This window comes from Pseudoalteromonas sp. SG44-5 (assembly GCF_014164175.1).
Lineage (GTDB): Bacteria > Pseudomonadota > Gammaproteobacteria > Enterobacterales > Alteromonadaceae > Pseudoalteromonas > Pseudoalteromonas nigrifaciens.
Map to the genome: position 1 here is coordinate 128,279 of NZ_JACJES010000001.1, position 230,686 is coordinate 358,964.

Genomic DNA, 230,686 nt, shown 5'->3' on the forward strand with positions numbered 1-230,686 from the left:
AGGCGTTTAATTGGATCTGGGCTTATGCCTACTACGCGGGTGTTAAATTTTGCCAGCTCTGCTTGCTGGTCGCGTAGGTTTTCGGCTTGTACGGTACAGCCAGGTGTTGACGCCTTAGGGTAAAAATAAACCAGTACTTGTTGCTGTTTTAACAACTCGCTTAAGGTGATTGTTTCGTCGTTTTGGTTTTGTAAGCTAAAAGCGGGGGCGTTGTCGCCGGCTTGTAATGGGCTGATTTTGTTCATGCTTGCTCCTTAATTTAACGAATACGTCTAAATATATAGTCTACGTTGAGAAGGTGAGAAAGTTTTTCAAAACTAATTTTAAATTGGTCTACATCTACTTCAACAGGAATATTAAACTCTAGTTCACAGCGCATTCTCATTACTGCTTCTTCGTCATCATAAGTGTCTGACTTTAGTGAGCAAATAATAATATTGTTGTCTGCAAAAAAGCGCGTAACTTTACTCAAAGTGCCGGGTGTGTCGGTGCCTGTGTACTCTAGTGTGTAACCGGCGCGAAACGCTCCTTGGTTATGACTTGCTGTGCGCTTCATCATAGTGAGCAAACCCAGTTCCATCGCTTTGGTAGGCAGGGTGTGTTCTATGCGGCTAATGGCCGACATGTCACCGCTAAGTAGCATGATAAATGTAAATTCGTTACCTAAAATAGCAATGCGGCTATCTATTATATTACAGTGGCAATCGCTTACTAGCTGAGTTAACTCACTAACTATGCCAGACCTGTCTTCGCCAATAGCTGTTAAAACAATTTGATGATTTGAGTGTGCAGTCATGGGTTTAAATACCTAAGTTACTTGAATTACAACAGCGCAGTTGGCAACACAAAAAATAAACACATAAAGTTGCGTGGCGGCGAAGTTTAACACAAAAACGTGTTTAAACTACACAGGCTGCTAATTTAGCAGTTTAAAAGTACAGTGTTTCTTGTTTTTACAAGCATGGGAAAGTACCATAGCCCAAATGTGTCTATTTGTTGCTTACTTTTGTTAACAGAGGTGAGTATTAAGCAACCAGGCAACCAAATTATAACTGTAAAGTTAATATTGATTTTACACTGAACCAAATCGGCATTACCCACTCATATACTTGTTAAAACAATTAAAGGGTATGCTAAGGAGAAATATCTGTGCAGTATTGGATCCCAAAAGCACTAACAGTAAGTGTATTGGTAAGTTTATCAGGATGTAGTGTATTTACTAATGATGCACATGACGAGCGTAATTATCGCGCTCATGAAGCAGTAAAAGTGCCTGCATCGTTATCACAACCCGCTCAAGATCCAACATATAAAATGGATGTAGGCCAATATAGTAATAATCCAGATGCTACAAATTACCGTCCGCCTGCTCAAGTACTTACAGTAGCAAAGGGTAGTTGGGTTGAAGAAACAGATAAAAACGCCCGTGTTTATTTTGATAAAAACGATGGTATTGATGACCTAGATGAGTTTATTTGGGAGTCTATTAATGCGGTTTTAGCCGACAATAACACGCAAGCGACTAAAGCAGACAAGCTACTAGGCATTATAGAAACAGATTGGTACGCTATTATTAAGCCAGAAGAAAGCTGGTTATGGAATAGCGACGAAAGTGTTGATTTAGAACGCTTTAAATTTACAATTGAAGAAAAGTCGCATCAGCGTACGGCTTCATTAAGTGCTGAACTTATTGACTTTAAAGGTGATGAGCCTTTAAGTGATTTATTTAAGCAACAGTTAGAAGTGCGTGCACTTAACCAAGTTATTAGCGAGTTTGATTATCGTTATCGTCAACTTGAAGTTGATATGCGCAAACGCCAAGGTATTATTTCTTTAGAAATGGGCTTTGATAACAAAGGTAATGCAGCACTTGTAACTGAGCAGTCGTATGAAGCTGTATTTGACCGTTTTTCAGGGTTTTTAGAGCGCTTGTCGTTCACTATTGTTGAAATTAACCCAGATACAGGCTTAATTACGGCAGATTATAAAAAACCAGAGTCAAGTGTATGGGATTCTATTTGGGGTGACGAAGTAACCCAATTACCTATTGATGAAGGTCAATATCAAATATTAGTAAGTAAAACCAAACAAGGCGGCACTAGTCTGACCTGGATGGATGAACAAGGCGATACGCTTGAGCCAGGTACTATGAATGGTTTACAGCAAGCATTAGTGGCTGCACTCATTCAGCGCGGTATTAATATTTAATAATAATAAGTTTTTACCACAAAAAGAGCACTTTGCTCTTTTTGTGGTTTTTATAGGTTAAAAATATGTCTCAGTTACCCACTTCGTCGCAATATAATATGCGCACTTGGCTTACCTTTTTAGTTCCTTCGCTAATTGGTTTGTTTTTATTTATGACACCAATCCCTATTGCTGATGGTATGACCATTCCCATTGCATTAATGGCTAAAGCAATTAAAGAGGGAATTAGCTCTGTTATGATTGAGCTGCTTACATTCATTATTTGTGTAACGGGTGTGCTTTCGCTATTAGCTAAAGTTGTTAAGCCTAGCTTTATTAAAAAGTCTTTTATACTAAAACACTTATTTGATGTTAACTGGCTTTGGCTAGGTATTCGCTTACTGGGTATGCTGTTTATTGTTTTGACCTTTATTAGTCAAACCGGCGCAGACGTGAGCTCGGCGCTTCCTGCGTTTTTATTACCGGTATTTAATGCTATTACCTCGGCAGATACGGGCGGCTTGGTTTTAAACGATTTATTGCCTATTTTGTTTTCGGTATTTGTTTTAGCGGGTTTATTACTGCCGCTGTTATTAAATTTTGGTTTGTTAGAGCTAGTGGGCACCTTGTTTACTAAACTTATGCGTCCGTTATTTGGTGTGCCGGGGCGCAGTGCTGTTGACTGTGCGGCGTCGTGGTTAGGTGATGGCAGCGTAGGTATTTTAATGACTGCGCGTCAGTACGAAGAAAAACATTACACTGAGCGTGAAGCGGCCATAATTGGTACTACGTTTTCGGCAGTTTCGATTACCTTTAGCTTAGTGGTTATTGAACAAGTGGGCTTAGAGAGTCACTTTGCACCGTTTTATTTAACTGTGTGCTTAGCCGGTGTGGTTGCTGCGATTATTGTGCCGCGCTTACCGCCGTTACGCTTCAAAAAAGATAGCTTTATAGATGGCAGTAAACGCGATGAGCATGCTGAGTCTGTACCAAGTGGTAAAACCTTGTTTGGGCATTCTTTAGATGTTGCGTTAGCTAAAGCGCATAGATCGCCAGGGTTTAAAGGCACGTTAAAAGAGGGTTTACACAATGCATTTGATATGGTGTTTGCTGTATTACCTGTCGTAATGGCGGTAGGTACATTTGCGTTAATTATTGCCACATATACCCCTGTTTTTCAGTATTTAGGTATGCCGTTTATTCCATTTTTAGAGCTGCTACGAATACCAGAAGCTGAGCTTGCTTCACAAACGATTATGGTTGGTTTTGCTGATATGTTTATTCCTTCAATATTAGCAGCGGGCACAATTGAAAGCGACGTAACCCGTTTTATTATAGCGGCAATGAGTGTAACGCAACTTATTTATATGTCGGAAGTGGGTGCACTTTTACTAGGCAGTAAAATACCGGTTAATATTTTTGAATTGTTTATTATTTTTATTCTTAGAACCTTAATCACTTTACCAGTTATTGCCTTAATGGCGCACTGGTTAGTTGGTTAGTTGGTTAGTTGGTTATAAAGATTAAGCAGTAAAAAGCCCTGATATTCAGGGCTTTTTTGTATCTGTAGAGTTAGTTTTATCGGGCTTTGTTTTTTTAAAGGGTAAATTTGCCGAGTGCTTTAGCAGTGCAAGATTACCAATAATAATAGCAAATACAATGATAACAATAACAACCATGTGCCAAGTTTGCATAGCAACGTCCGTTAATTATAAGCAAAGTATAAGTGTGAGCGTTTTAGTTTAAAACAGCAATAAAGTGACTTAAAAAATGGTGCTAATGCTGTATTTAAAAGCGTTTTGCTACCGATAGAGTTAAAAAATTTAGCCCGGGGTTGGGATCTTTAAAGCCCGCATTAGAGTAATGAATAATTCTTAGCGCCACGTTGGTTTCGCCAAAATCAGCAACTAAGCCAATTCTGTCTTCAAACTGATAGTGAGTGCTAATGTTTTTACCCGCAAAATAGGTTTCATCAACCAATGAAATACCAATACCCGCTTCTACATATATGGGGGTATTGTTAATGCTAAATGCTGGGAACAACAGCACAGGCGACATGGCAAGCACTACATTAGACTGTGTTTTATCGCCATGGTTATATTGCCAAAGGTTTACACTGGTTTCGAAATAAAAGCGCGTATCGCCAAGTAAAGACTGCAACCCTGTAGGATAATATTGATGGGCTAGTTTAAAGCCATTTACGCCACCTTCTCCCTTGAGCAGATCAATTGCGTAGCCGTGCTGCGATTGTGCGAATGCGTGTTGACTCGTGAATAATAAAACAAATATAAATAATGATAAAAATGACGTTTTCATAGGTGTCAGTGCTGTGCCTGAGTTAAATAGTGACTAAATAGTAAGGGCGCAACATGGGTGTTTTCAATGGGACAAAAATACGCTTGTATATAGGGTGTTAACCGAGGTTGATTAACTAATTGAATTTATTTACTTTGTTTTATTGGTGCTAAATGGGCATTAATAAGTTGCTTATTTAAGTCTATTTAAAGGTGTAATTATCGCGTAAATTAGCGTCATCTTAATCACACAGACAATAATTTATTATGAAGTTTTTAAAACTGTTTCTCGTTGTAGCTGTATTCTTTAGCGGCTCACTTTTTGCTCAAACGCAACAATCTCCACAACAACTCCTTAAAAGCGTAGCCGATACTTTATTTGCCGATATAGCCCAAGTTAATGCCAAAGGCGATGCAAGTAAAGAAGACATGTTTAACATTGTTGAGCAGCGCTTAATGCCGCATATTGATATAAAATTTGTAGCATTTAAATTATTAGGCAAACATATAAAGGGCATTGAGCGCGAGCAAGCAGTTAATTTTATTGATGCAGTAGAGCATTATTTAACAGGCACTTATGCCGGTGCTTTAATGAAGTACACTGGTCAAAAAGTAGTTTTTGAGCAAGATAACGCTTTGAGCGACTCACAGTACGCTACGGTTAAAACCCAGATAATACAAGCAAATGCGCCTACTATAGATTTACATTTTAAATTGCGCTTAGGGAAAGATGAACAATGGAAAGTATACGACATAGTTGCAGAAGGCATTTCATTGCTCAGCGCCAAGCAAAAAGAAATTATACAACGTATTTCTGATGTAGGTATAGAGAGCGTTATTAGCGAATTAAAAAGCAACTAATAGTAGATTATGTGACCCTGATTAAGTCCAGCTCCAACCAAATAAGCAGCCAACTAGTTATGTAGTTGGCTGCTTTTTTATTTTATAAGTATTGCGTTACTTTGCGCTAGCGTGGCGATCAAGGTGTGCTAGAATATCGGCTCGTCGATTAAGCGTGGTGTCAGCTAAAAGCTGCTATAACTGACCACTGTCCCAAGCTACACTGGAGTTGTGTTGTTTTAATGGAAAATGTACTGATTTGGCCAAAGGAATACCCATTACTTATCAAAGGACTTGTAGAACAAAATGGTGCCTTTATTTTAGATGCTTTAGAAGCTTGGCCTGCCTGTCGTTCTACCCATGAAGATGATGGAGTATGTACTACTGTTTTACCGCCCATATTTTATTTAGCGTGGTTTACTCCGCTGGAGCCTTTTGAAGAGTGTTATTTTCAACATATTTGCGAGTATGACGAAAGTGCACAAACGTATATAAGCGCGGTAAAAGAACATTATTTTGATAACGAATATACCCCCGAAAGCTTAGTACTTATGCTTTGCCAACGGCTCGAAAAATACGCGAATGTATCGGCGCAAAATGAGATTGATACACCGCAGTCGTTATTTAGTTTATTTTTTGCTAAACGCTACTTTACTTTAATTGAGCATGCGTTAAATAATCGCAGTAAATTATCGGCGGTTGACACGCTAGCTCTGTGGCAAGAAGTTGATTTTAGAGAGCGTTTGAGTGCTTATATTCCAGGTTCAATTGCCGATCTTGAGCATTTAACTGAACTGGCAAGTGAAAAAGTGGCTAAAGGCAAAGACTACTTTACTTTACTCACTCAAGTATCGCCGGATGTAGATTCTGTGGTACTACTTGAAAAAGCTTTGCTTGCTCATTTAAATAAAAAAACCGCTAAGCAAATGATGGCCATGCGCTTTATTGAGCAAGGCGCAACAGGTACGCTTGCCGATGAGCACAATAAAACGGCCTTTATGTGGGCTGCTGAAAAAGGCTACGTAAATGTAGTTGAAACCCTGCTGAGCCAACAAGATAAAAAAGCAGTTGATGATAAGGGGAATACTGCCTTGCATTATGCTGTGCTCTCTAAAAACGAATCGCTTATGGTATTGCTGCTAAAGGCGGGGTATGACTTTAGAGTGCGTAATAACGAAGGGCTTAGCTGTTATCGCTTAGCGGTGAGCATAAAAGCGAGTAACTTAGTAAAGTGCCTTGAGCGCGACTTTGGTATTAAAGAGTTGTCGCCTGAAGGGCAGTTTGATCGCATTAAAAAAGTGCATGCGCTGCATGCTCTGGTTACTTTATTATTGCCGGTGCAATTGTTTTTCTTTTTTGATGAAACAATAACCATAAAAAGCGAATTAACATTAACTCTAACTATGATTGCGGCGGTGTGTTTCTTTTTTGCGGCTACTTTAAAGCGCTGCGCGCTGTACCCGCACATTAAACACCCGTGGGGATTATTTGTATTAAGAGGCTTTTCTTTAGTTAGCCTAGTAGGGCAGTTAGGTTTAGCCGCTATTGTAACCCTTGCCGCATTAAGTTCTTTAGTTTAAATATTTACAAGTTTATCTTTCGAGGTTAAATTTGCAGCAATGTGTTTGGCCGTTAGGCAAGGCAGAGCCTATGTAGTGTGGCTGCTCCCCATAAATAGGCGATAACGATGCATAAATAAAAAACGCGCTAATTAGCGCGTTTTTTGTGTTTAAATTATAATTTAATCTGTTTTTTCGTGCTCGTGCGCTGCTTTTTCTTCGGCGAGATCGTCTTTCAATTTACGAATTTTTAAGCCAAGTTCTTGCCCACGATGCCTAGCATAGTAGGTACAGCCAATAAACATAGCAGAGGCAAATAGTAGCTCTAACAATACCCATACCAGCTCATCTTGCGCTACCCAAAGCAATGTAAGGCCATGAATAAAGTAAAGCATAACAATAAAGTTTGCCCATGCATACGTATACGCTTTGTCTTGAATTATGCCTTTAAGAGGAAATAATAATGGCAGTATGTACACGGCAAAAATAAAGCCATTACTGTGGCCTTCTCTCGGTGCAAATACAAACATCCATAAAGGCATTAAAATTAATAAACCGACATAACCAAAAATCGCGGTACGTTGAAATTTAACAGTAATTGGCTTTTTAGCTGGAATTTCAGCTGTTTTCATTGAAGTTTTCTCGCAATTTGAGTGAGGCGTTTGCCAACACTTTGGCATATTTTAATTTCGTCTTTACTTAATTCAGTACTATTACTACTACCAGCAACATGTGTTGCACCATAGGGCGTGCCACCGGTTTGTGTTGCCAGCAATTCGGGTACATCGTAAGGTACACCGAGTAACATCATGCCATGGTGCAGTAACGGTAGCGATAAGTTCAGTAATGTGGCTTCGTTGCCGCCATGCATACTGCTTGACGACGAAAAAACACAGGCTGGCTTGTCAATTAATTGCCCTTTTAACCATAATTCGCTGGTGGTTTCCCAAAACATTTTTGCTTGAGAGGCCATCATACCAAAGCGAGTAGGTGTGCCAAAGGCAAGGCCATCACAGTTTATTAAATCGTCTTTAGTGATAATAATGTCGTGTGGGTTTTTAGCAACAAAAGTGCGCAGCAAAGCGCTGGCCCCTTGTTGCTCTATAGACTCGGCAATTTCATGGGCCATAGCTTCAACTGAGCCATGGCTTGAATGGTAAAGTACCACTATGGTCGTGCTCATTATAAAACGCTTAATACGTTTTCTGGTGGGCGACCAACAGCAGCTTTATCATTGTTAACCACAATAGGGCGCTCAATTAGTTTTGGATTTTGTACCATAGCATTAATAAGTGCAGCTTCACTGGTTTCATCTTTTAAGTTTAGCGTTTTGTAAATGTCTTCTTTGGTGCGCATTAACTCGCGTGCAGATGTAAAACCCAGCTGCTTAACTAATGTAGTTAGCTGCTCGCTACTTAAAGGCGTATTTAAGTATTCAACTATACTTGGCTCAATAGCTTTGCTTTGTAATAAAGCTAGGGTCTCGCGCGATTTAGAGCAGCGCGGATTATGATAAATAGTTACAGACATAAAATGCTTCCAATAAATGAGTTGCGGCCATTTTAGGCCAAGCGCTTGTAGACTTAAAGTCTAGCAAGCTCTTTTTGTAAAAGTCGGTATTGTGTAAGTAGCGCTTTTAACCTTTGTTGTTTAACTAGCTCGTTTGGCTCAATAAAGTTGAGTGCTTTTTGTATTTCGTCGGCAGCTTTTAAATAAGCGCCGTATTGCGATAATACATCGGCATTGGCTTCGTGATAGGCGGCGAGTTTTTCTTGCTTTTTATAGGCGTCGGTTAATAGTTGCTTACCTAAACTGTGATCTGGTTTTTCTAGTAAAAAGCTTTTTAAGATGTTTTCGGCAAGCTCGTATTGCTTTGCTTCTAGGGCTGCATTGGCATAGTTTAGCGTAATTACCTGATTGTTAGGGCGGTAATTGTTTAATTCTGCTAAATAGGTAACGGCTTCAGCGGCCTTTTTTTGCGCTATTAATAAATCGGTATAGGTATCTATATAAAATAAGTTTTTAGGATCGCTTTTTAGTAGTTCATCTAAAATAGGCTGCGCTTCATCAAGCTTTTTTTGATCCAGCAAACTAATGCCTAAGCCATATTTTAGGGCGGCATTATTGTAGCTATTTTCGCGAATTAATTTTCTAAACAGCGATTCTGCTGCTTCTGGTTTATTGTCGTATCTTGCCAGCACGCGACTCTTTGCTAAGTTAAACTCAAGGCTCGGGTTTACTTGGCGTTTAGGGTATTGCTGCGCACGCAATCTTACATCAGACACACGGCTCTCAGGAAGCGGGTGAGTAAGTAAAAACGCAGGTGGCTTATATTTATAACGAATTTGCGCAGCGAGTTTAGTTAAAAATTCACTTGATGCACGCGGATCAAAGCCTGCATTATTAAGCGTTTGCATACCAATGCGGTCGGCTTCTTGCTCTGCTGAGCGGCTATGCGTTAGTTGGCTAAATGCCGATTGTGTTTGGCTTGCTGAAATAATAGCAATACCAGCATCGGGCACGACGACAGCGGCTAAAATACCGGCAATCATTCCGGCTATAGTCATTGCGCTGTTGTCTTGTTGCTGCTGTAGGCGCCGTGCTAAATGGCGCTGGGTAACGTGGGCAATTTCATGGCCAAGTACCGATGCAAATTGACTTTCATCATCAGCTTGCGCAATTAATCCTGTGTGTACGCCAACATGGCCGCCATAAAATGCAAAGGCGTTTATTTCAGAGTTATTTAACCAAAAAAATGAAAACGGAAACCGCACATCATTGGCGCTAGCCACAAGTTTACGGCCCACTGTGGTTAAGTACTCATCAAGCACAGGGTCGTTAATTATTGGCGACGAGCCTCTAATTTGCATCATCATTACTTCGCCAATCGCTTGTTCTTTTTCGAGCGGCAGCACTTGTAAGGCTGAGGTACCTAAATCTGGCAATTTAAAGTTTGTTTGCGCCTTTAAAGGCTCACTTACTAATAGGCTAAATGTAAGCGCGGCACTACATAAAGTGATAAAGGCTGATTTTAGCTGCATTTTATTCCCTGTTAATTGGTTCACCAAGAGCAATTTTGGCAATGTTTATTTCGTCACTGCATGCACGGCTGTCTTTTTCACATAATTGATAAAGCGCTTTTATTGTGACCCCATCTAGCTTTACTACGTTCAATTGTATTTGTAAAAAAGTAATAATTTTATGCACTACCTTGTGTGCGTGTAAAATAATAGCTTTATCGGCTTTGTCTCCACGTTCAAAATAAAAGCCAATAAATGTATGTAATTGATTTATTCTAATTAAGCACTTCATGGAAAGTGGATCCCATACTTTAAATTCCATAAAACGATTATTTTTAACGTATTGATCAATAATAACATCTTTAGCGTACGGTTGAGCCCAAAGCTCAAAACCACGCTCGGTAAATACTTGATGCAGTGCAATGCGTGGCTTTTTATTACATTGAATTTCGCCTAGCTCGGTTTCGTAGCCGTCAAGTAGATCAAGGTTCCAATTACGTTTGTCTAAAAGGCTTTTTACTGCATTATCAAACCCATGTTCTAAAATACCTTCAGCTTCGCTGACCGATGAGGCAACAAGGTGATAAAAAGGTGGTAATTCGCCCCAATTTATTTGTTTTTTATACCAATTAATCTCTTTGAGTGTTGGATTACTGGGTAATTGCGCTTTATTATGCGTGCCAGGCATTAACCTATCCTTACTGCTAATTATGCCCTAAGGATAAACTATTGCCGAGGTTGTTTTAAGGAAAAGTTATGCATGTTCACACTTAATACATTTTTAGGTGGTGACTATGGGACTTATTATTGATGTGAACTCAAGGTGAAACGAGTATGCTAGAGCAAAATTTATCAGCTTATAAATGCCCACAGCAGTTTATTCAATTTAAACTTGGGCTGCGTAAAGCCGTGTCGTTACAACAAAGTATTACTTTTAGTTTTAATAATGCAGAAAATATAAACGACATTGAACGATTTTTACAAAAGCATGCATATTGTTATACCTTAAATAAGCGCCAAGGAATGTTATTAGTGGAGCCATTACGTGTTTGAATATATAAAAGCGTGGTACGAAAAAAAGTTTTCTGATCCTCATTCAGTTACTTTATTATTTTTATTATTGGCGTTAGTAGCCTTATTATATTTTATTGGATCTTTGATAGTGCCGGTATTGGTGGCACTTATTATTGCCTATTTACTCGATTGGCCGGTACTGCACTTAGAGCGTTTTGGGTTAAGGCGTTTTACCGCTACAGTAATTGTTATGCTTATATTTACAGGTATTATGCTGACACTTATTTTAGTTATTGGCCCTGTGCTGTGGCAGCAAACCAGTAATTTATTTCAAGAAACACCGCATATGGTAGAGCAAGGAAAATCGTTTTTATTGGCCTTGCCTGCGCAGTACCCTAGTTTAATTACTGCAGAACAAGTACAAACAATTGTATTAACAGTAGAGACTAAAGTAATTGAATTTGGTCAAGTAGTGCTGTCGGTGTCGCTCACGTCTTTAAAAGATGCGGTTGCGTGGTTAATTTACTTAATTTTAGTGCCCTTGTTAGTGTTTTTTATGCTTAAAGACAAACTAGAGCTTAGCCACAGTATTGCTAAACTTATTCCGCAACAACGACGCTTAATAATGCAGGTGTGGAATGAAATGAATCAGCAAATAATGAACTACATTCGCGGTAAAGTGTTTGAAATACTGATTGTTGGCTCGGTGTCGTTTATTGCCTTTACGGTACTTGATTTACGCTATGCTGCGTTATTGGGAGTATTAGTGGGCTTTTCGGTGTTGATCCCTTTTGTGGGTGCGGCATTGGTAACCATTCCGGTGGCGGCAGTGGCGTTGTTTCAGTTTGGAATTGAAACCCAATTTTGGACCATTTTAATTATTTACGGTATTATTCAAGCGCTTGATGGCAATGTACTAGTGCCTTTATTGTTCTCTGAAGCGGTTGATTTAAATCCGGTATTTATTATTGTAGCGGTATTGTTTTTTGGTGGCTTGTGGGGTTTTTGGGGCGTATTTTTTGCCATTCCACTGGCGTCATTAGTCAAAGCGCTGATCAATGCGTGGTCATCTACTCAAGAAGAAATCATTAAAGAGCTGAGCTAAAAGTTAACACCGCTTTAAGTATAAAAAAGCATAGAAAACGCATCTTTAAAACTAATTGATTATTATCTATTGCAGCCAAAACTATGTAATATTGGTATAAGATATATTTATTAGTAATAAGGTGCGTTTTTTAATGTCTGAGTATTTATTACCCGATGAGCCAGTAAAACAAGTTTACCTTGATGCAAATGCAACGACCCCTGTGTTGCCATGCATAGTTGATGTGGTGTGCCATGCAATGCAAACCTGTTTTGGTAATCCTTCTAGCCCACACATAACGGGTATTCAAGCTAAGCACTTATTGGAGCAAACTCGACAAAAAGCACGCGCGGTAATTGGCGCTAATAATGGTGATATTTTATTTACCTCTGGGGCAACCGAAGGTATTCAAACGGCTGTAGTGTCTACGCTGATAAATGCTAAAACCCATAATAAAAAAAATCCGGTGTTACTTTATGGCGCTACAGAGCACAAAGCAGTACCAAATACCCTAAAACATTGGAATCAAGTGCTAGAGATTAACGCTCAAGTACTTGCTATTCCGGTTGATAGTAACGGTATTTTAGACTTAGATTTTATTGCTCAGCATATTGATGATGCGCTGATGATTTGCACTATGGCGGTTAATAATGAAACCGGTGTATACCAAGATCTAGCGGCAATAGAGCAGGTTATTCGTAATCGCAATAGCAGCGTGTCTTGGATGGTCGATTGCGTTCAAGCATTAGGTAAGCAGCAGCTTATGTTGAGCGAAACAACAATAGATTACGCACCGTTTTCGGGCCATAAACTCTACGCTCCCAAAGGCATTGGCTTATTATATATTCGTCAAGGCAGTGCTTATACGGCATTTATAGCCGGTGGCGGGCAAGAAAGTGGTATGCGCTCAGGTACTGAAAATCTCCCTGGTATTGCAGGACTTAATAAGTTATTTAGTTTGTTATTAGATAAAACCGATGGCACGTTTAAATCAAGTGCTGTGCTTGCGCAATATCGCAGCCAATTACACAATGCAATAAGCGATACATTTGGTGCCATTACCTTTAACCATGATTTTGCATACTCAGTGCCCACCACGCTTAATTTTGCGGTTAACGACTTAACCAGTAAAGAAGTTATTGATTTATTTGATGCTGCCGGCATACGCGTGAGCGGCGGCTCTGCGTGTAGTACTGGTGCTTCACAAAGTTTTGTACTAGATGCAATGGGTGCAAGCCAGTGGCAAAGTGAAAACGCCATACGTTTATCGTTTGGACCTGCCGCCACGCAACAAGATATTGACCATGCCTGTGAGCGAATTCGCGCCCTTAAACAAGTATTACAAGCAAATTGCCTGGTAGTATCTGACAGCGCTACACCTACGCAGGAATTATGTGCACTAGGCTTAACCCAATTTAGGCACCAAGGCGCGTGCAGCTGGTTATATGTTAATAGCAACAACCAAGCGGTGATCATCGACCCTATTATAGAGTTAATACCGCGCTTTGAAAAAATAGCCAATACGCAAAATTTAACCATAACCGCTATTTTAGACACCCATGCTCACCAAGAGCGTAATAGTGCAATTACCCTATTACGCAGTGTGTTAGCAGCACGTTTAGTAGCAGGAGAGGTTGATCAATTGGGTTGGCCAGTTAACCAAACGGTGATTAATTTAAATGGGCAACGCCTAGAAAAACTTGCCACACCTGGGCATAGCCAAGATAGCGTGAGTTACTTATTAAAAGAAGCCTCGGGTGAGGTTCGTTATTGTTTTTGTGGTGATCTCATTTTACCAGCGGGGCTGGGTAATACTCACTTGCTTGGTGGTAGTGCAGAGCAAATGGCTGACTCGTTAATATTACTAGCGCAGCAGTTAACCCCGGAGGCGATTATTTGCTCAGGACACGATTACCAACAGTGTTTTGCCATGAGCTGGGCGGTACAGCAACAGCAAACTCCTTTATTGAGCGCGTTGTTATCTAAGCAAATAACGAAAAACGAATTTGCCGTTAAAAAACAGCAGCACGATGAGCAAAAACAAACAGCTAATAACAACCAGCTTTGTGGTTATGTAAATGCGCAACCAGATACAAATACACAGCAATTGAGCTACTCACAGGCAAAAGAGATGCTCAGCCACGGCAATGTATATTTAATTGATACGCGCGAACCCTATGAGCATGGCGCTAATAATATTTCATCGTTGTTAAATGTTGCTACAGCTAAAACTTTAAATATTCCGCTTAGCCGTATGGCAAACGCAATAGTAGATCAGCAGCTAGATAAAAATAACCAATATATTTTAGTGTGCCGCAGTGGTAACCGCTCAAAGCTGGCAGCAGCTAATTTAATTGAGCTAGGTTATACCTCGGTTTATAATTTAAATGGCGGTTTGGCACTGGGAAGTTAAAATTAGTCAGCAAATAAATATAAGTAAGGCCGACATTTGTCGGCCTTTTTATTTATTTGCCAAATTAAGCTAAGTGAGTCGCCTCTGAATGGGTTGTTAAATTAATATATTAATTTTATGATACCGGTGTCAAAAGCAAAAAATTACGTTATCATTCACAGCATAAAATATAAAAACAGCTCATTTTTAACTTTGCTATATATGTTAATTAACTAAGTTTTATATAATAAATACATTTAAATCAATAGATTAATATTTTAGGGGATGTTTACATGACTAACCGTTCGCAATTAGCAAGTTGGCAAGCGCTTGAAAAAAGTGCAACCAAGATGAAACAAAGCCATCTTAGGGATTTATTTGCTAAAGATGACGCGCGTTTTTCTCAGTTTTCTACGCAAATCCCTGGATTATTATTTGATTACTCAAAACAACGTATTGATAAAGATGTTTTTACACAATTAATTGCATTAGCTAAAGAGTGTGACATTAGCGCTTGGCGTGAAAAAATGTTTAACGGTGAAAAGATTAATATCACCGAAAACCGAGCTGTTTTACACACAGCATTACGTAACCGCGCTCATACGCCACTTATTGTTGATGGCGAAAATGTAACTGAGTTGGTTGATAACGAACTTGCTAAAATTAAACTGTTTGTTGAAAAAGTACGCAGTGGCAAGTGGTTAGGTTACAGTGGTAAGCCAGTAAAAGATGTAGTAAGTATAGGTGTAGGTGGTTCAAACCTTGGCCCGCAAATGGCAACCGAAGCATTAAAAGCGTTAAGTGACGATACCTTAAATGTACATTATGTGTCGAATGCTGACGGGGTACAAATTGCCTCGGTATTAAAAAACATTGATGCTGAAACAACCTTGTTTGTTATTGCATCAAAAACGTTTACCACGTCAGAGACAATGACCAACGCTAAAACAGCGGTTGATTGGTTTTTACAAACAGCTAAAGATAATGCCGCTATTGCTAAGCATTTCGTTGCGGTGAGCACTAATTTAGAAAAAACAGCCGAGTTTGGCATTAGTAACGACAACGTATTTACTATGTGGGATTGGGTTGGTGGTCGCTTTTCATTATGGAGCGCTATTGGTTTACCGATTGCATTATATGCAGGATATGACGCTTTTGAAGCAATTTTAGAGGGTGCATACGAAGTTGATGAGCACTTTAAAAACGCGCCATTAGAGCAAAATATTCCGCTTATTATGGCATTGTTAAGCGTGTGGAATACCAGCTTTTTAGGTTACACCTCGCAAGCTATTTTACCTTATGACCAAGCGCTGCATATGTTACCAGCGTACTTACAACAAGGCGAAATGGAAAGTAACGGCAAGCATGTTAACTTTGCCGGTGAAACTGTGCCTTATACAACAGTGCCAATTATTTGGGGTATGACCGGGATTAACGGGCAACACGCATTTTACCAATGTTTGCATCAAGGTAATGTGATAGTACCGGCTGATTTTATTGCCTCAATTAAGCCGCAAGTAAGCGTTGATAAACATCACGATATTTTATTATCGAACTTTTTTGCGCAAACAGAAGCACTAATGAATGGCGTAGATGCGCAAGAGATCACCGCAGATTTAACCGCTAAGGGTAAATCTCAGGCGCAAATAGATGAGTTACTAAAGCACAAAATTCATCAAGGCAACCGCCCAACTACCTCTATGTTACTAGATAGCGTAGACGCTAAAACGGTAGGGCGCTTAATTGCGTTGTATGAGCATAAGATTTTTTGCCAAGGCATTATTTTAGAAATTTGCTCATTTGATCAATGGGGTGTTGAGCTAGGTAAAGGATTAGCATCAAAAATAGAAGCCGAGTTAGTTGATGAGCGCGTTAAATATGCTCATGATAGTTCAACTAATGGCTTAATGGCGTATTATAAGCAATATCGTACGCAGTAAAAAATTAGCTTAGTAACATAAGCAACCAAATACCTTTGAACGGGTAGCGCTGGTGTACTTAGGGACTGTATTTTTGTGAGAGGAATTACAGTTCCCTAAGGCCCATTTTTAAGCGCAGATGATAAAATTAAAATAAATAGCCAGCAGTGCGGTTAAATAAAAAACATCATCATCACAGCATAACAAAGCAGGTTTTTGTGCAAACATATTTATAAAAACCGACATCATTCAAGCAATAAACCGCTATATCTGATTACCTAACGGGTAGTGCCAGGTAGCACAAACGTAGAGAGTAACTATGCTTAATCCTTTTGATATTATAATTTTTGGGGGCGGTGGTGACCTTGCGTTACGCAAATTACTACCTGCAATGTATCGAGCATATCAAGAAGGTAATTTACCTGAAGGCTCACGTATTTTGCCAACGGTACGCGAAGAAACCCAACGTGCTGAGTACATAGAAACAGCACACAAAGCCTTAAAAGAGTTTTTAGCAAAGGATGAGTTTAATGCTAAAGATTGGAAAGCCTTTGCTACTTTTTTAGTACCTGTTGTTAGCAATGTAACAGCCCCTGACGATAACTGGGATGTGCTAAAAGGTATTTTAGATGAGCACGACAGCACTAAATCTCGCGTATTTTATTTATCACTACCACCTGCTGTGTACGGCACTTGCTGTGAAATATTATCTGTTAAAAACTTAATAACGCCTACTTCACGTGTAGTGGTTGAAAAGCCTATTGGTTATTGTGGTGAATCTGCTGAGGCTATCAATGGAAAAATCGCAGAGTATTTTAGCGAAGAGCAAATTTTCCGAATTGATCATTACTTAGGTAAAGAAACTGTTCAAAACTTAATGGCACTACGTTTTTCAAACTCGTTGTTTGAAAACATGTGGGATGCTAAATCAATCGATAATATTCAAATTAGCATTTCAGAAACTGTGGGCCTTGAAACCCGTGCAGGCTTTTACGACAAAGCCGGTGCGCTGCGTGATATGGTTCAAAACCACTTGTTACAACTGTTATGTTTAGTAGCAATGGAATCACCCCATAAACTTAATGCCAATAGTATTCGCAACGAAAAGCTCAAAGTATTAGAAGCGCTGCGTCCACTTATTGGCAGCGACGTAGATAAAAATATTATTCGTGGCCAATATGTACCAGGTGATCTAAACGGTAAAATTGTACCAGGTTACTTAGAAGAGCTTAATGAAGGTTCAAGTAAAACCGAAACCTTTGTAGGTATTCGAGCGCATATTGATAACTGGCGTTGGGCAGGTGTGCCATTTTATTTGCGCACTGGTAAACGCATGGCTAAACGCTGTGCTGAAATTGTAGTGCAATATAAAAAAGTATCACACAATGTATACGAAGACAGCGTAGGCGAAATAGAGCCAAACCGCTTGGTGATTCGCCTACAACCAGAGGAAACTATTCAGCTAACATTGATGTCTAAACGCTTAGATAACCTTGAAATGCAGCTTGAGCCAGTAACGATGAATATTGAGCTTTCACAAGCCTATAGCAATGGTTTTCACTCAGATGCCTACAAGCGCTTAATGCTAGATGCAGCCGCTAATAATCCTTCGTTATTTATCCATCGTGATGAAGTACGCCAAGCATGGAAGTGGATTGATCCAATCATCGACCGCTGGCAAGAAAAAGGCAAACCGGCGCTTTATCGTGCAGGTAGCTGGGGCCCAGAAGATGCAGACGAATTATTAGCAGAGAACAACCATGTATGGTTTAACACCGGTGATAAGGGAGCATAATGGCAACAATAATTGAAAAATTTTTTGATAGTAAAGAGGCGCTTACAGCGGAGCTGTCAGCAACACTTGAACAATCATTACGTGATGGTATAAGCAATGATGGCCGTGCAGTATTAATGGTATCGGGCGGTTCATCCCCTGCTGCGGCGTATAAGCATTTATCAACCCTTGATTTAAATTGGCAACATGTTGATGTTGCTATGGTTGACGAGCGTTGGGTAGATGCGAGCCACGAAAAAAGTAACGAAGCATTTATTAACAGCACGTTATTACAAAACTATGGTGCTGCGGCTAACTTTGTCACGATGAAAAATAGCGCCGAGACAGCGCAGCAAGGCACTGCAGTGTGTGAAGCTGCTTATGCTGCGTTAAAACGCCCGTATGATGTGACTATTTTAGGTATGGGGCCAGATGGTCATACTGCGTCATTATTCCCACATGCAGAGGGTTTAGAAATAGGCCTAAACTCGGATCAACTGGTGTGTGCAATTAATGCCATTGAAAGTGATGTAACTGGCAGTATAACTGAGCGTATGACACTTACGTTAAACGCGATAGCGCAATCTAAAGTGGTTAAGCTACTTATTAGCGGTGATGAAAAACTCGCTGTGTATAAGCAAGCCAAAGCGGGTGGGGATGTAAACGACATGCCACTGCGCGCAGTGCTAAATCACCCAAGTATTAATATTGAGGTTTATTGGGCGCCGTAATTTAAAATGAGTGCGAATGAACAAATAAAAAGGCAGCTATAACTAGCTGCCTTTTTATTTGTGCAATTATCATCCAAAATAACGTGGTTAGTAACGTGATTTTGTTAAAACAGGTTAACATTAAAAACAAGCCTGTATGTTAAATAGCCTTACTGTGTGTGCTTTTTAAGCAGATTTAACCCTTGTTATGTGTACGTTTTTTGGCAAGGTGCAGATTTATTTAAATTTTATTTTATCAAAACGGTTGTCATAAAAGTTTCCCTTCCTTTTTTTGCTCAAAAGCATTAGCCTAAAGGTATTAACAAAGAAACATACAAATTAAAAATAAACGGAGCAGTAACATGGCGGAGCAACAAGTACAGCCTTTACACAACGAAAAACATGCCAATACTAAAATTAAAAACGGCATCAATGTAGAATTTATGAAAACGCAACATTTAGTGCCAGTAGTTGCACATGAATTTGCGCGTATAGCGAATGAATTTCCAATGTCTTTCGTTAAAAATAACGAAACAGGCACTTTTCAAGCAGTTGCTATGTTTGGCCTTGAGCCAGGCGAAAACTTGTTTGTTGAAGGCGATAAGTGGACGGCAGCATTTGCACCAATGGCTACGACGCGCTACCCACTAGGTTTAGTAAAACACCCAGATCAAGATCAATACGGTATTGTTATTGACGAAGCGAGCCCATTAGTTGGCGAAGAAGAAGGTAATGCGTTGTTTGAAAACGGCGAAGAAACTGACTACTTAAAGCGTCGTAAAGAAGCATTAGTATCGTTTATTGAGTTTTCACAGATCACAGATGCTTTTACGAAGTTTTTAGCCGATAAAGAGCTTTTAGTAGCGCAAACGCTAACAGTTGATATTAAAGGCGAGAAAAAAGACATCAACGGTATTTACCTTATCGATGAGAAAAAACTTAATGAATTAAGTGATGCTGACTTTTTAGAGCTACGTAAACGTGGTTACTTAGCACCAATTTATTCTTTTTTAACGTCTACGCATCAAGTAGCACGTTTAGCTCGTTTAAAAGCGCAACAAGCGTAATAATTTAAACCAGCAAAAAAAAGCGCCTTTGGGCGCTTTTTTTATGTGTTTAAACTTACTTTACTTGATAAATAGTTAGCGACCATCCACATTGGTTTCACTGAAGTTTATAAGAGCTCATTATGAAAAAATCACTTTTAATGGCGCTTATCGCCACTAGTTTTATTAGCGTAAGCAATAACGCCTTAAGCGCAGAAGTACCTTTTGCTATTGCCATTCATGGCGGTGCGGGCACGATTGAAAAAAGTAAATTTACGCCAAAAGAAGAGCAAGCTTATCGTGCTAAATTAACCCAAGCGGTAGAGGCCGGTTATAAAGTACTTGAGCAAGGCGGCGAAAGCTTAGATGCCATAACGGCAGCGATTCAAGTGATGGAGCAGTCTACTTATTTTAATGCAGGGCGTGGCGCGGTTTATACTTACGATGGCAGCCATGAGCTCGATGCATCAATTATGGATGGTCGTAATCGTCAGGCGGGCGCAGTTGCAGGTGTTAAGCATGTAGAGAGCCCAATTAATTTAGCACGTTTGGTTATGGATAATTCAGTACACGTCATGCTCAGTGGGCAAGGCGCTGAAGAATTTGCTAAAGAGCAAGGTATTCCCTTAATCGAAAATAACTTATTTGATACCGAGCACCGCTATAAAGCATTATTAAAAGCAAAGCAAAAATTAGATAAAGCCAAAGCAACCAGTAAAGACTATCAAGCGGCGCATAAAGCCTTGCCAAATAACTATAAAATGGGCACGGTTGGTGCGGTAGCACTGGATAAAAATGGCAATTTAGCAGCTGGTACATCAACCGGCGGTATGACCGCCAAACGCTATGGCCGTATTGGTGATGCGCCGGTAATTGGTGCAGGAACGTTTGCGGAAAATGAATCGTGTGCGGTATCGGCTACCGGCCATGGTGAGTATTTTATTCGTTACAATGTAGCCAGCGATATTTGTGCGCGCGTTAAATACCAAGGTAAAACCATAACGCAAGCAGGGGACGAAGTGATTAATGGGGTACTTGCACCAATAGGCGGTACGGGCGGTGTTATTATAGTGGATACTAAAGGTAATATTAGTTTGCCGTTTAATACCTCAGGTATGTACAGAGCCAGTAAATCAAATACCCAAGCCACTTATGTAGGCATTTTTAAAGGCGAATAAGCGCTTTATTTGTTTGGCTGGTGGCTTATATAACAAACTACTAAGCGTTATGCACTTTGTAGGATTAACCCCAGCCATTTAATTTGCTACAATTGCGGCTCTTTTACTAATTTTATAAGGTATGCGGGTGGTAAACCTAGGTCAGTTGTTTGGCGAGCTAAAGACGTGCTTGAAAAAAGATCAATTCATTTTTAAAAAACGCTTACATGGCGTAAAAAAAATAACCGATGAGAATAAGCATGCCAACGCGCTTGAAAAAATAGCGGCCGACATTACCCGTAGCCAAGCACTGCGCGCGCAGCGTTTAGCGGCTCTGCCTAAAGTGACTTACCCAGAGCAATTACCGGTGAGTCAAAAAAAGGATGTGATTAAAAACGCCATTGCTAATAACCAAGTGGTTATTATTGCAGGTGAAACCGGTTCAGGTAAAACCACGCAAATTCCTAAAATGTGTTTAGAGCTAGGGCGTGGGGTTGATGGCTTAATTGGCCACACCCAACCAAGGCGACTAGCAGCACGAACGGTGGCTAATCGTATTGCAGAAGAAATGCAGTGTGAACTTGGCCAACAAGTTGGTTTTAAAATACGCTTTAGTGATCAGGTCTCGAATAATACCTATATTAAACTAATGACCGACGGGATTTTACTTGCCGAAATTCAACAAGATCGATTTTTAAATCAATACGACACCATTATTATTGATGAAGCGCACGAACGTAGCTTAAACATTGATTTTATTTTAGGTTATTTAAAAAATTTACTCCCTAAGCGCCCCGATTTAAAAATAATAATTACCTCAGCAACGATCGATCCAGAGCGTTTTTCAAAGCACTTTGATGATGCGCCAATTATAGAAGTATCAGGGCGAACCTTCCCGGTTGATGTACGTTACAACCCAGTTACTGAGATAAATAAAGAGGATATGGAAGCCGAAGGCGACCAACTGCAAGGTATTTTTGATGCTGTAGATGAACTGTGTGCAGAAGGCCCTGGCGACATTTTAATATTTTTAAATGGTGAGCGTGAAATACGCGATACCGCCGATGCTCTCAGTAAACGTAATTTAAAACACACTGACATATTACCGCTTTATTCGCGACTATCAAACGCCGAGCAAAACCGCATATTTGCACCGCACTCGCGCCGCCATATTATTTTATCGACCAACGTGGCCGAAACATCGTTAACCGTACCGGGGATTCGTTATGTAATTGATCCGGGTACGGCGCGTATTAGCCGTTATAGTTACCGCACCAAGGTACAGCGCCTTCCTATAGAGCCAATATCGCAAGCCAGTGCAAATCAGCGAATGGGACGTTGTGGCCGCGTAGAGGCGGGTATTTGTATTCGTTTATACGCTGAGGATGACTTTTTATCGCGCCCAGAGTTTACCGATCCTGAAATACTACGTACTAACTTAGCTTCGGTTATTTTACAAATGCTAGCGCTGGGTTTAGGCGACATGGCGCAGTTTCCGTTTGTGCAAGCCCCAGATAGTCGTAATATTAGCGATGGTTTAACCTTGCTTGAGGAACTCCAAGCAGTACATCCCACTAAACGTAACGACAAAACAGCGCTTACCCAGTCAGGCCGAGAATTAAGCCGTTTACCGGTCGATCCGCGTTTAGCTAAAATGGTGTTAACCGCACATAAGCTCGGTGCGCTACGTGAAGTAATTATTATAGTGGCGGCACTGTCTATTCAAGACCCCCGTGAGCGCCCGCAAGAAAAACGTGCTGCGGCAAACGAAAAACACGGCCGTTTTGATGATCCTGATTCAGACTTTATTGCATTTTTAAACTTGTGGAATTATTTAGAAGAGCAACAAAGCGAACTGACTAATAGCCAGTTTAGAAAACTCTGCCAAAAAGACTTCCTCGCTTATATGCGCCTTCGTGAGTGGCAAGATATTGTTTATCAAATAAGTACCGTATGCAACGAAATGGGTATGAAAGCCACATCGAATGCTGCCGACGGTGAGCAAGTTCACAAAGCATTACTGAGCGGTATGCTTAGCCATATTGGCTTTAAAGATGAAAAACAAATTTATAAAGGCGCGCGTAATAGCCAGTTTCATATTTTTCCGGGGTCGGGGTTATTTAAAAAGAGCCCAAAATGGCTAATGTCGGCAGAGCTGGTAGAAACCAGTAAATTATATGCCCGCACTAACGCCAAAATAGACATTAACTGGGTTGAGCCACTGGCGCAGCATTTGGTTAAGCGCAGTTATACAGAGCCACATTGGGAGAAAAAACCCGGTGCGGTAATCGCCTTTGAGCAACAAACCTTATATGGCCTGCTAATCGTCAATAAGCGCCGCTGCGTGTATAGCAATATTGATCCTAAAGTGAGCCGTGAGCTGTTTATTCGCACCGCATTAGTTGAGCAAGAACTGGGGTTAAACGAAAGCTTTTTAGAGTTTAACCGCGAGCTGATTGAAGATATTCAAATGCTTGAAAACAAGTCACGCAGGCGCGATATTTTAGTTGATGAGCAAACTTTATTTGAGTTTTACGATAAAAAAATTCCAAAAGAAATTAATAATCGTGCAGCATTTTTAAAATGGTATAAAACGCAAAAACAACAAAATAAACACTATTTGCAAATGAGCCGCGATGACTTAATGCAGCATGGTGCAAGCAGTATTACCGAGTTTGACTACCCAGATACTTGGCAGCAAGATAATTTAATTTTACCTTTAGCGTATCATTTCGATCCCGGTCAAGCGGTTGATGGTGTGGCGGTACAAATACCGGTTGCGCTATTAAACCAAGTGCAAGAAAGCGGCTTTGACTGGCATATACCTGCGTTTCGACATGAGTTAATAAGTGGTTTAATTAAATCATTGCCTAAGTCACTGCGCCGTAATTTTGTACCTGCGCCTAACTACGCCGATGCTGTTTTGGCGGCTATTGAGCCATTGCAGGGGAGTTTAATTGACGCACTTAGTAATCGACTATTAAAAATGACAGGGGTGCGAGTTGACCCTGATGCCTGGGATTTAAGTGCCTTGGCAGCGCATTTACGTTTGCAGTTTGAAGTACGTGGCGATAACGATAAGTTACTCGCGCGAGGCCTAGATTTAGCCAAACTTAAAGCGCAGCTACAAGGCGAAGTAACGCAAACATTATCCAAAGTAGCCGATAAAGGCATAGAAAAAGCAGACTTAACGCAGTGGGATTTTGGCGAGCTACCTAATTCATATGTAAAAAAACAAGGGCAATACGAAATTAAAGCGTATCCGGCGCTGGTGGATAAAAAATCAACTGCTGCTATTGAGCTTTTCGATAACGAAGTAAAAGCACAGGTTGCCCATCAACAAGGGCTGCGCCGATTAGTATTATTAAATGTGCCTTCACCAATAAAGTATTTGCAGCAAAACTTACCAAATAAGGCTAAGCTTGGATTGTATTTTAATCCTTTTGGTAAAATAGCCGATTTAATTGATGACTGCATTGCCGCCGGTGTTGATAGCTTATTATTAAAGTACGGTGACATTCGCACCAGCGACGCGTTTGAAAATGTAAAAGAGCATATACGTGGTGAGCTTGGTGACGCTGTAGTTGAAATTGCCACGCAAGTAGAGCAAGTGTTAAGTATAGCCCATGCCTTACATAAAAAAATGAAAGGACGGGTAGATTTAACCATGATCACTGCGCATGGAGATATTAAATCGCAATTAGAGTCTCTTGTTTTTAAAGGCTTTGTAAGCCAACATGGGGCAACTAAGCTAAGTGACTTAATCCGTTATTTAAAAGCGATTCAAAAACGTTTAGAAAAGTTACCCATAGATCCAAATCGCGATAGATTATGTGTACTTGAGCTTGATAAAGTGGCTCAAGAGTATAAAAAGCAAGCAAACAAAACCCCTAAAGGGATGCCAATTCCAAAAGAGGTAGAAGCTATCTTTTGGATGCAGCAAGAGCTGAGAGTGTCTTTATTTGCACAGACCTTGGGTACTCCGTATCCAATTTCGGCGAAACGTGTGTTAAATGCAATAAAAGAAATAGAGTAAAAGGTGTATCTACTATTAAGCTTAAGTACTTAATAGTAGAACTTATTTTTTGTTTTGAGAAGGAAACGACATAGCCATGTCCTCATCAATAGAACATAAAGTACAACAACAACTACTAGTGGTAGATGACGAGTATTTTAATTATGAAATACTCAAAGCAGCACTTAGCGCAAAGTTTGATGTTAATTATGCCGATTCTGGAACAAGCTGTTTAGCCTCTGCTATTGCTAATCCGCCCGATATTATTTTACTTGATGTATGTATGCCAGGGCTGGATGGTTACGATACGTGTAGAATGCTTAAACATACACCTGAGACAAAAAACATCCCTATTGTTATGGTGTCAGGGCTGGAGTCACCGCTTGAAAAGCAAGCTGGGTTTGACGCGGGCTGTGATGCTTATGTGGTTAAGCCGTTTTCTGTACCACTGTTGTTAGAGCAAATTAATAAAATAGTATAGGAAAAATTATGTTTACAGATGATAAGCGAAATTTTCGACGTATGCAGATCAATACACCAGCAAAGCTAACCACAATAGAGCCGATTGCTGGCTTAAATTATAATGCAGAATGTGTAGATTTGAGTGCAACTGGGTTGTCGTTGCATTTAGATGAGTTACTTGAGCCAAACACTATTTTATTGGTACATATAGACTCAACTCATCCGAGTATTGCGCCTTTAGACGCAACGGCTAAGGTGATACGCGCCAGCAAAGAAGATGACGGTACAATAACTGCCGGACTTGAGATAATACAGTTTAATTAGCTTAGGTAGCGTGGTTATTGCCCATATAAATAGGTAATAACCACGTATAAATACTAGGGTCTGTTGACCTTTGCGGATTGAAATTTGTTCAAACTAGGGGCGATTTAATCACGGCGCGAGGTTTGTAACCTAGTGGGCTAAGTAAAAACCGAGCAAAGCTTCCGCGTCCTGCTCACGCCCCTTACCTACATCCATGTAGGCAACAAAGAGTCAATCGCCCCTAGGCAGAACCCTTCGGGCAGTGCCTGTTTGGCATTGATGCTACGTTATCGCCTATTTATGGGGAATAACCACACCACATAGGCTCTGCTTTGCCTAAATACCAAACACACTGCTGCAAATTCAACCTTGAAAGATCAACAGACCCTAATCAAGCCTAGGCGTTAGTAAACCTTACAAATTAAGCCTTTTAAGTAAAAACCTTCAGGGTAACTACCCGCAATAGGGTGATCGGCGGCTTGGTTTAAACGCTCCATAATAAGTAAGTCTTTACCAGCATCAAGGGCTGCATCAGCCACCACTTTTTGAAACAAGTTTTGCTCCATTAAGCCCGAACACGAGAAGGTTAATAAGGTGCCACCTGGTTTTAATATTTGCATAGCAATCATGTTTATATCTTTATAGCCACGACACGCACCAGTAAGTTGTGCTTTGTTGTCGGCAAACTTTGGCGGATCCATTACTATAGTGTCAAACAATACACCGTCTTCGCGGTATTGACGCAGTAACTTAAATACATCTTGTTTGACAAAATCAACCTTATCTAAATCAAGATTGTTATGCTCAACATTGCGCTTAGCTGTATCGAGGGCTGGCTGCGATACATCCACGTTAGTTACGTGTTTACAGCCGCCACGTAGGGCATACAACGAAAATGTACCCGTGTAGCTAAAGCAGTTTAATACGGTTTTGTCTTTAGAAAAGCGTTCAAGTGCAGCGCGGCTATCGCGTTGATCTAAATAAAAGCCGGTTTTATGGCCATCAATAATATCAACTTCAATTTTAAAGCCATTTTCTGCAATGAGTACTGGGGCAGTTGGTTCATTGCCCCATAATGCCCCTTTAATTGGCTCAAGGCCTTCTTTGGTACGCACTTCTACATCTGAGCGCTCGTAAATGCTCATACCAGGGAATATAGCCATTAACGCGCCAACAATTTCACCTTTATGACGCTCAGCACCCGCGCTAAGTAATTGACACACTAATACGTTGTCAAACTTATCTATGGTAACGCCGGGTAAAAAATCTGATTCTGCGGCGCAGAGTCTAAAGCCAGTTAAACCACCTTCTTCGATTACTTGGCTACGGGCTTCTAGTGCACGACGTAGGCGGCGTTCAAAAAAGTGTTGATCAATAACTTCTTTTTCGTCAAAGCTCCAAACACGGGCACGAATTTGTGAATGTGGGCTATAAGCTGCTGTTGCTAAAAATTTACCTTCACTGTCGTGAATAGTAACTGTGTCACCTAGGCCTGGTTTACCTTTAATTTTTTTGATGGCTTTGGAAAATAACCAAGGGTGTTTTCTTTTTAATGATTTATCGCGGCCAGCTTGCAGGTAAACGGCAGATGTCATAAAGCTTCTCAGTAGTAATAAATAAGCGCTGTATTTTAGTCAAGGCAAGGGCAACATACAATGAATGTTTTGCATGGAGCCCATAAATCGCGGTAAAGTATGGCTAATTCAATATGTTAATTAGGTATTTGGAACACGTTGTGACAGACATAATGTTAAGCCCTGAGCTGCAGCAGCTCAATTTACAGTGCAGAGCCTTTATTACCACACTAATTCATGCCGATGTGGCGCATGATATAACCCATATTGAACGCGTAGTTCGGGTTGCTATTAAATTGTGCGATGCAGAGCAAGCTAATATGAAGGTAGTGCTCCCGGCTGCATGGTTACACGACTGTGTAGCCGTGGCTAAAAACCACCCAGATAGGGCTAAAGCCTCTACTATGGCCGCCGATAAAGCGATTGCTTTTTTAGCTTCTATTAATTACGACGCGCAATTATTTACTCAAATTCATCATGCAATAGCGGCGCATAGCTTTAGCGCCAATATTAAAGTGAACTCAGTAGAAGCACAAATAGTGCAAGACGCAGACAGAATGGACGCACTAGGCGCGATTGGTATAAGCCGCTGCATGAAAGTAGGTGGATCAATAAGTCGATTACTATATAACCCGGATGACCCATTTTGCCTACAACGCGAAGCAGATGATAAAAAATACACGCTTGATCATTTTTTTATTAAGTTATTACACATAGCTCAAAGCATGAATACTCCCTCGGCTAAGGCCGAAGCACTAAGACGTACTGAGTATATGCATGACTTTTTAGAGCAACTAAAGTCTGAAATAGGAGAGCAGCGTGAGTATACCTAAGCTAGCTGGGATTGATCATTGTCATTTAAATGTGGATGATTTAGCGCAAGCGGTTAAATGGTATGAGCGTGTTTTAGGTTTTAGTGTGGTTGAAGCGCTCGCCTTTTGGAATGAAGATGGCAAAGGGCCATTAACCCTTGAAGATACAAATGCTACCACGCGTTTAGCGTTATTTACTGCACAGGGACGTAGTAAAGGCATTGCTTTTTTAGCCACTGGGGAGCAATTTATTGCATGGCTTGAGCATTTTGAACACCTAAATATTAAAACAGTATTAGCTGATCACGGCGTTACGTTTTCAATTTATTTTAAAGATAACAGCGGAAATAGCCATGAAATTACCTCTCATGACTATACGCAGATTAAAACTGTGTATCCGCAGGTATTATTAGGCTCGCATACAGCCAAAAAGAGCTAAATTAAAATCGCTCCTGATGAGCATTTTTTATGGCAATAATATCGTCAATTTTGCCAATAAATAGCTCAACCAATTGCGGGTCGAAGTGTTTACCGGCTTGTTGTTGCATATGTTCTAGAGTTTTCTCTATGCTCCAAGGCTCTTTATAGGGGCGTTTTGAGGTAAGTGCATCAAATACATCGGCAATGGCAACAATACGGCCTTCCAGCGATATGGCTTCTCCTTTTAGGCCATTGGGGTAGCCAGTACCATCCCACTTTTCATGATGTTCAATTGCCAGCACATGTGCCAGTTGTAATAGTGGCGATGATGAATTTGCTAAAATTTGTGCACCAATTAAAGCGTGCTCTTTCATGTGGGTAAACTCATCGGCAGTTAACTTTCCGGGTTTTAGCAAAATGGCATCCGGAATACCTATTTTACCTACATCGTGCATAGGGGCTGCTTGGCGTAATAATTCGGCGTGTTGCTCATCCATACCCAGCGCCAATGCAAGTACTTTGCTGTATTGACTCATACGTATAATATGCTCACCGGTATCGGTGTCTTTATATTCTGCAGCACGACCTAAACGCTGTACTAAATCGACATGAGCTTGTTTTAGCTGCTCAGCTTGCACTAACGACAGGTGAGTTTTAACACGTGCCCGTACAATAGCAGGGCTAATGGGTTTGGTTATATAGTCTACAGCGCCTAGTTCAAAACCTTTAAATTCATCACTTTCATCACTTAGCGCAGTAACAAAAATAATAGGGATATGCGATGTTGCAGGGTTAGCTTTAACAATTTGGCATACTTCAAAGCCATTCATATCAGGCATCATAATATCGAGTAAAATTAGCTTTGGTAGTTCTTTTTCAAGTAATGCTATAGCGGCAGCGCCCGATTTAGCAAACGACATTCTATATTGATTACCAAGCACCTCGCGCATTACTTTTAAGTTTGCAGGCTCGTCGTCAACAATTAATATGCGGGGCTTATCTAGAATAAAATCCATTAATTAATTCTCCTTTAGGGTTAACTTTTTAAGTAAATTTGCTAATTTAACTTGCGCGTTATCAAAGTCGAATTCATCAAAGGCACTGGCTATTTCATCTATATCTACTTGTACTGATGCTATACATTTACGTTGTAACTGATCGAGAAGATCATCATTAAGTTCGGCATTTTGTGCATCAGCATAGAGTTCTTGGCAAATTTCTATTAGCTCAGCTGTTGATAACGGCTCAGCATTGTCGATAAGTTTGGCGGGCTCTTTACATATAGTGCTTGCTAATAATTGGCCGATAAGCGCCAATTCAGTTTTTATATCTGCCAAAACGCTGGTTAGCGCAGCTTCATCGTCTGCGTTCTCTAAACGCGTTAACAGTGTCATTAAGGTTAATAACCCTAAATTACCAGCCACGCCTTTTAAAGTGTGAATAAGCGTATAAACACTTTTAATATCGCTTAGTTGCAGCTTAAATAAGCTTATAAATTGCTTTTCGTTGGTATTAACAAATTTAGTAATTTCGGTAAGCTGTTTGCATTTAGAGCCCCACAAAGCTAACCCTTTTTCAAAATCTATGTGCTTGGCATCGGGGTCGGTTTGCGCAATTAATGTTTCTTTTGCTAAGCCAAGTCCAAGCACCAGTGCTATTTCTTGATTCAGTTGGTTGATATCAACCGGCTTATTAGCAAACCCATTCATGCCTGCATTTTTAGCGGTTAGTTTATCTTGCTGTAACACGCTGGCTGTTAATGCAATAATAGGCGTAAATTTTATTTGTTTTAGTTGCTCCAATGCACGAATTTTAATGGTGGCCTCAATACCGTCACATTCAGGCATGTGAATGTCCATTAAAATGACATCAAAGTCTTGCTGATTAAACGCCTCAATGGCTTCTAAACCATTACTTGCAGTGGTTACTGTGTGTTGATCTCGCGAAAGTAATATAGAAAGTAGCTCTGTATTTTGTTCTATATCATCAACCACTAATATTCTAAGCGGAGGTAGTTCGGTATGTAGGCCTTCAAAATAATCTATTTTATTTTCATCACCAACAGTAAAAGGTAATGAGAAGTAAAAGCAGCTGCCTTTATCAACTTCACTCACTAAATCAATTGAGCCATGCATAAGCTCTACTAATTGTTTACTTATTGTTGTGCCTAAACCTGTGCCACCAAATCGACGTGTGGTCGTGCCATCGGCTTGCACAAAAGGCTGAAAAACCGCTTTAATACGATCTTTAGCAATACCAATGCCTGTATCTTGTACTTCAAAAAATAGGTGATTATTTTGTGTGGTACTTACGGTAACAGTAACAGCGCCTTGCTCAGTAAATTTAATAGCGTTACCAATAAGGTTTGTAAGTATTTGCCTAAGGCGGTCGGGATCACCGTAGTATGCGGTGCTAACTGATTTATTAATATTAAGCGTTAAATTAAGGTTTTTCTTTTTAGCTTCTAACCAAAAAGTTGAAATAATACTGTCGATAACGGGCTTTAAATTAAAATGCACAGGCTCAATGGTTAGCTTTCCTCGTTCTAACTTTGCAGAGTCGAGAATTTCATTAAGTAGGCGTAGCAAAGAGCGTGCTGCATTGTTAACCGTAACAAGGTGCTTTTGCTGCTCTTTACTTAGCGGTGTATCCATAAGCAGATCGCTAAAGCCAATAATTGCATTCATAGGGGTGCGTATTTCATGGCTCATATTTGCCATAAAAGATTGCTTAGCATTTGCAGCTTCTTCTGCTTGCAGTTTAGCGTGCTCTAATTTTGCTTCATACTCTTTGCGCTCAGTAATATCAACAAGTACACCATCAATCCACTGCGCAACATCGGTATTATTAAAGTCAAAACTACCTTTCTCTAATACCCATACAGTTGCGCCGTTGCGATGGCGAATTCTATATTCAACAGAGTATTGACGCTTTTCGGTAACGGCATTAGTGAGCGTGGTAATAATCATTTGTTGATCAGACTTTAAAATCAGGTCTGTAAACTCAATGTGTTGCTCAATAAATTCATCTGGTGTATAGCCAGTTAAATCCAATATACTTGGGCTAACAAATAGCATGGTGTAGTTAGTATCGAATTTACATCTAAAGGCAACGCCTGGCATATTTTGCATTAATGAGCGATATTTTTGCTCATTTTCAACGACCGTTTTTTGTAGCGCTCGTTGCTGCGTTAAGTCAGTAATAAAGCCAACATACAAAGGAGGTTGCCCAGTTTGCGTCACTTGTCCAATACCAAGGCGCACAGGGATCAAATGGTTATCTTTATGTTTAGCAAAAGTATCGCGGTTTATGCCTATAATAGCGCTTAGATCAAGAGTCATATCACCAGATGATGACGCATTATTTAGAGCGTTATTATCATTTAAAAGAATCTGTACACTTTTACCTTGTAACTCATGTTCGTGCCAACCTAAAATCTTACTTGCTGCTTCATTAAAGCTTAAAATAATACCTTGATGATCAATAGTCACAATGCCATCTATTGCTGTTTCTAATATGGCGTTTAACCGCGACTCGTCGGCTGACTTTTCTTCAAGCAGCAGTTTATAGCGTACCATGCCATTAATTACAGCAACCACGCTGGTTATTGCAACAGTTGCAGTGGCAACCGCAATTGCAACAAATGTAAGCCCAGCAGACGCATTTTCGTCTGCGTAAATTAGTGGGGAAGTTGCTACAAAACGGGTTGCTGCCATACCCATATAATGCATACCAGTAACAGCAAAGCCTAATATAACGGCGCTGGTTGAACGAATTTGTAACTGTGATAACCGAGGGAAAATTCTTTCAAGGTTAAAGTGGCTATATAAAGCAATAAACGATAGGGCAACGGCCACTAAAATAGACAACCCAAACATAACTGGGTCATACCGTAGCATAGGCGCAAGCTCCATCGCTGCCATACCACTGTAATGCATAGTGCCAATACCCGAGCCTAATAATACTGAGCAAACAGCTAATACTTTAAAGTTACCATTACTTTTTACCAGTATAGATACAGCATATTGGCATGCCAAAAATGCCGGTATAAAAGAGAGTAAGGTAATAGTTGGGTTATATTTAATGTTAGTACACAAGGAAAAAGCTAACATACCAATAAAATGCATGCTCCAAATGCCCGCAGAAAAAACAGCTGCAGCGGTTACAGTAGCTAAACGTTGATAGCTTGGGAAAGTAGTTTTTTTAGCTAAATCAATGAGTTTTGTAGTAAAAAAAGCGGCAAATATGACTATTAAAACTGAAAGAGAAACCAAAAGGGGATCGTAAACCCCGTTTATAATTAAACTAGGATCTTGGTCAGTAATAAAGAAAGCTGATAACATGGCGGCTCTAAATAGGCATTTTAATCGTGTAGTTTAATAGAATTAATTAATTAATAAACCGTTAATTTTATGATTGCTTATTAAGCTATAAATAAACAACACGGCATTAACTAACCATTAGACGAAAAGTAGCCCCTAGCTAGTATAGTGTGAGAGATTAATTTGTTTGCCTACCAACTAAAAAAAAGTACCCGACGAAAGACCGTTGCTATTAAAGTACATAATCAAAATGTGACGGTATATGCCCCCCATCACGTACAAAAAAAAGTGCTCGATAACTGGTTATTAGAAAAAAAATCATGGGTTGAGGCGCAGCTGCAAAAACAGCTTACTTTGGTTGATACAAAACAGTATCCACTTAAGGACAAAAAGATCTGGGTTTTTTCAGAAGCAATTAATTTAACGTTTCAGCAAGGCAATACCTCTACAGTGGAGCGCCAACAAGATGGCCTGCTTATTACCGTTTCTGCTCGTGTTAAGCATCAGCAGCAAAAGTACCAATTACTTTTAGAGGCGTATTTAAAAGAGCAGTTAACCGCATACATTGAAATGCGACTTAATGACTTTTGCACGCTGATGCAAGAAGCGCTGCCTAACGATTTAAATATTGCAGTTTATAAACGCAAATGGGGAAGTTGTAATAGTAAAAGGGCGTTAACATTTAACTTATTATTGATTGGTGCACCGCATAGCATTATTGATTATGTAATAGTGCATGAGCTGGCGCATTTACGACATTTAAATCATAGCAAAGCATTTTGGCAGCGCGTAGCACAATTTTGTCCCGACTATAAAGCAAGTACGTTATGGCTAAAACAATATGGTATGAGTTTACAATGGGTATTTTAATGTTTAACTAAGAAAAAACACGGAGATTACTAACAAGGAATGTAGTAACTATATAAGTAGAAAATAAGTAGAAAAGTGGTGGAGGGAGCTGGATTCGAACCAGCGAAGGCTGAGCCGTCAGATTTACAGTCTGATCCCTTTGGCCGCTCGGGAACCCCTCCACACTAATTTTGTTACATTTGGCCCCACTTAACTTAGCGGTAAGAAAAGTGGTGGAGGGAGCTGGATTCGAACCAGCGAAGGCTGAGCCGTCAGATTTACAGTCTGATCCCTTTGGCCGCTCGGGAACCCCTCCAATGCAACGGCGCTGATAATAGCAAACATCGTATTTAAGTAAAGAAAAAAGCTAAAGAAAAATGAAATAAAGCCGATAAATAGGTATTACTTACTTCAATCGGCTAAAGTCTATGCAAATCGGTGATTTGTTAATCACAGAGAGTCAGCTCAACACTCGACTTAATAAAAGTGTGCATGAAAAGCGCCGAGGAGAGTTTGCGCTTTTACTCGCTATGCTATCTCATGATGCACTCGATTTTAGCCAATTCCATTTACCAAAAACAGAAATTGAAGATTCAACTGTTGGCGAAGATACCCTTCGCAAACAAATAGGAGCAGGTCCAAAGCAACTTTTAGCGCCAGATAAGTTTGATATCTTGATAGGGCAGTTTAACGCCTCACTATTAATGCAAGCAGGGGAACGCGCTGGAATGAGCGATATTAAATTAAATCACTGTTTAAACCCTGAACCATTGTTTATAAGAGATGATGTAAGCCATATTCCGCTTCAGGTGCGTGATAATTGTGAATTAGCAGTGCGCAGGCGTATAAATAACACACAAACGCAACTATCTAACCCGCAACTCGATGCTGCTGCCTTTTACGAAAGCCTAAATAATGATGCGCTTCACCACCCATTGCATTTAGTAAGCGCTTAATTATAAAGCGTACGCTGTAACTGCTTTGATATTGCAATAACCAATCATATTAATAGAACTTGGCAAACGATTGCGCCATCACTCTAACTATTAAGTTACTTGTCTGTAATATAAAGCCGCTAACTCTCTACACTTAAGCGCATTTTAGCGATACTTTATTTTATTAATGGATTAATAATTGATTTAATATAAAAAAAGCATCCAAAAATTAAATGCAATTGCTATAATAGGCTCAAATGGTATGACATTAAATGCCGTTATCATTAAACCAAGGTAATTAGGAACGTAATGAAGAAAATATTCACGCTAAATCACGAGAAAATCAAATATCCTCGTATGGTTGACGCCGCAAAGCATGAAGTGAAAAAATATTTGAAAAGAGAGCGTAACAAAACTCTACCACTCGATGCTGATTACTGGGCGTTTGATTGTAAGTTTGGTAATACCGCTGAAGATGCACAAGTAGTGCACGTTGCAGAGCTTAGTAATCATATAAGCGAAATAGAAAAGCAAAGCTTAACTTCTTTTTATGTAGAAATATTAGCGCGCCCAGCTCAACGTCAACAACCAGATTTGGATGACGACGAATAAGACGCTTATAAAGTAATTTGCGTAATTTTTAAAATGGGCCTAGTGGCCCATTTTTTGTTTGTACGTTTATACAAACGCGATTTAAACCTTGAGCATTCAAGTACAAGCAGCTTATAAGCAGTGCTTACTTTCAGTATTACCCTGAAAATTATGGCCGTGATTTTCTAAAACAATTAACAACAACTCTGTATCGCCATTTTTATATTTGGTTGTAAGTTTGATTAAAAACCCAACTTTAATACATTTGCATAACATAAGACTGTATTATACTGTGTTAGTTGATAATTATAGAAAACAGTAGTATTTATGCCATTAAATTATGCCGATATCGATTTAAAACTTAGCCTTAAAACCTCAAAAGTTCTCATTGTTGATGATCAGTTACTTAGCATAATTGTACTGAAAAAAATATTATCAAAGCACTTTATTGTTAACACCGCCAACAGCGGTGAAGAAGCAGTTGAAATATGTAAATCTAATACTCCCGATATCGTACTGCTGGATATTTCAATGGATGGCATATGCGGTATAGAAACCTGTTTAAAACTTAAAACGACGACACAAACCCAAGACATTCCCGTTATATTTGTTACCTCCTTTGAAAACCAAGAAGAGGACTGCTGGGAAGCGGGTGCGGTAGACTTTATTCAAAAACCGATTAACCCAGAAACCTTATACAGAAGAGTAAGAGCGCACTTAACTATTAAGCTGCAACATGACTTATTAAGTCAAAAAGTGTTTCTTGATGACTTAACTAAAGTATTTAACCGTCGTTATTTTGATACTCATATTAATAAAATACAATTGAGTGCATTAAGAGAGAATACAGAATATGCTTTATTACTTATGGATATTGATTACTTTAAGCAATACAACGATATTTATGGACACGTAGAAGGCGACGTTGTTTTACACTTAGTTGCTCAAACAATTGCCAACAGCCTGCAAAGGCCAAGCGATTTTGTTGCCCGCTATGGCGGCGAAGAATTTGTGGTTGTGCTACCCCATACCAACGAGGAAGGCGCTCGCTGTGTTGCTGAAAAAATTAAAAATAACATATATGGCTTAGGTGTTTTACATAAGTACTCAGAGTTTGAATTTGTCACTATAAGTATAGGTGGAGCTACGTTATTGCAATCAGACGAAGGCAACATGGATATTTTGCAACGCGCAGATAAAAAAATGTACGCCGCTAAAGCACAAGGGCGAAATACAGTGTGCTTTTAAAGCGCAGCGAACCCAATACCAAAATATACGGTAGAGCAGTTATTAACACAGGCCTATAGGTATGTAAATTGCCAATAGTTGCTCGAAAGTAAAATTTTATTTTAGCCATACACATCGCCTGTAACAGCCAACCCTAGGCATGGCTATTGGATGTATTTAAGGTTCAGTTGCCTGTAATTACCTACTTTACTCACTGCACAGCTGCAGTTTGTTATACGCTATGACACTTTTTATATTTTTTGCCACTTTGGCAAGGGCAGTTGTCATTTCTGCTTATTTTAATATCGGCTACCGGAAATAGTGTGCCTTCAAGGTAGCGCCACTGCCCATCTTGTTTAATAAACAACGACTTTTCGTGCAACTCGCAATATAGGTTTTGGTAAAAGTAATTTACTTTAAATGTTACAAAGCCTTCGCTTGCATCGTGCTCAGTGTCGATGACGGTTAGCTTTATAAAGCGGCAGCTATCAGCAAAGTCTTTAATCTCTTTTACAGGGTTTTCTGCCTGTTTTTCACTTGCATAAGTTTGATAAACATAAGTTGCATTTTTAAGTACATATGCACTGTAGCGAGCACGCATAAGTTGCTCAGGTGTTTCAGCTATTTTTGATGCTAAATGAAGTGGTTCACAGCAGTCAGCATAATTTTGCTGGCTGCCACAAAAGCAAGGAGAAGTCGTTAATGAGGTCATAATATTAATATAAAGTGTTTAAAACACGAGTTTAACAAGCTTATTGAGTTAGTGGTATCTCAAGGTTGTGAGTATTTTTAGTAAAACAGTAAAGCTTAGTATTTGTAGTGCTTAAATTTAATGATAGCTGTGTCAGCTGTTGATCATTAATAATATCAGTCCAGGTAATAACCGCAGCAAAGTTTCCGTTGTGCAGCGCCGAGCTAAGTACATACTCTAAGTTTACTAAATGTTTTTGCCTGATCACCAGTAATTTGCTGGTGTCAATGGAGCATGAATCAAGCAAGGCTTTACTCGGTACATGGTCAGGGGCAATCAGCAGTGTCCATGCATTTAAGCTGTTGTATTGGTGTAATACTTTAAGCAATTCAAAGGTTGCTGAAATTTCATCTTCAATTTGAATTAAATTTACACAATCACTTTTATCGTCTTGCTGATAACTTTTAACGGTTCTTACGGTAATAGGCTGTAACATAAATTTCTCACTCACTGGGTTTTTATACAGTACCTATGTACAGTAGTTTATACAGTGTTATGGTGCAAGTGTTTTTTTGCTAATTATTTGTACAGCCATTCAGTTTTAAATTTTTACACGGATAAAAAAACAAAAATAACTATTAAAAACAGAGCGTTAATATTTTAGGTATATATTTATATTTTTTATTAAAGTTATGCGGCGAATAGCACCTATACAGTACTTTATGCTCTATTATTTACGTTAAAGTAAAGCTGATTGCTCAGCATATAAGCACGGTAATTATTATTTTTAAAACCTGAAGTACATACGTATTACCGTGTCATATTTATTATTTCAGCTACTTCAATAACTTAATGCATAACAAGGTAAAATGTCCGGTATTTCGCTATTTTTATGCTAAAATCTCGCCACTTTTTACTACCTTAAGTTTGTTATGCTCGAAGCCTTATTTAAAATCCGCGCAAATGATTCCTCAGTACAACGTGAATGTGTTGCCGGTATGACTACTTTTATTACTATGGTTTATATTGTTTTTGTTAATCCAGCAATGCTTGCCCAAGCAGGAATGGATCAAGGCGCTGCGTTTGTAGCTACATGTATTGCAGCTGCAATAGGCTGTTTTATTATGGGCCTATGGGCCAATTATCCGTTAGCGTTAGCGCCGGGTATGGGATTAAATGCTTTTTTTACCTATGGCGTTGTTTTAGGAATGGGCTATACCTGGGAAGCGGCATTAGGTGCTGTGTTTATGTCGGGTTGTATATTTTTATTTTTAAGTTTATTTAAAGTACGAGAGTGGATTATTAATGCCATTCCACTGGTGCTAAAACAAGCAATAGCGACCGGTATTGGTGCTTTTTTGGCGCTAATTGCGCTTAAAAGTGCAGGGATCATAGTATCTAGCCCTGCAACCTTAGTGCAGCTAGGTGATATTACTGCACCTGGGCCATTACTTGCTATTTTAAGTTTTTTTGTGATTGCGGCATTGTTATATCGCGATTTTAAAAGTGGTGTGTTAATTAGTATTTTACTGGTAACAGGTATTGCTTTGGCTTTTGGTTTGGTTGAATATCAGGGGGTTATGTCTATGCCGCCGTCAATTTTACCAACCTTTATGCAACTTGATTTTAGTGCGGCATTTGAGCTTTCAATGTTGAGTGTTATTTTTGCATTTTTATTTGTAGATTTATTTGATACCTCAGGCACCCTGGTTGCAGTCACGCAAAAAGCAGGGCTTGCAGATGAAAAAGGCAATATGCCACGTTTAGGGCGCGCTCTTAGCGCTGATAGCACTGCCACTATTGCTGGTGCAATGCTTGGTACATCTACTACTACATCTTACATAGAGTCGGTGGCTGGCGTTTCTGTAGGCGGACGCACAGGCTTAACAGCCGTTGTTGTGGGTATTTGTTTTTTATTGATGATGTTTTTTGCGCCACTAGCGCAAATGGTGCCAGCGTATGCCACTGCCGGTGCTATTTTATATGTTTCGGTACTTATGCTACAAAACTTAAAGTTTGTAAACTGGGACGACATGACAGATGCCATTCCTGTTAGTGTGGTGTTATTAATGACCCCGCTGACATTTTCTATTGCTCATGGTATAGCGCTTGGGTTTATTTCATACACTGCGGTTAAGGTATTATGCGGTAAAAAGGATCAAGTAAGTATTAGTGTGTGGATTTTAACGGCATTGTTTATTGTTAAGTTTGCATTTTTATCTTAAAAAACTTATTTATCTATCAATAAAAAAAGCCCATACAATTTTGTATGGGCTTTTTTTATAAATTATAGTACTAATTTACCATTTCTTTTTCGGAGCAAACAATATGTCTAGGTCATCTTGCTCTTGTTCAGTTTTCTTTTTAAGCGCATCGGCATTCGATGCTCTTAACTCAACACTAATAGCTTCTAAGTAGCCTTCTACTTCTTGATATTTAGCAGTTACATATGGATCGCTATACGATACCGCACTGAGTGAAGCATGGGCTTTTTCAAAATACTGCCTAGCTGAACCTACCATGCCTGCAGAGCGCGCCGATAAACCACGTTTAATTTGGCTTTCAATATTTATTTGTAACTGCAGTTTTTCCATTCGTTTGTCTTCAATTACAAATAGTTGGCTATCGAGGTTACCTTTATTGTGCTCAGAGCGTAGAATAATACGTAATTTTTTTATGCCCTGTATTAGCGATACCAATTGCTTATCGTTACTTGGCAGTGAAAGCGATTCGCTATTGCTTCCTTGAACTGGGTTATTCAAACGCTCTTTCGCTTCATTTAAACGGTTTTTTAATATTTTAGAACCAGGTGAAAGCGATACCATGGTACTAAGCGCATCATGATTACGACGCTGTAAAACACGAAGTGTGTTATCTGAAAACGGGATATTAGCGTTATTCATTAACGCTTCCTCGGTTTCCTCAATGATAGCTTTTTGTTTGGTTAGTTCTTTACGGCGATCAGCTTCTTGTTTTTCTTTATGCTGTTGCACCGCACTTACCCAAAGCGCAATCACAATAAGAGCAACAATGAGTATAATTATAATAGAGACGATCATGTTACAGTTCTCGGGTTCTAAACCTAATTGCTCAATCTTACATTAAATATATAAGAACAGGAAAACTTTGCGCTAATTAACTATAAAAGCAGGCTAAGAAAGCGTTTAAATCTTAATGCTTTATATGATAATCATTGCTATCTGAAGTATATTTATTGTGCTAGCCTAAGCCTATATTTATTAAATACGATATTATCAATTAAAACCTACCATTTGTCGGGTGGTCAGTTTTTAAAGATAAAGTATTTACCCCCTCAAAAACGAATAATAACGAAAATACATAGCTATGAAATTACAACAACTTAGATATATTGTAGAAGTTCAAAATCATAAATTAAATGTCTCAGCAACAGCTGAAAGTTTATTTACCTCACAACCAGGTATTTCTAAGCAAGTGCGCATGCTTGAAGATGAGTTAGGTATTCAAATTTTTGGTCGCAGTGGTAAACATTTAACGCATGTAACGAGTGCCGGTGAAGAAGTCATTAATATATCGCGCGAAATCCTCTCAAAAGTGGAAGGTATTAAAGCGGTTGCTCATGAGCATACTTTACCTGATCAAGGTAAGCTTAATATTGCCACTACTCATACCCAAGCACGTTACGCATTGCCGAATGTTATTAAAGGGTTTATGAAAAAATACCCCGCAGTGTCACTTCATATGCACCAAGGTACACCGCAGCAAATATCAGATGCAGCTGCACGTGGCGATGCTGACTTTGCTATTGCAACAGAAGCGCTACACTTATATTCAGACCTTGTTATGCTGCCTTGTTATCATTGGAACCGTAGTATTGTGGTGGCAAAAGACCACCCATTAGCTAAAAAAGCCAATAGTATAACCGTGGCTGATATTGCAAAATATCCGCTTATTACTTATGTATTTGGCTTTACTGGCCGCTCAGAACTAGATAAAGCATTTAGTGCTCATGGGCTTGAGCCGCACATAGTATTTACCGCCACCGATGCCGACGTTATTAAAACGTATGTACGCTTAGGATTAGGTGTTGGAGTGGTTGCGTCAATGGCGATTGACCAGGTCAGTGATACTGATTTAGTGTGTATTGATGCCAGCCATTTATTTGAAGCGAGTACCACTAAAATTGGTTTTAGAAAAGGCAGTTTTTTACGCACTTATATGTATGACTTTATTGAACGCTTTGCACCACACTTAACAAAAGAGCGAGTAGAGCGTGCTAACTTATTACGCAACCAAGAAGATGTTGATAAGTTATTTGCTGATATAGAATTGCCAGTTAAATAATTGTTTCGGTATCGAATACTTAACTGTTAACTGTTAAAAGTAGCTAATAAAAAAGGCGCCTGTTTTTAAACAGGCGCCTTTTTTAATTATAATTAAGTGTGTTAACACTCAATTATATTAACGGCTAAACCACCACGAGCGGTTTCTTTATATTTAGTTTTCATATCGTTACCGGTTTCGAGCATAGTTTTAATCACTTTATCGAGTGATACTTTTTGCTCGCCGCTACCACGAATTGCAAGGCGTGACGCATTAATTGCTTTAATCGCGCCCATGGCGTTGCGTTCAATACACGGTACTTGCACTAAGCCACCAACTGGGTCACACGTAAGCCCTAAGTTATGCTCCATGCCAATTTCGGCGGCATTTTCTACTTGCACTACATTACCACCTACAATTTCGGTAAGTGCGCCTGCAGCCATTGAGCAAGCCACGCCCACTTCACCTTGGCAACCTACTTCGGCACCCGAAATAGAGGCGTTCTTTTTATATAAAATACCGATAGCGGCGGCGGTTAATAAATAACGCGTAACTATGTCGCGATCAACTTCTTTTATAAAAGTATGATAATACATAAGTACTGCTGGTAAAATACCCGCTGCGCCATTGGTAGGAGCGGTTACAACACGCCCGCCTGCGGCGTTTTCTTCATTTACAGCTAAAGCAAATAAGTCGACCCAATCCATAGCACGTAGGGGGTCGTTACTTACTTCAACATTAAGTTTTAAATGTAAATTAGGAGCACGACGTTTTACTTTTAAACCGCCTGGTAAAATCCCTTCGGTACGCATACCACGCTCAATACAGGCTTTCATTACCTGCCAAATATTAAATAACTCGTCTTTAATGTCGTTTTCGCTGCGTAGTGTTTTTTCGTTATGCATCATTAAAGTAGATACACTGAAACCCGACTCTTTACACATTTCCAGTAATTCTTGTGCGCTACCAAACGGAAAAGGTGCAGGGTTTTCTTCACGAATATCAAGCGCTGCTTGTTTTTCGTTTTCAAAATCTTGGTCAGTAACAATAAAGCCACCGCCAATTGAGTAATAAATTTGGCTATAAACCTTCTCGCCATTATTAGAGGCAATAATTTCCATTGCATTAGAGTGCTTAGGTAGCGTTTTACGACGGTGAAAAACAATAGCCCCTTGCTTTGGGAATTTAGCCTTATGCGTTTGATTTAAATAAATAACTTGTTCTTTTTCAATTGTGGCTAAAATAGTATCAACCAAATCGGCGTCGATGGTTTCAGGATCATACCCAGCAAGGCCAAGTATTACAGCTTTACCCGAGCCGTGGCCAATACCAGTTTGACCTAACGAGCCATATAGCTCTACTTTAATGTCGGTAACGTTTGCTAATAATTGTTTTTCTTGTAGGTCATTAACAAATAAACGAGATGCGCGCATTGGGCCAACGGTATGTGACGAAGAAGGGCCAATACCAATACTAAACATATCAAATGCACTTATCATAATGTGTCTCTTCTGTGTTTACTCAGCACTAGGCTGCTTTTTTGAACGGTCGTGTATAGTAACGCTAAATTGTGACTATGTAACCATTAATCAAGAACATTTAAACTGGTAAGGCGAGTTGTTTTGTAAAGTTTTTAATGATGCTTGCAGTTGCACCCCAAAGTAAACCATGTGGGGTATTGTAACCATATAAAATAATGGTTTTACCAAAACGCTGAAAAGGCAGGGGCTGCCAATTAGCCTCGTTAGTTAAATCACGCAGTGGTAATAAAAAACTAGCTTGTACCTCATTATGATCGTTCTCCCAAATAGTGTGTTTATTAAGCATGCCAACAAAAGGGCTAATGTTAAAGCCGGTGAGTGTTGAGTACAAAGGTAATTGGCCAAATACTTTAACATTACTGGGCGTAATATTTAGCTCTTCATGTAGTTCACGCAGGGCAGTAGTGCGAAGCGTAATATCACTTGCTTCAAACTTACCACCGGGCAAGCAAATTTCACCGGGATGATGGTGCAAATAAATAGGGCGCTTACACAGTAAAATATGCGCATGATCATCTACATCAATAAGCGGCAACATGACTGCGCTGGCACGCTTTTTAGGGGTATCTATTCCTTGATCTGGCGCTGCCGTAGGGCTTAACTGAAACCGCGCTATAATGTGTTCACTATTCAAAGCGACCTACTGTTATAATAATGGAAGTATTTTATTTACTTTATCGTATGTTTCTTGATATTCCAATGCAACTTTAGAATCAGCTACTATGCCACCACCGGCCCAGCAGTGTATTTGTTGAGCGTGGCATACTAAAGTACGAATAGTAATGCTGGTATCCATGTTACCACAAGCACTTAAATAGCCTATTGAACCACAATAAATACTGCGACGATGCGGTTCAAGTTCTTCAATAATCTCCATTGCTCTCACTTTAGGCGCGCCAGTAATCGAGCCCCCAGGAAATGCTGCAGCGAGTTGATCAACCGCCGTTTTACCCTCTGCCAATGTGGCAGTAACTGTACTAACTAAATGATGCACCGCCGGAAAGCTCTCAATAGCAAATAACGAGGGCACCTGAACCGATCCTGGTTTGGCTACTTTACCTAAATCGTTTCGTAATAAATCAACAATCATTACATTTTCGGCGCGATCTTTGGCAGAGTTTGCCAATAATTGTGCTTGTTGGGCGTCTTGCTGCGGATCCGCTTTTCGCGGTAACGTGCCTTTAATCGGCTTAGTTTGCACTTGATTATCGCTTACTAATATAAAACGCTCCGGAGAAATAGACAAAATTGCGCCTTGCGGATGGTTTATAAAGCTAGAAAACGGCGCTTTATTCGCAGCTGTTAATTTAACGTAGGCAGCCCAAGGCGAGCCTTCATATTGGGCACTAAAACGTTGTGCTAAATTTATTTGATAGCAATCGCCTGTTTTTAAATAATCTTCAATTACGGCAAATTTTTGCGCATAATCAGCGCGGCTCATATTAGATTGCCACGCAGTTTTAAGTGCAAAGCTAGGCATAATGGCAGGTTGTGCTAAATACTGCTGATAAAGTGCTAAGCGATTAACCTTAGGCTGGGCAATATAAAACCAACTGTTTTGTTGTTTATCGTATATGAGTGCATCTAAGTACAAGCCAACGGCCATTTGTGGCAAGTCTATATCGTTTATAGCGCTACTTGGGAGGTTTTCAAGTGTGCGGCCTAAGTCATAACCCAAATAACCCAGCCAGCCACCACTAAAGGGTAGGTTGTTGGCCGCTTTGTTGTTATTAAGTTTTAGCAGTTCGCTGTTCATTATTTCAAAGCAGCTTCTTGCATCGGGTTGGTTATTTAAAATACTGAGGTTGTTTTGTACTTCCAGTGTGCTTTTGGGCTCGATGGCAATAATATCAAAACGACTGTCTACATGCTCACTATTGGCCGAATCGAGTAAAATGGCATAAGGCAAGTGGGCAAAATGCGCAAATACATCAATACAGCTTTGTGTTATGGCTAATTTTATACAATTATTTTTATTGTTTAGCATTTACTACCCCTTTAAGAACTGGCTCGAAACGGGCGAGGAGGGTATCATAAGTCAAATTTTTTTGGCAGCGTTTAGTTGCTTCCCAAATTAAAAACAGTGCAAACCACCGTCACCGGTTTGATATAGCTTACGCGACCCCGCGTAACGGTAACTTAAGGAACCACTATGAGTACAATCCGTCAGCAAGACTTTATAGATAGCATTGAAGATGCTTTGCAGTATATTTCCTTCTATCATCCCCTTGATTTTGTTCAAGCGCTTGAAAAAGCCTATAACAAAGAACAAAGTAAAGCAGCAAAAGATGCCATCGCACAAATTCTAATTAACTCGCGTATGTCGGCTGAGGGCAAGCGTCCGCTTTGCCAAGACACAGGTATTATTACCTGTTTTGTTAAAGTAGGTATGGATGTTAACTGGGATAAAACCGATTTAACCGTTCAACAAATGGTTGATGAAGGCACACGCCGTGCATACTTAAATCCAGACAACCCGCTGCGCGCCTCTATTGTTGCAGACCCTGCAGGTACTCGTAAAAACACCAAAGACAATACCCCTTCAGTTGTACATATAGATTTAGTAGCGGGCGGTAAGGTTGAAGTAATGGTAGCGGCTAAAGGCGGCGGCTCTGAAAACAAAAGTAAAATGGTTATGTTAAATCCATCTGACGATGTGGCAGAATGGGTAGAAAAAACGCTACCTACAATGGGCGCAGGCTGGTGTCCGCCTGGCATGCTAGGTATAGGTATTGGTGGTACGGCTGAAAAAGCGGCAGTAATGGCTAAAGAGTCGTTAATGGATCCGGTAGATATTCATGAATTAATGGAACGCGGTGCAGAAACCACAGAAGAAAAGCTACGTTTAGAAATATTTGAACGTGCTAATAAATTAGGTATTGGCGCACAAGGCTTAGGCGGTTTAACAACGGTTGTTGATGTTAAAATTAAAACAGCACCAACGCATGCAGCGTCAAAACCGGTCGTGATGATCCCTAACTGTGCGGCTACTCGCCACGTACACTTTACCCTTGATGGTTCAGGCCCAGCAAACCTAAAAGCACCTAAGTTAGAAGATTGGCCACAAGTAACCTTTGAAGTGGGCGAAGGCACACGTCGTGTTGATTTAAATACCTTGACCAAAAAAGATGTGCAAGAGTGGAAAATGGGTGAAACTGTTTTACTTTCGGGTACTATTTTAACGGGTCGAGATGCCGCGCATAAGCGTTTGCAAGACATGATCAACTCAGGCGAAGGTTTACCTAAAGGCGTAGATTTTGATAATAAATTTATTTATTACGTAGGCCCAGTAGATGCTGTACGTGACGAAGCAGTTGGCCCAGCGGGTCCGACAACGGCTACGCGTATGGATAAATTTACCGATATGATGCTAGAAAAAACCGGTATTGTAGGCATGATAGGTAAAGCAGAGCGTGGCCCTGCTACGGTTGAGTCTATTAAGCAGCATAAGTCAGTGTACTTAATGGCAGTTGGCGGCGCGGCGTATTTAGTATCTAAAGCAATTAAAAAAGCACGTGTTGTTGCTTTCGAAGATTTAGGTATGGAAGCCATCTACGAGTTTGAAGTAGAAGATATGCCGGTAACAGTCGCTGTTGATAGCGAAGGTGCTAATGCGCATACGCAAGGCCCTGCAATTTGGAAAGCTAAAATTGAAGAGCTAGATAGCAAGCTAAAGTAATCTAACTTACTAATATACAAAGCGAGCCCTGTGCTCGCTTTTTGTTTAACTTAAACTAAGTAACCTGATCTCTGGATAATAAACCTATCTCAAGCAGCTATTTTCAGCGCTAACTGCGTTGAATTCACTTGCAATAGGCCAGCTATTGACGCGTGAATTCGTCTTGTTTTCACTGATAATCTCTGGCTAGAGAAAATAAAGATAAATATAACTATGATTCAATATGTTAGTAAATCTCTTAACCAGAGTTCAGGTTAAATAACCTGTTCTACTCCCCGTAATTTAATTTGCTTAGCAAAAGAGTGAACAGCTCTGACCAGTTCTCTTAAACCACCCCCTTTTTAAGGCAAACCTATGTAGCATAAGCGTTTGCATATTATGCTTGCGTGTAATTTAAACTTTACAGTTATTAGTTGCGTTACGTTCACGTAAGCGTAAACCTTGCGGTGTTTGTTATTTTTAGCTTTTAATACTTGATTGCTTTACCTTTGTGGAATTTTTATGTGCACTTACCATTAAAGCTGGCTATTTAATTCAATGCTGTTTTGCGCTTGGGTTTATCCTCTCGTGGTATAGCGAAGCGTTATCCGAAGTGATAAAGTCTCGGCAATTTCATGCATGCATACCCTTTAGGGTTAACTATTTCGGAGTATTTAAAGTGGTTGTGTTTAATCAAGTTGAATTTGATAACCATGAACAAGTGGTTTTTTGTACTGATAAAGAGTCGGGTTTAAAAGCAATAATTGCGGTACATAATACTAACCTAGGTCCGGCAGTGGGCGGATGTAGAATGTGGGATTATGCAAATGATGAAGATGCCGTTTACGACGTGCTGCGTTTATCCAAAGGCATGACCTATAAAAATGCAGTTGCGCGCTTGCCATTTGGTGGCGGTAAATCTGTGATTATTGGTAATGCTAAAGAAATTAAATCTGAGCAATTATTCCGTGCTTTTGGTCGTCAATTAGAGCGATTAAACGGCAGCTACTATTCTGCTGAAGATGTAAATATCAACTGCGACGATGTTGCAATGATGAACAAAGAAACCAGTTATGTACTTGGCCTTGAAGGCAAAAGTGGTAACCCATCACCATTTACAGCATACGGTACGTTTTTAGGTATAAAAGCGGCATTAAACCATCAGCGTGGTCATCAAAACTTTGCTGGTATTAAAGTAGCAGTACAAGGGTTAGGGACTGTTGCTTATACTTTATGTAAGCATTTGTCAGAGGCAGGCGCTGAGCTATATGTTACTGATATTAACCAAGCAGCAATTGACCGTGTTGTTAATGAATTTGGTGCTACAGCCGTTGGCATTGACGAAATTTACGATTTAGACGTAGACGTGTACGCACCTTGTGCACTAGGTGCAACTATAAACGATGCAACTATACCGCGCCTTAAAGCTACTATAATTGCAGGCTGTGCCAATAACCAGTTGGCACAATCGCGCCATGGTGAAATTATTCGTGAGAAAGGTATTTTATATGCACCAGATTACGTAATTAACGCCGGTGGTATTATTAATGTTTATTATGAAACGCTACCAGAAGGGTACAGTGCTGCTGCGTCAAATAAACATGTTGAAGGTATTTTTGATACCCTAACTGAAATTTTTGCGCGTAGTGAAAAAGAGCAAAAATCTACGCATTTAATTGCTGATGAGCTTGCACAAGAGATCCTTAAAAACGGTCTTTAATCGGCTAAATAAGTTAACCGTAAATATTAGGGCGTGCAATTGCACGCCTTTTTTTTGTTTATACGTTAAACTTAATTTTTTATTTTATGTGTTTATTTATCTATGTCTTCTTCGCCTGTTTCTATGCAGCCTATTGATTTTGATAGCTGGCCCCGTAAACAACATTTTGAGTTGTTTAAACACTTTTCTCAACCTTACTTTAATGTGTGTGTACAGCTAAACGCGAAGGCCTTATATAATTACTGTAAAGCGCATCAGCTGTCTTTTTTTCAGGCCTATACTTATGCCACACTTAAAGCGTGCCATGCGTACCCGCCAATTATGCTGCGTATTATTAATGATAAGCCATGGCTACTAAGTAACACCCGCGCTAGTGTGGTTGAGCTGGCAGCAGATGACTCGTTCAGGTTTAGTTACTTTAGTGATAAGGCCAACTTTACTGAGTTTGCCGTGCATGCCAGCGCAGTTAGTTTTAATGCTAAATCGCAGCCTTTATTTTCTGACGCCTTTGCACAAACCGAAGGGCAGGCCGACTTAATTCATATTTCGGTATTACCTTGGCTAAATTTTAGTGCTTTTTCGCATGCGTTTAGTGAAGGGAAATGTTTAGGGATCCCTAAATTTGTATTTGGTCAGCTTAATAAACAGCAGCAAACTATGCCCTTAGCTATTGATGTACATCACTCTTTAATGGATGGTTTACACGTAGCAAAGTTTATAAACATTTTACAAGATACATTTGATAACTTTTGTAAAGATTAGTTAATGAAATGCTACTGCAGGCTGTGGTAGTATTTTCTTAGTTTAGCTGGTTTTGGTTGGTTTTTAATCACTTAGGATTGCGTTAAATTTAGTGGGTAATACTAATTAATCAATAATAATTATAAAGGTCGCAGTGATGAAGCATTTAGGGATTTTATGTGTATTTTTCGTCATGTTCACGTGTCAGGTGCAGTCACAAACTCGTTTACCTTTAAGTGATTATTTTTTTGAAACATGGAATACCCGCTCAGGCCTGCCTCACAATAGTATTAATAGCTTAGCGCAAACTCAAGACGGTTATTTATGGATAGCAACATGGGAGGGTTTAGCGCGCTTTAATGGCCAAGAATTTAAACTATTTACTCGCGCTGAAATAAATAATCTTCCCGACTCAGGGCTTCGTGCACTTACTCCTACCGATGACGGCGGCTTATTAATAGCCGGTGCAAGAGGTGGTATCAGCTTATATCAATATAGACAGTGGAATACTCAGCCGAGTGCCTCAGCTATGGTTAATCACATAATTAAAAGTAACGATGACGGGTTTTGGCTGGCATTAGAAAACGATGGCGTATTTTACCGCGGGGCTAATAGTAAACACGATCAGGCCATTGTTCATAATGTTAGCGCCTATCGTGTGCTTGAGGATGCCAATGGCGTTATTTGGGCTGCTACTAGCGATGGTTTATATAAAATTGTTGATCAGCAAGCAAGCTTAATAACAGCCGATGATGGGCTACCCAATGCAGCAGTTTATACTCTACTACTTACTCGCCAAGGGAAATTAATTATTGGCAGTGAGCGCGGCGCTTATATTCTCAAAGACGCAGTATTTACTGCCATCCATCCACAGCTTAGTGCTGAGTCTATTTCTAGTTTATTAGAAGATAACCATGGTGATTTGTGGTTTGGCACTATTAATAAAGGTGTTTTTCGACTCAGTGTGGCTGGGCTTGAGCAATTAGATGCGAAAGGCGGACTCCCTGCTAATAGAATATTGTCTTTATTACAAGATAGAGAAAACAGTATTTGGGTGGGCACTAATGCCGGGCTGTTTAGATTAAGGGAGGCGCCATTTACCGCCTGGACTACTAAGCGGGGTTTAGCTGGGGATTACGTGCGAACGGTATTATCGCACTCCGATGGTAGCTTATGGGTAGGGAGTAGTGCCGGCCTTAACAAAATTAAAAATAATAATGTAACTCAAATAGAAGGTGCTAAAGAAGGTTCTCCCTATTCGGTATTGAGTTTACTGGAGGGCGAGGATGGCGATGTATGGATAGGCACTTATACATCGGGTGTATTAAAGGTCAGTAATAATAAAATAACGCCTTATTTAAATCGTAGTAATGGCCTTGGGAGTAACGAAGTAAGAGGGCTATTACTCGATTCCAAACAGCGATTATGGATCGGCTCTGCTATGGGGTTAACGCGAGTTGAAAAAGATGGCTCATTAGTGCAATTTACCAATGAAAAAGAGCTGCCTAGCGGTTTTATTTTAGCACTCAGTGAAGATAACAAAGGCAATGTTTGGATTGGCACCGGCAATGGGGTTGTGGTGTTTAATATACTAACTGAGCAATTTAGTGCTATAAGCTTTCCAGCGCAATTTGCTGCCGAGTATGGATTTGGTTTTTATTTCGATGACGACTACACATGGATGACGACAGATCGTGGATTAATGCGCTATGAGCACAGTGCGGGCAAAATGGCTATTTTAGGGCGGGAGCAAGGGCTGCCAGTCGATAAGTTATTTCAAATTGTGGCTCATAAAGATTCATTTTGGTTATCGAGTAACCGCGGGGTTATTCAGGTTGATCGCCAGCACGTTAATCATGTTCTTGATGAAAAACAAAAAAATATAAATATTCCACTCGTATTTCAACTTTATGACGAGGGCGATGGCATGCTCAGTGCACAAGTTAATGGCGGCTCGACCCCATCAGCAACAGTGCATAAAGATGGCACTATTTGGTTTGCTACTGCAAAAGGAGTAAGCGCGCTAAAACCTGAGTTATTGCAAGCATCAAGCAAAGTAGATTTGCCTACTATGATTGAGAGCTTTAGCGTTAACGGCAGAGCAACAGCGCTCCCATTAGATGGTGAAACAGTATTATTGCCGCCTAATGTTTCAAGATTATCTTTTCAGTATGCGGGTTTGAGTTTTATTATGCCGCAGCGTTTAAGTTTTCAAACACAGTTAGAAGGTTTTAATAAAGAGTGGGTAAACCGCCAGCACATCACAGGTGCAGAATACACCAACTTACCTGCAGGTAAGTATACGTTTAAGGTGCGCGCCGGTTATCCAAATACGCAATGGCAGCAAAATGAGCAAGAAATTCGCTTTGTAATTCAAGCACATTACTGGCAAAAGTTGAGCTTTAAATTAATGCTGTTTTTTACTTTTTTAGTCACTATATATGCTGTTTATAAGTACCGCTTATATCATTATAAAAAAGTAGAGGCAGAGCTAACTAAACGAGTAGAAAAGCAAACACAGGACCTTCAAGAACAGGCAAACGCCTTTGCTTATCAAGCCACTCACGACCAACTTACTGATATGCCAAACCGGCGCGCTTTCGATAGTTGGTTAGCAACAAACTTTGCCACATATAAGCAGCAAAATAAAATATTAGCTATTGCTATCATGGATATAGATCACTTTAAGCGGGTGAACGATGGCTGGTCACATATTGTTGGCGATAAAGTTATTTGTGAAATAGCCAAAATACTCAAATCGCATTGCGAAGGTGAGCAGCAAGTAGCTCGCTGGGGCGGGGAGGAATTTACCTTAGTGTTTCCTAACAAAACTGCAGCAGAAGCAAAACTCATGTGTGAACTATTACGGGAAGAAATTGCAAATAACGATTTTTCAGTAATTGCTGCTGGGCTGCATCAAGTAACCGCGAGTTTTGGTGTTTCTGATTCTAATAATATAGACGATTACGACCGACTTTTATCAGGAGCCGATCAGGCATTATACAAAGCCAAAAACGGTGGCCGTAATCGCACCGAAATCATGTAATTGAAAAGTGCCTCAGTCGCACACATATAGAGAGTATACATTGAGCGAAGGCATCAGCATGATAAATGGATTGTTAATTGTTATCTTAATTATTTTTGTGGTTATTTTTTGGCGTTGGCCAGCTATTCAAAATAGATTATGGCAACGTAAATATAAAACTCTTGAGCTTAATTCGCAGCAAAAAGATATTTTACTGCGTTGTATGCCTATTTATAAAAAAATGACCGATGCTGATAGAGCAAAGTTAGAGCGTCATATTATGTGGTTTTTAAGTGAAAAACGCTTTGTAGGGTGCGATGGCTTAAAACTAACAGGTGCAATGAAGCTAATTGTAGCAGCCGATGCCTGCTTGCTTGTGCTCAATAAACCTTGGCCACTTTACAAAAATGTAAAAGAAATACTCCTCTATCCAAGTGCTTATTATGCGCCGCAGTTAACGCGTGATAGCGCTGGCTTAGTTAGCTATCATAATGCAATTAGGCTAGGTGAGTCGTGGCCAGGTGGTACATTAGTACTCAGTTGGCACGACGTTCTTGAGGGAAATAGATTACCCAGTGATGGCCATAATTTAGTGTTTCATGAATTTGCGCATCAGCTAGATCAAGAAACCGGCAAAACAACCGGTACGCCGTTACTTAAAACAGCAGCCGAGTATAAAGAATGGGGGCGTGTATTTAGTCGTGCCTTTAACCAGTTAAAAAGTCATGTTGCTTATAGTATGGAGCATGTTATTCATAGTTATGGCGCGACTAATGAGGCTGAGTTTTTTGCGGTGATCACCGAAACCTTTTTAGAGAAGCCGGCAGAACTGCGCCGATATGACCCTGAAATTTATCGCTTGCTGGTGGACTATTATCAATTTGACCCTATAGTCTGGCATTAATTTACGGCATTTCATCTTATAACGCTGGCAACTTGTCGGCGTTTTTGTTGCAATCATGTAAGAGAGTTACATAGAGCAACAATAATAAGTGAGAATTGCATGAAAAAAATGCTGCAAACGGTGCTAGCTTTATCTGTGTCATTGGCACTAGGCAACGCACAAGCCCAACAAGACGATGAGCCAAAATGGCAAGTAGATTCACCTAAAGGGCAATTTGTAGATGCCACCATTAGTGTTGATCAAGGCACATGGATGAACCTAGATATTAGCCCTGATGGTAAAACACTGGTGTTTGATTTACTTGGCGATATTTATACTATGCCAATAAGTGGCGGCAATGCCACACAACTTACCTCAGATATTGCATGGCAAATGCAACCGCGCTTTAGCCCAAATGGTAAACACATTGCTTTTACCTCAGATCAAGGTGGCGGCGATAATATTTGGATTATGGATTTAAACGGCGAAAACCAAAGTGCAGTAACCGACGAAACCTTTCGCTTATTAAACAGCCCTGCATGGAGTCCTGATGGCGACTACCTAGTTGCACGTAAACACTTTACCGCAAGTCGCTCATTAGGGGCAGGCGAAGTATGGCTTTATCATAAAGCGGGTGGTAAAGGAGTACAGCTTACCAAGCGAGCTGACGATCAAAAAGATTTGGGTGAGCCGATGTTTTCGCCCGATGGTCGTTATGTATACTTTTCGCATGATGCAACACCAGGTAAAACCTTTCACTATTCAAAAGACTCTGTGGCGGGAATTTATAAAATAAAACGTTACGACCGTGAAACCGGCGAAATTGAAACGGTGATTAGTGGCATGGGTGGCGCAATAAGACCAACCCCCTCACCCGATGGTAAAAAGCTTGCTTATATAAAGCGTGACGACTTTCAAACTAGCCTGTACTTATACGACTTAACTAGCGGTGAGCACACTAAACTGTACGATAAGTTAGAACGCGATATGCAAGAAACTTGGGCTATTCATGGTGTTTACCCCACGATTGCTTGGACGCCAGATAATCAACAACTGGTATTTTGGGCTGGTGGCACAATACATAAACTCGATGTTAGCGATAAATCGGTAGAAACCATTGCTTTTAAAGTACAAACCACTAAAAAAATTCAAAAAGCAGTGCGTTTTACTCAAAACCTCGATACTGATGAGTTTGATGTAAAAATGCTGCGTAACGTACAAATTAGCCCCGATGGTGAAACGGCTATTTTTGAAGCGTTAGGACACATTTATAAACGTGATTTAGAATCAGGTAAAATTAAGCGTTTAACCAAACAAACCGATCATTACGAGTTATTTGCGCAGTACTCGCGCGATGGCAAAAAAATAGTGTACACCACGTGGGACGATAACGAGCAAGGTCAAGTACGTGTGGTTTCTGCGAGCAGTGGCCGTGGTGACACCATAACTGAGCAACCGGGTAAGTACGTTGAGCCTACCTTTAGCCCAGATGGTAAAACAGTGGTTTATCGCAAAGCCACCGGTGGCAGTATTTTAAACCCTAAGTGGTCACTAAACCCAGGAGTTTACAGCGTAAGTACTAAAGGCGGCAAAAGTGAGTTAATTTCAAAAAATGGCTATCAGCCACAGTTTGGCGCAGCTAACGATCGAGTGTACATCATGAGCCCGTGGCCAAAACCAACGCTGAGTGTAGTAGAGCTTGATACTAAAAAAGTGCGTAAGCTTTACGAATCTGAGCATGCCACCGAATTTAGAGTATCGCCAGATGGCCAATATCTTGCGTTTGCTGAGCGCTTTAAAGTATTTGTAACACCGTTTGTAGAAAGCGGTAAAACGCTTAATATTAGCCCTACAGACAACCAATTTCCTATTGAGCAGTTATCTGTTCGTGCGGGAGAAAATATTAGCTGGAGCGCTAATAGCAATAAACTGTATTGGACTTTAGGTCCTGAGCTTTATCATGCCAGCCTTGAGGGTATGTTTGCTATTAATAAAGCTGACGATAAAGACTTTAAAGTAAAAAGTGGCGATAACATTAGTTTTAGTAAAAAAATGGCTGAGCCAAAGGGCATGATAGCTCTAACGGGCGCTAAAATTATTACTATGGATGGCGAAAAAGTTATTGAAAATGGTGTGATTATCACCGATGGTAAGCATATAAAAGCCATTGGTACAGCCGCTGAAGTAAGCATTCCCAAAGGTGCTAAAGTAGTTGATGTAACGGGCAAAACGATTATGCCAGGGATAGTCGACGCCCACGCACATGGCTCGCAAGCAAGTGATGAAATTATTCCACAACAAAACTGGAAAAACTTTGCAGGGCTTGCATTAGGTGTAACTACAATTCACGACCCATCAAACGACACCTCAGAAATATTCACCGCCAGTGAAATGCAAAAAGCAGGCATGATAGTTGGCCCGCGTATATTCTCTACCGGTACTATTTTGTATGGCGCCAATATGCCAGGGTATACCTCGCATATTGACTCGTTAGATGATGCTAAATTTCATTTAGAGCGTTTAAAAAAGGTTGGCGCGTTTAGTGTTAAATCGTACAACCAACCACGTCGCGAGCAACGCCAGCAAGTAATAGAAGCGGGGCGTGAACTGCAAATGATGGTAGTACCCGAAGGTGGCTCATTACTACAACATAACCTAAGTATGATAGTAGATGGGCATACAGGCATTGAGCATTCAATTCCGGTAGAGCATATTTACGACGATATAAAACAGCTGTGGTCACAAAGTGATGTAGGTTATACACCAACGCTTGTTGTAGCCTATGGCGGTATTTGGGGCGAAAATTACTGGTACGATAAAACGGATGTGTGGAATCACCCACGGTTAAGTAAATTTGTGCCTAAAAACCAATTATTACCGCGCTCAATGCGCCGCGTTAAAGCACCCGAGCATCACTATAACCATTTTAACAATGCCCGCGTAGCTGCTGAGCTGCAAGACCTAGGTGTACTAGTTAACTTAGGAGCGCATGGCCAACGTGAAGGTTTAGGTGCGCATTGGGAAATGTGGATGTTTGCCCAAGGTGGCATGACCCCACTTGAAGCAATTAGAGCCTCTACACTCGATCCAGCTAAGTACTTAGGGCTAGATAAAAACGTCGGATCGCTAGAAGTAGGTAAACTTGCTGATTTAATGGTAATTGATGGCGATCCGCTAAGTAATATCCGCGACTCAGACAAAATTGACTACACCATGATCAACGGCCGCTTATTTAATGCCGCAACTATGGTTGAGGTGGGTAAAAAACAGCGTAAACCACTTTATTTTGAAAACAACAAATAACATTTAAAGTTAGAGTTTAAATAACGTTAACGCATTTAAAAGCGGCTAACTTAGTGTTAAGTTAGCCGCTTTTTTTAGGCATAAAAAAACCGCTTAACGCGGTTTATTTTAAAATCACATTAGGATGTTAAACAACACCGCGCGGTAAACGGCAATCGTGCTCTTTACGCGCTAATTCTACAATCCAAAACTCTTCAGCTGTATAACCGTCTTCATTTTCGGTAACAACAGTAAATGGTGCTTTTTTCTGTGCTTTAGCAGGCGCAGCCACTTTAGTTTTTTTCGTTTTAGCAGTTTTGCCAGAAGTTAACTTTTTAGTTAACTCTGCTACATCAGCTAGGCGTAAATTTTTGCCGCCATCGATGCTGTACCAGCCTGGTTTTGTAGTGATTTCAGGTTTTTTACCGTTGGCAGCTTCATACGCTGATTCAAAGGCAGATAACACTGCTGTTTTGTCTAGTTTGCTCATTAGAGACCCTATACGTTGTTAACACAGATAAAGAAGTCCTATTTATACCTATTTTAAAAGTGTTTTTCAATTTTTTGCGATTTTCCTTCCATTTTAGCTCATAAACAGCCAAAATTTGCACAAAATTCAGTGTTAAGTAAGGTAGCTTGTATGCAACGTCGAGAATTTAACCAGCTGTTAAATGACATTTTAAAACCCCACACAATTAATGATTTTTGCCCAAATGGCTTACAAATTGAAGGCAAAAATGAAATTAAAACCATAATTACTGGTGTTACTGCAAGCCAAGCACTGATTGATGCTGCAATAGAAAAAAATGCTGATGCAATATTAGTGCACCATGGTTATTTTTGGAAAGGCGAATCGCAACCAATTACAGGTATGAAAAAACGCCGCATTGGTGCGTTATTAGCAAATGACATTAACTTATTTGCTTATCATTTACCGCTCGATATACATCCGGTACTTGGTAATAACGCACAATTAGCACTGTTGCTAGATATTGAAATTGAAGCGGGTTTAGAGCCTGTTGCAAACAGCGTAGCAATGAAAGGGCGTTTAAAAACACCGTTAACGGGTGAAGAGTTTGCCAATAAAATAGCTCAAGTGTTAAACAGATCACCACTGAGCAGTTTAGTACGAACAGATAAAATAGAGACAATTGGGTTATGCACCGGTGGCGGGCAAGGTTACATTGACCTAGCTGCAGAGCAAGGCCTTGACGCCTACTTAACTGGCGAAGCCTCGGAGCAAACTATTCATAGCTCGCGCGAGCAAAATATTGATTTTTTTGCCGCAGGGCACCACGCCACAGAGCGCTACGGCATTAAAGCATTAGGTGAGCTACTCGCTCAAGAGCATGGTTTTGACGTCACATTTATTGACATAGATAACCCAGTATAAATAGTTAAAAATGCAATAAATATAAAATCATCATTAGCTCTCATGGCTTTGGTAAACAATACAAAAAACCATATTAATACATGTGTTAGTGAAGGTTGCGGCTGGGTGGTTTTTACTAAATACAAAGTGACAGGTAAAGCTTAAGCTATAAATCTTAAGCTACTAACCTATGAGGCTATTTTATATTTATGAGCTGCTTTAGATTTAAGTCGTGATCGCGTTTTTGGGGAATGCTTGAAGCCGTTTTTCTATAACTAGAAACTTCAGAGCCTCGAATATAAGTAATGAGAGGAGTCACTTTTGAGCGAAATGAAAATATTTGGTCTTTTTTTAATTACGGCTTTGGCAGAAATTATTGGCTGTTATTTACCATACCTTTGGTTGCGTGAGGGGAAATCGGTTTGGTTACTGGTTCCTGCAGCCCTCAGCCTGGCTATATTTGCTTGGTTATTGTCGTTGCATCCAGCCGCTGCAGGTAGGGTTTATGCTGCTTATGGTGGCGTGTATATTTTCATGGCTATTTTGTGGTTGTGGGCTGTTGATGGTATTCGTCCAACTACATGGGATCTTGTGGGGTCTGGTGTAGCACTTGTAGGTATGGCTATAATAATGTTTGCTCCACGTAGCGTATAACAATAGTATCAGAGGTGGTAGTTTCCATCACGGAAAATAAAAAACACCTATTTTAAGGTTTGTAATTGCAGCGTAGTTAGTAAAGCTGCACATATCCGGAAATTACCATGTCTAAATCAGTTCAACCGCACATTAAAATGTAGCTCTAATCGTTAAAAACTACGATGATGCTATCGCGTTGTATACTAAAAAACTTCAATTTACACTCCTCGAAGATACTGATTTAGGTGGCGGGAAGCGCTGAGTTTAGGTTTATCTTCCCTATTCTAATGGTACGAATTTACTAGGAGCACAAACGAGCAGACACAAGCTGTTGGTAACCAAACCGGTGGAATTTTTACAGACCAACGATTTCTGGCGAGACTATGAGCTAATGAAAGCAAATGATGTTGTATTTAATGAAGAGCCATGAGTTGAAGAGTATGGCACAGTAGTGTTTTTTCAAGACCTATATAGTAATAAATGGGATTTACTGCAACTCAACAGCACAACCAAATAGTATGCACTTAACACTAGACTATAGGAACAACAGCTGTTTTCACCACACACTTAATCTGGCAGCATCTAAGCCAATAAATTTAAAAAGTTAAGAACCGATAAAAATTATGAGCACTGAAAATATTTCTCAAAAAACCGCTAGCTTATTCCCATGGCTGATTATGATCTTGATGTCGTCAGTGACCTTTGTAGGGATATTATCGGAGCTGATGCCCTCAGGTGTTATGCCTTTAATGATGGCCGATCTCAATATTAGTGAGATGCAAACAGGTAATTTGGTGGGCTACTACGCCATTGCTTCAGCGATATTTGCAATTCCGCTCATTTCAATGACGATGCAATTTAATCGCAAGCACTTACTGCTGCTTTTGTTGAGTGGCTTTGCCGTTTCAAACATTGTGGTTGGGCTGATTGATAATTATAACGTTATTATTTTTCTTAGAATTATCGGAGGCATTTGTGCAGGTGTGATGTGGCCAATGATTGCAGCTTACGGTATGCGACTGGTAGATGAGGAACATCATGGCAAGGCTATTGCGGTTATTATGGCAGGCACCACGCTGGGAATTAGTATTGGTATGCCCATAATGACGACTATTGGCAATGAATATGGTTGGCGAAGTGAGTTTATTGGCTTTGGGCTGGTTATTATTGCTATTGCAGTTATTAGCTTTTTTGCTTTGCCTTCTGCGCCCGGTGAAAAGCTGAGCAAAAGCTCCTCACCTTTTGCGGTATTAACAAATCCAGCTGTACTAGTTATTCTCGTGCTTACCTTGCTTGGTGTAACCGCACATTATGGTGCCTATGTTTACATTACAAGCCTGGTTGAGGAAATTGGTTTAGCTGGTGGGATTGAAAGTGCTTTATTGTTTTTTGGTATAGGTTCGATGATTTCTGTTTTTTTAGCTATAAAACTTATCGATAAATACCTGCGGCTATTAACAATAACCATGTTTGCATTACTTATTGTTTCTATGCTCACATTACTAATGTTTGGCAAAGTAAAAGGTGTAGGGCATTTTGCTTTTTTTATCTGGGGTCTTTCATTTGGTCCCTTAGTCACTTTAATGCAGGCCGCCGTTAGCAGGCAGGTAAAAAATGCTAAAGATGTTGCTACTTCAGTTCAGTCTTCGGTATTTAATTTATCCGTTATGATCGCATCTTCTGTTGCTGGGCTGCTGCTGGGGATTTATTCACCTATGAGCTTGGTGTACTTTGCCGTTGCTTTATCTATTCCGGGTATTATTATCTCATTTTTTGCGAAGAAAACTTTAAGTAAAGTGTTTTAGAAAAACTTATTGATGCTAAGAAAATAAAATCTATACAGTTAAAGTGAAGTGGCCAATTGAAAGGTTGTGTAGCTAATATTACTCCCTCTAGTGCCGGATGATGATGGTTATAGTTATAGCTTGTTCATGCAGTAAAATGGCCTAAAGTGAGCTCCCTATGTATCTGCTTTAGCATTTGGAATTTGACTCTAAGCGCGATGGAAAGTCACTGCTTGTTGCTTAACAAAGTAATCAAAGCTGTCTTTGGTAAGTGCACTAACACGTGTAACTTTGTGGGATGTTATGTGGCGCATTGGCAAAATGTACGACACACGTTATTGGCAAAAGAGTTATAAATTAATAAAACCGGACACTTATTTAAGTAATCCGGTTTAATACACTATTTGTAATTTACTGTGTTGAACTTACGTTAAAGTGCTTCTGGGTCTATCCAACGGCGCATGCTGATCCACGCTTTACCCACTACCTCATGGCTGTATTGTGTTACTACATGCAAAGCTTGGGCATTTGGTACGAGTTGTTTGTGCCAAGGTAATACAGCAAAGTTATGATAGTCAGTTGCCGCTGTTATTACCTCAACACCTTGGGCGTTAAATAAATCTTTTGCGCGCGGCATATGTAAAACTGAAGTAACCAATGCCACTTTGTAGTCAACTAATGTGGGGGCTAATAATCTTGCTTCGGCTGGGGTATCCATAGCCGCTGGATTTTGCACTAAGCGATTTTTATTAATGCCTAAATTTATTGCTGTGTTATACATTAAGCTACTATTAGTGACTTTTTGGTATCCGCCGCCCGATATAATAAGTTGTGCTTTTGGGTAGAGTTTGGCTAGCTTTATGCCTTCGACTAAACGAGTAAGTGCGCAGTTGCCAAGTTGGTTATTAGCACTTAAAGCCGTGTTGGGGTTAATGTCGCAACCGAGTACGACTATTTTGTCAATTTTTGGCTGTTTTAATGAATTAAATGCCAGTGCGGGTGACTCGTTATTTTTTATAATTAGGTTAGCAACCAGCGGTGTGCTGACTAAAAGCAGCGCCGCTAAGCTTATAAAAGATAAAAATAAAGCAGATTTTTTACCTCTAAATGCCAAAAGTAGCATAATAAGGGCAAATAGACCCAATAAAGGCAGTGGCATTAATAAACCACCCAATAATTTTTTAATGGCAAACATAATGAGTAATATAAAAAGCTAAGTTAGCTTTATATTACTCATGTGTAAGATGTTTATCGACCGTTATTTAACTTACAGGTATTTAAAAAGTGACGATAAACAGGGTTGTCTTTCATTTCTTTCTTCATCGCTAAATACATAGGGCGAGTTAAGCCTAATGCTCCTAGCGGAATTGACTTAATTAATCCTTGGCTTTCGTAAGGTGTAACCAGCCAGTCGGGTAATGCAGCCACGCCCATGCCCGCACTAACGAGTTGAAAAATAAGTAATCCCTGGTCAACTGTTTTAAGTGTGCCATCAAAACGGGCATTTTGAATAAAGTGTTTAAAAATATCTTGGCGTTCGCGCGGAATAGGGTAGGAAATAATAGTTTCGTTTTTTAAATCAAGCGCAGTTACATAGGCTTTTTTAGCAAGATCATGGTCGGGGGCAACAATGAGCTTTAATTTAAAGTCGAATAAATGGGCGTATTCTAGCTGGTCGGGTTCGCGTATATCTGAGGTGAGCACTAGGTCAAGTTCATCACTTAATAAATCAGGGATGGCGTCGTAGCTAAAACCGCGTTCGTAATCAATTTTTATATCGGGCCAAAAATTATTAAATTCTTTAATTGTTGGCAATAACCAATGAAAGCACGCATGGCACTCAACACTTAAGCGCATTTGTGAAATAGGCTGGTTTAAACTTTCTTTTAAGCGGCACTTGGTTGCTTCTACTTTTGGTAATATTTCGTGGGCTAATTCAAGTAATAGCATACCTTGGGGGGTAAATCGTACTGGTTGGGTTTTTCTCTCGAACAATTGGCAGTCTAATTTGTTCTCTAAATCTTTGATTTGATGTGATAAAGCCGATTGTGTTAAAAATAACTCACGTGCGGTATTAACCAAAGATCCCGTTTCTTTTAAGGTAGCAATGGTTTTTAAGTGTTTAAGACCAATCATCTTTAAAAATTCTCATGAAAAAGGTGAGTTTAACTCAGAGTAAGCACATATTACGCTTTTACAAAAAACGTTTCAACGTCTAGAAGGCTGTTAATTGTGTTTTATTAGTAACCTCTATGCTTAACATTAAGTTTTTTAATCATGAAAGTCATTTTAAAATAGATTTGATGGATTTTGCATGAGTTTAGCTCATGTTGGGTTTTGGTGTGATTACTAAAAATATTGTGGGCGAGCATGGATTTATTACAAAGGTTTGAAATGTTGATTACCCGAATGACACTGACCAAGTGTATTAGGATATTAATACAGCTAAGATGCCCAGTATTGCATGGATAAAAAGCAATTATTCACAAAGCAGCTAAAGCACCGGTTGCGCGTTTGTGGATAAATCCAGATTGTGGTTTAAAACCAGATCATGGGACAAGCACTTACCAACATGGTTAAAACAACCAAAGAGCTGCGTGAAGAGTTAAAGGTTAGATCTACACCTTAAAAATGTAGCTTACGTATATTACTTATATAAAAATAATCGTAAAAATAAGCCAGCAATAATTAGCTGGCTTTTTTATTATAGTGGGGCGTTGATTAGTAAAATAGCTTCTTGGGCTGTTACCGGTTTTGATTTTAAATAGCCTTGCCCGTAATTGCACTGCGTAGTTTGTAAAATAGCGAGTTGCTCAGCAGTTTCAATCCCCTCAGCAACCACTGCAAGATTAAGTGATATTGCTAGCGACAAAATAGCATCAACGAGTGGGTTGGCTGAGTCATGTAAGTGATCAATAAAGCTCTTATCTATTTTTAAAATATGAATAGGTAGCTGATGTAAGTAACCAAGCGCTGAGTAACCTGTACCAAAGTCATCAAGGCAAAGCTTTACTTTTAATGGCGATAAGCCTTCAATTATTTGCGTAGCTAAGTCTAAATTTTCGATTAACCCCGATTCAGTAATTTCTAAACACAAAGATCCCAGCGGGAGCTGATATTTATTATAAATAGCGTGAATTTGTGCCACAAAATCTAAACTGGCAAAGTGACGAGACGATACATTAACGGTGACTTTTAAAAACCGGTGTCCTTGTTGATGCCAAGTGCTAATTTGTTGTGCGGCTAAATCTAATAAATGTAAGTCTAAATTAATTATTTGCCCGGTTTTTTCAGCAATTGGGATAAAGTCATTTGGCGGTACAAACCCTTTACTGGGATGATGCCAACGAACAAGTGCTTCAAAACCGATTACTTCACATGTTGCAATGGTAAATATAGGCTGAAAATACAGCTCAAACTCATTGTGCTCTATACCGTGTTGTAAGTCGTTTTCAATATCGGCATGTGTTTTAAGCTTTTTGCGCATAATATTATTAAATAGCTTAACTTGTCCGCGTCCTGTCGATTTAGCTTCGTACATAGCTGCATCAGCTTGTTGCAATAAAATATAGGCTTTGTCGTTTTCGTTATCACTTAATGCTACGCCAATACTTGTAGATGCTTGTAATAGGTGGCCGTCAATATTAATTGGCTTTGAAAGGGCAAGTTGTATGCGTTTGAGCGCATCCGTTACCTGATTGCGGTGAGTGATGTTTTCCATAAAAATAGCAAACTCATCGCCACCTAAACGTGAAAATGTGTCGGTATTGCGCACCGTGCCTTTAATTAATTGGCATATTTTTATTAAAAAGTGATCACCAACTTCATGACCAAGTGAATCATTAATACTTTTAAAGCGATCAAAATCTAAATAGAGTAAGGCGTGGCTAGTGCCTTTTTTTGCTCTTGCAAGGCGTAAAATAGCATGCTTAATTCGCTCAATAAGTAATGAGCGATTAGCTAGACCAGTGAGGTCATCGTGCAGGGCGCGGTGCTCTAGTTCTTGGCGAGCTAATTGGCGATCAATCGCCATACTTATTTGTCGGCTAACATAGGTCAGCAGCGCATTATCGTGTTGACTGTAATGTAGTGCTTTATCGTAACTTTGCACTACTATAACACCGCTATGGCGATCGTTTACCCTAAATGGGACACCTAACCAAGATTCTGCGCGCCTACCCACCATTTTAAAATGCTGTTGTTCTACATGGTGTAAAAACTCACTATTAGTGAGCAGTAAAGATTGCTCCGTAACTAATAAATAATACGAGGCAGTGTCTTTTAATTGCTCTTTTGAAATTTTTTGATGGCTGTTGGTTTTAATGCCTTCTTCAACAATATAAACAATATCTAACACGTCAATTTGTTTATCGTATAGCGCTATAAAAAAGTTATCGGCAGGGAGTAAACTATTAATAATTAAATGCAGCGATTCAAAAAAAACGTCTAAATTTTTAGCTTTATAAGTTAAGTTTGCAATTTGCAGCAGGCTATTTTCTAACTTTTGGGCATTATTTAATTGTAAAACCGTTGTTTGTAAGCTGTTTACCGTATTAACTTGGTTTATTTTGGCACTTAATAAGTGAGCAACCGTAGTGAGTATTTCGAGGTGCGAGTTAGTAAAGTAATTTTTAATTGGGTGCTCACAATCTATTACCCCTAAAACATGATCTTTGTATATAAGTGGAACACATATTTCAGATTGAGCAGGGCGCTCATCAGCAATATAGCGGCTATCTTTGGTTACATCGCCAATCATGATTGCTTTAGCTGTGGTTGCTACATAGCCGGTGATACCTTCATCAAAGCGGATCACTTTTCTCTGTGCTTGATATTCTTTGCGCTCACTGGCAACGCCCATAGAAGCGGCTTGAATAAGCGTTAAATTGGCAGTATCAGCAAGATAAATAACACAATCAACAAAGCCAAGCCTATTAATCACTTGGGTAGTTACATATTCAAATAGCTCATCAAGCGTATCTAATTGCAGCAAGCTTGAAGAGAACTGATTAATTATACTCAGCTGATCGGTTTTAACTTCGAGCGCTGTAGTGATATCTACTTTGTTAGGCATAGCAAATAATGTAGTTCTTAGTTAAGTATAAATACGGGTACTAATTTAACATGGTATTAACTTTCCTACAAAACAAAATGATAATTGCTTTATGTAAACTGTAAAGTTTAATTGCAGCGCTACAAAGGTTGATTATTTATAATAAGATCTTTACTCGAAAACGTCCTATGCCTATGATCGGATAAATTTAGCTTAGGGACCAACTCATGACCGTTAAAAATACAGACTCTGCAGCAACACTCACTATTACCAGGCCAGATGATTGGCATGTACACTTACGTGATGGTGATCAATTAAAAGACACGGTTCGTGATATTAGCCGTTATATGGGTCGAGCAATTATTATGCCTAATTTAATGCCGCCAGCAACTTGTACAGATACGGCATTAGCATACAGAGAACGTATAATGGCTGCAGGCCCACAAGGCAATTTTGAGCCTTTAATGGTGCTATACCTTACAGATAAAACAACCCCAGATGAAATAATAAAAGCCAAAGCAACTGGCAAAATAGTTGCAGCAAAACTATATCCGGCAGGTGCAACAACAAATTCAGACTCAGGTGTTACCTCAATTAAAAATATTTACCCTGTTTTAGCTGCAATGCAAGACGTAGGCATGCTGCTTTTAATACACGGTGAGGTGACAGATTCGTCTATTGATATTTTTGACCGTGAAAAAATATTTATCGAAACGATTTTAGGTGATGTAGTAACTGACTTTCCTGAGCTAAAAATAGTACTTGAGCATATTACAACCAAAGATGCGGTAGAGTTTGTAACTAATGCGCCGGATAATGTTGCAGCAACAATTACTGCTCATCACTTACTGTACAATCGCAACCATATGCTGGCAGGGGGCATTCGCCCACATTATTACTGTTTACCTATTTTAAAACGTAATATTCACCAACATGCTTTAATGGCTGCTGCAGTAAGTGGTAATAAAAAATTCTTTTTAGGTACTGACTCAGCGCCTCATTATAAAGATAAAAAAGAAGCTGCGTGTGGTTGTGCAGGAGCTTATACCGCACATGCTGCTATTGAGTTATACGCAGAGGCATTTGAAGGCGCTGGTAAACTAGACAAACTGGAAGGCTTTGCAAGCTTTTTTGGACCAGACTTTTATGGCCTTGCACGTAATAAAGATACCATTACTTTAGAAAGAAGCCCGTGGCAAGTGCCTGCAAGTTATACGCTTGGCGACTCACAAGTAGTACCTATAAAGGCAGAGGATACAATTGACTGGCAAGTTAAGTAGCCTGGTTGCTCACAATACCTAAAATTTTTAAAGCCGTTTAGCTTAGCTAAGCGGCTTTTTCATTTTTTAAACGGAGTTTAAAGTTTAGGTAGAATCAGCTGGTAATTTTAGAAAAGCGCTTTAGATTTATTGTTAGATGATTATAGAAAATACTAAAGCGTTTAATAGTATCGCCAGCAAGGTGACAATTACAGGATAAAATCTATATTTATTTGCTTTTAAATTAACCGTTTAAGAAAAAAAATCAGAAACAACGCATTATTGATAAATATTTTCTAATTAATAGAGCGAAATAAAATTTAATGTGCTAATCTTAACTTGCTTTGAGTTTTTGCCTAATGAATTTACGGATGTTGTGCTGCGTTTAAGGTTACCGGTTTGGTTATTACTTCTTCCTGTACTGTACCTCCATATTTTTGAGCATTGATTCAAGGAGGATATTGCCATAATAATATGGCTGAATTTTAATTATTGACTTACAGGAAAATTTAGTATGTCGGTTACTGGTAAAGTAAAGTTTTTCAACGAAGCTAAAGGCTTTGGTTTCATTGAACAAGAAAATGGTCCTGACGTGTTTGTACATTTCAGCGCAATCACTGGTTCTGGTTTTCGCACTCTTAGCGAAGGTCAAGCAGTGACATTCAGCATCAAGCAAGGTCAAAAAGGCCCTGAAGCTGAGAACGTAGAAGCAGCATAATTTATTATGTGAACCTTCGTTCAACGTGGTGAAACAGGCTACTGTTTCACCATAATTTTCTTTTTAAATAATTCACATTCCCGCAAATAAAATCCAAATATTTATCTCCAAATATTAACTTCCAAATATTTTAATTATCACTTATCAGCTTAAACACTCTGTTGTTATGCGTCATTTTAATAATTACAATTTTTAAAAATTCCATTACTCAATAAATAAAATCATTCTTTATGTATTTGCTATTTATAGTTTAAATAACCACAAACACAGCAAATCATGGATTATAAAGTTTAATGGTAATATTATTAAAAAAGATTAAATAGCTTCTTCACTGTGTTGAAAGTAACTTAAAAAGAGTAACTAATTTTTGTTTGTGCGTAGTTAATTTAAATCCCCCTTCGTTATTTACTCCCACTGAATTTAAAGCAGTTTTAATAAAAGGTCGTCAAAGTTATTAAAAGTAACTTGTGTACGCATGTAAGTTGCGTATGTAAGTGCTGCGAGCGAACAAAGGCGCTACAACAGGATATTACAAACTACCAGCCTCATAGTTTAAGGGGGAAGCACTCCTTAGCTTTAATGCTGTGTTAATCAATCCACATCACTTTAAATTAATAAAAAATGATCAGACTATAGAATTAAATCATCACTAGCTGCGTTAAAAGTAATTTTTAGTCACCACACGAGCGTACTAAGTGAAAGTGATGGCAAAGTAATGATTCAGAACAACGAAATATAAAGCCTTGATTAAGAACAAGAGGCTTGCTCGTCATTAAAATAACCCTTTAAATTAAGCATATTAATATTATTGCCTTAGGGGATGTAGTAATTATCAACTACTCTAAAATAAGCCTGCAGATACCGCTTTAGTAGCAAACATTAAAAATAAACATTGTGCTAATAGGGTGGTAATGATTGATATTATTTTTGCATTTTAAAAAATGGATAAGCCATATTTATTGTTTGAATTCTACCTTTATGATTAGTTTTTTATAATGTAATACACAATAGTTATTATGAAGAGGGTTGTAGATTATCTATGGTACAAATGAGTTTTCGTCTATAAAACGCTCAAAATTTGTTAAAGATAAAATAATAGAAGGTTATTTATATTTTTTTTTTAGTCTCTAAATAGTTAATATCAAATGTTATAATAATGTTTATTTTTAAGTTGTTAATTATGAATGTTGTTATTACAAAAGGGTTTCATGAAAGTATTTGCGGTAAAGTGGTTGCAATAATGTTAATGTTATCGGGTTGGTATATTAAATAACTAGTTCATATGCATATTTATTTATAGGTAATGCTAAACATCAAGTTGACATGACTTACTGCATTTAGCATTATTGAAAGGTTGATATCTATTAAAAGATATCAGGGTTGTCTTCCTCTTGTAGGTTGATAATTAAATTATAAAAGTAACATTACTTAATTGGTTGGGAACTATGTCTGTTAAAATCAGAAAGAGTCTTGTAGCAACTGCGTTGGTTGGCGCATTTGCATTTGCAAGCAGCAATGTGATTGCAGATCCTTTGAATGACGTGCAACAAGCAGGTCAGCAAATTCAAAAGGCTGCAGTTAAGTCTCAAACTAAAATTGACAATGTATATGGTCAAACTCAAGAGCTAATAGCTGAGTACCGTAGCATCGTTGATGAGACTGAACTTATGAAAGTGTACAACGATCACGTAGCACGTTTGGTTGATGACCAAAACGCGTCTATTGAATCGTTTGACCGTCAAATAGCAACTATTGATAACACTAAACAAAACGTTGTGCCTCTGATGTATCGCATGATCGATACGCTTGAGCAATTCATCAAAGCGGACGTTCCATTTAATCTTGAAACGCGCTTAGGTCGTGTTGAAAGATTACGTGAAATCATGTCTTCTTCTTCTGTAACAACGTCTGAGAAATTCCGTCAAGTACTTGAAGCTTACACAGTAGAAACATCATACAGCTCAGCTGTAAATGCTTCACAAGGTACGCTTGATGTTGATGGCCGTAGCATTAACGTTGATATCGGTCGTTTAGGTCGTATTACTTATGTTGCACAGTCATTTGACTTAAAACATGCTTGGGTTTGGGATAACAACACTAAACAGTGGAAAGAATTAGGTGAAGAATACCTAAAACCTGTTAAAGAAGTGATCCGTATGGCACGTAAGCAAGCGACACTAGAACTTGTTAAACTACCAATTTTTGGCGCGGAGTAATCAATAATGAAGAAACTATTTAAAGGTTTTGCTGTTGCAGCAGTACTAACTGTTTCTGCAGGTACCGCGCTTAATGCACACGCAAATACGAATGCATTAGATAAAATTCTTGAGCAAGTAAAGCAAGAGCGTATCTCTGAAGGTAAAATCAATAAGCAACGTGAGCAAGAGTTCTTATCAGAACGTGCTGACAAGCAATCATTACTTAATAAAGCGAAAAGCCAATTAGTTGCTGAAAAGTCACGTGGCGATCGTTTAACTAAAGAGTATGCACAAAACGAAAACACGCTAGCTGAGAAAGAGCAAGCACTACAAAATGCTCAAGGTACACTTGGTGAAATGTTTGGTGTTGTACGTCGTGCAGCTCAAGATGCTATCGGTTCTATCGAAGCGTCATTAGTAAGTGCTGAAAAGCCAGGTCGTGCTGAAGTATTACGTTCATTAGCTGCGGCTAAAGAGCTTCCTACAGTTCGTGAGTTAGAAGAGCTTTGGATTTCACTTCAAACTGAAATGACAGAGTCTGCTAAAGTTTCTACTTTTGAAACTGAAGTTGCTGGTCTTGACGGTAACCCGTCAATGAAAAAAGTAACACGTATTGGTAACTTTAACTTAGTTACAGACGACGGTTACTTAATTTATTCACCAGAAACAAAGTCGATTCAACCACTTGGTAAGCAGCCTGATAGCTACATTTTAGACGGTATTGCAGACCTTGAAAAAACATCACCTGACAACTATGCTGGTGTATATGTGGATCCAACACGTGGCGCGATTTTGCGTATTAACACTCAAAAAGCAACACTTATGGAATACTTCCATCAAGGTGGCGTAGTAGGTTACATAATTACTGCGTTGTTAGCTTTAGGTATGTTAATTACTCTAATTCGTTTTGTTGACCTTACGCTTACTACAAGCAAAATTAAGAGCCAACTTAAAAATGTTGCTACACCGAATACAAATAACCCATTGGGTCGTATTCTTAAAGTGTACCATGACAACAAGAATCAAGATGTTGAAAACCTTGAGCTTAAACTTGATGAAGCGATTCTTCGTGAAACGCCACGCATCGAAGCTGGTATCAACATTATCAAGATCCTTGCTGCAATCGCACCATTACTTGGTCTACTAGGTACAGTAATCGGTATGATATTAACGTTCCAAACAATCACATTGTTCGGTACGGGCGATCCGAAGATCATGGCTGGTAATATCTCTCTAGCACTTGTAACTACAGCGCTAGGTCTAATTGCTGCACTACCACTAATTCTACTTCACGCACTTGTAGCTGGTCGTAGTAAGTCGGTATTACACATCCTAGATGAGCAAAGCGCAGGTATCGTTGCGACTCACGCGGAGAAGGAGAAAGCCTAATGCTAGTCCTGATGGAGATATGGGAATCTATCAGGGATTTTGTTGGCACAGGCGGCCAGGTTTTATACGTGGTCGCGATAGCACTCTTTCTGATGTGGGTTTTAATGATTGAGCGCTATTGGTTCTTACTTGCAGAGTTTCCGCGTTTATCGCAAGAAATTATTGCAAAGTGGGATGCCCGCCAAGACACTACGTCTTGGTACGCACACAGAATCCGTGAAGCATGGATTTCTGAAGCGTCTGAAAAATTAGATCAGCGTATGTTGTTGATTAAAACATTAGTAGCTGTTTGTCCTTTAATAGGTTTGTTAGGTACTGTTACGGGTATGATTTCGGTTTTCGAAACCATGGCTAGTCAAGGTACTGGTAATGCACGATTAATGGCATCAGGTATTTCAATGGCAACAATCCCAACAATGGCTGGAATGGTTGCGGCACTATCTGGAGTGTTTTTTAGCTCACGTCTTGAGACAAAAGCTAAAATGGTGAAAGCCAAACTTGTAGATAACATGCCTCATCACTAGAGAGAGAATTAAATATGGCACGTAAACAACGTTTTCGTGAAGAAGAAGAAGCAGCGGTCGATATGACGCCGATGCTTGACATCGTATTTATCATGCTTATTTTCTTTATCGTAACTACATCGTTCGTTAAAGAGGCTGGTATCGAGGTCAATAAACCAAAAGCTGCCCAAGCTACTAAGCAAAAAAATGCTAACATTTTTATTGCTATACGTAGTAACGGCGAAATCTGGGTTGATAAACAACAAATTGATGTTGAACGTATTTCAGCAAAAATTGAAAGTTTATTAGCAGAGCAACCTACCGAAGTTGTGATTATACAAGCTGATAAAGAAGCTAAGCACGGCACGGTAGTTAAAGTGATGGACCAGATTAAAGCGACGGGTGATAACCTAAGAATTTCAATCGCTGGAGATCAGTAATGATTCGTTTTCTGTTTTCACTGATTGCAGGTGGGGCAGTTACTTTCGGCTTGTTCTACTTCATGGCATTCCTCATCTCTGGTGGGGCTGACCGTAATACTGAACAAAAAGAGCAGATCATAGTCGAAATAATGACGAATCCGCCTGAATCTAAGGTGCAGGAAAGAAGGCGTGTTCCGCCTCCTCCTCCTCCACCGCCTAAGCAGCCGCCTAAACCGCAGCCGCCACAGCCGGAAAATAACAACCCTAATCCTGGTGGATTGTCATTTAATATGCCAAGCATCGATGTGGGAAGCACGGCAGGTGGACTAAGTGGTCCGGGTGCATTTGGACGAGATGGTGATGCGACACCTATCGTTCGAATTGAACCAAAATATCCAACGCAAGCAGCACGTGATGGTAGAGAAGGTTGGGTTCAACTTTCGTTCACTATCGATGAGTTAGGTGGCGTGGTTGACGTTGATGTAATTGACGCTGACCCGAAACGTGTCTTTGACCGTGAAGCTAAACGTGCATTGCGCAAGTGGAAGTACCGTCCTAAAATTATTGACGGTAAACCACAAAGACAAGTTGGTTTACAAGTTCAATTAGACTTTAAACTTAACCAAGGCAACTAAGGAGGCGAGTAATGAGAAATTTATCTAAAGTAACTGCTCTTGCAATTCTTATGTCTGTGTCGGGTGCAGCTTTGACTGCACCTGTTTTAGCGGCGCCAAATTACGCAAAAATTGAAGAGCGTAAAAAAGCAAAAACTAAAATCATGGGCGAGCGTACTGGTAAAAAGGTAATTAAAGCGTTTGACTTGTATAATGAAGATGATGTTGATGGTGCACTTGCTTTACTTAAAGAGTTAGATCCGTCTAACGATTTTGACAAAGCAACTGTAAATCGTTACTTAGGTAGTATGTATGCTCAAAAAGAGCAATACAAAACAGCCATTAAGTATATGAAAGCAGCGATTGCACCAGATGTATTAAACTTTGCCGATCAAGCACAGGGTTTAAAAACCTTAGGTGATATGTATGCAGGTACTGAGCAATATAGTGCTGCAAAAAAAGCCTACGCTGATTGGATGGACTTTACAGGTGAAGAAGATCCGAAAGTTTATACTCGTATTGCGCAAGCAAGTTACGAACTTAAACAGTTTAAGGATGTTATAGAACCTGCAGATAAAGCGATTAAGCTTGAAAAAGAGCCAACAAAAGCTCCTTATCAACTTAAGCTAGCTTCATATTTTGAACAAAAGCAGTATCAAAATATGGTTCAAGTTGCAGAAGAAATCGTTCGTGTATGGCCAGATGATAAAAAATCTTGGGTAGGCTTAGGTAAGTATTACTTACAAACTGAAGACTACAAAAAAGGCCTAGCAACTATGGAAGTTGCATACAAAAACGGTTACTTTGAGAACGAAGTTGAATACAAAGTACTAGCTAACTTTTATTCTTTAAACGAAATACCTTATAAAGCAGCATTAACGCTTGAAAAAGGTGTTAAAGAAGAAAAAGTACAACGCACTAAGCAAAATATCAGTGCAATTGCTAGTAACTACCATCGTTCAAAAGATATTGAAAAAGCCGCTAAGTATTACGAAGAAGCTGCAAAATTTGATAACGATGCTGAGCTTTATCGCAAAGCCGGTTCGTTACTTTTACAATCTGAAAACTTTAGCGCTGCAGTTGTTCGTTTGAACAAAGCACTAGAGTTAGGCTCTGATAAAAAGGGCACTATTTATTCAGATTTAGCTGAAGCGTACTACTACCAAGCTAAGTATAAGCAAGCACATGCTGCAATTACTAAAGCTATGGATGACCCTCGCACGCGTAAGTTTGCAAAAGGTTGGGCTACATATATTAAAGATAAAGCCGCTCGCAACGGTGTTAAAATTTAATTTTTAATGTATATTAGCAATTTTTAAAAAGCCCCATTGGGGCTTTTTTTATTGGGATGAACATGAACAAAACGCTTATTTTTTCATTTTTACTTTGTCTATTTTTGGCCTCTTGCTCTAAGCAACCACAGCAGTACACATCGTTTGATGAAGCGCAGCACGCATTAAAATCGCTTAACTTAGCTTTATATCAGCCAAAAAATAGTAAACACGCAGGGCTGCGTGGTGAGCAATTGCCTTTTACAGATGCGTATTTAAAAAAACGCCACGCTATTTATCAAAGCTTAATGCAAATGCAACTAACCAAGCAGCAAACTGAGCAGGTTAACTATCTTGTTATTGCAGAGCGTTTTCCTGAGCGTTACTTTGCCTGGCCAGCACATACAAATGTTTTAGTTAATTTACTTAACTTAGCAAGTTCAGAGAGTGACTATCAAAATATAAGTAATTGGCTTGAATTTGTGCAGCGACAACTAGAAAGTGCGCAATTAAGCAATTTAAAGTTGAATAAAATTGAACACAATTTAATAAAAAATTATGTGCTTAGTGCACTAAGCGATAAAAACATACCCAATAGCTTATTAGCTCAACTTAATATTTTAAAAGATTATTTAGTGCAATATAGCCCCAGAGGAAGTGTCGGGCTATATGGTTTAGCTAATGGCAGTGAGTGGTATCAAAGTAAGCTAAACTATTTTAGTGGTACAGTGCACTCTCCGCTAGAGTGGCTTACTATTATAAATGAGCAGTTAAAAGAGGAAAGTACACAACCAGCCAATCAGGAGGTTAGCCAAATTTATCCACAGTCATTTTTGGTGCAATTTACTAATGGGGATAAAGAGGTACCAGGTTTAGATTGGTTGTCGGGGTTTAGAAACTTACCCGCTATAGCTGAAAACAAATCACTTTTAGCGCAGCAAAAAACGCTAATGTTAGCAATGATGGAAACTGATGTTGGATTGCATATTCATGCGTGGACCTTGCCACAGGCAAAGGTTAACTTAATAAAGCGTTTAAACATTAGCGAAATAGATGCAACAAGATTAGTTAAAAATATAGTGCTTTACCCTGGGCAGGCATTTAGCTTTGCTCAGCAATTACTTTAACTGCTCCAGCGACTTAACGTTGCTCAATGTGCGCTTTATTTAGCGCACTGTTCACAACGTTGTGTAGCTGGATCTAATTCGAGTAATGCTGTGGTTATAGGCTCTTCACAATCACAGCAATAACCGTACTGACCTATCTCAATTTGACTCACAGCAGCCTCTAAAGTGGTCATTCGTTGAATATATTCACCGTATTCGGGACCTAGTTTTTGCGCCGCCAAATCGAGCCACTCTGCATTGACTGTTTGCGTTAATAAAGATAATAAATGCTGATGAGATAGATGCGCTGATTGAGAAAGTAAGTTTAATATAGTTAATTTTACTTCCTCTATTTCATTAATTAACCTTTGCTGATGTTGCATCGTGTATAACCCCTTTATAATTAGCATTGAGCAATAGGGGTATTATCTAGGTAGATTTACTTACGCGTTATGATTTGCATCAAACTGTGGCGCTTTGGCATACTTACTTAGTACCTCTGCGACATCTTCTTTGGCCTTTAACCGGCGGATCTCGTCAAATAATGTTATTGCCTGTGGGTACTGACGCTTTAAGTAGCCTAACCACTGCTTAGTACGCGATGCAAAGTACTTTTCATCTTTAGCCGGGTCGTGATGAATAGCAGAATTTATTAAATGATAAAGAATATGCTCCCACTCGAGCCCTACATAATGTTCATTATTTATATTCGCTTTAATCTTTTTTGCTAAATCGGGATGAGATAACGCACCACGACCAAGCATTAAGTCGGTACAACCACTGCGTTTTTGGCACAACATAGCATCAGCTACTTGCCATATTTCGCCATTGGCCACAACCGCAATATCTTTATCTTTAATTAAAGGTGGGATCTTTTCCCAATAAGCAGGTGGGTTATAGCCATCACGTTTAGTGCGAGCATGAATTGCAATACTACTTGCACCAGCGCTGACAACAGCATCTACTATTTCTTGGCTGTTACTGTCATCATCAAAACCAAGACGAATTTTTGCACTCACTTGATGCTTGCTATCAACGGCGTCTCTTACCGCTTTAATTATTTCATACATGTGCTCGGGATCTTTAAGCAGTACAGCTCCGCCTTTACTTTTATTAACAGTTTTTGCAGGGCAGCCAAAATTTAGGTCTATGCCATGGGAGCCCAAACTAATTGCTTTAACTGCATTTTCTGCAAGCGCACCTGCAACTTGACCTAATAACTGAATGCGTACCGGTGTACCAGCACTAGTGAGGCCATTATTGCTAAGTTCAGGACAGTAACGATAAAAAACTTTATCAGGTAAGCAAGCATCAACAACACGCACAAACTCAGTCACACATAAGTCAAAACCACCTATATTGGTAAGAAGTTGGCGCATTTTGAAGTCAACAACACCTTCCATCGGTGCTAAAACAAGTTTCATAGAAAGATTAATTATGGCTAAATAAAGGGATGTGTAGTGTAACCGTTAATCATAAATTGATAAATCCGTAATTACCGCGCATAGTTACTTTAGCCAAAAAGTTTACAATTAATTAAACTAAAATGAAATTTTTTATTTTTATACAGGTCTACTTAAATACATACTCGTATTTTCCAATTCTTTGGTTATACAATCTTATTAAAAAGAGAGTCATATAATGAATACAATCAAAAAAAGTTCAATCGCGTTAACACTAGGTGCAGTTGTTGTTGGCTCTGCAAGCTTTGTATCTGTGGATGTGCAAGCCAATCCTTTTGAGTTTCAACAAATGGTTACCGGCTATCAAATAGATGCTACCGAAGGTAAGTGTGGCGGCGAAGCAAAAGCTAAAAAAGAAGGCAAATGTGGCGAAGCTAAATGCGGCGCAGATGCAAAAGCTAAAAAAGAAGGCAAATGTGGCGAAGCTAAATGTGGCGCAGATGCAAAAGCTAAAAAAGAAGGCAAATGTGGCGAAGCTAAAAGTGGCGTAGATGCAAAAGCCAAAAAAGAAGGCAAGTGCGGTGAAGGTAAGTGTGGCGGTCATTAAAATTTATTAAAGTAGAATAACTTTACTTCAGGTTAAATACTTTAATACCATATAGAATAAAGGGCCGGTTGGCCCTTTTTGTTGGGAGTGGTTATGACACAAATTATAAATACTGACTTAGGTATGGTTGGTTTAGGCTTACGCAGAGAAATGCTCGACGAGTTACTAATGCATGTACCTAAACAAGTCGATTTTATGGAAGTTGCTCCAGAAAATTGGCTGAAATTAGGTGGGCGTTTTAAAAAACAATTTAAAGCATTAACCAGTGCTAATAGTTTTGCTTGTCATGGCTTATCGCTCTCAATTGGCTCAACTGCGCCAATTGATATTGAATTTGTAAAATCACTAAAAAAGTTTTTTGATGAACATGATGTAAAAATTTACAGCGAGCACTTAAGTTACTGCTCTGGCACTGGGCATATGTACGATTTAATGCCTATTCCGTTTACTTTAGAAGCGATTGCTCATGTAGTGCCGCGTATCGAACAAGTACAAGATATATTAGGGCGCCAAATTGCTATAGAAAATGTGTCTTATTACGCAGCCCCAGGACAGAAAATGTCAGAGCTGGCGTTTACTAATGCTATTTTAGAGCAAGCTGATTGTAAGCTGTTACTCGATGTGAATAATATTTATGTGAACTCAGTAAACCATGGTTATGACGCCGAAGCCTTTTTAACCGGATTACCTACACAGCGCATTGCTTACGGCCATGTAGCTGGGCATTACAATGAAGCAGATGATCTAATTGTAGATACTCATGGTGCAGATGTAATTGACCCAGTTTGGCAGTTACTCGATAAAGCGTACCAAACTCACGGTGTATTTTCGACGCTGCTCGAGCGAGATTTTAATATACCGACCATTAATGTATTAACCAAAGAGCTAGATATTATTCATAACCTGCAAGCAAAATACCTTGATAAATCATTAATCAAACAGCGAGCTTAATAAGCATGTCTGAACCTAGAGTGCCTGCAAAAGGAGTATTTAGTTATGAGCTTTATTGAAATACAAAACGAATTTATGGCGCATATTCGCAAACCCAGCCAAAATAAAAAGCCGCAAGGGATTGAAGATAGACGCATGGCGATTTACCGCGATTTATTTTTTAATAATATTGTTGGGTTTATTTCGTCGGGTTTTCCGGTGTTAAAAACCTTATACAGCGATAAACAATGGCAAATGCTTATTCGCCGATTTTTTAGTGAATATGATTGTCACTCACCGTATTTTTTAGATATAGCAGGGGAGTTCATTAATTATTTATCAAGTAATTATGAGATGCAAAAATATGATCCGCCATTTATGCTCGAGCTTGCCCATTATGAATGGATTGAATTAGATGTAGCTATTACACAGCAGGCTGAAAATGAGCAACTCATAGCGTCTGATCAGGTTGCTTCTGCGCGTTTGTACTTATCAAGTACTGCACGTAATTTAAGTTACCAATTTGCGGTGCAAACAATAAGTACGCAGTTTCAGCCGCAACAACCATCAGCACAGCCAAATTATTTTGTTGTATATCGCGATGGCGATGATGAAGTTCAATTTTTAACAACTAATGCTATGACAGCCTTGTTATTATCGATTATAAGTGAGCATGATGGTTTGATACTCGATACTATTTGCGAGCAAGTAACCCGCCATGCTGTGCAGTTTAGCGCTGCACAAATTGCCCAAGGCGCACTTGTTACTTTACGTGCCATGGCTGAGCTTGGGATTATAGTGACAAAAAATCAAGCTTAAGCTCTTTATAGATTATTTTACATCGTTTATTATGACGCCCTTATGTGTCGTGCTTAATAAAAGGTTGTAAAAATGTCAGATGATAAAGAATTTAAAGATCCGTTCAATGCAGCGTACTTTTTTGGCTTCGTAGCTATATTTGTAGGTATTGGTTGCTTAAATGCAATTGTTGGCTGGTTTGCTGTGTTATCTTAATTATTTATCTCAAGGCTGTTGTTACCAACAGCCTTATTCATAAAACTTCCCCTCGCCTGAAACGGTTAAAACACCTTTTATAATAACGTCAAACTCGCAATCAAAGGTCACTTAAGGTTATAATCAGCTGCTTTGTAATATAAACCATTGAGCAGTTAAAATTATGACTCAAGTAACACCAGCAATTATCAAAAACAGCATAACTACTATTGCTGATTACCCTAAAGCGGGCATTATGTTTCGCGATGTAACGACACTAATGGCAAACCCAGATGCATTTAAAGCGACTATCGATGCTTTTATTGCTGCATATAAAGATCAGGGCTTTACCAAAATTATTGGTACTGAATCACGAGGTTTTATTTTTGGTGCACCCTTGTCTTATGCTTTGGGTATTCCATTTATTCCAGTGCGTAAGCCTGGCAAACTGCCGCGTGAAGTTGTTCGTCAAGACTACCTACTTGAATATGGCGAAGACACATTAGAACTGCATGTAGATGCTATCGTTCCAGGTGACAAAGTATTGCTTGTGGATGACTTACTAGCAACCGGTGGTACTATTGAAGCAACCATTAAATTAGTGCAAAAATTAGGTGGCGAAGCCACTGATGCAGCATTTGTTGTTTCATTACCAGAGCTTGGTGGTGAAAAGCGTATCGCAAAAATGGGTATTAAAATCCTAAAATTGGTTGAATTCGAAGGCGAGTAATCGATGAGTTATCAGGTTCTAGCGAGAAAATGGCGTCCACAAACCTTTCATGAATTGGTTGGACAGTCTCATGTTAAACAAGCGCTGGTTAATGCGCTAACGCAAAATAGACTGCACCACGCTTATTTATTCACTGGAACCCGAGGTGTGGGTAAAACCACAATAGCGCGTATTTTTGCTAAAAGCTTAAATTGTGATGAAGGCATTTCGGCAAATCCGTGTGGTCAATGTAGTAGCTGTAAAGATATAGAAGCAGGACGTTACATTGACCTACTCGAAATAGATGCAGCTTCGCGCACTAAAGTAGAAGATACTCGCGAAATACTCGATAACGTACAATACGCGCCTACACGGGGCCGTTATAAAGTATACCTAATCGATGAAGTTCACATGCTTTCTAAGCACAGCTTTAATGCGTTACTAAAAACGTTGGAAGAGCCGCCTGAGCACGTGAAATTTTTACTTGCGACTACCGATCCACAAAAGCTACCTGTCACTATATTATCTCGCTGCTTACAATTTAACTTAAATGCGTTATCGCAAAGTGAAATAAAAACTCAGCTTGAACACGTACTGACGCATGAAAAACTGAACTTTGACGACGATGCTTTGCGTATTATTGCCAAAGCCGCAGACGGTAGTATGCGAGATGCACTTAGCTTAACCGATCAAGCTATAGCGCAAACTAATGGTGATATTAACAACCAAGCTGTACAAACTATGCTTGGTTTAATGGACACCCATTATAGCCAAAGTTTACTAGCCGCGTTACTTGCCCAAGATGGCGCAGCGCTAATGAAAGAAGTAGCTAATGTTGCTAGCAGAAATCCTAATTATGTGGCCTTACTAGATGATTTAATTGCATTAACGCATTTGACACAGTTAAGCCAATTAGTGCCTGAAGCTGCCGCCCTTGATGAAACAAATGCCGATTACATCACGCATGTTGCTCAAAATACAAATCCACAGCAAATTCAAATTTACTATCAGCTACTGTTAAACGGTAAAAAAGATCTACAATGGGCGCCAGAGCCTCGTTTAGGCTTTGAAATGATTATGCTGAGGCTGTTAGCGTTTCAACCAATTGATACACAAAGTCAGCAACCAGTAGCTGTAAATACACAGCCGGTGCAAAGTAATACGACAAAGGCTAGTGCCTTACGTGATATTTTAAATAAAAGTAAACCGCTACCAAGCACAGCTCAAAATAATGATACAACGCAACCACAAATTATTGAGCCAAAACCAGCTGAGGTCGCTAAGCTATCAGAGCCGCAAAACGTAGCGCCCGATCCACTTAATAATAACTCTAGTACAACGCAGCAGGTTTCAACTACGGTACCAGCAGTTGAGCAAGCAGTAGAGCCAACAATTGTGTCGGCTGTGCCAAATGAAGCGGCGAGTGAGCAATTAGTAACTCAGCAACATCAGCATACAAATGACGTTACTGACGAGCAAGCCCAGCGTCAAAGCGAAGATGAAGCCTACTTACAGCAAAGTAATTTAGAGCACTCATTAGCTGCACAGTTTGATGATGTTATTAGTAGTGCGGTTGATCAAGGGTTTAACCCTGCAACAAATACGGCAGCGCAAGCTCAGCAAAGCCAAGCCACCTCAATTAGCGAACAAGAAGCGCGAGCGCAATCTGCTATTGCACGTATTTTAAGAGATAGAAATATATCGGGTGCGGGTAAGCTCTCAAATGCAAAAGAGACGGAGCAGCAAAATACAGCAAATTTAAGCTCTGCTAACACTCGCCCGAGTCGTTTTACAGCTAATAGCAGTAACAGCAATGAGCAAAATGTTACAACAAATAGCGATGCAATTAATCACAGTAGAGCTAACAATAATGCGCAGCAAACACACGCAGATAATCCGCCGCCGTGGCCTAATGATTTCGCAGGTGAGAGCGAAAAAAAGCCACAGCTCCCACTAGCGGGGAGCCAAAACAAGGCAGCAAGCCAAGCTCAGTTTGAGTCAAAGCCTGAGCGAAAAATAGACTTTAAAGCAAAGCACCAAACAATTACCGAAAATTTAGCCCCTGAGTTACTTGAGCAAATTAACCCGCAAAAAGTACCCGAAGTTGTTGTAGCGCAGCCTAGCATTCCAGCGCCTGATGATTTTCAGAGCCCAATAAGCGAAATTCGCTTTGCGCATCAGCAAGACGAGTGGGCATATTTAATTAAACGCATGGGATTAGGCGGGCGTATGCGCCAGTTTGCGTTGCACTCTATTTTTACTAAGCAAGGCAATAATTTGCATATAGATGTTGATGAATCACAAAAACATTTAGATACGCCCATGCTACGCCAAAGACTTGATGCGGCGTTATCCAGTATTTATGAGCACAATGTAACACTGAGTATTAATTTTGCTAAAGGGGTGATTGATTCGCCTTACTTAATTCAGCAAAAAATTGATGCAGGTCGTCATCAGCAAGCAATAGATGTGATCACCTCAGACGATAATATAGTACAATTTCAGCAGCTATTTAGCGCCGAAATTGACGAAAACAGCATTCAGGCATTGTAATTTATTACAACAGCCCTTATTTAGTAACCTAGTTAATGTATTAAAAAAGAAAGAGAGAAAGTTATGTTTAAAGGTGGAATGGGTAACATGATGAAGCAGGCGCAGCAAATGCAAGATCGCATGCAAAAAGCCCAAGACGAAATTGCAACATTAGAAGTTGTAGGCGAAGCCGGTGCCGGTTTAGTTAAAGTAACTATGCTAGGTAATCACAACGTTCGTCGCGTAGAGCTTGATGAGAGCTTAATGCAAGACGACAAAGACATGATTGAAGACTTACTTGCAGCTGCATGTAACGATGCTGTACGCCGTGTAGCAGACGAAACACAAGAGCGTATGGGTAAAGTAACTGGCGGTATGCAATTACCACCAGGTATGAAAATGCCGTTTTAAGCCTATATGCAACTTTCAGCTAGTTTAACTCAGCTTATAGAAGCATTGCGTTGTCAGCCGGGCATTGGCCCTAAGTCAGCGCAACGAATTGCTTTTCACTTGCTAGAGCGCGACCGTAAAGGGGGCACTCAACTTGGCAATGCACTGACAAAAGCTATGACGGCGGTTGGTCATTGTGAGTCATGTCGCACTTTTTGCGAGCAGTCGCAGTGCGACATTTGTTTAAGTACTAAACGCCAAGACAGCGGCATATTATGTGTTGTTGAATCGCCAAGCGACGTACTTGCTATAGAGCAAACTGGTCAATATTTAGGGTTGTACTTTGTATTAATGGGGCATTTATCGCCTATTGATGGTATTGGCCCTAAAGAAATTGGCCTAGATGTTTTAGAGACAAAGCTGGCTCAAAGCGGTATAAATGAGGTGATTTTAGCAACCAACCCTACGGTTGAAGGCGAAACCACCGCACATTATATTGCCCAGCTTTGTCATAAATACAAAGTAGGTGCCTCGCGTATTGCCCATGGCATACCGGTAGGTGGTGAGCTTGACTTAGTCGACGGGACAACGTTAATGCATGCCTTTAGTGGCAGACGAGCGGTAACACAAGACTGAACTAGCACGGCTATTTGAATAACTAAATCAGCCCACATAACTTATGTTGTGTGGGCTGATTAATTTTCGCTTTAATTAATAGCATTATAACCGCGTAAGACGCTTAGGATAAATTCTGGTTAAGAGATTTACTCACGTATTGAATCATAGTTATATTTAAGTTTATTATCCGGAGCTCAAGTTACATAGGCTGACTAAGCAACCGCTGAGATTGGATTATAACTAGAGTGACGAACTATACGTTTAATAACTCTCTCTGTTAATAGCAGTGTATCGGTTAACGCGTAATGGTGACGACTTTTCACTTTGGCAATCTGCAAACCTTTAGCAGCAATCATTGCCTCATTAATCTTAGTAAACCCATCAGATTTACCCTGTATATCGCTTGTACGATATACATCGTAACCAAGTAAACTTGTTCCTGCTGCAATACGATCTGCATTTTTATCGATTACTTAACGAGAAAACCCTGTGATCTTTAGTCGCTGGGTAGTTCACTCCATATCCATATCCATATGCGCTGCTCGCATTAGCCGTGGCTGAAACTAACGCCACAACGATTGCTGCACTTAATAAGCTATCGTTTTTATCATTTTATACCTTAAGGCTCTATTAGGAGTGCTCAGTGTTTAATGCTTTATTGGTAGGTGCATCTGGGATGTCATTCGCTTTTACTAGCTGAAAACCTCGAGTAATTTACTGTTTGAGTAAGAACTATACGCACAATGGCATTACGTTCTCGTGAGTAGAGTGTAACAGGCTATTTTTTATAATATTGATCTTTTTAATAATCACTTATAATTTCAGCTGTGTTTGCAAAAAAATTAGTGTAAACAACACCGATACCGTAAATAGCTTGGCTGGAATAAATTAATATCCGTTTAGCTACACAATAAAGATAACCAATTATTGTGGTTCTTTAGGTTTAACTGATGAGCTAGCTTAGCTAGTCGTCGCGTGCGGAGAAAGTTAAATGACTCGATATGGTTTGTCTTTACTATTACTTTTACTTAGTAGTTGTGTTTTGGCTGAGGTTGCCGTTGAAGGACGTATTAAGTTTCAACACATTGAAAATAATGAGCTCTCCGATACTGATTTATCAACCAACTTCGCTCGACTGCTACTTAAGGCAGATCTGCCACTTAGTAATAATAGCTTATTTTATCTCGAAACGATTGCTGCGTATGATTCCTCTTTTGCACAAGGAAAATATTCATTTGAGCATAATGAATTTGATCTGCATCAAGGCTATCTGAGTGTTACAAGCCCTAATCATGCTATTAAATTAGGTCGACAAGTTTGGTCAGTTGCAGACCAAAGGTTGTTAGGTAAGCGCGAAGGTACCAACGTAAGAAGACGCTTCGATGGCGTGATGTATCAAAATAACGTCCTTAACCAGCTGCAAATTAATGCATACCATGGCTATGCTGTGGCTAGCAAAACAGGCGTGTTTGATGATAAACATTTATCTTCTGAAAGAATAACAGGTGTGTACTTTAGCACAGCTGAATTACTGCTGCACAGCATGTGGTACCGCGATACCACGGCAGAAAATAACGAAAGCAGACACACTATTGAAGCCCAATATCGTAAAAAATTAGGCCGTTTTAGTAGCACTTTTCACGTGGCTCATCAAACCGGCATAGTAAAGAGTGAGCATACTAAAGCATGGTTTGCACAGTTTTCTGGGCTGTATTCTTTCGCAAACTTAAAGTTTGGCCCTACTTTAAGTTATGCAACGGGCGGTGAGGCAGGGCATGAAGATGGATATTTTCGATCTTTATATGCAAAAGCGCCGTATTATTCTGAGGCAGGTATATTTTCTACCACAAATATCAAACATATAGGCGCAAAATTGCAAGCTCAACTTACTGATAAATTTGATATTAGTTTGGATATGCGTCGATTATTTAGAGTGAACGAACAGGGCGATATTTTTGGTCCTGGCAGGAGTCTATTTATTGCTAATGAGCAATTAAAAGGCGCTAAAATTGCCGATACTTATAGCTTAACAACACAGTATTTGTATACAAAAAAAATCTCTTTTGAACTGGTTACCAGCTATATAAATATGAGTAACAGAGCGAATTTAGAAAAAGATCAAAGCTTTTTTGTTGAAGCGATGCTGCATTTTGCCTATTAAGTCACACTGATTAACCAATTCATGGGTTATTTTACAGCGACAAATGTTACTATCTGCTTTTAATAAATGGCCCTGTATCAATTGTTATCCCTAGCAGAGCAGCTAATCAGCGCTCAGCTTTACCGGTGTAATTTACTCACTTTACTTTGAACCAGACACATGCCGCCTAGGTGGCGCTATGTGTTATTAGGAAGACTATGTCTGAATTTCATCACTTAACCCCCTGCGCTATTGATAACTTTGTCGCGCCGCAGTGTGATCAGAGCGTGCAGATTGTTTATCACGATGAAGACATTTTACTGATCAACAAACCCAGTGGTTTGTTGAGTTTGTCGGGTAAAAATCCGCTCAATTGGGATTCTGTGCATTATCGTTTGGTAAATGGGCAAACAGGTATTACGGCTGCGTACCCTGAGGCTAAGTTACCGCATAGGTTAGACTTAGGTACATCAGGCATTATGATTGTGGGATTAAACGCGGCGGCTTCTAAGCACCTAAATAAACAGTTTCAGGCGCGTACAATTAAAAAGCGCTATGTAGCCATGTTACACGGGTGGTTAATTGACGACGAAGGGCAAATTAGTGCGTCGATAGCAAAAGATAAACTGCTTTTTCCGCGGGTTAAAATCTGCGAAACCACAGGTAAAACAGCCGTAAGTGAATATAAAGTGCTGCAGCGCCTAACGCAACCACAGCGAACCTTAGTGCAATTTACACCCATTACAGGGCGTACGCACCAATTGCGTATTCACAGCCAGTTTATAGGGCATCCTATTTTAGGGTGCGATTTATATAACAATGCACAAAGCGAGCATATGGCAGCGCGCTTACAGCTTCATGCAAGTGATTTGTATTTTCAGCACCCGGTAAGCAATGAACAAATTCATATGCAATGCGCTGGTACGTTTTAGTTTTAAGACAATATTGGTTAGGACTTTTTTTATTTTTTCCCTTGAAGTTCTAGCAGCTCCCCCCATATTAAGTGCATAACGCAGACACTTTGCAAATTGGAGATATATAAATGACTGCAGCACAAAAAGAAACATTAGGCTTTCAAACAGAAGTAAAACAATTATTAAACTTAATGATTCATTCTCTTTATTCTAATAAAGAAATATTTTTACGTGAACTTGTGTCAAATGCCTCAGATGCAGCAGACAAGTTACGCTTTTTAGCATTATCACAAGGTGATCTGTACCAAGGCGACGCTGACTTACGTGTGCGTATTAGCGCTGACAAAGAAGCTAACACCATTACTATTTCTGATAATGGTATTGGTATGACCCGCGATGAAGTAATAAGCTCTTTAGGGACGATTGCAAAATCGGGTACTGCTGAGTTTTTCAAAAACTTAACTGGCGATCAAAGTAAAGACTCGCAGTTAATTGGTCAGTTTGGTGTTGGTTTTTACTCAGCATTTATCGTGGCAGACTTGGTAACGGTTCGCACCCGTAAAGCTGGCGAAACAACTGCTTACGAGTGGGAGTCTCAAGGCGAAGGCGAGTACACGCTGCAAGAAATTGAAAAAGAAGGCCGTGGTACCGACATTATTCTACATCTTCGCGAAGAAGAAAAAGAGTTTGCTGATGAGTGGCGCCTGCGCAGCATAGTGACTAAATACTCGGATCATATTTCGACCCCAGTACAAATGTACAAAGCAGAAGTGCCAGAGTCTGAAGGGGAAGATGGCGAAAAAATCCCAGCAGTACCAGGTGAGTGGGAAAGTATTAACCGCGCTACTGCACTGTGGACTCGTGATAAGTCAGAGCTTTCAGATGACGAATACAAAGAGTTTTACAAGCACGTAAGCCACGATTGGGAAGATCCACTAAGTTGGGCGCATAACAAGGTAGAAGGTAAAACTGAATACACTAGTTTGTTATACATCCCTAAAAAAGCGCCATTCGACTTATGGAATCGTGATCGCCAAAGTGGTTTAAAACTGTACGTACAACGCGTGTTTATTATGGATGACGCTGAACAATTCATGCCAAGTTATTTACGTTTTGTAAAAGGCTTATTAGATTCAAACGATTTACCACTTAACGTATCTCGCGAAATTCTACAAGACAACAAAGTAACGCAAGCTATTCGTAAAGGGTGTACATCGCGTATTATTAAAATGCTTGAGCGTATGGCTAAAAACAAAGCGGACGATTACCAAGTATTTTGGAATGAATTTGGTCAAGTGATCAAAGAAGGCCCTGCAGAGGATGCAGCTAATAAAGAAGCAATTTGTAAACTATTACGTTTCTCTTCTACGCATACCGATTCAGCAACGCAAGATGTATCGCTTGAGCAATACGTTGAGCGCATGAATGAAGGCCAAGAAAAAATATACTACGTAGTGGCTGATACGTTTACTGCTGCGAAAAACTCTCCGCATTTAGAGATTTTCCGTAAAAAAGGCATTGAAGTATTACTGCTAAGTGACCGTGTAGATGAGTGGATGATGAGCCACTTAACAGAATTTGCTGATAAGCAACTACAATCAATCACCCGTGGTGATTTAGACTTAGGTAAGCTTGACGACGAAGAGACTAAAAAAGCGCAAGAAGAGTCTGAAAAAGAAGTTGCCGGTTTAGTAGAGCGTATTAAAACTGCGTTAGGTGATGAAGTTAAAGAAGTGCGTTTTACGCATCGTTTAACCGACTCTCCAGCATGTGTTGTTAGCGATGACAACGACATGAGCTCACAAATGCAAAAGCTAATGGAATCGGTTGGTCAAGCCGCTCCTGAAGCAAAACCTGTGTTTGAGCTAAACCCAGAACATCAACTTGTTAAGCATTTAAATGATGAGCAAGACGAAGATAAGTTTGCACAGTGGTCGCATGTATTACTTGACCAAGCGTTACTTGCAGAGCGTGGCACACTTAAAGACCCTACAGGGTTTGTAACTCGCTTAAATAAACTTATGCTTGAATTAAGCAAATAAGTTTAAAAAATTAAAGATTAAGTTAAAAGGGAACCTAAGTTCCCTTTTTTATACGCTATAAGCCCGCTAATGACTTATCAATTAGTATAAGTTGCTTGAGTATCGGCGGCGCTTATGGAAGAATTCAGGCTTCAAAAAACAAACTATTACTAAGGGACAATGATATGCGCATTATTCTTTTGGGCGCGCCGGGTGCAGGTAAAGGCACTCAAGCTCAGTACTTGATGGATAAATACGGTATTCCACAAATTTCGACTGGTGATATGTTACGTGCAGCAATTAAAGAAGGCACTCCACTGGGTCTTGAAGCAAAAAAAGTAATGGATGCAGGCCAGTTAATTTCTGACGATATTATCATTGGTTTAGTAAAAGAGCGTATTACTAAAGCTGATTGCGAAAATGGTTTTTTATTAGACGGTTTCCCGCGCACCATTCCACAAGCAGATGCGATGAAAGAAAATGGCGTAGTGGTTGATCACGTTATTGAATTTGATGTTGCTGATGAAGTGATTGTTGAGCGTATGGGTGGACGTCGTGTTCATCCAGGTTCTGGTCGTGTTTATCACGTTGTTTATAATCCACCAAAAGTGGCAGATAAAGACAACGAAACAGGTGAAGAGCTTATTATTCGTGCAGACGATACTGAAGAAACAGTACGTAAACGCTTAGGTATTTACCATGAGCAAACTATGCCATTGGTTGATTACTACCAAGCAGAAGCTGCTGCGGGTAACACCCAGTATCATAAGCTAGATGGTACACAAGCTGTTGATGCTATTAGCAAACAGTTAGGTGAGCTATTAGGCTAATTTACAGTCCTCTATTAAATAAAAACCGCTAATGTAAAATTTAGCGGTTTTTTTGTGCAGAGTTTAGGTTAATTTAAAGTGCCTTTAGTTTTTCAATCACGCTGGCATATTCTGGTTCAGTTGCAAGGTTACTCACTAATTGCTTATAAACCACGTTATGGTTTTTATCTAAAATAAGTACAGCGCGTGTTAGTAGCCCCATATCTTTAATTATAAATCCATACTTCTGACCAAAGTCGTGCCATACCGAATCAGAAAGCACAATTACCTTATCTATGTTCTCAGCTTTGCAAAAACGTTTTTGCGCAAAAGGTAAATCGCTACTAATGGTCAACATGGTTATGTTTGGAAATTGTTGTGCTACTTTTTCGTTAAAGTGTTTAGTTTGTAGGCTGCAAATACCGGTATCTAAACTAGGTACTACGCTAATCAAAACGGCTTGGCCTTTATACGCACTCAATGTAACAGGGGTAAAGTTAGCGTCGACCACTTTAAACTCTGGTGCGCTATCGCCTACAGCAACTCCCTTACCTAATAAAGTAACAGGTTTACCTTGTGCGGATACTTTGCCAGCATCAAGCGTGTTTTCGGTATAATCGGCAGCAAAAGCCACAGAACTAAATGCACTTAATGCAAAAATTAACGAGCGAAACATAGGGTATTTCCTTTTAGATTCAGGCTGTAATAGCGTTAAGTGTATTATACTGCGAAGTGCTCACCAAGCAGAAGAAGTAGATGCTTTTATTTATTAATCAAAAATTGTAAACAAGGTATACTTTGATATAACATACATATGTAAAAAATATGTATATAAAAAACAATAATTAAACCTTTATTAATGCAGTTTGATACCTATAACAGGGTCAAAATAGAGAGAGAATATGTCAACATCGGTACTAATATGTGATGATTCAAAATTAGCTAGACGCCAACTAGCTCGATCTTTACCAGTGGATTGGGATATTAAAATTGAATTTGCGCATGACGGTGTAGATTGTATAAACCAAATAAAAAAAATACAGCCAGAAATTCTTTTTCTTGATTTAAATATGCCGGAAATGGATGGTTATGAAGTACTCATAGCGATACGAGAGCTTGGTCTTAATGTGCTCACTGTGGTGGTTTCTGGCGATATTCAGCCGGCGGCACATGAGCGCGTATTAGAGCTAGGTGCAATTGATTTTATTCAAAAACCTTGCTCCGCAGAAAAGCTAGCCACTATTATTGAACATCATGGCATTAAAGACAAAGCAATGCGAGAGCGCCTTGCGCACTCGTTAGGTGAGCAGGTAGACCCTGATGTACGAGATATATACCAAGAGCTTACTAACGTGGCCATGGGGCAAGCAGGCGACCTACTCGCTAGGTTACTTAATGTATTTGTTAAGCTGCCCATACCTAATGTTAATATTCTAGAAGTAAATGAGCTTGATATGGCGCTGCGCTCAATTGATAACAGCACCTCAACCTCGGGTATCTGCCAAGGCTTTATAGGCGGCGGTGTTTCAGGGGAAGCATTACTACTTTTAAATGACTCGAGCTTTAAAGAAATAGCATCGCTAATGAACTACGACGGTGAGCTCAATGAAAAAGTAGAGCTAGAGCTGTTAATGGATATCAGTAATATACTTATTGGCGCTATTTTAACTGGACTCTCTAAACAACTTGATATGACATTTAGCCAAGGGCATCCCATAGTACTGGGTCAGCATAGAGATGTATCAGAGCTGGTTAAATCTAACAAACCACGTTGGCAACGTACCTTAGCAATCGAGATAAGTTACGGTATTGAAAACCACAATATAAATTGCGATTTGATGTTGTTATTTACCGAAGACTCACTAAAAACTTTGAAGTACAAAGTTGCCTACCTATTAGAAGATTAACGATTATGTCAGCTGATTTAAATATGAATGAAATCCATTGGTTAATGGATATGTTTAATACTGTTGATGTGGGCCTAGTGGTGCTCGACAGAGAATATAAAGTGTGTGTATGGAATGGTTTTATGGAAAATCATTCTGGATTACTGCCAAGCGCAGTTAAACACAAAGACTTATTTGATTTATTTCCCGCAATAGATGAAAAGTGGTTTAGAAGTAAATCTGAATCCGTGTTTGTACTAAAAAACCGCTCGTTTACAATTTGGGAACAGCAACCTTATATCTTTCGTTTTAAAAACTATCGGCCAATTACCGGCAAAGCTGATTATATGTACCAAAATGCCACCTTTATTCCACTAACAAATACCCGTGGTGATGTTGAGCATATATGTATTATTATTTACGATGTAACAGATGTAGCCGTTAATAAAAAAGAACTCGAACAGTTAAATAAAAAGCTTGAGCAAGTTAGTCAAACCGATAGCTTAACGCAGCTAGCTAACCGAGGGCACTGGGAACATACGTTACGCCAAGAGTTTTTGCGTACTAAACGCAGTGGTGGTTGCAGTACTTTATTAATGTTTGATATTGACCACTTTAAAAAAGTGAACGATGAGTACGGCCACAGTTGTGGTGACGAGGCATTGCGTCATATTGCAAAATTACTAAAAGGCACATTGCGCGAAACAGATATAGCAGGGCGCTACGGTGGTGAAGAATTTGCTATCACCTTACTCGATACTGATAAACAAGGTGCGATGATAATAGCCGAGCGTTTACGTGAACTAATAGCGGCAACCCCGGTGGCTTACAAAGATCAGCTAGTGAGTATGACGGTTAGTATTGGCATTGCCTCTTATAGTAATGAATTTAAAAACCATGAACGCTGGATTGAGGCTGCCGATAAAGCACTTTATAATTCAAAACACAATGGTAGGAATAGTATTACTATGTTTGACGATATAAAAAATGACGCCTAAGCGTCATTTTTTATATCGGTTAGTTAACGCAAGTATGCAGCGTTGCTTAATAAATCTATTATCCATAATCTAGATTATTTACTCCGTGGTATGGCGATAATCATCTATTGGACATTGACTAAGAATAGAAACTTCACCGCTACTCGACTCTTGCTCTAGCTTTACTTTAAATCCCCATAAACGGTAAAGATGTTTAAGTACTTCATCGTGTGAGTTAGCGAGCGGAATATTATTGTGCGGCACATAACGTAATGTAAGAGATCTGTCGCCTCTAATATCAACATTATAGATTTGAATATTAGGCTCGTGATTACTTAAATTATATTGCGCCGATAACGCCTCTCTCACTGCTTTATAGCCATTATCATCATGAATAGCACCTATTTCTAAATGAGGGTTATTTGTATGATCAACAATAGTAAATAATTTAAAGTCACGGATCAGTTTAGGTGATAAAAACTGGCTTATAAAACTTTCATCTTTAAAGTTTTGCATAGCAAAGTGCAGCGTGTCGAGCCAATTACTGCCAGCATACTGCGGGAACCAGCGTTTATCTTCCTCTGTTGGTTGCTCACAAATACGGCGAATGTCTACCATCATATTAAAGCCCAGAGCATAAGGGTTTATACCCGAGTAATATTGGCTATTATAAGGTGGTTGATAAATCACATTAGTGTGGCTTTGTAAAAACTCCATCATAAATGAATCAGTCAATTTTCCTTCGTCATATAAGTGATTCAAAATAGTATAATGCCAAAATGTAGCCCAACCTTCATTCATCACCTGGGTTTGTTTTTGCGGATAAAAATATTGCGATATTTTACGTACAATCCGAATGATTTCACGCTGCCATGACTCTAGCAATGGCGCATTTTTTTCAATAAAGTATAAAATATTTTCTTGTGGCTCTTGTGGAAAATGACGCTCATGCTTTTTAGCTTCTTGTTGTTGAGCTGGAATAGTGCGCCACAACTCGTTTACTTGTGATTGTAGATAGTCTTTTCGTTCTTGCTGGCGCTTTTGTTCTTCAAATAATGAAATACGTTGCGGGCGCTTGTATCTGTCTACGCCGTAATTCATTAGCGCATGACAAGAGTCGAGCAGGGTTTCTACCTCAGTAATACCGTATTTTTCTTCGCAGCGGCTAATGTACTTTTTAGCAAACAGTAGGTAATCGATAATTGAGCCGGCGTCGGTCCAGGTTTTAAATAAGTAATTCCCTTTAAAAAAAGAATTATGCCCATAACAAGCATGCGCCATAACCAGTGCTTGCATGGGCAGGGTGTTTTCTTCCATTAAATAGGCAATACATGGATCGGAGTTAATGACGATTTCGTAGGCTAATCCCATTTGACCGCGTTTATAATTTTGCTCAGTTTGAATAAACTTTTTACCGTATGACCAATGGCTATAGCCTATAGGCATACCAACGCTAGAATAGGCATCCATCATCTGCTCAGCGGTGATCACTTCAATTTGATTAGGGTACGTGTCTAAGCGATAGTGCTGTGCAACACGGGCTATTTCATCACGGTACTGGGCCAATAACTCAAAAGTCCAATCTGGGCCATCACTTATATGTTTATCCTTCATATTTACTACCTCGCTTAGGCTATGCAGCCCCTTGCTGCTGACGACCTTTTTTAAATAGCTCTCTAAAAATAGGGTAAATATCCTCAACGCTTTGAATATGTTGTATGGCAAAATTAGCATGGCTTTGGGTTATGTCTTGATACTCGCGCCATAAACTTTGATGCGCCCGTGTGGTTATTTCTATATAGGCAAAATAGCGCACTGCGTTTAATAATTTATTACGCAAAATTTGTCCACATTGCGGTGTGTCGTCTGCCCAGTTATCACCATCAGACGCTTGCGCGGCATACACATTCCATTGTTCAGAGTTGTAGCGCTCTTTAATTATTTCGTCCATGAGTTTAAGGGCACTCGAAACAATCGTGCCGCCGGTCTCTTGGGAGTAAAAAAACTCTTGTTCGTCAACTTCTTTAGCTTGCGTGTGATGGCGAATATATACCACTTCAATGTCTTTATAGCTGCGTGTTAAAAACTGATATAGCAAAATATAAAAGCGCTTAGCCATGTCTTTTGTGGCCTGATCCATAGAGCCAGACACATCCATAATACAAAACATCACGGCTTTGCTGGTAGGGTGAGGGCGTTTTTCGTAATTACGAAAACGTAAGTCGTAATTATCAATAAAAGGCACTGCCTTAATTTGCTTTTTAATCAGTTCAATTTCACTACTTAACAGCACAATAGCAGCTTTATCAGGATGTGCTTGTGCAAGTAAAATAACTAACTGAGCTTCAAGCTCTGCTAATAAACGCTTTTTACCTGCGCTCATGGCCACGCGCCGTGCTAACGAGCCTTTGAGTGAGCGTACAATATCAATATTACTTGGCATACCATCGCTGCAAAAACCAGCGCGATGAGTTTTCATTTGTACTAGTTTGTCGAGCTGATTTTCTTGCAAGTTTGGCAGCTCTAAATCCTCAAACAATAAATCTAAATATTCATCCTTTGAAATCGAAAATACAAATTCGTCTTGGCCTTCTCCCGAGTCGCTCGCTTCACCGCCTCCTGCGCCACCACCTTGCCCACCTTTAGGGCGCTCTACTTTATCGCCAGTAGAGAACTGATCGTTCCCTGGATGTATTTGTTCTCTATTGCCGCCTTTTCCTTGATGAAATGTAGGTTCGCTAATATCGCGTTGCGGAATAGAAATACTCTCTCCCGAACTTGCGTCGGTGACACTGCGTTTATTAATCGCATCAGAAACCGCTTCTTTAATTTGTTTTTTATAGCGCCTAATAAAGCGCTGGCGATTAAGCGTGCTTTTATTCTTTGCGTTTAATCGCCTATCTATAAAATGCGCCATTAATTACCTCCTAAACTACCAATATGAAGGTTATTGCGATTTTCTAACCCGTAAATACCATTCAGATAACAACCGCACTTGTTTTTGTGTGTAGCCTTTTTCGACCATACGATTAACAAAGTCTTCGTGTTTTTGCTGATCCTCGGCAGAGGTTTTGGTATTAAACGAAATAACGGGTAGCAAATCTTCGGTATTAGAGAACATTTTTTTCTCGATCACGGTGCGCAATTTTTCGTAGCTGGTCCACAGTGGGTTTTTACCATTATGGTGCGCTCGAGCCCTAAGCACAAAGTTTACTATTTCGTTACGAAAATCTTTTGGATTAGAAATACCCGCTGGCTTTTCTATTTTTTCAAGTTCTGCATTAAGGGCATCACGGTCAAATAGTTGGCCAGTATCGGGGTCGCGGTATTCTTGATCTTGAATCCAAAAGTCGGCGTAAATAACATAACGGTCAAAAATATTTTGTCCGTATTCAGAGTACGACTCTAAGTATGCGGTTTGCAGCTCCTTACCAATAAACTCCACATATTGCGGAATTAAATAGCCTTTTAAAAAGCTCAAATAACGCTCTTCGGTATCAGATGCAAACTGCTCACGCTCAATTTGTTGTTCTAACACATAAAATAAATGTACTGGATTCGCAGCAACCTCTAGGGTGTCAAAATTAAATACTCGCGATAAAATTTTAAAAGCAAAACGGGTAGAAAGTCCTGTCATACCTTCATCAACCCCAGCATAGTCTCGATACTCTTGATACGATTTAGCTTTAGGATCAGTGTCTTTTAGGGTTTCGCCGTCATACACTCGCATTTTTGAAAAAAGGCTCGAGTTTTCAGGCTCTTTTAATCGTGATAGCGTTGAAAACTGCGCTAAAATTTTAAGTGTTCCCGGGGCGCATGGCGCGTTGTACAACTCACTGTGTTGAAGTAGCTTATCGTAAATTTTAATTTCTTCGGTAACACGTAAGCAATAAGGAACCTTAACAATATATACCCGGTCTAGGAATGCCTCATTGTTTTTATTGTTTTTAAATGTTTGCCACTCAGATTCGTTAGAGTGGGCTAGTATCATGCCGTTAAAGGGCAGAGCACTAATACCTTCAGTACCGTTGTAGTTACCCTCTTGGGTGGCTGTTAGCAGAGGATGCAGTACCTTAATAGGCGCTTTAAACATCTCAACAAACTCCATTAAGCCCTGGTTTGCTAAACATAAAGATCCAGAGTAGGCGTAAGCATCGGGATCATTTTGTGCAAAATGTTCTAGTTGGCGAATATCTACTTTACCCACTAGTGCCGAAATATCTTGGTTGTTTTCATCCCCAGGCTCTGTTTTGGCAATCCCTATTTGATTTAAAATAGAAGGGTAGCGTTTAACCACTTTAAATTGGCTAATGTCGCCATTAAATTCTTTTAAGCGTTTTCCGGCCCAAGGCGACATAATAGTTTTCAAATAGCGTGGTTTAATGCCGTATTCTTGTTCAAGTAATTTAGCATCTTCAATCGGATCGAATAATGACAGCGGGTGGTCGTTTACAGGGGAGCCTTTAATAGAATAAATGGGTACTTGTTGCATCAAGTATTTCAGTTTTTCGGCAATAGATGATTTACCACCACCAACCGGACCCAATAAATAAAGAATTTGTTTACATTCTTCTAGGCCTTGAGAGGCGTGTTTTAAATAAGAAACAATTTGTTCGATGGCATCTTCCATACCATAAAAATCAGCAAAGGCAGGGTAGCGTGCTACTACACGATTAGAAAATAATCGACTTAAGCGTGCGTCTGTTGCTGTGTCTATCATTTGTGGCTCGCCAATTGCCATTAGTAGGCGCTCAGGGGCACTTGCGTAGGCAGATTTGTCGGTTTTACAAATATCTAAAAACTCAGCAATACTGTACTCTTCTTCTTGTCCAGCTTCGTATCGTGCTTGGTAATGATCAAAAATCGTCATAAAGACCTCCAAAACCCACTTTAAAAATAGCTTAACTTCTTAAAGTCTAGTCACGATTTTGAATTTTTGTGCAATAAAATTAAAAATTTATATTAAAAATTATGATCTTGACTTTTTAATATAAGAGGTACTTGTACAAGGAGATGGTAATTTACCAAGCATAAAAAAAGACGCCGCAGCGTCTTTTTAAATTTAGCTTTTAAGGGCTAATTAAGCGAAGTTAGCGTTCGCGAATTCCCAGTTAACTAGCGACCAAAAACCTTTAAGGTAATCTGGACGAACGTTACGGTAATCGATGTAGTAAGCGTGTTCCCATAAATCCACAGTTAGGATTGGAGTAACGCCATCATCAGTTAATGGTGTAGCAGCGTTAGAAGTGTTAACTATGTCTAGTGAACCATCAGCTAGTTTAACTAACCAAGTCCAGCTAGAACCAAAGTTATTAACTGCTTTGTCGTTTAATGCTTCTTTAAATGCATCAAAAGAGCCCCATTTAGCATTGATTGCATCAGCAACCGCGCCAGTAGGTGCACCACCGCCATTTGGCGATAAACTGTTCCAGTAGAACGTATGGTTCCAGATTTGTGCAGCGTTGTTAAACACGCCACCGTCTGATGAACATACGATTTCTTCAAGAGATTTGTTTTCAAACTTAGTGCCTGGGATCAAACCATTAAGTTTAACAACATAAGTGTTGTGGTGTTTACCATGATGAAACTCAAGAGTTTCTTTTGAAATATGCGGCTCAAGTGCATCAATTGCATATGGTAGTGACGGTAGTTCAAATGCCATTTTTTATCTCCATCTTCTTTTAGTTAATAGTCCATTTAGTAATACGTAATGCCTGTTGGAACAGGCCAGTTATCTATACCAAACGGGAATATAGTGTTACTATAATTGTTGAGTATTCTACTCAAGTTTTAGCAAACAGCAATGCTATTGCTAAAGACTATTTCAATTGCGGCTTTATTTGCCCATTTTAAGTTATAGATCTATGGTCTCACTGAGTTATTTTCAAGGCCTTAGGTATATTAAATTATCGTCATTTTGAGGTTGTAGATGGAAACCATTGATAAAATTAAACAGCAAATTTCAGAAAACCCAATAATCCTTTTCATGAAAGGATCGCCTAAGTTGCCTAACTGTGGTTTTTCTTCACAAGCATCGCAAGCGTTAATGTCATGTGGTGAACCATTTGCATATGTTGATATTTTACTTAATCCAGACATTCGTGCTGAGCTTCCTGCTTATGCAAATTGGCCTACATTCCCACAGTTATGGGTAGATGGCGAATTAGTTGGTGGTTGTGATATTATCATCGAAATGTTTCAGCGTGGTGAATTACAACCATTAATTACTGAAACAGCAGCTAAATATAAAGAAGCTGACGCAGAATAATATCTCGATAAGCACGCTTTTTAAGGTGTATTGATACAAAATTTTGCTAAAACAATAAAACCACTTTTATAGTGGTTTTATTGTTTTTTATTAATCGTTTCTTATCGATAAATTAATCATTAAAAACTTACCAGCCAAACCAAATTAGACGTGCGTAAATGCTGCAACATTAGCTTTTAGACTTAAAAAGTTGAGTAGCTCAGCAATAAAATACCTACTAAAAGCCAACATCAAAGCACCACATTAAAACGCTTTACCCCACTGTAAGTACTTTATTTATTGCTTGAATAAAATACAGTAATACTTAGTCCATAGAAAAATGATCTAATGAGGGTCTGCCTTTTGCTTTTGCGCGTTTTAAACCTAAATAACAGGCTAAATTACATAGCAATTGCAATGTAATTATTACCCCACAAATAATAATAAAATTGTTCAAAGTGGCTGTTGTATTATTCATTATAAAAAACAGCGTGATCAATAACTGCCATACCAATGCTGTATTTAAATAGCGCAATAAAATCTGCTTAAAGTGAGTATGTTTAAAGGTACTCAAAATTAGAAAAACAAGGCTAACGATTAACACTAACCAGCCCGCAGTTAAACAAAAGTAGGCAACTGTATTTTGCATTTTAATCCTTAACTCTTAACCCTACTAACCACATATTAAAATAAACGTATAAAAGTAATATTAAGCGTGTGCCATTATTAGCTCTTTAGCATTTGCTTTTGCTGTTTTACTTATATTATCACCCCCTAATAGGCGTGCTATTTCGTTAACTCTGCCATCTTTGTTTAAAGGCTGCATATGGGTAAAAGTTTCTCCATTTGCTATTTCTTTAGCAACAAAAAACTGTTGATGCGCACTGCTGGCTACTTGCGGTAAATGGGTAACACAAATCACTTGGGTAGACTTACCTAATTGACGCAATAACTTACCAACAGCAGAGGCCGTTGGGCCGGAGATCCCCACATCAACTTCATCAAAAATAAGGGTAGGTGTTGTGACTTTTTGCGCAATAATTACCTGAATAGCTAAACTTATACGCGACAGCTCACCACCCGATGCAACCTTTGCTAATGGTTGTAATGGTTGTCCTGGGTTAGTTGATACTAAAAACGATACATTGTCGTAGCCTAAGCTATTTGGTGCGCGTTCGGTTTCTTGAGTTAGGGCAATTTCAAATATGCCGTTTTCCATTGACAGGTTTGCCATGCTGTTACTAATTAAGCGGTTTAGTGTATTAGCATACTCACGGCGGCTTTGGCTTAGCTGTTCACTAGCATGTTGATAATGGCTAAGTGTGTTTTCAATTTCAGATTCTAACTGCTCTAAGCGAGAGCTGTTATTGCTAATAGACTCGAGTTCTTGACTAATAGCTTGATGAAACTCAACCAATGCCTGTGGTTTAATATGGTGTTTACGCGCTAAATCCATAGCGCCGCTTAATCTGTTTTCTACCTCCACCAAGCGAGCAGGATCTAAATCGGCCTGCTCAGTGTAACTGCGCACTTCTCGGCTAGCTTCTTCTACTTGTACTGCGGCCTCTGCAAGCAATGTAGCTACACTTGCTAATGTTTCATCATATTGTGCCAGCTCAGAAAACTGTTGCGCGCTGTGTTGCAATAACGAACAAGCATTTTGCTCATCACTTTCGTATAAATGCTGTAACTCACGCTGACACGTTTCTAAAATCGTTTGGCTATTACTTAACTTGTAATGCTCAGCTTCTATTTGTTCAAACTCACCTTCTTGTAGGGCAAACTCGTTAAGTTCTGCTACTTGGTATTCTAATAGTTGTTTTTGCGCAGCTTGCTGCTGCTGTTGTTGTTGTAAGTGTTTAAATTCTTTTTGTAAATTAGCAAATTGCTTATAGCTTTGGCTAACGCCACTGACCAAATTATGATGTCCGGCATAGGCATCTAGTAGCTGCAGTTGATGCTCGGCTTTTAACAAGTGTTGGTGGGCATGTTGGCCATGAATCGAAATTAAATACTGGCCAAGCTCTTTTAGTTGCGCTGCTGTTACAGCGCTGCCATTAATGTAGCTTTTGCTGCGGCCATTTTTACACACCACGCGGCGCAATAAACATTCGTTATCGGTGTTACTCAACATATTTTGTTCTAAAAAAGCATGAGCGAGGGGTAAATTACTTAAATCAAATTGCGCGCATACTTCCGCTTTATCTGTGTTTGGGCGCACAGCTGAGGCTTCGGCGCGCTCGCCTAAACATAGCGAAAGGGCATCAATAGCAATCGACTTACCCGCACCCGTTTCACCGGTAATTGCGGTCATGCCGTTTTGCCACTCTGTACTTAAATTACTTACAATTGCGAAATTTTTAATTTCTAAACCAATTAACATACTGTTTATCCATCCAGTCAATTGACTGTTAATTTATACAGTGTTTTGGTTTTTTGCAAATTAAATTTTTATGACTTACGCAATTTCTTCATCTTGAATAATTTTAGAATGGCTATTAGTTTCGCTTGTTTCGTCAGCATTATTAATATTATCAGCGAGTTGTTCTATGTCTTCTGTTTTAATATTAACAATAAGGGCGGGTAAAATAGTTTGATAAAAAGTCTTGTTATATAAAATACCTTGCAAGGGAAGTTCCGCTACAAAGTACTGGATATTATCGACTAAATTTTGAGAAACATTGCTTTGATAAGTTTTAATTAACTCGTTCGACAGTATATTAATAAGTAAATCGGCAGTACTTTCTAACTGGTTTAGGTTTTCATCCGTGTGAGCTTGCACCACAAAAAAATTGCTTACAATGGCTTGTATACGTGGCAGGTATTTGGGTCGGATAAGCTTAGCGTCAAGTAACTCATTGAGCTTTAGCTTTAAGCGAGTATTAACTTGTGATACTCGAGCATTAAAAAGCTTTTTTTTCGCTTCGATTGCTTTTTTACGGTTATTTTCAACAATTAAATAACTAGCTAATAATGTAATTAATAATAATAAAGCAAAAAAAACAATATAAGTCATTGCCGCACAATCCTGATTTGGTTAGCTATTTTATAAAAAATATATTTTGCTCTAAAGCACGATACTTAGCAATAAAATTAGTATAAACGACTGCCCCAATTGAGCTTTTGGCGTAATACGTTGTAATAAGAGTAATTTTTAGGATGAATAAGGCGCAGCTTTTTATCGGCTTTTTTAATGACTACCTCATCACCAGGTAAAACGGCGAGTACCACATGGCTGTCGCAGCTAACTTGCAAACTATCGGTGTTCTCAAGGCTTAGTTTTAAGCGTACTTCGTTATCGGCATCAACTACCAGAGGTCGGCTCGATAAAGTATGTGGAAACATAGGCACTAGCGCTATTGCGTTAAGCTCAGGAGTAAGAATAGGGCCGCCCCCCGATAGTGAATAAGCAGTTGAGCCGGTAGGGGTAGATACAATAAGTCCATCAGAGCGCTGAGAAAACACAAAGTCGTTATTTATAAAGGCTTCAAACTCAATCATATGCGCTACTTTGTCGGCATGTAAAACAGCTTCGTTTACAGCCGAGTTTGCACTTTTAAGTTCGTTATGACGATACACTTCTACTTCGAGTAAGAAGCGCTTTTCTTCAATATACTCACCGCTGAGTACCTGCTCTAAACTGGCTTCGAAACCCTCGGGGTTTAAATCGGTTAAAAACCCAAGGTTGCCTCGGTTTACACCTATAACGGCTATATCAAAGCGTGCTAATACACGCGCTGCGCCAAGCATATTGCCATCGCCACCTACTACAATGGCTAAATCAGCTTGTTCACCTAAGTCGACCAGTTTAACTAACTTATTTTTTGGTATATCAATAAGTTGGCTTCCTGTGCGTTTTTCTACAATAACTGTAAAACCAAGCGCAAGTAAAAATGTATGCAGGCGCTGCAACGTTGCCGCCGCATCTGGATGATTTGGTTTACCAATAAGGCCGATAGTGCGAAAAGGAGAATCCATAATAAATACACAGCAAGTTTTAATATTTGTAGAGTAACCTAAAACAGAAGTGTTTGAAAATACAGATCGTTAGCAATACTGCAATGAATTAATCTTGCAGCTCATTAATTTACGTGCCGTGTAGCTAATGACTTGAAATTAAGAAGCTCTGCCCCGATATAAAGCACATGAGACAAGATGCAGTAACCATGAAACTAAACCCACGAGATCAACAAATTTTTGCGGCTGTAATGAGCACGTATTGTAATGGTGAAGGTTTACCTGTGCCATCAACAAAAATTGCCAAGCTAAAAGGTATGGCAGTTTGCTCAGCTACAGTACGTAATGCCATGGCACGTTTAGAGAAAGTGGGCTTGCTCTACTCACCCCACACATCAGCGGGGCGCGTGCCAACAGACTACGGATTTGATTATTGGTTTGAGGAATTTTTTGCACTCGCCGACATAGCTAATTACTGGCAACCTGCGCAAACACAATTAGTTGAATTAGCGCATGGTTTAAGTCAGCGTTATCAGGTGTGTTGTTGTGTTGGTTTGCCACAGGTACGCTCGCAACAAGTATTTAGAGTGGAAGTGCTCGATTTTGATTCCACGGATTGGTTAATCTTATTAATAGACAGAGCAGGGCAAAGTCATAACATTTGTATTAATAAGCCCGATGATGCAAGTGATACTGTGCGTTATCAGTTTGCCACGTGGTTAAATACGGTATTTAGCCAACAAACCTTAATAGAAGGCTTGTACCGTATGCAGGCAATGGCTAATACTGCACCGCGTAACTGTCATGATTCACTCAACCAATGGACGCGTGAACTAAGCCAAAAGCTTGGCTCTGATAATAGTATTGTGGTTGGTGAAAACTATTTGTATAAACAAATAGATTGCGAGCAAAGCCTAAACATTGGGGTGTCTTTTTTAAATTTTGTCGAAGACAAGCTAGTATTTAAAAATGGGGTGTCGGTACTTAATACTGAAAACCTACCTTTTTCAGAGTGTAACGAATTGATTGTGATTAGCTTGCCGTACTTTCAAAATCAAGAATATCAGAGTCGTTTTTGTGTAATTTGTCCAAAATCAGCGCCAATCGAAAAAATAATCCAAGAATTTAAATTAATTGAGACATCTAACTCTTGAATCTTTTAATTCAATCCCCATAATTACCGCAGTTGTAAAGAATTGGAGCACATATTTATGTCTGAGCAGAGACAAAACCCAGAACAAGAAGTAGAACTAAACGAAGACCTAGCAAAAATGGAAGCTGATGTTGAAGCCGCTGTACAAGCAGCAGAAGAACACGCAGAGCAAGAGCAAAGCCCTGAAGCCGAAATTGCAATGTTATATGCAGAGCTTGAAGTAGCAAAGCAAACAATAGCAGATCAAAAAGACGGTGTAGTTCGCGCCGCTGCTGATGTTGAAAACATGCGTCGTCGTGCAGCACAAGATGTAGAAAAAGCACATAAATTTGCACTAGAGAAGTTTGCTAACGAATTACTCCCGGTTATTGATAACTTAGAGCGCGCAATTGAGTTTTCTGATAAAGAAAACGAAACGCTAAAACCTGTGCTAGAAGGTATTAGCATGACGGTAAAAAGCTTTAACGATGCTGTTGCAAAATTTGGCGTTGAAATTGTTAACCCACAGGGTGAGCAGTTTAATCCAGAGTTTCATCAAGCTATGTCAATTCAGCCAAGCAACGATGTATCGCCAAATACAGTATTAGCGGTAATGCAAAAAGGCTACACCTTAAACGGACGTTTATTGCGCCCAGCTATGGTTATGGTATCTAAAGCAGCTGACGCTTAAGTTGTTATTAATGATTTAAAAAATGCCTCAATTTGAGGCATTTTTTTTGCTATTTAAATAGTGAACCAATTGCACTAAAACAGTTAGTATTACAGCACCAAACATCAAGCTTGAAAAAGGCACGGCACTTTTAGCATGTAGTATAGCTAATAGGGGGCCGACCAAAGCACCGCTACCAAAGCGTAACGTACCAATAACTGCGGTTGCTGTGCCTGTATTTGCTTCAAACTTCATTAAAATAAGTGAGTCAGCATTACTGGCTATTATGCCTAAGCTCATCATAAGTGGTGCAATAGCACCAACAATAAAGTAAAGCGACAGCTGCATAATACTAAAAGTAAGTAACGCAGCGCCCGAAAGTAAGCCAAATATTAATCCGTAGTAGAGCATTTTACGAGAGCCAATTCGCGGCACAATACGAGTATTTAAAAAATTCCCAAACATAAGTGCTATAACGTTAAATGCAAACAAAATGCCAAATAACTGCTCTGATACTTTAAATAAGTCTAAATATACAAACGGTACTGAGGTTAAAAAACAAAAAAATCCAAACGATACAAACATAGAGCTTAAAATGTCGGCACGTGCATCTTTGTTACTCAGTATTATTTTATAACTATTAAAAAATAATGGCAGCCCTTTAAGGTCATTTTTAAAAATAGGAATGTCGATTAAATACACATGCACAAAAGCTAAAATAATAAAGCTGTAGGCCGCTAAAATTAAAAAGATGGTAGACCAAACAGAAAACCCTAAAATAAGCGAACCAATTGAAGGTGCAAGTAATGGCGCTACCATCATAATCATCGATACATAAGACATACCTTTGGCGGTGTTTTTTTGGTAAATATGCCTAATTATCCCAGGAACTACCACGGTTGCCGCTGCACCGGTAAATGCCTGTACGGTACGCAAGACCCAAAATGCATATATATCGGTAGTAAAGGCAAGTGCTAATGACGTTATACCAAATAAAGTTAAGCCAATTTTAGCCAATTTACGGCGACCAATTTGATCGGCAATAGGGCCAAAAAATAACATCCCTAATGCATAGCCCGCTAAATAAATACTTAACGATATTTGTACGTTAGGCATACTGGTTTGTAAGTCGCCCGCAATAACTAACATTGCCGGTAAATACATATCAATAGCTAAAGGCGTAATTGCCACAATACTAGCTAGTAAAGGCAATAAAATACGGGTGTTAAAAGACGAAGCCGATGCAGGCATGTATAAACTCAATCATTACTAAACAGGATGTATAGTGTAACAGGGCATGCTGATTGGATAAACTTAGTTTGCCTGCTAAGTTAATTGTAATGGGTAAATAACCTGAGATCCGGATAATAAACCTATCTCGAGCAGCTATTTTCAGCGCTAACTGCGTTGAATTTACTTGCAATAGGCCAGCTATTGACGCGTAAATTTGCCTTATTTTCACTGAAAATCTCTGGCTAGAGAAAATAAAATTAAATATAACTATGATTCAATACGTTAGTAAATCTCTTAACCAGAGTTCAGGTTAAATAAACAACAAAATTTTATTGTTACTTGCTAAAAAGCAATTATTTTAAACTGCGGTGGTATTTGCTATTCTAGCGCTAACAAAAAATATGATTTGAGGGAATATAATGAAAAAACTCGTGATAGCTATATTAGCTACTGCAGTGCTGGCTGGCTGTAAAACATCACCAACAGGGCGCACCCAAATTGCGCTTTATTCTGATCAACAAATGAGTGAAATGGGCACAGCCAGTTTTGCTGAGATGAAAAAAAATCAGCCAATCAATAAAAATCCACAAACTAACGCGTATGTAAATTGTATTGCCGAGCAAGTAGTGGCTGTTTTACCTAAGCAGTACGCTTCGCAAAAATGGGAAGTAGTGGTATTTGAAGACGACTCAGCGAATGCGTTTGCATTGCCAGGCGGTTACATTGGTGTGCATACGGGGCTGCTAAAAGTGGCTACTAACCAAGACCAAGTGGCTACAGTGCTTGGCCATGAAGTAGGGCATGTAATTGCAGAGCATTCGAACGAGCGTGTATCGCAAAGCTCAATGCTACAAACCGGCATGCAAATTGGCGGTGCAGCTCTTGAAATGGGTAATGTTGGGTATCGTAACGAAATTATGCAGGGTTTGGGCTTGGGTGCACAATACGGTGTTGTATTGCCGTTTAGTCGTTCGCACGAATCAGAAGCTGACGAAATCGGCTTGGATTTAATGGCGCAAGCTGGTTTTGATCCAAAAGAGTCAGTTACTTTATGGCAAAATATGAGTAAAGCGGGTGGTGGCGCAACACCTGAGTTTTTATCAACTCACCCAGCACCAGCAAGCCGAATTAAAGACTTGCAAGCACAAATGAGCCAAGCTTTAGGTGAGCAAAAAACAGCAAGAGCACAGGGTAAAAACCCACAATGTAAGCTGTAATTTAGTTTAACTACAAATAAAAACCCTGTAAGTAATTTACTTACAGGGTTTTTATATTCAGTGCTAATCTTTATTTATTGAGTAAAGAGCTATTAGGGAGTCCATATAAGACCCTAGTTAAAGCTTAAAAAGTCCACTCAACATGAAGTTGTGGTACCGATTCTGTAACATCAGTGCCAAATTTGTTATGCCAATATTGCCACTCCATCCCTAGCAACAGAGTGTTTTCTTTCATTTCAAGGGCATGGCCTAAATCCCAGGTAATAATAGGCTGCGCTAAAAACCACGCACGCACATCTTGACCAAATTCATTTTCACGCTCAGCAATGTACTCAACATGGCCCTTTACATTAAACTTTTGCGTGCCGATCATAAAAGGGTAATCAAACGCAACATCAAACATCCAGCTATTAGTTTCTATAGGTGCACCACCTTTTGCTACGCCTTCACTGTCATCAATGTAGGCAGTTACCAATGTCTGAAAAAAGTTAAAACCAGGTACATCCCAGCTTAATTTAACACCCGGTAAATATTTCATTACCTTGGCGTCTCCTGCTACGTTAATACCGGCAGTTAAACCAACATCAATTAACGCGCCTGAACCAATCTGTTGGCCGGTAATAGCTGATAGGCTAACGGTTGAATACCATTCGCCATAAAAATCACGGTCTTGAAAACCGTCTTCAAGGTCGTCTTTACTGTAATCAATAAAGAAAAAATTATCGCCGTAATCATAACCAGATGCGTGCTGAATTGAATACACAGCGGTATCTGACTCTTGCTCTGTGAATGGATTTGTTTGCTCGCCATAATTAATGTGTAGAGCAGTACTGCTCCAGTTAGCAGCAATAGCAGAGGTAGATAAAGCGCAAGTGCTTAAACATAAAGCGGGAAGTAATTTTTTTAGTTTCATAATACTAATTAGTGTGACACGCGGGAGCGCTATTATAAGCAAAGGGGAGTGGTTTGTTAATTATTATATTACTGTGTTGTAGCTTAATCACTAAGCTACAACACAGTAACGTTAATTTATGCTTTATTTCTGCGCAGACAAATAACCGCAATAGCACTAAAAGCTAATATAAAACAGTAATAAGAAGAAGTTGATACTTCCCATGGGCTAATTTTAAATGTAGCTCCAAGTAGCAATGCTTGCGCGCCATAAGGCAGGGTCCCTTGCGTTACGCAGGCAAATATATCGAGCAAACTAGCCGAGCGTTTACCAGTAATATTACCATCATCAGCAAGTTTTTTAGCAATTGGGCCGGTAACAATAATAGACACGGTATTATTAGCAATACACATATTGCTGGCCATTACTAACGCCGCTATACCGAGTTGGTCAGCCACTTTTCGATGCCACTTAGCAATCACTTTAGTAATTGCTTGGATTTTTTTCGCTATGTAATCCAGGCCACCATTAAGGCGAATAAACTCAGAAAGACCACCTATAAACATCGACAGCAAAAATATTTCTTGCATGTCGGTAAAGCCTTTATAAATATCTTTTACAAAGCTGGCGCCTTCATAGCTACCAGTAAAGCCCATAAGTGCAGCAAAAACAATACCGCTAAGCAAAACTACAAATACGTTAAAGCCCATTACCGCAAGCACTAAAATAAAGGCATAAGGCAACACTAATAAAATGTCGTAATCTTTGGTTTCAACAACTTGTGCAGCGGGTGTTAAATATAACAACAACGCAATTGTAACAATGGCGGCCGGAATAGCTATTTTAAGGTTTTCTTTAAACTTATCTTTCATTTCACAACCCTGAGTACGGGTGGCCGCAATAGTGGTATCTGAAATAATCGATAAGTTATCACCAAACATCGCGCCCGACACTATAGTACCGGCCATGAGTGCTGGATCTATGCCGGTTTTAACCGACACTGCATACGCTATAGGGCCAATGGCACCAATAGTTCCCATTGAAGTACCCATGGCGGTGGAAATTACGGCGGCAATTAAAAATAATCCAGGGAGCAATAAAGAAGGTGGAATAATTGACAAACCAGCGTTAACAACCGCATCAACGCCACCTGTGGCACCGGCAACAGCAGAAAACGCACCCGCTAATAAGTAAATTAAACACATGGTAATTATGTTGTTATTACCTACGCCTTTAATAAAGGTTTCGACGCTTTGGTTTATTGAGGTTTTATTTAAAATGAAAGCCAGAATAATGGCGGGTAAAATAGCAACAGGTGCAGGTAATTGATAAAAAGCGTAATCAACCCCTTGTGATTGTAAATATAAGCCTGAGCCTAAAAATATCGCTACAAAGGTAAGTAGGGGAAGCAAAGAAAGTATTGCTTTATTTTTGTTAAATGATGGCTGCATCATATTCCTCGTATTATTGAAAAAAGATCACAGCCAAAAACTCCTCTTTTAGCTGTGTTTAGCGAATCCTCCACTGTACTTAAACTAGGAGACCACTGCGCCCGCAAGCCAAAGACCAAATCGACGCTGAAAAGAAGTTTAAATGTATAGACGGCTAAAGTAAACTGGTATTATTACTTAAATTAAAAGTGTGACCTGACTATTACATGCTATTTAGGTAATATCTAGCCTAGTAAATAGTGTTAATTGACCAATAGTATCTTCGCGCGAGCCACAAGGTGCTGCAAATTAAAATATTAGGTAAGGTAATGACAAAAAATAAAATCGGTGTTTTTGGTGCCAACGGCAGAATGGGCTCAGCCTTATTAGAAGCAGCAAGTACAAAAGAGCATAGTGAACTTGCAGCCGCTTATGTGCGCAGTAGTTCACCGTTATTAGGCATTAATGTTAATCAACTCAACAGTGCTGCAGATAAAACAGTAACCTTTAGCGATGAAGCTAATATTACGAATGTTGATGTATTAATTGATTTTACTTTGCCAGCCGGCATGCGCACACATTTACAAACAGCGGTTAAGCAAGGTGTCCCTATTGTAATTGGTACCACCGGGCTAAACGAAGCCGATATGACATTGCTACACGAGGCTGCAAACCATATTCCTATCGTATTTGCGCGCAATTATAGTGTGGGGGTAAATGTATTACTTAATTTAGTGCAAACAGCCGCTACAAAGTTTGGCGATGATATGGATATTGAAATTTTTGAAGCGCATCATCGCCATAAAATAGATGCGCCGTCGGGTACTGCGCTGGCCATTGGCGAAGCCATTGCAGATGCAAAAGGCTGGGATCACGACAAAGTTGCCGTATACGACCGCAGCAAAGTTGAGCAGGCTAAGTCGCAAAATGAAATTGGTTACTCGGTGCTCAGAGGTGGCGACATAGTAGGTGAACACACCGCATACTTCGCAACAATGGGCGAAAGACTCGAATTAACCCATAAAGCAAGCTCAAGAATGACCTTTGCATTAGGTGCTATAAGAGCTGCAGGCTGGTTAATAAATAAACCCGCAGGACTTTATGATATGCAAGATGTGCTAGATTTGAAGTAGTTAACTTGTTCTTTCGGCTGTTTGGGTCTGAATAAAGGTACAAGCAGTTATTTATTATAATTTACTAAATAGCGTTAGATCTAAAAGAAAACTTAATGTAAAATGCAGCCAATTTGCCAAAAATTAATAATCGCGTGTTTCCAATTATACCCAAGTGGCTTGAAAAAAGCAGGGTTCAGTGGGAATAAAGTCGTTTTAAGGCAAGAAAAAATGATTAAGGTTTAAAGCTCGTTATCGGCGTCATTTAACACTGTTTATAAAATAACTTTATCCACAAAAACTCGCTTTAACAATCGCCTGGGTATTGGCGGGGCGTTAAGCATTTTGCTTAGCCTCGTTTTTTACTGTTAGGAGGTTAATTTGACTAAATCCGCTCTGTTAGTCCTAGAAGACGGCACAGTGTTTCGCGGTACTGCAATCGGCGCTGACGGCATGTCAGTAGGTGAAGTAGTATTCAATACGTCTATGACTGGTTATCAAGAAATTTTGACTGACCCATCATACGCGGAACAAATCGTAACTTTGACGTACCCACATATAGGTAATACGGGTACTAATAGCGAAGACGAAGAAGCGAATCAAATATGGGCCAAAGGCCTAGTGATCCGTGATTTGCCACTGCTAGCAAGTAATTTTCGTAGCGAGCAATCGTTAGATGATTACTTAAAACAACGTAATATTTTAGGTATTGCGGACATCGACACCAGAAAACTAACGCGTATTTTGCGTGATAAAGGCGCTCAAAACGGGTGTATTATAGCCGGTGACGAATTAGACGAAAACAAAGCGCTTCAAGCCGCGCAAGCCTTCCCAGGCTTAAAAGGTATGGATTTAGCAAAAGTAGTCTCAACCAAGGAAATGTTTGAGTGGCGCGAATCAAGCTGGACATTAGGCGAAGGTTTTAAAACCTTAAACGCGGCTGATGAAAAGTTTCATGTTGTTGCCTACGACTTCGGTGTTAAGCGTAATATTTTACGTATGCTTGTAGATCGTGGTTGTAAATTGACTGTAGTACCAGCGCAAACCTCTGCCGCTGACGTACTAGCATTAAACCCTGATGGTATCTTTTTATCTAATGGCCCGGGCGATCCAGCACCGTGTACTTATGCCATTGATGCAATTAAAACCCTTTTAGAAACCGAAATCCCTATTTTTGGTATTTGTTTAGGCCATCAATTATTAGCGCTTGCCTCAGGTGCTAAAACAGTCAAAATGAAGTTTGGCCATCATGGTGCCAACCACCCAGTTAAAGATTTAGAACGTGATGTAGTGATGATCACCGCACAAAACCATGGTTTTGCTGCCGATGAAACTACGCTACCTGATAACCTGCGTGCTACGCACACATCGTTATTTGACGGTACTTTGCAAGGTATTCATCGTACAGATAAGCCAGCGTTTAGCTTCCAAGGTCACCCTGAAGCAAGCCCAGGCCCGCACGATGCCGCCCCATTATTTGATCACTTCATCGATTTGATGCAAGCGCGTAAACACTAATTTAACCGGAGTAATAATGCCAAAACGTACCGACATAAAAAGCATTCTTATCTTAGGCGCAGGCCCAATTGTTATTGGTCAGGCTTGTGAATTTGACTACTCTGGTGCACAAGCGTGTAAAGCACTGAGAGAAGAAGGCTATCGAGTTATATTAGTTAACTCAAACCCAGCAACAATTATGACTGACCCTGATATGGCAGATGCGACGTACATCGAACCAATTCACTGGGAAGTTGTAGAAAAAATTATCGAAAAAGAAAAGCCAGATGCAATCCTACCGACTATGGGTGGGCAAACAGCATTAAACTGTGCGCTTGAATTAGACAAGCACGGCGTATTGGCTAAGCACGGCGTTGAGTTAATTGGCGCAACAGCAGATGCAATCGACAAAGCAGAAAACCGCGAACGTTTCGATACAGCAATGAAAAACATTGGTTTAGAATGCCCACGTGCTGAAATTGCTCATTCAATGGATGAAGCAAGAGACATCATTACTCGCATTGGCTTACCGTGTATTATCAGGCCTTCTTTTACTATGGGCGGCACCGGTGGTGGTGTAGCGTATAACTTAGAAGAGTTTGAAGAAATTTGTGAGCGTGGCTTAGACTTATCGCCAACGAACGAATTGCTAATTGATGAATCACTGATTGGTTGGAAAGAATACGAAACAGAAGTTGTACGTGATAAAAACGACAACTGTATTATTGTTTGTACCATTGAAAACTTTGACCCTATGGGTGTGCACACGGGTGATTCGATCACAGTTGCACCAGCGCAAACATTAACCGACAAAGAATACCAAATTATGCGTAACGCCTCTATGGCGGTATTACGTGAAATTGGTGTTGAAACAGGCGGTTCTAACGTACAGTTCGGTATTAATCCTGAAGATGGCCGTATGGTTATCATCGAGATGAACCCACGCGTATCACGCTCATCAGCATTAGCGTCAAAAGCAACGGGTTTCCCAATTGCTAAAATTGCTGCAAAATTAGCCGTAGGCTACACACTTGACGAACTACAAAATGATATTACTGGCGGTAAAACACCCGCGTCGTTTGAGCCGGCAATTGACTATGTAGTTACAAAAATACCTCGCTTTAACTTTGAAAAATTTGCCGGTGCGAACGACCGTTTAACCACGCAAATGAAATCAGTAGGCGAAGTAATGGCGATTGGTCGTAACCAACAAGAGTCATTACAAAAAGCATTACGTGGCCTTGAAGTGGGTGCAACTGGTTTTAACCCAATTGTGGCGCTTGACGACCCTAAAGCAAAAGAAATTATCATTCGTGAACTACGCGAGCCAGGTGCAGAGCGTATTTGGTATATTGCCGATGCAATGCGCCATGGTATGAGCGTTGAGGATGTTTACGAGCTGACAAAAATTAACCGCTGGTTCTTAGTACAAATAGAAGACATTTTAAAAGACGAAGCAAAAATTAGCGACGTAGGCATGGCAGGCTTAAATGCCGACTTCCTACGCAAGTTAAAGCGTAAAGGTTTTGCTGACCCACGTATTGCAGAAATTGCAGGCGTATCAGAAGCTGAAATTCGTAAAAAGCGTCATTTACTAAACATTCTACCAGTATACAAGCGTGTTGATACCTGTGCTGCAGAGTTTAGTTCAGACACAGCTTACATGTACTCAACTTACGATGAAGAGTGTGAAGCTAACCCAACAACCCGTGACAAAATCATGGTGATTGGTGGCGGTCCTAACCGCATTGGTCAAGGCATTGAGTTTGATTACTGTTGTGTACACGCTTCGCTTGCACTGCGTGAAGACGGTTATGAAACCATTATGGTTAACTGTAACCCTGAAACGGTATCTACCGATTACGACACCTCAGATCGTTTATACTTTGAACCAATTACCCTTGAAGATGTACTAGAAATTGTACGTGTTGAAAAGCCAGTGGGTGTAATTGTGCAGTACGGTGGTCAAACACCGCTTAAATTAGCGCGTGAACTTGAAGCGAATGGCGTGCCAGTTATTGGTACATCGCCAGATGCAATAGACCGTGCAGAAGACCGCGAACGTTTTCAACAATTAGTTGAGCGTTTAAATCTACTGCAACCAGAAAACGCTACGGTAACATCAACTGAAGAAGCAATTTTAAAATCAGTTGAAATTGGCTTTCCATTAGTAGTACGTCCATCGTATGTACTAGGTGGTCGCGCCATGGAAATTGTATACGACGAGCAAGACTTACGTCGCTACATGACCGAAGCAGTACAAGCCTCAAACGAAGCACCAGTATTACTAGACCGCTTTTTAGATAACGCGATTGAAGTTGACGTTGACGCAATTTGCGACGGCGAGCAAGTAATTATTGGCGGTATTATGGAGCACATAGAGCAAGCGGGTGTTCACTCAGGTGACTCAGCATGTTCATTACCGGCTCACACGCTATCGCAAGAAGTACAAGATGTAATGCGCAAGCAAGTTACTGATATGGCACTTGAACTTGGTGTTGTTGGTTTAATGAATACTCAGTTTGCTGTAAAAGATGGCTTAGTGTATTTAATTGAAGTTAACCCACGTGCTGCACGTACCGTACCGTTTGTATCAAAAGCAACCGGTGTTGCACTTGCAAAAGTAGCTGCACGTTGTATGGCGGGTCAGTCTTTGGCAAGCCAAGGTATAACTAAAGAAGTTATTCCTCCATATTACAGCGTAAAAGAAGTTGTTTTACCATTTGCTAAGTTTCAAGGTGTGGATCCAATCCGTGGCCCTGAGATGCGTTCAACCGGTGAAGTGATGGGTGTTGGTGATACTTTCGCCGAAGCGTTCGCAAAAGCACAATTAGGTGCAAGCAATACTTTACCACGCGGTGGTCGCGCGCTATTATCCGTGCGTGATAGCGATAAGCCACGTATTGTTGAACTAGCTAAAATCATGACAGACCTTGGTTTTGAAATAGATGCAACAGGTGGTACAGCTGCTGCACTTGAAAATGCTGACATTGCGGTTCGCCGTGTAAATAAAGTATTTGAAGGGCGCCCGCACATTCTTGATAGAATCAAAAGTGGCGAGTATAGCTATATTGTTAATACCACAGAAGGTCGCCAAGCGATTGAAGATTCGAAGGTGTTACGTCGTGGTGCTTTACAGCACAAAACCAACTATACTACGACCTTAAATGCGGCGTTTGCAAACTGTACAGCAAACCAAGCAGATGACCGTGGGAAGGTGACGTCAGTTCAAGAACTACACCTGCGATTGAACTAAGGAAATGTGCCAAGGCCGTTAAATTGCGGCCTTGGGATTAAGTGAGAAAAAGTATGCAAACAATTCCGATGACAGTTCGTGGTGCAGATTTACTGCGCAAAGAACTTACCGAATTAAAAACAGTTACCCGTCCTAAAATCGTCAGCGATATTGCAGTTGCACGAGAGCATGGTGACTTAAAAGAGAATGCTGAGTATCACGCTGCGCGTGAGCAACAGGGTTTTTGTGAAGGCCGAATTCAAGAAATTGAAGCTAAGCTTTCAAATGTACAAATAATTGATGTAACTAAAATGCCTAATACCGGCAAAGTTATTTTTGGTACAACAGTTACTATTGTCAACGTTGAAACTGATGTTGAAGTTAAATACCAGATTGTTGGTGATGACGAAGCAAGTATTAAAGATAATCGTATTTCGGTTAATTCACCGATCGCACGAGGTTTAATTGGTAAGCAAGCAGATGATGCTGTGAACATTGAAACCCCTAAAGGCACCGTTGAATACGAAATCATCGAGGTTGAGTATATTTAATAACTCACTTTACGTGTAAATAAAAGCCAGTGTATTAATACACTGGCTTTTTTGTTTTAAAGTGTTTAAAAGTGTTAAAACAGCCCTTATAAATTGGCCTTAAAAATTTTACTTTGTTACCATATACAGGCTGCAAATTAAGCAGTTTACTCGGAGATATTTATGAACGATACCGACCATCCCTCTAGATTGAGGGCAGAAAAATAACCCGTATTGGTATTTATCTTCTATAAATCTACCTAAGCGGTAGAGTAATTTTATTCTTTCCTATTTTTCTTCTCTCAGACACCTAGATATAAATAATGAAATTAGCCTTATTAAAGTGCTGATTATAGTTACTAGTACGCTGGTATTTTAATCAGTCATATAGTTTCATTATTTGATGGTCGTTACCTTATGCTAATGTGTTTTACTCCTAATTAATGGCTATTAGCTAAGCAGTAGTTTTAACTGTTTGAACGCCATGTTATTAATTTAAATAAAATACAATTAGCCTAGCATTAGCCAATCGGGAGATTCGCCATGACGGTAATGAGCAAAAACTACGTAGAAAATAACCCACACTTTTCTCAAGCAGAAATAGGGGCGGCTAGAAAAGTGTTTTTAGCGCACAGCTATAATAAACAAGTGCACTTATTAACAATAATGGATGTTGAAGAAGCGGTTGCTATTTTACAGCACTGTTCAATTACTTATGTACAAGACTTAATAAGTCGTTTAGAAAAAGACGGTTACGACAAACTCGCTCGACACTATGCGCATCAGTTGGGTTTTATTCACTCAGAAGTTGAAACAGCGCAAAGTTATTTAAATACCTCGGCACTGGGGCATGTGCAGCAGCGTATTGGCTGGATCATAGTATTAGCGTTATTAGGTATAGTGTCTGGGTTAATTATTACTCAATACGAAGACACATTAAGCCAGTTAGTATTGTTGGCAGTGTACATGCCGGTTATTGCGGCTGCGGGCGGTAACACAGGCTCACAAGCGGCTACTTTGGTAATACGGGCGTTAGCAACAGGCGAGCTGAAAAAAAGACAATGGTTTGCTGTATTTCTTAAAGAAAGCCAAATTGCAGTGTGTCTTGCGTTAGCGGTGGCGGGCGTAATGGTTATTCGCATCTTATTTTTTAGCGATGTTAAATCTGCCGGTGGGTTCGATTTAAATATAATTGCGATGGCCATCGCAGTGGCATTGTTTATTCAGGTAACTATTTCTACTACGCTAGGGGGGTTATTACCTATTTTAGCGCGGGCACTTAAGCTAGACCCCGCGGTATTAGTGAGCCCTGTATTGGCATCAATTGTTGATATATCGGGGATGTGGATTTACTTTACCGTAGTTAACTATTTTTTAGAAATTGGTTAAATCAAAAATTTTAGGTTTATATGTTTTGCGCTAATCACTTAACACTCAGTAATTAGCGCAAAACTTAGTTTGAATTTATTCTTGCACATTTCCCCCTCTACCAATTACTTTTAACTAAAATTTCTTTAGGTTATTCATCTGCCATCAATTTGATCTATGCTGATATGGATCAATACGGTTTAACGTCCTCTCAAATAAGGATAAATAATGGCTAATATACTTTACCCGGCACCTTTAAAAGTAGGTTCTAAAATTGCGGTGTGTTCGCTTTCAGAAGGGATCGCGGCTAAATATCATGCTCGTTTAGAGAGTGTAATAAACGGTTTAAAACAGCGTGGCTATGAAGTAATTGAGGGGGCGTTTTTACGGCGCAGCGAAGCAACAGCAGAATTAGCTACCAAAGCCCATGCAGAGCAGTTAATGGGCTTTTTAGTTGACGATAGTATTGATGCAATTATGCCTCCCTTTGGTGGCGAACTTGCGATGGAAATACTGCCGCAACTTGATTTTAATGCTATTAAACAGGCTAAACCCAAATGGCTTGTGGGGTTTTCAGATGTGAGTACTGTGGCCTGTGCACTCACTGCTAAATGCCAATGGGCAACGCTGCATTGTGCCAATTTAATGCAATTGCACCCAAATGAAAAAAGCCCGTATTGCTTACAAATATTTGAAACCCTAAGTTGTGCAGCAAATAGTGAGTTTACACAGGCACCATCAACACATTATCAAAAAGTAGCCCCCGATTATGCACAGCACCCAGAAGCCTTATTTAATTATACCGAGACGACTCAGTGGCAATGCTTAAATTACTTTGATCAGCGTACTATCGAAATGTCGGGGCGTTTATTTGGAGGCTGCCTAGATACCGTGGGTTTATTACTCGATTCACCATTTTTAGACCTGCATGAATTTAAAAAGCACAGCGCGCCCGAAGGGCTAATTTTATACTTAGAAAATTCAGAGTTAACCCCCACTACTGTAGCGCGATTTTTACTGTCGTTAAAACTAGCTGGTATATTTGACGACATTAACGGCATAATTATCGGCCGCAGTGAAATTACACAAGGCAAAAACCCCGAATTTGACTATCGCCACGCATTAAATGTAGCGCTTGGGGGCTGTATGTTTCCGGTTATTATAGATGCAGATATAGGCCATATTGCACCTAACTTAAATTTAATTAACGGTGCTACTTGCACATTAATTGCCGATATAAACGAAGGCAGAGTAATAAAAGCGTCATTAAATACGTCGCTCTCTTAATTGGCTTTGAATAACGTGTCGGTACAGGGGTATAATAAGCTGGCTTTTATAATTCGTTATTTAAGTACATTCTCAGGGCGGGGCGAAATTCCCCACCGGCGGTATGTTTAATTCACTATTTCAATTACATTTGTAGTGTTTAAATAAGCCCGCGAGCGCTTTGTTGTTTTATATAATATCAAAGGTCAGCAGATCTGGTGAGATGCCAGAGCCGACGGTTACAGTCCGGATGAAAGAGAATATGGCTTAATATAGCGTTAATAGTGCGTGGTTTTTGGCTGTGTGCTATTTATGTTTTTTAATTTAAGTTATTGTTGGTACTTATACTTTAATGCTTTTAGAGTTTATTTTATCGATCCTTTCAGTGTCCTGAATCTATTTATTTTTAATCAGGAATATAATGATGATTCAGTCTCTACTTACTCAATTTGGCGAGCCGTTAACGCGCGTCGAAAATGCCATTACCGCACTACAGCAAGGCCAAGGCGTATTGGTTGTTGATGACGAAAACCGTGAAAACGAAGGTGACTTTGTATTTTCAGCCGAGCATTTAACCACCGCCCAAATGGCTGAGATGATCCGCGAAGGCAGCGGCATTGTGTGTTTATGCATGGGGGAGGAGCGCATAAAACAGCTCGACCTACCGCAAATGGTTACTCATAACACCAGTCAAAACAATACCGCTTACACCATAACCATTGAGGCCAAAGAGGGCGTAACTACTGGCGTTTCTGCAGCCGATAGAGTTACAACGATTAAAGCCGCCACAGCCGACAATGCTAAACCTGAGGATTTATCGCGCCCAGGGCATGTATTTGGCTTAAAAGCTAAAACGGGTGGAGTACTGGTACGCCGTGGTCATACCGAAGCATCTGTAGATTTAATGCAACTTGCGGGTTTAAAGCCGTTCGGCGTTATTTGCGAGCTAACTAACCCCGATGGCTCAATGGCGCGTTTACCTGAGGTGAGCGGTTATGCAAATAAGCATAATATGCCAGTGGTATCGATAGAGGATTTAGTGCAGTACATTCAAATTGCACAACAAAAAGTAAGTTAACTGCAATAAAAAACCCCTGTTTAATTTAATTAAACAGGGGTTTAAATTATTAAAAACGGGCGATAAACGCGATTATAAAACCTGAATTACTTGCTCAGCGTCTAAACGCGATTTAGGTAACTTAGCATTATAGTCCTCAGCGCTATCGTGATAGCCCAGCGCTAATGCGACATCACATACGTAACCATCTAATTCTTTCGCAAAAATTTCACCAAGTAACTGCGCATCTACGCCTTCCATTGGGGTTGAGTCAATGCCTAAACGAGCTGCTGCGTGCATGGTATTACCAAGTGCAATGTAAGTTTGCGCTTTAGTCCAAGTTGCATTATTGCCTTGCTCATCGGTATTCATATCTACAAACGCAAACGCGCCAAAAGCTTGTTCACGGTTTTCGCTTTGCGTGCGACCATTTTTAATATCTGTGTCTATAACGTGTGCGTAATCATCACGGGTATAGTTAGTTTTGTGAGCAAAAAGCACAATATGCGATGCTGTTTTTGCGTGCTTTTGATTAAACTGAAACATATTTGCAAAGCTGTCATGAAAACGTTGCTTAGCTTGATCAGACTCAATAACAATAAACTTCCACGGTTGTGAGTTAATTGATGAAGGCGATAAACGCATAGCTTCATAAATTACGTTAAGGTCGTGATCGCTAATACGTTTAGCTGCATCATAATGTTTGGCCGTGTGGCGTTTTTCTAAATCGCTAATAATAGGGTGAGTCATGGTTTTCTCCGGGTAAATTTAACTTTAAAACAATCATACTTAACAGATAAAAATTAACGATTGGTTAGAGTAATAAGTGCTTAGTGCGAATGGCAGCTAATATACGCTTTGCTTTGTGAAAAATAAACAGCATAATAATTGAAACATTATCAAATAAAAATAGATAATATGCAGATAGACGATCTTAAACTTATTTTAAAAGTTGCAGAATTTAGAAGCATTACTTTAGCCGCAGCAAAATGCGATATGCGCACCGCAACCGCGAGTGCTGCCATTAAACGTGTAGAGTTAGCCCTTGGCAGTGAGCTGTTTATAAGAACAACACGCCACTTACGCCTTTCGGCAGCGGGTGAGCGTTACATTCCTCAGTGTGAGCAAGCACTTGCAGTGCTAGAGCAAGCAAAACAAAACCTCAAAGGCGAACATGATGAAATTGAGGGAGAGCTGCGCGTTGCACTGTCATCAGATTTTGGGCGTAATTTAGTGATCCCCTGGATTGATGAGCTTATGGATAATTATCCTAAACTCAGTTTAAGAACGCATATAAGCGACAGTAACGTTGATTTTTATCGTGATTCGGTCGATATAGCGCTGCGTTATGGATCTCCGAGCGATACTAATATGTATGGTTTTAAAATTTGTAACGTACCACGGCTCCTTTGCGCCACTCAAGAATACTTAATAGCACATGGTAGCCCCAATCACCCAGACGAATTGAATCGTCATCAGGGCATGTTTTATCAACTACAAGACATTATAAATAACAGCTGGGAATTTACCGACGGGCAAAGTAAGTTTAAAGTTAAAATGCAAGGTAAGCGTGCCTCTAACGATGGCGATTTAGTTAGGCGCTGGTGCGTTGCAGGTAAGGGGCTGGCGGTTAAGTCAGCGCTCGATATAGCAGATGATTTACTGGCCGATAGGGTGGTTACGGTGATGCCAAATTATCAACATGTTAGCGGTGAGTTATGGCTTATTTGCCCAAGCAGGCAGTCAATTACTCCCGCGGTGCGTTTACTGCGCGATGTGTGCCGTGAAAAATGCCGCACAATTTTAAAACAGTTAATTGCCAAAGGTATTATTGATAAAAGTGTATTGGACTAGCCATTTATTTACGCTTGATAATTTTAAGTGTAGGGTATAAATATAAGGCTTTAGCTTAAGGTGGTAAATATTAAGTCGGGCAGTTAAATTTAAATAAAGGACTTTTAATAAGGTGTGCTTATGGATTATTTAGTTGCAACCGTATTTTTTGCTGTATCAGCTTCGGTCACTCCTGGGCCAAATAACATCATGCTTATGACCTCAGGGGTAAATTTTGGCGTGCGAAAAAGCCTACCTTTACTTACGGGGATCTGTATTGGTTTTGCCTTAATGATACTACTGATAGGCTTAGGCTTTGGGCAATTATTTGCGTTGTTCCCTAATTTGCATTTAATTATTAAGTGCTTAGGAACACTGTACTTGCTGTATTTAGCATGGCTTATTGCTAAATCTGGCAGTGTAAACTCAACAAACAGTCAAACCAAGCCGCTTACTTTTATAAAAGGAGCACTATTTCAGTGGGTAAATGGTAAAGCATGGGTTGTAGCCACTGGTGCTATTGCGGCGTTTACAACCGTTGGCGCAGGTTATTACGGGCAAAGTTTTACATTAGCGCTGACGTTTTTGTTGGTTGCTTTTCCGTGTGCAGGAGTATGGTTGTTTTTTGGTACATTATTAAAGCAAGTATTAAAGTCTGAACGTTATAGACGCTACTTTAATTATACTATGTCGGCGTTACTGGTTTTATCGGTAGCACCTGTGGTGAAAGAAATTACGCTGCAGGTATTCTCCCAAGGCGTTTAAACAAAACACCCTGAGAGCAAATTTAAACAATAAGAAGTCAATGGGCCTAGGCTCGACCATTTTTAAAAGTCGGGCGCTACTTCAAACTCTAACTGCTGATGATTAATCGGGTGGCAAAACGATAAGTACTCGGCATGTAAATGTAATCTATTGGCTTTTTCACCGTAGTGATCATCACCAACTATGGGCATATTTAAGCCTAACTTATGCGCGCAATGTACTCTTAGCTGGTGCGTACGCCCCGTTTTAGGGTAAAGGTGCAAGCGGGTAATATTATCTTTTCGCTCTAACACCTGCCAAGTAGTAAGGGATGCTTTACCGTGTTGATAACACACTAATTGGCGCGGTTTGTCATCAAAATCTAAGCGCAGAGGTAAATCAATTGTACCACTGTTTTGAACTACATTTCCGGCAACTAAAGCAACGTAACGTTTTTCGATGGTACGCTCTATAAACTGTTTTTGCAGGGCTTTATGCGCTCTTTTATTGAGTGCAATAATTAATAACCCTGACGTTGACATATCTAAGCGATGCACAATGAGCGGGCCGGTAGCGTGTGGAAATTGTGTTTTAATGCGCAAATAAACCGAGTCTTCAATATTAACCCCAGGAACGGACAAAAATTCAGCAGGTTTATTGATCACTAATATATCGTGATCTTGGTAAATAATAGTTAAATCTTTACCAATAGCAGGGTTGATCAATAATGGATTTTCTTCTACATGTAAGCCATTGAGCATATGCCCTAAAATAGGTTGGCATTTACTATAACAAGACGGGTAGTAATGTTTATGATGCCTAATAGCTGATTTAGGCGCAGCGCCCCACCAAAATTCTGCCAAAGCTAAAGGTTTTAAATTATGTTGATACGCATATTGCAATAACTTAGGGGCGGCGCAATCTCCTGCGCCTGCTGGTGGCGTATGCTCAGGCAAGGGTGCAAAAATAGCGTTTAGATCTTTAGTTTCGTTATTAGCATTTAAAAATTGGTATTGCGCAAACAGCTTTTTTTGTAAGCTTTTAGAAAGTGTTTTACGACGTTTTTTTAAGTGTGCAATTTCATCAGTAATATTATTTAGAGCTTGCTGCAGGGTGTCGAGCTTACTTTGCCATTGCTGCTTTAGTGCTTGTAGTTGCTTTTTTTCGACAATACTTTGCCCCGCTAACTGAATTTTTAGCTGCTCAAAGTCAGTTGGGGATAACTGAGTGCTTGCATCAGTGCGTTGTTGTTTACGCATTCGGCGGCTAACTTGCATTACCGCTTGCTGCGCTTCTAACTGCTGCTGATAAGTGGCATTGGCTTGGTTAAATGCGTTATTAAGAGTGCTAAATTGCTCACTATTTTCTAGCTGCTCAATTTGGGCGTTAATATTATTAATAATGCTGCTTTGTGCTAAATACTCAGCATCGTGTAGCTGCATATCGGCCACGGCAGGTACAAAGTTAATTTTACTGCTTACGCCCTCAAGTTGCCCCGAGTAAGCGGCTAAATAACCAAGCTGTTGCTGATTATTTTGCACCACGAGTACGCCAAACATTTTACCCGACTCTTCATTATTAGCTGGGTTTGCCAAGTACTCTAACTGTGTTTCGAGCTGTTGTTGCAACTGCTCGGTTGCTGCTACAGCAATTGCTTTAGGCTCATAGTAAAAAGGAAAAGTAAATTTTTCTGGCAGCGCCATGTGATTTACAGGCGCTGAAAATGGCGTAAAGCAAGTAGCAATATTTGGCATGGGCAATATAATAATGAAGTTTTTAACAAGATAATTAGCCAATATAATAACATAGTCGCTGCTATGTCACTAAGTGTGTTGTGTTATTAGTATGTGCCTTAATTGTTTGATGTAACGGGTTGCTGCAAAGTTTTAATTAAATGAGTAGCGCCATTATTTATCGTAATTCGTGTTAAAATATTAGCCCGTTAAAAAATCAATGTTTTAGTGAGCTAGGCTGGACTTTAATTTTACAAAACGCTAAGCGTTAATATCGTGTGTGTAGCATCAACTAGATTACTAATAAGCAAATGCATTTAAACAGAGGTTATTATGAAAACACAGCCTATGGCGTGTCGGTTAGGCTGTGGGGCATGTTGTATTGCGCCAAGTATTAGCTCACCCATTCCAGGAATGCCAAACGGTAAAAAGGCCGGAGAGCGTTGTATTCAGCTAGATGAGCGTAATTTATGTAAGTTATTTGGCGACGCTAGTCGGCCAAAAGTGTGCAGCGATTTTAGCGCCACACTGGATGTATGCGGTACAACTAACGCGCAGGCTTTAGCGCTTATTACTGAGCTTGAAGAGTTGACTTAATCCTCGTTTTTAATACACACATATTTACATTTATTTATAAATAAGTGTTTTAAATACTTGAATGCAAAAATTGAAAGCTGCGCTTTTCGCATCAGCAAGCTCAACGCTTACAATTAAAGTACAGGTTTGTGGCTGTTTTTGTAGATGCGAAGCTTGCTTGCGTGACGGGCAAAGCCTGTAAAGTGATTTACTTACAAAGAGGTTAAGAGACGCTGCGCTTTTAGAGAAAGAGATAGACCCGAAATAAGTCCTTATTATTCGAATTTAGGATTATATATTTACTCCCATTATCTGCTCTTTGTACAATAGTGTTTTACTTTAAATAATTGAACTGTGCTTTTCACGTGAGCAAGCCTATCATCTACAACCACCTGGTAAATAATAAGCTTGCTTGTGAAGTGGGCTACCAGCTATACGTTGCGCTTAGCGTATATTGCTCGCCACGTCCAGGAGTGCCCGGGATCTCTTGAAACGATTCATTCCACAGGTTATCTGCGGCCAATGTAATAAATAAGTTTTTAATCTGCGGCGGCATTATTTTTAAGGTTAAATGAGTAAATAACGCATCATCATCGCCACTGCGCAGCGTATTTTCATGTTGTTTGCGCCACTCGTTATCTATACGAAACTCTAAAATATCTGTTGGGTTCCAAATAGCCGCAAGGGTTAGCCTATGGTCTGGGTAGTTTAATGCGTAAAAGCTGGCATCTATATCGGCTGCGCCATAATTCTCTGATTTTTTTAAAAAGCTATAACTGGCAATAATTTCTGCGTTATCAAAATGCTTAGTTGCAAGAAACTCAACCCCCGAGGTATTAATATCTACCGGATTGGCAAAGCGGGCAGAAGTGGCATCAAAACTATAAGTCCAATCGGTTAAGTTATCATCTTGACGATAAAAAACAGCAGAGTTAAAGCGCCAACTTTGTCGTTCTAATAATAAGCCCAGCTCGAGGTTTTTAGTACTTTCGCGCTCAAGGTTATAGTTACTTCTAAACAAACCGCCAGTGTCACTGCCGCCAATTGCGGTATAGCCTGCTACTTGGCTTGCCTGTGCATACGATAAATAAACAGTGCGCTCAGTGCCGTCGCTATTTTGTGTATTTAAAGTTATATCACCAATAAGTGAAATTTCAGAATCGTCACGATTGGTATCGTCAAAAGCCGCACCAAGGCGAATAGTAAGGTGTTGATCGCTCTCAAGTGCCATTTGGTACTCTGGCAGCACACTTACTTTATAAAAATTACGTGAGGTAAAATTATTTTCAAGCGTGGTCGATTCAATCGAATCATTAATAAATTGCGCAGAATAATTGAGAGCAAAAGACGTGCTGTACGCATGGCGCCCTGAAAGTGCTAGTGATTTAACGTCGGTTTGATGAAACGCTTCGAATGACATTGGGTTTTCACGAGAATACACATAGTGATCCTCGTGTTTACGATAATATGTAGATACTTCAAACGAGCTCTCGGCGCTATAGTTTTGCTTATGGTTGAGCATAAATAGCTGAGTTTTAAGATCTTCAGTTTCGTTAACCCCAAAAGGAGTATACAAATTTGGCCAACCAAAAAACTTTTCTTGAGAGCCAAAAAACAGATCGGTTTGTGAGTCTGGCCCCACTAATTGAACACGGCTTGAGGCGCGGGTAAAGTCATGATCGCCATAATCAATAGAGCCATCACTTTGTGAGTGAGAAAACTCGCCTTCCACACCCAGCTGCCAATCGGTAATACCATCCAATGGTATATTCACGCCCGCATGCAGGCTTTGTAAATTAAAATCATTGCTACCAACCCCAAGTGACACGCTACCACCTGTACTAATTGGCTTCCAAGCAAACGATACTGTACCAACTGAACTGTTAACGCCATAAAGTGCATTATCTGCTGCGGTGAATATAGCTGGGCCACGTAGCATTTGCGGCGCTATAGGAATTTCGGCAAAGTAATGTCCCGACTGCGGATCGAACAAAGTGGCGCTGCCAACCCTAAAACCAGTATTTTCGAAAATACCACCACGAATGGTTACATCTGCTTGTGCTTCGGCCATATTACGCGATTGCACATCAACACGCGGATCATACTCTAAATTAGAAACCGGTGAGTCGAAAGTGCCCACGGGTTCTTTATTTGCAGTAGGGGAGGCTTCAACCGTTATTTGCTCTATTGCAGTGGCATTTTTAGTTTCCACTTCAGCGTAGGCAAAGTCAGTAACACTGCATAGCAATGTAGGTAATAATACGGGTAATATAAGGCGCGGGGCACGATTCATGTTTTTCTCATTTTTGTATATGTAATTGTGCTAACAATTAAATCCGAAACACCCTGTTAAGGCGTGATAAAGTAGTCAAATAATTGTAATTTGGCTTGGTATTGTATATTAATCTTAAAAAATTGCATTTGATAATCATTCGTAAAGTAGGGTAATTGATTTTATGAGCACAGTACAAACAAACGAAAATTCGCATCTAGAAAGTATTTACTTTGCCGGAGGCTGCCTTTGGGGGGTACAAGAGTTTATTAAGTACTTACCCGGCGTTGTTACCACTGAGGCTGGGCGAGCTAATGGCACAAATAATAATACACAAGGTGAATACGACGGTTATGCCGAGTGCGTGAAAGTAACCTTTGATATAACAGCCGTGACACTCTATAAACTGATTGAATACTTTTTTGAGATTATTGACCCTTACAGTGTTAATAAGCAGGGTAACGATGTTGGTTTAAAATACCGTAGTGCTATTTATAGTAAACAGCAATGTCACTTAACAATTGCAAACGACTATATAAATCAACGCGCTGATGCAGATAAAATAGTGGTACAAGTTCAGTTGCTAACCAATTATGTTCCCAGCGATGCAGAGCACCAAGACCGGTTAACTAATTTTCCCGATGACTATTGTCATATCCCACCTGAGTTATTACATAAATATAAATCGAAATAAAGTTAAAGTCTGCTATATCAATTATGCTAAGAGCAACTGTTTCTCTCATCAGTAAGCTCTGTGGCTATAGTAAAACTTTAATAAAAAACATTCAGCCACAAAAAAGCTCACAAATTGTGAGCTTTTTATGTGCTTTAAAACCTGCCGCTACTTTTGTGGCGGGAAGTTATTTAAAATTTTAGCGACTGTTTTTCTAACCGACAGTTCACGTTGCTCAGGAGATTGGTTTTTCTTTAATCGACCATCTTCAGCGCCGCGCCATACTAACTGGTTTGATTCACGGTCAATAATATCAATAACTAAAGTACCTACTTCGTATTCACGAGCAGATATATCGTTTTGATACCCTAAACCCCACGAGCTCCAACGAGCGCCGTAGCCAATATTAAAAGAACTTACGTCTAGCTCTTTATCTACCGATGCATGGTAGTTTACCAGCACGTCTGCTTGAGCAGGATCGGCTAAGCTCATGCCCATTTTTTGATTAAGCTCACTGCTTATTGCGCTGCGTACACGTTTTTCCATTAACGCATTAATTTGATAATTATTGGTGTCTTTTGTTAAATCTGCATTTTCTACCCACGCAAACGTTTTATAGTTAGCAAAGTTTGCTGACTTGTCGTAATCCCAATCTGCGGTTTGCGTACAAGCAGTTAAAAACGCAAGTGCGGCTACAATAAAAATATTTTTCATACAGTTTACTCCTAATCTTTTTTATAAAATAACACACATTGTTAGGCAGTGTGATATTTAAGCGCTTAACAACAGTTTAGCTGCTATAGCTGAACCATTGATTAATTACTTAATGTTCAACTTCTATCCAGTCTTTTTCGTCTACCCAGTTTTGTGCACCGTCTTTAACTGAGCGAATTGGCACAATATAATCGCAGCTTGTTTGTGGTTTAACTGAGGCAAATATAGGGACGAAGCCAAAGCTAAGTGCGGTTTCAATAATTGCCTTTTGATTTTGCGGATCAATGTCGGCGGCTTCATCTATGTATATAGGTATACGGTATAAATTTTGTTCTTGTGAGCTTAACAAATAGCGAATAAACAACATACCACATAATAACTTAATAGTTATGCGCGTACCGTTTGAACCCGCCGAGTCTATTTTGTCAAAGTGTTCGGTATCGCCTGCGCGATTGACTACTTCAAAACGAATATCAAATAAATCGGTGAGGGTAAGGCCAGCTTTGTCGGAGGCGAGCTTAATTAAATGATCTTTCGCCTCGTTTACTGCGCTTTCGCTATACGGTTCTTGGCTGAGTAAATCCAGCGTGTCCCCTTGCTCAAACTGATGCGAGGTACTAATTATAGTATCTATACTATCAACTAACATTTTGCGCGGTATTACATTAATTTTAAATGCTTGCAGGTTCGAAATACGATGCTGGCTAATGCCTTTATTAAAGCTGTTCATTTCGCGGCGCAGGCGGTCTAAATCTTCGCGTAGGCCTTTAATGGTTGCGGCTACTTCTGTTAGGGCCACACGGCCTTGACGCTCAACGGCATCGCGTTCGTTATCAATGTTATGAAACGCACTAATGAGTTTTTGATACTTACTAAACTCATCGTTTTCGTTATCAAACTTGGTAATACCGGCATTATAAATATGCAAATAGGTATTGCGTACGTTTATCTCAAAGTTACGCAGCTCTTGGCAGTCTTTATTAAAGTGGTGCACTAGGTCGCTTAAATTATCAAAGTCTATTGTTACCTCTATCATGTAAGGGGTAACTTTGCCGCTGTATAAATCAAGCGTGTGATCAATTCGTTCGCTTTTCACTTGGCGCAGACGATCTGATTGGCGATTAATTTGCGCCTGTTTTGATTTAATAATTGAGCGTCTGTCGCTAATTGAGCCGCTATTTTTTTGAATGTCTTGTAGGTAGTCGTCAACCTGATCGCGCTCAGCTAACAACTGCTCTTTTAGCATGGTTTGTGCTTCAGCCGATTGCAGCATAGTGTCAAACTGCTCTAAACGTTTAAGGGCGGCCTCGGCGCTCATTAGTTCATCGTACAAGGTGTCTTTTTCTTTTTGCTTATCGGCCACATTTGCAGCTACATCGCGCTGTTGCTTAAACTCTTTTAAAGCATGCTCAAGGGCACTTAATTGAGCGGTTAGCTGCTCTTTATTTTCGCCGCTTTGCATTTGTACAGGGGAGAGCTTTTTAAGCTTAATACTCGCGCCAGGTAAGCTAAGCACGCCGCCTTTTACGTTTTCGCTTAAGTGCGATAAAAACGCACTAAATGCGTCTTCGTCATCAATGCTTATGTCGCCATTGCTGGTGGTTGCAAACGAGAGCATGTCGGGGTTTAAAATGCGCGAAATTTCTTCCACTTCTTTTAACGACAGCTCTTCGCGCATGCGGGTAAATAAATTAAACTCCAAGTTTTTAAGTTGTAGCTTTAAGCTCTTAATTTGTTTTTGGGTTTCGCTAATACGGTAGTCAAGTGTATGCAGGCTTTGCCCTTGTGCGCTGGTAATAGAGTGTGAAAGCGACTCGTAGTCTTGCTTTAACTGGGTAAGGCTCGTTTTAAGCGTGGCTTTGTTAACCAGTTCAAATTCGTTTTTAAGTGCGTTAAAATCTAAAAACCATTGCTCTATTTGCGTTTGCCTGCGCTCTATATCGCGCGATTGCTGTACGTACAAACTTTGCTTTTGTTCAAACTCGTGTTTTTCGTGCTCTATGTTTTCAAGTGCTATTGCTAGCTCTTCTAGTTGCGACTCTTGGTAGTTGTCAAAATCAATGAGTGCTTGGTCAATTTTTGGCGCATAAGCCGCTAATTTACCTTTTAGAACGGTTTGGTTCTCTAGCATCGACTCAAGCGCCGCTATGGGCTCTTGCATCGATTCAAGGGCGTGCAATTCACGTTTACTGCGGTTTACTTTATCGAACGAGCGACGCCACACTTCATAAAAGTCGACCTTAGAGTTAGACATGTGGCGCTCAAATACACGTAGCATAAATCGTTTTACATCGGCGGCACCGAGTTTATGTAAGTTAAGAATACGGCGAAATATTTCTTTATAAATAGTCGAATCTTGAACGTTATTAAGCGGGATCATTTTTAAGTTGATCTCGTCGTCAAACGGGGTTGCGCCGCCGGTGAGTAGGGCGTTTAGTTCTTGCGCTTTTAGCTCTATGGGGTTGTAACCAAGCTGTTTTAAATGGCTGAACAGCTTAGTGTATTTAATAATGGTTTTACCTTGGGTGTACTGCTCTAAATCAAGCTTGCCTTGGTAGCAAAAATATTGATGCGCATAACCGGCAATTTTCCCCAAACCCGCTACACCAATCACTACTGAGCCATGGGGCAAATTTGCTTCAAGCAAAATGTAGGATTGATCTGACGAAAAATAAAACTTTCGGGTTTCGTCTAAATCGTGGCCATCCCATTCGGTTAGGCGTAAATCGTTAATAAGCGGAAATTGCAGGGCATTTATTACTGAGCTTTTACCCGTATTGTTGGGCGCGCAAATAGAGCTGCTTTTATCCAGCGGGATCACACACTTTGCGTAACCTGCGGTATTGAGTAGGGCGAGTTTACTTAGTCCGTATAAATTTTTCATTGCTCGTCCTCTGTTAGGTAGGTTTCTTCGTTTACTTCCATTAAGGCATCTATATAGCGATGGATAGGGGCTTGTAGCATAAAGCCTGCTTCTACTTCGCGTGCCAAACCTAAGCGTACCATGCGCAGGTACACGTCTTTGCGCAGATCTGAACCCGAAAACATCTCTAGTTGATCAAACAAATGTTTGTTAATTTGCACTAAGGTTTGCATTAACTCTAAATCGTTTACTTCGTCGAACAAGGCGCGCATTGGGTCTTTGCCGGTGTTGGCGTAGTGCTCAATTAAAATATAAATAGTGAGCGCAATAGCACGGGATATTTTGCCCATATTGGGTGTGCTTTCGTCGCTGCTAAAGTAATAAAAGCCACGGCTGTCGTGTTTTAGCTCATTACCTAGGGCGCTAAATAGCGCGCTGTACGCGTCTATGTTTTGATCCAGCTCTTGCCACATTAGGTTGTCTTGTTCGCAAATATGATAACCCGCCACTAATTTTTTATTAATTGCTTGTAAGTGGGTAAGCTCGTTTAAGTTTATTTGTGTCATGGTGATTACTCATCTGCCTTACTAGGTGTTTGCGGCTGTGAATTATAGGGATAAAGAGAAAAATACTGACCGGCAATTTTAAAGCGCGCTTTTTCATCGCTTTGGCTTTTTTCAAGCTCGTTGTCACTTACTAATTTTTGATACAAAAACAGCATTTCTTCGGCATCTAAATCGGGGTAACTTTCGTCTAAAAATTGCAGCAATGGTTGCGGCTTTTTACGTTTTGTATTGAAGCGTTTTGCAAAGCTGCTTTTAACATCGTTGTAATCGGGAATATTTGGCGTTTGAAAAGGCGGTACATCTTGCTGATCAGGCAATTGATATTCTTGATGCTCAAACTCAACCAAACTTGCCATATAGGCAATTATATGGCGTTGTTGCCCCAGCGAGTAACGCTGTGCGTCGCTCACAAAATGCGGTTGCACCGCAGTTAGCATATTGTCTACGCCATTTTTACGCACTAGCCCAAGCACTTTTGCAGCTTGGCGGGTAATTAAGTTATTACGGCGTAGTTCTTCACGCAGCGGCATTAGCATGTCGGCACTTTTACGCAGGCTTTCGCGGCCGATTAAATGCATTTCGAGAATACGGGTACGTAATTGCTCTAGCATGCGTTTGTCGGTATATGCTTTACCCGATTGCTCAATATGCTCTATTTGCGTACTAATTTGCTGCTCTATAAGGTTAAAGCAGGCATGAAAATCGCCTCGAATATCAACCATTTCTAGCATTGGCTCTATGTATTCGTCAAACGCTTCTATTACCGCTTTATAACGCTTTTGCAGCGATTGCACCGCGTTATTAGATTTAGCTTGCTCAACAATATTTAAAATGGCGTTTTCGTTGTGTGCGTACAGTTTCATTATTTTGCGCACCCGATCATCCATAATACGGCTAAAACGGCGTAAGTCGTCAAAGTCTTCCACTTCGCCCGCGTTAGCTAAGCGATCGCCAAGGCGGGCTAAATCCTCTACTAATACGCTAATTTCTTGTGCTAAACCTAAATGTTCTTCTTGCAGTAAAAATGTAGCAAAGTCGGCAATGGCACGGTTTATTTCAAGCTGCGAAGATTTCGCTAAAGGAATTATAATATCTTGATTTAACAAGCGATTAGTTTCTTTATAAATACGCTCGTTATGCCATGTAGGTTGTTTTTGTTTAATGGCATTTTGCAAATCTTTAATACTAAAGTCGGCCATTTTAAAACGTTTAAATAATAGCTCTAGCACCCCCCAATGTTCGCTAAGGGTATTTAATAGCTTTTTAGCTGGGATCATAAGGCGTTTATACATCCTAGTATGTTGTTAAATAAGTAGCTAAATAAGCTAGTTATTCGTAATTTTAATAGCGCTGATAGCTATATGGTATTCGTTTTTACAACGATTTAATAATAGTTTTTACCAGGTCATAGTGATAACATCCGCACCGAAAATAGGCACACGAAATGTGCGGCTCTATTTTCTTCATAGGTTCAATTTTTACATTATTCCAAAGGTTGTTCAATTATCATGGTTTCCTCTATTATCCTGACTTTAATAGCGATTGCATTTTTGCTGATCGTTATTGAGGATATAATCCACGTAAACAAAGCTAAAACGACACTTTTTTTTGGTACGCTCTGCTGGATTATCTCTTTTATCTTCCCTATTAATGGGCAAAGCCCTGATACGATTCAATCACTCCTTAATCATAATATTTTAGAAATTGCCTCCTTATGGTTGTTTTTAATGGCGGCAATGACCTTTGTTGCCTATTTAAACTCAAAAGGGTTTATCGAAAATATTGTTAACCGGATTATGCCAAAACGAATTAGCGAACGTAAGTTAATGTTTTTGGTTGGTGTTTTTGCATTTATATTCTCTTCTATTTCCGATAACGTAACCGCTACGCTTATATCTTTAGCGGTGGTTTTATCATTAAAACTTGAAGCCAAAAAGCTAATTAGATACGCCACGCTGATTATCTTTGCGGTTAACTCCGGTGGTGTGTCGTTAATTACCGGCGATGTAACCACGTTAATGATATTTTTAGATGGCAAAGTAACTATTAGCAATTTGTTATTGTTAATTGGGCCAGCATTTGTAAGTGTGATGCTGTTAGCCGCACTGTTGTCAATTGGCTTAAATGGCCAGCTCGACTTTACTAAAACCAAGCAAAAACGCATTGAAAAAACCGATATTACAATTGCAGTTATCTTCTTATCTACGGTTATTGCTACCTTAACACTGAGTGTTTTATACAGTGTACCGCCATTGCTTACCTTTTTGTTTGGTTTGTCTATGATGTTTTTAGTAGCGCAATTTTTAATGCGCAAAAAAGACATAAACAAAGACATGATAGATTTCATTCGTGAAATAGAATACGACACCTTGTTGTTTTTTGTAGGTGTATTATTACTGGTAGGAGCGCTAAAAGAAGTTGGTATGTTAAGCCACTTTAGCGACCTGTACACAATAATGGCACCTGAATACGCAAACTATTTAATGGGTATATTGTCGGCAGGCGTTGATAACGTACCACTTACAGCCGCGTTATTAAAAGCAGATATAGTAATGACACAACAGCATTGGCTGTCGTTTACCTATGCCACAGGCGTAGGGGGCTCTATGTTAATTATAGGCTCAGCGGCGGGTATTATTGCCATGAGTAAAGTTAAAGAACTGACCTTTATGAACTACTTACGTTTGTCGTTTTATTTATTAATTTGTTACACCGTAGGCTATACCGGCTCATACTTAATGGCTGGTTTTGTTTAATATTAGTTATTAAAGTGCTTGACAGCTAGATGTCTAAACGATAACTTTCAAAGCCCCAGTAAAGTATTGAGCTTTTCAATATATTGCTGGGGTTTTGTTTTATTAGTGATTGCTGAAATAGCCATTAATACAACATTCAGAAGAGGTGCGATACTTAGGTATTTAATGTGAGGTGACGAACGCCGTTGAGCATTAAAGAGGGAAGTACTCGCCGAGAAAAATAACACGTCGTCGTCGTTATTTTTCGGTTTATGGGGCTGAATCCTCAAAACTGTCACCAATATAGGTGGAGAGCTTCTGGCAGTGAATTTTCTTACCTTATATTTGCTGCCAAGTTCTTCTTGTTTTATTACGGTTTGGATGCCGTGAAAGGAGACGAAATGACAACCCAATCAGTGCCACATGTATTATTAGGCAACAAATCAAATTATACCGTTGCTAAATTTGGCGGCACCAGCGTAGCTAACTTTGCAGCTATGGATCACAGTAGTAAAATAATAGTAGCAGATAAAAGCGTGCGTATTGTTGCACTAAGCGCCAGCGCAGGAGTCACTAATCATTTAGTTGAGCTGTGCAATAGCAGCCTTAGCGAAGATGAGCGCCAAGCGCATATTAACGGTGTGCTAGCGATTCAGCAGGCTATTTTAGCTGAATTGAGTTTAGATACCGATTTAGAGCAGGGCTTTGCCCAGACGTTAGCGGCATTTGAAAAACTAGCCAGCCAAACGTTACAAACAAAAGCGCTACATGACGAGCTATTAAGTTTTGGCGAGCGATTATCAACTTATTTATTTACCCAAGTGCTGCGCTCAAAAGGTTTAAATGCAATACGCTTTGACGTGCGCCAAGTGCTTAAAACCGACAGTCAATTTGGTAAAGCAACTCCTAATGTTGCAGCTACTGCACAAGCAGCAAGCGCATTACTTATTCCGCTGTTAGACGATCAAGTAATTGTTACACAGGGCTTTATTGGCAGCGACGAGCACGGCCAAACGACCACTTTAGGGCGCGGTGGATCAGACTACAGCGCGGCATTATTGGCCGAGGCTATTCATGCCAAAAGTGTACATATTTGGACTGATGTAGTGGGTATTTTTAGTACCGACCCGCGTTTATGTGTAAAAGCCACGCCAATTGCACGCCTCAGCTTTGACGAAGCCGCCGAAATGGCTACCTTTGGTGCAAAAGTATTGCATCCGGCAACTATTTTACCCGCCAGCCGCAGCCATATTAATGTGTTTGTAGGGTCGAGCCGTGAACCTGAGCGTGGTGGTACTTGGATTGAGCGTGAAAAGTCGCAACTGCCAGGAATCCGCGCAGTAACACAACGCAAAAACCAAATATTACTTACTCTTAAAAGCCCAGAAATGCTATTAGCTAGTGGCTTTTTAGCACGAGTATTTACTATTTTAAGTGAGTTTAATATTTCGGTAGATTTAGTGACCACCTCTGAAATTAGCGTAGCAATAACGCTTGATAACGCGCCTAATGCATCGCGCCCAGAGCTTGATCAGGGGTGTTTAGATAAACTTGCTGAGTTTTGCCATGTATCGGTAGAAAATAACTTAACTTTAGTGGCGCTTATTGGCTCAGAAATACAGTTACGCCAGCATGAAATGAACTTAATGCAGGTATTAAGTGACTTTAATATACGGCTAATTTGCCACGGTGCAAGTAAGCATAACTTGTGCTTTTTGGTCGAGCAAGGCGAATCCGACAACGTAGTGCAAGCTATTCATAGCCGACTATTAGAGAGCGATTGCGCGGCCTAATACAGCTAAATTAATAAGAGAGCACTGCCAGTCAGTGCTTTTTTCACTCACTACACTTATATCAAACTTACCCACCACAGCACTGCTGGCATTAAGCTGCGCGCAAGTTAACTCAGTAAACACATTAGGGCTTAGCAACTTGGCAATAGGGCGGCTGGTGGCTTTAGCGAGCGCTTCTTTTAAGGTCCAAATTCTAAAAAAGTGTTTAGCTTGATCCTCTGCATTGGCAGGCTTGGTGATCAGCGCAATTTCATCGGTATGATAAAAATGCTTTGCGAGCTTTTCAAATGGGCGCTTTGTGCTTATTTTTTCAATATCGAAACCAAACTGGGCTTTTGTAGGGTTAAGTGCAGCGCCAACAAAACCATTAGAATGCGATATACAGGTATTAATAACGGTGTGGCTGTTATTAATGTGTAGCGCTAATTTACTTGTTTGTAGGTTAAACTCTGAACTTATATTACACGGCTTAATGCCCGCCATATTAGGGTGCGAGGTTATAACTAAATACTTAAGTAATAATCGCGTGGCTAAATATTCTTGCTTGGCCGAGACACTTTTACGGCGGTTTATTATTTGCAGCTCAAAAGGGCTTAAATAATCAGGCAAATTATATTGGCTTATATCGAGCGTTTTAGCGTCAAACAATAAAATAGGACTTTTATTGTTACTAAAAGGCTGATTAATTTGCAGGGTGTTTTTAAAGTAAAGTGAACTCATAAACGCTCAAAATAATAATAAATTTAATACCGATTACCTGCTTGTATGCATAAGCTGAACATATAGTGAGCGGTTGTTAGTTGTTGTGCGCGCTAGGTACATTTTTATTACTAAGGCGCGATGAAATATGGTTTAATTCACAACAGCTAAAATAATAACAGATTTGTAGGTGTATGACACAAGTGCGTGATGGTTTTCAAAGTCGACTTGGTTTTGTATTGGCCGCCGCTGGCGCAGCGGTAGGTTTAGGTAATATATGGGGTTTTCCTACGCAGGCTGCTAATCATGGTGGCGGTGCTTTTTTACTGGTTTACTTTATTGTTATATTTTTACTTGCTTTGCCGGCTTTATATACCGAGCTGTATTTAGGGTATTACGCCCAAGCTAATCCGGTAAAAGCACTTAGGCAAGCATGGCAAAATAAAGCCCCTAAAGTAGGCGCGGCTGCAGGTTATATTGGCCTTGGCGGCGCTATTGTAATGCTTAGCTTTTATTCAATAGTGGCGGGGTGGATGCTGTCGTATGCTATTGAACCCGTAACTACATTTTTAGGCTTTAGCGGCGCTAGCGAATTTTTACACAGCGACTCTGCGCTGCGTAATTTTGTGTTTACCCCACTTATGCTTATTTTAACCGCGAGTATTATTTTAAAAGGGGTTAAATCGGGTATTGAAACCTGGTCACGGCGTTTAATGCCGGTGCTACTAGTATTGCTAATTGGTTTAATTATTTATATTGCAACGCTAGATGGTGCAAGTGATGGCTTTGCAGCGTATTTAATACCTGATTTTAGCCAAATACTCGACCCTAACTTAATTATTGCAGCTATGGGGCAAGCCTTTTTCTCCTTATCGCTAGGTGTGGGCTGTATGATGATTTACGGCTCGTATTTAAAACCCGGTGCTAACTTACCAAAACTGACTGCCAGCGTAGCACTACTCGATACCAGTGTGGCCTTTTTAGCTGGTTTACTTATTGTGCCTGCTATTTATGTGGCGCAGCACAACGGCGTAGAAGTGTTTAGTAACGGTAAATTAATTGGCGAAGGGCAGCTTATTTTTGCCATTTTACCAGCGTTATTCAGCACCATGGGCGATATTGGCTTATTGGTTGGTTTATTGTTTTTTGTATTAATGTCGATAGCATCGGTTACTTCTACTATATCAACCACCGAAATTCCGGTGGCGTTTTTAGTCGAAAACCACGGCGTTGATCGCACTAAAGCTACGTGGCTGGTTAGTGGCGTAGTGCTAGTGTTTGCCAGCTTAATAATACTTAATTTTGATTGGTTATTTGGCTTGGTTATTATGGTATTTACCCAGTACCAATTACCGTTAATGGGGCTGTTTTACTTTGTTACAGTGGGCTGGTTATGGCAGCGCGGTAACAAATTACACCAAGCAACTAGCGGCGCGCATTACTGGTTTGCTCAGTACATACGTTTTGTTTGTCCAATATTAATGACCTTGGTATTTGCCAATGTGGCATTTAGTAGTTAAGCATTACTGCACGTTATAAAAAAACGGGAGCTTTTGCTCTCGTTTTGCTTTGTTATCTAGCTGTTAGCAATAACTGATTTTCAATTGCCTGCTTTAACGTTTCTGGCTTGGTGCGCGGCGCATAACGAGAAACAAGTTGGCCTTGCGAATTAATTAAAAATTTAGTGAAGTTCCACTTTATTACTCGTCCTTGCGAAATACCTCTGGTGTGCAGCTTTAAGTAATTAAACAAGGGGTGAGCTTCTGGGCCGTTTACCATTACTTTGGCAAATATTTCAAATGTGGTATTAAATTGCGCTTGATAAAAGCTGTTAATGGCTAAATTATCAAGCGGCTCCTTTTGGCCAAATTGATTGCACGGAAACGCTAAAATGGTAAATCCACTGTTTTTATACTGCTGATACAGTTTTTCTAAAGCGGTTAACTGCGCCGAAAAATGACATTCACTGGCAATATTTACAATAAGTAGCGTTTTGCCTTTTAACTGCTTAAAAGAAAAAAGTGCCTTGTTACAGCATTCTGCATTAAATTGATAAATACTATCCATAGATCACCTACTTAATTTCCTATTAAATAAACTTTATAAAGACTTCATTCGCTTTTTTATCAACCGATTGACATAATCAGGCATGGTTTTTAAGTTATCAGTTTAATAGGTCATTTTTATGTCAATGAAAGTAGCATTTATAGGTTTAGGCGTAATGGGTTACCCAATGGCGGGGCATTTAGCAAAAGCAGGGCACAGTGTGTGCGTTTATAACCGTACTCAAGCTAAAGCTCAAAAGTGGGCTAACGAATTTAGCGGCAGCTTTGCAGCCTCTCCACGCGAAGCTGTAAACGATGCCGACATTGTATTTATGTGTGTGGGTAACGACGACGATTTACGCTCGGTAGTATATGGCGAAAATGGGGTGTTAGCCGGTATTAAAGCGGGCAGTATTTTGGTCGATCATACTACTACTTCAGCAACTGTGGCACGCGAAGTGGCAGCAAAAGCAGCGTTATTAAAAGTCGACTTTATTGACGCGCCAGTATCGGGTGGCCAAGCTGGCGCCGAAAATGGCGTGCTTACAGTAATGGCTGGTGGCAGCGAAGCTGTATTTGCCAAAGTGCAGCCTGTTATGACGGCATTTAGTCGTTTTAGCCAATTGTTAGGTGGCGTAGGCTCAGGGCAATTATGTAAAATGGTTAATCAAATTTGTATTGCGGGTGCAGTACAGGGCTTAGCCGAAGGCTTACATTTTGCAAAGCAAGCAGGGCTTGATGGTGAAAAAGTAATAGAAACTATTTCTAAAGGCGCAGCCGGTTCGTGGCAAATGGAAAACCGTTACAAAACCATGTGGGCAGGGGAATACGACTTTGGTTTTGCAGTTGATTGGATGCGTAAAGACTTAGGCATAGCGCTTAATGAGGCTAAAAATAACGGCGCAACGCTAGCAATGACAGCCACAGTAGATGGGTACTACGCCGACGTGCAAGCATTAGGCGGTGGCCGCTACGATACATCAAGCTTACTTGCACGCATTGAAGCACAGCATAAAAAATAACGTTTACCTTGAGTATGTCGTTGTAGACGCCAAGCTTGCGTGCAAAGCCCGTAAAGTGATTTATTCACCAAGAGGTTAAGAGGCGCTGCGCTTTTAGAGGAAGTGATAGATCTAAAAAGATCATTGTTGGTTTTATGTCTTCTCATTTACTTAAAACAAAAAACGCGACGCTTTAGTTATAAAGCGTCGCGTTTTTGTATGCCTTGTACCAATAAACTTAAAGCAAGCTACATGCTTTGTGCGTAGTTATATAAGGCTTTTAAAATGGTTAGGTTTTTTTCACTGTCGTCGTGCTCATGGGCTAAATTTTCAAGTGTGATCATAAAGTCTTGAGCGTTAATTGAGGGTTGATCTTCCCCGTGCATTAACTTGTTTTGACAATACTGACGCCATTGATCCAGCTCTTGCTGGTTAAGCGTTTGCGGCCAGTTACGAGCGCGGTATCTAAACAATAAAGTATTAAACTTTTTATTTTCAAAATCGAGTTTTAAATCGGCTAAGTCTTCGGGTTTTGCATCGCGAATAATCGCAAATTTAGCTTTATCAGCATGGCTAGTAAACCCATCGTAAAGTAAATAGTCAACGTTAGTTGTGGCGCTGTAATCGCCTTGTTCGTTAAACACCTCAGTTACTTTATCGCGCAACTCGCTATTGGCTTTTAACACCGCCAAGTTTTTTAAACATTGCTCGCGGTCAATGCCTAAACGCGCTGCATTTTCAGGTAATAACGTTTTAGCAGGTGCTAAAATAGGGCACTTGTTTAAATGCACTAGTTTTAACCCTACGGGTAATTCGTCTTCAGCTAAATCAATACGCTTGGTATATAAACGTTTACGTAATTGCTCAACACTTAAATCAATAAGTACTTGTGGGCTTTGGGTTAAATCAAAACAAATTACGGCATTTTTATTTACCGGATGAAAGCTCATAGGTGCAACCCAGCTAGTACAGCCTTGCGTTGCTGGAATGCGTGAGCTGGTATGTACAAGCGGGGTCATGTTAAATACATCAACCAACTCAGCCAAGGCTTTTTTACCACGTAAACTAAAAAAGAAGTTATACAGCTTTGGCTGCTTGTCTTTTATTAGTTTAGCCAGTGCAATAGTAGCGGTTACATCGCTTAGTGCATCGTGCGCCGCAGCGTGTTCAATACCGTTGGCAACGGTTAAATGCTCTAACTTAAAGCTTGGGCTACCGTCTTCTTTTAACGGCCATTCAATGCCCTCTGGGCGCAGTGCATAACAAGCACGCACTAAATCAATAATGTCCCAGCGGCTATTGTTGTTTTTATATTCGCGCTCGTACGGGTCGTAAAAGTTACGATAAAAGCTATAACGGCTTACTTCGTCATCAAAGCGAATACTGTTATAACCGGCAACACAGGTATTTGGCACACTAAATTGTGCATGAATTTTTGCTATAAATTCAGCCTCAACCAAGCCTTTTTTCATCGCCACTTGTGGCGTAATACCGGTAATTAAACACGCCTCAGGATGCGGCAAGTAATCCGCCTGCGGTTTACAGTATTCAATAAGCGGCTCACCAATAATATTCAAATCAAGATCAGTACGAACACCCGCAAACTGGCTCGGCTTATCCTTTTGCGGACTAGCCCCCCAAGTCTCGTAGTCGTGCCAATAGATTGTTGCTTGATTTTGCTCTTGATATGCCATGCGTAAAACCTTGAGTAGTTAACTTTAAAGCGCCAAAAATAGCGCCAAGTTACTAAAATTATGAATTATTTAGATTATGGCATATGGGCGGGGGAGTTTATAGTTTTGGGTGAAAAATGATGTGCTTGCTTTTTAAGCATAAGTGAAGCAAAAAGTAAGTAGAGGGGCTACGACAACTAGATAAATTATATGAGAGTAAATTAATGAATCATCACTAGACTAAAGTCTATAGGTTAGTTTTATTCACCTATCGAGTTTATTTTAATCGTTTGTCGATTTTGTGTTAATTCTCTAAAGTTCAGTTGTCGGCAACAAGCACGACTTAACTAATAGGACTATGACCATGAAATTAACACTTATCAAAACTATCGCTCTTAGCTCACTACTTACATGTTCAGCTGCTGCAATGGCTGAGCAAAGTGATTACAAATTAATGGTTATTGAAACCGCAACTGCACCACAGCAGTTGGAGCAATCGTTTAACAGCTGTGCGCTTAACGTTAAGTCAAAAAATTACGCTGAAGCTGAAGCCGTGTGTACACAAGCAATTGCACTATTAAATAATGCACAAGGCTCTAAATTTAAACTACGCCAGCTTACATCGTACGCGTTAAGTAACCGTGGTGTTGCACGTTTAAAAGCAAATAACGAGACTGCTGCAATCGCTGATTTATACGAGGCAGTGCAGCTTAATAAAAACGCACTTGTATCACATAACTTAACGCGCGCTAAACAAGAGCTATCTTTATAAGAAGCATTAAATAGCAAAGATTAAAAAGGGCGATGCCTTTATAAAGTATTATTATTAATTGTGAACAACAAAAAATGCCGCTCATTTTACTGAGCGGCATTTTTGTATTACTAATTTATGTGGTTGCTAGCTTAGCCTGCAACGGGTGTACTGCCTGTTGGAATGTCTTTCATGCTTTTAATTAGCATGTAAATACAGGTGGTGGCTAAGCAGCCACCTAAATAAAGTAAAATACCATCGCTTGCATCAGAGAAGTTAGCTGCAAGCATTGGGCCTAGCACAGAGCCTAGGCTGTAGCTTAAAAGCATGATTTCGGTTGCTGATACAATTTTAGCCATAGGCAAAGAGTCGCAGGCGAGCGTAATGGCAATAGGATAAAGTGCAAAGCTTGCTGCCCCTAACACTAAATAGCTAACAACTAAGCCGCTAAAGCTGGTTGCTTGCAATATACCTAACACACTTGCTGCACCTAAAAAGCAAAACATTGCCATGAGTAAGTTTTTACCCATACGAGTAGATAAGTAACTTACAAGTGGCTGTACTAACATGCCGCCAAGAATAATAATTGCCATTAGCAAACCTGTGTATTGAGCTTGCTCGCTTTGTGCTGCGATATATACAGGCATTAATCCGTAAATTGGCCCCAGTAATAGCCCCGACGCTAAGCAACCTAATATTGCTGGACGGCTAAGGGTTTTAATTTCTTTTAATGGCAGTTTTTGTAGCTCTTGGCTATCTGGTTGGCCTGATGTAATTAATAGCGGTGCTAAAATTGCTAGCAATAATAAACCAACTACAAATAAGTAGGGCACAGCGCCTACCGTGCCTAGCGGTGCTATAGCAAGTTGGCCTACTGCGCTGCCGCCATAAAGCGAGGTCATGTAAAGGCCTAAACGTTTAGCACGAGCTTTAGGCGTGTTGGTCATTAATAACCACGATTCAACCACCACAAATACACCTGCAACGGCCATACCGGCAACAAAACGCGCCATTAACCAAACCCCAGCTTTAGGCATAACTAGCTGAGCAAGAACACTTAAAATTAATAAACTAAGAAATAAAATAAAAGCAAACCTGTGGCCTATTTTTACTACTATGCGTTCAATGCATGTAGCGCCAATAAGTAAGCCAAAATAAAATACACTCGCTAGCCATGGGGCAAGATCTACATCGAGTTTAAATGCCGATAGCGATAGCGGGATCAGGCTCATTAAAAAGCCAGAAGCTATAGCAAAAAAAGACAAACCGATAACAGGTGCTAACGGGTTATTTGACTTGCTAGTAGCAACGAATTCTATCATTAGAATTATCCGATTTTAAGGTCATAAATAAACGCTGTTTACCGACTATGTTTTAGGGCGATTATTTAATGTTGGTTGATTTTGCGGCGAATGTAGGACTCTTTTGAAAGGAAGTAAAGTGATTTTTTATTAATCAATGAAAATAAATTTTTAAGTGCCCAATTACGTAAAATAAGCGCACAATTGCGACGTGTTTGTGTTTTAAACGTATTAAAATTGTATGGTTTTTGTTATTTTATTTGCTTGGTTTAATGCGATAAGAGCAATAAGTTTAAGCTATTGAGCAAACCATTAGTAAGTGTTTTTAAGTTATAAACAGTTGCGGCACAACAAATAAAAGTAACAGCCTTTAAAACGATTACTTTTATGTGTTGTAAACGAGCGGTTTTAATTTATGCAGCTGAGTTAAAACTAAACGTTTGATTACTGCATTAGCAGCGCTAATTGATGATACAAACCAATACCTATTAAAACATTAAACGGAAAGGTAATACCTAAAGAGCACAGCATAGCAAGGCCAATATTCGCTTCTGGAATAGCGGCTTTTATGGCTGCAGGCGCTGCAATGTATGAGGCACTGGCAACTAGGCTCCCTAAAACTACAATTGAACCCATTTCCAGGTGTAAAAGTGTACCGACTGCTACGCCAAGCGTGCCCAAAAATAAAGGGGTAATAATAGCAAATAAAGCTAACTTCCAATGATGCCAAGGCACAGGGCGCAAAGTTTGCGCTGCGGTTAAACCCATTTCAAGTAAAAATAATGCCAGTACAACCTTAAAGCCGTTAGTTAATAAGCTGGTAACTTGGCTACCTTGTTGCGTGCCATACATTATGCCAATAATTACACCGCCAACGAGTAAAATAACGCTTTTATTGGTTAGCGCTTCGTGCCAAACCGCTTTTAAAGACAGCTTTTTAGCTGGCGCACTTTCTTTATTAAATTTTCTATATATTAGCAGGCCAACAATAATGGCCGGCAGCTCTAGCATCACTAAATACAAAGTTACTTCAGCGCCTACAACCAAACTAGACGACTCTGCGTAGGCAATCGCAACAGCAAATGTACCCGCACTAACAGAGCCATAATGCGCCGCAATACTGGCACTATTAGCATGAGAAAGTGTAATAACGTACTTTAAAATAGGGTACAGCATTAAAGGAATAAGCCCCCCAAGCAGCATAATGGCCCCCATTTCAGGGAGTAGCTGCCAATTTAAATTACCGTGTAAAACCATACCGCCTTTTAAACCAATAGTAAGCATTAGCAGTAAGCTTAGGGTTTCGTAAGTGGCTTTGGGTATAGCAAGATCAGAGTGTATAAGTCCGGCGATTAAACCTAATATAAAAAACATAACAACAATATCGGGCACGGTGTTTCCTAGCTATAAAATTAAGTGGCGCTATTGTAGAGAAAACTTTGTATAGTAAATAATAAAATGAACAGTAGTTATATATAGATAACTATCTATGAGGTGGGTATGGATTTAAGGCATATATCGTTTAGATTACTAGAAGTATTTATGAGTGTAGTAAAAACCCGCTCGTTAAGTGAAACAGCAAGGCAGCTTTATTTAACGCAACCTACTGTTTCACTTCAAATAAAGCGCTTACAAGAAGAAATAGGAGAGCCACTAATAACTATGCAACAGCAAAAGTTACAGGTAACCGAGGCTGGCCTTGAGCTATTTAGAACCTGCAAGCAGGTGTTTGCTCATTTTGAAGATTACCAAGATTTTTTAGCCGAATTACGTGGAGGCGAGCGAGGCCGATGTAAAATTGCCATGGTAAATACGGCGCAATATATTTTACCTAAATTACTCGGCCCTTATAGTAATTTGCATCCGCATGTAGAGTTACCGCTTGAAATTGGCAATCGCGAAGAGGTATTAGCTCGCTTTGAGCGTGGAGAAGACGACATTTACGTTTTTAGCCACCCACCATCGTTAGAGCAAGCCCAAGCTGCTCGGTTTTTACATAATCCATTAGAATTTATAGTGCCTAATAATCATCCTCTATTGAATAAAAAAAACGTAACGTTGGCGGACTTAATGCCATATCGATTTTTACTGCGTGAAAATGGTTCTGCCACACGTATGCTATTTGAAAGTGAGCTACAAAGTAGGGGCTTAGTACTTAGCGACGGCGTTAAAATGGCGAGTAACGAAGCCATACGGGTTGCAGTGTCGTCGGGTATGGGTATTAGCTTGCTGTCGCATCATGTTTTACCAAAAGGTGATAATAGCTATACAAAACTGCATGTGATCGACACCGATATAGCCAGCCAATGGTACTTTGTAATGCGTACCGACAGACACATTTCGCACGCAGCGCGCAGCTTTTTAAAGTTTGCCCAAGCTAATTTAGAGCATTACCTCGATACAAAATGGGTGCGTAATGAACTCCATAGATTACATTTAGAACCTAAAACTTAAATTAAATAAGCAGTCGTTATGTTGCAATATAACTACTTATAATAGTTATATTGCTATCAATACATGGTTATAAAAACACCCATAATACTTAGCTCTAACTATTTATTATTTTGCTTTTATTTTAAATAAAGCTAAGTAAGGTTTAAGTTTAGATTTTGTTAGGGCTTTTTTACTTAGTTGGAACTAAAATTGCTGCATAGCTTGTAACGCAACAATGGATTTGAGCTAATGACAACAATAACGTTTAAAAATCAATACAGTAACTATAACTCCTCTAGTGTAACTAAAGCGGCAAGCCCAAGCGAAGTTGCGGCAATCAATCCCCCCATTGATGAAAAAGCAGGTGATGTTAAAGGCATAAACTCAGCCCCTAAAGAGCAATCATTTTTAGAAAAAGCTCAAGAAGCGCTTGTTTATCAGCGTTTAGGTGTAAATAAAGACAAAATAGACGAGCTAAAAGCGGCAATAGAGGAGCTGACTAAAGAGTTACAAGCGCAAGGCGCTGATCTTGATGTAATTGCAGATAAAATTAACGAACTTGAAAAAATGCTTGAGCAAGAATACCAACAAGGGCGCGATCGAATGGATATGAAACCTCAGCATGAGCCGGGAAAAATAATTTTTGCACTTATTTAATTTACATAATATTGAATAGTTTACATTGTTATTGTGCTTACTTTTGCTAAGGTAAAAACTTATAACAAAAATAAACAAGGATTACTAATGAAAACCCTGCAGCAGCAACTAGGTAACTACGGGCTTTATCACCGCTCAAAACGCAATGTACTCACCCACCTGTTAGGCATTCCGCTCATTGTATTTGCCGTATTGTGCTTATTGGCGCGCATTCAGATCCCGTTGGGAGGCCTTGTTATAGATGGCGGACAACTTATTGTATTTGTATCAGTTGTGTATTATTTAATGTTGAGTGTGTCGTTGGGTCTTATTATGGCTGTGCTATTAACTATATTACTTGTGGGTGCGCAACCTATTGTAGCCATGGCATTTACGCCTTGGTTAACGATTAGTGTAGGGCTGTTTGTGTTTGGTTGGATTTTACAGTTTGCTGGCCATTATTTTGAAGGTAAAAAACCCGCGTTTATAGATGATATATCGGGGCTTATTATTGGCCCTTTGTATGTAACTGCAGAGCTATTATTTATGTTGGGCTGCTATAAAAAGCTAGAGCAGCAAGTAACCGATATTGCCGGCCCAACTAAGCCATAAAAACAATAACTAACCTGCTGTAACTAAAGCATAAAAATACGGTAACAAAGTATGAATTATAATAATAAAACAGTGTGGATCACCGGTGCGTCATCGGGCATAGGTAAGGAGCTGGCAATACAGTTTGCAGAGCTAGGTGCTAGCGTTATTTTATCGGCGCGTAATGTTGAAAAACTGACAGCGCTTAAGGCTGAACTAAAAGGAGAAGGGCATTTAATATTGCCACTCGATTTAGCAAAGCCCGAAGAAGTATTAAGTAAAGTTACCGCGGCAATAAATGAGTTGCCCGCAATCGATATTTTAATTAATAACGGTGGCATATCGCAGCGTAGCTTATTTTTAGAAAACGACTTTAAAGTGTACCGCCAATTAATGGAGGTTAACTATTTTGGTTTAGTGGCATTAACTAAAGCGGTACTGCCCTCTATGGTTGCAAGAAAAAGTGGCTCGGTTGTAGCTATAAGTAGTGTGGCAGGAAAGGTAGGCTCTAAACTAAGAACCGGTTACTCAGGCACTAAATTTGCTGTGGTGGGGTTTATGGATTGCCTGCGCGCAGAAGTAAAAGAGCATAACATTCATTGTTTAACAATTTGCCCAGGTTTTATAAAAACCGCGATTGCGCACAACTCATTAAACCCGCAAGGTGTTGCACAAAATAAATCTGAGCAAGCTATAGAAAATGGCATGGATGTTAAAGTAGCCGCATCAAAAATGATTAACGCTATTAATAGCAAAAAAGATGAAGTGATTGTTGGCCAAGGCTTAAGTGGTTGGGCTCCTACCATTAAACGCTTTTTTCCGCGTTTATTTAACCGTTTAACAGCTAAAGTTAACTTTAAATAATACCAAAATTCAAGAAAGCTATAGTTGAGTATAAAAATGATAATAAAGTATATATGGCTCGGATTATTTTTTAGCGTGCTGATCTGGTCGGGCATAAACCCAAAAGATCAATTTACTTGGTTTTTAGAAGTGCTACCAGCCATTATTGGTGTGGTAATTATGCTTGGCACCTATAAACAATTTAAGTTAACCCCTATTTTATATTGGTTTATTTTAGCGCATTGTATTGTGTTGATGGTAGGCGGCCATTACACCTATGCTGAAGTACCGCTATTCGATAATTTATTTGGCAGTGGGCGAAATAACTACGACAAAGTAGGGCATTTTTTTCAGGGCTTTGTACCTGCATTATTAGCACGCGAAATTTTACTGCGTAAAAATGCAGTTAATGGCAAAGGGTGGCTCATTACGTTTATTATTTCGATATGCTTAGCCTTTAGTGCTTTTTATGAGCTACTAGAGTGGTGGGTGGCATTGTTGAGCGGCGAAAATGCCGAAGCGTTTTTAGGCACCCAAGGTTATATTTGGGATACCCAATCAGATATGGGATTAGCACTATTAGGTGCTATTTGCTCGCTGTTAGTACTTTCTAAAGTACACGACAAGCAGCTAAAACAGCCTAAAAACGATTTGTAATAATCTTTCTTCAACGCTAAGAAGTATATTACTTTTTAGCGTTTATTTTTTCTATTTCACTCCAAATTTTTTCGGCCTCGGCGCTTAACATAGCGTAGCTTTTAATATCGCCTTTACGCTGTGCCTGCATGCCTTGCTCTAATTTTGCGTCGTACTCTTTGCGTAGTTTTTTGCTTGGATCTGATTTAAATATCGAAAACATGCTTACTCTCTTAATTACTTTTAATGTATTTGCTTGATTGAGTATACATACGATGCCGCGTGGAAAATCGATTATTAAAGTATAAATTAGTCCTGCAGCTAAATATTGAATAATTACTCTAACAGGGTTGAAATCACAAATATTGAGCGTACACTTGTGCGCTGAAAGTTTGGGCGCACACGTGTAAGCCTAAAGTGTTTTGAATCGCAATAGAGAATTAAGTGCTTATGATCACGCAAATATTAGATCAATTTTCAAAATGGTTTTTACACCATCAAAGTTTTGCCAGTTATATAGAGCCAATTATGCAGATGTTTAAACCCGCATGGCGCGCAGGGCAATATAGAGCGCAAGTAGTTGCCGCAGTTACCCTTAATGGCAATTTTTTAAGTGTGCAACTTAAACCAAGTAAGCAATGGCCTAAGCATACTGCTGGGCAGCATATAAGTTTAACCCTTGAAATTAACGGGCGATTATTAACGCGTGTTTTTACTGTGGCTTCAAGCGCTCAGCAATTTAAAAATACAGGGTTAGTGCGTTTACTAATCAAAACAAATCCACAAGGGCGTTTTACAAGTTTACTAAATAACACCTTAAAAGCGGGTTTGTGGTGCAGTATTTCTGCGCCAAACGGCGACTTTGTATTTAAAAGCACACATACACCGGCCACTTTTATTGCTGGTGGGTCGGGCATTACCCCCATACTGGCTATGCTTGATGATTACCTAAGCCAAACCACGCAAAAGGTGTTGTTAGTGTATTACGCAAAAGTAACTGAGCATCAATGTGTTGATGAGTTGGGTGAACTGGCGGCGCAGTTTGCGCATTTTTCGTTTTTATTATTAACGCGCGAGCAATCAAGCGATATAACCTGCAATATTAAACCATGGGAAAACCCCGATATTTATTGCTGTGGTCCTGCAGCCTTTATGCAAACGGTGAGTGACTTTGCTAAAAAGCATGATTTAAATTATTACCAAGAGGCATTTGGTTTAGCGTTGCCGCGCTTAAAAGACGACAGCCAATTTAATGTAAAAATTAACAGTGGCGCGCATGTGGTATTGGGCAACGATGTTTTGCTAACTCAGTTTGAAGAAAAAAAGCTACCCGTTAAACGTGGTTGCGGCATTGGTATTTGCCATCAGTGCCAATGTATTAAAAAGTCGGGCGTGGTACGCAATTTAAAAACCGGTGAATTAAGTGATAGCGGCGAGCAGTTAATTCAACTTTGCGTAAGCCAAGCGGTAAGTGATTTGGAGCTACAATTATGAAAACCATTAACTTTGAGCAATTAGAAAAAGAATTAAATGCCATAAAAATGGACACCCTTGGCAAAGTAGGCCAGCAAGATGCTGATTATATTCGCGCTGTTGTACGTAAACAGCGAGTATGCGAATGGAGCGGGCGTATTTTACTTATGCTTGGTTTTATTGTGCCATTACTTTGGGTTGTAGGTGTGCTGTTACTCGCCCTTGCTAAAATTTTAGATAATATGGAAATTGGCCACAATGTAATGCATGGCCAGTACGATTGGATGAACGACAAGCAGCTTAATTCACAGCAATATGAATGGGACATAGCCTGCGATGGACAAAGTTGGCACCGAGTGCATAACTTTGAGCACCACACATACACCAATATTATAGGTAAAGACCGCGATTTTGGTTATGGCTTATTAAGGTTAAGTGACGATTTTAAATGGCGTTTAAAAAACACGTGGCAATTTATAACCTATTTAAATTTAAGTGTGCTGTTTCAATGGGGAGTGTCGTATCACGAACTGGCAGGCGAGCGCGTGTTTATAGGTAAAAAGAAGCCACACCGCGATGGTGCCGTATTGCATAGCACCTTAAAACAGCGCTTTTTTAGTAAAGGCGCGCGCCAATTAATTAAAGATTATGTGATATTTCCGTTACTTGCTGGGCCATTATTTTTGTGGGTATTAGCGGGTAACTTAGTAGCAAATTTAATTCGTAACTTATGGACGTCGACCATAATATTTTGTGGTCACTTTACTGAGCAAACCCATACTTTTAAAGAACAAGACTGTGTAAACGAAAGCCAAGGGCAGTGGTATTACCGCCAAGTATTGGGCTCGTCAAATATTAAAGGGCCGCGTTGGTTTCATGTATTAACCGGGCATTTGAGTTTTCAAATTGAGCATCACTTGTTTCCAGATATGCCTTCGTCGCGTTATCAAGAAGTGGCACCGCAAGTACAAGCAGTATTGCAAAAACAAGGCATTGCCTACAATACGGGAGGGTTTTTTAGTCAATATGCCTCGGTGTTAAAGCGTATATTTCGGTATTCTTTTAAATAATGATTAATAAAGTAGCTGTAACGGTAATGCCTGCATTAAATAATCGGTTAGCGTAAAGGCGTTAGCTGATTATTGCATTAAAGTGTTGCAAATGGCTTTTTTGATTAAATAACCACCACCACATGCAAAAAACTCTTCTAATTAATTTAAAAACAGGCTGTTTTGCTATGGTTAAGTAGTAGTTGGTTGTCATACAATGGAGAAAAATAGACCACACAAGAGAGATTAAAATGGCCGCATTTGGTACTGTGTTTATGCCGCAGATGATTCAAGCTCGTTTTTCTGATAATAAATGGAGCGAAAGCTCAATTGTCCCTTCTGATAAGCTTGAACTGCATCCTGGCGCTCACGTTTTACATTATTCAAGCACATGTTTTGAAGGCTTAAAAGCCTTTCGCCATGAAGATGGCTCAGTCTATATTTTTAGAATGGATGCAAACATTGCGCGCATGCAGCAGAGTTCTGAATTGCTTAGTTTACCAAGTGTTGATGGCGAGATGCTAAAAACCATGATTATTGATATTGTGCGCCAATACGCAGATGAAACGCCTTTACCACCGGGATCTATGTATATTCGCCCAACGCATATTGGTACTGAGGCCGCAATTGGTAAAGCCGCTGCGCCTTCAATGAGCTCATTGCTATATACCTTGTTATCGCCAGTAGGTGATTACTTTAGTGGCGGTGCAACGGCACTGCGCGTATTACTTGAAGAAGATGGTATGCGCTGTGCGCCGCACATGGGCATGATAAAAAGTGGTGGCAACTACGCCAGTGCACTAGGACCAATTTCAGCAGCACGTACTAAGCATCAGGCTGATCAAATTTTATTTTGTCCAGGCGGCGACGTACAAGAAACCGGTGCAGCTAACTTTATTTTAATTGATGGCAACGAAATTATTACTAAAGCGCTCGATAGCACGTTTTTACATGGCGTTACCCGTAATAGTATTTTAACCATAGCTAAAGACTTAGGTATGACGGTAAGCGAGCGCAACTTTAGCGTTACTGAGCTTTTAGAGCGCGCAGCTAAACCGGGCACTGAAGCAGCACTTTCGGGTACTGCGGCAGTATTAACACCAGTGGGCACATTTATTCATAATGATAAAGAATACCAAGTTGGTAACGGCGAAGCTGGCCCAACTACGGCGCGCCTGCGCCAAGCATTGAACGATATTCAATGGGGTAAAACTGCAGATACACACGGTTGGTTAACTAAAATTTAGTTTTTAATTTAACCCACTAAAAAGCCACCTAATTAACTTTAATTAGGTGGCTTTTGTATTTTTGCTATTTAATTAGCGCTTAGGTTAAATAGCTTTACACCTTAGCGGATTAAAATCTCATTTCTATTTTGCCGTAAACGTAGCGGCCATTAAAACCAAATGGCGAAAAGCTTGAGTACGAAAATAAGCGTGAGAATGTAGTTACGTCATCAACTAGGTCGCGGGTTGGATCTGGGTATACATCAAAAATATTATTAGCACCTAAGCTTACCGATACATTGTCAGTTACTGCGTAGGCTACATCTAAATCGGTGATCCATTTAGGTTTTAAAACTTCGTTACGCTGTGCAATATCCGATGGATCTTGGGTTTCGCCGTAGCGAGTATTTCGTAAGGTGGCGCGCCAATCATCCATAGTCCAAACCGCGCTTAAGTTATATTTATTACGCGGGGTACTTACTTCAAAGCGACGTAGTTCGTTACCAGAAAATAAGTTGTCTTGATCAAACCCAGCGCCTTGCAGCTCTGCAGGTGGGGCAATAATGTCTGTTACTTGGTTTTTGCCATAGTTAAAGCCTAAATTAAATGCTACATCGCCGTAGTTATCTGTAATTAGGTTATATGAAGCAACCACATCAACACCGCGAGTTTTACTATCAATAGCGTTTAAGAAAAATCGTCCTTGATTAGCCCCTGTACCTTCGAGTAAATCGGCAATAGCAGCGCCAGATAAGTTATTCGACAGTACAATACGGTCATCAATAAGTATTTGATAGTAATCTACCGATAAGCTGAAATTAAAGTCGGTTGACCAAGTAAAGCCTATTCCATAGTTGGTGGCTTCTTCGGCATCTAGACCAGGTGATCCGAGTGCTTTTGCAACGTTACTGCTGGGTGCAAAAGTACCGGTTTGTGTGGGTTCACCATCAACAAATACAGTAGCAACTGAAGTAAAATGTTGTTGCTGTAGCGAAGGCGCTCTAAAACCGGTTGATACTGAGGCGCGCAGCGCTAAATCTTCGGTTAGTGTATAACGTGTGGCAATTTTACCGTTTAAGGTATCACCAAAGTCAGAGTAATCTTCGTAACGCGCTGCAACGGTTAAGTTCCAGTTGTCGGTAATGTAGGCTTCTAAATCTACGTATAAGCTTACATTATGGCGGCTGTTATCGCTTGCCGATTCAGGGGTAAAACCAGGGAACACTTGCGAGCCTGCTGAACCAAATGGGCCGTTCACTGGATCGGTTACTGCACCACCAGGGCCAAATGTACCTTGGGCATAAGAGGCTTCTTCGCCTGCTTGAATTTCGTAGCCTTCGCGGCGGTACTCAGCACCTACAGCAATGTTTAAGCCGCTGGCTAAAAAGTCGACATCAACCTCGCGGCTAAAATCAACATTAAGCGTAAGTTGGTCGTAGGTAAGTGTACCGGCATCAAAACGTGTTTGGCTGCCTGGCCCATACGAGGTATTTACGCTATCTATTACACCAAATTCAAAGTCATCTAGCCCGTATACGGCAGATACATCGTAATTCCACTCACTCACAAAGCCTTTAACACCCAATGCGAGAGAAAAGTCATTTATATCAGAGGTGATAACCGGTAAAAAGCCGTCGGGGTAAATTTCGGTGACGTTACGATCATCTTGCGCGCGGCGGTAAAAACCTCCACCTTCGCCTTCACGTTTACTATAAGAGCCAAAAGAATACAGTTCAGCGTTATTTGTTAGCTCATATCCTGCGTTATAAAAAACAGAAAAGTCTTCTACATTACCATTACCAAAATTATGATTGTAGCGATCCCAGGTTAACTCGCGTGGATCGAGTGCGCCATTTACGGAGCCATCATCTAAACGAGCGTAGTTTTCACGTTGGTCGTAGTCAGAGCGATTGGTTGAATGACGATCGCGATATTCGGTAGATATATTTAAAAAACCGTTATCGCCTAGCTCAAATCCCATATTGCCTTGCAGTGTTAACGTTTGACCATCGGTTAATGAACGGTCGCTCCCTTCGTTAAAGGCTAAATTACCATTGGCATCTTCTGATACCGATTTAAGTTCAGGCACGCCATCCATTTCGGTCATGTTTGCGCCATATATAGCCGATACAGAACCGCCACTACTGGCACTTTTAAGTACAATATTAATAACACCGGCTATTGCGTCGGATCCATATTGTGCAGCAGCGCCATCACGCAGTACCTCAATTCGGGCAATAGCATTGGCCGGAATAGCATTTAAATCAACCGATGATGAGCCTCGACCCGTTGAGCCATTTAAATTAAGTAGCGCATTACTATGACGGCGCTTACCATTAACAAGGACTAAGGTATGATCGGGTGCTAAACCACGCAGTTGAGCTGGGCGTACATGGTCACTACCATCGGTAAGTGATGCTTGCGGAAAGTTAAAGCTAGGCAGTAAGCTACTAAGCAGGGCGTTGGTTTCGGTTTGGCCTGAGTTTTTAAGCGAATCGGCACCAATAATATCAATTGGAACTGGGCTGTCCTCTACAGTTCGGCCTAGTCGGCGCGAGCCAATAACACTAATTTTTTCAATATTTGCCTCGGCTTGGGTGTCTTGCTCAGCAGCAGATGCGTACATAGAGCCCAGTAATGCCGCCGATACGCTTAGCGCGCACACAGTGAGTGGCGTTGATTTTTGCAGTTTTAATAATAATTTATTATTCATGTTGATTCCCTCATTCAAAAACGCAGTAAATTAGTTCAGTTAAATTGCAGTAACAATTGAGCTAATTAAAATTACAGCTTTTAACATATACCCAAGCAGCAAAGGCAGTCAATTGAATAACATTCAATAAACATAATGTTTACTTGAAAGTGAGGGGTTAATGATAGAAATTTATTTTATTAGCTATAACTCACTACATTGTTTACTAGATATAACTCACCACTTTATTTTTCCAATGAGCATATCTTTAAACATAACCCAGTCGGCCCACAAACTGTAAAAAGGGTGCTTGAAGGTAGCGGGTCTGTTTTTTTCAAAAAAGAAATGCCCAACCCAGGCAAAACCATAGCCAATTACTGGTAACAACCACAATAAAGGGTATTGCGATTTAAGCACCGCTACGCCAATAACAAAAAGTACTAAAGTGCTGCCAATAAAGTGCAAGCGTCGGCACGTAATATTGCGATGCTCTGTTAAGTAGTAGGGGTAAAATGCTTTAAAGCTATTAAATTTAGGGCTGGGCATGTACTGCTCTTATTTATTAATGCTGTGTAATCTTATTAAAGCCTAAGTTTACACTTGTTTACAGCGACAAGTGGTATTGAACGTATCTAGGTAGACAAACTTGCTTAAAGTTAATAACTTAGGCCTACTATTAAAAATCAATAATAATGGAACGATAAATGTTTAAACAAACCCTAGCATGTGCTGTTCTTGTAGCACTTAGTGGCTGTTCAGAGCCAACAAATACCGCAACTAATAAAGAAGTTAAAGCACCTATGAGCCAAGCAAATTCAGTGAGCTACCCAGTAACTAAAAAGGGTGAGGTAGTAGATAGCTACTTTGGCGAAACACTGGCCGACCCATATCGCTGGTTAGAAGATGATATGAGCGCAGAGACTGCCAGCTGGGTTAAAGCACAAAACAAGGTAACCTTTTCGTATTTAGAGCAAATTCCTTATCGCGATAAGTTAAAGCAGCGTCTTGAAAAGTTAATGAACTACGAAAAAATAGGCGCTCCCTTTACCGAGGGCGATTACACCTACTTTTATAAAAACGATGGCCTGCAAAACCAGTATGTTTTATATCGCAGTAAAGAGGGTGGTGACGTTGAGGTGTTTTTAGATCCAAACACGTTTAGCGACGATGGCACTACGTCTATGTCGGGGTTGTCGTTTTCAAAAGATGGCTCATTACTCGCGTATCAAATATCGGAAGGCGGCAGTGATTGGCGCAAAATTATTATTATAGACACGCAAACTAAAGAGCAAGTGGAGCAGGCTTTAGTTGATGTGAAATTTAGTGGCATAGACTGGTTAGGCAACGAGGGTTTTTACTATTCTAGCTACGATAAACCTGAAGGCAGTGAGTTGTCGGCTAAAACCGATCAGCATAAAGTGTACTATCACACCTTAGGATCTGATCAAGCAACCGATAAGTTGGTATTTGGCGCAACCGATGAGCAAAAACATCGTTATGTAGGAGCAGATGTAACGCATGATGGCCGTTATTTACTTATTTCTGCCAGTACTTCTACTTCGGGTAATAAGCTATTTATTAAAGACTTAACTCAAAAAAATAGCGAGTTTGTGACTATTGTAGGAAACACTGACTCAGATACATCGGTTATTGATAACGAAGGTAGTAAGCTGTTTTTAGTGACTAACTTAAATGCCCCAAATCAAAAAGTAGTGACGGTAGATGCAGCGGATCCTGGCCCGCAAAACTGGCAAGACTTTATTCCCGAAACCAAAAATGTATTAAAACTTACTAAAGGCGGCGATACCTTTTTTGCAAATTACATGGTTGATGCTATTTCAAAAGTGAAACAGTACAACAAAAAGGGAGAGCTAATTCGCGATATTACCTTGCCGGGTGTGGGCACAGCGGGTGGCTTTAGTGGCAAAAAAGAGCAAACAACGCTGTATTACTCTTTTACCAATTACAAAACCCCAGGAACGACCTATACGTTTGATGTAACTACAGGGGAGTCGGGTGTTTATCGTAAATCTGGCGTTGATTTTAATAGTGACGATTACACCTCTGAGCAAGTGTTTTATAACTCAAAAGACGGCACTAAAGTACCTATGATAATTACCTACAAAAACGGTATAAAGTTAGATGGTTCAAACCCAACTATTTTATATGGTTATGGTGGTTTTAATATTAGCTTAACGCCAAGCTTTAGCCCAACCACTGCCGCTTGGCTTGAACAAGGCGGTGTGTATGCGGTCGCCAATATTCGCGGTGGTGGTGAGTACGGGAAAGAGTGGCACAATGCGGGCACTAAATTACAAAAACAAAATGTATTTGATGACTTTATTGCCGCAGCTGAGTATTTACAAAGCAAAAAGTACACATCTAAACAGCGCTTAGCTCTGCGTGGCGGCTCAAATGGTGGCTTATTGGTAGGCGCAGTTATGACCCAGCGACCTGATTTATTTCAAGTGGCGCTGCCGGCTGTAGGCGTACTCGATATGCTGCGTTACCATACATTTACTGCAGGCGCAGGCTGGGCGTACGATTATGGAACCAGTGAGCAAAGCAAAGAAATGTTTACTTACATAAAAAACTACTCACCGCTGCATAATGTAAAAGCGGGCATAGAATACCCTGCAACTATGATAACAACAGGGGATCATGACGATAGAGTAGTGCCTTCGCACTCATTTAAATTTGCTGCGCAGTTACAAGCTAAACAAGCGGGTACAAACCCTACGCTTATTCGTATTGAAACAAACGCCGGACATGGTGCAGGCACACCAACGAGTAAAATTATTGATTTGTACGCCGATATGTATGGCTTTACGCTTTATAACATGGGAGTTAAGTCTCTTTAATTACGACTTTTTCAAAGTGAAGTAACCACAAAAAAACCGAGTAAATAAACTTACTCGGTTTTTTATTAATCGTTTATAAGCCACTCATTATTGAACAGGTGAAAACAGCCGTTGATAGGTTTTATAGGCGTATTCATCACTCATACCACTGAGGTAATCGCAAATAATACGCATACCTTGGTTTTGTTTTTGCGCCTCTATGTACTGGGCTTGCGTGGTTTCGGGTAATAACCGCAGCGGATCGCTTGCAAAAGCGGTAAATAATTCAATCAGTAGATTTTGCCCTTTAAACTCAATTTGTTGCATTTTAGGGTTGCGAATTAAGCGCTGAAACACAAAGTGTTTAAGTATTTGCAGTACACTTTCGTACTGAGTTTCTAGCTTGGCTGTGTATTTTAAAATAGGGCATTCGAACGCTTCGTTTTGCACATCTAAATGAATATGAATGATAAAGGTATTAACCAGCTCGCCTATGGCATCTTTGCGCTCAAAATCATGCTTTGAAAACAGTCGTAAAGTGAGTGATTCAAGCATATCGTTTAACCAGCTATAGTTAAGCGCCTGCAGTTGTGGTAAAGCATGGGTTTGCCAATCATCAAGAGTAAGTACTTTGGTGGCTATGGCATCTTCTAGGTCGTGTACCGCATAGGCTATATCGTCGGCGTGCTCCATTATGGCGCTATCGAGCGACTTATAGCTGGTTTTAGCGCGGTACTTATCTATTGCCGTGTGGTTACTTAACAAGCTTTTATCGTTTTGACTCAAGGGCTCTACTATCCAATTGAATATAGCCGCATCGTCGTTATATAAGCCTTTAGCTGGTCGCCAATCGTCTGCTTTAATAAATGCACGCTCAGGGTTTGCTTTAGGGATAGTGTGCCAAAGCTTATTTATAAATGCAGGGTATTTTATAAAGCCCAATAAGGTGCGGCGGGTAAGGTTCATACCATGGCCGTCGCTGTATGGTTCAAGCTTGGCAACAATACGCAGTGTTTGCGCGTTGCCTTCAAAACCACCGTGATCGCGCATCATATAATTAAGTGCAATTTCGCCGCCATGACCAAACGGCGGGTGGCCAATGTCGTGGGCTAAGCATAGGGTTTCTAGTAATCCGGTTGACGGAAAATGGCTAAATTCGCTGTGTTGTACTTTTAAATGGCGCAGTATGCCGGTGCCAATTTGCGACACTTCTAATGAGTGAGTAAGGCGAGTACGGTAAAAGTCGTTTAAGCCAATACCCATAATTTGGGTTTTAGCTTGCAGACGCCTAAACGCAGCAGCATGAATAATACGTGAGCGATCAACCTGCCACGGTGAGCGATTATCATTAGGGCGGTGTTTATATTGTTCTATAATTCGGCTTTGCCACTGTTTGTCCATACTACTGACTCGTAATTAGTTAATAACGTTAGAATATACCCATGAACTATAAATTGCGAGTGCACACGTTGTACGGTATTTGCGCAGTTAGTGAAAGTTCGCCTTTATAAAGTGGCTTAGGTATAATAACGCTTCGTATGTATGTGCATTACCCATACATAATTTAAAGTTTTATTGAGAGAGTACATGTTAAAAAACATTATAAAGTTTATATTAGCCGCACTTTTTATTTGGGCACTGGCGTTTCCTTTTTTACAAAGTGACGAGAGTGGTTCAGATGAACAAACAAGTTCAGAGCAATCTAAAAAGCAAAAGAAAAAAGAAAAACCGCTGCACAGTGTAACGCTACCAAATTTTTCTGAGTTTGCGGATGTAAAAGATAAAAAGCGGGCATTTTTTAACTTTATTAAACCGCATGTAGAAGCCGAAAATAAAAAGATTTTACAACAACGAGCTAATTTAGAAATTGCTCGAATGATGCTTGAAAACGACTTACCGTTAGATGAAAAACAAAGCAATGATATTGTTAAAATATTAAAGTCGTACGACCTACCCACAACAATAGATAGCTTTACGCTTAAACAAGCACTTCGCCGTGTAGACGTGATCCCTAAAGAACTAGCCCTAATGCAAGCTGCTAATGAGTCTGCGTGGGGAACATCGCGATTTGCACGTATTGGCCTGAACTTTTTTGGCCAGTGGTGTTATTCAAAAGGCTGCGGTATGGTCCCTGGTAGACGTGATACCGGTGCTGCACATGAAGTGGCTGCGTTTAAGTCGGTGCGTGCTGCGGTTAGTTCTTACTTTAAAAATATAAACACCCATAATGCTTATAAAGAGCTGCGATCTATTCGCGAAAACCTACGCTTAGAACAACAACCCATAGCAGCAACATTATTAACTCAGGGTTTAATGTCGTATTCAGAGCGTGGTGAAGCGTATATAGAAGAGCTAAACACTATGATTAACCAAAATAGAGCCTACTTTGATGAATAAAAGTGTATTAAATATAATGACAGCACTGTCGTTAACACTACTGAGTGTTACCGCATTAAATGCCTCTGCTAGAGAGTTTGTAATGTCGTACGATGGCTTTTACGATCGCTTAAAAGTGGTTAATAAAGGTGATTTTCAATATGCGCGAGTTAATTTTTATATTAGCGATATTGGCACTAACGAAGCCTGTGCAATTAAAAGTGGCACAATTTTAACCGAAAATAACGAATACCCGCTCAATTACACCGAACAAGCGCAATTATTACTGCCTTTTGATAAGCAACTTGATACAGATAAAGCGGTTATTGTGGTGCAACCGCAAAATCCGGTACATGACTGTCAGTTAAAATTACAAATAGAAGCGAATGAACTTGAAGGTTTAAGCTTTACTAAACAGTCGTTATTTACTATACACACTGAACTTGACGAACTGTTGGCTGATTTATCGGGATTTTTTGTTAGCAAATTAATGTGGTTTTTATTACCAGAACAAAAAGGCGTAGTTGTTACCTTTAAAAAGCCAATGCATTTTGATGATGAAAGCATTGAGTGTAAAAAATCAGTGTGCTATTTCGCTGTTGCAGACAATTGGCAAGACGATACCAAAGAATTAGCTGATATAGCAGATGTTATAAAAGTAACACCTTGGATAACTAAATAAATATAATTTTATAAAAAATTATTTAAAGCGGCTTTTGCCGCTTTTTTATTTAGTAACCTTAACTCTGGTTAAGAGATTTACTAACGTATTGAATCATAGTTATATTTAGCTTTATTTTCTCTAGCCAGAGATTTTCAGTGAAAACAAGGCGAATTTACGCGTCAATAGCTGGTCTATTGCAAGTGAATTCAACGCAGTTAGCGCTGAAAATAGCTGCTTGAGATAGGTTTATTATCCGCAGTTGAGGTTATTTAGTAACCTTAACTCTGGTTAAGTATTATATTGCGGACGTGTTGGCTTGCGAGAAGAGGGTGTGATCGTATTGGCTAACTACTTTGTCGCGGCCTGTTTCTTTTGCAAGGTATAGGTGTTTGTCGGCGTGTAATAATAGCTCTTTTAAATTTAGCTGGTTAATAGTGGTACTACTAACACCGGCACTAACAGACAGAGGAATGGATTGATCATTACAATAAAATGGTTGCTGACGAATATTAAAGCTTAATTGCTCTGCCAAGGTATTTGCTTGCTCAAGCGTATAACCATTAAGCAATACTGCAAACTCTTCTCCCCCAATTCGCGCTGTTATGCCAATATTCATAAATAATTGGCTGATATGTTGCGCTATCCATTTTAATGCTTGGTCGCCTACATCATGGCCATATTTATCGTTTACACGTTTAAAAAAATCTATATCTAACATAATTAAAGCAAGGGTATGATTTTTATCGGCTGTATTGGCTTTAATGTTTTTACAGGTAGAGAAAAATCCGCGGCGATTTAATAATTGCGTTAACGAATCATTGTTTGCCAAGTTAATCAGCTTAGATTCTGAATTTGCAAAAATAATAAAAGGCAAAATTAAAGCACAGAGTGTGGTAATAAAAAGGTGCGCTATTAATAGTATGTGTAACTGGGGCTTAAAGTCATCATTATTTGAGGTTATAAAGGGGAGCAACAATAAAATAACTTGTCCTAACATCACTAAGCTATGTGTTACTAAGCCTATTATAAGTAATCGTTGCTGTAATTTAGCAACGCAGTGTGTTTTTAATAAAATAAAAGCGCCGTATAAAAATAAAATGGCAACAATAAAGCTTGTTAATATTTGGCTTAAAACATGATTGTATACAAACACGAGTAATAAAGCGCACAAGCCATAAAGGTAAGCCAAAGGCGTTAAGTTTACTACAGCTTTGTTGTTAAACTTATTTAAGCCGATTACAAGTAATAGTGGGCTCAGTATAATAAATAGGTTTGCAAGGTAGTGAGTTAGCCATGGGAGGTTTAGCTCTTCTTTAAAGCTCACAAGTAAAATAGCAGTGGCAAACGAGATACAAGCACCACCAAATAACAAAAAGCTAGTTGTTTTTTTGTGCAGGTAAAAAGAAGTAAACAGTATACCTATCAGTAAGTTGAAAATAAAAGATAGGCTAGTTATAGTTGGTAAGTGCAGCATGTTGTAAGTACTCTTAAATATAAAGTGGCAGAGCAATTCGCTGCGTCCGTGTATTATATACTGTTATAAAATTTAAAAAATCGTTGTAAAGCATTGTATTTATAACTAAATAAGTATTTATAAATGCTGAATGACTGTGCTTATACTAAACTCTCTAATGCCGAATCAATATCAGAAAAATGAAATCGGTAGTTATGCTCTAATGCTTTTTGGGGGAAAACATATTGTCCGGTAATGAGCAGATCAGCCATTTCGCCCATTAACAGCTTTAACACAAGCGCTGGCATAGGAATTAGAGCTGGTCGAGATAACGCCTTACCTAAACTTTTGCTAAATACTTTACTACTTACAGGGTTTGGTGCCGTTGCATTAATAGGCCCAGTCATATTTTTATGTTTTATAATAAATAATATTAACTGCGTCATATCGTCAATATGGATCCACGACATACCTTGCTCGCCATTGGCAATAGGGCCGCCTAAACAGAGCTTAAACGCCGGTAGCATTTTGCTCAAAGCACCGCCTTTTTTTGCTAATACTATACCTGTGCGCAGTAAACACACGCGGGTACTAGTTGATTGAGCTGCTAATGCTGCGTTTTCCCAGTCTTTACAAAGCTGGTGGCTAAACTCATCGTGGGGTTTATTATTTTCTTCATCAATTGGGGTAATGCCTTGGCGACCATAAAAACCAACAGCGCTGCCTGATATAAACGTATGCGGTGGGGTATTGGATGCAGCGATTGCTGCAGATATTTGTTTTGTTAGCTCAATGCGGCTATCGCGAATAATCGATTTTTGCTTATCACTCCAGCGTTTATTTACAATGGGCTCACCTGCGAGGTTAATTACTACATCAACATTATTAAAATCAACCGCTTCTATGTTGGTAACTGCATTTATTTTATGCCCTAAAAGTACGTTTGCTTTTGTGGGGTTACGGCTTAGCACAGTAACACTATGATGATGGGTTAAAAAAGGACAAAGGTGTTGGCCAATTAAGCCAGTAGCTCCAGTAATAAAAATATGCATAACACAGCCTTATTTTTTAATTGCTAGCAAGTGTTTAAAATTTATACTCGCTAGTGCTTGGTTTTGCAAATTTATACGTGTAATGCAGTTTTATGATCACTTAGTAAATATTTCATTTTATTAGCTTTTGCCTTACACTAAAGCCTAATAAAAAATAATAAGGATCATAATATTGGCAAGTTTAACAGGGGTAAATAAAAGCTTAATTATTTTTGCTGCACTAGTTATTGTGCTCGCAGGGATCAAGTCGGCCAGCGCTATTATTATTCCCTTTATTTTAGCGGCATTTATTGCAATTATTTGCAGCCCGCTAATTAAATTTTTTGCTCGCTATCGTATTCCTAAAGGCATTGCTGTTATTTTTGTGGTGCTTATTATTGTAGGGCTAGGAGTCAGCCTTGGCGGCTTGGTCGGGCAGTCAGTTAACGATTTTTCGCAGCAACTTCCGCAGTTTAAAGTTAAATTAAAAGAAGAGTTTGTTTGGCTGGTTGATATAGCGTCGCAGTACAATATTTTAATTAATAAAGACCAAATATTATCTATGTTTGATCCTGGTAAAATGGTTGATGTCGCCACCAATATGCTCACCGGCTTAGGTGGAGTAATGGCGAATATGTTTTTAATTATTTTAACCGTGGTTTTTATGCTATTTGAAGGGCCGTCACTTAATCATAAAATACATTCGGCGCTTAACGATCCTGATAAAAAAATGAAACAAATTAATCGCTTTTTAGACTCAATTAACTCTTATTTAGCCATTAAAACCTTAGTAAGCTTAGGAACGGGTATATTAGCTGCTTCTTTACTGTGGTTTTTAGATGTCGATTATTTTGTATTGTGGGGTGTATTAGCCTTTATGTTTAATTACATTCCAAATATCGGTTCAATTATTGCTGCTGTACCTGCGGTATTATTGGCACTTATAACGCAAGGCCCTTTAGTTGCTGGTTTAGTGGGAGCCGGATATTTAGTTATTAATACTGTGATGGGTAATATAGTAGAGCCTAAATTTTTAGGTAAAGGGCTTGGGCTTTCTACCTTAGTGGTGTTTTTGTCTTTGATATTTTGGGGCTGGTTATTAGGCTCTGTCGGTATGTTGCTGTCGGTACCTTTAACTATGATAGTTAAAATAGGGCTTGAGGCAAGTGACGAAGGCCGCTGGGTGGCAACATTACTAGGTACAGGCGAAGAGCTTATTGAAAACTAATTTATAGCAAAGTAGTATACTACTTTGCTATAAGCATAACTTTACGGCTATTAAACTTTTAAAGCATTAATAGCCGTATCTGCTGCGTTTATTGCACCTTCTAAATATCCTGCCTCTTGCTGCGCAAATTCACTGCCAACAAAATGAATATTTAAGTTAGCTAACTGTGAGCTTAGCCCCGAGTAGTTAAACTCTGGGTGTTGTGAAGGCCCTGTTTTATCATTTTCATTTGCTACATAGGGGTCAGCTGCCCAGTCTTTAATAAAATACCCCGTTGCCGCGTATACTTCATCGCCATAAAAATAAGCAAGTTGCTCTATACACGCTTGTTTTAATTGCTCAGTGCTTACTGTACTGCGCGTTGAATAAGGTACACCAATAAAGCCAAATAGGGCGGGGTGGCCATTATGACTGGCGCTTGCATCGTGAACTTCTACTAATGGCCCAACACGGCTAAAGCATTGCCCAGATAAGTTTTTATCACGCCAAAAAGCATGTTCAAAAGTTGCTATAAATTTAGCTTGGCCTGCCATCCATGTAGGCACTGCAGTTAAGCGATTTATAAGTGTTTGGTCAGCCCAAAGATCAGGAGTTAAGTGTTGGGTTATCATACGTGGGGGGAGCGCTGCAATTAGTTGCTTTGCGCTAAATTGCTTAACTTTGCCATTGTGGTTAGCGGTTATATGCCAGGTATTTTGTTGTTTATGTAATTTAACGACGTGATGCTCTGTTAGGATTGAAGCCGGATTAAGCTGCTCATACAAGGCTTTAATTAAGCTGTACATGCCGCCTGTTAATCTTAGTAGGTGCATTTCGCCTGCACCTGCTATTTGTTGTGGCTTTAGCGTTTGCGCTGCCTGATATAACACATCGCCTTGTGTATATTGTGCAAATACAGGTAAGCATAATAACGAGATAAGTTGTTGAATTTTAGGTTGATGATCAAAAATCCAAGTAGGGCCTAAATCAAAGCTAATAGCACTATTGTGAGTGTCATGTGCTGCTTCAATTCGCCCGCCTAACTGTGGTTTTGCTTCTAATAATAGGTAGGGAATATTGCGTTGCTGTAGCAGGTATGCACTATATAACCCAGCTAAGCCGCCGCCAATAATAATAACGGGTTCATTTGTAGTGGATTTGCTCATAGTAAGCTTTTATACCTTTGTGGTTTGCATTGTAAGGCGCTGGACTATTTATTAGTATCGCTACTTATGTCGATATCAATAGCGCAGCACTTATTTTGAATATTAAAGAGGCCGCTTTAAGTCTAAAGTAAATTGCTCTACTAGTGATAGCTCGCAGGTTTTATAGGTTATTGCGGCGCTCAAAGCGTTAGGTAACTTTAATGAGTAGCGCCATTGGCAACTATGCTTAATATAATTTTCGTTACTGGCAATGCTTTTTATAAACAGCTGTAAAATTTGCGTATTGCCAGTTTCAAATTCTAATTTGTTTAACTCAAATTTGCGCTTTTGGATCCAAGTATTTTGTAGTTGTTTAGCTGTATTTAACTGATCATCTAGGCACTGAATGTAACGCTTAGTAACCTCTGGTGTTGCTTGAGCAGGTAATTTGCATGTTTGCTGGGCAAAGCTTACCGAGCTAAAAAATAATAAAGTTAAGCTTAATAAATAAATTATAAGGTTACTTTTTTTCATGGTAATTAAACTCTAGCATAAACTTGGCTCCGCCTAATTGCTCAGACTTAGAAATTGTGAGTAAGCCACGATACGACTTAACTAAGTCAGATACGATTGCCATACCCACACCATGGCCACTTTCGTAGGTATCTAAGCGTGTGCCTCTGGTAAGCAGAGATTCGCGTTTGTCTTGTGGTACACCTGGGCCGTCGTCGCTAATACTAATACACAGGGTTTTACCTTGCGCTACTTTAATGGTTACTTGCGAGCGACATGCTTTACAGGCGTTATCAATTAAATTACCAAGTAATTCCATTAGGTCGGTTTTATCACCTAAAAAGTAATCTTTTTTACCTACTTTACAGTCAAAAATAATATCTTTATCGCGGTATACTTTACCCATTGCGCTTAAAATAGAGTCTAAAACAGGTTTAATAACGGTTTGTTTTTTCCAAGTGTCGGAAGCACCTGTAGCAGCACGCTTTAATTGATGCTCGATCATCACATTGATGCGATCTAGTTGTTCTTGTGCATCTGCATCATTTGCCAATGGACTCGACTTTAGTACTGCCAATGGTGTTTTAAGTGCGTGGGCTAAGTCGCTTAATGACGCTCTGTAGCGCTCTTTTTGGCGTTGTTGCGACTCAAGTAATAAGTTTAAATCAGCTTTTATTGTTTGTAACTCTACTGGGTACAAGCCTTTTATTTCTTGTATATCACCAGACTCTATCGCTTTAATTTCTTTATCTAGGCGCTGTAGTGGGCGGGCACTCCAAATAAAACCAATTGCCATTAACCCAGCAATTGCTATTCCCATTATAAACATCCAGTCAACCAGTGTTTGTTTAAAGCCATCCATAAGCTTTACTAACGCGTCGTTACGTTTGAGTAAAATAAAGCGTGCTTGCTCAGACTGATCAATATTATTGAGAATAACGGTTAAGCTTAATTGCCAATAGCTGGTGTTATTATACTCCACACGCCTAAAGTCAGCGGCGCCGGCTTTGGGCTCAATATATTCTGGCGTAAAATTAACATTCACCGCCGACTCAGAATACCAAATAGGTACATCATCGCGGTATATCATTGCGTAGGTGTCTGAATTTAAATTATTAAGTTCGGGGGTTAAAATAGTGCTGGGCATAATAATGCCGCGCTCTGTAAAGTCGACTTCAGAAATTAGGGAGTACAGATGGGCTTCGAGGTTTTTTTCTGTTGCATCAACCAAAGAGGCATAATAAGCGGTGCCTATAGAGTAAAACAAAATAGGCAGGGCGACTAACAAAACAAAGACAAGGATAAATCCTTGCCTTATTTTTAACGATATTTGCGGTGCTACCACTGGCTTTTAAGCCTGTAGCCGCGTCCTCGTAGTGTTTCTACAGGATTTAGTACGCCTTCAGGATCTAATTTTTTACGTAAACGCAGTACAAACACTTCAATTACGTTCGAATCAAGGTCAAAGTCTTGGTCGTAAATATGCTCAGTAAGCTCTGATTTAGAAATTACCTTTTGCGGATTAACCATGAGGTATTCTAGTACTTTGTATTCGTATGCAGTTAAGCTTAACTCTTTATCGTCAACCCACACTTGCTGCGAGCGAGTATGAATTTTAATTGGTCCTGCTGTCATTTCTGGGTTTGCTTTACCTGCGCTGCGGCGAATTAGTGCATTACAACGGGCAATTAGCTCCTCAACATGAAATGGTTTTGTTAGGTAGTCATCTGCACCGGCATCTAAGCCTTCTACTTTGTCTTGCCAACGATCGCGCGCTGTTAGTATTAAAATAGGAATGGTAATGCCTTGGGCACGGGCTTTATTAATAAGCTCAATCCCGTCTATTTTAGGTAAACCTAAGTCAACCACAGCCATGTCTAAAGGGTACTCAGTGATATGAAAAAGACCCGCTTCACCATCGTGGCATAAATCTACGCTGTAACGTTCTTTTTCTAGAGCATTACGCAGGTTATCTGCTAAGTGTAAATCATCTTCTATAACTAAAATTCGCATCAATCAATCCTTTTTCACTTCGCCAGTTTTTTTATTTATTTTTAAATCTACGACGTGGCCGTCAGATTTTAAAATTCGTACAGTATAAAAATTTATTTTTTCGGTAATTTTTAATGTCGTACCGTCAGTGGTTTCTTTTGCAAGTACTACCGCTTTCTTTTTGCTTATCTCAACGCTATTAACCTTGGTTATTGTATTAGCTTGCAGCGTATTAGCAAAACAAATACAAGCGAAAAAGTTGAGGATTAATAATACGCGCATGACGGGACTCCTAGATCAGACCTACTCAGTTTAATAAACTGAGTTACCAAAATTCAATTAAATACTTAATAAGAATTTTACGGCAACAGTTTAATAATTAACGAGTGAACAAACCCTGAATTTTATAGTGAGATCATTCAAGGTTAAGTACATGTGTTATTAAGCAGGGAATACTTTTTTATATGGTTTAACAATTGAGTTTTCATATACGCCAGCCGCAACATAAGGGTCGGCTGCTGCCCATTCTCGGGCGGCCTCTAAAGAGTCAAACTGAGCAATTACTAGTGAACCGGTAAAACCTGCATCACTTGGGTCTTCATTATCGATAGCCGGAAGCGGGCCTGCAGTCAGTAAACGGTTTTGCGAATCAAGTTCACTTAAGCGTGCAAGGTGCGCTGGTCGGGCCTCTTTACGCAGTGCTAAGCTGTTTTCAACATCGATTGAATAAATCATGTACAACATAAAGAATCTCATAAAATTTGTTAAATTTAGTTAAGTGTATACTAGCATAGCGTTGAAAAATGGTGAATTAAAAGTGTTTACAGCTTTGTTTACAGTGAGAATATTTTTTTACTGTGTAATTGCTTGAAAAGCGCTGTGTAACACTGTTAGAGTCCCATAGATAAGATAAATAATAACAAGGTTTATACATGAGTGAAAATAGAGAGCATTTTAGCTCCCGCCTAGGGTTTATATTAGCAGCGGCGGGCTCTGCTGTGGGCATTGGTAATTTAGTGGGCTTTCCTGTTTCTGCAACAAAAAACGGTGGTGGCGCATTTTTGCTCGTCTATGCCTTGTTTGTCGCATTTATTTGTTTACCCGTAATGATGGCTGAAATGGCCATGGGCCGTAAAGCGCAAAAAGATCCCCTAGGTTCATACAAAATATTGGGTAACAATGACACAAAATGGAAGTTGGCTGGCTTTTTAGCTGTATTTACTCCTTTTATGATAGCGGTTTTTTATATGGTTATTACCGTATGGATTTTTGGCTATTTAACGCAAACCGCACTTGGTAATTTAGATTCGTTGGCAAACCCTGGACACTTTGGGTTGTTTATTAATAGCTACACAGTATTTGCTTATATGGCAGCTGTGGTACTTGTTGTTAACTTAATTTTGTTAGGTGGCGTAAAGCAAGGAATAGAAAAAGCGGCTAAATTTTTAATGCCGGCATTATTTGTCATGTTAATTGTGTTAGTGGGTTATGTATTAACGCTAGATAACGCGATGGCAGGCGTTAAGTATTATATTATTCCTGATTTTTCTAAAATGAATGCCAGTGTGTTAAATGGTGCGTTAGCGCAAGCATTTTTCTCATTATCGCTTGGTATGGGTATTTTAATGACGTATGCGTCTTATATATCTAAAAAGGACGACATTGTAGGCAGTGCAAAAATGGTCGCGATTACCGACTCATTAGTTGCGTTTGTTGCAGGTTTAATGGTGTTACCGGCTATTTTTAGCTTTGATCCAAATACAGACCCAGCAACGCTTTCTGATTCATCAGTATCGATGATATTTGTATACCTTCCTAAAATATTGTTAGCACTGCAACATGATATTGGTTACTTTGGTGCATCGGCAGTGGCATTCTTATTCTTTTTATTAGTATTTTTTGCTGCAATTACATCACTCGTTTCTATTGTAGAAGTACCTACAGCAACATTAAGCGATCGCAAAGGCATAAGCCGTAAAAAAGCATTGGGTATTTTAACCTTAGCCACAGGCGTACTTACAATCTTATGTACTATGTCGTTTGGTATGGTAGATAGCTTAACGTCGTTTACTGGTTACGGCGGTGAAAGTAAAAGCTTTTTTGATGTAGTTTACGATGTATTTTACGACACCATTTTACCGCTTAACGGTTTAATGGTGTGTTTATTTGTAATGTACCGCTGGAAAAAAGCAAATTTAAGTAAAGAGTTGAGCATAGGCTCGCCTAATTATGCAGGCAGCTTTATGGAAAAATATGTTAACTTTTCGCTTTCAACGTTTATTCCAATTATTTTAGCGACTATATTTATAAACACAGTTGCAACTAAGTTTTTTGGATTGAAATTATTTGGTTTTTAAAAACTGATTAATATTAATTAAGCCGCGTATTTCGCGGCTTTTTTATGTCTGAAATAAATGTACAGCTAATATTAATTGTATTAACGCTGCAGGGTTGACTTGCGTCCTTGTAAGCCTTAGCCTCCCTGACTTTATTTTATATTATGGTTAAATTCCCACGCTTAATTAATTTCATTATGCGTGTATTTAGGAGCATTCAATGAATAAAGCACAACTAGTTACCGCTATGGCTCAAAAAAGTGAGTTAACTAAAAAAGACGCACAAGCAGCACTTACCAGTTTACAAAAAGTAATTACTAAGTCGCTAGCAGAAGGGGATCAAGTTCAAATAAACGGTTTTGGTACTTTTGCATTAAGCTATTACCCAGCACGCACTGGGCGTAATCCACAAACCGGTGCCAGTATTGAAATTGAAGGGGCTAATAAAGCGGTGTTTAAGGCTTCTAAAGCGTTAAAAGATGTTCTTTAATTTTATTCTCCGTTAAATACTTTATTTATAAAAACAAAAAAGGGCATTTTAAAAATGCCCTTTTTTAATTTCCGTTGTAGTTTATTAAAGCGCTGTAGCAGCTTTCATTTTAGTTACAAAGGCTTTTAATTGTGTGGTCATGGTGGGTAAATCATCAAGGTTTGCTTCGATAATTTTAACCACTGCCGAGCCCGAAATAGCCCCCGCAGCACCGGCATTTAATGCGGCTTTTACATCATCAGGCGTTGAAATACCAAAACCTAATAGTGCTGGTGCGCTATGGTATTCTTTTAATTTAGTTACAATGTTGCCCGCTGGCATTTGCGCTTTTTCGTCAGTGCCGGTAACTCCCGCACGCGACAGTAAATAAGTGTAACCTCTGCCATACGATGCGCATGCACGAAGCGTGTCGTCATCAGCATTAGGGGTGGCAATAAAGATAGGGTCTACACCGTTTGCCATGGCTGCCTTTCTAAATGTTTTTGACTCATGCAGTGGCACATCGGCCACTAAAATAGAGTCTACGCCGGCGGCTTTAGCATCTTTATAAAAGGTGTCTATACCGCGCTTAAAAACTAAGTTTGAATATAGTAATAAACCAATTGGAATATCTGCATTGTACTGGCGTATTTGTTTAATAATATCAAAGCAGTCTTGGGTGTTAATGTGTACATTAAGGGCGCGAATATTTGCTTTTTGAATGACTGGTCCATCTGCGATTGGATCTGAAAACGGAATACCTAACTCTAGGGCATCAGCGCCGCCATCAATTAAACTTTTAATAATAGCAATACTTTGCTCTTTACCGGGGTCGCCAATAGTTACAAAGGGTACAAATGCCCCGTGTTTTTGCTCATTTAGGGCTGCAAACATTTTACCGTAGCGATCTGTTTTTACTTGGCTCATATTTGACCTCCTTGCGACAATACATTGTGAACGTGGGCTAAGTCTTTATCGCCTCGGCCACTTAAATTAACCACTATAATGCTTTCATCAGTTAGCGCTTCTGCATATTTAAGTGCATAAGCGAGGGCGTGGCTAGATTCGAGCGCCGGAATAATACCTTCATTTTTGGCAAGCGACTGAAAAGCGTCTAGTGCTTCGGTGTCGGTAATGGCTACATATTGTGCACGACCTGTTTCGTGTAAAAATGCATGTTGCGGCCCAACAGCTGGGTAATCAAGGCCGGCAGATACAGAATACGACTCTTCTATTTGGCCGTCGTCATTTTGCATAATATAGGTGTAAGTACCGTGCAATATACCTTTAGTGCCTTTACAAATAGTGGCACCGTGCTCGTGTGTATCTAAACCTTTACCAGCAGGCTCAACACCAATGAGCTTTACACTTGGCTCGTTAATAAAATCACTAAACATACCAATGGCATTAGAACCGCCGCCAACACAGGCAATAACGGCATCAGGTAGGCGACCTTCAGCTTTTAGTACTTGTTGTTTTGCTTCTTCACCAATAATTTTTTGGTATTCACGCACAATAGTTGGGAATGGGTGTGGGCCCGCTGCAGTACCAAGTAGGTAGTGCGCATCTTGATAATTTGCTGACCAGTCACGTAGTGCTTCGTTTACAGCATCTTTTAATGTGCCTGAACCCGCTGTTACCGGAATCACAGTCGCGCCCATTAGCTCCATTCTAAATACGTTTGGTTGCTGGCGTTCAACGTCTTTTGCACCCATGTAAATACGGCATTTTAAACCCAGTAGAGCACAAGCAAGTGCTGTAGCAACACCATGTTGGCCTGCACCTGTTTCGGCAATAACCTCTGTTTTACCCATACGTTTAGTTAATAACGCTTGGCCAAGTACTTGGTTAGTTTTGTGCGCGCCACCGTGCAGTAAATCTTCACGCTTTAAATACAGTTTAACCTTTGGGTTTTTAATTAAATTACGCGTTAAAGTAAGTGGCGTAGGGCGACCCGCATACTCGTTAAGTAATTTTGAAAGCTCAGCCTGAAACTGTGGATCTTTTTGTGCTTTGTTAAATTCGTTTTCTAACTGCTTAAGCGCAGGGACAAGTAGCTCGGGTACAAACATACCGCCAAACTCGCCAAAATAAGCTGGATTTTTCATTTTAACCTCAATAATTTCTAATACTTGTAAATGCGTTTTGTAACTTGTTAGGGCACTTTTTACCCGGAGACTGTTCCACTCCAGAATTAAGGTCTAGCCCTAAGGCGCCTTGAAAAAGTGCCTCTTTAATGTTCTCAGGATTTAAGCCTCCAGCAAGCATAAAGGGGGTGGTGGCATCACGTAGCACCGACCAATCAAATGTTTTACCTGTACCGCCAGCTTGGGTGTTGCTGTGGGTGTCGTACAAAATGCGATCAACACCATGTACTGGAGTCGGCAATGCATCTTTTATTGCCTGTGCTTTCCAAATTTCGCAGTCGCTAGGTAGTTGTGTACGCAAGGTGGTAATGTAATCGTCACTTTCTTTACCGTGTAATTGCACAGCCGCCAATTTTAACACACTTGCGTACTGGGCTACTTGCTCTATAGGCGCATCTACAAATACCCCAACAAAGTTAAGCGGTGCACTTTGGCTAAGCTCTATGGCGCAGTCTAAGTCGACATAACGAGGCGACTTAGAATGAAAAATTAACCCGCCATATACGGCGCCACTTTTATACGCTGCAAGCGCATCTTGGCTGCGCGTTAAGCCACATACTTTGTTATCGCCTAATATAACTCTTTTGCAGGCTTGTTCTAAATCGCGTTCGCTCATAAGTGAGCTGCCAATTAAAAAGCCATCGCAAAGTGGCGCTAATCGTTTTACGTCTTGGTGGGTGTAAATACCCGACTCCGAAATAACGACTTTATTAGCCGGAATAAGTTTACGTAGCTTTTCGGTGGTGGCTAAATCTGTACTTAAATCGCGTAAGTCTCTGTTGTTAATGCCAATTATTTTAGCATTAAGGGCAAGCGCACGGTGTACTTCTGCTTCGTTACTTACCTCAGTTAGCACCGACATATTTAACGAGTCAGCAACGCTATGCAATGCTTTATAGCTTTCATCGTCAAGTACTGAGAGCATTAATAATATAGCGTCGCCGCCATAAATACGCGCCATATATACTTGATACTCGTCTATAAAAAAATCTTTGCAAATAAGAGGTTGCTCTACTTGGCTACGTACAAACTCTAAGTAATCAAAGCTACCTTGAAAATACTTGGTGTCGGTTAGCACGCTCATACAGCTGGCATACTTTTTATAAACCGAGGTTATTTCTGTTAAATTAAAAGGTTCTCTAATAAGCCCTTTAGACGGCGATGCTTTTTTACATTCTAAAATAAACTGAATGCCAGGGGCTGCAAGTGCTTTATAAAAGCTGCGAGTTGTTGGCACCGCAAGGTGCTTAAAGCTATCTAGTGGGCGAGCGGCTTTGCGCTCAATTAGTTCTAATTTTTTATCAGCAACAATTTTGTCTAATACATTAGCCATTACTTACCTCAATAATTGCATTTAGTGTGTTCATGGCTTGCCCTGAACTTAATAACGTGTGTACTTGTTGTGCGCCGTCTTTTAGCGATTGCGCTTTACCACTTAGGTATAACAGTGCGGCCACATTAACAATAATAGCGGCATTATGCGCTTCATCACCCTTACCTTGCAAAATAGCAAGAGAGACATTAGCGTTGTATTGTGGGCCTTCACCGGTTAGTTGTTCAAGTGAATAGTTTGCAAGGTCAAAGTCACTTGGGTTAAGCGTATACTCGCTAATGTTGCCATTATTTAACTCAACCACAGTAGTTGGGCCGTGCAGAGCAATTTCGTCGGTGCCAGAGCCATGTACTATCATTGCGCGCTTGGTGCCTAGGGTTCTTAATGTTTGTGCCATAGGTAGGCATAAATTGGGGTTGTATACCCCGAGTAACTGTACTTCAGGCGCAGCTGGATTTACCAAAGGCCCTAAAATATTAAAAATAGTGCGTGTTTTAAGGGCAGTACGTACGCCCATTGCGTGGCGCACGCCTGGGTGGTACTGAGGTGCAAACAAAAAAGTAAAGCCTGTTTGTTCTAAACAATTTGCCGCTTGTGCTGGCGTCATTTCAATATTGATGCCCAATGCTTTGAGCAAATCGGCAGAGCCTGAGTTACTCGAGACACTGCGATTACCGTGTTTTACCATATTAATACCTGCCGCGGCTGCAACAATAGCAGCGGTAGTGCTAATATTAATTGTATTAGAGCCATCGCCACCGGTGCCGCAGCAATCAGCAAGTTGGTTACGGGTAGTATTAAAGGCAAGCGCATTTTCTCGCATAGACGCCGCAGCGCCAGCTATTTCATCGCTGATTTCGCCTTTTGATTTTAACGCTATAAGCAGTGCGCTAAGCTCAATATCACTCATGTTACCTTGCATTATTTCATCAAACAGCGCTTTAGATTGCGTGTAGCTTAATGATTGGTTGCTTATCAGTTGCTCAATTGCAGTTTGAATGCTCGCATTGTGCATATTAGCACTGAGAACATTAATGTTTTGCTTGGTTTGTATACTCATTATGTTCTCCTTTATTGGCTAGCGGTTAAGTAGGCAATGCTTTGCTGTAATAGCTGCGCGCCGTTTGGGGTTAAAATAGACTCAGGATGAAACTGATACCCTAAAACATTGTCATCATGATGATAAATAGCCATAGGAATATCTTGGTATTGGGCAATTACTGCAATATTATCAGGCACTTTAGTGGCCATTAAAGAGTGATAACGCGCTACGGGCATAGTGCTGCCCATACCGTTAAATACTGGGTGTTCACCTAAATCAATTATTGACGATTTGCCGTGTACGGTTTCCCCAGCATGGCCAATTACGCCGCCATAACTTTGGGTTAAAGCTTGCTGGCCTAAACAAATACCCAGCATAGGGAAGTGACCTTTGGTAAGCGCTATTAAATCCATTAAGCAGCCTGCATTACTTGGTGTGCCAGGGCCTGGGGAAAGTACTAATAGCACTTGGCCTTGCTCTTGGCGCATTTTATTAAAAATAACCTCAGCGCTAATATTGTTTCTGTAAACAACCAGTTCACAGCCAAGCATAGTTAGCTCGTCAACTAAGTTATAGGTAAACGAGTCAAAGTTATCTAAAAAGTAAATTTTAATTGGGTGTTGCTGGCTCATGTTAACCCGCCTCGAAAGTAGATTTAATAGCAGTAATAACCGCTTGTGCTTTAGCACGGGTTTCGTTTGCTTCTGACTGCGGATCTGAGTCAAATACCACTCCGGCTCCGGCTTGCACGTAAGCAATATTATTTTTTACAAAGGCTGAGCGAATAACAATGCAGGTATCCATAGCGCCATCACCGGTTAAATAACCTACAGCGCCACCGTAGCTACCACGGCGTTTACCTTCGGTTTGGCGCACAAGTTCTGCAGCGCGTACTTTTGGTGCACCAACTAAGGTTCCCATGTTCATACATGCTTGGTATGCGTGTAGTGCATCAAGCTCTGGCTTTAGCGTGCCGACAACGCGCGACACTAAATGCATTACTTGAGAGTAGCGGTCTACTTTTAATAGCTCTTTTGCAAAGCGCGTACCGGCTACGCTAATACGGGCAACATCGTTACGGGCTAAATCAACTAGCATTAAATGCTCAGCGCGCTCTTTTTGATCGTTTCTCAGCTCAAGCTCGATGCGGCTATCTAAGTCTAGATTTATTTGACCATTCGCAAATTTGCCACGCGCTCGAGTACCTGCAATTGGATACACTTCGACCTGTTTTGATGCCACAGTGTATTTAAGTGCTGACTCGGGTGATGCACCAAATAAAGCAAAGTCTTCGTCGCGCATATAAAACATATACGGGCTGGGGTTTTGCTGTTTAAGTTTGCTGTAAGCATGAAGTGGATCGGGGCAAGGCAGCGAGAAAGTACGCGAAGGCACAACCTGAAATATATCGCCATCTACAATATTCTTTTTAAGCTTAATTACTTGTTCGCAGTAAGTTTCGTCGCTTATATCAATAGCAACATCGCATTCGCCGCTTTGCATCTTGGCGCTAAATTGTGCAGCGTTATCGCATAAGGTATTTAAGCGCTCTAACTCTTTACCTACTTCAAAGCAGTTTGCATGTACGTCGGGGCCATTAAATACATTACCAATAAGTTCTGTGGTTTGTTTTTGATGATCAATTACCACTAGTGTTTCGGCTAAATAAAATACGTAATCGGGGCAGGTGTTTTCGCCGTCTGGCACATCACTTAACTGTTCAAAATTGGCTACCATATCGTAGGCAAATACACCGCCTAAAAAAACCGAAAAAGGATTGTTGGTGGTGCTTTTAATACTGTTAATACAGGTGCGCAGTGCACTGAATGCATTATCGGCAACCAACTTACTCGCTTCGTCAATATCATTGTTTGAGCTTAAGTACGCAAGCGTTAATGTTGTCTCGTTTAGAGTGGCTTCGCAGCTTTTTACATTGGCTTGTAAATAGCTTAGTAGCTGTTGCCCATTATTTGATTGCGCTGTAATCGTTACGGTTTTACCCTGGCATACAATACGCAGTGCGCAATCAACTAAAATTAAACTTTTAACACTGTCTTTAGACTCAATTTCAGCCGACTCAAGCAGTAGCGAATTTGGCTTATCAAGTGCGCTATATAGTGCAAGCGGGCTACTAATATAGTCGCGTACTTGCGTAATGCTGGTTACTTCACCTGGTGTGGTAGTTATGTGACTAAAAATCAAACCTCATTCCCTCAAAAAAATAAAACCCCGCAATGCTGTGCAATGCGGGGTTTAAATAACGATATCTAAATTACAAACAGATCATTACCGTCCCGCTAAATTAAGCGCCACCAACGATGTGTAAGAGTAAGATTGTTATTCATGTTTTTTAGCCTCTAATGCTTTTTATTTTTTCCAGTCGTTACTGGTTAAAAAGATACGTTTAAATAATAATTATAAAATTTAGTGATAAAAAAACCCGCACAGTTGCGGGTTTTGAATATTTGTTAGACACGACAATTCATCACCCGGAAATTACGAGTGCCACCACCAAATAGTGTTTAAAGTAGAATTGTTCATTATTGTTAATGCTTATAGTGTCTTTAAGTGGCTACAGTAAAACGTATCATATGCTTTGATGTCAAGTGTTTATTTAAAAACAATTTAGTTAAAAAACTTGTTATACTAATTACTGATACTTTCCACACTTAATTTTAAGTAGTTTTCTTTTGATAAAATATGATTTACATAGCCATACAACACATTCCGATGGGCAGCTAAGCGTTGCAGAGCTATTGCATCGTGCTGTTGATAAAAATATAGATGTGTTTGCTATTACAGATCACGATACTGTGGCGGCCATAAAGCCTGCTCAGCATATTATTGATACCGAAAACCTACCATTATCGCTGATCACTGGAGTTGAAATATCAACCCGCTGGGAAAGCTTTGAAATTCATATTGTGGGGTTAAATATTGATACTGAAAATTCAGACCTAACGGCTTTATTGCTAGAGCAACAGCAAAAACGCGAAACTCGCGCGTTAGAAATAGGTACGCGCCTAGCTAAAAATGGCTTTGATGATATTTACGAGCAAGCCAAAGAGCTTGCAAAAGATGCGCAAATTACTCGCGCGCATTTTGCTCGCGCTTTAATAGCACGCGGTGTTGCAAAAAACTTTCCTGGGGTATTTAAAAAATATTTAGGGCGCGGAAAAACCGGTTATGTACCAAGTAGTTGGTGCGATATGCAAACGGCTATTAAGGCGATTCATGCCGCTGGTGGAGTGGCGGTTTTAGCTCACCCTAGCAGTTATCAAATGTCTAATAAATGGCTACGCAAATTATTGGTTGAGTTTAAATCTGTCGGCGGAGACGCAATGGAAGTTGCTCAGCCTCAGCAAGCACCAAGTGATCGTCAATTTTTAGGCGAGTTGAGCCGTGAGTATGATTTGTTGTGTTCACAAGGGTCTGATTTTCATTTTCCGACAAGCTACTTAGAGCTTGGTAAAAATCTATACTTACCTAAGGATTGCCGCGGCGTTTGGCAAGCTTGGGAAAAGCAAGAAGGAGCAGCAACATGAGTCAACTATTTCATATTCATCCAGAGAATCCACAATCAAGGTTAATTCAACAAGCTGCCGATATAATTAAGCAAGGCGGCGTTGTTGTTTACCCTACAGATTCGGGGTACGCCATAGGGTGTAATATTGGTAATAAACAAGCAAAAGAGCGTATTGAGCGTATTCGTGGCATAGAAAAACACCATAACTTTACCTTAGTGTGCCGCGATTTATCTGAGCTTTCTACGTATGCACGCGTAGATAATCAAACCTTTAGATTAATAAAAAACAATACTCCCGGGCCTTATACTTTTATTTTTAAAGGCACTAAAGAAGTACCAAAACGTTTATTAAACGACAAGAAAAAAACCATAGGTATACGCGTTATAGCGCATCCTATTGCGTGTGCATTGCTAGAGGAACTTGGCGAGCCACTCATGTCGTGTTCACTTATTTTACCAGGTGAAGAATACACTGAGTCAGATCCAGATGAAATTATTGAGCGATTAGATAAACACGTAGATTTAATTATCCATGGTGGTTATTTAGCAGAGCAAGCAACCACAGTGGTTGATTTATCTGAAGATGAAGTGCAAATTTTGCGTGTTGGCTGTGGTGATACTAGTCCGTTTGAGTAAAAAATAGTGAACGAAGAAAACACCAAACCAATAAGCACCCCCATTGAAAAGCCAGTGCAGCAAAAGCTGCCACTGGCTTTTTTACATGGTAAAGCCATGGTTGATAAACCGTCTGATTTATATATTCCGCCAGATGCGCTGGAAATTATTTTAGAAACGTTTGAAGGCCCGCTCGATTTATTGCTGTATTTAATAAAAAAACACAAGCTTGATGTTCTCGAATTGTCTATTTTTAGTATTACAGAGCAATACATGAGTTATGTTGAAATGATGACTGAGTTTCAACTCGAACTTGCGGGCGAGTATTTAGTGATGGCAGCCTTATTGGCGCAAATAAAATCTCGTTTACTGTTGCCCGTACACAAAGAGCTAGAAGAAGAGGAAGATCCACGTGCAGAGCTTATTAAACGTTTGCAAGAATACGAGCAATTTAAAAAAGCCGCCGAGAACTTAGACGAAATTCCGCGGGTGGGTCGTGATATTTTTGTAGCCCATGCTGCTATGCCGGTGGCTGAAAATATCACTGAGCAGCTTCCTGAAGTGCAACTTAAAGATTTACTTTTTGCCCTGAGCGATATAATGGCGCGCGCTAAAACACTAGAACATCACTTAATTAGCGCCGAAGTACTTTCTACCCGTGAACGCATGAGCCAAATATTGCAGCAGTTATCACATACTCAATCGGCTTTACCATTTAGTGCACTTTTTACTGTTAATGAAGGGCGAAGCGGTGTAGTGGTGAGCTTTATCGCTATACTTGAGCTGGTAAAAGAAGGGTTAATTACCTGCCTGCAAGTGACATCAGATAGCCTTATTTATGTGAGCCTCAGCAAAAAATCGACTCAATAGTTATTAATAAGCACTCAAAAACAACCTCTTTTAATAACGATTACAATTAACAATAGTTATTAAAAAGCTCCGCATGCAAGTCTTATAATTCTCTACTTATTACCTACTAGTTAATAAAATTGGCTGCGTAAACATACTTCTGTGCGTATATGCACGTAAAGTGTTTGTAAATGTTATTCCTATTTATGCTCTTGCGCGATATTGTAGGTGTAATAACATAAAGGAATAGAGACATGTTTAAAAACTCGCCTGCATCTTACGGGCTTATTGCGATTATTTTACATTGGCTAATGGCATTAACTATCTTTGGTTTATTTGGCCTTGGCTTGTACATGGTAGAACTTACCTACTACGATAGTTGGTATAAAGGCTCATTAGACTTGCATAAAAGCATAGGTTTGACTTTAGCTGCGGTGTTTTTGTTTAGAATTTTATGGCGCTCTTTTTCGACTCAACCTAAGCCACTGGGTACTAACAAAACAATGAACCAAATAGCGCACACTGCCCATATTATTATGTACATTATTTTGGCGGTTATTGTTGTAGCAGGCTATTTAATTTCTACCGCAGATGGGCGAGCTATCGAAGTGTTTACGTTATTCAATGTGCCAGCAATAAACTTTACATTTGACGGACAAGCCGATATTGCTGGGGAAGTGCATTATTACGCAGCCTGCACTTTAATTGGTTTTGCTGTACTGCATGCACTAGGTGCATTAAAACACCATTTTATAGATAAAGATAAAACATTAATTCGAATGATTAAACCAATTAACGCTAAAAATTAATAGCTAACCTGAACTCAGATTAGCTATTAATGTTAACGGGTATTTACCAATAAAAGGATGATTACAATGAAAAAACTACTATTAAGTACCGCGGTATCAGGCGCTATGCTGCTATCGGCAAGTGCTGTAAACGCTGCTGATTATGTGATTGATACACAAGGCGCACACGCGTTTGTAAATTTTAAAATAAAGCATTTAGGCTATAGTTGGTTACATGGTCGCTTTAATACCTTTGACGGTACATTTAGTTATGATGCAAAAACACCAAACGCATCACAGATCACGGTAAACATTGATACCACGAGTTTAGATTCTAACCATGCAGAGCGCGATAAGCACTTACGAGGTAAAGATTTTTTAAATGTTAGTAAATACCCAACGGCAACGTTTAAAAGTACCAGCGTAAAGTTTGATGACGACGATTCTGGTGAAGTGACGGGTGAGTTTACTTTGCATGGCGTTACTAAAACCATTACCTTTGAAATAGATAAAGTAGGCGAAGGTAAAGATCCATGGGGTGGTCATCGTGTAGGCTTTGAAGGCGAAACTAGCCTTAAGTTAGCTGACTATGGCATTGACTACAATTTAGGCCCTGCATCAACTCATGTTGATATTGGTTTATCTATTGAAGGTATTCGTCAGTAATATCTGAAGTAAGCACTTCGATAAAAACGCCACATTATGTGGCGTTTTTTGTTTCTGCTATGCGTGTTTTAAGCTTTATTTTTAAATGCGCAGGTAACCAGCGCATTAATATTTGCGTATAAGCTTGGGTTTGTTTAATTATTTTTAGTTGTTCATTTAACAAAGCAATGTGTTTGGCACCTTGCTGGTTTTTAGTGCAACCTATATAGCCATAACTTAACTCAGGTGACTCTAGAAGGGGTCGCTGTGTTAGGCTTTTATCAAAATTCATAGATTTAGCTAAATAGTAGTGCTCGCTTGGGTAACCTAATAACAAATCAATGCGTTTTAAATTAAGCATATAAGTAAGGCTTGCTAAGCTATCTCGGGTAGGTCTAATAATTAAATTTATATCGGGTGTGGTATTAATAAGTGTGTCTATTTCGTTACCGTAAGAGCGGCTCATAGAAATACCTAAAGTTAACTTATCAGCCGTAATTAAAGAGGCTAACGACACCGCTTTATCAGCAGGTAGCTTAAGTGCTCTACTGAGCTTAATATGCATAGCTACTGCAGGAGAAAGGCCAGTAGTAGAGCTTTCATCAGTAAAGTAAATGCGCTCTTCTCTAAAACTATTTTTATACAGTGACAAAGCACACGTATTGGCTGAGGTATTGGAGAGTTCTTGGATAACTCTGCCCGAAGGAATGAGTATTCTATTAAAAGTAATATTGGGGAGTTGTTTTTCGAGTAAAGAAATAATGCTTTCGTCGCGACCTTGGTGTTTGTTTTCTCCATTTAAAATGTAGTAGGGTGCAAAGTCATGCGTTAACCAGTTAATGGTGTTAGCAATAACAGGTGAGCTGAATAAGCTAAGTATAAAAACAACTAAAAATGCGCGGAGCATTACAAAAATTACCTACTATTATTCTATTAACCTTAAGTGTAGCTAATAAAGTGATAAAAAGTAAAATGCCAGCAACAAGGCTGGCATTTAATTTTGATTATTGCGCTAATAAGTAGGCAAATTATAATCAGTGTAGGTTAGCTGGCTTTTAGCCATTTAACAAATTGACGCGCATCGCTTGCTTTTTGAAACAATGCATTTTTTAAACCTTGTGTATCACTAAAAATTACACGATGTTTGTTTACTGAAATTGACTGCACTGGATGTGCAATTTGGATCATAGACCCGTTATATTTATAAGACATAATAAAACTCACTTTATTCTTGTTATTTATTCTGCGCTATTTTTTATAGCTATATGCAGTTAATAAATTAACGATGTTGTGTTTAGCTTCATTACAGTGTTGACGATCTTTATGACACTTTTGCGATGATAATAAAATCATCTCGGTATTATTTAAGGGGTTCTCGCCGTACAATAACTTAGCTTTTGAATATACGTTTTGCGGGGCTTACTGGATCAGGGTAAATGGTTAACCGCGGTGGTTTATTTAAACCAGAGAGGGAAGGTAACCCAGTTGTATTTTATATGCAAGCTTTTTGTTATATTATTTATGACAGCCACTATCAATAACTTAAAAGGGAAATGATGCAATACCTAGTTATCAGCGATATTTACGGTAAAACACCTTGTTTACAGCAATTAGCTAAGCACTTTAATGCTGAAAACCAAATAGTTGATCCCTATAATGGAGTTCATCAAGCCCTTGAAAATGAAGAGGAATACTATAAGTTATTTATTAAACACTGTGGCCATGACGAATATGCAGCCAAGCTCGAAGAATATTTTAATAAATTAAGCAAACCCACTATTTGTATTGCATTTAGTGCCGGTGCTAGCGCTGCATGGCGGGCACAAGCGAGTACTACAACTACGCATCTTAAAAAAGTAATTGCTTTTTATCCTACGCAAATACGTAATTATTTAAATATAGATGCTATTCATCCATGTGAATTCATTTTCCCTGGGTTTGAACCGCACTTTAATGTAGATGAATTAATAACTAATTTATCGGCCAAAAACAATGTGCGCTGTTTAAAAACACTATACCTGCATGGCTTTATGAATCAGCAGTCACAAAATTTTAGTGAATATGGTTACCAATATTTTTATAAAGTTATAAAAACAGCGAATAGCGAAGCGCATTAAAAATGCCCGGCTGCAAATAATAAGTGCGTATAAAAACCACTAAGATTACTTTTACAGTTTTAATTATTATAAGCTGCGCCAATTCAAAAACTCATTTATTAACAGCTATAAAATGGCAAGTTCTGACTATTCATTACTGTAATAGTCGCTATAAAAAGCAACTGCAGACACGCTTAATTTAACATGCTTTAATCGAGGGTAATGTACTTTTGATGGATGTTAGCTTTGCAGTATCAACATATTAATGTGCCCGAACAGGGGCAAAGCATAAAAATAGCAAAAAATGGCCAATGGCAAATTCCGTTGCAACCTATTATTGCTTACATTGATGGTGATGGTGTAGGCCAAGATGTGATGCCTGTAATGCGAAAAGTGGTTGATAGCGCGATAGCGCATTGTTACCAAGCAAAGCGAAAAATTCATTGGATGCAGGTATACAATGGTGAGCAAGCAGCCAAACTATATGATGGTGATTGGTTTCCACAAGAAACAATAAATGCAGTAAGAGAATGTAAAATAGCGATTAAGGGGCCATTAACGACTCCTTTGGGTGGTGGTTTTCGCTCGCTTAACGTTGCACTTAGACAAGAAATGGATTTATTTGTCAATATGCGCACTATAAAAGGCTTTAGTGCATTGCCATCGCCGTTAAAAAATCCTTATTTAACTAATATCACTGTGTTGCGCGATAGCAGTGAGGATGTTTACTCGGGTATAGAGTGGCAAGCTGGTAGTGTTGAAAGCGAAAAAGTACTCGATTTTTTATGCGAAGAAATGGGGGTTACGCGTTTAAGGTTTACCCAAGAATGCGGAATTGGCATTAAAAACATTTCTAAAGAAGGCTCAGAGCGCCTAGTACGTTACGCAATTAATTACGCGCTAAAAAATAACAGCGAATCGCTGACTTTAGTGCACAAAGGCAATGTGCTTAAATTTACTGATGGTGCATTTAAACGCTGGGGCTTTGCACTCGCTAAGCGTGAATACCAAGCCATTGACGATGAAAACGGCCGTTGGTTACATATTCCACGACAAGGGCAGCCACCACTTATAATTAAAGAAGTTATAGCCGATAACATGTTACAGCAGTGTTTAATGCACCCAGAGCAATTTGATGTAGTTGCAACGACTAATCAAAATGGTGACTTTTTAGCAGATATGCTTAGCGCACAAGTAGGTGGAGTAGGCATAATGCCGGCGGCTAATTTAAATAATGAGGTAGCATTTTTTGAACCCACGCACGGTACATTTGCGCGTATTGCTGGGCAAAATAAAGCGAATCCGAGCAGCAGCATTTTAAGTGCGGTATTAATGCTTAAGTTTATGCAGTGGCATGAGGCGGCTAATTTAATAGAAAATGCCTTAGAGCGCACGTTAACGGCGGGAGAGGTTACGTTTGATTTGCTATCTGAGCCTCATAACTCGATGCCCTTAAGCTGTACAGACTTTGCACTTAGGGTCATCGAGCACTTTTAAACAACACCATTATTAGGCTGCAGATACGTTAACAAGGTTTACGCGATGCGTACATGCACGATTAGTTAACTGCGCAGCACGATGATAAATAGCATGTGCATCTTGGTCGGTATTAAATGTGCCGCTAAGCGTATCCATTAACGCAACTACAATAATGGCTGGAACTTGGCAGCAATGCTCATCCAGAACAGCTTCTGTTGTTTGCGAGTCTACATTGCAATAAGGGTGGTTATTATGCTGATAAGCATTAAGCAATGTTTGCACGTCTAAAACATCATCCGCATTATGTTTAGTTTTACGACAAGTACAGCCAAATTCATCTACTAAAGTGGCAAGTACCTGATAAATATCATCGCTTAGCATCGCCGCTTGTGGTGCTAACTGCTGCTCAATAAATTGATGAAAATGGCTATTAATAAACAATCCGTCTTGTTGGGTGAAGCTTGATGAAGTTTGCATAATTATTACTCTTAGTTAGTTGGCTTAACTTCACTCTAGCGCTAACTCTAGTATTAATAAAATTGTTGTTTTCAATAACTGATATTGATTATATCAATACTGTTAAATTACGACGAATTTTAGTGTGTTTAGCAAGGCTACATTAAGCCTAATTAGCTTACAGTAGCCACAGTTGTTAATTTTACAAACTAGATACAGAGGCTTAACCACACTGGTATAAGTATCTATTATTAGTAAGTTAACAGATAACACTTAACAATAACCTTGTTACACAGGCAATGGTTTAACCACTAACTAACAATAAAGAGACTGCTATGAAAATTTTTGCTCCTGCTATTATTATCACCACATTAATGCTTTCGGCTTGTGGTAATGAGCCACAAGACAACAGCCACACCGACGTAAAAAACACGGCACAAACAGCGGTAATAGTGCATAACTATCAGTGTGAAAGTGGTAATACAATGGCGGTAACTTACCCCTCTACAGACACTGCAACAGTTGACTATTTAGGTACAGAATACGAAATGAAGATTGCTGTGTCGGCTAGTGGTGCGCGCTATATGAATGACAAGTACGAGTTTTGGACTAAAGCATCAGGTACTGGCTCTGAAGGCACGCTGTTTAGCCATATGCAAGATGGTAGCACGGGTGATGCAATTGAAACATGTACAGCGCTATAAGCCTTATTAATACGCATTAAAGCCTAAGTTTAGGCGAATTTAACGAGTAATTTGCAACACCTACTGTGCAAGTTACTCGTTGTAAATTTTATATACCTTTGCACTAGTATTACTACCTGTCGGCAATTGTTTTTGCAAATTCCAGTAGTTCTCTGCGTAACCATTGGTGCGCCGATGCATGATGCAACAATGGGCTCCAGATCATTTTTACCTCAATAGGTACAATTTGAAAAGGTACTGGGCTGATAACCAAGTTAGTATGCGTAGTTAACAGCTTAGCTTGGCGACGTGGTAATGTAGCAATTAACTTATCTGACTGGCACAGTAAACTGGCAATCATATAGTGGCGTGTAAAAACGCGTATTTTTCGAGTTTGTTCTAATTGCCACAGTGCTTCGTCTACCCATCCTAACTTTTGCTTACCAGATTTATTAGTAACAGCGGGCTCAGGCCCCCAACCTGCACGATTTACCCAAATATGTTCGCTTTTTAAGTAATCTTCTAGGCTCGACTGTTGTAAAAATTGATTATTGGGGTGCGTTAAACAACAATAGTTATCGCGCCAAACCGTAGCTTGGTGAAACGAGCGTGGTAGGCCATTAAAGCGGTTAATTGCTAAATCTATGGTGCCTTTTTCCATATCTTGCAGATTTACATCACTTGGGCTGAGTATATCAAAGTTTATTCCTGGGTTTTTACTCAACTGCTCAGTTATAAAAGGGGCGATTAACGTCGACTCTAAATAATCGTTTGCCATAATTCTAAACGTTACTTTGGCACTTGTCGGATCGAATAGCTCAGTGGGCTGAGTAATTTCTTCAGCCATTTTAAGTAATAACTCTATTTCGGGCTTTAGTGCCAGCGCTTTTGCTGTGGGCGCCATAGAGCCTGAAGCCCGCACCAAAAGCGGGTCGTCAAATAAGTCACGCAGCCGCTTTAACGCATTACTCATAGCAGGTTGGGTAAGTGCGAGTTTATTAGCCGCTTTAGAAACACTTTTTTCGTCTATTAGTACGTTTAGGTACACAAGCAAGTTGAGATCGACATTTCTTATATTCATTTAATCAATCTTATTTATTTACTGTATTAATTATCTAAATTAAAGCCTGCTTGCTAAGGTGTAAACAACTAAAAAATAATAGCCGTAATAAGCCTAGTAAATATGCCAGATACAATAACGAATAAACTGCAAAATAGTACAGTGCAAGATGTGATTGCGACTAAGTTAGCGCGCGCCGTTTTTGCTGGGTTTGAAGCTATGTTTGCCACCTTTTTAAATATAACCTTAGGCGCACAAAGCCGCTTTGAACAGCGACAATATCACGAGGTACAAAGTGCTATGCGCGAGCGCTTACAAGTGTATGAGCGCCAAGTTAAAAGTGTAAGTGAAGCGGTAAAGGTTATTGCCTACGCGGAGTTAAGTTGTCCACAGACCTGGCAATTAGCTAAAAATATTTATGGCAACATGGTAAAAAATCATGAAAACGAGCCAATAGCGCATACTTTTTTTAATTCTACCTTTGGTGCTATTTGGGACGATAAAAAAATACGTACTGTGCATTTATTTGTATTAAAAGCTAAATATCGTACTCAACCTCGACCATACGACAGCTTAGTTAAACGTATTTCATTGCAGCATGGCTTTAATAGCGCAATAAAAACGCTGATCACTAATCAGGTTTTTAGAGTGCCATTTAGTAATTTAAACCAAGATGTTGCCACCCTGCAGGCTACTTTAACGCAAGGTGCTAAGCAACAATGTCGACAAGTTTATGAGTTAATAAACTTAAATGACGGCTATATAGAATATGCATATTCACATTTTTATAGAAACAAAGCCTGTTACTTAATAGGCCGATGCATTGCTAAAAATGGCGATAATATGCCCTTTGCTATTGCCATTTTAAATACCCCCAAGGGGCTTAAAATTGATGCGGTAATGATGGGCGCCGACCAGCTAAGTTTACTATTTGGATTTGCGCGCACGTATTTTATGGTCGATACCGACCAACCAGCGCGTTATGTAGATTACTTAAGTGTACTTATGCCGCATAAACAGCGCTTTGAGCTATTTAATGCGATTGGCTTTATAAAACATGCCAAAACAGAGTTTTATCGTTATAAAGTAGATACCACTAAAAATAGCCCCGCGAGCTTTAAGTATGTGGCTGCGCCAGGTACACCGGGTATGGTAATGCTAGTGTTTACTATTGCTGGCTCAGACCATGTTTATAAAGTAATTAAAGATAAATTTAGCGCACCAAAAACCGCCACTAAAGCGCAAGTAAAAGAAAAATACAACTTTGTAAAACAAGCCGATAGAGTAGGGCGACTGGTAGATACGCATGAGTTTAGGTATTTAGCGTTTGATTTGAGCCGCTTTAGCGGGCAGTTGCTGCAACAAATGAAAGAGCACATTGGGTCCAGTTTAATTATTTCGGGCAAGGCGCTTATTTTAAAACATGTTTATGTTGAGCGAAAAATGACCCCGCTTAATTTATATATAAATGATTGCGACAGCAAAGCACTTGCACAAGTGATGCTAGATTACGGCAGAGCAATTAAAGACTTGGCCGGTGCTAATATTTTCCCTGGGGATATGCTGATGAAAAACTTTGGTGTTACGCGCTGGGGGCGGGTAGTTTTTTATGATTATGACGAAATTTGCCCACTTACCGATTGCAACTTTAGAGAAGTGCCGCAAACGCAAAATGCGCTAGAAGAGCTAAGTTCAGACTCGTATTTTGATATAGAGCCAAATGATATTTTCCCGAGTCAATTTAAAGTGTTTTTTAGTGCTAATGAATTGGCATTTAATGCTTTTAATAGTCATCACAGCGATTTATTTAACGCCCAATTTTGGCAAACGTGCCAACAACAGGTACAACAAGGCTATTTACCCGACGTGTATCCATATAAACAAAGTTGGCGCTTTAAATAAGGTGTTTTGATCCCCATATATAAATTACATTAATTTAGTTATGCAACGTTTAGTAATAGCGTTTAGTTATATAAAGCTTAGGAGTGGCAATGAAATACATTTCTCATGAAGATGGCATACTTGCATTTAGTGAAACCAATAAACCGGTTTTAAAGAGCCATGAAGTACTGGTAAAAGTAGCCGCCATTGGTGTAAATCGCGCCGATTGTATGCAACGCCAAGGTAAGTATCCGGCGCCAAAAGATGACAGCCAAATATTAGGGTTAGAGTGCGCAGGCATCGTTTGCGATATTGGTGGTAAAGTTGATAAAATTTGGCTTAATAAACGCGTTTTTGCTTTATGTGCTGGTGGTGCTTACAGTGAATATGTTGCGGTTGATGCCAAACAGCTAATGGAGTTACCAGATGACGTGTCTATGAGAGAGGGCGCTGCAATAAGTGAAGTATATTTAACAGCATTTGGTGCTTTGTTTGAATTAGGTAAATTACAAGCTGGGCAAACGGCGTTAATTCATGCAGGTGCAAGCGGTGTGGGTGGTGCTGCAATTCAAATGGCTAAAAGCGCAGGGGCAACTGTGGTTATAACCGCAGGTTCAGATGAAAAATGTGCACATGCCAAAGCACTGGGCGCCGATCATGCTATAAACTATAAAACCACTGATTTTGTAGAATATATGAAGGCTAATAACCTAACGGCTAACACAATTGTAGATCCTGTTTCGGGTAGTTATTTAAACAAAAATGCGGCTGTTGCGGCTATGGATTGCCAAATTGTAATGCTGGCATTTTTAGATGGTCGTTTTGCTGAAGTTGATTTTGCCCGTTTACTGCAAAAACGTATCTCGTTTCATGCATCAACACTTAGAAACCGTAGTATAGAGTTTAAACGCGCATTAAGAGATGATTTTGTAGCGCGTTTTTATAGCGATATTGCAAGTAAAAGCTACGATTTTAATTTATATAAAGTGCTACCTTGGAGCCAAGCAAGCGAGGCTCATGCTATTTTAGAGCGCAATGAAAACGCCGGTAAAGTAGTGTTAAGTGTAGAATAAACCAGTACGTGTAATGTATAGGCATTGTTTATGTCTCTGGTAGTCAATATAATTTAGTTATAACACACATAATAAGGTTAATAATGAATCCAATTATCGCCACTTTAAAAGAGCATAATGTAAGCGACGAGCAAATAGCCGAGCTATTTGAAGCATTAACGCAAAACCCAATGATGGCAATGGCCATGGTGCAACAACTTGGTATACCACCTGAAAAACTACAGCAACTAATGGCAGTAGTGATGACTCAGCCGCACTTAATTAAAGAAGCGACAGACGAGTTAGGTTTAGACTTTTCGAAAGTACAAGCCGCAAAAGATAAGTTAAATCAGTAATCCCTCCGCACTTTTAACCAAGGTATAACCTTATACCTTGGTATTTTAGCTCACCTTAAACATGTTTTGTTACATTAGTAATTGAACTGCGATTGATTTTTAGCGTCTTAGTTTTAGTCGATAAAATGGTGGGAATATTGTATGAAAACACTGATTAAATTTTGGAAAAATAACCGTTCATTAATCATATTTATAGCGTTAATGAGCGTATTTAGAAGTGCAGTTGCCGATTGGTACGAAGTACCTACAGGCTCTATGCGGCCCACCATTGAAGTAGGCGACAGAGTTTTAACAAATAAAATGGCTTACGATTTACGCTTACCCTTTACGCATATACCACTAATGAAGTTAGGCGACCCACAAGCAGGTGATATCATAGTATTTGATTCAAAAAAAGCTGATAACCGCTTAATAAAGCGGGTAATAGGCGTACCTGGCGATACTGTGTCGCTTGAGCATAACGAGCTTATTATTAATGGTAAAAAGCTTAACTATGCTCGTTTGCACAGTAATTTAGGTTCACTTGATAAAATTGAAAACTTAAACGGTCATAAACACTCAATAAGAGTAGCCAATAGAGCGTCGCGATTAGCAGGGTTTGATAAAATCACAATCCCGAATAATTACTATTTAGCCATGGGGGATAACCGCGATAACAGTGCCGATTCTCGCGTAATAGGCTTGATCCCGCGTAGCGAAATGTTAGGTAAAGCAGAGCGAGTAATTGTATCGCTTGATTACGATAACTATTATTTACCGCGAACTGATCGATTATTAAAAGCGCTTGAATAAGCGTGTTTGTATTTTAGCAGCTAAATAAAAACCCGGGTTATACCCATTGAGTTGTATTGCATAAAGTAATAAAACGAATGTAAATTGATGGTAATTATAGTAGCTTGATATTCCTGCTATTTTTTAACACCTGTTCAGCAGAGTCAATAATATGAGCTTAAAGACTAAAAAATCGCCTATATTACTGTTCGATGGCGTATGCAATTTATGCACAGGCTCGGTACGCTTTGTGATTGAGCATGATCCATATAAAAAATTTCGCTTTGCGTCATTGCAGTCAACTGTAGCAAAAAACTTACTTAAGCAGCAGGGAAGTGAAGCTACAAGTAAGCTGGGTTCTGTGGTGCTTATTGACGATAGTGGCATTTGGTTTAAGTCAACAGCGGCACTTCGTACTGCTGGGCAGTTATCGGGTTTATGGCCGTTGTTGCAAGTGTTACTCATAATACCTCGGCCATTACGAGATTGGGGTTATGATTTTATTGGTGCTAGACGTTATAAGTGGTTTGGGCGTACAAATGCTTGTTGGTTGCCAGCAGAGGACATAAGTGATCGCTTTTTAGATTAAATTTATAAATAGACTTTTAACTTTAATACGCAAATGCTAAGGGGAATTAATCATGATAGTAAGAATATTTGATAAGCTAACCTTTGCTGTTGCGTTAATTATAGCGTTGCAAGTACCGCAACTTACGGATCATTATCAGCAACATTTAGCAGGCTTGTATCAGGCAACAAAATGGCAAGTTGATGGTTATAAAGCCACCGCCCAAATGCATGCATTTCCCAGTGTTAAAGCAATGATTGATAGACACTTACGCAATAGCGAGCCAAGTGTTAAAACTGATGCACAACAAAAGCTGTTAACCCTTGATTTATTTGCAGATTTAGAAGGTGGAATGACTATATTTAAACAGGGTAACTTTTTTGAAAAACTAATTTATATGTTTACTCCCACCCGTTTCGGTATATTAAAAAATACTATTGATAACTTTAAATTAGGCATACCGCTTACTTTTACCGGTATTGCGTTTGGGCTAGTATTTGGTTTTTTATTAAATCAATTAATTATGCTACCTTTTACAATTTACTCAGTTAAAAAAAGGGCAAGTAAAGTCAACACTATCGAGAAACCAGCCCAATAATAGTATAATCATTTAAATCACCTATATAACTAGGCTCACATATTATGAGAACTGATAGCATTTATGCGATATTTATCGGCAATTTCCCTTTGTTTATTTATGGTTATAAGCATGCTTTTTGGTTGCGCTAGTTATCCTAAGGTTCAAGCCGAACCTAGCTATGCATTTAGCAAAACGCAAAATACTAGCTTAGCTAAAGGCATAGCATTAGAGGCGAGTAAACACCCTGCGAGCTCAGGGTTCTATCTACTTGGTGATGGCCTTGATGCATTTGCAACTAGGCTGTTATTAATAGAAAAAGCCGAAATGTCTATTGATGTGCAGTATTACTTATTTCATAACGATACTACGGCCAAAATATTCACTCATTACTTACTTCGTGCAGCCGATAGAGGCGTGCGGGTACGCATGTTACTAGATGACTTTGGCCACGAAAGCCAAGACGCTTTATTTAGTGCCTTGGTGCAACACCCTAATGTGTCAGTACGGTTATTTAATCCGTTTTCAAATCGCACTTTACCTTATGTTGATTTTTTAACTAATTTTAAACAGATCAATAGGCGCATGCATAACAAGTCGTTTATTGTTGATAATCAGGCGGCTATTATTGGTGGCCGTAATATTGGAGATACTTATTTTTCTGCCAATATTTACACTAACTTTTCTGATTTAGATGTACTTGGCGTAGGGGAATTTGCCCCGCGTGTGGCCACTGCATTTGATTTATATTGGAATCATTCACTCTCGGTAGCGATTAAATATATAGCGCCTGCATCGAGTGCAGCTAAACTAGAACAAGTACGAAAACAACTCGCTAAAATATATACTAGTGAGCAAAGTAAAGCCTATCTACGGCGTTTAGAGTCACTGGATATTATTGATAATTTGCTACGCGGACAGCTAGCACTTTACTGGGCAAACTCTGAATTAGTATACGATCATCCTGATAAAATAATGAATGAGAGTGATGATAATACCGGTTATATGGCCCCAGCATTAAGTAATTTACTTAATGATGCACATAGTGAAGCATTAATTGTTTCACCTTATTTTATTCCCGGTGATGCAGGCGTTGCAAGCTTAAAACGTTGGATTAATACCGGTGCTAATGTGACCATTTTAACCAATTCGCTCTCGGCCAACGACGTACCCGTTGTGCACGCCGGCTATGCAAACTATCGTGAGTCACTTATAGAGGCGGGCGTTAAATTATGGGAGTTACGCGCTACAGTAAAACCTAAGTCTAAGCCTAAAATTAAATCTAAAGATAAAGCAAAACATAAAAAAATCACCGATTTAGCTGGTTCATCAAAAGCGAGCTTACATGCTAAAACAATGATTTTTGATCGTAATACGCTTTTTGTTGGCTCAATGAACTTAGATCCACGTTCAATTAATTTAAATACCGAAATAGGTGTTGTAATTTACAGTGACAAAATGGCAAGCACAGCAGCAGATATATTTTTAGAAGAGTTACCTCGCCATGCATGGCGATTAGATGTCACTAAAACTGAGAATTGGTGGGGTTTTAATCACGACTTACTGTGGTTAGATGAATCAATTACACCCACTAAAGTGGTAAGTAAAAACTCTGAGCCAGAGGCCAGCACCTGGGTACGTTTTCAGGCTTGGTTATTTGGCTACCTGCCTGTAGAACACTTACTTTAATATGTGTTAAATAAGGCGGTAACCCCAATATTAATACTTAATCAGCACTCAGGGTAAGAGGTTTAACAGTTTGAATAATAATAGTATTTAAGGGTGCTTTTTTACAACAAAAGCGCCTCGTATATCGCCCAAATTAAAACCAGTCGCTTTATCGCTTGGATAAAGCTCAGTTAATTTGTTTTTTACTTCAGGTTTTAATTCACTACCATGGCAGGCTAAGCAAGCCTGCCCAGTAGGAATTGCTTTGACTAAATACCAAGCACCGGCTTTTTGTTCTTGATGTTCAATATTTGCTATAGGTTCGCCATTTTCTTTACGCTGCTCAAAATCGAGCAGTATTGAATTTAACCACTCGTTAGCTTGGTTATTAGGATTGCGCACTTTTAATGATGTACGACTAATTTCCCACTCATTCGCACTGTGTTGTAGTGCAATAGCCGGCGCACTAATATTGCATACTTCAATTGCTGCAACAGGCCCGCTCGCTTTCATGGTACTTACTAAAACATTTTTTAAATCAGTTGAAAATGCTTTAACAGTGCTGCGAGCAAAGTATGCATCGTCGCTATTAGCTAATACGCTTGATGAAACAACCAAGCTGGTAAATAATAAAATAGAGCGCATAATACACCTTTGTACATTAGAGGATTCTAATGTACAGCTGAGCAATAATTTATTCAAGCTTTTCTATCGCTAATTATCCGGATATCTGGTTAATTTAAGTACTGTATAAATTATAGCTGCAAAGAGCTTAGCTAAATGATGATAAACCCAAAATATAAATTACATAAAAGGTAGCTAATAATGACAACTAAAAATGATGACAGTGCTAAATATGCATTATCGCAGCAAAGTAAACCGCTTGATGATCCGCTAGAAGCAATTAAAAGCATGCGTTTAGAGCAGTTGGCCGTATGTAAGCTAAAAGCAGAAAAAGAGATGCAAACTATGAAAGCAGAATCTACCCCTGACAAAAATAAACAATAACGTAAAACAGCTTACTGGATTTGTTTTATGAATAAACACATTACGCTTTCGTTTTTAGCTTGGTTAGCGGCTCTTTTTGTGGGAGCTGCAGGTATATATGGTTTATGGCCTTCACCACAGAGTAAAGTGCTTTTAGCTATTGAAATAATAACCTTAATTATTTTGTTATTTAATAGCGCCAGTATTACCTGCTGGGTATATAAACACACTAAAAACAAACAACAACGTTATATTGCCTCATTATGCATAGCCTCCTTAGTGCTATGCATTTGTGGAGACGTGGTAAATTTTAATTTAAATAATCAATATTACCGTTATAACGAGGTAATTAAGCACGACTATTTAGCTGACTCTGTATGGTTTTTTGTACCCGGATACAGCTTACTCTTTATTGCTGTGTTGTTGGCGAGCCGTAGTTTAGTTATGTATCCATTATATTATGTGGCTGCTTATTTAGGGGGCACGCTATTAATATCGCTGCTTTGTTTTTATTTTATGCATATTCCAGAGGCAGGTTATTATGTACTGCTATTAACCGGGCTTCATAGTTTTGTTATAACCAGTGTGGGATTAATGAGTTTAGTGCTGCTTAATACATATCGCGGGTTAAACGCACCTTTGGGAGTATGGCTGGTTAGTTTAGGGTTAGTATTAGCGGCAATTGCCGATGCATTAATTGGTTTATATTGGATTTATGGGAATAGCGGTGAAGGGTACTTTCCACAAATTAGGTATATAAATTGGATAATTTATATTAGCTCGCAATGCTTAGTTATTCATTTAGCTAAAATAAATATAACCTACAAGCTGGGTTAATAAAAAAGCCGCTAATAAATTCAGCGGCTTTTTACATTAACAAAAATATTAACGCAAATATAAATTTATAAGCAAAGCTTACATTACACGCATGCCAGGCTCTGAGCCGTCGTCCGGGTTAAGAATGTAAATCTCTTTACCGCCAGGCCCTGCAGCTAATACCATGCCTTCTGACATACCAAAACGCATTTTTCGTGGTTTAAGGTTAGCAACCATAACAGTAAGCTTACCTTCAATATCCTCTGGAGCGTAAGCCGATTTGATACCCGCAAACACTTGGCGCGTTTCGCCGCCTAAATCAAGTGTTAGCTTAAGTAGTTTATCGGCGCCTTCTACGTGCTCAGCTTTAGCAATTTTTGCTACGCGTAAGTCTACTTTTGCAAAGTCGTCAAATTCAATTTCATCACAAATTGGCTCTTTAGCCAGTGGGCTATTAGGGTCAATAGTCACTTTTGATTCTAAGCTTTCTTTTGACTCCTCAACCATTTTATTTACTTTGTCCATTTCTACACGTTGCATTAACGGTTTAAATTTATTGATTGGGTGGCTTACTAATGCATTTTGCACGCCGTCCCATGCAAGGTCGTCATTTAAGAATGCTTCTACGTTATCAGCCATTTCAGGCAGTACAGGCTTTAAGTAGGTAATTAACACGCGGAATAAGTTAAGCCCTAATGAGCAAACTTCGTGCGCTTCTTGTTGTTTAGTTTCGTCTTTAATGAGTACCCAAGGTGCTGCGGCATCTATAAATTGGTTTGCTTTGTCGGCAAGCGCCATTATTTCACGAATTGCACGGCTAAACTCACGGTTTTCGTAATGGGCTGTAATGCTTGGTGCAGCTGCTTGAAATTCTTTAAGCAACTGGGGTTGCATAACGGTTGCGCTTAGCTTGCCATCAAACTTTTTAGTAATAAAGCCCGCACAACGGCTTGCTATATTTACTACTTTACCTACTAGGTCTGAGTTTACGCGTTGCGCAAAGTCCTCTAGGTTTAAATCAAGATCAACAATGCCGCCGCTTAATTTTGCCGCGTAATAGTAACGTAAATATTCTGGGTTTAAATTATCTAAATAAGTACGTGCTTTAATAAACGTGCCTTTCGATTTAGACATTTTTTCGCCATTTACGGTAACAAAACCGTGGGCAAATACGTTAGTTGGCTTTCTAAAGTTAGCGCCTTCTAACATTGCTGGCCAAAATAAACTATGAAAATAAATAATGTCTTTACCAATAAAGTGGTAAAGCTCAGCGTCTGAATCTGCAGCCCAAAAAGCATCAAAGTCGATACCTTTTTTATCACACAGGTTTTTAAAGCTGGCCATATAACCAATAGGCGCATCTAACCAAACGTAGAAGTATTTACCTGGTGCGTTTGGTATTTCAAAACCAAAGTAAGGCGCATCACGGCTAATATCCCACTGTTGCAGGCCATCAGTAAACCATTCATCAAGCTTGTTAGCCATTTCTTGCTGAATAGTACCCGAGTGTAACCACTCTTTTAACATGCCTTCAAATGCTGGCAGATCAAAAAAGTAATGCTCAGAGTCTTTTAAAATAGGCTCAGCACCAGACATAACCGAGCGCGGGTTAATTAAATCTGTAGGACTATATGTTGCACCACATGAGTCGCAGTTGTCGCCATTTTGATTTTCAGACTTACAGGTTGGGCACGTACCGGTTACAAAGCGATCGGGTAAAAATATGCCTTTTTCTGGGTCGAATAACTGCGAAATAGTGTGCCTTTTAATATGCCCTGCATCGTTTAGGCGATTATAAATAAGCTCACTCAGCTCTTTGTTTTCTTGGCTGTGGGTACTGTGATAATTATCAAACTTAATATTAAAGTCGGCAAAGTCGCGTTGACGCTCAATACTTACTTTTTCTACCGCTTCTTCAGGCGTGATCCCTTGCTTTTGCGCGTTAAGCATAATAGGCGTGCCATGGGCATCGTCGGCGCAAACATAATAGGCTTCGTGGCCTTGTAGTTTTTGAAAACGTGACCAAATATCAGTTTGAATATATTCCAATAAATGACCTAAGTGAGTAGGGCCATTTGCATAAGGTAATGCGCTGGTAATCAGGATCTTTCGCTGTGCCATAATCATTCCGAATTGACGGTTCCTATTAAGGAACGGATGAAAATCATTAATTTATTTACAAGCTAAGCGCTAACAACGCAACAGCTTGTGGATTTGTATTAATTGACTGGTGTTAATGCCCTGAATGTTACATAATTCCGAGGCACTTTTCATCAAAGAAACGTTATTTAATTACTATGTTTGGACTGTCGAAACTATTCTCTTCTAAATCGGTGCAAAAACAACCGATCTTTGCTGCTTTAGCCGCGTATCGTAGTGCCGCTTTTGCTGTGGGTATTGATGAAAGCTTCATTAAGAATATCACCCAAAACGACGATAAATCGCTCACTATTACTTTAATTTTGCCATTTGCTGCACAGTCGGAAATGCCAATGGTGGCAGAGCATGTTACTAACGCTCTCAAGGTGGCAGTAACTGTGTCGGCCACGGTAGAGCTTAAAGAGCCTGCAAAATTTAAAACAATTAAACATATTGTGCTTATTGCTTCAGGTAAAGGCGGGGTGGGTAAATCGACTACTGCTGTTAATTTAGCAGGCGCGCTGCACAGCGAAGGCGCAAAAGTTGGTATTTTAGATGCCGACATTTATGGCCCGTCAATCCCTATGCTTTTAGGCTTGGTAGGCGCAGAGCCCATCACTAAAGATAACAAACAGTTACAGCCTTTTGATGCAAACGGTATTAAAGCACAATCAATCGGCTTTTTAGTACCCAGCGATGACGCCACTGTATGGCGCGGGCCTATGGCATCGGGGGCGCTTAGCCAGCTACTAAATGAAACTGATTGGGGCGAGCTTGACTACCTTATTGTTGATATGCCACCAGGTACGGGTGACATTCAACTTACTATGAGCCAAAAAGTACCGGCAAGTGGCACAGTAATTGTTACCACACCCCAAGATTTAGCCTTAGCCGATGCGCAAAAAGGCATCGCCATGTTTAATAAAGTAAACGTGCCAGTGCTGGGCTTAATTGAAAATATGAGCCATTACATTTGCAGCCACTGCGGCGAGGCAAACCACGTATTTGGTAAAGATGGCGCACAAAAACTAGCACACAAGCACGGCGTTCCTGTGCTATCACATATTCCGCTTGCAATAGATATTCGAGAATACTCTGAGCAGGGCAAACTTATTGCTTGCGATAACACTGCAGCAATAAGCAAAACTTACAGCGCAGCAGCGCGGCTTATAGCCAGCACGCTTTACTATCAACAGCATCACAACTCGGTAGAGATTGTGATTACGGATGATTAATACACCATGAGACTTTCAGATACACATATTAAAGAATACCTAAACGATGGCCGTATTGTTATTGAGCCTGCACCTACAGATGAGATGATTTCGGGTGTTACTGCCGACTTACGCTTAGGTAATAAATTTAGAACTTTTCATGCACATACAGCAGCATATGTAGATTTAAGTGGCCCTAAAGATCAGCTCAATAAAGCCATGGAGTCAATCATGAGCGACGAAATTGTGCTAGATGAAGGCGAAGCATTTTTTTTACACCCAGGCGAGCTTGCACTGGCTATTACCTATGAAAAAGTAACACTGCCAGCAGACATTGTAGGCTGGCTAGATGGACGTTCATCGCTGGCACGATTAGGTTTAATGGTGCATGTAACCGCGCATCGAATTGATCCCGGTTGGAGTGGTAATATTGTTTTAGAGTTTTATAACTCAGGTAAACTCCCTTTAGCACTAAGACCTATGATGAAAATTGGTGCTATGAGTTTTGAAACACTTACAGGCCCTTGTGCTAATCCTTACAATACGCGTAAAGATGCTAAGTACAAAGATCAAAACAGTGCCGTAGCAAGTCGTATTAGCGATGACAGGTAATGATTAAATAAAGCACTTTACTCATCTAACTTATGAAGCGCATAACCCAGTAATTCAAAATATTGGTTAAGCGCTTTATTTGCAGCGTTAATGTGCTCATCATCTGGGTATATTAAATCACTACTTTTTAGCCCACTGACTAAAAAGCTATTTTTTATATGCGGGTGGCTGGCTATACAGGCTTCAAAGCAACGCGCTGCTAGCTCCTCGGGCATACTCATGTAATTCATATTTTTTGCTTTATCGTATTCAATGCACGTTTGTACAAATCGGTTTGCAGTAATGCCCTGTGCATCTAAAAACACGTTTTTGTAAAAGTCATTAAGCGTATTATTGAGCGGATGCGATAAATTAGGCGTGTTTGATAACCACAGTTTAGACGCAAAACCAAAGCGTGGTTTTGCTGCAAATAAATGCTCACTTATATGATGATCAAAAGCATGAAACCATTCATGGGCGAGCGCACCACCGCCGGCATTTTTTGCAAGTGCAAGCGTTTGGCTAGCTGCATTATAATGCGCTTGTACATGCTTTTGTCCGCCAGCACCAAACGCAAAATTGAGTTTACCGCGCAGGCCAATTGCTTTAGGTGGTAAGTGCAGTATTTGTGCTAGGTCGGCAAGCGCATCATAAATTAAATTTGCACTAATGTAGCGCTCTTCTTTGTTTACCCATTTACCTACCACCATAGATCTAAAACCGAAAGTGTCTCTTATATCGCTAAAATCAACTTGATCGTCAAAACGATAATCGGGACCTTGACGGCTAAAGCCGCGTTTTAATCTATTTTGATAGTTACGCATCGCTAATATCATTTATAAAAACTAATCATAAATTATAAGTAACGTGCTTTTACGTGAGCAGGCATGTGATGGGTTTGTTTTTGTATTAATTCATCAAGTAAATTATAAAGTGGGGCAGGGTTTAACTGTTCAATAAGCTGTAAGCTATGTGCAACGGCCTCAAGCGTTGACAAGCTATCTGCGCGGGGAGCTTTACGTATTGTGTAACGATTTTTAGGTAAATTAGCAAAGCTTACAGTTTGAAACCGTTGCAGTAGCGAGCTTAGCTGTAAAATTTTATAGGCTTTTTTCCATGTACCATCAATAACAATTAAATGCGTAATAGGTAGTAGTGTGTTTAGCGCGTCGTTATTATCTAAATTTATAGCCTGCTCATTAGGGTAAAGTAAAACGGTTGAGCTGACAGGTAGGGCACGAAGCTGCGCAAAGTCGTTATTACTTTCGCCTTTGATTATTTGGCAATCAGCTAGGCATAAATTTAATAGTTTAGCCGTGTTTTTTGTTACTTTTTCTTCACTAGGGTGCTGTAAAATAATTACTTTTACTTTATTGTTAATAGAGGTTACAGCACTGCAAATACAAGTATTAAGTGCGAACAAACAAAAATTACACAGTGAGCGAGCCATTTAAACTACTTTTGGTGAAGGTACATTATGAGTAATTATACATTTATAAGGTAATTAAGTTGGATTTTTTTACGCTTAGCTATAGAGTGTTATAGATTAAGGTTAATTAAGTATAGATTGTTTTTAAGGGTTAAAATATGACAGAAGTAAGTATTAACGAAGCAGCATTAGAGAGTATGGAATCGTTATTAGGTGAGCAATTTGCAGCTACTCTCGACTTTTGTTGTGTGGAATTTGAGCGCTTAGGCTCAGAAGTGTTGGCCACAATTGGGCAAGATAAAGAAGCGTCGGTGCGCCACGCTCATAGTTTAAAGTCGAATGCGGCTCAATTTGGTGCCGATAGCTTGGCCGCGGTAGCGGGTGAAATTGAACAAAGTTTAAATAACGATAACTTAGCTCAAGCCACTGCTGCATCAGCGCAGTTAATGACGCAAGTGACGCAATCTCAAACGCTATTAAATAACTGGTTGGCATCACGTTAAGCAGATAAGTAAAGGCGTAGGTTTAGGCATTAAACATGAATTTATTTCAGTATTAAGTTACTAAATTGACTAGTGTTTTACGTCTTTACTAAGTTATTCTAAGGGTTATTCGTGCCCTTTAGAGGTAGTAATGTCAGAAATTAAAATGAGTCATAAATTAGACGGTGTCTGTTATGACATTCGCGGCCCTGTTTTAGTCCAAGCTAAAAAAATGGAAGACGAAGGCCAAAAAGTTTTAAAGCTAAACATTGGTAATCCGGCTGCGTTTGGCTTTGATATGCCAGAAGATATGCACCGCGATATTATTCGCAATTTATATTCAGCCCAAGGTTATTGTGATTCTAAAGGGCTTTATTCGGCGCGGGTGGCTATTTATCAGCATTATCAACAACGCGGTTTATATAATTTAGATGTAGATAACATTTATATTGGCAATGGCGTTAGCGAACTGATTCAAATGGTTACGCAGGCATTGTTAAATAATGACGATGAAGTGCTGATCCCCGCTCCCGATTACCCTCTGTGGACCGCTGCAGTTAAGCTCTCTGGTGGCAATCCGGTGCATTATTTATGTGATGAAGAGCAAGATTGGTTTCCGGATATTGCTGATATAAAAAGTAAAATCACCTCTAAAACCAAAGCATTAGTATTGATCAATCCAAATAACCCGACAGGGGCTGTGTATAGCGATGATTTACTGCAGCAGTTAATTGACATAGCGCGTGAGCACAAGTTACTACTGTTAAGTGATGAAATTTACGAAAAGATTTTATACGACGGCATTACGCATAGCTCAATTGGTGCACTGTGCGACGATGTGCCTATTATTACCTTTAACGGTTTAGCAAAAACGTACCGTGCTGCTGGCCTAAGAATGGGCTGGATGGTGTTAAGTGGGCGTACGTCGGTTATGAGTGACTTACGCAAAGGCCTAGAAATTTTATCATCTATGCGTTTGTGCGCTAACGTACCTGCTCAATATGCCATTCAACAAGCATTGGGCGGAGTACAATCAATCGACAACCTAATTAATCCAGGCGGGCGTTTGTATGTACAGCGTGATATAGCGTGGCGCGGGCTCAATGCAATAGAGGGTATTAGCTGCGTAAAACCAAAAGGTGCCTTATATGCTTTTGCTAAAGTAGATACCGCGCGTTTTAATATTAAAAGCGATGAGCAAATGATGTTTGATTTACTCAAAGCCGAAAAAATATTACTGGTGCATGGGCGTGCATTTAACTGGCCTGAGCCTGATCATTTTAGATTGGTGTTTTTACCCAACAAAGATGATTTAACGGATGCGATGACTAAAATGCAGCGCTTTTTTAAAGATTACCGACAAGCCTAACTTTTAAAACACACAAAAAACGAGCCAATTTAGGCTCGTTTTTACTTATGCTAAAGTTAATATAATTGCTATTAATAGGCTTTATCAACACGTACGCTGTTATCGTTTAAATACACCAGCCTTACACTATCGCCTTTGCTAAAGCGCATTGATTGGTCTTGATTTTGAACCACCATAAATTGGTCTCCATTTTCAACTTGTATTAATAACTCTACTAAACGAGTTTGTTGGTAATGGCTTTTTTGCTGTTGATTATGCGCTACATTGCCGCCTATCACTGAGCCCAAAATAGTAGCAACAGTACGCCCGCTGCCACCGCCAAACTGATTACCAACAACGCCGCCAAGCAAAGCGCCGCCAAATGTTTTCCAACCATTGCTTTGATCTTGTACTAGCTCTTGCTCAGTAATATTACGCACTGATTGCACATCGCCAAATAGCACTTGTTGTACTGCTACTGCTTTATTGCGCTCGTAATTAGCCAATGCAGGTGCGCTAATTGTAAGTAATGTACACATTAATACAGTAATCGCTTTCATAATTAACTCCTATTGACTACCAGCCAAAGGTTGATTTTTCTTTCGTTTTACGAATTTCTGTTTCGTCAGCCCATTCAACTAAGCCACTTTCCATATCCATTAAACGCATGGTAAATTTATAGTATACGTCTGATTTGTCAGCATTGGATTTAACTATGCTTGATAAGTTGCCGTACAGCATATACTGCGCACCAATTTGTTTACCAAATGCCACAGCAGTCGTGGGGTTAACTAATGCATCTTCGTTTTGAAATTTAAGCTGCTCACGTATAGCTTCAACTCGGGTCATATCAACAAATCTAAATTTTCCGCTACGCAGTAACTGAGTTGAAATAGAGTCGGTGATTGATTCGGTATCAATGTGCTCGCTGGTTTTGTTTTTAATTCTTTCAACAAATACCACAGGGCGTTTATTGGCGGTCATGGTGCCAACAACCGGAGAGCTTAATAGTGAATCGGTCATTTGGCTGGCTACTTTTTGTAAATCGGTAGAGCCAAAGTTAATGTCAGTGGTTTCTACGGCTTGTGCGTCGCCATAACTAACTACCGCTTTATTTGCACAACCACTTAATACTAATGCACTTAAACCAATAAGCGCGTAAGTTGAAGCTGTTTTGAATTTTTTACGTATGATCATTGTTATTTCCTTTATTCTTTAAATTCTTGCGCATCGGTAGACACTTCTCTTACTGCTAATGAGAAGGTAACTGCATCTGGGCTGGGTGCTAGGCCTGGTAATTGTGTTTGTGCAAAGCCAAATAAGGTAATTGCTTGCCAAGGGGAGTGATTACCCTTAATAACAAAGCCGTCTTTGTCGTACCAATTAAATTGATACTGTAAGTATTGCGACTTTTTATATTGGCTTGCTAAGGTAACTACCACGTCAGTTAATTGGTTTGTTTGACGTGTTTTTACGTCACTAATAGCTAGTTTCTCACCAAGCTCTGGGTTATCAACACGTAGTTGCTGATTAAATGTTTTATTACCTTGCTCAATTGCTATACCCGATGTGTCTGGTTTGCCAGCACAGGCACTGAGTATTAAAACCGCAAATAATGGCATTATGTATCTCATAATCGCTCCTAGAGTTGTACTACATGATAATTAAAGTAGTTATTTATAGAGGTTAGATAAATTAAGGTTAACCTTTGCTTACTAACGGTAAAATTTATTGGCGCTTGCGTGCCTATGGTTAATGAATGCGCGCCGCTGTTTAAGCTACTTCGCGCCACACTTATTTGATTTGGTAGCGTGAGCCAACTACGTGTATCGGCTTGCTCAGAGGCTAAGTTATAAATGTTCGCAATTATATTACCTACGTCTCCGGTGCTACGAGCCAGTTCGGCTCGTACTTTTTCTTTGGCGACTAAACGTAGTATTTGCCGCGCTATTCTGGCAGGTATTTGATCTTCTAACGTTTTAGCAGCCAGTGATTCTATGTGCACTAGCGGGCTTAATACTAAGTTTTGGGCATTAATACTGATGTTATTAATGCTACGAACATAGGCTTTGTCTTTATAAACTGGCATAGCTAAGCTATAAAAACGTGCATTACCACCAGAGGTAAAAATAGGTAAACGTAATTTAAATTCGTGTTGCTTAGGCACTAAGCCTTGTTCAAATAATATAACTACTTCGCCTTGTTCAGACGGTATATTTGCTGCCTCACCAAAGCGCTTTTTAAAGTCGCTTAGGTCTTGATCAAAGCCTTGTTTTTTAGCAAGGCGAAGTACATCACGTTGCAAATAAATATTGTTGGGTTGTATTTCGAGTGCTTTTTTATAGTCAATGTAGGCATCATCATACTGTTTACTGCTTTGGTACAATAAAGCGGATAAATAAAAAGTATAAGCATTTTGAAAGCCATTTTTAACGTCTCGGGTAACCTTGCTCATACTTGGATAATGCTGCTGCGCTTCTTTTGTAGCGGAATCTAGCGCTGCCTGATTTTGAATAAGCGCGTCTACTTGTACTTTATTAGCCCGCCTAACTTCAACTAATGCACCTTCAACATCATTTTTATATACGTAATTAAGCGCTTTATAACTATGCAGCATGCTCATTTCATAAGGGGCGGGTATATAAGTAATAGCCGAGTCGTTGGTAAATAAAGCATTACTTTGTTCAAGCCCACTACTGAGCTGAACTTTGGCAGCCTCGCGCTTGTTTTGTACTTGTTGATAAACGTTTTCAAATTGGCTTTGCGCATCGCTTTGCATATTAGCTAAGTCGGCAAGACGCGCTTGCTCTAGTTGATTAAGTAAGTAGCTACTGTGCATACTACTATTTTTAGCAATAAGCGACTGCGCTTGCGCTATGTTGTTACTCTCTATTGCTTGTCTTACAGGGGTTACTTGAGTCGCATAGTCATTAAATAGATCGCTAAATCCTATGGTACTACAACCACTTAAAATAAAACAAAAACTAAATATTAAGCTACGGCGCACTGAGCACTCCTTTAAATTTACTTAATAAGATTAACATACACCCATTAAAAAAATATGTGAAATATTGTAAAAAAGCGTAGCATAACTGCCGAGCAGTGAACGAAGCGTTAATCGTATTAATATTGTAATGTTATTATAATAACTAAATCTAAAAATCATTAAATTAGCAGTGTTAACTGTACTTATTTTAGCTAAGGATTGTTTTTGAAAACAACGTTGTACACTTTAAGTGCTTTAATTGCGTTTGCCGCTAACTCTTTATTGTGCAGAATGGCGCTCGCACAAGGGTATATAGATGCATGGAACTTTACTGTTATTCGCTTACTTAGCGGGGCTGTATGTTTAGCCATTATTATGCTGCTTTATACTAATACTACAAAACGTAATGGTACGTTTAATAGCGAAATATTAAAAGATACAGGAAGTTGGCGAAGTAGTATTAGTTTGCTTGTTTATGCATTGTGTTTTTCTATCGCGTATATAGAGCTTGATACCGGCACTGGTGCACTTATTTTATTTTCCGCGGTACAACTTACTATGATTGGCTGGGGAATTTATAAAAAAGAGCAATTGAGTCTATTACAATGGTTGGCATTTATAAGCGCTTTTGCCGGTTTTGTTTATTTAATGTTGCCCTCTGCAGCAATACCTTCATTATTTGGAGCGACCCTTATGGCCATTAGTGGCATAGCGTGGGGTGTTTATAGTATACGAGGCAAAGCTTGTATATCACCACTGAGAACCTCTGCATTTAACTTTATTCGCAGCTTAGTTGCTTTGCCTATATTGCTAATAATAGGTATGGGTTATATAAAAAGTATCCGCATAGAAGGGGTGTTACTTGCATGTGCCAGTGGCGCAATAGCTTCAGGTATTGGTTACAGTATTTGGTATACGGCAATGCCAAAATTAAAAAGCACCCAAGCAGCAGTGGTGCAGCTATGTGTACCTGTGCTTGCTGCCATTGCGGGCGTGGTGTTTTTATCTGAGCAGTTAACCGTGCAATTTATAGTTGCCAGCAGTGTTATTTTGGGGGCAGTGCTGGTATTTACGCTCAATAAAAAACAGCCCAGTTAAACAGGGCTAACGTTTATTATAAAGCGCTCATAAAGCATGGGTAAGTTGGCTAAAATAGCCTCTTTGGCTAATAGGTCACTATTACTTATACACTCATGCAGTACTTGCAGACTAAGCATATTAACCAGTAATTGCGACTGCTTAATATGGCTAATGTGCCAAAGCTCGGGGGCTACACCACCTAAGTCATGCTGATAAGGCCGATAAAACCCAAATAGTGCTAAGTTAGCATCTAGCCAGTCGCTCAGTGGGGCAAATGGGCCGCTTTGTTGATATTCATCGGGCGTGAGTTGCAGCTGGTAATCATCACTCACTGCCGCTTTATCAAACACATCTAAATCGGTCCCTAAATGATGTCTACTTGCGCCAGGCAGTGCAGAGTAGAGCATAATGGCAATACATTTATCTATATCGCTTAAGCTATCTAATTCAACAACTTGCTGTTGTTTATTATAAACAGGGCGTGCACCTGAAAATTTAGCGTTAAAAATAGCCGCTTGGCGGTTAAAGTCACGAAAGCTGGAAGCTATTGTAAGCTCAAACCCTGCTGCTTTGGCGGCACTTTGCAGTGCTAAAAAATCATTAACGATATTGCAGTGCAAACGATGATTTTGAATTTGGGTTAAATGCGTATCACTTTGTCCTGTAATACACATTGTGGTTATTTTTTTTGAGTTCATTACGTTAGTAGGTTTTCTAAAATTTGCTCGTAAATATCGCACAGTGCAATTAAGTCATCGGTACTTACACATTCATCTACTTTATGAATAGTGGCATTGCGCGGGCCAAGCTCAATTACTTTAGCGCCGGTTTGAGCAATAAAACGCCCATCTGATGTACCGCCAGTCGTTTCTAGATTTGTTGTTAAACCGGTTACCGATTTAATTGCCTTTACTGTGGCGTCAACCAGTGGGCCGTGCTCTGTTAAAAACGGTTGGCCGTTTACAATCCAGCTTAATTCATAATTTAAATTATGCTGCTGTAAAATAGCGTTAACGCGTTGTTGTAATTGCGTATGAGTAACTTCAGTACTAAACCTAAAGTTAAACTGTACTTCTAACTCCCCGGGGATCACATTACCGGCCCCAGTGCCGCCATTTATATTTGAAATTTGAAAACTAGTGGCGGGAAAGTACTCGTTACCGTGATCCCATACTGTTTGGCTTAGCTCAGTGAGTGCAGGAGTAGTTAAATGAATAGGGTTTTGCGCTAACTGCGGGTATGCTACATGCCCTTGTATACCTTTAACAGTTAAAAAGCCGGTCAGTGAGCCTCGGCGTCCATTTTTAACTACATCGCCTAATACATCACGAGATGAAGGCTCGCCAACTAAACACATATCTATTTTTTCACCGCGAGCTTCAAGGGTGTCAATTACCCGAGTAGTGCCGTTTATAAATGGGCCTTCTTCATCTGAAGTAATTAAAAAAGAAATAGAGCCTTTATGATCTGGGTGCTTTGTTACAAAACGTTCAGTAGCAACCAGCATAGCAGCCAATGAGCCTTTCATATCGGCTGCACCGCGCCCGTGTAATAAACCATTTTCAACTAGGCCAGAAAATGGTGGGTACTGCCAGTTTTTCTCAGGGCCTGTGGGGACTACATCGGTGTGCCCGGCAAAACAAAAATGTGGCGATTGCGTCCCTTTGCGTGCCCAAGTATTTAAGGTATCGGTAAAAAATAACGATTCGATGTTAAAGCCAACTGCTTGCAATCTATCGTTCATCATTTGCTGGCAGCCAGCATCTTCAGGTGTTACTGATTCGCGTTGTATTAAGGCTTGCGCTAGAGCGATTACGTCATTTGTCATTATTTAAAAATCTCATCGTATTGTGCTGCTTTAAAACCTAAGTGGTACTCGTTATTATTAACCAGTACAGGGCGTTTTATCATTGCAGGCTGCTCAACTAATAACGGTATCGCTTTTTCTTTAGTTAAGCTTTGTTTTTCATCATCGCTTAAAGCGCGGTAAGTGGTGCCACGCTTGTTTACAAGCTGCTCCCAATCAAGTTTATCAGCAAAGTTGCTAACCATACTCTCGTTTACGCCATCTTTGCGATAGTCATGAAAAGTAAACTCAATGTTGTTATCGGTTAAGTATTTTTTAGCTTTTTTTATAGTGTCGCAATTGCTTATGCCGTAAAGGGTGATCATAAATCTACTTCTTTTTAATAATAGTTAATAAAGTATCGACACCCGCATTTACCTGCAAGTGTGAAAAGTGAAATGTACCTAGGCTGTGGCCATTGAGCAAAATTAAACTTGCTAGCATAGGTGTATCAAGTTCGCGTAAATCAAAATAAGCAAGGCGTTGGCCTTTACTTATTTTGCTACCATTTAACTGAGCTATGTGGGTATGGGTAATGTGTTGCGAGCTCGCAATAGTTAAATTAATCAGTACTTTTAGGCCGTTTTTAGCTTGTAAAATAAATTCGGTGCCGGCATTTTTTGCCTGCAGCAAAGTGCCGTCAAACGGGGCTAATATTTTATGGTTGCTTAGCTGTACCATAATACCTGGGCCTAATGTGCCAAAGCGAAAAAGTGGTTCGGGGTGTTCGTTAAGTGCTATTACTTTTCCTGAAAATGGGCTAGTAATATTAATGGCATGACGAGGTAATTTATTCTGAGCTAAATAATCTATTGTTTGCGGTTTCATAAGTCACTCAAAAATTACGTTATAGCCATCTTTTTTCAAAGCGGTAATAGCTAAATCTACGGTGTGTTTTTTTACTAATATATAATCGGTATCGACTGTACTATGCAATTGTAATGCTTTTTTTGACATTAAAAGCCCGACGAACAGCAATAACTATAAGGTTATAGTATAGATCATTAACCTTAAATTAAAGCAGTAACAGCAACTAAGCTAGTTGTGGTTACGTTAGCAAAAGTGAGGTTAATTATGTTGTCCACATTTTCTGTGGATAACTGTGGGAATTGTGGCGTATAAGTGGCTTAACGTACTGATTATAATGTTTAAAATTATTAGTTTAGAAAAGATCCATTTAGCACTTAACAGCGTATGTATTAATATTGAGACGAAACCTGTTCAAACAAAAGGCCTTAAAGTATGAGTGATTGTTTACTCGTTTAGTGCGTTTTTATGAAAATTCCATATAAAATAATTTGTGTTACACTATCATGATAACAACCAATGTTATTGGTAGTGTTGATATTATGTATGAGGAGTCATGATGCAAAAAAGTGTGATGTCGCAAGTACAAATAGGGCGTGTGTACGCTAAAAAATGGCCAATGCGAAAAGAATTAGCTCCTTTGTTTGCTGAGTTTAAAGTAATAAAGGCGACAGAGTTGGCGATTACGGTAATGCCAATATTAGCCATGCTAACGTTATTTTTTCAGTTAAATTACCTTGGCTCTGACTTTTTACCGCAAGCAATTGCAAGCGCGCTTTTTTTTATATCGCTCCCTTTACAAGGTTTGTTATGGTTAGGAAAACGAGCGCAAACCGAGTTAGAGCCTGCTATGCAACGTTGGTATAACGAGCTTTATGCTAAAATGGTGGCTAATGGCTATCAAGCACAGCGCAGCGAAAAAAAGCCCCGTTACTTGGAGCTTGAAGAATTACTTAACGATATGTTTGATAAAATGGACAAAACGTTCACTAAAGAGCAATTTTAAGCGCCTGTTGCCTTTATATGTGCGCAACAGCTATGCTTTTATCTCTTGTGAATTGTGTAATATAAAACGATAAGGTGACATTATGTTCACCTTTTTCTTCGAGTGCTAGCCAGTGCTCGGGTCTGAACTTCCACGCGAATGGTGTCATCATTATTAAGTTTTTAACGTCGCTAAAGTTTAAGGTAACTTGCTCAGTGATGAGTGTTTGCGATGTTTGTGTAAACATTGCAGGTACTTCTATTTGTGTATGTTCATTAACACTTGAGTAAATATACTCTTTTAACTCTTTTAAATGCTGAGGTCCGGGGCTTGCCACTACGAGTGTTGAACCGGGTTTAGCAAGTCTTGCTAGTTCTTGAGTAAATAATGGTGCGAATACACTGACCAATACATCGGCAAAGTAGCTTTTAAAAGGTGCTTGGCTAATGGATGCCACGCTAAAGTGACAATTGCTGTAGCGTTTTGCCGCATATTTTACCGCCGCCTTCGATATATCAACCCCGTACACAGTAGCTTGGGTATTACTAGCTAAAGCTTGGGTATAAAATCCTTCACCACACCCTAAGTCAATAATATTATTAGCTGCTATATTACTAATAATTTGGCCAAGTTTGTGCTGTAAAAAGGCATAATAGTTGCGCTCTAAAAAAGCGCGCCTAGCTTGCACCATTTCTAATGAGTCACCAGGTTGTTTTGAGTTTTTTTGCTGTACAGGCAATAAATTTACATAGCCTTCTTTTGCAAAGTCAAAACTATGGTTGTTTTCACAGCGAAGCATATTAGCTGTTTTTATTAGTAAGTTGCTACACAGTGGGCAGCTATATTCAAGACTCATGAGCCTAGGTAGTCCTTATCGTAAAAAGTTTTTACCCAATGTGGGCGATAAGTGATCATAATTGTAATAGCCATACCGTTTAACATGGCTTCTGGCAGCCAAATAATAGCGCTTAAGTAAACGTAATTATCTGCTAATTGTTGCCAGCTATATTGACCAATAGCAAGATAAAATAATGCCCCTAAAGCTATTTTTATACAGGCGATAAACCCAGCCGTAATAAACGCACATACAAATATATAAACAAAAAAGTGGCGCGGTAAATACTGATAACTAACAATAAAAGCCAAGTAGCTCAATAAAATAGGAATAAATGCGCCAATAAGCAATTGCACTGGCAGTAACTTAAACTCAATTAAACCAAATGCGGCTAATAGCGCCGTTGCCAGAACACTACTTAAAATAGTTAAACGCCAACCGAGTATAAGTGTAGCTGCAGTAATACCTAAAATATGTAAATCAAGGCCCGTTAAAATGCCAGCTTTAATGCGCCATAAAACAGCAAACACCAACGCACATGCAAGTACTCCTGTTTGGCGTATGGGTACATTGTAGAGTGCTTTATAGGTCGCTTTATCAATACTAAATAAGCTTATAGCGATTACAAGGGCCCAAAGTAGCCCTTGCATTGGGAGGCTAAGCATAGGGTTATTTAAATTCAGACCAAATAGGGGCATGATCCGATGGCTTTTCGATGCCACGTAATTCGTAATCTATACCTGTGTCTATACAACGCGCGGCTAGCTCATGTGTTGCAAGTACAACATCAATTCGTAGGCCACGGTTATCTAAAAACCCTTTTGAGCGGTAGTCAAACCACGAGTATTGATCGCTGGTTTCTGGGTTTTGCTCTCTAAAGGTGTCTTTAAAGCCCCAATTAAGTAATGTTGCCAGCCATTCACGCTCTATCGGTTGAAAAGAACATTTACCGGTTTTTAACCAACGTTTAGCATTTACTTCGCCAATACCTATATCTAGGTTGGTAGGTGAAATATTAATATCGCCCATTACAATCACGTCTTCATCAGGGGTATGATTTGTTTGCAGGTGGGTCATTAAATCTTTATAAAACTGACGTTTATACGGGAACTTGGTTTCGTGATTAATGTTTTCACCTTGCGGGAAATAACCATTCATTACCGTTAAATCACGGCCATTGTCTTGCTCTACGGTAACACTGATCATGCGTTTTTGTGATTCTTCAGTATCAGTGGCAAAGCCTTTAAATACCGATTTAGGTTCTTTTTTGCATAACATAGCTACGCCGTAATGGGCTTTTTGGCCATGATAATAAACGTGATATCCCATTTTTTGTACATCTTCTAGTGGGAATGCCTCGTCATGAACTTTAATTTCTTGTAGGCCAATAATATCGGGTTGATGTTTGTCGATAATAGCTTGTAATTGATGAAGACGCGCACGCAGACCATTGATATTGAAAGAAATCACTTTCATAGCATATACCTTAAAATTGGTTCTATATAATGCGTTAAATTATATCAGTAAATACACTTACATAACACGCCCGAAACAAGGAAGTTATTGGCTGAACTTTTAAGTGTAAAAACACTCGCTGTAATGTCCGGTATTACACCAATATTTTGTGCAAAAATTACAAGGCATGAAGCAAAGCTTTCATTACTATAATGCGCTACGTTAGTTTTTTTATTTATGCTTTTGTTGTAACCAATTGATTTTAAGGGGTTAGTGTTTTTGGCATTTAACTTGTATTAGTTAAAGTGACATTAATTAACTACAAGGATACGTCTTATGAAAAAGTTAACATTAGCCTCTACTATTTTAGCAACGTTAAGCTTAGCAGCTTGTGCGTCTAACCAAGGGTTAGACAAAATTGATAGTGACTTTGCAAGTTTAGATAACGATAGTGATGGTTTTATTTCGAAAGTTGAAGCCGATGACGATAATATTTGGCAACACTTTTCAAATATTGATACAAATATGGATAATCAAATAAGTCGCAATGAATTTAATGCGTACATGCAATTAAATACCGGAAAAGTTGCCACAGACAGTGAAGTAAGCGAATCAGCATTTAAAGCGGATATTACTAAATTTGATAAAATACAAAGCAGTTTCTCGAGTTTAGATAACGATAAAAGTGGCTATATTTCGGTTGAAGAAGCAGACGATGATGATATTTCAAATCACTTTGGCTATATGGATGTAAATAAAGACAAGCGTGTTAGCAAACGTGAATTTGTAACTTACATAAAAAAATATGGCAATACAGTCGCTGAAGACGACGCACTTAAAAGCGCCAATAACAGCTAAGCACACCATTTTAAAGTGTGAGGAAGGAGCCAGTGCTGTGCACTGGCTTTTTTTGTGGCTTTGATTTACTAAATTGCTCGATATGTTTTCCTACTTTGCTGTAGTTCTGGCATAATAGTTGGCTGTGTGTGTTTATTAGTTTAAGAGCGTTTATGGTGGGTCGGCGAGTTAGTGATGAGCAATTAATTGAGATCATTGAAGCGGCGATTTTTGTTGCTGACAAACCATTAAGTAAACGTCATCTAAAGGATGTTGTTTTAGCCGATTTAGCAATATCTATGGTGCGTATAAACGATGCAATAATAGCAATACAAACACATTTTCAGACCCGTGGTATTCGTTTGGTAGAAGTAGGCAGTGGTTATCGTTTTCAGGCATGTAGTAGCTTAAGCCCTTGGCTAAGTAATTTATGGCAAGAACGCGCGCCCAAATATTCGCGTGCTTTGCTCGAAACATTATCGCTAATTGCTTATAGGCAGCCAATTACACGCGCCGAAATTGAACAAGTGCGTGGTGTTACTACGGGGTCAAATATTATTAAAACACTACTCGAAAGAGAGTGGGTTAAAGTGGTAGGCCACAAAGAAGTGCCGGGTAAGCCGGCGCTATATGCGACTACTAAACAATTTTTAGATTATTTTTCGATAACAGGTTTAGATAATTTACCTGCCTTGCCAGAGCAACAGCAAAGTAAAATTAACCAGTTATTAAGTGATCCTTCTGTGAGAGAACCATCCGAATGAGTGTTATACAAGGTGAAAAGTTACAAAAAGTCCTAGCCCGTGCTGGCGTAGGCTCACGCCGTGAAATGGAAAAATACATTGATGCAAACCGCGTTAGCGTTAACGGCAAAGTGGCTAAATTAGGCGATCGTGTTGAAGAAACAGATTCAATTCGCGTTGATGGCCATACAGTAAAAATTGAAGAAAAAGCGGATAGAATTTGTCGCGTAATTATGTATAACAAGCCTGAAGGTGAGTTAAGCACGCGTAAAGATCCTGAAGGTCGTCGTACTGTATTTGACCGACTCCCTCGTATTGATGGCGAGCGCTGGATTGCGGTTGGCCGATTAGATATTAATACCGCAGGCTTGATGCTATTTACTAACGATGGTGAATTAGCAAACCGACTCATGCACCCAAGTTACGAGGTTGAACGTGAATACTCAGCCCGTGTATTTGGTGAAGTAACCAAAGAAACCATTAAAAACTTAACCCGTGGTGTTGAACTTGAAGATGGCCCAGCAAAATTTCTAACGGTTAACCCTATGGGCGGCGAAGGTATAAACCGTTGGTACAATGTAACGCTTAATGAAGGACGTAACCGAGAAGTTCGTCGTTTATGGCAATCACAAGAGGTGGAAGTTTCTCGCCTGATCCGTATTCGTTACGGTAAGTTAGAGCTGGATAAGCGCGTACCACAAGGTGGTTGGATTGAATACGACCTAGACACTGTAAACTATTTACGAAAAACAGTTAAGTTAGGACGTGAAACACAAACTAAGCTTTCTGTAATGCCTGAAAAACGCAAAGATAAGCGTGCCAAAATAAACCAAATACGTAAAGCGGTTAAAAAGCACAATCAGCGTGTTAAACCAACTAAACGTAAGTAACCTGCTATTTAGTTAAATTAGTTAAATTAGTTAGACATTAAAAAAGCCGCTCAAAATTTTGAGCGGCTTTTTTGTATCTACATTAGAGTAATAGCTATTTTTTTACTTGAGCGTCAAGCGACTCGCCATTCACATTACTCGAATCATCACTCATTAAATATAAGTAAGTAGGCATTAAGTCTTCAGGTGTTGCAAGTTTATCTCGGTCTTCACCAGGATAAGCACTAGCGCGCATTGAAGTGCGTGTAGCACCAGGGTTAATACAATTAATACGTATATTGGTTTTACCTACTTCACATGCCCATGTTTGCATCATGCCCTCTACAGCAAATTTAGAAATAGCATAAGGCCCCCAAAATTCGCGACCTTTACGGCCCACGCCAGATGATGTAAATACCACGGATGCATTTTTAGATTTGCGCAGTACCGGAAACAGTGCTTTAGTGATCATAGCTTGCGCGGTGACATTAACCTTCATTATGTTTTCAAAGGTTGACGAGCAAAAGTGCTCAAGTGGCCCTAACGTGCCTAAAATGCCAGCATTATTTAATAAACCATCAAGACAGCCAAATTGAGACTCTATAGTGGCAGCTAGATCGCGGTAGTTTTGCTTAGTTGCGCCTTTTAAATCCATAGGGACTATTGCCGGTTGAGGATAACCTGCTTTAACAATTTCATCATAAACACATTCTAGTTTATTAGTTGTTTTGCCTAATAAAATAACAGTTGCGCCGTATTTAGCGTATGTAATTGCAGCTACTCGGCCAATTCCATCACCTGCGCCGGTGATTAAAATAACTTTATCTTTAAGTGCATTTTCAGCAGCTTGATAGGTGTTCATAAAAGTACCCATGGATGAATTTTTTTTGATTTTAACATAGCAAAACATTAAGTAATCGAATTTATTGTAAATTTAGGTGGCGAAAGTAGAAAGTTTACGTTAAGTTTAACTGGTCTAATGTCTCATTAATAAACTGATTACATTGTTTTAACTTAATATACTTAATAAACACACTATAAAAATAAGATATGTGCGGAGCCAACAATATGAAAAAAATGCTACTCTCACTCTCGGTTACAGCTGCTCTTGCAGGTTGTGGCGGCGGAGAAACGCTAGAAGATGTTAAAAACGATTCGGTTACAGTTATCCCAAAGGCGACGGTAAAGTTTGATCCCGCTAATGGGGTTATATCTGTACCCAATGATTTATTAATGAGCGGTACCCAAGATGGTACTTTAAATATTCCTGGGGAGTTAAATGACGCTAATGTGTCAATTCCTCGTGCTGCTTATGCTAACCCTCAACTTGCACTAGGTGCGCTTGATGGCTGGTCTACTCAAGTTCCTTTTAAAATAGATTTAACTTTCCCACCAAATGTAAGCCTAGATGCCACCTCTGCAGGTACACCAGGTTCAGTACGTATTTTTGAAGTAATAATGGGAGCAAGTTTAACAGATGAACAATGCTCACAAGCACCTGCAGGTGCTGCCTGTAAATTAGTAGGTGAACTACAATTTGGTGTGGACTTTATCACCCAAGCATCTGGTGATGCGGTGGCGGTTATTCCACTTAAGCCATTTAAAGCCGGCAGCTCTTATATTAATGTATTAACCACAGAGCTTAAAGACTCACAAGGGCGCGCTATTGAGCCGTCATCTACTTACGCTACAGTAAAACAAGAAGCGCCGTTAATTACGCCATCACAACTAGCGCTACAGGGGGCTGTTAATAGCTACGAAAATGTGGTTGTTAGTTCAGGCAATATTACTAAAGATGAAATTATTTTTTCTGCTGCAATGACCATGCAATCGGCAGGCCCTGTGCTTGGTACAATTAAAAAGTTATTAGCAGCGAGCCTGCAAAATCCAAATTTACCGACACCAGCAATTACTGTACCTACTCAGCCAATGGTAAATGTACAGCAAGTATTTCAATCACAAGGTGTTACTGTTAGTGATGCCTTTCAAGGTGTGCAATACCAAAAAGGTAGCATTATGTTACCTATGTATTTAGGTACGCCTACAGGTAAAGAAATTAGCGATTTAGACGACACTTATTGGCAAGGCATGTGTGATAACGCAGTTGCTGTATTGGGTTATAAAGCACAAGCAGGTGCTGCATTTCCTACTGATCCAATTAGTGAAAATGACGGCGCATGTGCCGCATTAAGCGGTGGTAAATTACGTGATTTAGGGTTAGATAGCACGCGTCATTTAACCAAATATAATTCAATTCCTAAAGTGCAAAGTATGGCCAATGTGCCAGTGCAAGTGACTAAACCTATTTTGCCTATAATTAATGGTGTGCGCGCAAGTTTACAATTAGCACCTATTGCTATGCCTGAAAGTGGCTGGCCTGTGGTTATTATGCAGCACGGTATTACTACCAATAAAGAAACCATGCTGACATTAACGGCGCAGCTTTCTATTCAGGGTTTTGCCACAATTGCAATTGATCACCCGCGCCATGGCGAGCGAGGAATTGACGTAGATGCAGACGGTAACGATGACTTTAATGCAACCACAGGTTCGGTACTTAGTTATATGAACCTAAGCTCACTGCTTGTTGCCCGTGATAGTCTACGTCAATCAAGCGCCGACTTATTAGGCTTGCGTCTTGGTCTAAACTTTATTAATGATACAAGTATAAACAGTAAAGATGTGAGCTATGTTGGTCACTCACTGGGTTCAATTGTAGCGCCGGCGTTTATTGCCCAAGCAAATAGCCCAATGGCTGAAACACTTGACCCACTGTTTAACGTTAATACAGTTGCGCTTGCAAGTGGCGGCGGTGGTATTGCCAGTTTCTTATTAGAATCACCTGCGTTTGGCCCATTTATTCAAGGCTCGGTGTTATCACAAGCAGGTACAACCGAAGCAACGGAATTTAATGCATTTTTACAAGGTGATGCAATTTCTAACTGCGGTGTATTACTGCCAAATATGCAAGATTTCCTATCATGTGGTTACACCGAATATGCAACGGCTTTAACTATGGCTGGCGAAACGGGTAAGCTGGCAAATATTAAAGGCGTAATGACACAATTTGCTTTTGCAGCACAAACTGCACTAGATAGTGGCGACCCAACTAATTATGCCGCAACCGTTAAAGCACTCGAAACGCCTGTATATATGAACGTGGTAGTGGGCGATGGCGCAGGCAATAAGCCAGACCAAGTTATACCTCCAAGTGTTGCTAGCAATCCGCTTGCAGGTAGTTTACCACTGGCCAACTTTATGGGCTTAGAAACAGTGAGCACATCACAAGCACCTAGTGCCACGCCGTCTAGCTATTTAGTTAAATTTACAAAAGGGCATCATGGTTCAGTATTAACACCAGCGCCTAGTGAAGAGGCGGGATCGGATGCTGCAGGTAGCTTTGCTGCTAACTCTGAAATGCAATTGCAAATTGCAACTTACTTAGCCGCTCGTGGTCGTTTGTTGTTAATTACAAATAGTGATGTTGTGACCGATTAATAGCTTACAACGCAATTAAGTAACCAAAGCCACTGTTTAGTGGCTTTTTTTTGTTAAAAAGCATGCTAAATTAGCTGAAATTTATAAATGGAGAAAAGTGTTGGAATTTTTATACGAATACGGTTTGTTTTTCGCTAAAACGGTTACTTTTGTTATTGCTATAGCCATCATTTTAATGCTGATAGTTGGCGCGGCAGTTAAGCCAAAAGCTAAAAAGGGTGAAATACAAATAGATAATATTTCTGAGCAACTAGATAATATTAAACAAAGCTTTTTACACAATACTTTAGGTAAAAAAGAACTTAAAGCACATCAAAAAAAGCTTAAGGCAGACAATAAAAAAAATGACAGTAAAGAGCCAAAACCGCGATTATATGTGGTTGACTTTATAGGCAGTATGGATGCACATGAAGTAGAGAGTTTAAGAGAGGAAATAACTGCTATTATTTCTATTGCTGATGCGAGTAAAGATAAAGTACTTATTCGCTTAGAAAGTGGAGGTGGGGTAGTGCATGGTTATGGACTTGCAGCTTCACAGTTACAGCGCATTAAAAATGCAGGTATACCTTTGAGTGTTGCTATAGATAAAGTAGCAGCAAGCGGTGGTTATATGATGGCCTGTGTTGCTGATGAAATTATTGCAGCGCCATTTGCTATTGTAGGCTCGATTGGCGTAATAGCGCAAATACCTAACTTTAATAAAATATTAAAGAAAAACGATGTTGAATTTGAGCAAATTACTGCGGGGGAGTTTAAACGTACTCTTACTTTATTTGGTGAGAACACCGATAAAGCGCGTGAAAAGTTTCGTGAAGAAATTGAGCAAACTCATGGCTTATTCAAAACTTTCGTAAGCACGCAGCGCCCAAGTTTAGATATAAGCTCAGTGGCTACAGGTGAGCATTGGTTTGCAACTCAAGCAATAGAGAAAGGCTTGGTGGATGTTATAAAAACCAGTGATGATGCTTTGCTTGAACAACAAGATGAGCGTCAAATTTATAAGATTAAATATAAGATTAAAAAAGGTTTAAGTGACAAGTTAGCACTTGGCTTTAGTAGTGCAGTTAATAAGGCAGGGGTTAATTTAGTTTCTAAGTTTAAATCATTAAATCCATAAATAGTGGATTACTTTAAGCTTAATTAGCTTTGGCCAATAAAAAACCCTTGAATTAATCAAGGGTTTTTTAATGCGAAGTTATTTACTAATTCATAGATTTACTTATGTTTTCTAAATCTTTCGCTGCATTTGGGTCATTATAAATAGATTCATCTAGCTGACCTTCAGATTTAGCAACCACACAGGTAACCATACAGTCACCCGTAATATTAACTGCAGTGCGGGTCATATCTAGCAATCTATCTACACCAATAATTATTGCAATACCCTCTACTGGTAGGCCTACTTGATTAAGTACCATTGCTAACATAATTAAGCCAACACCCGGTACGCCGGCCGTGCCAACAGACGCTAACGTAGCCGTTAAAATTACCATTAAGTAATCAGAAATGGTTAAATCAACACTAAACACTTGTGCAATAAATACAGTGGCAACCCCTTGCATAATGGCAGTGCCATCCATGTTTATGGTTGCACCTAGCGGAATAGTAAATGAAGCAACAGAGTTATTAACCCCGAGTTTTTTAGTGGCTGTTTCAAGAGTAATTGGCATAGTTGCACTTGAACTTGAAGTACTAAAACCAAACAAACAGGCGTGTTTCATTTTCTTTAAAAAAGTTACAGGGTTTAAACCAGTCAATAGTTTTAATAACAAACTGTAATTTACAAACGCATGTAATAATAAAGCGGCAACCACTACAAAAAAGTACTTAGCCAAGCTAACAATTAAGTTTAACTCTATGGTAGTAAATAACTTTGCCATTAAGAAAAACACCCCGTAAGGCGCAACGTTCATTAACAAAGTAACTAGTTTTAAAATTACCGTATTAAGGTCTTCAAAAACCACCGCTACGCGTTTTCCTGCATTACCACTAAGTGCCATAGCAATACCAAACAGTAATGCGAAAACAATAACTTGAAGCATATTACCTTTTGCCATAGCTTCAAAAGGGTTGGTTGGAAACATATCAATAATAACGCGCGCTAAGGTAGGTGCCTCAGATACGTCGTAACTTGCATCTGTTGGCAAGTCAATACCTACGCCAGGGCTAAACAGTAAAGCCAAAGTAATAGCCAGAGTAATAGCTAAGGCTGTGGTAATTAAATATAAACCAATTGATTTACCACCCAAACTGCCTAATTTTTTAGGATCGCTTAAGCTACATGTGCCACACACTAAAGATACAAATACTAAAGGAACAACCAGCATTTTTAAGCTGGCAATAAATATTTGCCCACCAATGTGAAAAATCCCATCAACAAAAAAAGCTTTAATTGGCAAAGAGAATAACCCAAGTGGTATTAGGTAATCGTCTTCACCAGCTAATATAGCTTGAAATAAAAAGCCTACGGCAACACCAAGTGCCATGCCTATCATTATGCGAGTTGTTAAGCTCATTGAACGTATTTTCGACATATTTCCAATCTATTTTTTATAAATTTGGCACAGCCTACCAGCATGTAAATATTTATACAGAAAAATTTATTAATAATTTAAATTTTTTTATCAAAGAAAGTATCAAAAAACTGTGATTTTAGACTAAGTTATAGGTTAACATGAGGTAAACAATACAAAGTTAATAATAATAACGCTAGGGAGAGGTTTATGCCTTTAACACGACTGCTAAGCATTATGATGCTCAGCTTTTTTATCACAGCTTGTGGTGGTGGTGGCTCACTTGAAAAGGAGGGCAGTATAGGTGATGGTAACGGAGGAACAACACCTGATGTACCCACCTACGCCGTTACGCTTCAAGGCTACTCCCAAGAGGATGGCAGCGCATCGAATACTGTTACAGCTGCCTCTGCGCTAGATTTACGGGCTAAACTTGTTAAAAATGGCGTACCAGTTAGTGGCGCAAGAATTACTTTTACATTATCAGATGATGTAGGGGTATTGAACCCAAACTCTGGCAGCGCTTTAACAAAAGATGATGGTGTTGCGAACATAGAATTAACTGTAGGCACCGTAAAAGGAGCTGGAGCTGTTACTGCTAGTTATACAGTTGATGGCGAAACATATACTAGTCAGTTTGATTTCGAGTCAGCAGGGGATGCTGATATTAATGATCCAAGCTTATTTTCTTTAGCATTAGAAGGCTATTCAAAGTCAGATGGTAGTAAATCAAATAGAGTGTCTGCAAGTTCAGTAATTGAACTCAAAGCCAAACTTGAAAAAGATGGCTCTGCAGTAACTGGCGCAAGAGTTACTTTTACATTGGCAGATGAAGTTGGTGTATTAAACCCTAGCTCTGGTAGTGCGTTAACAAAAGACGACGGTATTGCAACATTAGATCTTACCGCGGGTACAGTAAAAGGAGCTGGTGTTGTTACTGCTAGTTATACAGTTAACGGCGCTACGTATTCTAGCCAGTTTTCATTCGAGTCTGCAGGGGATGCGGATGGCAGTGGTTCAAATTTATTTACTTTATCATTAGAGGGCTTCTCAAAATCTGATGGTAGTAAATCAAATAGAGTGTCTGCAAACTCAGCTATAGAGCTCAAAGCAAAGCTTGAAAAAGATGGCTCTGCAGTGAATGGTGCAAGAGTTATTTTTACGCTTGCAGATGAAGTAGGTGTATTGAACCCTAGCTCTGGTAGTGCATTAACAAAAGGCGATGGTATTGCAACATTAGACCTTACCGCTGGTACAGTAAAAGGGGCTGGTGTTGTTACTGCAAGCTATACAGTTGATGGAGAAACGTATACTAGTCAATTTGCATTCGAGTCTGCAGGAGATGCAGGGGGTAATGATACAAGTTTATTTATTTTATCTTTAGAAGGGTTTTCACAAGCAGACGGAAGTAAATCAAACACTGTTTCTGCAGGTTCGCCTTTAAATTTACATGCAACGTTAACTAAAGAAGGTATTGCTGTTACAGGAGAGCGTATTACTTTCACCTTAGCAGACAGTATCGGCAAGCTAAATCCTACATCAGGAACAGCTATCACAGATAACACTGGTATTGCTAAGATAGAACTTGGTGCAGGAGAGGAAGCCGGAGCAGGTGGAGTCACTGCCAGTTATACAATAAATGGTGTAACGTATAGTGATACATTTTCATTTCAATCTACTGGTGGCCAAGAAGCTTATAAATTGCTTTTAAAAGGGTACTCTAAATTAGATGGTAGTGAATCTAATAGTGTAACCGCTGAGCAGCCATTAGATTTGCATGCGATACTGACTAAAGAAGGTAAGGCAGTTACTGGTGAGCGCGTAGTGTTTAGCTTAGTGGATGATATTGGCAAGCTAAATCCTACATCAGGAACAGCTATTACAGACAATACAGGTATTGCAGTAATAAAGCTTACAGCAGGAGAAAAAGCCGGGGCAGGTGAAGTTACAGCATCGTATACAATCAATGGTGTGAGTTATAAAGATACATTTTCATTTCAATCAAGTGGCGATCAAGTTGCTTATACGTTGAGTATTCAAGGTTATTCAAAAGAAACAGGTGCTCAATCAAATACTGTAACCAGTTTAGAAGCACTAGATTTAAAAGCCACTGTACTTGATGATATTGGTGCTCCTGTAACTGGTAAAAGCGTGACTTTTGCTCTTGATGGAAATATAGGTGCTTTGAATCCAGAATCTGGAAGTGTGTTAACAGATAATTCAGGTGTAGCTCAAATTGAGTTAACCTCTGGTAATGTAGCCGGAGCTTCAAGTGTAGTTGTTCGCTACATCAATCAAGGACAAACTTACTCATCTGAACCATTTGACTTTGAAGCAGTTATTGTTGAAAAAGCACAGCTAACAGTTAATTTAATAGCTTCAGATGGCACAGAAACAAGAATGGTTGATTTTGAACATCCAGCAGTAGCACAAGCAAAGTTATTAGTAGATGGACAACCAAGTGCATATCAATTAATTCAATTTGATTTGTCGGGCTTTGGTAAAATCAATCCATCAAACGGTACCGCAATGACAGATGCTGAAGGTATCGCAAAAGTAGACTTACTAACAGGCATTGAGGCAGGTGCTGGTATAATTTCTGCTACTTATAAGCTTGACGAAAATACTGCATTTGATTCGAATTCTTTCACTTATACATCTAAAGGTGATGCGCCTCCTCCTGGTACATCTAATGATTTCACTATAGATTTAAGTTTACTATCTTCTACAAATTTAACACAAATAAGTGAAATTAGCGCAACTGATAGTGGTTTGGTTGAGGCGACCATTTTAGATGTAAACGGCATGCCTGCTGTAGGTAAAGTTGTAACATTTAGCTCAACTTTAGGGAGCTTATTACCGAGTTCTGGTACTGCCTTAACTGATGCAGAGGGAGTTGCAAAACTAAATCTTACTTCTGGGACTGTTGAAGGTGCAGGCATTGTTACAGCACAGTTTGAGGCTGTTGAAGCTAAATTAGGTTTTTATACTCGTGGCGATGCTATCGATCCTAATCAAAGCAGTGCAGATATAAGTTTTAGCATATTAAAAAATTGCCCCTCAGACTTTAAAACAATCAGAAATGTAAACTCGTGTGAAGAAACTGCCAGTATCTCAGGTGATTCTGTAGGGATTCTTTATATACAGGTAAATAAGAAAGACTCGACTACAGCGCTAGCACAAACGTTAGTTACTGCAACTACCACGATTGGCTCAATTTCACCAAATACGGGAACCGCGATCACTGATGAAAACGGTATCGCTTTGCTAGATATAATCCCTGGCCGAGATGTTGGTGCCGGTGAAATTACCGTATCTGTTTTAAATAGCAACCTTACTAAAGCATTTCAAATTGCAGCAGTTGATATTGATATTGCTGTAGCGAGTTCTTTAGCTGTAAATGAAGTACTTGCAGCAGGTTCAACTGCGCTAATCTCTGTAGACTTAACTAAAAATAACACAGCATATCTATTACCGTTAGAAGTTGAGTTTTCTTCCGGGTGTGTTGATGCTGGTTTAGCTGTTATTGATAAATTAGTAACAAGTATTGGTGGTGTAGCGAGATCAACTTATAGAGCGCAAGGGTGTATAGGTCCTGATGTTGTTACGGCTACGGTAATTACTGGTGGTAATACCGTATCAGGTACTACAACACTGAATGTATCTGCTGCAAATGTTGGTTATATAGAGTTTGTAAAGGTAACAGAGCCTATTATTTCATTAAAAGGTACAGGTGGGGCGAACCGTAAAGAAAGCTCTGAAGTGCATTTTAAACTGATAGATGAAAATGGTAATCCATTAGCGTCAAGAACAGTAAACTTTAAACTGTCCACAACAGTAGGTGGATTAAAACTAGGTCAAACCTCAGGGTTTACCAATATTAATGGCGAAGTTTATACTGTTGTGCAGTCGGGGGTAATACCTACCCCGGTAAAAGTACTCGCTTCAAGTGAAGAAAAAATAAATAGTGAAACAGTAACCGTTACAGCACCTTCTGATGTTTTAATAGTGAGTACCGGGATTGCAGATCAAAATAGCTTTTCGTTATCACGTTCTATTTTTAACGTACATGGGTTTAACGTTGATGGCAGTGAGGTGACCGTTAATGCAAGACTAGCAGATCATTTCAATAACCCTGTACCCGATGGTACCGCTGTAAGCTTTATTACTGAAGGTGGTGTTATAGAGCCAAGTTGCACGACTTCAAATGGCGCTTGCTCTGTAACATGGCGTAGCAGTAACCCTCGTCCATTCACTAATGCTATGTATGAAAATACAATTGCACAGAAGTGTGATAGAGGCTTGCCGTGTCCATTAGGTATTTTGAATAATGACTACAGTGTTGATCTACCTTTAGGCGGCAGAGCAACAGTGCTTGCTTATGCTATAGGTGAAGAAACATTCTCAGATCTAAATGGTAATGGGTACTTCGATAGCCAAGACTTTTTTAGTGAGCTCTTTGATATTCCAGAGGCATTTATTGATAATAATGAAGATGGTACTTATGGTGGTAAAGATTGTAATGCACCAGCAGATCATTGTTCGGTAAATAATTCTAAAGGTGATGAATTTGAAGAGTTTATAGACTTTGATAATGATGGACTGTGGACAACAGGTAACAGTATGTACAATGGTTTATTATGTCGGCCAGAAGATGTTGCTATTAACTTGTGTAGTCGCGACCTAGTTAATGTATTTCAAAACCAAGAAATTGTTATGTCTGGTGATGCTGCATTTTTCAGAGTTGTTACTTTTGTAGATGACCTTGATGATGACTTTGATACTGTAGGCTTAGTTGATGGTAATGATAAGGTTATTATTAGTGATGAATGCTCTTCAATGACAGGCGCTTCAGCATCTTTAGTACGTGTAAATAGCAATAGTGAGAGCCCTTTTATACGTAATGCATCTGGTCAATTAATGTGTGAAGTAACAGCAATTGATTTAACAGAAGCTTCTGGTGTTAATAATCTTGGGTTAACAGTATTTATTGCAGATCTTTACAATAACCCATTACCAGTAGGAAGTGAGGTAAGTATCACTTCAGAAAATGGTATTTTAACTGGCTCAAATAGCTATATTTTTCCTAATACTACAAGCAAAGTGCCTATGAGTGTTTCTTTTGGTATAACAAGAGAGCCAATAGACGCAAGAAATGATAAAACCAGTGGTTCATTAACCGTTAACTTGAAGGCAACATCAGGTCTAGTTACGTCGGTCTCTATAAATGTAATTGATGACAAAAAACTGTAATTTGATGCTGTTTTAAAAAAATGCCAACCATAAGGTTGGCATTTTTTGTTTCTATTCTATATATTCCCCATCAATTACTCTAAAAACACCTGTTTGTTTAAATTAAACGCAGAAATTGTTCGTTTATTCGTTTAAAACTGAAAAGTTTGTATTAAAAGCTTGTAACAATTAGTGTTTGTAGATATACCTATAAATATTCGTGCCGCTTATGTCGGCTAAACACATTTTAAAAAACTTGGTTAGAAATAGGCAACTATGGGCAAATCGCTAGTAATTGTAGAGTCACCTGCTAAGGCTAAAACAATTAATAAATATTTAGGTAATGACTTCATCGTAAAGTCCAGTATTGGACACGTGCGAGATTTACCTACTTCAGGTTCTGGAAAAAACAAAGTGCCAGCGACTAAAACGCCGGCTGAAGTGCGTAAATTACCACCTGAAGAGAAAGCAGCGTATAAAAAGCAACGAGACTATTCTAACTTAGTCGCGCGTATGGGCATTGACCCTGATAAAGGCTGGGAACCACATTACGAAATACTGCCAGGAAAAGAAAAGGTAGTACAAGAGCTTAAAAAGCTTGCCGAAAACGCTGACCAAATATATCTCGCAACGGATTTGGATAGAGAAGGGGAAGCAATTGCTTGGCACCTTCAAGAAATTATTGGCGGTGAACCTGCAAAATATAAGCGTGTAGTTTTTAACGAAATTACAAAAAACGCAATTCAGCAAGCATTCGAAACACCTGGTGAGCTTAATACCGATATGGTATATGCGCAGCAAACACGTCGTTTTTTAGACCGTGTTGTTGGTTTTATGGTATCTCCCTTACTGTGGGCAAAAGTGGCACGTGGACTTTCGGCTGGACGTGTTCAATCGGTAGCAGTGCGCTTACTCGTTGAGCGTGAACGCGAAATTAAAGCGTTTATACCTGAAGAGTTTTGGGATATTCATGCTGACGTTAAAAATGCTGAGTCAGAGTTACGCTTAGAAGTAGCCAAACAAGCAGGCAAGCCATTTAAGCCAGTAAATGAAGCTCAGGCTAGCGCAGCAGTTAAAAGCCTTGAGAATGCAGAATATAAAGTTATAAGCGTTGACGAAAAACCAAGTAAAAGTCGCCCAAGTGCGCCTTTAATCACCTCAACTATGCAACAAGCAGCCAGTACACGTTTAGGCTATGGCGTTAAAAAAACCATGATGCTAGCGCAGCGCTTGTACGAAGGCGGTTACATTACCTATATGCGTACCGACTCAACTAATCTGTCAAAAGATGCGGTTGCTATGTGTCGCGAATATGTAACAGAGCAATTTGGTGAAAAATACTTACCTAAAGATCCTATTAATTATAGCTCAAAAGGCAATGCACAAGAAGCGCATGAAGCAATTCGTCCATCTAGTGTAACTGTGCTTTCGGGGCATATTGAAGGGGTTGATGCCGATGCTAAAAAACTATATGAGCTAATTTGGCGTCAATTTGTAGCGTGCCAAATGGTACCTGCAGAATACGACTTAACGACATTAACGGTAGCAGCAAATGACTTCCAACTAAAAGCCAAAGGCCGTGTGCTACGCTTTGATGGTTGGACTAAAGTACAGCCTGCTATTCGTAAAAAGAACGAAGAAGATCAGTCTTTACCTGCAGTAACAGTAGGCGAAACATTAACGTTAATTGAACTTGACCCTAAGCAACACTTTACTAAACCGCCAGCGCGTTTTAGCGAAGCGAGTTTAGTAAAAGAGCTTGAAAAACGTGGTATTGGCCGCCCATCTACTTATGCATCTATTATTTCTACTATTCAAGATCGCGGTTATGTACGGGTTGAAAACCGTCGTTTCTTCGCTGAAAAAATGGGTGAAATAGTTACCGACCGCTTAGTAGAAAATTTTGAAGACTTAATGAACTTTGACTTTACCGCCAAAATGGAAGGTCGTTTAGATGATATCGCCGAAGGCGAGCGCATTTGGACCGAAGTACTCGATAAGTTTTATGCCGACTTTTCAACGCAATTAACTGTTGCGAAAGACGAGCCTGAAAATGGCGGAATGCGTCTTAATGAAATGGTCGAAACTGATATTGAATGTCCGACTTGTAGCCGTAAAATGGGTATCCGTACCGCATCTACTGGCGTGTTCTTAGGGTGTACTGGTTATAACTTACCGCCTAAAGAGCGTTGTACAACAACGATGAACTTAGTATCGGGCGATGAAGCAGTTGCCGCAGACAGTGCCGATGCAGAAGATCTTGAAACCGAAACATTAATGCAAATGAAACGTTGCCCAATTTGTGAAACGGCAATGGATTCATATCTAATCGACGAAACCCGTAAATTACATGTATGTGGTAATAACCCAGCATGTAGTGGACACGTAGTTGAGCAGGGCACGTTTAAAATTAAAGGCTATGACGGGCCACTTATTGAATGTGATAAGTGTGGCGCGGATATGGAATTAAAATCGGGACGTTTTGGTAAGTACTTTGGTTGTAATAACGATGAGTGTAAAAATACCCGTAAGTTACTTAAAAACGGCGAAGCTGCGCCGCCAAAAGAAGACCCTGTTCACATTACCGAATTAGAATGTGAAAAGTCAGATGCGTATTTTGTTTTACGTGATGGCGCAGCAGGTATTTTCTTGGCTGCAAATACCTTCCCTAAATCGCGCGAAACACGTGCGCCTAAGGTTGAAGAGTTACAACGCTTTAGAGACCGTATTTCACCTAAGTTTTATTACTTAGCCGATGCACCAGCACAAGATCCAGATGGAAACTTAGCTGTTGTACGCTACAGCCGTAAAAATAAAGAGCAGTATGTAATGACCGAAGTCGACGGTAAAGCGACCGGTTGGACTGCGCATTATGTTGCGGGTAAGTGGGTTGAAGAAGCGAAGAAAAAAGCAGCACCAAAAAAGAAAGCAGCTGCCAAAAAAGCGCCTGCTAAAACTAAGGTTAAAGCAAAAACTAAAAAAGATGATGAATAAATAATACTAATATAAGTATTTAATTTTTCTCTTTTTGAAAGCAATAAAAAACCGGAATACACTTTGAGTGTCGATTCCGGTTTTTTTATATCTAATTAAAAGTGTTCGCAACGGCTGTATTAGCAATAGACTTAATTAGACAATAAACTTAATTAAATTTTTACAGCAGAGACTTTTTTGTAGCCTTCTGATACAAGCTCATCATTCACGCACTTTAATACATAGCCATAAAGCTCTTCATTGCTTACGTCGTCATCTTTAGCCCAGTTAACACACATTTCTGTGTATTCTTTAACTGTTTCAGCTGAAGCGTCCGCCGCATCTTCTGCAACCACATTAAGTGCAGACAGTGCAAATAGAGGTGCTACGATTAATGCTAGCAATGCTTTGTTCATTTGTTTATTCCTAAAAAATGTTATGACAATTGTTATTTAAAACAAGTGTGCCCAAGCCAGAACAACTCTGTTGGTATGCTGATTTTTAATCGAATTTGAAATAAAAGATAACGAAATATTTTTATCGTCAGGATAAGTAAGTTGAGTGTTAAATTTTAATGGTAATTAGGATCATACATGGACGAATCATCAAGCTTTAAGCCAACCAAAACAAATAAATAGAATCGATATTGGAGTGTTTTATATTCGTTAGCTACAAAAAGCCTGAGTTACTCTGAAGTGCCCCCCAATAGTTGGATATTCCAATTACTGGGGGCTTTTTATATTAAATGACTTTTAGCTACATTGGGCGTAATAGCAGCCAAAACCATTCATTATTAGCTGGTTATTACTCAAAGTAGCATTGTGATGCGAAAGCGTGTCATACGCTTTAGTTATAGCTACCGGCAAACTTAATCTTGCTTGTTGCGCACTTAAATTAAATACACATAGCATTTTTTCATTATTAAGTGTTCTATAAAATGCCAGGATTGGTTCAGCCGTTTGGATAAACTCAATATCACCTGTAATCATCACCGCTTGCGTTTTACGCCAAGCCATAAATTCACGGTACGCGTTTAAAATAGAGTTTTTATCGCTATTTTGCTCTGCTACCGATTGAGATTTGTGTGCTGTGTCTACAGGCAACCAAGGCTTATTTTCACTAAACCCAGCATAATCTACTTGCTCATTTTCCCAAGGAATTGGAGTTCTACAGCCATCACGGCCTTTAAAGTTAGGCCAAAATGTAATTCCGTAAGGGTCTTGTAAGTCTTCAAAGGCCACGTTTGCTTCGCCCAAACCTAGCTCTTCCCCTTGATACATACATACACTACCACGCAGTGAAGCGAGTAGGGCTGTAAGCATTTTACATTGGGCAGGGTTAATTTCGCCATTGTCGCTCCAACGGCTCGCAACACGTTCTACATCATGGTTACTAAACGCCCAGCA

Annotated in this window: 208 protein-coding genes, 2 tRNA genes, 2 pseudogenes and 2 riboswitches (1 of these 214 only partly in view); of the genes and pseudogenes, 121 read left to right on the forward strand and 91 right to left on the reverse strand. The window is 39.6% G+C overall.

Features of this window, described 5'->3' with window-relative positions; genetic code table 11:
• Both H5079_RS18360 and H5079_RS00710 read right to left on the reverse strand, forming a co-directional pair.
• Window positions 1–245: redoxin domain-containing protein (locus H5079_RS18360; RefSeq protein ID WP_259398037.1), on the reverse strand; the 245-nt coding region annotated here is incomplete at its 3' end.
• Window positions 246–259: 14 nt separating this feature from the next.
• Complete coding sequence (locus H5079_RS00710) at window positions 260–796, reverse strand: glycine cleavage system protein R (protein WP_011327809.1); 537 nt, start codon at window positions 794–796, stop codon at window positions 260–262.
• 353 nt (window positions 797–1,149) lie between these two features.
• Between H5079_RS00710 and bamC the strand changes: the two genes are divergently transcribed.
• Both bamC and H5079_RS00720 read left to right on the forward strand, forming a co-directional pair.
• Window positions 1,150–2,208: an outer membrane protein assembly factor BamC gene (gene bamC / locus H5079_RS00715; protein WP_011327811.1), complete on the forward strand. Its 1,059-nt coding sequence runs from the start codon at window positions 1,150–1,152 to the stop codon at window positions 2,206–2,208.
• 65 nt (window positions 2,209–2,273) lie between these two features.
• Window positions 2,274–3,689, forward strand: coding sequence for a YjiH family protein (locus H5079_RS00720; RefSeq protein ID WP_011327812.1), 1,416 nt, complete (start codon window positions 2,274–2,276; stop codon window positions 3,687–3,689).
• A gap of 45 nt (window positions 3,690–3,734) precedes the next feature.
• Here H5079_RS00720 and H5079_RS00725 read toward each other — a convergent pair whose 3' ends face one another.
• On the reverse strand, window positions 3,735–3,881 hold the full coding sequence (locus tag H5079_RS00725; protein ID WP_011327813.1) for a DUF2897 family protein: 147 nt from the start codon (window positions 3,879–3,881) through the stop codon (window positions 3,735–3,737).
• A gap of 94 nt (window positions 3,882–3,975) precedes the next feature.
• Entirely contained in the window at window positions 3,976–4,503 is a 528-nt protein-coding gene (locus tag H5079_RS00730) for an acyloxyacyl hydrolase (RefSeq protein WP_011327814.1), read from the reverse strand.
• A gap of 245 nt (window positions 4,504–4,748) precedes the next feature.
• On the opposite strand from H5079_RS00730, the gene H5079_RS00735 reads away from it, so the two are divergent.
• Together H5079_RS00735 and H5079_RS00740 are read left to right on the forward strand one after the other, a co-directional pair.
• Window positions 4,749–5,342: a phospholipid-binding protein MlaC gene (locus H5079_RS00735; protein WP_011327815.1), complete on the forward strand. Its 594-nt coding sequence runs from the start codon at window positions 4,749–4,751 to the stop codon at window positions 5,340–5,342.
• A gap of 221 nt (window positions 5,343–5,563) precedes the next feature.
• Window positions 5,564–6,901, forward strand: coding sequence for an ankyrin repeat domain-containing protein (locus H5079_RS00740; protein WP_089368009.1), 1,338 nt, complete (start codon window positions 5,564–5,566; stop codon window positions 6,899–6,901).
• 161 nt (window positions 6,902–7,062) lie between these two features.
• Here the strand turns inward: H5079_RS00740 and H5079_RS00745 are convergent, their stop codons facing one another.
• Genes H5079_RS00745 through H5079_RS00765 form a run of 5 tightly spaced genes read right to left on the reverse strand, consistent with a single transcriptional unit; the run spans window position 7,063 to window position 10,588 of the window.
• Window positions 7,063–7,512 (reverse strand): DUF2069 domain-containing protein, encoded by a 450-nt coding sequence (locus H5079_RS00745; protein ID WP_182683231.1) that lies wholly within the window; start codon window positions 7,510–7,512, stop codon window positions 7,063–7,065.
• Entirely contained in the window at window positions 7,509–8,063 is a 555-nt protein-coding gene (wrbA, locus tag H5079_RS00750) for an NAD(P)H:quinone oxidoreductase (RefSeq protein ID WP_011327818.1), read from the reverse strand. Before wrbA ends, H5079_RS00745 begins: the two co-directional genes overlap by 4 nt.
• Window positions 8,063–8,410, reverse strand: coding sequence for an arsenate reductase (glutaredoxin) (gene arsC / locus H5079_RS00755; protein WP_011327819.1), 348 nt, complete (start codon window positions 8,408–8,410; stop codon window positions 8,063–8,065). Before arsC ends, wrbA begins: the two co-directional genes overlap by 1 nt.
• Window positions 8,411–8,463: 53 nt before the next feature.
• Window positions 8,464–9,921, reverse strand: a complete 1,458-nt coding sequence (locus H5079_RS00760) for a M48 family metalloprotease (RefSeq protein WP_011327820.1) — start codon at window positions 9,919–9,921, stop codon at window positions 8,464–8,466.
• 1 nt (window position 9,922) lies between these two features.
• Window positions 9,923–10,588: a hypothetical protein gene (locus H5079_RS00765; RefSeq protein ID WP_011327821.1), complete on the reverse strand. Its 666-nt coding sequence runs from the start codon at window positions 10,586–10,588 to the stop codon at window positions 9,923–9,925.
• Window positions 10,589–10,734: 146 nt separating this feature from the next.
• Here H5079_RS00765 and H5079_RS00770 point away from each other — a divergent pair, with 146 nt between their 5' ends.
• From H5079_RS00770 to H5079_RS00820, 11 genes are all read left to right on the forward strand, one after another.
• Window positions 10,735–10,953: a hypothetical protein gene (locus H5079_RS00770; RefSeq protein WP_011327822.1), complete on the forward strand. Its 219-nt coding sequence runs from the start codon at window positions 10,735–10,737 to the stop codon at window positions 10,951–10,953.
• Window positions 10,946–12,019, forward strand: coding sequence for an AI-2E family transporter (locus H5079_RS00775; protein ID WP_011327823.1), 1,074 nt, complete (start codon window positions 10,946–10,948; stop codon window positions 12,017–12,019). The genes H5079_RS00770 and H5079_RS00775 overlap by 8 nt, the downstream gene beginning before the upstream one ends.
• A 133-nt stretch (window positions 12,020–12,152) precedes the next feature.
• Window positions 12,153–14,411 carry an aminotransferase class V-fold PLP-dependent enzyme gene (locus H5079_RS00780; protein ID WP_182683232.1) on the forward strand — a complete coding sequence of 753 codons (2,259 nt, stop codon included), beginning with the start codon at window positions 12,153–12,155 and terminating at the stop codon, window positions 14,409–14,411.
• A 272-nt stretch (window positions 14,412–14,683) separates the two neighbouring features.
• Window positions 14,684–16,330 carry a glucose-6-phosphate isomerase gene (pgi, locus tag H5079_RS00785; RefSeq protein WP_182683233.1) on the forward strand — a complete coding sequence of 549 codons (1,647 nt, stop codon included), beginning with the start codon at window positions 14,684–14,686 and terminating at the stop codon, window positions 16,328–16,330.
• 298 nt (window positions 16,331–16,628) lie between these two features.
• Complete coding sequence (gene zwf, locus H5079_RS00790) at window positions 16,629–18,104, forward strand: glucose-6-phosphate dehydrogenase (protein WP_011327826.1); 1,476 nt, start codon at window positions 16,629–16,631, stop codon at window positions 18,102–18,104.
• Window positions 18,104–18,814 (forward strand): 6-phosphogluconolactonase, encoded by a 711-nt coding sequence (pgl, locus tag H5079_RS00795; RefSeq protein WP_182676874.1) that lies wholly within the window; start codon window positions 18,104–18,106, stop codon window positions 18,812–18,814. Before zwf ends, pgl begins: the two co-directional genes overlap by 1 nt.
• 341 nt (window positions 18,815–19,155) lie before the next feature.
• Complete coding sequence (locus H5079_RS00800) at window positions 19,156–19,860, forward strand: SapC family protein (protein ID WP_011327828.1); 705 nt, start codon at window positions 19,156–19,158, stop codon at window positions 19,858–19,860.
• Between the two features lie 122 nt (window positions 19,861–19,982).
• A complete protein-coding gene (locus H5079_RS00805) occupies window positions 19,983–21,017 on the forward strand; it encodes an isoaspartyl peptidase/L-asparaginase family protein (RefSeq protein ID WP_089368012.1) in 1,035 nt (344 codons plus the stop codon).
• 127 nt (window positions 21,018–21,144) lie between these two features.
• A complete protein-coding gene (gene hrpA / locus H5079_RS00810) occupies window positions 21,145–25,032 on the forward strand; it encodes an ATP-dependent RNA helicase HrpA (RefSeq protein ID WP_182683234.1) in 3,888 nt (1,295 codons plus the stop codon).
• 76 nt (window positions 25,033–25,108) lie between these two features.
• Entirely contained in the window at window positions 25,109–25,492 is a 384-nt protein-coding gene (locus tag H5079_RS00815) for a two-component system response regulator (protein WP_011327831.1), read from the forward strand.
• An 8-nt stretch (window positions 25,493–25,500) separates the two neighbouring features.
• The gene (locus H5079_RS00820; RefSeq protein WP_086998101.1) at window positions 25,501–25,797 is read left to right on the forward strand and encodes a PilZ domain-containing protein; all 297 of its coding nucleotides are present in this window, start codon (window positions 25,501–25,503) and stop codon (window positions 25,795–25,797) included.
• Between the two features lie 383 nt (window positions 25,798–26,180).
• Here the strand turns inward: H5079_RS00820 and H5079_RS00825 are convergent, their stop codons facing one another.
• Window positions 26,181–27,371 carry a class I SAM-dependent methyltransferase gene (locus tag H5079_RS00825; protein WP_011327833.1) on the reverse strand — a complete coding sequence of 397 codons (1,191 nt, stop codon included), beginning with the start codon at window positions 27,369–27,371 and terminating at the stop codon, window positions 26,181–26,183.
• A gap of 152 nt (window positions 27,372–27,523) precedes the next feature.
• Between H5079_RS00825 and H5079_RS00830 the strand changes: the two genes are divergently transcribed.
• Together H5079_RS00830 and H5079_RS00835 are read left to right on the forward strand one after the other, a co-directional pair.
• Window positions 27,524–28,183, forward strand: coding sequence for an HD domain-containing protein (locus H5079_RS00830; RefSeq protein ID WP_011327834.1), 660 nt, complete (start codon window positions 27,524–27,526; stop codon window positions 28,181–28,183).
• Entirely contained in the window at window positions 28,170–28,601 is a 432-nt protein-coding gene (locus H5079_RS00835; protein WP_182683235.1) for a VOC family protein, read from the forward strand. The genes H5079_RS00830 and H5079_RS00835 overlap by 14 nt, the downstream gene beginning before the upstream one ends.
• A 1-nt stretch (window position 28,602) precedes the next feature.
• Here the strand turns inward: H5079_RS00835 and H5079_RS00840 are convergent, their stop codons facing one another.
• Entirely contained in the window at window positions 28,603–29,598 is a 996-nt protein-coding gene (locus H5079_RS00840; RefSeq protein WP_182683236.1) for a two-component system response regulator, read from the reverse strand.
• 3 nt (window positions 29,599–29,601) lie between these two features.
• The gene (locus H5079_RS00845; RefSeq protein ID WP_182683237.1) at window positions 29,602–32,925 is read right to left on the reverse strand and encodes an MHYT domain-containing protein; all 3,324 of its coding nucleotides are present in this window, start codon (window positions 32,923–32,925) and stop codon (window positions 29,602–29,604) included.
• 162 nt (window positions 32,926–33,087) lie between these two features.
• On the opposite strand from H5079_RS00845, the gene H5079_RS00850 reads away from it, so the two are divergent.
• Complete coding sequence (locus H5079_RS00850) at window positions 33,088–33,774, forward strand: M48 family metallopeptidase (protein ID WP_089368016.1); 687 nt, start codon at window positions 33,088–33,090, stop codon at window positions 33,772–33,774.
• Between the two features lie 76 nt (window positions 33,775–33,850).
• On the opposite strand, the gene H5079_RS00855 is transcribed toward H5079_RS00850, so the two are convergent.
• A tRNA-Tyr gene (locus H5079_RS00855) sits at window positions 33,851–33,935 on the reverse strand.
• A gap of 49 nt (window positions 33,936–33,984) precedes the next feature.
• Window positions 33,985–34,069, reverse strand: a tRNA-Tyr gene (locus H5079_RS00860).
• A gap of 112 nt (window positions 34,070–34,181) precedes the next feature.
• Between H5079_RS00860 and H5079_RS00865 the strand changes: the two genes are divergently transcribed.
• From H5079_RS00865 to H5079_RS00875, 3 genes are all read left to right on the forward strand, one after another.
• A complete protein-coding gene (locus tag H5079_RS00865; RefSeq protein ID WP_011327839.1) occupies window positions 34,182–34,709 on the forward strand; it encodes a VC2046/SO_2500 family protein in 528 nt (175 codons plus the stop codon).
• 288 nt (window positions 34,710–34,997) lie between these two features.
• Window positions 34,998–35,300 carry a DUF6172 family protein gene (locus tag H5079_RS00870; protein ID WP_011327840.1) on the forward strand — a complete coding sequence of 101 codons (303 nt, stop codon included), beginning with the start codon at window positions 34,998–35,000 and terminating at the stop codon, window positions 35,298–35,300.
• A gap of 306 nt (window positions 35,301–35,606) precedes the next feature.
• Window positions 35,607–36,527: a diguanylate cyclase gene (locus tag H5079_RS00875; RefSeq protein ID WP_182683238.1), complete on the forward strand. Its 921-nt coding sequence runs from the start codon at window positions 35,607–35,609 to the stop codon at window positions 36,525–36,527.
• A 211-nt stretch (window positions 36,528–36,738) separates the two neighbouring features.
• Here the strand turns inward: H5079_RS00875 and H5079_RS00880 are convergent, their stop codons facing one another.
• Window positions 36,739–37,218, reverse strand: a complete 480-nt coding sequence (locus H5079_RS00880) for a YchJ family protein (protein WP_011327843.1) — start codon at window positions 37,216–37,218, stop codon at window positions 36,739–36,741.
• A gap of 40 nt (window positions 37,219–37,258) precedes the next feature.
• Window positions 37,259–37,693: a SulA-like leucine-rich domain-containing protein gene (locus H5079_RS00885; protein WP_011327844.1), complete on the reverse strand. Its 435-nt coding sequence runs from the start codon at window positions 37,691–37,693 to the stop codon at window positions 37,259–37,261.
• A 436-nt stretch (window positions 37,694–38,129) separates the two neighbouring features.
• Between H5079_RS00885 and H5079_RS00890 the strand changes: the two genes are divergently transcribed.
• Window positions 38,130–39,422 carry an NCS2 family permease gene (locus H5079_RS00890; RefSeq protein WP_050754470.1) on the forward strand — a complete coding sequence of 431 codons (1,293 nt, stop codon included), beginning with the start codon at window positions 38,130–38,132 and terminating at the stop codon, window positions 39,420–39,422.
• 75 nt (window positions 39,423–39,497) lie between these two features.
• Here H5079_RS00890 and H5079_RS00895 read toward each other — a convergent pair whose 3' ends face one another.
• The gene (locus tag H5079_RS00895; protein WP_182683239.1) at window positions 39,498–40,256 is read right to left on the reverse strand and encodes a hypothetical protein; all 759 of its coding nucleotides are present in this window, start codon (window positions 40,254–40,256) and stop codon (window positions 39,498–39,500) included.
• A 286-nt stretch (window positions 40,257–40,542) separates the two neighbouring features.
• Here H5079_RS00895 and cysB point away from each other — a divergent pair, with 286 nt between their 5' ends.
• Window positions 40,543–41,520 carry an HTH-type transcriptional regulator CysB gene (cysB, locus tag H5079_RS00900; RefSeq protein ID WP_011327847.1) on the forward strand — a complete coding sequence of 326 codons (978 nt, stop codon included), beginning with the start codon at window positions 40,543–40,545 and terminating at the stop codon, window positions 41,518–41,520.
• Between the two features lie 101 nt (window positions 41,521–41,621).
• On the opposite strand, the gene H5079_RS00905 is transcribed toward cysB, so the two are convergent.
• The 3 genes from H5079_RS00905 to pabB form a co-directional block, all read right to left on the reverse strand.
• Window positions 41,622–42,998 carry an L-serine ammonia-lyase gene (locus tag H5079_RS00905; protein ID WP_011327848.1) on the reverse strand — a complete coding sequence of 459 codons (1,377 nt, stop codon included), beginning with the start codon at window positions 42,996–42,998 and terminating at the stop codon, window positions 41,622–41,624.
• A 100-nt stretch (window positions 42,999–43,098) separates the two neighbouring features.
• A complete protein-coding gene (locus tag H5079_RS00910) occupies window positions 43,099–43,674 on the reverse strand; it encodes a CoA pyrophosphatase (protein ID WP_011327849.1) in 576 nt (191 codons plus the stop codon).
• A 12-nt stretch (window positions 43,675–43,686) separates the two neighbouring features.
• The gene (pabB, locus tag H5079_RS00915; protein ID WP_089368018.1) at window positions 43,687–45,027 is read right to left on the reverse strand and encodes an aminodeoxychorismate synthase component I; all 1,341 of its coding nucleotides are present in this window, start codon (window positions 45,025–45,027) and stop codon (window positions 43,687–43,689) included.
• 165 nt (window positions 45,028–45,192) lie between these two features.
• On the opposite strand from pabB, the gene H5079_RS00920 reads away from it, so the two are divergent.
• The 6 genes from H5079_RS00920 to H5079_RS00945 all read left to right on the forward strand — a co-directional run bounded on the left by H5079_RS00920 (window position 45,193) and on the right by H5079_RS00945 (window position 56,370).
• Window positions 45,193–46,719 carry a fumarate hydratase gene (locus tag H5079_RS00920; RefSeq protein ID WP_011327851.1) on the forward strand — a complete coding sequence of 509 codons (1,527 nt, stop codon included), beginning with the start codon at window positions 45,193–45,195 and terminating at the stop codon, window positions 46,717–46,719.
• A gap of 658 nt (window positions 46,720–47,377) precedes the next feature.
• Window positions 47,378–48,418 carry a Glu/Leu/Phe/Val dehydrogenase gene (locus tag H5079_RS00925; protein WP_089368020.1) on the forward strand — a complete coding sequence of 347 codons (1,041 nt, stop codon included), beginning with the start codon at window positions 47,378–47,380 and terminating at the stop codon, window positions 48,416–48,418.
• 123 nt (window positions 48,419–48,541) lie between these two features.
• Window positions 48,542–49,180, forward strand: coding sequence for a chloramphenicol acetyltransferase (locus tag H5079_RS00930; RefSeq protein ID WP_080516808.1), 639 nt, complete (start codon window positions 48,542–48,544; stop codon window positions 49,178–49,180).
• A gap of 136 nt (window positions 49,181–49,316) precedes the next feature.
• Window positions 49,317–52,205, forward strand: coding sequence for a ligand-binding sensor domain-containing diguanylate cyclase (locus tag H5079_RS00935; protein ID WP_182683240.1), 2,889 nt, complete (start codon window positions 49,317–49,319; stop codon window positions 52,203–52,205).
• A 58-nt stretch (window positions 52,206–52,263) separates the two neighbouring features.
• Window positions 52,264–53,088: a M90 family metallopeptidase gene (locus H5079_RS00940; protein ID WP_011327855.1), complete on the forward strand. Its 825-nt coding sequence runs from the start codon at window positions 52,264–52,266 to the stop codon at window positions 53,086–53,088.
• Window positions 53,089–53,187: 99 nt separating this feature from the next.
• Complete coding sequence (locus H5079_RS00945) at window positions 53,188–56,370, forward strand: amidohydrolase family protein (protein ID WP_086993317.1); 3,183 nt, start codon at window positions 53,188–53,190, stop codon at window positions 56,368–56,370.
• 127 nt (window positions 56,371–56,497) lie between these two features.
• Here H5079_RS00945 and H5079_RS00950 read toward each other — a convergent pair whose 3' ends face one another.
• A complete protein-coding gene (locus tag H5079_RS00950) occupies window positions 56,498–56,839 on the reverse strand; it encodes a hypothetical protein (RefSeq protein WP_011327857.1) in 342 nt (113 codons plus the stop codon).
• A gap of 150 nt (window positions 56,840–56,989) precedes the next feature.
• Between H5079_RS00950 and H5079_RS00955 the strand changes: the two genes are divergently transcribed.
• From H5079_RS00955 to H5079_RS00970, 4 genes and pseudogenes are all read left to right on the forward strand, one after another.
• The gene (locus tag H5079_RS00955) at window positions 56,990–57,742 is read left to right on the forward strand and encodes a Nif3-like dinuclear metal center hexameric protein (RefSeq protein WP_011327858.1); all 753 of its coding nucleotides are present in this window, start codon (window positions 56,990–56,992) and stop codon (window positions 57,740–57,742) included.
• Between the two features lie 309 nt (window positions 57,743–58,051).
• The gene (locus tag H5079_RS00960) at window positions 58,052–58,375 is read left to right on the forward strand and encodes a YnfA family protein (RefSeq protein WP_011327860.1); all 324 of its coding nucleotides are present in this window, start codon (window positions 58,052–58,054) and stop codon (window positions 58,373–58,375) included.
• Window positions 58,376–58,523: 148 nt separating this feature from the next.
• A pseudogene (locus H5079_RS18365) lies at window positions 58,524–58,874 on the forward strand (VOC family protein).
• Window positions 58,875–58,980: 106 nt separating this feature from the next.
• Window positions 58,981–60,162 (forward strand): MFS transporter, encoded by a 1,182-nt coding sequence (locus H5079_RS00970; RefSeq protein WP_182683241.1) that lies wholly within the window; start codon window positions 58,981–58,983, stop codon window positions 60,160–60,162.
• A gap of 409 nt (window positions 60,163–60,571) precedes the next feature.
• Here H5079_RS00970 and H5079_RS00975 read toward each other — a convergent pair whose 3' ends face one another.
• On the reverse strand, window positions 60,572–61,336 hold the full coding sequence (locus H5079_RS00975) for a YdcF family protein (protein ID WP_182683242.1): 765 nt from the start codon (window positions 61,334–61,336) through the stop codon (window positions 60,572–60,574).
• A gap of 53 nt (window positions 61,337–61,389) precedes the next feature.
• A complete protein-coding gene (locus H5079_RS00980) occupies window positions 61,390–62,277 on the reverse strand; it encodes a LysR family transcriptional regulator (RefSeq protein ID WP_011327866.1) in 888 nt (295 codons plus the stop codon).
• A 378-nt stretch (window positions 62,278–62,655) separates the two neighbouring features.
• On the opposite strand from H5079_RS00980, the gene H5079_RS18370 reads away from it, so the two are divergent.
• Entirely contained in the window at window positions 62,656–62,721 is a 66-nt protein-coding gene (locus H5079_RS18370) for a hypothetical protein (RefSeq protein ID WP_231613568.1), read from the forward strand.
• A 124-nt stretch (window positions 62,722–62,845) separates the two neighbouring features.
• On the opposite strand, the gene H5079_RS00990 is transcribed toward H5079_RS18370, so the two are convergent.
• The gene (locus H5079_RS00990) at window positions 62,846–65,215 is read right to left on the reverse strand and encodes a GGDEF domain-containing protein (RefSeq protein WP_182683243.1); all 2,370 of its coding nucleotides are present in this window, start codon (window positions 65,213–65,215) and stop codon (window positions 62,846–62,848) included.
• A 206-nt stretch (window positions 65,216–65,421) separates the two neighbouring features.
• Between H5079_RS00990 and pyrC the strand changes: the two genes are divergently transcribed.
• The 9 genes from pyrC to H5079_RS01035 all read left to right on the forward strand — a co-directional run bounded on the left by pyrC (window position 65,422) and on the right by H5079_RS01035 (window position 74,695).
• The gene (pyrC, locus tag H5079_RS00995) at window positions 65,422–66,474 is read left to right on the forward strand and encodes a dihydroorotase (RefSeq protein ID WP_086993324.1); all 1,053 of its coding nucleotides are present in this window, start codon (window positions 65,422–65,424) and stop codon (window positions 66,472–66,474) included.
• 493 nt (window positions 66,475–66,967) lie between these two features.
• Window positions 66,968–67,171, forward strand: coding sequence for a cold-shock protein (locus H5079_RS01000; protein WP_002961702.1), 204 nt, complete (start codon window positions 66,968–66,970; stop codon window positions 67,169–67,171).
• A gap of 1,445 nt (window positions 67,172–68,616) precedes the next feature.
• On the forward strand, window positions 68,617–69,387 hold the full coding sequence (locus H5079_RS01005; RefSeq protein WP_011327871.1) for a DUF3450 domain-containing protein: 771 nt from the start codon (window positions 68,617–68,619) through the stop codon (window positions 69,385–69,387).
• Between the two features lie 6 nt (window positions 69,388–69,393).
• Window positions 69,394–70,758: a MotA/TolQ/ExbB proton channel family protein gene (locus tag H5079_RS01010; RefSeq protein WP_011327872.1), complete on the forward strand. Its 1,365-nt coding sequence runs from the start codon at window positions 69,394–69,396 to the stop codon at window positions 70,756–70,758.
• Window positions 70,758–71,282, forward strand: coding sequence for a MotA/TolQ/ExbB proton channel family protein (locus H5079_RS01015; protein WP_011327873.1), 525 nt, complete (start codon window positions 70,758–70,760; stop codon window positions 71,280–71,282). Before H5079_RS01010 ends, H5079_RS01015 begins: the two co-directional genes overlap by 1 nt.
• Before the next feature lie 14 nt (window positions 71,283–71,296).
• On the forward strand, window positions 71,297–71,701 hold the full coding sequence (locus H5079_RS01020) for a biopolymer transporter ExbD (RefSeq protein WP_007583867.1): 405 nt from the start codon (window positions 71,297–71,299) through the stop codon (window positions 71,699–71,701).
• Window positions 71,701–72,318, forward strand: a complete 618-nt coding sequence (locus tag H5079_RS01025; protein WP_011327875.1) for an energy transducer TonB — start codon at window positions 71,701–71,703, stop codon at window positions 72,316–72,318. Before H5079_RS01020 ends, H5079_RS01025 begins: the two co-directional genes overlap by 1 nt.
• A gap of 11 nt (window positions 72,319–72,329) precedes the next feature.
• Window positions 72,330–73,589 carry a lipopolysaccharide assembly protein LapB gene (locus H5079_RS01030; RefSeq protein ID WP_011327876.1) on the forward strand — a complete coding sequence of 420 codons (1,260 nt, stop codon included), beginning with the start codon at window positions 72,330–72,332 and terminating at the stop codon, window positions 73,587–73,589.
• 62 nt (window positions 73,590–73,651) lie between these two features.
• Window positions 73,652–74,695, forward strand: a complete 1,044-nt coding sequence (locus tag H5079_RS01035; protein WP_011327877.1) for a hypothetical protein — start codon at window positions 73,652–73,654, stop codon at window positions 74,693–74,695.
• 35 nt (window positions 74,696–74,730) lie between these two features.
• Here the strand turns inward: H5079_RS01035 and H5079_RS01040 are convergent, their stop codons facing one another.
• Entirely contained in the window at window positions 74,731–75,057 is a 327-nt protein-coding gene (locus tag H5079_RS01040; protein WP_089368028.1) for a conjugal transfer protein TraR, read from the reverse strand.
• A gap of 60 nt (window positions 75,058–75,117) precedes the next feature.
• On the reverse strand, window positions 75,118–76,098 hold the full coding sequence (locus tag H5079_RS01045) for a tRNA-dihydrouridine synthase (protein WP_182678485.1): 981 nt from the start codon (window positions 76,096–76,098) through the stop codon (window positions 75,118–75,120).
• 217 nt (window positions 76,099–76,315) lie between these two features.
• Here H5079_RS01045 and H5079_RS01050 point away from each other — a divergent pair, with 217 nt between their 5' ends.
• From H5079_RS01050 to adk, 12 genes are all read left to right on the forward strand, one after another.
• Complete coding sequence (locus H5079_RS01050; RefSeq protein ID WP_182683244.1) at window positions 76,316–76,684, forward strand: hypothetical protein; 369 nt, start codon at window positions 76,316–76,318, stop codon at window positions 76,682–76,684.
• A gap of 123 nt (window positions 76,685–76,807) precedes the next feature.
• The gene (locus tag H5079_RS01055) at window positions 76,808–77,635 is read left to right on the forward strand and encodes a DUF692 domain-containing protein (protein WP_182683335.1); all 828 of its coding nucleotides are present in this window, start codon (window positions 76,808–76,810) and stop codon (window positions 77,633–77,635) included.
• 45 nt (window positions 77,636–77,680) lie between these two features.
• Window positions 77,681–78,433 (forward strand): DUF2063 domain-containing protein, encoded by a 753-nt coding sequence (locus H5079_RS01060; protein WP_011327882.1) that lies wholly within the window; start codon window positions 77,681–77,683, stop codon window positions 78,431–78,433.
• 72 nt (window positions 78,434–78,505) lie between these two features.
• On the forward strand, window positions 78,506–78,628 hold the full coding sequence (locus tag H5079_RS18375) for a hypothetical protein (protein ID WP_011327883.1): 123 nt from the start codon (window positions 78,506–78,508) through the stop codon (window positions 78,626–78,628).
• 163 nt (window positions 78,629–78,791) lie between these two features.
• Window positions 78,792–79,337 (forward strand): adenine phosphoribosyltransferase, encoded by a 546-nt coding sequence (gene apt / locus H5079_RS01065; RefSeq protein ID WP_011327884.1) that lies wholly within the window; start codon window positions 78,792–78,794, stop codon window positions 79,335–79,337.
• 3 nt (window positions 79,338–79,340) lie between these two features.
• Window positions 79,341–81,869 (forward strand): DNA polymerase III subunit gamma/tau, encoded by a 2,529-nt coding sequence (gene dnaX / locus H5079_RS01070; RefSeq protein WP_182679202.1) that lies wholly within the window; start codon window positions 79,341–79,343, stop codon window positions 81,867–81,869.
• A gap of 63 nt (window positions 81,870–81,932) precedes the next feature.
• Window positions 81,933–82,259, forward strand: a complete 327-nt coding sequence (locus H5079_RS01075) for a YbaB/EbfC family nucleoid-associated protein (protein WP_011327886.1) — start codon at window positions 81,933–81,935, stop codon at window positions 82,257–82,259.
• Between the two features lie 6 nt (window positions 82,260–82,265).
• Window positions 82,266–82,874 (forward strand): recombination mediator RecR, encoded by a 609-nt coding sequence (recR, locus tag H5079_RS01080; RefSeq protein ID WP_182679204.1) that lies wholly within the window; start codon window positions 82,266–82,268, stop codon window positions 82,872–82,874.
• Window positions 82,875–83,847: 973 nt separating this feature from the next.
• Window positions 83,848–85,017, forward strand: coding sequence for an alginate export family protein (locus H5079_RS01085; RefSeq protein WP_182683245.1), 1,170 nt, complete (start codon window positions 83,848–83,850; stop codon window positions 85,015–85,017).
• Between the two features lie 197 nt (window positions 85,018–85,214).
• A complete protein-coding gene (locus H5079_RS01090) occupies window positions 85,215–85,928 on the forward strand; it encodes an RluA family pseudouridine synthase (protein WP_011327890.1) in 714 nt (237 codons plus the stop codon).
• Between the two features lie 110 nt (window positions 85,929–86,038).
• On the forward strand, window positions 86,039–87,952 hold the full coding sequence (gene htpG, locus H5079_RS01095) for a molecular chaperone HtpG (protein ID WP_086993345.1): 1,914 nt from the start codon (window positions 86,039–86,041) through the stop codon (window positions 87,950–87,952).
• A 164-nt stretch (window positions 87,953–88,116) separates the two neighbouring features.
• Window positions 88,117–88,761 carry an adenylate kinase gene (gene adk, locus H5079_RS01100; RefSeq protein ID WP_011327892.1) on the forward strand — a complete coding sequence of 215 codons (645 nt, stop codon included), beginning with the start codon at window positions 88,117–88,119 and terminating at the stop codon, window positions 88,759–88,761.
• Between the two features lie 73 nt (window positions 88,762–88,834).
• Here adk and tpx read toward each other — a convergent pair whose 3' ends face one another.
• Window positions 88,835–89,416, reverse strand: a complete 582-nt coding sequence (tpx, locus tag H5079_RS01105) for a thiol peroxidase (RefSeq protein ID WP_011327893.1) — start codon at window positions 89,414–89,416, stop codon at window positions 88,835–88,837.
• A gap of 226 nt (window positions 89,417–89,642) precedes the next feature.
• On the opposite strand from tpx, the gene H5079_RS01110 reads away from it, so the two are divergent.
• Together H5079_RS01110 and H5079_RS01115 are read left to right on the forward strand one after the other, a co-directional pair.
• Window positions 89,643–90,647 carry a response regulator gene (locus tag H5079_RS01110; protein WP_011327894.1) on the forward strand — a complete coding sequence of 335 codons (1,005 nt, stop codon included), beginning with the start codon at window positions 89,643–89,645 and terminating at the stop codon, window positions 90,645–90,647.
• A gap of 5 nt (window positions 90,648–90,652) precedes the next feature.
• Window positions 90,653–91,624 (forward strand): diguanylate cyclase, encoded by a 972-nt coding sequence (locus H5079_RS01115; RefSeq protein WP_011327895.1) that lies wholly within the window; start codon window positions 90,653–90,655, stop codon window positions 91,622–91,624.
• 78 nt (window positions 91,625–91,702) lie between these two features.
• Here the strand turns inward: H5079_RS01115 and H5079_RS01120 are convergent, their stop codons facing one another.
• The 4 genes from H5079_RS01120 to H5079_RS01135 all read right to left on the reverse strand — a co-directional run bounded on the left by H5079_RS01120 (window position 91,703) and on the right by H5079_RS01135 (window position 97,265).
• On the reverse strand, window positions 91,703–93,217 hold the full coding sequence (locus H5079_RS01120; protein ID WP_041454394.1) for a SpoVR family protein: 1,515 nt from the start codon (window positions 93,215–93,217) through the stop codon (window positions 91,703–91,705).
• A 19-nt stretch (window positions 93,218–93,236) separates the two neighbouring features.
• Window positions 93,237–94,520 (reverse strand): YeaH/YhbH family protein, encoded by a 1,284-nt coding sequence (locus H5079_RS01125; protein WP_058373133.1) that lies wholly within the window; start codon window positions 94,518–94,520, stop codon window positions 93,237–93,239.
• 30 nt (window positions 94,521–94,550) lie between these two features.
• Window positions 94,551–96,473, reverse strand: coding sequence for a PrkA family serine protein kinase (locus H5079_RS01130; RefSeq protein WP_011327898.1), 1,923 nt, complete (start codon window positions 96,471–96,473; stop codon window positions 94,551–94,553).
• Between the two features lie 210 nt (window positions 96,474–96,683).
• Window positions 96,684–97,265, reverse strand: coding sequence for a superoxide dismutase (locus H5079_RS01135; RefSeq protein WP_011327899.1), 582 nt, complete (start codon window positions 97,263–97,265; stop codon window positions 96,684–96,686).
• A gap of 267 nt (window positions 97,266–97,532) precedes the next feature.
• Between H5079_RS01135 and H5079_RS01140 the strand changes: the two genes are divergently transcribed.
• On the forward strand, window positions 97,533–97,871 hold the full coding sequence (locus H5079_RS01140; protein WP_004335359.1) for a Grx4 family monothiol glutaredoxin: 339 nt from the start codon (window positions 97,533–97,535) through the stop codon (window positions 97,869–97,871).
• A 688-nt stretch (window positions 97,872–98,559) separates the two neighbouring features.
• Here the strand turns inward: H5079_RS01140 and recN are convergent.
• From recN to nadK, 3 genes are all read right to left on the reverse strand, one after another.
• The gene (recN, locus tag H5079_RS01145) at window positions 98,560–100,233 is read right to left on the reverse strand and encodes a DNA repair protein RecN (RefSeq protein ID WP_089368104.1); all 1,674 of its coding nucleotides are present in this window, start codon (window positions 100,231–100,233) and stop codon (window positions 98,560–98,562) included.
• Window positions 100,234–100,308: 75 nt separating this feature from the next.
• The gene (locus H5079_RS01150; protein ID WP_089368105.1) at window positions 100,309–100,866 is read right to left on the reverse strand and encodes a hypothetical protein; all 558 of its coding nucleotides are present in this window, start codon (window positions 100,864–100,866) and stop codon (window positions 100,309–100,311) included.
• A 77-nt stretch (window positions 100,867–100,943) separates the two neighbouring features.
• Entirely contained in the window at window positions 100,944–101,828 is an 885-nt protein-coding gene (gene nadK, locus H5079_RS01155) for an NAD(+) kinase (RefSeq protein WP_179806702.1), read from the reverse strand.
• Between the two features lie 167 nt (window positions 101,829–101,995).
• Here nadK and H5079_RS01160 point away from each other — a divergent pair, with 167 nt between their 5' ends.
• Window positions 101,996–102,961, forward strand: a complete 966-nt coding sequence (locus tag H5079_RS01160; RefSeq protein ID WP_041454395.1) for an HrcA family transcriptional regulator — start codon at window positions 101,996–101,998, stop codon at window positions 102,959–102,961.
• Window positions 102,962–103,018: 57 nt separating this feature from the next.
• The gene (gene grpE, locus H5079_RS01165; RefSeq protein ID WP_011327905.1) at window positions 103,019–103,630 is read left to right on the forward strand and encodes a nucleotide exchange factor GrpE; all 612 of its coding nucleotides are present in this window, start codon (window positions 103,019–103,021) and stop codon (window positions 103,628–103,630) included.
• 27 nt (window positions 103,631–103,657) lie between these two features.
• Here grpE and H5079_RS01170 read toward each other — a convergent pair whose 3' ends face one another.
• Window positions 103,658–104,860, reverse strand: a complete 1,203-nt coding sequence (locus H5079_RS01170) for a Bcr/CflA family efflux MFS transporter (protein WP_182677029.1) — start codon at window positions 104,858–104,860, stop codon at window positions 103,658–103,660.
• A gap of 401 nt (window positions 104,861–105,261) precedes the next feature.
• On the opposite strand from H5079_RS01170, the gene H5079_RS01175 reads away from it, so the two are divergent.
• Window positions 105,262–106,059 (forward strand): M48 family metallopeptidase, encoded by a 798-nt coding sequence (locus H5079_RS01175; protein ID WP_011327907.1) that lies wholly within the window; start codon window positions 105,262–105,264, stop codon window positions 106,057–106,059.
• Between the two features lie 124 nt (window positions 106,060–106,183).
• On the opposite strand, the gene H5079_RS01180 is transcribed toward H5079_RS01175, so the two are convergent.
• On the reverse strand, window positions 106,184–106,972 hold the full coding sequence (locus H5079_RS01180; RefSeq protein WP_182683246.1) for a nucleoside-binding protein: 789 nt from the start codon (window positions 106,970–106,972) through the stop codon (window positions 106,184–106,186).
• A 116-nt stretch (window positions 106,973–107,088) separates the two neighbouring features.
• The gene (locus H5079_RS01185; protein WP_182683336.1) at window positions 107,089–108,402 is read right to left on the reverse strand and encodes a Na+/H+ antiporter NhaC family protein; all 1,314 of its coding nucleotides are present in this window, start codon (window positions 108,400–108,402) and stop codon (window positions 107,089–107,091) included.
• Window positions 108,403–108,710: 308 nt separating this feature from the next.
• Between H5079_RS01185 and dapB the strand changes: the two genes are divergently transcribed.
• The 7 genes from dapB to ribB all read left to right on the forward strand — a co-directional run bounded on the left by dapB (window position 108,711) and on the right by ribB (window position 118,467).
• Window positions 108,711–109,514: a 4-hydroxy-tetrahydrodipicolinate reductase gene (gene dapB / locus H5079_RS01190; protein ID WP_182683247.1), complete on the forward strand. Its 804-nt coding sequence runs from the start codon at window positions 108,711–108,713 to the stop codon at window positions 109,512–109,514.
• Window positions 109,515–109,874: 360 nt separating this feature from the next.
• Complete coding sequence (gene carA / locus H5079_RS01195) at window positions 109,875–111,011, forward strand: glutamine-hydrolyzing carbamoyl-phosphate synthase small subunit (protein WP_041454397.1); 1,137 nt, start codon at window positions 109,875–109,877, stop codon at window positions 111,009–111,011.
• Window positions 111,012–111,027: 16 nt separating this feature from the next.
• Entirely contained in the window at window positions 111,028–114,246 is a 3,219-nt protein-coding gene (gene carB / locus H5079_RS01200) for a carbamoyl-phosphate synthase large subunit (protein ID WP_086993409.1), read from the forward strand.
• Between the two features lie 53 nt (window positions 114,247–114,299).
• Window positions 114,300–114,776 carry a transcription elongation factor GreA gene (gene greA / locus H5079_RS01205; RefSeq protein WP_011327913.1) on the forward strand — a complete coding sequence of 159 codons (477 nt, stop codon included), beginning with the start codon at window positions 114,300–114,302 and terminating at the stop codon, window positions 114,774–114,776.
• A 522-nt stretch (window positions 114,777–115,298) separates the two neighbouring features.
• Window positions 115,299–116,144, forward strand: coding sequence for a magnesium transporter (locus H5079_RS01210; protein ID WP_011327914.1), 846 nt, complete (start codon window positions 115,299–115,301; stop codon window positions 116,142–116,144).
• A gap of 207 nt (window positions 116,145–116,351) precedes the next feature.
• Complete coding sequence (locus H5079_RS01215) at window positions 116,352–117,410, forward strand: S66 peptidase family protein (protein ID WP_182683248.1); 1,059 nt, start codon at window positions 116,352–116,354, stop codon at window positions 117,408–117,410.
• A gap of 64 nt (window positions 117,411–117,474) precedes the next feature.
• Window positions 117,475–117,655: riboswitch (FMN riboswitch) on the forward strand.
• A 158-nt stretch (window positions 117,656–117,813) separates the two neighbouring features.
• Complete coding sequence (gene ribB / locus H5079_RS01220) at window positions 117,814–118,467, forward strand: 3,4-dihydroxy-2-butanone-4-phosphate synthase (protein WP_011327916.1); 654 nt, start codon at window positions 117,814–117,816, stop codon at window positions 118,465–118,467.
• Window positions 118,468–118,539: 72 nt separating this feature from the next.
• Here the strand turns inward: ribB and H5079_RS01225 are convergent, their stop codons facing one another.
• Window positions 118,540–119,196 carry a nitroreductase family protein gene (locus H5079_RS01225; protein ID WP_086993412.1) on the reverse strand — a complete coding sequence of 219 codons (657 nt, stop codon included), beginning with the start codon at window positions 119,194–119,196 and terminating at the stop codon, window positions 118,540–118,542.
• Window positions 119,197–119,364: 168 nt separating this feature from the next.
• On the opposite strand from H5079_RS01225, the gene H5079_RS01230 reads away from it, so the two are divergent.
• Window positions 119,365–120,300, forward strand: coding sequence for a LysR family transcriptional regulator (locus tag H5079_RS01230; RefSeq protein WP_011327919.1), 936 nt, complete (start codon window positions 119,365–119,367; stop codon window positions 120,298–120,300).
• A gap of 120 nt (window positions 120,301–120,420) precedes the next feature.
• On the forward strand, window positions 120,421–121,044 hold the full coding sequence (locus H5079_RS01235) for a LysE family translocator (RefSeq protein WP_011327920.1): 624 nt from the start codon (window positions 120,421–120,423) through the stop codon (window positions 121,042–121,044).
• 62 nt (window positions 121,045–121,106) lie between these two features.
• On the opposite strand, the gene H5079_RS01240 is transcribed toward H5079_RS01235, so the two are convergent.
• Window positions 121,107–122,777, reverse strand: coding sequence for an RluA family pseudouridine synthase (locus H5079_RS01240; RefSeq protein ID WP_182683337.1), 1,671 nt, complete (start codon window positions 122,775–122,777; stop codon window positions 121,107–121,109).
• A 312-nt stretch (window positions 122,778–123,089) separates the two neighbouring features.
• Here H5079_RS01240 and H5079_RS01245 point away from each other — a divergent pair, with 312 nt between their 5' ends.
• Window positions 123,090–123,353, forward strand: a complete 264-nt coding sequence (locus tag H5079_RS01245; protein WP_011327924.1) for a YkgJ family cysteine cluster protein — start codon at window positions 123,090–123,092, stop codon at window positions 123,351–123,353.
• Window positions 123,354–123,756: 403 nt separating this feature from the next.
• Here H5079_RS01245 and H5079_RS01250 read toward each other — a convergent pair whose 3' ends face one another.
• On the reverse strand, window positions 123,757–125,625 hold the full coding sequence (locus tag H5079_RS01250) for a TonB-dependent siderophore receptor (RefSeq protein WP_182683249.1): 1,869 nt from the start codon (window positions 125,623–125,625) through the stop codon (window positions 123,757–123,759).
• Window positions 125,626–125,788: 163 nt separating this feature from the next.
• On the opposite strand from H5079_RS01250, the gene H5079_RS01255 reads away from it, so the two are divergent.
• Entirely contained in the window at window positions 125,789–126,298 is a 510-nt protein-coding gene (locus tag H5079_RS01255; protein ID WP_089368112.1) for a peptide-methionine (S)-S-oxide reductase, read from the forward strand.
• A 147-nt stretch (window positions 126,299–126,445) separates the two neighbouring features.
• Here H5079_RS01255 and H5079_RS01260 read toward each other — a convergent pair whose 3' ends face one another.
• The 4 genes from H5079_RS01260 to H5079_RS01275 all read right to left on the reverse strand — a co-directional run bounded on the left by H5079_RS01260 (window position 126,446) and on the right by H5079_RS01275 (window position 131,697).
• Entirely contained in the window at window positions 126,446–126,991 is a 546-nt protein-coding gene (locus H5079_RS01260; protein WP_011327927.1) for a DUF4136 domain-containing protein, read from the reverse strand.
• Between the two features lie 109 nt (window positions 126,992–127,100).
• Entirely contained in the window at window positions 127,101–129,875 is a 2,775-nt protein-coding gene (locus tag H5079_RS01265; RefSeq protein ID WP_011327928.1) for an ATPase, read from the reverse strand.
• Window positions 129,872–130,420: a condensin complex protein MksE gene (locus tag H5079_RS01270; protein WP_182683250.1), complete on the reverse strand. Its 549-nt coding sequence runs from the start codon at window positions 130,418–130,420 to the stop codon at window positions 129,872–129,874. Before H5079_RS01270 ends, H5079_RS01265 begins: the two co-directional genes overlap by 4 nt.
• A gap of 5 nt (window positions 130,421–130,425) precedes the next feature.
• A complete protein-coding gene (locus H5079_RS01275) occupies window positions 130,426–131,697 on the reverse strand; it encodes a hypothetical protein (protein ID WP_182677127.1) in 1,272 nt (423 codons plus the stop codon).
• A gap of 231 nt (window positions 131,698–131,928) precedes the next feature.
• Between H5079_RS01275 and nhaD the strand changes: the two genes are divergently transcribed.
• Window positions 131,929–133,176: a sodium:proton antiporter NhaD gene (gene nhaD, locus H5079_RS01280; protein ID WP_089368114.1), complete on the forward strand. Its 1,248-nt coding sequence runs from the start codon at window positions 131,929–131,931 to the stop codon at window positions 133,174–133,176.
• A gap of 132 nt (window positions 133,177–133,308) precedes the next feature.
• A riboswitch (Lysine riboswitch) is annotated at window positions 133,309–133,481 on the forward strand.
• Window positions 133,482–133,556: 75 nt separating this feature from the next.
• Window positions 133,557–134,948: a lysine-sensitive aspartokinase 3 gene (lysC, locus tag H5079_RS01285; RefSeq protein WP_182683251.1), complete on the forward strand. Its 1,392-nt coding sequence runs from the start codon at window positions 133,557–133,559 to the stop codon at window positions 134,946–134,948.
• On the opposite strand, the gene H5079_RS01290 is transcribed toward lysC, so the two are convergent.
• The gene (locus H5079_RS01290) at window positions 134,925–135,668 is read right to left on the reverse strand and encodes a 4'-phosphopantetheinyl transferase superfamily protein (RefSeq protein WP_182683252.1); all 744 of its coding nucleotides are present in this window, start codon (window positions 135,666–135,668) and stop codon (window positions 134,925–134,927) included. The genes lysC and H5079_RS01290 overlap by 24 nt on opposite strands.
• A gap of 173 nt (window positions 135,669–135,841) precedes the next feature.
• Here H5079_RS01290 and H5079_RS01295 point away from each other — a divergent pair, with 173 nt between their 5' ends.
• Window positions 135,842–137,167 (forward strand): sodium-dependent transporter, encoded by a 1,326-nt coding sequence (locus H5079_RS01295; RefSeq protein ID WP_011327935.1) that lies wholly within the window; start codon window positions 135,842–135,844, stop codon window positions 137,165–137,167.
• A gap of 52 nt (window positions 137,168–137,219) precedes the next feature.
• Here the strand turns inward: H5079_RS01295 and H5079_RS01300 are convergent, their stop codons facing one another.
• On the reverse strand, window positions 137,220–137,714 hold the full coding sequence (locus H5079_RS01300) for a glutathione peroxidase (protein WP_089368115.1): 495 nt from the start codon (window positions 137,712–137,714) through the stop codon (window positions 137,220–137,222).
• A 118-nt stretch (window positions 137,715–137,832) separates the two neighbouring features.
• On the opposite strand from H5079_RS01300, the gene H5079_RS01305 reads away from it, so the two are divergent.
• Window positions 137,833–138,714: an NAD(P)-dependent oxidoreductase gene (locus H5079_RS01305; protein WP_182683253.1), complete on the forward strand. Its 882-nt coding sequence runs from the start codon at window positions 137,833–137,835 to the stop codon at window positions 138,712–138,714.
• Window positions 138,715–138,941: 227 nt separating this feature from the next.
• On the opposite strand, the gene sbcB is transcribed toward H5079_RS01305, so the two are convergent.
• Complete coding sequence (gene sbcB, locus H5079_RS01310) at window positions 138,942–140,387, reverse strand: exodeoxyribonuclease I (RefSeq protein ID WP_011327938.1); 1,446 nt, start codon at window positions 140,385–140,387, stop codon at window positions 138,942–138,944.
• Window positions 140,388–140,730: 343 nt separating this feature from the next.
• On the opposite strand from sbcB, the gene H5079_RS01315 reads away from it, so the two are divergent.
• A complete protein-coding gene (locus tag H5079_RS01315) occupies window positions 140,731–141,138 on the forward strand; it encodes a hypothetical protein (RefSeq protein WP_011327941.1) in 408 nt (135 codons plus the stop codon).
• Window positions 141,139–141,269: 131 nt separating this feature from the next.
• Here H5079_RS01315 and H5079_RS01320 read toward each other — a convergent pair whose 3' ends face one another.
• Both H5079_RS01320 and H5079_RS01325 read right to left on the reverse strand, forming a co-directional pair.
• Entirely contained in the window at window positions 141,270–142,439 is a 1,170-nt protein-coding gene (locus H5079_RS01320; protein WP_011327942.1) for an MFS transporter, read from the reverse strand.
• 423 nt (window positions 142,440–142,862) lie between these two features.
• The gene (locus H5079_RS01325) at window positions 142,863–143,810 is read right to left on the reverse strand and encodes a sodium-dependent bicarbonate transport family permease (RefSeq protein ID WP_182683254.1); all 948 of its coding nucleotides are present in this window, start codon (window positions 143,808–143,810) and stop codon (window positions 142,863–142,865) included.
• 108 nt (window positions 143,811–143,918) lie between these two features.
• Between H5079_RS01325 and H5079_RS01330 the strand changes: the two genes are divergently transcribed.
• The 5 genes from H5079_RS01330 (at window position 143,919) to H5079_RS01350 (ending at window position 147,578) form a co-directional block, all read left to right on the forward strand.
• Window positions 143,919–144,872, forward strand: coding sequence for a LysR substrate-binding domain-containing protein (locus H5079_RS01330; protein WP_089368156.1), 954 nt, complete (start codon window positions 143,919–143,921; stop codon window positions 144,870–144,872).
• A gap of 228 nt (window positions 144,873–145,100) precedes the next feature.
• Window positions 145,101–145,508, forward strand: coding sequence for a hypothetical protein (locus H5079_RS01335; RefSeq protein ID WP_086994199.1), 408 nt, complete (start codon window positions 145,101–145,103; stop codon window positions 145,506–145,508).
• Between the two features lie 87 nt (window positions 145,509–145,595).
• A complete protein-coding gene (locus H5079_RS01340) occupies window positions 145,596–146,099 on the forward strand; it encodes a DUF962 domain-containing protein (RefSeq protein WP_182683255.1) in 504 nt (167 codons plus the stop codon).
• A gap of 51 nt (window positions 146,100–146,150) precedes the next feature.
• Window positions 146,151–146,942, forward strand: a complete 792-nt coding sequence (locus H5079_RS01345; protein WP_089368159.1) for an SDR family oxidoreductase — start codon at window positions 146,151–146,153, stop codon at window positions 146,940–146,942.
• A gap of 42 nt (window positions 146,943–146,984) precedes the next feature.
• Window positions 146,985–147,578, forward strand: a complete 594-nt coding sequence (locus H5079_RS01350; RefSeq protein WP_182683338.1) for a DUF2238 domain-containing protein — start codon at window positions 146,985–146,987, stop codon at window positions 147,576–147,578.
• A gap of 28 nt (window positions 147,579–147,606) precedes the next feature.
• Here H5079_RS01350 and H5079_RS01355 read toward each other — a convergent pair whose 3' ends face one another.
• A complete protein-coding gene (locus tag H5079_RS01355; protein WP_182683256.1) occupies window positions 147,607–147,780 on the reverse strand; it encodes a DUF6435 family protein in 174 nt (57 codons plus the stop codon).
• A 227-nt stretch (window positions 147,781–148,007) separates the two neighbouring features.
• Here H5079_RS01355 and H5079_RS01360 point away from each other — a divergent pair, with 227 nt between their 5' ends.
• From H5079_RS01360 to H5079_RS01370, 3 genes are all read left to right on the forward strand, one after another.
• Entirely contained in the window at window positions 148,008–149,051 is a 1,044-nt protein-coding gene (locus H5079_RS01360) for a flavin reductase family protein (RefSeq protein WP_182683257.1), read from the forward strand.
• Complete coding sequence (locus H5079_RS01365) at window positions 149,048–150,100, forward strand: acyl-CoA desaturase (protein WP_182683258.1); 1,053 nt, start codon at window positions 149,048–149,050, stop codon at window positions 150,098–150,100. The genes H5079_RS01360 and H5079_RS01365 overlap by 4 nt, the downstream gene beginning before the upstream one ends.
• Before the next feature lie 224 nt (window positions 150,101–150,324).
• Window positions 150,325–151,326 (forward strand): branched-chain amino acid aminotransferase, encoded by a 1,002-nt coding sequence (locus H5079_RS01370; RefSeq protein WP_254910712.1) that lies wholly within the window; start codon window positions 150,325–150,327, stop codon window positions 151,324–151,326.
• A gap of 109 nt (window positions 151,327–151,435) precedes the next feature.
• Here H5079_RS01370 and H5079_RS01375 read toward each other — a convergent pair whose 3' ends face one another.
• A complete protein-coding gene (locus H5079_RS01375) occupies window positions 151,436–154,018 on the reverse strand; it encodes a TonB-dependent siderophore receptor (RefSeq protein ID WP_182683259.1) in 2,583 nt (860 codons plus the stop codon).
• 216 nt (window positions 154,019–154,234) lie between these two features.
• Complete coding sequence (locus H5079_RS01380; RefSeq protein ID WP_182683260.1) at window positions 154,235–154,543, reverse strand: DUF962 domain-containing protein; 309 nt, start codon at window positions 154,541–154,543, stop codon at window positions 154,235–154,237.
• Between the two features lie 158 nt (window positions 154,544–154,701).
• On the opposite strand from H5079_RS01380, the gene H5079_RS01385 reads away from it, so the two are divergent.
• Entirely contained in the window at window positions 154,702–156,858 is a 2,157-nt protein-coding gene (locus H5079_RS01385) for a prolyl oligopeptidase family protein (RefSeq protein WP_182683261.1), read from the forward strand.
• 87 nt (window positions 156,859–156,945) lie between these two features.
• Here H5079_RS01385 and H5079_RS01390 read toward each other — a convergent pair whose 3' ends face one another.
• Window positions 156,946–158,238 carry an anti-phage deoxyguanosine triphosphatase gene (locus tag H5079_RS01390; RefSeq protein WP_182683262.1) on the reverse strand — a complete coding sequence of 431 codons (1,293 nt, stop codon included), beginning with the start codon at window positions 158,236–158,238 and terminating at the stop codon, window positions 156,946–156,948.
• A gap of 186 nt (window positions 158,239–158,424) precedes the next feature.
• Between H5079_RS01390 and H5079_RS01395 the strand changes: the two genes are divergently transcribed.
• Window positions 158,425–159,234: a glucosaminidase domain-containing protein gene (locus tag H5079_RS01395; RefSeq protein WP_182683263.1), complete on the forward strand. Its 810-nt coding sequence runs from the start codon at window positions 158,425–158,427 to the stop codon at window positions 159,232–159,234.
• Window positions 159,227–159,895 (forward strand): DUF2987 domain-containing protein, encoded by a 669-nt coding sequence (locus H5079_RS01400; protein WP_041454402.1) that lies wholly within the window; start codon window positions 159,227–159,229, stop codon window positions 159,893–159,895. The genes H5079_RS01395 and H5079_RS01400 overlap by 8 nt, the downstream gene beginning before the upstream one ends.
• 277 nt (window positions 159,896–160,172) lie before the next feature.
• Here the strand turns inward: H5079_RS01400 and H5079_RS01405 are convergent, their stop codons facing one another.
• Both H5079_RS01405 and H5079_RS01410 read right to left on the reverse strand, forming a co-directional pair.
• Entirely contained in the window at window positions 160,173–161,351 is a 1,179-nt protein-coding gene (locus H5079_RS01405) for a GGDEF domain-containing protein (protein WP_182683264.1), read from the reverse strand.
• 140 nt (window positions 161,352–161,491) lie between these two features.
• Window positions 161,492–162,382 carry a TIGR01777 family oxidoreductase gene (locus H5079_RS01410; protein ID WP_182683265.1) on the reverse strand — a complete coding sequence of 297 codons (891 nt, stop codon included), beginning with the start codon at window positions 162,380–162,382 and terminating at the stop codon, window positions 161,492–161,494.
• 172 nt (window positions 162,383–162,554) lie between these two features.
• Here H5079_RS01410 and H5079_RS01415 point away from each other — a divergent pair, with 172 nt between their 5' ends.
• Complete coding sequence (locus H5079_RS01415; RefSeq protein ID WP_182683266.1) at window positions 162,555–163,589, forward strand: AI-2E family transporter; 1,035 nt, start codon at window positions 162,555–162,557, stop codon at window positions 163,587–163,589.
• Window positions 163,590–163,639: 50 nt separating this feature from the next.
• On the opposite strand, the gene H5079_RS01420 is transcribed toward H5079_RS01415, so the two are convergent.
• The 6 genes from H5079_RS01420 to H5079_RS01445 form a co-directional block, all read right to left on the reverse strand.
• Window positions 163,640–164,734, reverse strand: coding sequence for an FAD-dependent oxidoreductase (locus H5079_RS01420; protein ID WP_011327963.1), 1,095 nt, complete (start codon window positions 164,732–164,734; stop codon window positions 163,640–163,642).
• A gap of 102 nt (window positions 164,735–164,836) precedes the next feature.
• Complete coding sequence (locus tag H5079_RS01425; RefSeq protein ID WP_086995569.1) at window positions 164,837–165,247, reverse strand: hypothetical protein; 411 nt, start codon at window positions 165,245–165,247, stop codon at window positions 164,837–164,839.
• On the reverse strand, window positions 165,234–166,571 hold the full coding sequence (locus H5079_RS01430) for an ATP-binding protein (protein WP_011327965.1): 1,338 nt from the start codon (window positions 166,569–166,571) through the stop codon (window positions 165,234–165,236). Before H5079_RS01430 ends, H5079_RS01425 begins: the two co-directional genes overlap by 14 nt.
• Window positions 166,565–167,239 carry a response regulator transcription factor gene (locus H5079_RS01435; protein WP_007375447.1) on the reverse strand — a complete coding sequence of 225 codons (675 nt, stop codon included), beginning with the start codon at window positions 167,237–167,239 and terminating at the stop codon, window positions 166,565–166,567. Before H5079_RS01435 ends, H5079_RS01430 begins: the two co-directional genes overlap by 7 nt.
• Window positions 167,240–167,242: 3 nt before the next feature.
• Window positions 167,243–167,500 carry a PepSY domain-containing protein gene (locus tag H5079_RS01440; RefSeq protein WP_011327966.1) on the reverse strand — a complete coding sequence of 86 codons (258 nt, stop codon included), beginning with the start codon at window positions 167,498–167,500 and terminating at the stop codon, window positions 167,243–167,245.
• A 159-nt stretch (window positions 167,501–167,659) separates the two neighbouring features.
• Window positions 167,660–167,962 carry a YciI family protein gene (locus tag H5079_RS01445; RefSeq protein WP_058373227.1) on the reverse strand — a complete coding sequence of 101 codons (303 nt, stop codon included), beginning with the start codon at window positions 167,960–167,962 and terminating at the stop codon, window positions 167,660–167,662.
• A 188-nt stretch (window positions 167,963–168,150) separates the two neighbouring features.
• Between H5079_RS01445 and H5079_RS01450 the strand changes: the two genes are divergently transcribed.
• Entirely contained in the window at window positions 168,151–169,575 is a 1,425-nt protein-coding gene (locus H5079_RS01450; protein ID WP_011327968.1) for a sodium-dependent transporter, read from the forward strand.
• Between the two features lie 199 nt (window positions 169,576–169,774).
• The gene (locus H5079_RS01455; protein ID WP_011327969.1) at window positions 169,775–170,044 is read left to right on the forward strand and encodes an HU family DNA-binding protein; all 270 of its coding nucleotides are present in this window, start codon (window positions 169,775–169,777) and stop codon (window positions 170,042–170,044) included.
• Between the two features lie 84 nt (window positions 170,045–170,128).
• On the opposite strand, the gene trpA is transcribed toward H5079_RS01455, so the two are convergent.
• The 6 genes from trpA to H5079_RS01485 are packed head-to-tail and all read right to left on the reverse strand — an operon-like array spanning window position 170,129 to window position 176,747.
• Window positions 170,129–170,950, reverse strand: a complete 822-nt coding sequence (gene trpA / locus H5079_RS01460; protein WP_089368170.1) for a tryptophan synthase subunit alpha — start codon at window positions 170,948–170,950, stop codon at window positions 170,129–170,131.
• Window positions 170,947–172,131, reverse strand: coding sequence for a tryptophan synthase subunit beta (gene trpB, locus H5079_RS01465; RefSeq protein WP_011327971.1), 1,185 nt, complete (start codon window positions 172,129–172,131; stop codon window positions 170,947–170,949). Before trpB ends, trpA begins: the two co-directional genes overlap by 4 nt.
• Window positions 172,132–172,138: 7 nt before the next feature.
• Complete coding sequence (gene trpCF, locus H5079_RS01470) at window positions 172,139–173,503, reverse strand: bifunctional indole-3-glycerol-phosphate synthase TrpC/phosphoribosylanthranilate isomerase TrpF (RefSeq protein WP_182683267.1); 1,365 nt, start codon at window positions 173,501–173,503, stop codon at window positions 172,139–172,141.
• A complete protein-coding gene (gene trpD, locus H5079_RS01475; protein WP_089368172.1) occupies window positions 173,496–174,563 on the reverse strand; it encodes an anthranilate phosphoribosyltransferase in 1,068 nt (355 codons plus the stop codon). Before trpD ends, trpCF begins: the two co-directional genes overlap by 8 nt.
• 11 nt (window positions 174,564–174,574) lie before the next feature.
• Window positions 174,575–175,177, reverse strand: coding sequence for an aminodeoxychorismate/anthranilate synthase component II (locus H5079_RS01480; protein ID WP_041454404.1), 603 nt, complete (start codon window positions 175,175–175,177; stop codon window positions 174,575–174,577).
• Window position 175,178: 1 nt separating this feature from the next.
• Window positions 175,179–176,747, reverse strand: a complete 1,569-nt coding sequence (locus H5079_RS01485; RefSeq protein ID WP_182683268.1) for an anthranilate synthase component 1 — start codon at window positions 176,745–176,747, stop codon at window positions 175,179–175,181.
• 488 nt (window positions 176,748–177,235) lie between these two features.
• On the opposite strand from H5079_RS01485, the gene H5079_RS01490 reads away from it, so the two are divergent.
• From H5079_RS01490 to H5079_RS01510, 5 genes are all read left to right on the forward strand, one after another.
• A complete protein-coding gene (locus H5079_RS01490) occupies window positions 177,236–178,090 on the forward strand; it encodes an RNase RNM (RefSeq protein WP_182683269.1) in 855 nt (284 codons plus the stop codon).
• The gene (locus H5079_RS01495; RefSeq protein ID WP_011327977.1) at window positions 178,087–178,707 is read left to right on the forward strand and encodes an L-threonylcarbamoyladenylate synthase; all 621 of its coding nucleotides are present in this window, start codon (window positions 178,087–178,089) and stop codon (window positions 178,705–178,707) included. Before H5079_RS01490 ends, H5079_RS01495 begins: the two co-directional genes overlap by 4 nt.
• A 96-nt stretch (window positions 178,708–178,803) precedes the next feature.
• The gene (locus H5079_RS01500; RefSeq protein WP_259398038.1) at window positions 178,804–179,556 is read left to right on the forward strand and encodes a ScpA family protein; all 753 of its coding nucleotides are present in this window, start codon (window positions 178,804–178,806) and stop codon (window positions 179,554–179,556) included.
• A gap of 233 nt (window positions 179,557–179,789) precedes the next feature.
• Complete coding sequence (locus H5079_RS01505) at window positions 179,790–180,344, forward strand: cytochrome b (RefSeq protein ID WP_011327979.1); 555 nt, start codon at window positions 179,790–179,792, stop codon at window positions 180,342–180,344.
• A gap of 66 nt (window positions 180,345–180,410) precedes the next feature.
• Window positions 180,411–180,989 (forward strand): YceI family protein, encoded by a 579-nt coding sequence (locus H5079_RS01510; RefSeq protein WP_011327980.1) that lies wholly within the window; start codon window positions 180,411–180,413, stop codon window positions 180,987–180,989.
• A 34-nt stretch (window positions 180,990–181,023) separates the two neighbouring features.
• Here H5079_RS01510 and H5079_RS01515 read toward each other — a convergent pair whose 3' ends face one another.
• The gene (locus H5079_RS01515; protein WP_182683270.1) at window positions 181,024–181,875 is read right to left on the reverse strand and encodes a transporter substrate-binding domain-containing protein; all 852 of its coding nucleotides are present in this window, start codon (window positions 181,873–181,875) and stop codon (window positions 181,024–181,026) included.
• Window positions 181,876–182,012: 137 nt separating this feature from the next.
• Window positions 182,013–182,180, reverse strand: coding sequence for a hypothetical protein (locus tag H5079_RS01520; RefSeq protein ID WP_007375427.1), 168 nt, complete (start codon window positions 182,178–182,180; stop codon window positions 182,013–182,015).
• A 344-nt stretch (window positions 182,181–182,524) separates the two neighbouring features.
• Between H5079_RS01520 and H5079_RS01525 the strand changes: the two genes are divergently transcribed.
• Window positions 182,525–183,085, forward strand: a complete 561-nt coding sequence (locus H5079_RS01525) for a hypothetical protein (RefSeq protein ID WP_011327983.1) — start codon at window positions 182,525–182,527, stop codon at window positions 183,083–183,085.
• Window positions 183,086–183,310: 225 nt separating this feature from the next.
• The gene (gene icd / locus H5079_RS01530; RefSeq protein ID WP_182683271.1) at window positions 183,311–184,561 is read left to right on the forward strand and encodes an NADP-dependent isocitrate dehydrogenase; all 1,251 of its coding nucleotides are present in this window, start codon (window positions 183,311–183,313) and stop codon (window positions 184,559–184,561) included.
• Window positions 184,562–184,573: 12 nt separating this feature from the next.
• On the opposite strand, the gene H5079_RS01535 is transcribed toward icd, so the two are convergent.
• Window positions 184,574–185,020, reverse strand: a complete 447-nt coding sequence (locus H5079_RS01535; RefSeq protein ID WP_011327985.1) for a hypothetical protein — start codon at window positions 185,018–185,020, stop codon at window positions 184,574–184,576.
• 314 nt (window positions 185,021–185,334) lie between these two features.
• Between H5079_RS01535 and H5079_RS01540 the strand changes: the two genes are divergently transcribed.
• Window positions 185,335–185,703 carry an MliC family protein gene (locus H5079_RS01540; RefSeq protein WP_011327986.1) on the forward strand — a complete coding sequence of 123 codons (369 nt, stop codon included), beginning with the start codon at window positions 185,335–185,337 and terminating at the stop codon, window positions 185,701–185,703.
• Window positions 185,704–185,815: 112 nt separating this feature from the next.
• Here the strand turns inward: H5079_RS01540 and H5079_RS01545 are convergent, their stop codons facing one another.
• The gene (locus H5079_RS01545; protein WP_011327987.1) at window positions 185,816–186,763 is read right to left on the reverse strand and encodes a LysR family transcriptional regulator; all 948 of its coding nucleotides are present in this window, start codon (window positions 186,761–186,763) and stop codon (window positions 185,816–185,818) included.
• Between the two features lie 102 nt (window positions 186,764–186,865).
• Here H5079_RS01545 and aceK point away from each other — a divergent pair, with 102 nt between their 5' ends.
• The 7 genes from aceK (at window position 186,866) to H5079_RS01580 (ending at window position 193,636) form a co-directional block, all read left to right on the forward strand.
• The gene (gene aceK, locus H5079_RS01550) at window positions 186,866–188,644 is read left to right on the forward strand and encodes a bifunctional isocitrate dehydrogenase kinase/phosphatase (RefSeq protein ID WP_182683272.1); all 1,779 of its coding nucleotides are present in this window, start codon (window positions 186,866–186,868) and stop codon (window positions 188,642–188,644) included.
• Between the two features lie 89 nt (window positions 188,645–188,733).
• A complete protein-coding gene (locus H5079_RS01555) occupies window positions 188,734–189,696 on the forward strand; it encodes a zinc-binding dehydrogenase (RefSeq protein ID WP_086995580.1) in 963 nt (320 codons plus the stop codon).
• A gap of 83 nt (window positions 189,697–189,779) precedes the next feature.
• Complete coding sequence (locus H5079_RS01560) at window positions 189,780–190,031, forward strand: DUF2999 domain-containing protein (RefSeq protein WP_058373242.1); 252 nt, start codon at window positions 189,780–189,782, stop codon at window positions 190,029–190,031.
• A gap of 141 nt (window positions 190,032–190,172) precedes the next feature.
• On the forward strand, window positions 190,173–190,823 hold the full coding sequence (gene lepB / locus H5079_RS01565; RefSeq protein ID WP_089368176.1) for a signal peptidase I: 651 nt from the start codon (window positions 190,173–190,175) through the stop codon (window positions 190,821–190,823).
• A 151-nt stretch (window positions 190,824–190,974) separates the two neighbouring features.
• Window positions 190,975–191,391: a thiol-disulfide oxidoreductase DCC family protein gene (locus tag H5079_RS01570; RefSeq protein ID WP_089368177.1), complete on the forward strand. Its 417-nt coding sequence runs from the start codon at window positions 190,975–190,977 to the stop codon at window positions 191,389–191,391.
• A gap of 52 nt (window positions 191,392–191,443) precedes the next feature.
• Window positions 191,444–191,968, forward strand: a complete 525-nt coding sequence (locus H5079_RS01575; protein ID WP_011327993.1) for a DUF2937 family protein — start codon at window positions 191,444–191,446, stop codon at window positions 191,966–191,968.
• 111 nt (window positions 191,969–192,079) lie between these two features.
• Window positions 192,080–193,636 carry a phospholipase D family protein gene (locus H5079_RS01580; protein WP_182683273.1) on the forward strand — a complete coding sequence of 519 codons (1,557 nt, stop codon included), beginning with the start codon at window positions 192,080–192,082 and terminating at the stop codon, window positions 193,634–193,636.
• Window positions 193,637–193,723: 87 nt separating this feature from the next.
• On the opposite strand, the gene H5079_RS01585 is transcribed toward H5079_RS01580, so the two are convergent.
• Window positions 193,724–194,260 (reverse strand): DUF3365 domain-containing protein, encoded by a 537-nt coding sequence (locus H5079_RS01585; protein WP_011327995.1) that lies wholly within the window; start codon window positions 194,258–194,260, stop codon window positions 193,724–193,726.
• 180 nt (window positions 194,261–194,440) lie between these two features.
• Between H5079_RS01585 and H5079_RS01590 the strand changes: the two genes are divergently transcribed.
• Window positions 194,441–194,623, forward strand: a complete 183-nt coding sequence (locus H5079_RS01590) for a hypothetical protein (protein WP_011327996.1) — start codon at window positions 194,441–194,443, stop codon at window positions 194,621–194,623.
• A gap of 27 nt (window positions 194,624–194,650) precedes the next feature.
• Window positions 194,651–195,439: a hypothetical protein gene (locus H5079_RS01595; RefSeq protein ID WP_182683274.1), complete on the forward strand. Its 789-nt coding sequence runs from the start codon at window positions 194,651–194,653 to the stop codon at window positions 195,437–195,439.
• 78 nt (window positions 195,440–195,517) lie between these two features.
• Here H5079_RS01595 and metG read toward each other — a convergent pair whose 3' ends face one another.
• A complete protein-coding gene (gene metG, locus H5079_RS01600) occupies window positions 195,518–197,539 on the reverse strand; it encodes a methionine--tRNA ligase (protein WP_011327998.1) in 2,022 nt (673 codons plus the stop codon).
• Between the two features lie 176 nt (window positions 197,540–197,715).
• Between metG and apbC the strand changes: the two genes are divergently transcribed.
• The gene (apbC, locus tag H5079_RS01605; RefSeq protein ID WP_089368183.1) at window positions 197,716–198,792 is read left to right on the forward strand and encodes an iron-sulfur cluster carrier protein ApbC; all 1,077 of its coding nucleotides are present in this window, start codon (window positions 197,716–197,718) and stop codon (window positions 198,790–198,792) included.
• A gap of 6 nt (window positions 198,793–198,798) precedes the next feature.
• On the forward strand, window positions 198,799–199,383 hold the full coding sequence (gene dcd / locus H5079_RS01610) for a dCTP deaminase (RefSeq protein ID WP_011328000.1): 585 nt from the start codon (window positions 198,799–198,801) through the stop codon (window positions 199,381–199,383).
• A gap of 17 nt (window positions 199,384–199,400) precedes the next feature.
• Here the strand turns inward: dcd and H5079_RS01615 are convergent, their stop codons facing one another.
• Both H5079_RS01615 and H5079_RS01620 read right to left on the reverse strand, forming a co-directional pair.
• Complete coding sequence (locus H5079_RS01615) at window positions 199,401–200,186, reverse strand: CLCA_X family protein (protein ID WP_182683275.1); 786 nt, start codon at window positions 200,184–200,186, stop codon at window positions 199,401–199,403.
• Between the two features lie 32 nt (window positions 200,187–200,218).
• The gene (locus H5079_RS01620; RefSeq protein WP_089368184.1) at window positions 200,219–200,812 is read right to left on the reverse strand and encodes a tRNA-uridine aminocarboxypropyltransferase; all 594 of its coding nucleotides are present in this window, start codon (window positions 200,810–200,812) and stop codon (window positions 200,219–200,221) included.
• 137 nt (window positions 200,813–200,949) lie between these two features.
• On the opposite strand from H5079_RS01620, the gene H5079_RS01625 reads away from it, so the two are divergent.
• Complete coding sequence (locus H5079_RS01625; protein WP_058373251.1) at window positions 200,950–201,294, forward strand: Hpt domain-containing protein; 345 nt, start codon at window positions 200,950–200,952, stop codon at window positions 201,292–201,294.
• Between the two features lie 130 nt (window positions 201,295–201,424).
• Window positions 201,425–202,642 (forward strand): pyridoxal phosphate-dependent aminotransferase, encoded by a 1,218-nt coding sequence (locus H5079_RS01630; protein ID WP_011328004.1) that lies wholly within the window; start codon window positions 201,425–201,427, stop codon window positions 202,640–202,642.
• A 71-nt stretch (window positions 202,643–202,713) separates the two neighbouring features.
• Here H5079_RS01630 and H5079_RS01635 read toward each other — a convergent pair whose 3' ends face one another.
• The 4 genes from H5079_RS01635 to H5079_RS01650 are packed head-to-tail and all read right to left on the reverse strand — an operon-like array spanning window position 202,714 to window position 205,628.
• Window positions 202,714–203,181: a glycine zipper 2TM domain-containing protein gene (locus tag H5079_RS01635; RefSeq protein ID WP_086994301.1), complete on the reverse strand. Its 468-nt coding sequence runs from the start codon at window positions 203,179–203,181 to the stop codon at window positions 202,714–202,716.
• A gap of 16 nt (window positions 203,182–203,197) precedes the next feature.
• The gene (lpoB, locus tag H5079_RS01640) at window positions 203,198–203,818 is read right to left on the reverse strand and encodes a penicillin-binding protein activator LpoB (RefSeq protein ID WP_011328006.1); all 621 of its coding nucleotides are present in this window, start codon (window positions 203,816–203,818) and stop codon (window positions 203,198–203,200) included.
• A gap of 11 nt (window positions 203,819–203,829) precedes the next feature.
• Entirely contained in the window at window positions 203,830–204,255 is a 426-nt protein-coding gene (locus H5079_RS01645) for a YcfL family protein (protein ID WP_058373255.1), read from the reverse strand.
• A gap of 8 nt (window positions 204,256–204,263) precedes the next feature.
• Window positions 204,264–205,628, reverse strand: a complete 1,365-nt coding sequence (locus H5079_RS01650) for a COG3014 family protein (protein ID WP_182683276.1) — start codon at window positions 205,626–205,628, stop codon at window positions 204,264–204,266.
• A gap of 204 nt (window positions 205,629–205,832) precedes the next feature.
• On the opposite strand from H5079_RS01650, the gene H5079_RS01655 reads away from it, so the two are divergent.
• The gene (locus H5079_RS01655) at window positions 205,833–206,705 is read left to right on the forward strand and encodes a DMT family transporter (RefSeq protein ID WP_182683277.1); all 873 of its coding nucleotides are present in this window, start codon (window positions 205,833–205,835) and stop codon (window positions 206,703–206,705) included.
• On the opposite strand, the gene H5079_RS01660 is transcribed toward H5079_RS01655, so the two are convergent.
• From H5079_RS01660 to H5079_RS18495, 5 genes and pseudogenes are all read right to left on the reverse strand, one after another.
• A complete protein-coding gene (locus H5079_RS01660; RefSeq protein ID WP_182683278.1) occupies window positions 206,702–207,385 on the reverse strand; it encodes a M15 family metallopeptidase in 684 nt (227 codons plus the stop codon). The two genes, H5079_RS01655 and H5079_RS01660, sit on opposite strands and share 4 nt — an antisense overlap.
• Complete coding sequence (dapE, locus tag H5079_RS01665) at window positions 207,385–208,515, reverse strand: succinyl-diaminopimelate desuccinylase (RefSeq protein ID WP_011328012.1); 1,131 nt, start codon at window positions 208,513–208,515, stop codon at window positions 207,385–207,387. Before dapE ends, H5079_RS01660 begins: the two co-directional genes overlap by 1 nt.
• Window positions 208,515–208,859 (reverse strand): ArsC family reductase, encoded by a 345-nt coding sequence (locus H5079_RS01670; RefSeq protein WP_086994314.1) that lies wholly within the window; start codon window positions 208,857–208,859, stop codon window positions 208,515–208,517. Before H5079_RS01670 ends, dapE begins: the two co-directional genes overlap by 1 nt.
• Before the next feature lie 4 nt (window positions 208,860–208,863).
• Window positions 208,864–209,361: a PTS glucose transporter subunit IIA gene (locus tag H5079_RS01675; protein WP_011328014.1), complete on the reverse strand. Its 498-nt coding sequence runs from the start codon at window positions 209,359–209,361 to the stop codon at window positions 208,864–208,866.
• A gap of 3 nt (window positions 209,362–209,364) precedes the next feature.
• Window positions 209,365–209,463 (reverse strand): annotated as a pseudogene (locus H5079_RS18495) (ACT domain-containing protein); the annotation flags it as partial.
• A gap of 436 nt (window positions 209,464–209,899) precedes the next feature.
• On the opposite strand from H5079_RS18495, the gene yfbV reads away from it, so the two are divergent.
• The gene (gene yfbV, locus H5079_RS01680; RefSeq protein WP_011328017.1) at window positions 209,900–210,346 is read left to right on the forward strand and encodes a terminus macrodomain insulation protein YfbV; all 447 of its coding nucleotides are present in this window, start codon (window positions 209,900–209,902) and stop codon (window positions 210,344–210,346) included.
• 13 nt (window positions 210,347–210,359) lie between these two features.
• Here the strand turns inward: yfbV and H5079_RS01685 are convergent, their stop codons facing one another.
• Genes H5079_RS01685 through xthA form a run of 3 tightly spaced genes read right to left on the reverse strand, consistent with a single transcriptional unit; the run spans window position 210,360 to window position 212,636 of the window.
• Window positions 210,360–211,181, reverse strand: a complete 822-nt coding sequence (locus H5079_RS01685; protein ID WP_182683279.1) for a putative RNA methyltransferase — start codon at window positions 211,179–211,181, stop codon at window positions 210,360–210,362.
• Window positions 211,178–211,825, reverse strand: a complete 648-nt coding sequence (locus H5079_RS01690) for an energy-coupling factor ABC transporter permease (RefSeq protein ID WP_182683280.1) — start codon at window positions 211,823–211,825, stop codon at window positions 211,178–211,180. The genes H5079_RS01685 and H5079_RS01690 overlap by 4 nt, the downstream gene beginning before the upstream one ends.
• A 4-nt stretch (window positions 211,826–211,829) precedes the next feature.
• Window positions 211,830–212,636 (reverse strand): exodeoxyribonuclease III, encoded by an 807-nt coding sequence (gene xthA / locus H5079_RS01695; RefSeq protein WP_011328020.1) that lies wholly within the window; start codon window positions 212,634–212,636, stop codon window positions 211,830–211,832.
• Between the two features lie 315 nt (window positions 212,637–212,951).
• Between xthA and H5079_RS01700 the strand changes: the two genes are divergently transcribed.
• The 3 genes from H5079_RS01700 to rluB all read left to right on the forward strand — a co-directional run bounded on the left by H5079_RS01700 (window position 212,952) and on the right by rluB (window position 215,085).
• Entirely contained in the window at window positions 212,952–213,473 is a 522-nt protein-coding gene (locus H5079_RS01700; protein WP_182683281.1) for an EF-hand domain-containing protein, read from the forward strand.
• A 152-nt stretch (window positions 213,474–213,625) separates the two neighbouring features.
• Window positions 213,626–214,216, forward strand: a complete 591-nt coding sequence (scpB, locus tag H5079_RS01705) for an SMC-Scp complex subunit ScpB (RefSeq protein WP_182683282.1) — start codon at window positions 213,626–213,628, stop codon at window positions 214,214–214,216.
• Window positions 214,213–215,085 (forward strand): 23S rRNA pseudouridine(2605) synthase RluB, encoded by an 873-nt coding sequence (gene rluB / locus H5079_RS01710; RefSeq protein ID WP_011328023.1) that lies wholly within the window; start codon window positions 214,213–214,215, stop codon window positions 215,083–215,085. The genes scpB and rluB overlap by 4 nt, the downstream gene beginning before the upstream one ends.
• 94 nt (window positions 215,086–215,179) lie before the next feature.
• Here the strand turns inward: rluB and H5079_RS01715 are convergent, their stop codons facing one another.
• Window positions 215,180–215,926: a YciK family oxidoreductase gene (locus H5079_RS01715; RefSeq protein WP_011328024.1), complete on the reverse strand. Its 747-nt coding sequence runs from the start codon at window positions 215,924–215,926 to the stop codon at window positions 215,180–215,182.
• Window positions 215,927–216,132: 206 nt separating this feature from the next.
• Here H5079_RS01715 and H5079_RS01720 point away from each other — a divergent pair, with 206 nt between their 5' ends.
• Both H5079_RS01720 and sohB read left to right on the forward strand, forming a co-directional pair.
• Entirely contained in the window at window positions 216,133–218,562 is a 2,430-nt protein-coding gene (locus H5079_RS01720; RefSeq protein ID WP_182683283.1) for a VolA/Pla-1 family phospholipase, read from the forward strand.
• A 100-nt stretch (window positions 218,563–218,662) separates the two neighbouring features.
• Window positions 218,663–219,679, forward strand: coding sequence for a protease SohB (gene sohB, locus H5079_RS01725; RefSeq protein ID WP_058374553.1), 1,017 nt, complete (start codon window positions 218,663–218,665; stop codon window positions 219,677–219,679).
• Between the two features lie 85 nt (window positions 219,680–219,764).
• Here the strand turns inward: sohB and H5079_RS01730 are convergent, their stop codons facing one another.
• Window positions 219,765–221,096 (reverse strand): dicarboxylate/amino acid:cation symporter, encoded by a 1,332-nt coding sequence (locus H5079_RS01730; RefSeq protein WP_182683284.1) that lies wholly within the window; start codon window positions 221,094–221,096, stop codon window positions 219,765–219,767.
• Between the two features lie 189 nt (window positions 221,097–221,285).
• Here H5079_RS01730 and H5079_RS01735 point away from each other — a divergent pair, with 189 nt between their 5' ends.
• Together H5079_RS01735 and topA are read left to right on the forward strand one after the other, a co-directional pair.
• A complete protein-coding gene (locus H5079_RS01735; protein ID WP_259398035.1) occupies window positions 221,286–226,328 on the forward strand; it encodes an Ig-like domain-containing protein in 5,043 nt (1,680 codons plus the stop codon).
• Window positions 226,329–226,583: 255 nt separating this feature from the next.
• Window positions 226,584–229,301 carry a type I DNA topoisomerase gene (topA, locus tag H5079_RS01740; RefSeq protein WP_182683285.1) on the forward strand — a complete coding sequence of 906 codons (2,718 nt, stop codon included), beginning with the start codon at window positions 226,584–226,586 and terminating at the stop codon, window positions 229,299–229,301.
• A 152-nt stretch (window positions 229,302–229,453) separates the two neighbouring features.
• Here the strand turns inward: topA and H5079_RS01745 are convergent, their stop codons facing one another.
• On the reverse strand, window positions 229,454–229,696 hold the full coding sequence (locus tag H5079_RS01745) for a hypothetical protein (RefSeq protein WP_011328030.1): 243 nt from the start codon (window positions 229,694–229,696) through the stop codon (window positions 229,454–229,456).
• Between the two features lie 336 nt (window positions 229,697–230,032).
• Window positions 230,033–230,686: the final stretch of an alpha-glucosidase family protein gene (locus H5079_RS01750; RefSeq protein WP_182683286.1), read on the reverse strand. It continues 972 nt past the right edge of the window; 654 of the gene's 1,626 nt are visible here — the last part of the coding sequence; its start codon lies off the right edge, out of view; its stop codon occupies window positions 230,033–230,035.

Coding starts and splice junctions, on each gene's coding strand:
- H5079_RS00710 (WP_011327809.1), bottom strand. CDS start 796: ATGACTGCACACTCAAATCATCAAATTGTTTTAACAGCTATTGGCGAA.
- H5079_RS00720 (WP_011327812.1), top strand. CDS start 2,274: ATGTCTCAGTTACCCACTTCGTCGCAATATAATATGCGCACTTGGCTT.
- H5079_RS00725 (WP_011327813.1), bottom strand. CDS start 3,881: ATGCAAACTTGGCACATGGTTGTTATTGTTATCATTGTATTTGCTATT.
- H5079_RS00730 (WP_011327814.1), bottom strand. CDS start 4,503: ATGAAAACGTCATTTTTATCATTATTTATATTTGTTTTATTATTCACG.
- H5079_RS00735 (WP_011327815.1), top strand. CDS start 4,749: ATGAAGTTTTTAAAACTGTTTCTCGTTGTAGCTGTATTCTTTAGCGGC.
- H5079_RS00740 (WP_089368009.1), top strand. CDS start 5,564: ATGGAAAATGTACTGATTTGGCCAAAGGAATACCCATTACTTATCAAA.
- H5079_RS00745 (WP_182683231.1), bottom strand. CDS start 7,512: ATGAAAACAGCTGAAATTCCAGCTAAAAAGCCAATTACTGTTAAATTT.
- wrbA (WP_011327818.1), bottom strand. CDS start 8,063: ATGAGCACGACCATAGTGGTACTTTACCATTCAAGCCATGGCTCAGTT.
- arsC (WP_011327819.1), bottom strand. CDS start 8,410: ATGTCTGTAACTATTTATCATAATCCGCGCTGCTCTAAATCGCGCGAG.
- H5079_RS00760 (WP_011327820.1), bottom strand. CDS start 9,921: ATGCAGCTAAAATCAGCCTTTATCACTTTATGTAGTGCCGCGCTTACA.
- H5079_RS00765 (WP_011327821.1), bottom strand. CDS start 10,588: ATGCCTGGCACGCATAATAAAGCGCAATTACCCAGTAATCCAACACTC.
- H5079_RS00770 (WP_011327822.1), top strand. CDS start 10,735: ATGCTAGAGCAAAATTTATCAGCTTATAAATGCCCACAGCAGTTTATT.
- H5079_RS00780 (WP_182683232.1), top strand. CDS start 12,153: ATGTCTGAGTATTTATTACCCGATGAGCCAGTAAAACAAGTTTACCTT.
- pgi (WP_182683233.1), top strand. CDS start 14,684: ATGACTAACCGTTCGCAATTAGCAAGTTGGCAAGCGCTTGAAAAAAGT.
- zwf (WP_011327826.1), top strand. CDS start 16,629: ATGCTTAATCCTTTTGATATTATAATTTTTGGGGGCGGTGGTGACCTT.
- pgl (WP_182676874.1), top strand. CDS start 18,104: ATGGCAACAATAATTGAAAAATTTTTTGATAGTAAAGAGGCGCTTACA.
- H5079_RS00800 (WP_011327828.1), top strand. CDS start 19,156: ATGGCGGAGCAACAAGTACAGCCTTTACACAACGAAAAACATGCCAAT.
- H5079_RS00805 (WP_089368012.1), top strand. CDS start 19,983: ATGAAAAAATCACTTTTAATGGCGCTTATCGCCACTAGTTTTATTAGC.
- H5079_RS00815 (WP_011327831.1), top strand. CDS start 25,109: ATGTCCTCATCAATAGAACATAAAGTACAACAACAACTACTAGTGGTA.
- H5079_RS00820 (WP_086998101.1), top strand. CDS start 25,501: ATGTTTACAGATGATAAGCGAAATTTTCGACGTATGCAGATCAATACA.
- H5079_RS00825 (WP_011327833.1), bottom strand. CDS start 27,371: ATGACATCTGCCGTTTACCTGCAAGCTGGCCGCGATAAATCATTAAAA.
- H5079_RS00830 (WP_011327834.1), top strand. CDS start 27,524: ATGTTAAGCCCTGAGCTGCAGCAGCTCAATTTACAGTGCAGAGCCTTT.
- H5079_RS00840 (WP_182683236.1), bottom strand. CDS start 29,598: ATGGATTTTATTCTAGATAAGCCCCGCATATTAATTGTTGACGACGAG.
- H5079_RS00845 (WP_182683237.1), bottom strand. CDS start 32,925: ATGTTATCAGCTTTCTTTATTACTGACCAAGATCCTAGTTTAATTATA.
- H5079_RS00865 (WP_011327839.1), top strand. CDS start 34,182: ATGCAAATCGGTGATTTGTTAATCACAGAGAGTCAGCTCAACACTCGA.
- H5079_RS00870 (WP_011327840.1), top strand. CDS start 34,998: ATGAAGAAAATATTCACGCTAAATCACGAGAAAATCAAATATCCTCGT.
- H5079_RS00875 (WP_182683238.1), top strand. CDS start 35,607: ATGCCATTAAATTATGCCGATATCGATTTAAAACTTAGCCTTAAAACC.
- H5079_RS00880 (WP_011327843.1), bottom strand. CDS start 37,218: ATGACCTCATTAACGACTTCTCCTTGCTTTTGTGGCAGCCAGCAAAAT.
- H5079_RS00885 (WP_011327844.1), bottom strand. CDS start 37,693: ATGTTACAGCCTATTACCGTAAGAACCGTTAAAAGTTATCAGCAAGAC.
- H5079_RS00890 (WP_050754470.1), top strand. CDS start 38,130: ATGCTCGAAGCCTTATTTAAAATCCGCGCAAATGATTCCTCAGTACAA.
- H5079_RS00895 (WP_182683239.1), bottom strand. CDS start 40,256: ATGATCGTCTCTATTATAATTATACTCATTGTTGCTCTTATTGTGATT.
- cysB (WP_011327847.1), top strand. CDS start 40,543: ATGAAATTACAACAACTTAGATATATTGTAGAAGTTCAAAATCATAAA.
- H5079_RS00905 (WP_011327848.1), bottom strand. CDS start 42,998: ATGATAAGTGCATTTGATATGTTTAGTATTGGTATTGGCCCTTCTTCG.
- pabB (WP_089368018.1), bottom strand. CDS start 45,027: ATGCTAAACAATAAAAATAATTGTATAAAATTAGCCATAACACAAAGC.
- H5079_RS00920 (WP_011327851.1), top strand. CDS start 45,193: ATGAGTACAATCCGTCAGCAAGACTTTATAGATAGCATTGAAGATGCT.
- H5079_RS00930 (WP_080516808.1), top strand. CDS start 48,542: ATGCAGCCTATTGATTTTGATAGCTGGCCCCGTAAACAACATTTTGAG.
- H5079_RS00935 (WP_182683240.1), top strand. CDS start 49,317: ATGAAGCATTTAGGGATTTTATGTGTATTTTTCGTCATGTTCACGTGT.
- H5079_RS00940 (WP_011327855.1), top strand. CDS start 52,264: ATGATAAATGGATTGTTAATTGTTATCTTAATTATTTTTGTGGTTATT.
- H5079_RS00945 (WP_086993317.1), top strand. CDS start 53,188: ATGAAAAAAATGCTGCAAACGGTGCTAGCTTTATCTGTGTCATTGGCA.
- H5079_RS00950 (WP_011327857.1), bottom strand. CDS start 56,839: ATGAGCAAACTAGACAAAACAGCAGTGTTATCTGCCTTTGAATCAGCG.
- H5079_RS00955 (WP_011327858.1), top strand. CDS start 56,990: ATGCAACGTCGAGAATTTAACCAGCTGTTAAATGACATTTTAAAACCC.
- H5079_RS00960 (WP_011327860.1), top strand. CDS start 58,052: ATGAAAATATTTGGTCTTTTTTTAATTACGGCTTTGGCAGAAATTATT.
- H5079_RS00970 (WP_182683241.1), top strand. CDS start 58,981: ATGAGCACTGAAAATATTTCTCAAAAAACCGCTAGCTTATTCCCATGG.
- H5079_RS00975 (WP_182683242.1), bottom strand. CDS start 61,336: ATGTTTGCCATTAAAAAATTATTGGGTGGTTTATTAATGCCACTGCCT.
- H5079_RS00980 (WP_011327866.1), bottom strand. CDS start 62,277: ATGATTGGTCTTAAACACTTAAAAACCATTGCTACCTTAAAAGAAACG.
- H5079_RS00990 (WP_182683243.1), bottom strand. CDS start 65,215: ATGCCTAACAAAGTAGATATCACTACAGCGCTCGAAGTTAAAACCGAT.
- pyrC (WP_086993324.1), top strand. CDS start 65,422: ATGACCGTTAAAAATACAGACTCTGCAGCAACACTCACTATTACCAGG.
- H5079_RS01000 (WP_002961702.1), top strand. CDS start 66,968: ATGTCGGTTACTGGTAAAGTAAAGTTTTTCAACGAAGCTAAAGGCTTT.
- H5079_RS01005 (WP_011327871.1), top strand. CDS start 68,617: ATGTCTGTTAAAATCAGAAAGAGTCTTGTAGCAACTGCGTTGGTTGGC.
- H5079_RS01010 (WP_011327872.1), top strand. CDS start 69,394: ATGAAGAAACTATTTAAAGGTTTTGCTGTTGCAGCAGTACTAACTGTT.
- H5079_RS01015 (WP_011327873.1), top strand. CDS start 70,758: ATGCTAGTCCTGATGGAGATATGGGAATCTATCAGGGATTTTGTTGGC.
- H5079_RS01020 (WP_007583867.1), top strand. CDS start 71,297: ATGGCACGTAAACAACGTTTTCGTGAAGAAGAAGAAGCAGCGGTCGAT.
- H5079_RS01025 (WP_011327875.1), top strand. CDS start 71,701: ATGATTCGTTTTCTGTTTTCACTGATTGCAGGTGGGGCAGTTACTTTC.
- H5079_RS01030 (WP_011327876.1), top strand. CDS start 72,330: ATGAGAAATTTATCTAAAGTAACTGCTCTTGCAATTCTTATGTCTGTG.
- H5079_RS01035 (WP_011327877.1), top strand. CDS start 73,652: ATGAACAAAACGCTTATTTTTTCATTTTTACTTTGTCTATTTTTGGCC.
- H5079_RS01040 (WP_089368028.1), bottom strand. CDS start 75,057: ATGCAACATCAGCAAAGGTTAATTAATGAAATAGAGGAAGTAAAATTA.
- H5079_RS01045 (WP_182678485.1), bottom strand. CDS start 76,098: ATGAAACTTGTTTTAGCACCGATGGAAGGTGTTGTTGACTTCAAAATG.
- H5079_RS01050 (WP_182683244.1), top strand. CDS start 76,316: ATGAATACAATCAAAAAAAGTTCAATCGCGTTAACACTAGGTGCAGTT.
- H5079_RS01055 (WP_182683335.1), top strand. CDS start 76,808: ATGGTTGGTTTAGGCTTACGCAGAGAAATGCTCGACGAGTTACTAATG.
- H5079_RS01060 (WP_011327882.1), top strand. CDS start 77,681: ATGAGCTTTATTGAAATACAAAACGAATTTATGGCGCATATTCGCAAA.
- H5079_RS18375 (WP_011327883.1), top strand. CDS start 78,506: ATGTCAGATGATAAAGAATTTAAAGATCCGTTCAATGCAGCGTACTTT.
- apt (WP_011327884.1), top strand. CDS start 78,792: ATGACTCAAGTAACACCAGCAATTATCAAAAACAGCATAACTACTATT.
- dnaX (WP_182679202.1), top strand. CDS start 79,341: ATGAGTTATCAGGTTCTAGCGAGAAAATGGCGTCCACAAACCTTTCAT.
- H5079_RS01075 (WP_011327886.1), top strand. CDS start 81,933: ATGTTTAAAGGTGGAATGGGTAACATGATGAAGCAGGCGCAGCAAATG.
- recR (WP_182679204.1), top strand. CDS start 82,266: ATGCAACTTTCAGCTAGTTTAACTCAGCTTATAGAAGCATTGCGTTGT.
- H5079_RS01085 (WP_182683245.1), top strand. CDS start 83,848: ATGACTCGATATGGTTTGTCTTTACTATTACTTTTACTTAGTAGTTGT.
- H5079_RS01090 (WP_011327890.1), top strand. CDS start 85,215: ATGTCTGAATTTCATCACTTAACCCCCTGCGCTATTGATAACTTTGTC.
- htpG (WP_086993345.1), top strand. CDS start 86,039: ATGACTGCAGCACAAAAAGAAACATTAGGCTTTCAAACAGAAGTAAAA.
- adk (WP_011327892.1), top strand. CDS start 88,117: ATGCGCATTATTCTTTTGGGCGCGCCGGGTGCAGGTAAAGGCACTCAA.
- tpx (WP_011327893.1), bottom strand. CDS start 89,416: ATGTTTCGCTCGTTAATTTTTGCATTAAGTGCATTTAGTTCTGTGGCT.
- H5079_RS01110 (WP_011327894.1), top strand. CDS start 89,643: ATGTCAACATCGGTACTAATATGTGATGATTCAAAATTAGCTAGACGC.
- H5079_RS01115 (WP_011327895.1), top strand. CDS start 90,653: ATGTCAGCTGATTTAAATATGAATGAAATCCATTGGTTAATGGATATG.
- H5079_RS01120 (WP_041454394.1), bottom strand. CDS start 93,217: ATGAAGGATAAACATATAAGTGATGGCCCAGATTGGACTTTTGAGTTA.
- H5079_RS01125 (WP_058373133.1), bottom strand. CDS start 94,520: ATGGCGCATTTTATAGATAGGCGATTAAACGCAAAGAATAAAAGCACG.
- H5079_RS01130 (WP_011327898.1), bottom strand. CDS start 96,473: ATGACGATTTTTGATCATTACCAAGCACGATACGAAGCTGGACAAGAA.
- H5079_RS01135 (WP_011327899.1), bottom strand. CDS start 97,265: ATGGCATTTGAACTACCGTCACTACCATATGCAATTGATGCACTTGAG.
- H5079_RS01140 (WP_004335359.1), top strand. CDS start 97,533: ATGGAAACCATTGATAAAATTAAACAGCAAATTTCAGAAAACCCAATA.
- recN (WP_089368104.1), bottom strand. CDS start 100,233: ATGTTAATTGGTTTAGAAATTAAAAATTTCGCAATTGTAAGTAATTTA.
- H5079_RS01150 (WP_089368105.1), bottom strand. CDS start 100,866: ATGACTTATATTGTTTTTTTTGCTTTATTATTATTAATTACATTATTA.
- nadK (WP_179806702.1), bottom strand. CDS start 101,828: ATGGATTCTCCTTTTCGCACTATCGGCCTTATTGGTAAACCAAATCAT.
- H5079_RS01160 (WP_041454395.1), top strand. CDS start 101,996: ATGAGACAAGATGCAGTAACCATGAAACTAAACCCACGAGATCAACAA.
- grpE (WP_011327905.1), top strand. CDS start 103,019: ATGTCTGAGCAGAGACAAAACCCAGAACAAGAAGTAGAACTAAACGAA.
- H5079_RS01170 (WP_182677029.1), bottom strand. CDS start 104,860: ATGCCTGCATCGGCTTCGTCTTTTAACACCCGTATTTTATTGCCTTTA.
- H5079_RS01175 (WP_011327907.1), top strand. CDS start 105,262: ATGAAAAAACTCGTGATAGCTATATTAGCTACTGCAGTGCTGGCTGGC.
- H5079_RS01180 (WP_182683246.1), bottom strand. CDS start 106,972: ATGAAACTAAAAAAATTACTTCCCGCTTTATGTTTAAGCACTTGCGCT.
- H5079_RS01185 (WP_182683336.1), bottom strand. CDS start 108,402: ATGCAGCCATCATTTAACAAAAATAAAGCAATACTTTCTTTGCTTCCC.
- dapB (WP_182683247.1), top strand. CDS start 108,711: ATGACAAAAAATAAAATCGGTGTTTTTGGTGCCAACGGCAGAATGGGC.
- carB (WP_086993409.1), top strand. CDS start 111,028: ATGCCAAAACGTACCGACATAAAAAGCATTCTTATCTTAGGCGCAGGC.
- greA (WP_011327913.1), top strand. CDS start 114,300: ATGCAAACAATTCCGATGACAGTTCGTGGTGCAGATTTACTGCGCAAA.
- H5079_RS01210 (WP_011327914.1), top strand. CDS start 115,299: ATGACGGTAATGAGCAAAAACTACGTAGAAAATAACCCACACTTTTCT.
- H5079_RS01215 (WP_182683248.1), top strand. CDS start 116,352: ATGGCTAATATACTTTACCCGGCACCTTTAAAAGTAGGTTCTAAAATT.
- ribB (WP_011327916.1), top strand. CDS start 117,814: ATGATTCAGTCTCTACTTACTCAATTTGGCGAGCCGTTAACGCGCGTC.
- H5079_RS01225 (WP_086993412.1), bottom strand. CDS start 119,196: ATGACTCACCCTATTATTAGCGATTTAGAAAAACGCCACACGGCCAAA.
- H5079_RS01230 (WP_011327919.1), top strand. CDS start 119,365: ATGCAGATAGACGATCTTAAACTTATTTTAAAAGTTGCAGAATTTAGA.
- H5079_RS01235 (WP_011327920.1), top strand. CDS start 120,421: ATGGATTATTTAGTTGCAACCGTATTTTTTGCTGTATCAGCTTCGGTC.
- H5079_RS01240 (WP_182683337.1), bottom strand. CDS start 122,777: ATGCCAAATATTGCTACTTGCTTTACGCCATTTTCAGCGCCTGTAAAT.
- H5079_RS01245 (WP_011327924.1), top strand. CDS start 123,090: ATGAAAACACAGCCTATGGCGTGTCGGTTAGGCTGTGGGGCATGTTGT.
- H5079_RS01250 (WP_182683249.1), bottom strand. CDS start 125,625: ATGAATCGTGCCCCGCGCCTTATATTACCCGTATTATTACCTACATTG.
- H5079_RS01255 (WP_089368112.1), top strand. CDS start 125,789: ATGAGCACAGTACAAACAAACGAAAATTCGCATCTAGAAAGTATTTAC.
- H5079_RS01260 (WP_011327927.1), bottom strand. CDS start 126,991: ATGAAAAATATTTTTATTGTAGCCGCACTTGCGTTTTTAACTGCTTGT.
- H5079_RS01265 (WP_011327928.1), bottom strand. CDS start 129,875: ATGAAAAATTTATACGGACTAAGTAAACTCGCCCTACTCAATACCGCA.
- H5079_RS01270 (WP_182683250.1), bottom strand. CDS start 130,420: ATGACACAAATAAACTTAAACGAGCTTACCCACTTACAAGCAATTAAT.
- H5079_RS01275 (WP_182677127.1), bottom strand. CDS start 131,697: ATGATCCCAGCTAAAAAGCTATTAAATACCCTTAGCGAACATTGGGGG.
- nhaD (WP_089368114.1), top strand. CDS start 131,929: ATGGTTTCCTCTATTATCCTGACTTTAATAGCGATTGCATTTTTGCTG.
- lysC (WP_182683251.1), top strand. CDS start 133,557: ATGACAACCCAATCAGTGCCACATGTATTATTAGGCAACAAATCAAAT.
- H5079_RS01290 (WP_182683252.1), bottom strand. CDS start 135,668: ATGAGTTCACTTTACTTTAAAAACACCCTGCAAATTAATCAGCCTTTT.
- H5079_RS01295 (WP_011327935.1), top strand. CDS start 135,842: ATGACACAAGTGCGTGATGGTTTTCAAAGTCGACTTGGTTTTGTATTG.
- H5079_RS01300 (WP_089368115.1), bottom strand. CDS start 137,714: ATGGATAGTATTTATCAATTTAATGCAGAATGCTGTAACAAGGCACTT.
- H5079_RS01305 (WP_182683253.1), top strand. CDS start 137,833: ATGTCAATGAAAGTAGCATTTATAGGTTTAGGCGTAATGGGTTACCCA.
- sbcB (WP_011327938.1), bottom strand. CDS start 140,387: ATGGCATATCAAGAGCAAAATCAAGCAACAATCTATTGGCACGACTAC.
- H5079_RS01315 (WP_011327941.1), top strand. CDS start 140,731: ATGAAATTAACACTTATCAAAACTATCGCTCTTAGCTCACTACTTACA.
- H5079_RS01320 (WP_011327942.1), bottom strand. CDS start 142,439: ATGATAGAATTCGTTGCTACTAGCAAGTCAAATAACCCGTTAGCACCT.
- H5079_RS01330 (WP_089368156.1), top strand. CDS start 143,919: ATGGATTTAAGGCATATATCGTTTAGATTACTAGAAGTATTTATGAGT.
- H5079_RS01335 (WP_086994199.1), top strand. CDS start 145,101: ATGACAACAATAACGTTTAAAAATCAATACAGTAACTATAACTCCTCT.
- H5079_RS01340 (WP_182683255.1), top strand. CDS start 145,596: ATGAAAACCCTGCAGCAGCAACTAGGTAACTACGGGCTTTATCACCGC.
- H5079_RS01345 (WP_089368159.1), top strand. CDS start 146,151: ATGAATTATAATAATAAAACAGTGTGGATCACCGGTGCGTCATCGGGC.
- H5079_RS01355 (WP_182683256.1), bottom strand. CDS start 147,780: ATGTTTTCGATATTTAAATCAGATCCAAGCAAAAAACTACGCAAAGAG.
- H5079_RS01360 (WP_182683257.1), top strand. CDS start 148,008: ATGATCACGCAAATATTAGATCAATTTTCAAAATGGTTTTTACACCAT.
- H5079_RS01365 (WP_182683258.1), top strand. CDS start 149,048: ATGAAAACCATTAACTTTGAGCAATTAGAAAAAGAATTAAATGCCATA.
- H5079_RS01375 (WP_182683259.1), bottom strand. CDS start 154,018: ATGAATAATAAATTATTATTAAAACTGCAAAAATCAACGCCACTCACT.
- H5079_RS01380 (WP_182683260.1), bottom strand. CDS start 154,543: ATGCCCAGCCCTAAATTTAATAGCTTTAAAGCATTTTACCCCTACTAC.
- H5079_RS01385 (WP_182683261.1), top strand. CDS start 154,702: ATGTTTAAACAAACCCTAGCATGTGCTGTTCTTGTAGCACTTAGTGGC.
- H5079_RS01390 (WP_182683262.1), bottom strand. CDS start 158,238: ATGGACAAACAGTGGCAAAGCCGAATTATAGAACAATATAAACACCGC.
- H5079_RS01395 (WP_182683263.1), top strand. CDS start 158,425: ATGTTAAAAAACATTATAAAGTTTATATTAGCCGCACTTTTTATTTGG.
- H5079_RS01400 (WP_041454402.1), top strand. CDS start 159,227: ATGAATAAAAGTGTATTAAATATAATGACAGCACTGTCGTTAACACTA.
- H5079_RS01405 (WP_182683264.1), bottom strand. CDS start 161,351: ATGCTGCACTTACCAACTATAACTAGCCTATCTTTTATTTTCAACTTA.
- H5079_RS01410 (WP_182683265.1), bottom strand. CDS start 162,382: ATGCATATTTTTATTACTGGAGCTACTGGCTTAATTGGCCAACACCTT.
- H5079_RS01420 (WP_011327963.1), bottom strand. CDS start 164,734: ATGAGCAAATCCACTACAAATGAACCCGTTATTATTATTGGCGGCGGC.
- H5079_RS01425 (WP_086995569.1), bottom strand. CDS start 165,247: ATGAAAAAAAGTAACCTTATAATTTATTTATTAAGCTTAACTTTATTA.
- H5079_RS01435 (WP_007375447.1), bottom strand. CDS start 167,239: ATGCGAATTTTAGTTATAGAAGATGATTTACACTTAGCAGATAACCTG.
- H5079_RS01440 (WP_011327966.1), bottom strand. CDS start 167,500: ATGCGCGTATTATTAATCCTCAACTTTTTCGCTTGTATTTGTTTTGCT.
- H5079_RS01445 (WP_058373227.1), bottom strand. CDS start 167,962: ATGTTGTACATGATTTATTCAATCGATGTTGAAAACAGCTTAGCACTG.
- H5079_RS01450 (WP_011327968.1), top strand. CDS start 168,151: ATGAGTGAAAATAGAGAGCATTTTAGCTCCCGCCTAGGGTTTATATTA.
- H5079_RS01455 (WP_011327969.1), top strand. CDS start 169,775: ATGAATAAAGCACAACTAGTTACCGCTATGGCTCAAAAAAGTGAGTTA.
- trpA (WP_089368170.1), bottom strand. CDS start 170,950: ATGAGCCAAGTAAAAACAGATCGCTACGGTAAAATGTTTGCAGCCCTA.
- trpB (WP_011327971.1), bottom strand. CDS start 172,131: ATGAAAAATCCAGCTTATTTTGGCGAGTTTGGCGGTATGTTTGTACCC.
- trpCF (WP_182683267.1), bottom strand. CDS start 173,503: ATGGCTAATGTATTAGACAAAATTGTTGCTGATAAAAAATTAGAACTA.
- trpD (WP_089368172.1), bottom strand. CDS start 174,563: ATGAGTATACAAACCAAGCAAAACATTAATGTTCTCAGTGCTAATATG.
- H5079_RS01480 (WP_041454404.1), bottom strand. CDS start 175,177: ATGAGCCAGCAACACCCAATTAAAATTTACTTTTTAGATAACTTTGAC.
- H5079_RS01495 (WP_011327977.1), top strand. CDS start 178,087: ATGAGTCAACTATTTCATATTCATCCAGAGAATCCACAATCAAGGTTA.
- H5079_RS01500 (WP_259398038.1), top strand. CDS start 178,804: ATGGTTGATAAACCGTCTGATTTATATATTCCGCCAGATGCGCTGGAA.
- H5079_RS01505 (WP_011327979.1), top strand. CDS start 179,790: ATGTTTAAAAACTCGCCTGCATCTTACGGGCTTATTGCGATTATTTTA.
- H5079_RS01510 (WP_011327980.1), top strand. CDS start 180,411: ATGAAAAAACTACTATTAAGTACCGCGGTATCAGGCGCTATGCTGCTA.
- H5079_RS01515 (WP_182683270.1), bottom strand. CDS start 181,875: ATGCTCCGCGCATTTTTAGTTGTTTTTATACTTAGCTTATTCAGCTCA.
- H5079_RS01520 (WP_007375427.1), bottom strand. CDS start 182,180: ATGTCTTATAAATATAACGGGTCTATGATCCAAATTGCACATCCAGTG.
- H5079_RS01525 (WP_011327983.1), top strand. CDS start 182,525: ATGCAATACCTAGTTATCAGCGATATTTACGGTAAAACACCTTGTTTA.
- H5079_RS01535 (WP_011327985.1), bottom strand. CDS start 185,020: ATGCAAACTTCATCAAGCTTCACCCAACAAGACGGATTGTTTATTAAT.
- H5079_RS01540 (WP_011327986.1), top strand. CDS start 185,335: ATGAAAATTTTTGCTCCTGCTATTATTATCACCACATTAATGCTTTCG.
- H5079_RS01545 (WP_011327987.1), bottom strand. CDS start 186,763: ATGAATATAAGAAATGTCGATCTCAACTTGCTTGTGTACCTAAACGTA.
- aceK (WP_182683272.1), top strand. CDS start 186,866: ATGCCAGATACAATAACGAATAAACTGCAAAATAGTACAGTGCAAGAT.
- H5079_RS01555 (WP_086995580.1), top strand. CDS start 188,734: ATGAAATACATTTCTCATGAAGATGGCATACTTGCATTTAGTGAAACC.
- H5079_RS01560 (WP_058373242.1), top strand. CDS start 189,780: ATGAATCCAATTATCGCCACTTTAAAAGAGCATAATGTAAGCGACGAG.
- lepB (WP_089368176.1), top strand. CDS start 190,173: ATGAAAACACTGATTAAATTTTGGAAAAATAACCGTTCATTAATCATA.
- H5079_RS01570 (WP_089368177.1), top strand. CDS start 190,975: ATGAGCTTAAAGACTAAAAAATCGCCTATATTACTGTTCGATGGCGTA.
- H5079_RS01575 (WP_011327993.1), top strand. CDS start 191,444: ATGATAGTAAGAATATTTGATAAGCTAACCTTTGCTGTTGCGTTAATT.
- H5079_RS01580 (WP_182683273.1), top strand. CDS start 192,080: ATGCTTTTTGGTTGCGCTAGTTATCCTAAGGTTCAAGCCGAACCTAGC.
- H5079_RS01585 (WP_011327995.1), bottom strand. CDS start 194,260: ATGCGCTCTATTTTATTATTTACCAGCTTGGTTGTTTCATCAAGCGTA.
- H5079_RS01590 (WP_011327996.1), top strand. CDS start 194,441: ATGACAACTAAAAATGATGACAGTGCTAAATATGCATTATCGCAGCAA.
- H5079_RS01595 (WP_182683274.1), top strand. CDS start 194,651: ATGAATAAACACATTACGCTTTCGTTTTTAGCTTGGTTAGCGGCTCTT.
- metG (WP_011327998.1), bottom strand. CDS start 197,539: ATGGCACAGCGAAAGATCCTGATTACCAGCGCATTACCTTATGCAAAT.
- apbC (WP_089368183.1), top strand. CDS start 197,716: ATGTTTGGACTGTCGAAACTATTCTCTTCTAAATCGGTGCAAAAACAA.
- dcd (WP_011328000.1), top strand. CDS start 198,799: ATGAGACTTTCAGATACACATATTAAAGAATACCTAAACGATGGCCGT.
- H5079_RS01615 (WP_182683275.1), bottom strand. CDS start 200,186: ATGCGTAACTATCAAAATAGATTAAAACGCGGCTTTAGCCGTCAAGGT.
- H5079_RS01620 (WP_089368184.1), bottom strand. CDS start 200,812: ATGGCTCGCTCACTGTGTAATTTTTGTTTGTTCGCACTTAATACTTGT.
- H5079_RS01625 (WP_058373251.1), top strand. CDS start 200,950: ATGACAGAAGTAAGTATTAACGAAGCAGCATTAGAGAGTATGGAATCG.
- H5079_RS01630 (WP_011328004.1), top strand. CDS start 201,425: ATGTCAGAAATTAAAATGAGTCATAAATTAGACGGTGTCTGTTATGAC.
- H5079_RS01635 (WP_086994301.1), bottom strand. CDS start 203,181: ATGAAAGCGATTACTGTATTAATGTGTACATTACTTACAATTAGCGCA.
- lpoB (WP_011328006.1), bottom strand. CDS start 203,818: ATGATCATACGTAAAAAATTCAAAACAGCTTCAACTTACGCGCTTATT.
- H5079_RS01645 (WP_058373255.1), bottom strand. CDS start 204,255: ATGAGATACATAATGCCATTATTTGCGGTTTTAATACTCAGTGCCTGT.
- H5079_RS01660 (WP_182683278.1), bottom strand. CDS start 207,385: ATGAACTCAAAAAAAATAACCACAATGTGTATTACAGGACAAAGTGAT.
- dapE (WP_011328012.1), bottom strand. CDS start 208,515: ATGACAAATGACGTAATCGCTCTAGCGCAAGCCTTAATACAACGCGAA.
- H5079_RS01670 (WP_086994314.1), bottom strand. CDS start 208,859: ATGATCACCCTTTACGGCATAAGCAATTGCGACACTATAAAAAAAGCT.
- H5079_RS01675 (WP_011328014.1), bottom strand. CDS start 209,361: ATGAAACCGCAAACAATAGATTATTTAGCTCAGAATAAATTACCTCGT.
- yfbV (WP_011328017.1), top strand. CDS start 209,900: ATGCAAAAAAGTGTGATGTCGCAAGTACAAATAGGGCGTGTGTACGCT.
- H5079_RS01685 (WP_182683279.1), bottom strand. CDS start 211,181: ATGAGTCTTGAATATAGCTGCCCACTGTGTAGCAACTTACTAATAAAA.
- H5079_RS01690 (WP_182683280.1), bottom strand. CDS start 211,825: ATGCTTAGCCTCCCAATGCAAGGGCTACTTTGGGCCCTTGTAATCGCT.
- xthA (WP_011328020.1), bottom strand. CDS start 212,636: ATGAAAGTGATTTCTTTCAATATCAATGGTCTGCGTGCGCGTCTTCAT.
- H5079_RS01700 (WP_182683281.1), top strand. CDS start 212,952: ATGAAAAAGTTAACATTAGCCTCTACTATTTTAGCAACGTTAAGCTTA.
- scpB (WP_182683282.1), top strand. CDS start 213,626: ATGGTGGGTCGGCGAGTTAGTGATGAGCAATTAATTGAGATCATTGAA.
- rluB (WP_011328023.1), top strand. CDS start 214,213: ATGAGTGTTATACAAGGTGAAAAGTTACAAAAAGTCCTAGCCCGTGCT.
- H5079_RS01715 (WP_011328024.1), bottom strand. CDS start 215,926: ATGAACACCTATCAAGCTGCTGAAAATGCACTTAAAGATAAAGTTATT.
- H5079_RS01720 (WP_182683283.1), top strand. CDS start 216,133: ATGAAAAAAATGCTACTCTCACTCTCGGTTACAGCTGCTCTTGCAGGT.
- H5079_RS01730 (WP_182683284.1), bottom strand. CDS start 221,096: ATGTCGAAAATACGTTCAATGAGCTTAACAACTCGCATAATGATAGGC.
- H5079_RS01735 (WP_259398035.1), top strand. CDS start 221,286: ATGCCTTTAACACGACTGCTAAGCATTATGATGCTCAGCTTTTTTATC.
- topA (WP_182683285.1), top strand. CDS start 226,584: ATGGGCAAATCGCTAGTAATTGTAGAGTCACCTGCTAAGGCTAAAACA.
- H5079_RS01745 (WP_011328030.1), bottom strand. CDS start 229,696: ATGAACAAAGCATTGCTAGCATTAATCGTAGCACCTCTATTTGCACTG.